Here is a 230,686-nt window from a genome sequence, read left to right as displayed (position 1 = left end):
TTCATAGAGCACTGATTTTTCCAGTTCTCCGGTGCTATCAGAGTAGAATTTCCATTCCCCTTGCTTAAGATTATTTTGAAATTTACCTTCTATAATTAACAAGCCCTTTTCGTTGTATAATTTATATTGACCGTTTTTTAAGTTATGGCTGAAGGTGATTAGCTCAATTAATTGACCAGTTGGATTAAATATTTTGGTTTCGCCAGTTAACTGGGCATTAAAATAACTTCTTTGCTCAAGTACTATGTCTTTTTCATTCTTTTTTAAGCAAATTCCTGAGAAGGGTTTTTTTTTCAGATATGCAGCTTTTCCAGTTTTTCCTTTCATTGTTAGTTCTTCACAATCACAAAAATTTTTCTTTTGCTCTTGACCGATTATAAACAAAGGAAGTACGATTAAAATAGTAGTAATAAGTTTTTTCATATTATTATCTTTTAAAATTAAAAGAAACGCACGAGCTCGAACACAGGCACGGTTGATGCCGTTGGCCTTAGTGGTGCCCAGCAACCTGGACGTGGTAATTTTTTTTCCTTTTTTTGTTCGGGAGATTAAGATAAAAAAAAAAGTCTAATTCTTGTTGGATCCCGCGCTAATGTATAGCCTCAAGTTGGCTGCCGTTTTTCTTTTATTAATCTGTTACCTTTTGTAAATAATATTTTGTTTTATGTATTTCATATTCATCATAATAATATGTCGGCTGCCCTTAATTAGAACTGTTTGTTAGTATAATATTATCACCTGTTTGATCAATCTCATGAAGCTCCGCCCATTCTGCGGTGATCTTGGTGATAAACTCAGAACCGTTATCCATACGATCCGACCTTTCTCGTGGGTTGATCATATGATTAAATATGAGAAATAATATAATTAAAAAATTAATTCTACTTCACCAACAATTTGATGTTCAGGTATTAACCCAAATTCTCTAGAATCTAAAGAATTATTAAAATTGTCCCCAAGAACGAAAATATAGTTATTATTAAAAGTAAATTTATCTAACTCTTCTTTTCCATTAAAATACCCCCCATTAATCCTCTTGACATTACACCCTTCATATTTTAAAATAATATCCCCATATAACTTAAAAGTCATGTCATTTAAAATTACCTGATCACCCTTTGAAGGAATATATAATTTGCCTTCGGAGTCAAGAACAGTTTTTAAAACATTTTCAAAATGAAAAGACTCTGTCTCTTCAACATCAAACTTCATTCTTCTCATTACATCGCTTTTATTCGTCAAATTTTCAAATTGAGTAGTGGTTAAATCAACAAAGCATCCATTAAAGAATCTTTTTTTTGAATTACCATAATGACATTCAATTCCACATCTTTTCAACTCATTGAAAACATTCACTCCTAACATAGTTGGGGTTACTTTATACCTCCTTTTCGCTAAAGGTGATGAACCTCGGTAATTATTATTAATTATAAAACCTTTCTTTTCTATTTGTAAGGAATCACCGCTCACCGCAATACACCTTTTAACAAAATTGGCACCACTTAGATCTCTAAATAAAATAATTTTTTCCCTTTCCAGTGCTGGCCCAAATTCAATTAGCGAATCCAGCAGACAATCGATTTCATATAACTCTCTATATAAAATTTCTAGAACACCATTAGAATTCAATTCTAACCTCATCAATGAATTTTTAAGATAAAACCTTTTATCTACTAAAATTTTATCTCCCTTATTAATAGTACTTGCCATTGAATCACTAGGAACAAAATATACTTGATAAAAAAGAGCTTTAGTGACAAATCGTAAGGTCCAAATTAATAAAACACCAATTATCAAATGAATTACAAGCTTGTCTCGTGATAACCTTATTTTTCCTAATCTCTTAGCTAAATAATAAATCAACAATGCTACAAGGAATAAAACAATTACAAGAAAGAGTGTATTTAGCATTTTTAAAGTGGTGGTAAGAAGAGGTCTCTCAAAATGACCTAATAATTTTAAGAGACCTTTTATATTTAAATCAATATAATAAATGATATTTAATTGAAATTCTGGTTATTTTTGATGTTAACCATGTAAGTCAACTTGTAAAATTTTGAATTCGTGTTTGCTCTTAGGGTAGCATAAAATTTATTTAAGCCAATCTTATTTTTAATATTAAAATCAAGCTTAATTAAGCCACGTTCATTTTCTTTAATTGTATCCATTGTAAATTCGAAATTTGAGCATGTACAATCTGGGTTTACATATTCTATTAACAAAGGATTTTTACCAATATTTTTAATCACATACGTTGCAGTTAAAGTTGTGTCACCGGATATTACATCTCCAAAATCAATTAATTTTTCTTCAAATTCAATCTTCGTTAATTCCTTTAATCTTCTGCCGTTATCCATTTTCGAAGGAGAATTACTTTTCTCATTTTTTTTCATGCTGGAACTGAATCCCTCTCTATCTTTAGCAAAATCAGATTCCTGACAGCTAAACAGAATGATAATTGTTCCTAATAATAAAGCCTTTTTCATTTAAACGTTAATTTGTAAATCGTAATGGTTTCATTTAATTCATCGATAATAGGTCCTGAATAATAATATGGGAAGGAAGTGTACTCTATTTTTAACCCTTTTGGCACTTGAATATCATCTAGAAGTTGCCCATTTTCATATATCTGCAATCCATCATAAGATCCATTATTCTTATTGTAAGTTCGAAATATTATATTCTTAGTAATATCTGATTTTACACCAGTATAGAACCCTCTTTTTGGCCTATCTTCAAAATATAGATATTGAAACCTCTTGATATCTAAACCTTTTAATTCCTGATAATTAACATCCATCTCCTTTCCTGACACACCAAAAGATTCTAATAAATTAAAATCTTTGTCATAAATATATATAGTAGGATCAATTTCATTGGCTACTATTAATTTCCCATGCTCATTAAGATCAAAACTAAATGCCGAATGATGCATTAAATATTTATAATCCATTAACAAATCAGTTCTTCGTCCAAAAATTCTTTCTATAGAATAATCCTCCAAATTCAATTGAGCAAGAATTCTTCCTTCTTTATAATAATTTTTGCTTACTAAACCATTGAATTCGGGATGTTCCGAATAAATGGGTAAATACAAATTACCTTCATCACCCTTTATCTTTAAGTGTTCATAATCCAAAGAGTAAAGACTTGGATCTTTTGGATTAACCTCCTTAACCGTATAGCCTTTTCCAATTTGTACACTTCCTCCCCAATTCATACTAGTCTTTTGAATTTTTTCCCAGTTTTTATCATAAATATGAATATCATTAGTTGAACCGAAAAAATACTTGTTTCCATTCTCTGAAAAATAGAAGCCATCTATTCCCGCTATATCAATTTCATTAGGGCCTCTTCCTTGGCCTAATTTTGTTTCTAAATAATTTCCTTCTAAATCAAACCCGAATACCCATCCGAATCTAAAATCGATGAAATAAACTCTATTATCCCAATAGGCAATGTCACCTAAATAAGATGATTCAACTTTATCTAAAACAATAGTGTCAATCCGAATATTTAAATTATCATATTTAGTTTTGTAATTATCCTGAAAATAATTCTCCTTAATTTGTAAATCATTATTTTTACAGGAATTAAGTGAGATTAAAAACACCGAGAAATAATAAAAATACTTTTTCATATTAATATTTAAAAGGGCTCACAAAAGTGAGCCCATATTTAACAATTAGAATCATAAGTTCGACAATCTCCTTCGGTCTCAAAAGAGGCACAAACTGCCCCACCACCAGTAACTTTACAATTTCCCCAAAAATTACATTTACAGATGATTTTATCAGTCTCGGACGTGATTGATTCGTTAGCAAATGCTATTTCTGAATAGCTGGTCAAAAAAAAAGTCAGAAGAAACAAAATATAGGTTGGTACTTCCAATATTTTATTGAAATTTATCATTAAATTCATAGAACTTCTGGTTAACAATTTCTATCATAAAGTCTACAGTCTCCACTACCCTCGAAGGTAGCGCACACTGGACCTCCTCCGGTAACCTTGCAGTTCCCCCAAAAATTACATTTACAAATAATTTCTCCTTCATGAGAAATCACATCATTTGCCAAAGCAACATTCAGATTAGAACAGAACAATAGAAAAATAACCGAAAGGTTTAAGAAAATGGTCAATATTGAAAGTTTATTAGTCTTAATCATTATTTATTTAATTATGTTATAATTATTGCTAAAAATAGGATTAACGTCTTCAATTATATTGTAATAACAACTAATTCAACCTCCGTATCCACAGTTGGAATCATATTCACTACAAAATCCATTATTTTCGAACCTTGCACAAACATCTTGACTTCCATTAACCTTACATTTCCCATATATATTGCACTTACATACAATACCACCCTCAGGTGAAATTGATTCATTTGCAAATGCAATTTCTAAAGCGGTGGAATCGTCGAACAAATTTGTTGAGCCCCCTATTGATGAATTTGTTGAAAGTGTAATACATAAAATTAGTAAGGCTCCAAATGCAAATTGAGAAAGTTTTAAAAGATTTTTCATTTTTTTTAGTTTTTAATTAATAATTAATTCGAAAGGGTTAACACGTTTTTGGACTTGGTTCCCACAACCAAGTTTGACCTACTGTTTCAAAGCCAAATCGAAGTAAATGATCCTAAATAATAAAGAATAAGTTAACTCATAGGCTAAATAATTTTGCATGAATTTTATCGCTTGTTAAAGCGGAAGAATTAACAAGCAAATAATATCCTATTTTGATAAGCTGCAAAATAATAAAGATATGTGCGAAAAAAATGCATTGTAATAGAATTTTTACTATAGCCTATAATATTTTAATACCAAAATCGGTAATGATAAATAATGAAGAGAATGTTTCATTGTCAAGAGTCTGAACAAAATATTATACATAAACTAAGAAGGATTTAAAATTTCGTATTGATTTAAAGCCTTATTATATACAATCTTAACCCCTTGACTATCATACTCACTTAAATATTCAAAAAATATCCTACGAGAAATACCTACCATTTCGCTAAGTAATTTTGAATCACCCTTTGTTCTGTTTTCTATCAAATACAATAGGTGTTTCTTTCTCCTAATAATTCGATTATCGAAATTCATTTTAATTTTTGTTAATTATTAATATTGGTAATAAAAAGAACAAAATCAGTGTTGATAATAATAAACCACTTATGCTACCCAAAGCAAAGGCGAACCAAAAAACTTCCTCTCTGCCATTCACCAGGAAGGGAATGAGCCCGGCAATGGTTGTTATTACCGTAAGCAGGATCGGAATGATCTTGCTGTTAAATGCTTTCATATACCGCCAGCTATCAGAAATCATCGGATGGGTCTTCCTCAGGTTATTCAGATCATTTACTATATACAGTGCGGCATTTACGCTTAGTCCGGCAAGCAGGATAAAGGAAGCATATCCTCCCTGGTCAAAATTGAGTTCGAAAAGGTAAAAGGTCAAAAACACCCCAATAAAGGAGATCGGGATCATACTCAGAATAACCAGTGGCTGTTTAAGCGATTCCAGGAGTATCGCGCAGATAAAAAAGATGATCAGTAGTATCAGGCCTAAGTAACGGTACTGGCTTTTTTCCCTGATATCCCAATAAAAGTGTTCTTTTTCCAGCATGCGGTATCCTACCGCCAGGTTGGGACGAAATTCGTCCATAATTTGTTTTCTGAATTTTTGCGCCAGTTTATTTGAACCTATAAAAGAATAACGTACCGACACCTGGTACAACTGGTTTTCCCGGGCTATGTCGAACCCACTAAGCCGCCGTTCTAAAGTGGCAATGTCACCGAGTTTATAGGTTGCTTCTCCCAGGCGAACGGGGCTGTTCTTCAGATCCCAGAAATCGAACTCCGTAGCTCCTTCAGCTCTTAGCGTCACGGCCTGGGTTTCACCCTCGCGAATCACTTCCTGAGCACGGGATCTATACACCCTGTTGGAAATGCCCGAATAGAGATCCTGCGCACTTACCCCTGCCATAGCCATGGCCTGCGGCTTAAATTCCAGCAACAGCTCCGGCCGTGGTTCACGCCCATAGCGCCCCCTGGTGATATACCCTGATTTAATGCGTGATCCACCCTGCTGTTCAATGCGACCCTGGAGCGCTTTGGCATATCCCAGCAAGGCGTCCAGGTTATAACCTTCCAGGGTAATCCCGTTGCCATATCCGGCAGAGCCCATGGCATTGGAAAATGCTTTCCCCACCCCGTAAACCGACCAGTCGAGCCCGCCAAGATCTACTGCCTTACTTTGAACCCTGTTCTTCAAAAGGTCTGGGAAGCCCCCATTTTCGAAAGCCTCTTTAAAACTTATTCTAATCTCTCCGCTCTTGGGAGAATCGATCCTGGTTTCAAAGATGGCGATCTCCTCAAACCCGGACAGGTATTGTTCCATTTGGGCCATGACCCCGTTCAACTGTACTATAGATCCTCCCTCGGCCATACTCCCCCGAATAAAGAGCTGGGTACGGCCCGGGTCCCGATAGTAAGAATTGGCCATCACATATTGGGTGAAAAGTCGAAGACTTCCCCCTATCCAGGGCTCCAGGGTGGGACGAAGCTTTTTATGGACCCATTCATGATGCATCACTGCATTATACACCCGTGCCCCTAAGTGATCATCTTCCAGCCGGTCTGGCGCCAAATGCAGAGGGATTCCAAATCCAAGAATGAATAATATGATAACCAGGACCTTCCATAAGGGTCGACTTAACCACGAGATCAGCAGGGAATAGCTCCGGGTAAACCTGACTACATTTCTGGCTCGGGAAGTAACCCGGTTGGGAATTTTATTTTTCAATGGGATCTTTTCCATCAGTGCCGGTACTAGCAGCAAGGTCACCAACAGGGAGGTGCCCAGGTTGATGGCAATAACCATTGCAAAATCATAGAGGTTGGCTCGCTGCTCTTCCTCCAGGAAAAAGACCACGGTTACCGCCCCTATGGTCGTTAAGGTGGCAGCCAACAAGGCCAGAAATACGTTTTTATTTCCTTTATTTCGCAGGTGATCCATCATGATAATGGTATTATCAATGATCACCCCCAGGGAAATGGTGATCCCTGCAAAGGAATACAGCTGCAATTCAACCCCAAGAAGGTAGTAACAGATCACTGCCAGCAGGAGGTTTACCCCGATAGTGATAAACAGAATGATCAAATAACGTAGGTTGCGGTATACGGCGACACATAATAACAGAAGGATCAGGAGAGATAACAGGCTTCGCAGCTTAATGGTTTGCAGCTCGCGTTGCAAAAAACCGGTATGGTTCTCTACCAATTGTACCTGGTAGCCGGAAGCCAGGACTGGTTTTAAGTTTTCCATACGCTTCATGACCTTCCGGGCCACGGTAATGGTATTTTGCCCCGTTTCCGGATAGATCACGAAATTCAGGGAATTCAGGCCATTGATCCGGTGATAGGAGCTTACCTCTTCTTCCATAAAGCGTACTGTGGCCACATCGGTTAACCGGATCACCCGATCACCTGTATGCCCCACCGGAACCCGGCTCCAGTCGGTTATTTCGTGGCTCCTCACACGAAATTCAAGGGAGAGTTCTTGCTCATAAGCCCCCGGGACTTTCACGATCCCGAGGGATCGGCCTTCGAAATAAGCATTCAAGGCCTCGTTCAGATCGCCTACCTGAAGGTGCAGGGATTCCAGGATCTCCGGGCGGTAGGTGATCACCCATTCATAACGGCTCCCTCCATAAATAGCGATCTTACTTACCCCTTCAACAGCTGCAAGTTCCGGGCTGAGTTCTTCTTCAGCATATTTTTGTATGTAATAAGGGCTTTCAGGCGCATTAAGGCTATAGGTGAGTATAGGTTCTTTAGCCTGGGAACCGTGGCTGACCGAAAGCTCGGGGTAACTCACCCCATCAGGGAGTCGCGGATAGGTTTGACGGATAAGGCTGGCCACTTCAAATCGAATTACCTCGGGATCGGACTGCTTTTTAAATTCCAGCTCAATACTCCCTTGCCCTTTTTTGGTCAACGAACTCACTTTTTCCATCCCGGAAACCCCGTTAAATAATCCTTCGAGCCGGGAGGTCACTTCTTGTTCGAGTACCCTGGCCGAAGCATCCGGCCAGCTAAAACTCACCGACAGCTTTGGTGTATTGCGATTCGGTGTAAGTTGCAGGCTGAGGCGGGGCAATAGAATAATCCCGATAACGGCTATGCACAAAAACACCATGATCACACTAAAGGAAGAGAATGATCGCCTGGTTGAAATTTTACTTGTATATGAAGGGTTTGCTTTAATTTTACTTTAGGAATTAGTTCATTAATAGAGCATCGAAATCAGTTTCCAGAGGCTGATCCTTCCGGAAGTCGTACAGGGTGAGCTGTTGCACTTTATAATAATTATTCCAGTACTCCTTCAGACTGTTTACATAGGCCACCCAGGCTGTTTGCCAGGTGGTTCTTGACGTGGTAAGGCGAAGCAGGTCTACCTGACCTGAAAGGAATCGCTTTTCGGTGATCTCGTAAGATTGGCGGGATATCTCCCTGGCCTTCAATGCCGCTGCCACCTGTTCGTATTGCACATTAAAGGCATTCACCGCCAACTGAAGGGCGCGCAGTACCTCATTCTCCTGCTGGGCGATCTCGATATCCTGAACTTCCTTATTCATACGAGCCATTTTAATGCGGCCCCGGCGTTCACCCCAGTCCAAAAGAGGCATACTTAAACTTACCCCCACCATCTGCCGGTCCTGAAGATCCCGATAGGCCTCATCCAGGGTAGGGGCCTGCTGATTGAGTCCGAAATTGGCCATCAGAGACAGGTCAAAGCGGTTCTCCTTTATGGCCTTATCCAGCTCCCCTTCCGCGTTGATGCGTTGTATTTCCGCTCCGAGCATATCGGGGTTTGCAGTGCGCAGCCAGCCTTCTGCACGGTCCATCCCGATCTTCAGGGTGCTCACAAACTCGGGGAGCGAAGGTTCATAATTTTCAATATCCTCAAAATTCAGGTATAACTGTATAGCCGAACGGGCCTCCTGCAAGTCCTGAATAGCCCGGGTAAGACCTGTTTTTGCCTGAAAGGATTCGAGTTCCAGGTTGAGCAGTTCATCCTTTTCTATCGCTCCAAGGTCATATCGTTTCAGGGAAATACTGTAAAGTCGCTCTGCAGTTTCGAGGTTCTTTTTGGCGATGTCCATTTGGGTCTGACTCATGGCCCAGTCAAAATACAGGTCCAGCACCTGGAGGTTGATCTGCTGCTGTCCGGCAATGAACTCCTTTTTGGCCTTTTCAAATTCAAGCAGGGCTGTTCTATTTTCCCATTTCAGATCGTTGTAAGCCATGATAGGCTGTATGAGACCGATATTCACCGGGGAGGTGCTGTAGTTCACCAATTCGGTATCCAGGTTGTAATTCACAAACCGCTCCAGGGCAGAATTTACATAGACCGTTGCTCCGGTGGCCATAATGTTCTGGGTAAGCGAGAGGGAGGCAAAGGTGCTCAGGTTCTGCTGCTGACGAAACACATCTATGTTGTTTTCCGGGTCATACCGCTTGATCACCGATCGGTTATAGGTAAGGGGGTCGAGATCGATCCTAAGCTGGGGTAACAGCCGGCTTTTAAGAGACTGGTACCTCCAGTAATCGTAGGCATACCGTCTTTTGGATCTAAAGGCCTCGAGGGACTGTTCCCGGGAGACTTCCATAAGAGCTTCCAGGGTCAGGGGCTTTTTTTCCTGAGCCTGCAAAACAGTGATTGCACCAGTGATCATAAGGCAGGCCAGGTACTGCTTCCAATAGTGATTCAACTTAAACATGGTTGTTCTTTTTTACCAGTAAATAATAACACAGAGGTACGAAATAGAGGCTTACCAGAGTCCCCACAAGTATCCCGCCAATAAGCGCAAGGGCAAGGGGCGCCTGCAATTCTGCCCCGATACCCTCTGAAAGGAGCATGGGAACCAGGGCCAGGATGGTGGTCAGACTCGTCATTAATATGGGCTTTAGCCTGCGATGTCCGGCCACCAGTAATGCCTTTAACAGAGACACTCCCTGCCTTCTTAACTGTATAATGGTATCGATCTTTAAAATGGAATCGTTGATAATAATCCCGGTCATAACCACGATTCCGGTCATGGACATCAGGTTTAGGCTCATCCCCGACAGGTAGAGTAATCCAAAAGATCCGGCCATGGCAAGGGGTACTTCCAGGAGGATAATAAACGGCAGGGCAAGGGATTCAAACTGGGAGGCCAGTATAAAATACAAAAGGAACAGGGTAAGTATCAGCACCATAAAAAGCTCCTTCACCAATTTCCGGTTCTCGTAAATTTGTCCGTCAAAAGCCACCTCTTGTCCCGGGAACTGCTGTATCGCATTTCTGATATTCATTTCTGTTTCGGTAGCCTCATCATCATCAACAAAAACATCCATGGGGTAATATTCACCTTCCCTTCCGGCTGTAATAGTGCGCAGGGTTTTCTCCCTGTCAAGATCTACCATCACACTTACCGGGTAATATGCACTGTCACCAGCCCTGATATTTGTGCTCCGGATCACCTCTCGAACATTAGTGCGACCGGACCCCACCACCACCGGAACTTGCTCCTGACCCAGGGAAAGCTTCAATATGCTGTTTTCATTAAAGGCACTTTTCAGAGTATTATATAACCGATCACTGTCTAGTCCATATGTATATAGGTGTTCTGTATTTGCCTGTACCACCAGTTTATCTTCCCATCGCACCGGAGGAATAACCGAAGTACCCAGTTGACTGGCCAGGCTGTCATAAAGAGTTGTAAGCCGTGACTCCCTTTGATTTTCTTCCTGCCCCCTAAAAAAGATAGAAGCCGTGATTGGTGGCTTTATACTGCCGAAGATCATATTAAAAAGGTTATCTACCGGCGTCATGGTAATGGTGGCAGTCCTATACATCTCTGCAAGAACGCTGCTTAAATGACGCTTTACCCTTTGCAGGTCTTCCGGAGTGGAGGCTTTAACATAAAGCCGCAGCATGGCTGGATGACTTTCCTGTTCATGGTGAAGCAGAAATTGCTGAATTCCCAGTTCTGTGGAATGGAAAAGGAGTTCTCCGACAACGGGTTGAAGCAATCCTTCTACTCTTGACCTGTTCTCCTCCAGGGGTATGGGCTCATTCCAGTCTATGGTGATCATGGCCTCAGTTTCCGTAAGTTCTGGCATTTGGCTTTTAGGAAGCAATTGGAAAAGGAGCATCGTAACAAGACATAGCAACGCAAACCCTGTAAAGGCAGTCTTCGGGTTGCGTAAAATAGTTTTGAATCCCTTTTTATACCACCTAAAATAAACCGGTATGCTGGGGTTTGAAGACTGTACTCTTCCTTCCTTCTTCCTTCCTGTATGCAATACCCGGTACAGTACCGGGATCAGGGTTATAGACACGAAAAAGGAAGTCATAAGACCGATGGTAACAGCCATGGCCTGGTCGTAAAACAAAGCCCCGGTAAGCCCGTTTAAGAAGATCAGGGGCAGGAATACCGAACAGGTGGTCAGGGCCGAACTCAGCAGCGGTCGTATTACCTCCCGGGTTCCCAGGACACAAGATTTTGAAAGTGCGTGCCCCCGCTCGCGGTACTGAGTAATGTTATCTATAACGATAATGGCATTATCGATCATAAGTCCCACCCCAAGTACCAGCCCGGAAAGTGAGATCACATTCAGGCTCATATCCAACAGGTAGAAGGCAAGCATACATATGATGACCGAAACTGGAATACTGATCCCAATCAGTACAGGGGCCATCCGATTCTTAAGAAACAGGAAAAGCATGACAAAGGCAAGAAGCATACCCCATAACAGGCTTTGCCCGAGATTTGAAACGGCCAGGTCCAGCAGTTGGGTCTGATCGCGGCTAATGCCGAATTCCACAAGTGGATAATCCGATTCCATTTGGGTAACCAACGTGTGGAGAGAGGTTTTCAGATCGCTCATTCGGGCATCGCTTTGTTTGATCACGGCCAGGGCTATGGCTTCCTTCCCATTGGCCAGTACCTGGCCGCGGCGTTCCCGAAGCTGTTCGTGTACTTCTGCCAGGTCCTTTAGCTGGAATACCCGGTTATTATAATGAATATAGACAGCTCTAAGGTCTTCCACACCGCTAAGCGAATTGCCCAGTCGCAAACTGTACTGGTACTGGTTGTCTCGTACGATCAGGTTGCCAATGGCTACCTGCTGCCTCCTGATAGCGTTTTCAATCACCGAAACATCCATCTTTAAAGCCATGAGCTTCTGCATATCTGGTATTACCATGATCTCGGATCCCACTATGCCGCTTATATCGACCATAGCTACCTCCGGCAGCTGTTCTACACGCTTGCGAATGACCTGGTCTGCAAAACGATTAAATGCGATAAGGTCTTTAGAACCGGAAGTGCTCCCGGGAACTGAGTTCTCTTCCTTCTGCGTTAAATGCATGTAAAAAACCGGGATATCGGAGGCATTGGCCTTGATCACCCTTGGGCGTTCCAGATCCCTGGGCAAGGCATTCATGGCCCGGTCTACCTTTTCATTGACTTCGATAAAAGAATAATCGATGGCGGTGTCATAGGCAAACTCCAGATGGATCTGCCCGCTGCCATTGGTAGTTTCACTTTTTATATCCTCCAGTTGGTGCAGCCGAAGTAAGGCATTTCTCAAGGGCTTGATCACCCCGTCTTCCATTTCACGAGCCGAAAGATTGGCAGATTCGACCTGAATGGTAATACGGGGTATTTCAACATCGGGCATCAGGGATACCGGAATTAAATTCAGGGTAACCCCTCCCAAAATAAGCAGGGCTAGGGTGGTCATAATAACAGCCACCGGCCTTTTGATCAGAAATTTAACCATAGCGTAGCCGGGAACTTAAGGGGTTATCGTATTGTTGATCACCACCTTGCTATCATGAGCCAGGTTCAGGTTTCCGGATACAATAATGGTATCGCCCACCTCCAGGGTGGCACTTGACTTGTCCGGGTTTGGAATTACCGAATAGGAAGTGCTGTTGGCATTGGTAGTATTCACATAGGTCCAATATGCCTTTCCGGACTGGAATTTAAAGAGTACCTCCTGGTTCTGCCTGAGCAGTACCGCTTCTTTAGGCACCACGAACTGACCTTCAATACCCTGGCGGATACGAACTTTTACGTTCATGCCATTAATAAGTCCCCCTTGATTTTCCAGCCTGGCGCTAACGGTAACCATACCATTGTCATCCACTTCAGGGTTCACTGCTACTATTTTGCCAGGAAGAGCTGCTTCCCCAATCATCAGATCGATCAAAATCCCATTTCCGGGCTTCACCCGGTATACTTCGGTTTCCAACAAGGAAAAGGTTACCATGAATTCCCGGTCATCAATCAGGTCGAGCAAGACGGTTCCGGCATCGAGTTGCTCGTGGAGCTTGTGGTCAATATTGGCCACAATACCAGAGAAAGGTGCCCTGATCACGGTATGGTCCAGGTTGTACTTAGCTAATTCCGTTCGGGCTAGGGCTTCCTGGTAACCCGAGCGCAAAGCAGCCATTTCGTAGAGGTGTTTTGGGATATCTCCGGTATGGGCCGGATCATACCCCCTTGTAACCAGCATATCGTCAAATTCCAATTTGGCCTTTTTAAGGGCAAGACTGGCCTGGGTGAACTCGGTTCGGTAGGTATAATCGGCCAGCACCGCCATCACTTCTCCCTTCTTTACCCTTGATCCATTAGTGACATTAAGCTTTTCCAGTACTCCGCCAACTTCAAGGCGGAGGGAAGATCTTTGGGCAGCCTCCAGCTTTCCGTTGGAGATGATCTCCTTGAAAAAAGTTTCTGATTGTAGGATGGAAATGCTAACCTCATTAGAGATTGGAGCCGGCAATTCGACCATTTCAAATTCTACTTTTTCCGTTGAAATATTGCATGCACAATTTATAATTGTTAAAATTAAACCTGTAAGAATAAGAGAATATTTCAAATTAAGGGTCTTAGTTTTATTCATTGTTCACCAAAAGGAGGATGTCAAAATTAAAATCCAATTACATGAGTAAATATGCTACAATATTGTAGAAAAATCAACATATAAATTTCTTTTATTTTAAGTTCTCCCCTATTCTTTTGACTACTAACATATTACCCAGACGACTCACACCTAAACTTTTTAAGAATAAAATAAAACAGCTAAACACTATTATAGCATTAATTACAAATGAATTAACTCAAGATATTAATCTAGGTAAAAATTCCAATCTTCTAACGAATCTCTAGTGTCAGTTTAATCTGTTTAATACTGTCTGATAGTAAAATATTATCATTTATTCGATTCTTCGCAACAAGGCTGGCCTTGTTGAAATTTTCTTCACATATTCTCTGAGGAAAGTTGCTCCGGGAATCATGTGAACAATGATGATTATGATATTGTCGAATACATGTAGAAGAAAAGATTATGTAATGAGTTTGGGATGAGGATATTGACTAACGCCTAAGTTATGACTAATAGGTTTAATTTTTTATACTAAATTTTGCTTAATTTCATTAAAACTTCCTGTAATTGTATGAAATTAGACCCCTAGTCTATAGATCAAATGTTAATATTTGTTAAAAGTGGAAAATTCGGGGGAGTTCAATTCACAAACTTCTGGAAGACCTTATTAACAGTACAGAAATTACGTTTTTAGGAGGGTTCCTCTTTCTCCGCAAGGAAAACCGGATTGTAAACGATCCGGTTTTTTTATGCCCACAAACGTCATAAGCTTGCTTATGTAAGCGAAGTGGGTATAACAAAACGGGGAATCTTGCGTAGCAAGATCCAGGTTTTCTTTGCAAGGACTCCCCTTCAGGGTTCTTGAGCGAAGCGAAAAACCCCAGTTATTTTCTAAGTGTAGCTTGCTTCAGCGAAAGGTTGGGCATAAAAAAACCGAGAGCCTGCGAAGCAGGGTACGGTTTTCTTTGCAAGGACTCCCCCTTAGGGATCATGAGCGAAGCGAGTAATCCCGTACGGGTTCTTGAGCGAAGCTCAAACTTCTACAAAACCCCGTAAAACACCAATGTTTAAGGGTTTTTGCATTTTAATTGGATTGAATTGAACCCAAAATTCATACTAAAAAGGTGGAGAATTCGGGGGAACTTTGAATTTTATAAAACTATCCCCGATAACATTATATGACAAGAAAGTTAACTTGGTGGCCCAATCCCTCTTTGAATTACAAGATCTCCATACCTTGGGCCTTCGAATCTTTCTCCGGATAAGATGGAGCTTTTAAAGGAATTCGTAACCCCTTGAATCCTTCAATACACTATAGGCATTTCTTTGATTTCAAAATAAAAGACTGACTACCATCGTTTTAAAAGCAAAGTCAGTTTCATAGCTTTAAGTATTCACCAAACCTGTAAAAAAATGGACCACCTTAATATCTATCCCGCCAATGGTAGTATCCCATACGTTTCGTGGGAAAACTATTTTACCCTCTATCAATACTGGAGGTCAGATCTGAAGTCTTACCGTCAGGAACTTAAATTTTTTGATCACCTCATCTGCAAATACGCCATTTTCCATAATCTAAAGACTTCATATCCAATCTATTCTCCTCACTTTTATTGAGTTGTGCCAGCATATCTACTGCATAAACACAATATTCTGAAGCTAGATTAGGGAAAAAATCTAAAATTTGTGGTGCGCAACCTCCTGTACCATCTATTAACATAAGGGCAGGCAGGTAAACGTTGCCTGCAACTATCACGTTGGTTTTACCAAATTTGGTTTCCAGCATATGCTCAGCATACTGACCTGAGATATCACTGATCTTTTGGTGATAAAGCCTGAGTATCTTTTCTCTTCCTTCACTTGATTTAAAGAACATATTTGATCGTTTTTTGATTGTTGATGATCTACTGATTGATGATGGCTATATTACCGACCTTACGGCCGGTTTCCAAATAATGATGTGCTTCTGCGATCTCAGACAGGGTGTAGGTTTTGTCAATATTAGTATGAAGCTTACCACGATTAAAAAAGTCAGTCAATTCCAGGAATAATCGCTTTAATTCATCAGTCTTTTTTATACCGGTAGCTGCGAACTTCACTTTTTTAGGATGCCAAAGTATATGCCATAGAATATGCGCACTTAGTACAGGAGTCATGAAAAGTCCGTTAGAGCTAATTAACCTTTTGACAACTTTATAGGATAGTGTTCCAACAGAATCGTAGATAATATCATACTTATCCTCAATGGTATTCATAGACACTTTGGTGTAATCTAGTACGTTATCAGCTCCTATAGACTTTACAAAATTTACGTTTTTTGTACTGCAGATCCCGGTAACCTTTGCGCCCATCAATTTTGCCAATTGTACTGCTGCTGAACCCAGACTTCCGGAAGCCCCATTTATCAAAAGATGCTGCCCTTGTCTAACATTAGCGATGTCCTTTAAAAAGTTGTAAGAGGTCAAAAAACCGTCGCAAATGGGAGCCGCCTCCATATGAGTGATATTATTTGGTTTAATGCCGATAACCAGATCCTCTGCAATACAAAGAAATTCTGCGTTACATCCATTGCTAAACAATTTCTCCCCAAAAACCTCATCACCAATTTTAAATGCACTAACCCCCGCCCCTGCGGCTTCGATCACTCCGGAAAACCCTGTTCCCAATGCAGTGTTTTTGGGCTTAAAGAGTCCAAGGAATAACCTGCCATATTTTGGAGCACCTTGTCGCATCATCGTATCTGCCCTGGTCACCGAGGAAGCCTCAATTCGCACCAGAACTTCATTCATATCAGGTTCTGGTTTTAAAACATCTACAATTTGAATGACCTCAGGTGGGCCGTATGACCTGTACACTGCTTTTTTCATAACGAAATTATTTACAACAAAGTTGCCGTTAAAAAGAGGTTTAAAGGTTCAGATTTAGAAATCGAAACCTGAAACACGGCATGCCCGTAAACACAAAGACTGTGATCATCATAGCAGCTGTAATTAAGAATTAAGCACTTTCACTGTAATACTTCATCGTAAACTAACCCATAAATAGCGCATTATTTCCTCCTTTATTGAGAAACCCCGGAAGACAGACGACTTTAACGTATTAGCTGCTGAGCGATAAAAAAGATCAAAGAAGCCTAAAACCAAAAATATGCTAAGGGAATTTTGGCAATTTCCGGAAAGTGTTCCCCCGGCTACATCGGCATCAGGAAAATAAGGGGTACACATATCCATTTCCAATCCCTGAGAAAGGAGATCAACAAAATTTATTAAAAAACACGGAACAACCGGAATTGTTTATAGAAATTGCACAAGGCTTTTAACCGCTTAATTATTCCGAACATTGTAGTGTAAGTATTACATGTTTTGATCAATGTAAACGATTTGATAATGTCTTTAAACAGCGTAAACAAAAAATCCATTGCCGTTCTGCCATTTCATAATATGAGCAGCAATATTGACAACGAATATTTTTGTGATGGTTTAACAGAAGAAATTATCAATGCGTTGGCAAAAATCAAAGGATTATTGGTGACCTCGCGTACGTCGTCCTTTTATTTTAAAGACAAAAAAGTTACCGCTGGTGAGATCAGGGATAAGCTTAATGTAGCCACGTTCATTGAAGGTAGCGTGAGGGTATCAAAAAGCAAAATGCGCATAACGGTTCAGATGATCGATACCGTAGAGGATTTTCATTTCTGGTCGGAAACCTTTGACAGGGATCCGGAGGACATTTTTGAGATTCAGGAAGAAATAAGTCTCTTCATCGCTGAAAAATTACGTGAACATATCGGTCACCTGGAAATCGAGCAAAAGTTGATAACGCCGATAGATGTGCCCACAGACATTTACAGGGAATACCTGAAAGGGAGGTACTACATCATGAAGTTGGATTATAAAAACGCTTTAAAGGGTATCGATATCTTAAAAGAAGTCATAAACAAATCACCCAATTTTTCAAATCCTTATCTAGATATTAACCTGGCATATGTTAATATGGGAACCATGGGGCTTTTGCCTGCGTTTGAAGCATACAAGAAGGCCCGGCCTTATTTGTTAAAGGCACTGGAACTTAACCCAAACTCATCAAGGTCACAATTGAATTTGGCTTGGATAGAATGCTGGCAAAACTGGAATCTTAAGAAAGCTTACGAACATGCCAATAAGGCTTTGGAGATTCAACAAGCAGACGATATTTACCTAACCATTTCTAATTTTTTGACAGTAGAGGGGAAATTAGATGCGGCAAGTAATTTTCTTGACAAGGCGTTACAGCTAGATCCTTATGCCTCTATAAATCATCATTATAAGGGTTTTTTGCACTACTTGAAAGAAGAATATAATACTGCGATACCTTATCTGAAAAAGGCACTAGAGCTAGACCCAATGTTACCTTTCCCTCCAATTTATATAGGGATTTGTTTATTAATGTCTGGCAAACCAAATGAAGCTTTGGCATATTTCGGTTCACTTGAAGGAGTTTCTGTGAAAGACCTCACCAAATTAGGCGGTGAAACCATGTGTTATGCTAAGCTCAATGAAACGGAAAAGTGCAATGATGGATTAAAGGAATTAGAAACCTATTTAACAACTGCAGTTGCAGATAAGGCATTTACATTTTTAATATTAGTTAATGCCTTATTGGGTAATAATGAGAAGGTAATTGATCTAATAACCCAAGCATACAATAATCGTTTGCCATTAATTCTATTATTAAATCCATCACCCATCCTTAAACCTGTAAAAAATCACAAAAGGTTTAAAGACATCATGCTAAAAGCCATTCCCGACAATGTAAACTACCAACGGAAAAGAAAGTATAAACAGGCTTTACTAGATCCCAACGAGATCAAAAAGTACAGCAAGGAACTGGAGCAAATAATGATAGACTACAAACTGTATTTAAACCCTGATCTCTCCTTAAAGGATCTCTCTTCTTACCTGGAACTTCCGGCCAATTATGTCTCGCAATTGTTAAACCTGGGATTTGAAAAAAACTTCTCTGAGTATATCAATACCTTTAGAGTTAATGAATTTAAAGAACGAATCCTTTTAGAAGAGAATAATGGATTAACTATAATGGCAGTAGCCTACGATAGTGGTTTTAACTCTAAAACAGTTTTCAATACCTTTTTTAAAAAAATAGAAGGTACAACACCTAACGCTTACCTTAAAAGTAACAGTTAGTTCTGATTTTACAATTAGAACTTTTCTTCACGACTTTACTTGTAATTTCACTTCACGATATCATCAACAGTTATGGGCTGCATGATGAGTCAAACCTATTATTTAAACTCTATAACGCTAATAAACAGATCATTATATGTGCTATTGAAAAATAAACACATGTTTTTGTGATTTTTTGAATCCTTCTATTACTAATGGAGTGTAATTAATCTTTAAATGCATACAAAAAGAGAATTCATAAGAGCCATCAAAGAGAACGAAGGTATTATTTATAAAGTAACGAGGCTTTACACTGATTCTACCGAAGATCAAAAGGATTTATACCAGGAAATTGTATATCAACTTTGGAAGTCTTTCAGTTCTTTTAAAGAGGATTCAAAAATTAGCACTTGGATGTATCGTGTTGCACTAAATACAGCCATCAGCAACTTAAAAAAAGAAAAAAGAAAAGGAACTCGAGTATCTATGGATCATTTTCTTTTAGATCAAATAGATCAAGTTGACTCAGCTATGGAAGAACGAATTACTCTTTTATATGCACATATACAAAAACTCAACATTGTAGAAAAGGGTATCATTCTACTTCATTTAGAAGGTAAGAACTACGATGAAATTGCTACGATCACAGGTTTTACTGCAACCAATATTGGTACACGCTTGGGTAGAATAAAAAATAAATTAAGATCTCAAATTAATAAATAACAATATTATGGAACTTGAAGAAATGAAATCCCTTTGGGAAGAAATGAGTAAAAAGGTGGACCAACAAAAAGTACTAACAGATCAGTTAGTTATGGATATGACGAAAGAGCGTTTTGACACTAAAATGCGAATTATTTCATTCTCAGAATCAGTCTCTGCACTCATTTGTTTTGCTGCAGTAATCTATATCATCAGCAATTTCTCATCTTTAGAAGTATGGTATTTGCAACTTACCGGGGTCATTGCAATTGTTGCATGTATGCTATTACCTGTTTTGTCTTTACAATCGATAAAAAAAATGAAGACCGTAGACATCTCTAAAAGTACTTATAAAGAAGCTGTAAAAGCCTATGCAAAGGGAAAATCTCAGTTTATGCAAATTCAAAAAATAAGTTTTTATGGAAGCTTTATAGTACTTATTGCTTTGGTTGTTGTATTTGGTAAGATCATGAAAGGCATTGATGTTTTTACAATGACTGAAAAGCTAAATTGGCTGGTTCCTTCTGGTATTGGTGTATTGTACATATTTGCGCGTTGGGTGCAAAAAAAATATAAGAAAGCTACAGATGCAGCAAATACTATCTTAAAGGAACTGGAAGACTAGCCTCATTACAATTTAAACATCACAATTACTTCACGTACCTATTTTGATTCTGAATTTATTCGGACAGGAGAAGTACGTTCAAATTCTAACACATTTAAATATTAAAAAATGAAAAAAATACTTATCTCATTCGCTTTATTACTATACTCAGTATTAAGTTTTTCTCAAGATATATCAGGAGATTGGAGCGGAAAGGCCAAAAGAGGTGAGAAAGAAATCACCTTTATTTTTAACATCAAGCAAGAAAATGGGAAATATTCGGCAATAATGAATGTACCTACATTTAGAGTTTCCGGAATTAAACCTACAGCAACAACGCTTACAAACGGAAAGCTGATAATTGATGGTTCAAACGTTGGTATGTCTTATATAGCACACTTTAATAGTGAATTACAACAATTTGAAGGAAACTATAAAGAAGGTGGTATAGAAATGGCACTGAATTTAAAAAGAGGGAGCGTAGAAATAGAAGACCAACGCAGACCTCAAGAACCGGTAAAACCATATTCCTACTATGAAGAAGAGGTATTGTTTAAAAATAACGAAGCAAATATAACCTTAGCTGGCACCTTAACGTTACCTAATAAAAACGGTATCTTTCCAGTAGCCATTTTAATTAGCGGAAGTGGTCCACAGGACAGAGACGAAACTTTTATGGGACACAAACCCTTTTTAGTCCTGGCAGATCATCTTACCAAACAAGGTATTGGTGTATTGCGTTTCGATGACCGTGGTCAAGGAGCATCTACCGGCGATTTTGGCAGAGCAACCACAGAAGATTTTTCTAAAGACGTACTAAGCGCCATCGCTTACTTGAAAACCAGAAAAGAAATAGATAAAAAGCATATTGGTTTAATTGGACATAGCGAAGGTGGAATCATTGCTCCATTATCAGCGAATCAAACAAAAGATGTGTCTTTTATGGTTTTATTGGCTTCTACTGGAATTTCCGGAGCAGAATTATCGGTAATGCAATCTAAAACATTACGTCAATTTCCGGTGAAAGATGAAAAAGCATATGAGGAAAATTCCAGAAAAGCGATTGAAATTGTTACTTCTGATAAAAGTGAAAAAGAAATTAAAACAGAATTAACAGCACACTATAATAATTTTTTAAAACCAATTTTAAAAGACTTAAATGTACCTGAAAAAAATATCAATGCACTTATAGAAAGTCAAGTAAATACAAGTATTAAACCATGGTCACGCTACTTTTTAAAATACAATCCAGCTGATGAAATTGAAAAATTGCAAATCCCTGTGTTGTCTTTAAATGGTAGTAAAGATACCCAAGTTAACGCTAAAATAAATCAAAATGGAATACGTCAAGCTTTGATCAATGGTGGTAACAAAGATTACAAAATACTTGAATTGGAAAACTTAAACCACTTTTTTCAGGAGTGCGAAACAGGAAAGATGGATGAGTATCGGAAAATTGAACAGACATTTTCCCCAATCGCATTGCAAGAAATATCAAATTGGATTTTAGGGCATATAAATTAATGGGTTCTGATTTGTAATGCAGACCGTTTACGATCAGCCTTTAAAATAAATTTGAGTCAAAATTTGCAAAAATTAATCAAAAGGACACTTCATGAATTTTAATCTGATAGTAATTGTATTTATCGGTGTTATACCATTAAGCCAGCAGCAATTAGAACAAAAAACAGAGACAAAACCTTGAAGGCACACCCTGTAACACCTTGTATATCAACTAACTCACAGCTAAACAAAATTAGGAAATATGAATAACGAAAAAAAAATAGTCTTAGGTTCAGCCTTTGGTGCCACAATCGGAAGTGTAATAGGTGTTTTGACAGACAATTTAGCCCTATTTATTAGTCTTGGAGTTTCGTTGGGAGTTTTAGTTGGAATCATTTTAACTAAAAAAACAGAAAAAAGGAAATAGCGATATGAACTGATTACCTGAAAATTGTCAGGATTATTAGCTAAACTAAAAAACCATTCGGAGTGCAATTATCGAAACTGAAAATGAGGATTTTTGGGTTGATTAATTGCCCCGCATTCACGAAAATAAATTTTGAAAAAAAAGCTTATCTACCTTACTAAAGTTGTAATGGCTATAATTATCGTAGCAATTGCAATAACTATTACAGCTTACCTCTGGCCTACATCCAAATTACAAACACCAATGGTTTTTGAAAGAACCATCATCAAAAATGTAAATATTGTAAATGTTGTATCCGGAGAAGTTATTACGGATCAATTTGTTTTGATAGAACAGTCCCGTATCACAAAAATTGATACGGTTCTAATCACAGCTTTTGATGATGCTTTAATTATCGATGGTACGGGTAAATACCTTATTCCGGGTTTATGGGACATGCATACCCATTCCAATCAACATTCAGAATGGTTGCATCATCCACTGTACATCGCAAATGGCATTACTGTGGTAAGAGATATGTCTGGTCAGTTGAATGAAAAGGATAGCTATTGGGTGGGTAGTCAAGAACGATTACAGTGGAATAAAGACTTAGAGAATAACACCAGGATCACACCGAGATATGTATTGCAAAGCAGTTACCAAATGGATGGTGAAAAAGCCATCCCTGAGGATGCACCGGACTTTTTTAAACTGCAAGATCCATCTCAAGTAGATTCGTTGCTACAATTCTATAAAAAGGAAAACGTAGATTTTATTAAGGTGTATCAGCAGTTGCCAAAAAACACTTACAAAACATTAGCGCTAAGAGCACCTCAGTATGGTTTGCATCTGGCAGGTCATAAGCCCATGTTTCTAAGTTTGGAAGAAGCGATTAACCTGGGACAAAGAAGTTTTGAGCACGGACGAATATTCATGTACGAGTGTTTCCCGGAAGCGGATAGTTTAAAGCATCCAACAAATTGGAAAGCATATTTTTCCAGATCAAAAGCAACGATCGTACAACGGTTTGATAGCGTTAAGGCTAAAGCATTAATGCGTCTAATGCAACAAAAAGAAGCCCACTGGACGCCGACCTTACAGACCTTGAAGTTTGAAGCCAATGCGCATAAAAATGAGTTTACTGATAATGAAAATCTAAAATATGTAACCCACGTCAGAAAGCAACTGTGGTGGAAATATGACACAAACCATAACAAAAAGAAAAATCTCGAAAGTGAAGGAATTAGTGTAAGTGAACAATTTTATGAAGCTTCAAAAAAACAAGTAAGAATGGCAAATAGCATGGGGGTGCCCATTATGGCAGGAACCGATGTTACCGACTCTTATGTGTTTGCCGGATTTAGTTTGCATGATGAATTATACGAATTAACAACAAGCGGACTTTCTAATCTGGAGGCCCTGCAAAGTGCAACCATTGTGCCCGCAATGTTTTCAAATCTGGCTAAGGATTATGGAACAATAGCAATTGGCAAGAAAGCAGACCTGGTTTTACTATATGAAAATCCTTTAAAGGATATTGAAAATACAAAACGTATCAAAGGAGTGTTGTTGAACGGAGTATATTATAATCGGGAAAAACTAAGAGAATTAAAACAGTTCACAGCATCAGCTGCTGGCAGTTTTCATTTCAACATAAAAACATTTTTGAGCTTACTGAATAGCCCATTAATTCGAGTGCAGTTTGCAGATTAAAGGATTTCGTTCTGATTCTTAATGCAGAACTTCCCAGTGCCGAAGTCAACTTATTTTTATCATAAATAAATTAAGAATAGAAATTATAGAAAAAATGAAAACTACAAAAGGTGTCAAACTGGGAATAGGAATTATACTGGGAACTGTAGTAGGCTACTTAACCTCAAATATGCAATTATGGTTTGTTCTGGGCATTGCCATAGGTGCTGCGTTAGAATATGGAACCAAAAAATAACAAAATGAGATCGTTTATTAAAACACTATTTTTTACAATCATTACGCTTTCCATTTTTAGCGCTACTTCTCAAAACACGAACAAAAAGCTTTTCAACAAGATTGATTCTTATTTAGAAGCAAGTGCAAAGAATGGCTTTTCTGGTGTTGTTTTAGTTGCTAAAAAAGGGGAAGTTATTTTGTCCAAAGGATACGGATGGGCAGATCGTAAAAATAAAATTCCCAATTCCCCAAAAACCGTTTTTAATATTGGTTCTGTAACGAAACAATTTACAGCTTCCGCTATTTTAAAATTGGTCGAGCAAGGTAAAATCAAAACATCGGATAAAATAAGTTCATATTTTACTCAGACCCCTTTTGATAAGAGCGATATAACAATTCATCAATTACTTACGCATACCTCAGGAATTTCTAATAGAACAGGCGGTTTTAGATATGATGAAGCTAGTAAACAACAGTTTTTAAAAGAGTTTTTTGAATCAGAATTGCAATCTAAGCCTGGTACTAAGTATCAATATGCGAATGCCAACTACATTATGCTAGCGGTTATAATAGAATTGGTTTCAGAACAAACCTATAGTGCTTTTCTGACAAACTATTTATTGGAACCTGCACAATTGACAAGTACGGGATATAAACACATCAATTTTAGTACAGAACGGTTAGCACATGGGTACTACTATAACAGAGATGCTGAAAAATGGACAGATTGGGGAACAACCCAACAACATCTGCCTCAAAATAACAACCATTGGTATAGTATTGGTAAAGGGGACATTCATTCTACGATTGAAGATTTATTCAAATGGCATAATGCTTTAAAAAACAACATCGTTTTATCAAAGAAAGCCAGAGAAATACAAGAAGCAGCATATGTAGCCGAAAACGATAAAATGACATCACATTATGGGTATGGCTGGGCCATATCTCAAAGCAATCGAGACACCAAAATCGTTGCTCATAATGGGAGTAATGGATTGTACTTTGCAGATTTTGTAAGATTTACAGACGATGATGTCGTGATAATATACATGACAAATGCGTTTTTAGGACGTGAATCAGAAGAGGTTGCGAGAGAAATTGGTAAGATGGTTTTTAATACGAATTACACCCCAACCCCACTTTCAAAAAATATTTATGAATTGATTCATGAATTTATCAACACACATTCATCTACAAATGCAGAAAAATTACCAGATTTTTTAAAGAAAGAACTTAAAAGTGAATTTGACAACCATGCCATACTAAATCGACTAGGCTATAGCAGGATGAAAAAAGAAGACCAACCAGGTTGGGCATTAGCATTGTTTAAACTTAATGTGAAATTATTTCCTGACGATGGTAATTTATGGGATTCATTGGGTGAAGCTCACCTAAAATACAACCAAAAAGAAGAAGCTATAAAAAGTTACACAAAGGCGGTTGAATTAGGAAGTGAAGGGTCAAAAAACACATTGAACAAATTGTTGAAAGAAGACGAATAATACATTTAAGATGGTAAACGTATATGATCAAATTAAAGATTTACAATCCTATTATTCCCCAAAAATAATAGCAGAAGTAAATAATGAATACGTGAAAATCGCCAAAATTGATGGCGATAAAGTCCCTTGGCATACCCATGAAAACGAGGACGAATTATTCCTTATTCTTGAAGGGTTTTTGGTAATGGAAATAGAGCATCAGCCGACTTTCACCATGCAAAAGGGAGATCTATTTGTTGTTCCTAAGGGGGTAAATCATAAAGTATCATCTAAAAAGGAATGTACCATCCTGCTAATCGAAAGTAAAACAACCTTGCATACCGGTAATGTAATAACTGAGATCACAAAATCCATCAACAATCAAAAAAATAACGTATGAGAATAGCATATTTCTCATTGCTCTTAGTAATAGCGTTAGCTATTAATGCTTGCAACAATGTAGAACATAGATCAAAAGTTGATAAGGAAGAAAGTTTAGAAGAAATTTATCTTGGTCAAGATCCACCGGGTTTAGCGCCTAAACCCTTTGCACCAAAGATCATTCAAACTGAACATAGAGAAGCTGCAGTAGCTATTTCACCTGATTTAAAATCGTTTTATTTCCGAAGACGAGGAGGGACTTATAAAAATAATGCATTGGTGGTCGTTCAGTTTAAAGACGAACAGTTGACCGAATCTCTCATAGCACCAAGATCAGGCGAGCCATTCATTACACCAAATGGTAACACCATGCATTTAGGAAGAAACTACAGAACAAAAGATTCCTCAGGCTGGTCTGCTGTAAAGCCACTTGGTGCGACTTTTGATAAATTTCCTATTATGCGTCTTACTACAGCATCAAATGGTACTTATTATTTTGATGAAGCAAGCGAAAATGGACCATTACGCTATTCGCGTTTAGTCGACGGGAATTATGAAGAACCTAAAGCACTAAAATTGGATGTTGGCATATGGAATGCACACCCTTTTATCGCACCGGATGAATCTTATATTATTTGGGACGATCAGAGAGAAAGTGGGTATGGTAATTCAGACTTATATATTTCATTTCGTCAAAAAGATAGCTCCTGGGGTCCTGCAATCAATTTAGGTGATAAGATCAATACAGAATTTGAAGATGCTTTCGGAAGTATATCCCCTGACGGAAAGTACTTTTTCTTTCATAGATCGTATGGTGGCAATAAAGCTGATATCTTTTGGGTGGATGCAAAAGTTATCTTTTCACTTCAAAAAAGTTATTAGAACATTAGATCAACACATTAAATATAGAAATCATCAATCAAAAAACGAATCAACCATGTTTTTCAAAACAAAAGAAGGAAAAGAAAAAATCATAACCCTTTACGATCAAAAGTTAAATGAACTGAATATTGAATATTCAGAAAAAATGGTAGAAACAAAGTTTGGAGTTACCAATGTTATCATTACTGGAAATACTAAAAACCCTCCTTTAGTTTTGATTCACGGAACAGGAGGATGTGCACCACAAATTTTGGATTCTTTCCCTAATCTAGCTTCAAAATATTGTGTTTATGCGGTAGATGTGCTGGCACAACCCAATAAAAGTGCAGAGAATAGATTGGACATGAAGTCTTTAGACTATGGAAAATGGCTTATTGAGGTGATCATAAAACTAAGACTGAAAGACGTAACCTTAGTAGGTTTTTCCTTTGGTGGTTTCATCAGCTTAAAAGCACTAGAGTTTAATGAAACCCCGATCAGACAGGTTTTCTTAATCGCCCCAGTCTATATTGTAAATGGCAATCCTCTTGTAGGTTTGATCAAATTGTTCATCCCATTAAAAAAGTTTATCAAAACAAATAACCAAAAGTACATTAAAAAAGTAATGGGTGTTCTTTTTTCTGAATACGATGATTTTGCGTTAACCTATATGTCAAATACATTTCAGCACTGTAACATGGATTTCTCGCCACTACCTGTAATTACAAAAGATTCAGCTAAAAACATAAAAACCCCGATCAGCATTTTCGCAGCTGAAAAGGACATCCTTTTTCCTGGTAAAAAAATGATAAAACGAGTTAAAGATATTTTTCCTTCATTTGAAGAAGTTGTTTTATTTAAAGGATCTAAACATGTTCCTCGTTTAAAAGATTTTAAAGAAATTGAAGAGCCAATTCTAGATAAAAGCGAAAAGTATTAAGCCTAAACTATTAACAAGGATAAGTCCTGTTCTACTTTTATAATTGAGGGAGTATTACATGAATACCTTAGTATTTATGATTAAAGGGTAATTAAATTTTGGTTCGAATTAAATAATATTCAAACCAAAATTTATTTCGTAAATATTAAACTTTGTTAAAGGTGGAGAATTCGGGGGTGCGGCAATTTCCATCATCTCGTAGCCCTTGCTATTAGTGCTAAAACCGCATTTTAGTTATGGTTCCTCTTTCTCCGCAAAGAAAACCGGAACGGAAACGTTCCGGTTTTTTTATGCCCTGAAGTCGTGGAAAGCTTGCTTTCCTAAGGTGAAAGGGCATAAAAAAGCCAGGGAAGCGAGCGCTACAAACTTCCGGTTTTCTTTGCAAGGACTCCCCTCCAAGGATCACGAGGCCTGCGAAGCAGGACGAGTAATCCCTGAAGTATACGGAATTAATCTGAGCGTTTAAATATTCATAATGTTCCTGCTCTTTTTCAATTTAATTTATTTCTGAAAACGAATTGAGGCCTTGATTCTTTCGTTTTCTGCATTCTTTGAAGTTACATCATTCAGAATGGATAATGTGGATATCAGCTCGATATTATCCGGTGCATGACCGGTTATTGATACGTAATTATTCCTTATGGTTGCCAAGCGTAAAGGCGTGGCAATTTCAAGAAAACGACCTACGGTACTAATATTTCTGGTATACAAGGATTTTAAAATTGGATTTAATTCGGTGAGTGCACATTGAACACCCACTTGAGCCAAAACTTTTGGCGTATTCTCAAAAGTTAAAACATCGGTATCCTTATATGTAATGGTCTCCTGGTTATGTATAAGTTCTTCATACAATAAGTTAAAATGTTCATCAATAACCGATACTTCCCTACTTAAAATTTGAAGTCTCCTTTGCGCAGAAAAATGAGGCCGTGTTTCCGGCTTATAGGATAGAACATGTTCCAGTTCAGACCACAATTCCTGGGCCAAAGTTCTTACCTGGATCTCAAAAACAGGTCTATCAATAGGTGGAATAATACTATCCTTAAGACGAGCCATATAGTGGATAGAAGTATACCCACTTTCCTTCTCTTTAAGCTCTATATGGGAAAGTCCCAATCGTGAAAGTTTCTCCGGTTCAAAATATGCTTCAGGTGGGTTGTCCTCATCCAATTCAAAATATAGTGAGTTCCTTAGTTCCCTGTCAATTAGCGATAATTGTGAAGGAAAGTATACCACTATTCTAAGACCAATGGTATCGTGCATCCTTTTGAAGCTATTTTTAGATAACTTCTCCGGAAATAGTTCAGGCTTTCGAAAAATTTTTTTTACAACTTTATCCGAATCCTTTATACGCGACATGGTTTGTCTGATAGGCGATGGGGTGGCGACCCCTTTACCAATAGTATACTTCTTCCAGAATTCCGAACGCTCCATTTCATCCAGAATGGTCCTAACTTCACCAAGCGTAGGTATCAATACGTCCTTTTCATAAAGACTGTATTCCTTCAAAAATAAATTCAGTTCTTTCGATAATTCCATATTGCATTACCAATTCTAAATAGTTTCCATCCTGCTTGATATATTAGTATTTGCCTTGGCTATTTCTAACGAATCAAAAAAAAACCACGCAGCCCATATAACTACTTTTGATCGCAAAAGAAACACACACCAAACCACAACTCACTAACTACAAGACGCTTATGAATATAGTAAAACTGTTTGGATTCTGGAACTTAATCTATGCCCTTCTCAAACTGCACTAATTGCACCAATAACTCCTCATATCGGTCATATGCATCCTTACCGGGAACCTGATCTTATTTTTTTAAATGTAGGAGTAATTGTCTTGATAATCATCCCATCTCTCGAAACCTATTTTTCTGATATCTTCTTGTTTAATATCTCGTGTAATTTTAATATCATCGACAAAGAAGATCTTATTTTGAAAGTCAAATCTGAAATTTTTCATTGTTACAGGGCTTAAGTTTTATTTAAGGTTAGACCAAAAAAAAACCCTCTGTTGGAGAGGGTTTCATAAAGTGAATAACATTTAACCGGTCACAAGTGAGACCTTATTGAAGCCTTTTTTGACCTCATCTCTTATCTCTCCCAGAGTGAGATCAACCAGCAATTTACCGTCGCGGAATACTTCTTTAAGTTCACCTTGTTGTTCTTCCTCCCAGGAAACCTGATCCTTCAGGGTATACATGCCGTCCTTCAGTTCGATCTTGATCAGGCCGCGGGCAGACTTCTTCGTACCGTCATCTGTAACAGGATCCTTATAGATCTCTCTGGGCGATCCGGCAACTTCACCATAGGTGGCCTTCATTGCGAACCCAAAAGTATCTCTGGTATTGTACTGGTACGTAAAAGACCCGATTCCAAGAACCACATTGGTGGACGCAAATCCGTTCTCTTTTAATCCCTCACAGATCGCTTTGGCACGATCAAGGGTAATACTATCGCCATAAATGGCTCCGATATGCATATCCAATTCTTTAAACCCCTTATCGTTAACAGTACCTCCAAAAACGTCCCAGAGCAATTGAATGACCCCCGAACGCTCTTCAGGGGTGCTTCCCTCAGGATCGCCACAAATGATCTTTACCGGGTCACCACTGTCAGGACGTATCACCACTTTCCCTTCTCTTGCCAGAACTTCATTCTTCAATGCCGGTAGGTAATCGGTTAGTACTTTCCAAAGATCCCAGGTATCTGAAACTATGGAAACAATACCATTAGGATACACTTCTGTGATAAGCCTTTTAAAGGTTTCAAATTCTCCTTCATTGGTACCCATACTCATTACAGAATGCTCGGTTGCCGCCACGGACCCCCCGACCAATTCTTTATCGCTATCGGCTCCGTAATAATATTCCAGGAAATCGATAGTGGGAATGGTGTCAGTACCACTAAAACTGAGAAGATGGCCTGCGCCACTGAGCATAGCTCCTTCGAGGGCACCTATACCGCGCATGGAAAAATCATGACCCTGCCAGTCGACGAATTCAGGTTGGGAACTCGTTTCCTGGGCGTACTGATCCAACACCTTACGATATTCACGTGCAATGGTAGCAGAGTTACATGGTAACCAGACCGTGGTAGAAAGTAAAGTCTCAAAATAATTAGTAAGCCAAAAGAACTCCGGTAAGGTATTATACATGGTAAACATAGGCACACGTACCGGTACTGCTGCTCCTTCAGGAAGGGCCTTAAAGACCATGGGGATATAACCCAGGTCATGCAGGGCTCCTATGTGCTCTGTACCCACTGCGTTCTGGCCCAGGTAATTGTTAATACGGCGGGCATATCGGGTGGTCACCTCCTCTTTGGGACGAGAAAAAAAGTGATCCCGAAAATCTTCTAAAACATATTTTTTAAGGAAATACTGCAAGCCAAAAAAGACCACCTCATCGATATCTTCAATGCGGCTTTTTCTCGGGGTCCAATTGGAATATACCAACGTAGTGTTTTGGGGGTACTGACGTCTGTGGTCTACTTTGTAGCCATCTGTGAGAAGTAAAGGATTCATAATCATTGGTTTTAGAAGTGAATAAATTAAAAGAGTACACTATCCTCAAGAGGGAGTTGAAGCAGGCTGGGGTGCTGAGGATGATCGGTAAATGAATTCGTAGTAAATATCTTGTCAAAGACCTGGAATAAGGCCTCGAAACCGTGGCTGAAGATACCGTGACTAACGGCGAGATAAAGGGGACCAGCATTTTTAGCCTTGAGCTCCTTTGCCAATCCCAGGAAGGTGCCCCCTCCATCGCAAATATCATCGACAATAAGACAAGGCCTCCCTTGCAGATCATCTTTATAGACTGTGAAATTGGATATGGCGCCGGTCTGTACATTCCTGGACTTAGAACACTCCACTACATCATAGTTCTTAAGGAATTGTCCCAGCTTGTAGATCTTTTTCAAGCCCCCACCATCCGGAGACACCAGTAACATATTGGCAGGGAGCATGGCGGCACATTGGGCTATAAAAGCATGGTTGTCTGTAACAACGCAGTTGTTTAATACGGCAGGAGTAACGTCAGAATGCGGATCAAAAACTGTTATCTTATCAAATCCCACTGCATTCAGCATATCGGCCATTACCTTTACCGTTAGGGGTTCGCCCGGTACCATGACACGATCCTGTCGTGCGCCCGGAAAGTAAGGAATAAAGAGTTCCAGGCACTTTACTCCTGCCCTTCTTAAAGCATCTGATGCGAGCAGGATCTCTCCCATCGCCTTAAAATTTATGACTCTATGGGTGATGATCACCTTATTAGATTCATTGACCGATGCGGTAAGTTTAAAATGAATTTCGCCTCCGGGAAAGGTGAAGGTTGAAAAGGAAAGCTGGGGAAGGCCGGGGAAAGGTCGAAAATCAGGATCGAGATCAAGTGTCATTTTGCGTATTTTTAACGCAAATTAAAACAAGTTTTTCAATCCTTGCAAGTGTTTTGCGTATTTTTTACACATATTTAATTTCAAAGTGGAATCCCTTCGCTACCAACTCCTTATACCGATCTTCTCTAAACCGGTACTTCTTCCCAGGTCTTCCTCTTCCATTCGAAGGAAAAACGCCGAGATCTTCCAACAATTCAAAACTCAATATCTTTTTTCTGAAATTCCTCCTATCGAGCTCCCTGTTGGTGATCGTACGGTACAATCCTTCCAGTTCTGAAAAAAAGAATTCCTTTCCAAGCAGGTCGAATCCGATAGGCTCGTAATGGATCTTAGCGCGTAACCTTTCCAATCCTTTATCTACGATGCTTTGATGATCGTAACCTAACTCAGGAAGATCTTTAAGCAAGAACCATTTCACCTCTAATGCATCCGTATCTGCCTGAATATGTAATCGACCCGGATCTACCAAACCTAAATATGCCACGGTAACTACCCGCCCCCTGGGGTCTCTTTCAACATCATCTCCAAAGGTGTAGAGTTGTTCCAAATAGTCCAATTCTACACTGGTTTCTTCTTCCAGCTCCCGCTTGACGGCATCCTGTATCGATTCATTATCCTTTACCAAGCCTCCTGGTAATACCCATGAGTTAGCGAAAGGACCGTATTTTTGTTTTACACAAAGCAAGTATAACGCTTCGTTCTGATACCCGAATACTACTGCATCTACTGCTAATTTGATATGCTGCACTGTCCAATTATTTTGTGTGTAATTTACACATTATCTCTTGCATAATACACAAGCACCTTCTCTTCAATGGATCCGATTCAGGGCAAGCTATCAATCCACGGTAAACAGCAGTAATGAGCTCATAATATCTGAGCAATATATAGAATTTATTCTATAATATAAAATACCTTTTTTTAGGTGATTCTAATCCAATACCGCCTCGAGCTCCTTCAACCGGCCAGCCAACTCCTCATATCGGTTATAGGCATCCTTACCGGGAACCTGATCGGCCCTGTTGATCATGCTGTTCAAATAAGAGATCTGATCGGTGAGCATAGGTTGCATATAAATGCCCTCTGCGGTTTTCAATTGGTTCAAGACCTCCTTTAAGGCCTTCTTTTCGGCTTCTTCCTTAGTCGCTTCTAATTCCTTCTCCAGGGAGTCTTCGAGTTTTCTGGCACGCTCCATTAAAGCTTGTACTTTTTGCTGAAGTTCTGTCTGCTTGCTCAGGTCTTCTATGGTCAATCCTGCTGCTACTGATCTGGGACCCATCAAAAGTTCGATCTCCTGTGTGCCCTTCCAGTCGCCAACAGATAGTGTAGCGGTATAGGTTCCGGGAGGTACGATGGGTCCGTTCTTGTAGCGTCTCCCTTCATCCTTATGCCAGGCTCCGGTACTTCTGAAATTCCACTCAAATCGATTCATCCCTTTCTTCACCGATAAGTTCTTGTTCGTAACGAACCTGATCTCTTCGGTAGCCATATCCCGAACCACCTTTTCTTTTACCTTAAGCGTTGTGGTATCGCTTACAATATGGTACACTACGTTCCCCATGTCATCTTTGATCTCAAGCTCAATAGCCTGTTCGGGCTTCTCCGCCAGGTAATAATCGATCTTGACCGAAGGATTCGGATATTTAGGAGTAGTGCTATTCCAGGCACCTGATGGCATGCGATAGCGATAGGTACTTTTGGGCTTATACAAGTGATTTTCACCTGAGCGCTCCGAAGCATATTGCCTCAGGGGCGAAATATCGTCCAGGATCCAGAAGCCTCTGCCCATGGTACTCATTACCACATCACCGCGATGGATCTTAAGGTCGGTGATCGGGGTTAGCGGTAAGTTTTGCTGAAAAGGCTTCCAATTCTCCCCATCATCGAAAGACACAAAGACCCCATATTCTGTACCTGCAAACAACAAGCCATCTCTTTCGGGATCTTCGCGAACTACCCGGGTTGGGTAATCCTCCGGAATACCATTTTCACCATTGGTAAGTAACTCCCAGGACTTCCCGTAATTGGTTGTTTTATAGATATAGGGTTTGGTATCTCCCAACTGGTTTCTCAACACACTGATATAAGCTTTTGCCGGATCGTTCGGTGAGGGTTCTACCGCATCAACCCTACCTCCTTTTGGGAGCTTTTTAGGCGTTACATTGGTCCATGTTTGTCCGCCATCCTGTGTTACGTGTACCGGTCCGTCATTAGCTCCCACCCAAATAACACCTTGTTTTACCGGTGATTCACGAATGGCATAGATCGTACTGTAAAACTCTTCTCCGGTAATATCCCTGGTGATGGGAGCCCCGGATATCACCTGCTTATCGTCTTCAAATGCGGTGAGATCGGGAGAGATCGTCTCCCAGGTTTTCCCTTCATCGGTGGTTTTATGCACAAACTGACTGCAGTGATACACCACAGAAGGATCATGAGGCGAAACATGAATGGGGGCTACGCGCTGAAACCTGTAGCGAAGGTCCTTAGGATTGTGACCGTACATATTTGATGCACCCACATAATATTGCATTTCTGTACCGGTTGCCTTGTTAAAGACACCAAACCGCCCCTTACAATTTGAATATACGATATTGGGATCTCCCGGTTTTGGCACTGCAGGGCCGGTTTCACAACCTCCTGTATTGATAATGTAACCCGTTCCCGGTGTTTGCAGTCCATATGGGGCCTGACTCGGCACGGCCACAGTACTGTAATTATCCTGTTGTCCTCCATATACCCAGTATGGATACTGGTCGTCTACCTCCACCTGGTAGATCTCTGCCGTAGGTTGGTTGTATTGTGTAGACCAGGACGCACCGCCATCTAGCGTTACGTTGGCACCTCCGTCGTTGGCCTGGATAAAAATATCGGGGTTATCGGGATTGATCCACATATCGTGATTATCTCCGTGAGGCGATGAGACGCGCTTCCAGTTCTTCCCGCCGTCTTCCGATTTATAATACCCGGTAGCCAGGGAATACAGTACATTGGGATCTTTTGGATCTACTCTTAAATTGGTGTAATAAAACGGCCGTGTGCGAATGCCTTTATGACTAGACACCTGTTTGAAAGACCGCCCCTGGTCTACCGACTTATACAAGCCTCCTTCATTGCCTGGAGCTTCTACCAGGGCATAGACCAGCTTAGAGTCGGCCTGGGTTACGGCCAGATCGATCTTCCCGATAAGTTCTTTTGGCAATCCGTCGGAAATTTTATCCCAGCTTTCTCCGCCGTCAACCGACTTATAGATTCCACCCTCTTCAGGGTTACCCCCACTTATGATAGACCACGGTTTACGTTGTGCCTTCCATGCGGTGGCAAATAGGATCTGCGGATTCGAAGGTAAGAATTCGATATCGTAAACGCCTGTCTCCTCAGAAATGGATAAGACCTTCTTCCACGTTTTACCGCCATTAGTGGTCTTGTACACCCCGCGCTGCGGATTTGCCTGAAAGGCTTTCCCAATTGCCGCAACATAAACGACATTGTGGTTAACGGGATGAATTCTCACCGCGCCGATCTGTCCGACCTCGGGCAAGCCGATGAAATCCCAGTTATCTCCCCCATCGATCGATCTGTACATCCCACGGCCTTCGATGACATTACTACGCAATCCGTCACTCCCTGTACCTACATACACAATATTAGGGTCGTTCTGGGCCACGGCAATAGCACCGATAGAAGGTGTTGTAAAAAAGCCGTCGGAAACGTTCTTCCAGGTATTTCCGTAATCCACAGTTTTCCATACCCCTCCTCCGGTTGCTCCCAGGTAAAAGGTGGCTGGTGCCGTACGAACCCCGGCTACAGCAGTAACCCGACCTCCACGGTACGGACCTAAGTTTCGGTATTGTAAGGATTCAAAATCCTGTGCAATGGCTATACAGGTAAAGAACGCGAAAGCAATAAGGGATAGAATGCGTGACATAGTAGAGATCTTCTTTATATTATGAGATGATGAATATAAAGAAAATAGTCTTATTCTTACAGCGTGAAAGGGCTTGAATAGTGTCCCTTCCTCCTGCTTTCTTCCTACCGAAACTACCGAATACCGCCTGTAGCTTTATGCTTACTACATCCTGCTTTCTGCCTACTACTTACTGCTTCCTGCTTCCTGCCTACTGCTTTTTCCCCTTCCCGTACCAGCGTTTTTTTCCGGAAGAGCGTTTTCCTCCTTGTGATGAGGAAGCATTCCCATTTCGCGAACCACCGGAAGATGACGATCGTTTTGGTTTCGCCTCTTCAAATGAAGGCTGGTTCCCACTTCGGGAACGTGAAGCTGACGATGCATTCTTTTTCCTTCTCCCCGTCGACGGTTTACTGCTTCGGGACCGGGAGGACGAAGAACGTCCGGAGGACCTTTCTGTTGAAGGTTCAGGAAACTCCTTGGGATCGATCTCAACACGGGTGGCCGGGATACGCTGGGAGGTGAACTTTTCAATGGCCTTTAATAATTTCACTTCTTCCCCATCTACCAGGGAAATAGCCTCACCTGAAGCTCCTGCCCTACCGGTACGACCTATGCGATGCACATAGTCTTCAGGAACGTTTGGCAGCTCAAAATTCACCACATGAGGTAAAAGCGGAATGTCGAGTCCGCGGGCAGCAATGTCTGTAGCGACCAGCACGCTGATGGCTCCCGATTTAAAATCGGCTAAGGCTTTGGTTCGTGCTGCCTGACTTTTATTTCCGTGTATCGGTGCTGCCATGATCCCCTGATTCACGAGTTTTTTACACAGCTTATTGGCCCCGTGCTTGGTTCTTGTAAATACCAGGGCCTGCTCCCAGTGCTCCTCCTTGATCTTTTTGATCAGAAAGGTGGGTTTCGCGCGTTTCTCAACGAGAAATACGTTCTGTTCGATCACCTCTACGGTAGTATTCTCAGGGGTAGCCTCCACCAATACCGGGTGATGCATAAATCCCTGAGCCAACTGCTTGATATCGGGAGAAAAAGTAGCCGAGAACAAGAGGTTTTGACGCTTTTTGGGTAAGAGGGCGAGTACCTTTTTGATATCTCTTAAAAAGCCCATATCCAGCATACGGTCGGCCTCATCAAGTATGAGTATTTCCACCTGTCTTAGTGACAAGAGCCCTTGCTGCTCAAGATCCAGTAATCGGCCGGGAGTAGCAATAAGGATATCGACTCCCTTCTTTAACTCATGAACCTGACCGTGCTGTTTCACACCCCCAAAGATCACCATGGACCTTAACGGCAGAAAAGCTCCGTATTGTTGAATACTCGCCTCTACCTGTGCTGCCAGTTCACGTGTAGGGGTAAGCACCAGTGCCCTGATAGGGCGATGTTTATTATGGGTAGCCGATTCAGAAAGTCGCTGTAAAACCGGTAAAGTAAACCCCGCGGTTTTTCCGGTTCCGGTTTGGGCAGAAGCCAGTACATCCTTCCCTTCTAAAATGCGGGGGATGGCTTTTTCCTGTATGGGTGTGGGTTGGGTATATCCTTGTTGGCGAATCGCCTTAAGCAGGGCTTCAGACAAGCCCAGGGAAGTAAATGACATAAATAAAAATTGTGTTGGATGCTGTGTAAACCTCACCAACGATTGGGCGTAAAGGTACGCTTTTCCTGAAGACCTGAAACAAACGACTGTTCAAAAGACTCATAATCATTCAATTACCAAAATATTGAGGGTAATACCCTCTGCAGAAATGCTGTGATATGTTATAATTTGTTTAATTAATTACTTATTTCTTTAAACATTATGTAGTTTTAAGTCATAACTTTTTATCAAAAACCTTTGAACATGTTCGGATTATTTAAAAAGAAAACGGAGAAAGAAAAGCTCTATGAACAGTACCAAAAACTTATGAAAGACGCACACCGCCTATCAACCAGCGACAGGAAGCTCAGTGACCAAAAGACCTACGAAGCTGAAGAGATCATGAAGAAACTGGAAAAGTTAGCCTAAATCAAAATGGAAGATCGAAAGAAGCCTGATCAGGTGGTGTTCAATACCGATACTAACCGATACGATGCAGCGCTAAAACCATATGCCACAAATGTGGGTGCTCCGGCGATTAGAACAACAGATACAAGCGAGTGGAAAAACCGTAGCATCAACAAACTGAACCATAAGGTAAATGCCCGTTACCGGGAGATCAGATTAGCGTATGAAGCGCTAATAGAGGAATTTGAATACAACAAGCTCATTTACAATGCTGAATTCGCATTTGAACCCAACCTCGGAGAAGTATATCACCTGTATAAAAAAGACCGGAACAAAACATTTCTTTCGATCATCGCACCGGAAGAGTGTTCATTTAAATTTTTAGGCAGTTTTCGATTAAACACAGATCATATATGGGAAAAAATAGTACAGAGATCATAGCAGAGCAGGAATTTTCAGAACGGGAATTAGACCGGATCATAGAAATGGCCTGGGAAGACAGAACCCCGTTCGAGGCGATTGAATTCCAATTTGGATTACCCGAAAAGGAAGTCATCAAGATCATGAGAGGCCAACTGAAGGAATCGAGTTTTAAGCTATGGAGAAAACGCGTAAATAGTGGGGTAAGTAGTAAACATGTAAAAAAAAGAAGCCAAGAAATCAAGCGCTTTAAATGTACCAGACAAAAAGCGATCACGGGTAATAAGATCAGTAAACGATAACCTAGATGGTGACTTTCCATATAATGAGTTCAATTAGGGCGTTAAAATGTAACTTTCTAAACTCATAGAATAAAGAGCTCCATGGTAGGATAAAAAATTATGGATAAAAAAGAGCGTAAAATATATATAGTTGGTGCCGGGATCAGCGGACTCACCGCTGCGGTAGTACTTGAACGCAACGGATTTCATCCCGTTATCATTGAAGGATCCGATCGCGTTGGTGGAAGGGTTAAAACGGATATAGCAGAAGGATATCAGCTGGATCATGGATTCCAGGTACTGCTTACTGCCTACCCTACTGCAAAAGAATATTTGGACCTTAAAGCGCTGGAATTACAGCATTTTCTGCCGGGAGCAACGATCTTCCATCAGGGCAAACAGAAAACCATAGGAGATCCATTAAGAAACCTTTCTTTATTACTTCCTACCCTTTTCTCAGGAATAGGTTCGGTCACAGACAAGGTAAAGGTGCTTGAACTCAATAACAGGCTTAAAAGTACCTCCATCGAGGAGGTCTTTAAAGCTCCGGAGAAAACCACACTTCAATATCTTAAAGACCTTGGTTTCTCGGGCGAAATGATCGACATGTTCTTCCGTCCGTTTTTCGGAGGGATCTTTTTGGAGTCTGAACTGAACACCTCGAGCAGGATGTTCGAATTCGTGTATAAAATGTTCGGAGAGGGATTTGCAGCCTTACCGAAAGCAGGAATGGAAGCTATCCCAAAACAATTACAGGCGAAGCTGAGGCACACCACCTTTCATTTCAATACCAAGGTGAGATCGGTAGAAGATGATCAGATCTATTTGGAAGACGGCACCATTCTGAAGACAGATCATACCATTATCGCTACAGAGGCCAGCGCGCTTGTTCCGAATTTAAACAACCAGGACAATAACTGGGTATCTTGTGATACGCTTTATTTTGAAACCAGCGGACGCGTTATCGATAAGCCGCTCATTGGACTGATCCCCGATAAGGATGCACTGATCAATAACATCTGCTATCACACCAGTTTGCCATCAAGGTCAAAAGGAGACGGGGATTTGCTATCGGTTACCGTTGTAAAAGATCACAGCCTCGATCAAAAAGAATTGATCGTCCGTATAAAGAAAGAGCTTCAGGATCATTGTAACATCAAAACCGAACGTTTTTTAAAGCACTACCCTATTGCCTATGCCTTGCCCAAGCCGCATGCTATGCAATATGAACTGTTACCTTCTGAAACCAAACTTAAATCACGTGTATTCCTGGCCGGGGATTACCTGCTCAACGGCTCCCTGAATGCAGCCATGATCTCCGGAGAACGTGCAGCTTTAGGACTCATTGAAAATCTATAGCTGTTAGATGACAACCAGGATGCTCATAACCCCATGCAACCGCAAAAAAAATAGCCCTTCATTTAGGTTCATGATTGACATCATTGAATTTCAATCATTCTTATTCCCTTAGAGTAATGACCTCATCAATTTTACGGCCTGCTCAGGGGTAATATCCCTCTGGGGCGATCCGAACATTTCATAGCCCACCATGAATTTCTTTACGGTGGCGCTTCTGAGCAGGGGCGGAAAAAAACTCATATGCATATGCCAATGGGCATTTTCTTCTCCATTGGTCGGGGCCTGATGTATTCCTGAAGAATACGGAAAGGAGGTGTCGAATATCTTGTCGTATACCTTGGTGATCACCGAGATCGCTTCTGCTAATTGAGCCTCCTGGGCGTCATTCAATGCCCCGAGGTGAACAAGATGCTTTTTAGGAACGATCATGGTCTCAAAAGGCCAGATCGCCCAAAACGGCACCAGGGCTGCGAAGTGCTCATTTTCAAAGAGGATACGCTCGCCAAGTTCTAGTTCCTGCTGAATATAGTCCCCCAGTAGTGACCTTTGGTGTTCCCGGTAATATTGTGCTTGCCTGTTGTCTTTTTTCAACACCTCGTTGGGCAGGGAGCTCTGGCTCCAAATCTGTCCGTGTGGGTGCGGATTACTACATCCCATCACCGCGCCTTTATTCTCAAAGATCTGAACGTAATTGATCCCGTCCCGGATTCCCAGGTCATGGTATTCCCGCTTCCATACCTTCACCACCTTAACGATCTCCTCCGGGGTCATATCGGCAAGGCTTTTGGAGTGATCCGGACTAAAACAGACCACCCGGCAGATCCCTTGTTCACTTTCTGCCCTTAGCAAACCACGATGCTCACTAAATGTTGGTGAAGTATCCTGGAGGGCGGCAAAATCATTTTGAAAAACAAAGACATCTGTATACTCCGGATTCTTCTCTCCATTGATACGGGTATTACCTGCACACAGATAGCAATTCGGATCGTGCTGAGGTCTTTTTTCCCTGACCACGGCCTCCTCCTGCCCCTGCCATGGGCGTTTAGCCCTGTGCGGTGACACCAGTACCCATTCTCCGGTGAGTATGTTATAACGCTTATGTGAATAGTCCTGTAGGTTCATGGCTATTTGATCAAGTGTGTTCCTTTGGAAAGTTTAATATGAATCGGCGTGCATTCGAAGCCGAATTGTTGCACATAGGATCTTCTTGCAGCCGCAATAAAATCTTCAGCATGGGCTTCCTGCACGATATTGATGGTACAGCCTCCAAATCCGCCTCCCATCATCCGGGCTCCAATCACGTATGGGGTATTTACTGCCAGGGCTACCAGAGAGTCCAGTTCTTCGCAGCTCACCTCGTACTGTTTTGAAAGTCCGCTATGGGTTTCAAAAAGCAAATTTCCCAGGGCTTCTACATCCCCTTGTTCGATGACTGCGCCCGCCTTGACCGTACGCGCGATCTCCTGGACCACATACAGTACTTTTTGGTATTCGTCTTCCGAGAGTTCTTTATCCCTCAGCCCTTTTAATTCGTTTTCAGTAACCTCGCGAAGACTGGATTTACCCAACAAACCGGCGACTTTCTCGCATAAGGCTCTGCGTTTGTTATAGGTACTGTCCGACAGGTTGTGCTTTACATTCGTATTTAAAAGTACAAGAGTATACCCGGAGAGGTCGATGTGGAATTTTTTAGATTCCAGGCTCCGGCAATCCAGGAGTAAAAAATGGTCTTCCTCTCCGAACATACTGGCGTATTGGTCCATGATCCCGCATTGCACACCTACGTACAGATGCTCGGCCTTTTGGGATATCATGATCATCTGCCCCCGGGTCAACCCCAGGTCAAATAAGGCATTCAGACTATATACAATACCATTTTCGAGGGCAGCAGAAGAAGACAGTCCGGAACCCGAAGGGACATTGCCGCTAAAGACGATATTAAAGGGTTGGAGTTCACCCCCCGCCTTGATCACTTCTGCAACGACGCCGATGACGAAATTACGCCAACCACCATCCTTAAGCGGTGCAAGGTTAACCAGTTCAAACTCGAAAATTTCCCACAGGTCCAGGGCGATGGCGGTACAGATACCGCTTTCAGGGGTACCTGATTCCTTTATGGCAACGGCGATCCCCTTGTCTATAGCAGCAGGAAATACAAAACCATCGTTATAATCTACGTGTTCCCCAATGAGGTTGATCCTTCCCGGGGAGAACACCAATTGCGGGGTTGCATTAAAAGTTGCCGAGAAATGCTTCCCGACCTTATCCAATAGGTTGTTCTTCATAATTCACATCAGATGATTAGGGTGTCAAAAGTGGAAAGATTCATCCAATAAGGCGATCACTCCCTTCTTGAAAGCGGAAACTCCGGATGCTCGGTCCGCGCACCACCCAACAGGGTTTTAAGTGCCTGTAGTTGTTCCGGGAATTGCCCGGCTAAATCCTCCTGTTCTGAAGGGTCCTGTTCCAGGTTGTACAATTCGAATGTTCCGGTTTCAACAAAATGTACCAGCTTCCATTCTTGTTTTGCCAATGCCTGCACCGGCCCTCTGTGCTCGTTGAACTCCCAGTACAGGTAATCGTGTTTTGCCTGTTCGGCACCCCCTGTAAGGGTGGGTAAAAAGGAGATCCCATCGGTTTCCTGTGTGATTTCCGCGCCCGCAACTTCGGCAAGGGTGGCTTTGAGATCCCAAAAGGCACCCTGGTGTTCGGTAACACTACCGGGGTTTATCTTTCCCGGCCAAACCGCTACAAAAGGCATATGGATTCCGCCCTCGTACAAATCTCTTTTCATTCCGCGGAAGGGCCCGTTACTGTTAAAGAACTCATCACGCACATTATCGTATTCATGTCCGTTGTCACTGGTAAAGATGATCAGGGTATTCTCGTAAACTCCTTTGTTTTTAAGAGTTTCTACCAACCGTCCGATATCGGCATCCATCTTGGAGACCATGGCAGCGTAGGTTACGTGTCCGTTTTCATCATGGCGGTAATGCCCGGGTATCATTTTCCTAAGCGGCCAGTTCAAACTGTCATAAGGTTCTTTGTAATGATCGGGAATGGTGAGCTCAAAATGCGGGGTGGTAAAGGCCAGGTACAGGAAGAAAGGATCATCCTGCTGGCGTTCTACAAAATCTATAGCCTTTTGGGTAAACAGCTCCTGTACATACTCCCCTTTCTTTTCCATGGTATTGTTCTGCGGAAGGGTGAAGAGGGAATCGTTTTCCCAGATCTGCTCGGGATAGTAGTTATGTGCGGGCAGGTGCTGATTGAACCCGTAGAAGTAATCAAAGCCCTGTTTAATCGGAACCGTGGCTCCCAGGTTTTCAGCTAACCCCCACTTGCCCACGACCGCAGTGGTATACCCCGCTTTCTGAAGCACCTCTCCGAGGGTTTCTTCATGTGGATCGAAATCTACGGGCTTACCACTCAACGACCATCTGGGGTTCCCCCTTACGGTACCGTGTCCCGTATGCACCCCGGTCATGATACTGGCCCTGCTGGGGCCACAAACCGGGCTACCCGCATACATCTGGTTAAAGATCATCCCCTCTTTGGCCAAGCGGTCAATATTCGGGGTTTTGATCTTTTCTTGTCCGTTATACCCGACATCCCCCCATCCCAGATCATCGGCAATGATAAAAACGATATTGGGTTGCTGCTGAGGCGTAGTTTCACCGGCCTTTTTACAACTCACGGCAAAGACAGCCAGCAATACCAAGGCATACCTAACTACCTGTATTATACTTTTCATCATGCTACTTTTAATTGAACCATACTTCATGCCCGGTGCGCTCTTATGCCTGTGCCGACCTGAACACCAGGCTAAACAAATATCCGAAAACAAAACAGGAAACCACTCCGATAAAGGAATACATCAAAAAGCTGATATCGGTATAGGCACTAACGTACCAGGTTAATCCTGCACTTAGTGCGAGTCCGATCAAGGTACCAGTTCCATTAGCCCTTTTGGTAAGCATTCCGAGAAGGAACATTCCTCCAAGTCCGCCGGTAAACAATCCTAAGAAACGATAGAACTGATCCCACAGCGATTTGATATTCGAATTGGCCATCCACAGGGCAAATACGATCCCGATCACCCCTGTTAATAAGGTCACCACCTTGGCCGTTCTTAACAGGTTCTTATCACTGATCTCAGGCTTAAAGTGCATATGAAAATCGTTGCAATAGGCCGTAGAAACCGAATTCAGGCTACTGCTTATACTGGACATGGCCGCAGAGAAGATCCCTGCGATCAATAGCCCCGAGATCCCGATAGGCAACTCCCTCACGATATACCATGGAAATATGGAGTCATTATTGGAAATAGCCGGCGATAATTTCTCAGGCATTTCGGTATAAAATATAAACAACAGGGTCCCTATTCCGAAGAAGATTATCGTAGCCGGAAGGGTCAATACCGCATTGGTATACAAGGTTTTCCTGGAATCTTTAATGCTTGTACTGGTGAGGTAACGCTGCACAATGGTCTGATCGGTACCCTGGGTAACCATAGCCGAAGCGAGTCCGCCGATCAACACCACCCAAAAAGTGGAATCGTTAAAATTAAAGTCCAGGTTCATCAAATTGAACTTATCTTTTGAAGCCGCATAATGCACCATCTCGGTAAACGAAGACTCGGTGTACATGAGTATTCCGACTATGGCCAGGATGCTTCCGCCCATTAGGACGACCACCTGCATCACATCGGTCCATATCACCGCTTCAATACCTCCAAAAGTGGTGTAGAACATACAAAGTAATCCCATGATCAGGATACTGATCTCTACGGGAATACCAGTTACGATCGAAATGGCCAGGGATGGTAACAACAATACGATCCCGATACGCCCTAACTGGAAAATAATGAACGACAAACTACCAAAGGCACGCGCCCCGTAATTAAAGCGGTCTTCCAGGTACTCGTATGCTGTCCTGATCTTAAGTTTATTAAAGAACGGAATAAACACAAAGGCGATCACCGGGGTAATGAGAATGGCGGCAATGTTCAAAAAGAAGAACGACCAGTCGGTGATAAATGCTTTCGCCGGAATGGCCATAAAGGTAATGGCACTAAGCAGGGTACCGAAAACACTGAGCCCGGAAGCCCACCATGGGATGCGCCCACCCCCCACGAAGAAATCGTCGGTAGACTTTTGCTTTCGCGCAAAATACAATCCTATAAGTACCGAGATCAAGAGGTACAAGGCCAGTACGCTGTAATTCACCACGCCAAAGGCGTGCCCCTGTTCCCCGATAGTAATACGACTAACCTTCGGCGTCCTGATTCCGGGTGATATTTCTCCGGAAACCATGACATAAGCATCATCATGGGTAAAACCAAGGGCCGTTACAGGGATCTTCTGCTCCAGCTCGTCATAGGCAAACCACTGTCCAGTAATGGTATTATAAGCAAGGACCTCTTTGGAAAATCCGGGATGAGTATTCAGTAAGGAGTCTCTCCTGTTGATCAGTGCTGTGCGAAGGGTATCATTTTCTGTTTCGGCCAGGGATAAACCAATATGTTCGAGTTCGTTGAAGATCACTTCATCCGAACCTCCGTAAACCACCACATGCATGGAGCCCATGGTCTGTGCCGAAGCCCCCATTAATACGCGGGACGCTCCATCTATGGCTATATTTCCTTCTTTCTTCCAGGTACCCTCTTTAAGATCATAGGAAAGGAAGGAACTTAAAGGTGTAGATTTTTTTCCCGCAATCTCATCACGGCCTCCAAAAACAAAAAGCTTTCTGCTTCCCGAGGTCTCCTGTACGGCCATGGTGTGCAAGGCTCTTCGCGAGCCGGGAAACCCTTCCAGTTTTTCCCATTGCTTTTCCCCTTCCAGGTGTAAACGATAAAAGGCATTTGTTGAACCCTCCGCATTCTTTCCCCCAACTACATAGACATAGTCATCATCAACCACCGCTGCAGAAAACGCCAATGGCTCGGGTAAAGACGGATAATCGGTAATGCGCACCTCATTGTTATCTGATTCATAGGACAGTAGAAATACCTTATCACTTACCAGTTCACTATTATTTCCCCCGATACACAAGATACCTTCATCCAGGGTTACCGAAGCAGTGTAGGCCAAAGGCATTGGCAATGATGTTTGCGAACGCTCCCATTGCCCATTTGCCAATACATAGATATCGCTGCTCCATACTTTTCGGCCACCTTCCCATGGTAATCCCTCCGGAAAATTGGCACCACCGGCAGCAATGATCACCTCATTGACAGGACCTCCCATCATACCGGCAAATCCCAGAGAAGGCTCCCCAGATTCCGTAGCCGGCAACTCCGGCAAGTGATGTACTTTAACCTTGGTTTCATCCTGCGCAATTGCGGTGAAACCATTTGCTAATAGCAAGAGTAAGATAAACAGCGAATAGATCTTCTTCATGTTTTACTTTTAAACGTTCCTGGTGTTAAATGGGCAACACTTCTTAAAAAGCCGGAATACTTGTAAAATATCGTAGTTTTGTACGTGTGTTGTCGGGCTAATTTAAGGAAAATCTGACAATATGTATTATGTCATACATAAATATGTTTTAGGAAATTTCTGAATCCACGATATAAAAAAAAGACCTTAATTGCTCAAGGTCTTTTTTTATGTGCTTATATCGTTCTCTCAGCCTGTTTGATTATTCCACAGGCAACATCCAGTAGGAAAAGGCGTAATCTTTAAAAGGCAGCACATATGGCTCCAGTGGTAGTGCCCCCCAGCTGTTAATACTTGCCACACCTTGCTGATACCCATCGATATTCAAATACACCTCCGGTCTTGCATCCAGTTCCCCGGCGTGCTTCTGTCCTTTTTCATCGCCCGAATCCAGGTCTTCCTGGGTGTAATTCAGGGCAGAGAAATGGAAAGGTGTATCACTTGCAAAACGCAATCCCGTTCCATCTTCTCCGGTGATCTCCATCCAGCGTACCTCCAGCTTATTTCCGGTTTCCTGCGGACGTATATACGGGAAGTACTGTTCTGCTACGGTCTGCTTGTAGATGCCCACTTTAGCCGCATGCTGACGATCGGCATAAGCCTCGTATGGCCCCTTACCATAGAAGGACAGTCGCTTATAGCTTTCAGGAAGCACCATTCGGTTTCCAAAACGGAACAGGTTCGGGTGCGATCCTTTGATCGCCCGCAGTTGGTTATCTACCTTAACCGCCCCATTGCCATAGATCGTGTAGGTCATCACCACTTTGGCGTCGCCTTCCAGTAGCGTTCGCTCCACCACTACCTTAACGGTAGCGGCATTGACCTTTTCAATATCGATCTTCACTTCTCCTTCTTTCCCGGCATGCTTCCACACCTTGTAACGCTTCTGCGTCTGGGCACCGTAATCATTGTCGTTAGGTGCTCGCCAGAAATTCACCTCCGGGCCGGCGGTGATCAGGTCTTTTTCGTTATAAGCATAACGCGTAAGTGCCCCTGAAGCCTTATCAAATTCCAATGCTACGGCAGGCCCCGTTACTTTGATCACATCGCCTTTGGTGTTATACCTCAGTGCATTTGATCCTGCTGAAGGTGCTACAAACTCGGCCGGTTTCAATTCGAATTGCTCGTAGGCTATGGTATAACCAGCCTCCAGCAAAGGCTCTTCTTCCTTCAATTGCACCGAAAGATTCAGGAAGTATTCCGATCCCGGTTTCAGTTGCGTTTTAAATGGAATGGTCAGCTCGCGTTCCTGCTGTGGCACAGTGGTTATATCGCTCATGGTTCCGTTTTCCACTACCTTTCCATCTTCAAGCACCTCCCAGTTCAGGGTATAGTTTGAAAGATCTCTGAAGAAATACCAGTTCTTTAGGGTTACTTTTCCTTCAGCTAATTCCTTGCTGTAGAACTTCACATTCTGGTGCACGTATTTCACCTCGTAGAAATGCGGATTCGGGGTTCTGTCCGGTTGTACGAGTCCGTTATTCAAAAAGTTATTATCACTGGGCGTACCTTCCGGTCCGAAATCACCCCCATAGGCATAGATCTCTCTTCCGTTCTTCAGCGTCTTAAGGCCCTGGTCTACGAAATCCCAGATGAATCCGCCCTGCAACTTATCGTACTTTTCATAAAGGTCCCAGTACTCTTTAAATCCTCCCATACTATTCCCCATGGCATGGGCGTATTCACACTGCACCAAAGGCTTATCGAAGTCGTCATTTTGAGCGTATTCTTCTACGTATTTCGGACTCGCATACATGGGAACATAGAGGTCGGAATTCCACTCCAGTCCTGCTCTTTCGTATTGCACCGGACGCGTAGGGTCCAATTCTTTAGTCCTTAGATAAGTCTTGTAGAAATTGTATCCGTTCCCGGCTTCGTTACCCAATGACCAGATGATCACCGAAGGGTGGTTCTTATCGCGAATCACCATACGTTCTGTTCGCTCTATATGTGCTTTTAACCAGGCAGGATCGTTCCCCAGGGTTCTGTGCAGGGCATACCCCATACCATGAGACTCGATATTGGCCTCATCGATCACATAGATCCCGTACTCGTCACATAACTCGTAGAAATACGGATCGTTAGGATAGTGGCAGGTACGCACGGCATTCACATTGAACTCCTTGAACAGCTTAACATCTTTAAGCATATCTTCCTTAGAGATCACGTGCCCTGTTTCCGGATCGTGCTCATGACGGTTTACCCCCTTAAAGAGGATGGGCTTACCGTTAAGAAAATACTGGCCGTCCCTGATCTCGGTGGTTCTGAAGCCCACCTTTCTTGAAATGGCTTCCAGCACATTCCCTTTCTTGTCTTTAACTTCGATATTCAGGTTATAAAGAGTCGGTTGCTCTGCAGACCAGGCTCTCACCCCTTCTACAAGGGTAGTAAAAGCAAGGGATGTCGTTGTTTCTTCTGACAATTCATAGGCTGAAGAACCGGCATAGACCTCTTCGCCATCTTTGGAAAGGCGAACAGAAACAGATCCTTTTTGCTTTTTCTCCTGCAGACTTTTTACATCTACGGTAAGCTGCAGGTCTCCATCGGCATAGGCATTGACGAGTCCGGCATTGGCCCAATAATCTGCGAGCTGCACCTTAGGCCTGGCGTAGAGATACACATCGCGTTCGATTCCTGAGATCCTCCAGAAATCCTGACATTCGAGGAAACTTCCGTCACTCCATCGGTACACCTCAAGTGCCAGGGTATTCTGTCCCGGCTTTACGAAGTCGGTAATATCGAATTCTGCCGGCAGCTTAGACCCCTGGCTGTACCCCACCTGCTCTCCATTGATCCAGATATAAAAGGCCGATTTTACGGCGCCAAGGTGAATATACACAGCATCGCCACTCCAGGACTCGGGAAGTTCGAAGGTGCGCTTGTATGATCCTACCGGATTATGGCCATCGGGGATATCCGGCGGATTGTTCAGTCCGTTCTGGAATTCAAAGGGCTGGTTCACATAGATCGGAACCCCGAAGCCTTCCACCTCCCAGTTTCCCGGAACTTTAATCGAATTCCATCCCGAGGTATCGTAATCGTTCTTATAGAAATCAACAGGCCTTTCTTCAGGAGACTCACTGTAATTAAACTGCCACTGTCCGTTCAATAACAGGTAATTTTCTGCTTTGTCCAGCTCATTGGCCTGCGCCAGTTTTGCAGAACGGTACGGAAAAAAGCTGGAACGGGCCGGCAGCTTATTGATCTGTACTACATCCGGGTTTTCCAGTACCGGATCCAGGGTCTGGGCGGTTACGGCCAGGCTGCTGAGACAGCCCACAAAGCTGATCAAACGTATAAATGAATTTCTCAAATTTTGAAAGATTTAGGTATAGTATTCGTTTTGATTGTTTTCTTAATTATTTCAACTGTTTTTTCACCACCTGCTTCCAGCGAACATACCCGGCTTCACTAAGATGGAGTCCGTCGTAGGTATACCCTGCTTTTAAATACCCCTTGCGATCGCGCATGGCTTTATGCAGATCGATGAATTCTACTGCCATGGCTTTTGCGAGTTGTTCCAGGCGAGCGTTGGCTTCAAGGATCTTTTGGGAATTGGCCTTATGACCACTAAACCGATCGCCAACCATAGGGTTTACCGGTAATATGCTCTGCACGTATATTCGGGTATCTGCTGATGCTTGCTGAAGGGCTTCCACAATGGCTTTTACACCCGAAACGACGTATTCCACACGCTTTCCACGTGCCAGGTCGTTGGTACCGACCAGCAGGAAAATCTTATCGGGTTGTAAGGCGGTGACTTCGCCGATGCGGTTCAGGATCCCATCGGTAACATCGCCACTGATCCCGCGGTTGACCACAGGTCTTTTCGGGAACAGAGCCTTCCAATTCCCGCCTTCGGTAATACTGTTCCCTAAAAAGACGATCGCTCCCGGAGCAACATCTTCACCTTGAAACAATTCAAGACGTTGGTAGTAATGGTCGGAATAGTTTTTTTGTACTTCCCGGGCAACTCCACTTACTGTTTCCTTCTGAGCATTGCCCAAAAAAGGGATCAGTAAAGAACAGATCACTGCGAGAAGGTGTATCCGGTTTTTGATAGGTATTGCAATATTCATGCTATTCATTTGAAAAAGTGGATGCTGGTAACCCCGAATCGTTGGTTAAGTTTCCATGGGTAAAGGAGCTATAACCATAACGCACATACCTGGGGTGTTCGATTCCATCAGCCTTTAAGATCAGGGTATTGTTTTTGATCGAGGCCTCCGCCTCCACAAACACCTTATCACTCCCGGCGATATAGATATCCTTTACCGGTTGACCGTCTGTTGTACTTAAGCCATTAGCATGGGTAAAATGTACTTCGAGCCGGTCACCGATAACGTTCACAAAATCGAATAAAGGTCCGGAGAACTCCATCGTAAAGTTATAAGTATTTGCCAGAACCACACGGGCCAGGCGTGATCCTACGATCCATTTTTGCTTTGGATGTACATCGGTGGGGTGCCCGACATCAGAAGAAACTGCCATCCCGCTATGGCTGAGTGCGGCAAGTTTGCGCTGGGAATCACGAAAAGTCCCCCAATGCGGCCGCTCTATACTGCTTAGCTGTACAAAATACCACGGCATTTCAGGATCATTAAAGTGACTGCGCCAATCATCAAGCAGCATCCTGAACAATCTTGAATGCAGCTCAGTATGCTCTGCGTTAGACTCCCCCTGGTACCAGATCACTCCCTTAAAATTATAGCCAGTAAGTGGATAAACTCCGGCATCGAATAAAAAGGTGGGATCGTAAGGATGCCTGTTCTTTAAGTACTTATCACCGTTAAAATTCTCCGATTTGCGCTGTGCAACCCAGGAATCTGTAAGTGGGTTCATCCAGCTGTCGTTCAACATACTTATGGTCTCATGGGCGGTCTCCATACGTTCCCTGCTAATAAACGCCTGGGTGGGAGCCCCTCCTACAGCATTACAGATCACGCCTACGGGTACCTGCAACTCCTTTTGCAGGTTATAGGCATAGGCATAGGCCACGGCCGAAAAATTCTTTAGCACCTCGGGGGCGTTGTTGGTCCACCCCGAATATTCAAAATAATCGGCAGCATTACACAGGGCGAGATCTTCCTTAGAGAAGACTCCCGATTTTAACACCTTGGGATCCATGGAATGCACAAATACCTGGTCGTTAATTGAATCCCGCAACACCGTTTCGGCTGAAGCCATCTGATGCATTTTAAAATCCATATTGGACTGTCCCGAGGCCAGCCAGACCTCGCCCACATATACCTCTTTAAAAACAATAGCTTCTGAATGCTCAGAACTGATGCTCAAGGTATAAGGGCCTCCGGCTTCCATGGCAGGAAATACCACCTCCCAGGTTCCATTTGGCTGTGGTGTGGCAGAACCCTTAGATCCATTGAATGCCACAGTGACCATATCATCAGGACTTGCGGTTCCGGATATCCTGATGGGCTCGTGGCGTTGCAACACCATTTGCTCTCCGTAAAGTTTTGATACTTTTAATTCCCCGTGATCCCCGGTAATGGCCGAGTACACCTTTTGGGCGATCACAGCTGCCCCTTTTCTGGTGGGGTGCAACTGATCCGGAAAGTACTCAGGATAGCGGTATAAGGGGTCATGCAGGTCGATTAGCCCTACCCCTGCTGCTGCTGCTGCTACCGCTTCGATCTTCGCCTGGATCTCTATAAAGTTCTCCCGCATCCCTTCTTCGAACCAGTGGTGGCCTGAAAAGGTCGGGGTCATCCTGCAGATGAACACCTTTGGCTGTGATGGCAAAGCCCTGTATTGCCCGATCATCTCCAGGTAATCACCTACAAACTCCTCTTTATGCTCCGGCCAGTTGTTATTGCCCTGATCGTTGAGACCTAAATGAATTACCACGATATCCGGATCAAAAGCTTTCGACGCTTCAAAAACCTCCTTCTCCCAGTAAGGTTTATGTCCGTTTTTAAGCATGGTTGCCCCGGAGTATCCAAAATTACCTACCTCATAATCTGCTCCAAGCATCTTTTGCAGTTGGGCAGGGTAACTAAACTCTTCCCTGTTCTCAATGCCATAGCCATAGGTTACACTATTCCCCACACAGGCTACCTTCACTTTTTGGGCAAAAGCGCTTGAGATCGTTCCGACCCCTATTAGCACCCAAACCAGCCATGTAAGCATTATGCCAACTGCGACATCTACGATACTCTTGTTTTTATTTGCTACCATCGGTCTGCTTATCGGTTTTCGTTGGCTTCAGCCTCGTATTAAACTGCAGATCTGTTACCTCCTTAACATTTTCACCATCTACACTTACAGGGATACAGGTAAACATCCACTTCCATGAAGTGCCTCCATGGGGTATTTTCAGCAAGACGGTATTCCAACCTTTTTTGAGCGGAACTTTGGTGGGCTCCCTGTAAAAGTAATCTTCATCCACGAAGGGGATCTCACCGGTATCAGCGCCTAAATTGGGTTGTTTCCATACCGGGGGTTCGATCTCCTTGCCATTTACCCATACTTTAGGGTTGGTGGTATGCCATTGCCCTAAATCTGGTGTCGGCCCACCCCGCCTGCCGGACCGGGACCAACCCTGAAAACCGATCCAGAAATCCTGAACCCTGTCTTCGGGAGCATAAACATTGGTGTAGGCATAATAGGTACCTTCCTTTTTTTCTGTAAGGGCAGGAAAACCGAAAAAGTGCTTCAGATGTATCGTAGCCCCAACAATGGAGTCTTTCCAGCGATAGGTTTCACGATCTACCGTATATTCCTCATCTATAATTTCTTCAACAGGAAAGTAACCCTGCACATCACCCCCGTGATCGAACGGTCCGATAACCTTCCATCGGGTACCTGTTTGTTTGATATAAGGAAATTCCTTATCCTTAAAAAAGTGATCCCTGTGTACCAACACCTTTTCTTCGAAAGCTTCAAAGGAGGCGAACTCAGGGGTCGAAGGATTTGGAAGTTGCGCCCAAAATTCAGGCTTATCTTCCTGCCTTCCTTTCCAGATCGCATCGGCATAGAACAACATGGACGGATAAACCGGATTCTGTTTTAGCACATCCCTTTCCGGGCCTATGGCATTATCGGGCCAGGCACATAAGATACCTCCAAGAGCTACTTCATCACCCACCGGCTGACGGCAGGGTTGCTGAAAGTACAGACGGGACATTCCCGCAAAAGGGTCCAGATGATTTACATAATTGCTTCTCGAATCAATAAACCGATGTCCTTCCCTGGGCGGATGTGACGCCCAAAGCTGACTTATGGAGGTGGAATCCCGGGGAATGGTAATCCCCTGTTTCCATACCACCACTTCTCGGCCATCATCTTTTATGAGGTTCATGATATCCAGGATCACATCTTCAGCCACCTGCTCTTTTCCCATTTTCACCTCGTCGGTGCCAATATGAACAAAGGGCATCTCTTCAGGATCGGCCAGGCTCATAAGTTCTGCAAACAGATCCAGTAAAACAGGCTTCACACGGGGGTGAGTCATATTCTCGAATCCAAAGGCCTTTCTGAATGCCTCGGTATGCCCCGGAATATCCAATTCCGGGATCACGGTGATATGGCGCGCTTTGCAGTAAGCCAGGACCTCCTTAAAATCTTCATGTGAGTAGAATTTACCTTTTTTTCTGGAAGTAGCCTCAGGAGATTGGAGCTCCGGGTACCTTTTACTCTCAAGTCTCCACCCCGGATTATCGGTCAAATGCCAGTGAAACACATTGTATTTGTACAAAGCCATGAGCTCCAGCTGCTCTTTAAGCAGGTCGAGGGACTGGAAATTTCGTCCGGTATCATGCATGAATCCGCGAACGGCAAAAGCCGGCCAATCGGTAATGGCGATCTGTGGTAAAACTCCTTTTCCCTGCTTAGACCGAAAGAGCTGTTTCAGGGTTTGTATTCCATAAAATGCCCCTTGCGAAGTGGCTGCGGTGATTCGAACCCTTTCATCAATGGTAAGCTCGTAGCCTTCCTTATTTCCGTTAGCGACCCCTTCTTTTTGGCGCAATTCGATCTTCATGCCACCGTTAGAAGGAGTAAGGTTTTGCTGCTGAAAGAACGCCTCCAGTTGCGCCCCCTCCTTTTGGAAACCTCCTGCATCAAGCATAAAGGAATCAAAGAACAATTCCTCTTCGCTATAGACCGCCTGCTGGGGTGTTGGAATAACAGGATACGCCTTTTCCAGACCGGAATCGGGGGTTGTTACCGAACACCCGGTAACCAGAAAGAACAAGACAAGCAAGAAGAACAAGGAAAACAGACCCCAACGAACACGCAAACCGTCGCTTACAGAACACTTCATGGTAACGATCACTTTTTAGAATAGGTATCCTTCCCGTCTGTTAACCAGTTCAATGAAAAACGGACAAAATCATTTCTGGTATGTCCATCCTTTTCGAAGAACAAACCAATATCGCCATTCTCCAGGATCGTTAATGAAGAATAGGCAGAAGATTCAGGATAGATCGTTTTCCCCATACCCCAGGTCTTGCCTTCATCATAACTTACGCGCACCGTCATATTTACCCGACCATTACTTGAACTGGCATTGGAAAAGAGCAAGCGATTCTTATCATCTCCATCCTCTATAGATGTATAGCGAATAATACTCGCATTACACCCCGGGTCGGTGAGATAGGGCGCTTCTTCGGTTGTCCAGGACTTTCCTCCATCATTTGAAGTATGTACGAATCGCATCCCGGCACCATTGACCCTGGCATTGATCATGAGGGTACCATCTGCAAGCTCAACAAGTTTAGACTCATCGGCAGGCATGATGGGCGCATCGAGCAAATACCACGACTTTCCATGATCGTCGCTACCAAAAACATGCAAACCGTTTTTAAGATTCACCAGTGTATGCAGCAATTTCCCGTCACGCGTTTGAATACCGCGACCGGAAGTGATGAACTTAAAGTCGGTATGCCATTCCGGTTTTGAAATTTGGGAAGTGATATCAACAGGTTCAGACCATGTTTTCCCGTTATCGGAACTCTTTACCACATGTAAATAATACACATCACGCTCTGTTTCCAGATTCATATAATTATAAAACATAAAGATCTCACCCGTTTCGCGATCAACGACCATGGAAGGGTCGGATGCTGATCGACCTTCAGGAAAATCAACCACCATCTCAATATCAGACCATGTACTTCCATTGTCTTCACTTCTTCTAACAATAATGTTGATGTTCCCACTCCACTTCAGATCTCCGCAATTGGGTACCCGTTGATCGATAGCAGCCACAAGATCACCATTCGGTGCAGTGACAATTGCAGGGATACGGTAACAATCAACCCCCTCTTCCATGCCTTTTTCAAACAGGGTAATAAACTCAGGAGCCTCGATCTCTTTTACAGGCTCAACATCTTTTACCTGAGTTCCACAGGAACCTAAGGCCAACAAAGCCAATAAGGCTAAACGCTTTTTAATCATCTTATTCAATGCTTTAAGTTTAGGAGTATTATTTTGTTTTTGCTTCAATTTTCTCGAAGGAACGCCAACACTGATACATGGCCCTTGGCACATGGAAACACCCTTTCCATTTACCCCCTTTAAGGTTCAACAGGACTTCTCCCCGCCGGTTCAGATAACCAAACCACTCTCCGTTTTCGGGATCTGAAAAATGTGACCAGGCGTATTCATGTACTTTCTCATACCATTTTTTAACCTCCGGATTCCCGGTATGTTCCCAGGCCTTGGCCAAGGCCACCAACGTTTCCAAATGCACCCACCAGAGCTTTTGATCCCATTCCAATTGCTGCGGAGGAAAGCCTTTGGCATCCAAAAAGTAAAAGATGCCTCCATATTGCTTATCCCAACTGTAATCAAGAATATTCAATATGGTTTCTGCGGCCTTATCGATGAGGACGCGGTCGTTCTTGCGAACGCCGATATCGATCATGAACCACATGGCTTCGATCCCATGTCCGGGATTCAACAACCTGCCGTTAAAACTGTCGTCATGACTCCCGTCGGGGAGCACATTCTCAAATATTAATCCGCTTTCCTTATCCAGAAAAACTTCCATAACCTGTTTAACGCTATAATCGATGGTACTATCCACCTCTTCCGGCAACAGGATATCTTCCAACTCCAACACCAAATTCGACAAGATCATGGGCAATGAAAACCCTTGTAAAGGGCGTATTCCCGTATTCTTTTCATAGGGCCCTTTGGGATTATCCTTTCTCGAAAGAATATTAAAATATGTCTTTCTCGCAAGCTCCTTAGCCTCTTCGTCATTGGCAGCGATCGCATACTGACTAAAAGCCATGGCCGCAAAACAATCTGAAAAGATGTTATAGGCCTTGACCAGAGGCTCACCTGTCCTCGTGACCGAGAAATAGAAGTTCCCCTGTTCATCCATACCGTATTCCCTCAAAAAATCGATTCCGCTTTTGGCAATATCAAGCCATTTCGGATTCTTCTCGACCTTATTGTACAACATGGAAAACAACCATGCCTGCCGGCCCTGAAGCCAAAGGAATTTGTCCTTGTCGAATACCCTACCCTTATGATCCAAACAGGTAAAGTACCCGCCATACTCCTTATCTAAAGAATTTTTCTCCCAAAAAGGAATAATATCATTCAACAAAGTATTTTTATAGCGCTCGCTGTAGCTCATTTTTACGGTTCTAAGGTTACTTTTATAAAGAAAGATTCTATTTTTGCATTATGTTATACATATTACCAAAACTAATGAATAAATTTTATTAATTTAACCCACGATATAAATAAATTCTGATGAAAAAGGACCTAAACATAACACCTCTTAAGAATCTTAGTCTTGTAGATAAGGTTGAAATGCGTATTACCGATTACATCAAGGAAAACAATCTTGAAGTGGGTGACGCCATCCCGAAAGAATTACAATTCGCCGAGGCTTTAGGAGTAAGCCGTACTGTGGTACGTGAGGCTTTATCACGACTGCGTACCATCGGGATCATAGAGTCCAAAAAACACAAAGGGATGGTGCTTTCGCATCCCGACTTCATTGAGAATTTTGAAAAGGTCATTGAAACCAACCTACTCGGGGATCAAACTTTGAAAGATATCTATGAACTCCGCCTGATCCTGGAAATGGGCATGGTCGATCTGTTATTCGCCAGAAAAACAGAAAAAGATCTTGAAGAGCTGGAAGAGATCGTTGACCTTATGGAAGCCAACAACGACGATTCCACATTCTTTGAACTGGAAAGTGAGGTCGCCTTTCACGGAAAGCTCTACGAGATGTGTGGCAATACTACCCTACTTCGCTTCCAAAATTTACTATTACCGGTATTTCAATATGTACAGGAACACAAGTTACCGGATGCGGAGTCGTACCAGTACTCCAAAAAATTCACCACCCACCGGGAATTGCTCAATTACCTGAAGCAGGACAACATCAAGGCATTCCGCAAAGGGCTTTCCAACCACCTTGAACCCCATTTCGCGAAGGCCCTCGAAAATACTAGATCCTAACCTTTATCACGATCTTCTTAAGCTCAGAGACAGCATCCATCGTAATTTCGGGCAAGTGAAGATCTTCCGGATATAAAATTGCGAACATACCGGACTCAAGAGTAACCACTTCATAAGACGCTTTAAACAAGGCGTAGTCATCCTTTTCATCATAAGCCTTCACAGGAGCCCCTCCATTTAAGGGCGCTACCCCTATTTGCTCTGTACCTTCGATCACATAGTGCAGATCAATATATTGACGATGCGCTTCCAGCAACGCTTCAGATTGCTCAATTTTCCTTGTCTTCCCCTCTTTTACGATCATGTACACATCATCGCCATGAATACCATAGGCCCCGGAAACCAGGCTCTCAAAATTCATTGAATTTAAATGTTCAAGAGCCATATCCAGGTTGCTATGAAGGCCCTTATGTTTACCACTGTTCTCTATTTTATCTATGATCATCTTTACATTTTTTTTATAAAAAAACCAGGTAATATCATTACCCGGTTTTTTTACACTAACTATTTGACTATTTACCTAAATACTCGGACAAGCCGATGTCTTCAAGTTCTTTATGAATGTCCTTATAGACGTCTTCTCCAACGGTCGCATGCGGGAACCTGCTGGGTCCGCAATTTATACCATAGGTTTTCATAAACCCTTTGGCCACTCCGTTAAATCCGCCCTTACTGTTGAGGATCTCAACAAAGCGAATGGCTTTGGTTTGCAGCTGTGCTGCCTCTTCCATGTTCCCTGCTTCGAAGAGGGATTTGATCTTGTAGTAAAGTGAAGGGATGTGATTATAGGTACTTCCTACCCACCCCTTTGCTCCCAGCGGTAAACTGGATAAGAATACTTCGTCAAACCCAAAAAGGATGTTGTATTTACCTCCTTCAAAATTCATGGAGTGCAGGTAATCGATCAGGTTGTTATTGGTAAACTTGATCCCTTCGAAGGTAGGAATTTCCTTTGGAGCGATCTCCAGGAATTCGCGCATATTAAGTTCTGCCCCACTTAATACCGGGATGTGGTAATAGTAGAATGGCAAATTAGGAGCAGCCGCAGCAACTTCCTTACAATAAGCCACTAACTTCTCTATACTGTTCAACCTGAAATAATAGGGTGCCAATACCGAAATGGCGTCGACCTTATCGGCCGCATGCGCTGCCAATTCTTTAGCCACCTTCACACTGGGATCTCCCACATGATCGATGAGGTACAACCTGTCGCTCTTGCACTGTGCCCAAGCGGTGGTAATGGCCTTACGCTCCTCGGTGGTCAGGGAGACAAAATCGCCCGTAGACCCGTTCATAAAAACCCCGGAGACCTTATTGCCAATCAAGTATTCAGCATAATCCACAATGATCCCGGTATTCAGGGAACCATCCTGGTGCATGGGTGCGTAGGTTGCGGCAATTAAATTCTCTAATTTCATTTCTATGCTAATGTTGCTTTACAGCAGGGTTACGGCGTCAATCAAAGAGGGGAACAGAGCTCTCCACTCCCCTCAAATTGACACCAACTCAATTAAAATAAATCAAGAACTTAATTGGTATAACCTGGAGTCTGCTCAAGCAGCGGATTCCTTCCGATCATATCTTCTGTGATCGGGAGAAGCAGCTTGTACTCATCTCCAGGATTCAGGAATACAATATTGTCGATAACGTAGTTGTCTCCGGCTCTGCGAAGATCCCACCAACGCTTACCTTCCCCGATAAACTCTTTATATCTTTCATCAAGGATGGCAACGGTATTTTCTTCTTCAGAACCATTGGTATACGCGTGAACAGCAGGATCATAGTTTTCACCATACGCACGCTCACGGATCTGGTTGATCTCAGCAGAAGGATCTTCTCCCAGGTAGTTCTTTGCCTCAGCGATCATGAGTAACACATCGGCATAGCGGTAAAGTGGTACATCATTTTCGAAGATACGCTCTGAACCGTCTACCCGACCGAGGAACTTTTTGAAGATCGAACCAAAATATGCAGGTTCGTTATATGTTGGATACCCAGCCCCCCCGTTATCATCGATATACAATCTGATAAAGGTGCCATCTTTTCTGGCATCGTCATTATCATCCAGTAATAAAATGGTCTTCTCTGACTGTCCGTAACGGTTAGCACCATTGATCACAAAATCGATCATGGATTCTCCGGCGTCGTTGAATTGCGGATTGATCTCGGTACTTCTTCCGGTAAAGCTGTTATAGAAATTTGAAGCTTCATCCTGCTTGTACTGAATGGCAAAGATAAACTCACTATTTTCTTCATTGGCTACACTCCAAAGCTCAGGGATTGATGGTGCGAGCGCTATCCCAAGGGATCCGATTTGTTCAAGAGCAGCTTTTGCCTCATTAAAATCGGCACTACCTCCACCGAGGACATTCCCGGACCAGAGGTAAGCATCTCCTTTTAACGCCAGGGTAGCAGCCTTAGACCAGTAGATCTTTTGTCCTCTGTAAAATCCGTCATTCGACCCAAAATAGGTCAGGGAGGTTTCCAGATCTGCTTTGATCTGCGCCATAACATCGGCTTGTGGTGCACGTGGCATACTCAGTCCGTCGGCATCCACAGAAGCCAATGGCTCCAAAATGATCGGCACATCTCCCCAGGTTTTGATCAGGGTATAATAATACCAGGCTCTGAGTCCGAATGCCTGCCCTAATAGTTGTGACTTTTCAGCATCATCAACAAAGGAAATGTTTGGCACATTCTTGATAAAATCGTTCACCCTGTGAATATTGGTATAAAGTCCTGCCCATCCTCCGTAAGGAGCTGTAGAAACGGTAATATTCGATTCGATCAGGTTAACGCTGGCAGGAGACTCATAGGTTCTCCCTCCCCAGATGTCACTTCGTATCTCTCCCAGCGACCAAAAGGTCCCGGCACTGGATCTCAGGTTTGCATACAAACCGGTATGAGCGGCTTTTGCTCCTTCTTCAGTATCCCAAAATCCTGCTGCTGTGAGCTGACTCGGACTAGTAAGTTCCAATTCACTTTCACAAGCAGTAAATGTCATTAAAGCAATTATGAAATAAATGTACTTTTTCATCGATTTAATTTTTAAAATGTTACGTTAAGACCCATGGTGAATGTGATCGGCATAGGGAACTGTCCGTACTGTACTCCTCCAACTTCAGGTGTATCTCCACTCACACTCTTGAAATAATGCAGGTTCGTTCCGGTGAGGTAAATGCTCAAGTTCTTGATCGCATCGTCAAAATACCTTGTAGGCACATTATAGCTCAAAGTAACTTCTCTCAACGCCAGGTAATCTCCTTTTTCCCAGAACTGTGCATTACCGAAGTTTTGCAAGCTACTGGAACCTTCATTCCCTCTCCATACGTTCTTCGATCCGTTAACAAATACAAAACGTGGCCAGTCGGTCACTGTATTATCAGGAGTCCACGAATCCAGCACTTCAATAGGTTGTGCCAGGTTACCTTGTGTTTGTCCGTAACCTTTAGCGCGGATATGGTTCCATACCAAATGCCCTGTAGCGAAGTCGGTCTTCACGAAAAGGTTAAAATTCTTATAGCTAAGGCTAGAGGTAAATCCACCCACAAAATCAGGAGTTGTTCTACCGATCACCTTACGGTCAAGGCTGTTGATCACCCCGTCACCATTCTGGTCTACCCATTTTACGTCTCCGGCCCATCGTTGGTTACGGCTGGCAGCAGGAGCATACTCGTCGGTAATAAAATTATCTGCATCTGCCTCTTCCTGGGTTTCGTAGATCTTATCCTGGATAAAAGCTACTACCAGGTCGCCTCCAAAACGCTGACCTTCTTGTAATCCTCCAACCCATTCTTCTTGTCCGGTTTCCGGATTCCAGATCTGAGTTCCTCCTTGTCTGTTTAGCTCGTTGTCGTTTTCAGGCAGACTCACTACATAGTTTCTGTTCGAAGTAAAAGTGGCTCCAAAGTTCCAGTTCCAGTCTTTATTTCTGATGATATCCGCATTCAACTGCAGTTCGATACCCTTATTTCTCAGAGTTCCGTTATTGGTTAGGATCGAACTGAAACCGGTATAGTACGGCAACTGCTGACTGGCGATCTTATCCTTGATATCTCTCGAATACACATCGGTGATCAGGGAGAGTCTGCTATTGAACAATGACAGATCCAAACCGGCATTGAAGGTAGTAGACTTCTCCCAAACCAGGTCAAGGGTAGGTAACGCAGAACTGGCATAACCGGTTTCTCCATTGTAAATTCCTTGCTCCCCGTAAGAACCAAATACGCCATAGTTACTCAAAACACCCTGGTTACCGTTAACCCCATAACTGAACCTTGGCTTTAAGTTGGAGATCACATTGCTTAGGGATGAATTCATAAAGAATTCTTCTTTATGTGCGTTCCATCCCAAAGATACCCCGGGGAAGAATCCGAACTTCTCATTTCCTAATCTTGAAGACCCGTCCCTTCTGAAGGTAAATCCTACCAGGTACTTTCCATCGTAATCGTACAGGAATCTTCCGAAAGTAGACACGATCTTGTATTCTGATTCAGAAGACGATGGAACCCCGTCTGCCTCTGCACCGGCATTCAACGTAGGAATAAGATCGGTTGGTGAGTTTCTCGTCGCTGCAGAAAGGCTAAATCCGTTATCGTGGAAATATTCCGCCCCTAACAATGCATTGATATTGTGCTTCCCAAAACTCTTAAAGTAGTTCAGGGTTCCGGTTAACTGATCTCTTAACGTTCTGCTATGAGACGCACCGGCATTCCTGGTCGTATTCAATGGCCCGGTAGTACTACCTGTTCTGAACGCCTTGTTAAAGCTTTCATTGCTGTTGTTTACGGTAAAGTGACTTGCATTTACAGAAAATAAAAGGTCGTCGAGTATCTTCCAATCCAATCCTACAGAAGCGGTTAAACGCTGCTCCAGATTCTTTCTTAAGAACTTATCCTGGTAGTACAGTGGGTTACCGAATCCGGCATTAGTTCCCACAGCGTACTGATCAGACATCGTACCATCGGGATTGGTATCAAAGGTTCTTGAAGTAGGAGCCTGTCCCTGGAATCTTCTGAATACGGTATTGTCACCTCCAAGCGGACTAAGGCTTAAGTTCGAATGTGAATATAGGATATTAGAGCTCACCTTCACATTATCGGTAACATTGTAAGATCCACTAAATTTCCCAGAGTATCTTTTGAATCCTGATCCCAATACAAGACCATCGTTATCCAACAAACCTAAACCAAGGTAATAGGTTCCGTTCTCATTACCTCCGTCAAAAGACAGGTAATGATCTTTGATCTCACTATCCTGATAGATACGATCTCCAACCCCCTTGTTATCAAAGAATAAAATGGTTTGAGAAGGATCCAGGATATCAGGAATACCAGCCCATCCCGGTTGGTCGAGTAAATACTGATTTTCCGGAGTTAAAAGCTGTGTGGTATAAGGGTCATTAGTCGTGTTATTCCCTGTACCTGCAGAGTTAGCACCGTTTAAGAACGCTCCAAAGGCACCCGGATTACCGGAAACTTCTCTAAACCACTGAATAGCCTGACGGTTATAGTTGATATGATCGGCCGCACCGAGGTACTTCTGATCATTTCGCTCTTCGTTAATACTATACCTGTACTTATAGTTGATCGAAGATTTCCCAACCTTACCGGTTTTGGTGGTTACCAGGATCACCCCGTTCGCTGCTCTGGCACCGTAAATGGCCGTTGCAGCCGCATCCTTTAACACCTCGATAGACTCAACATCATCGGGGTTCAATGCGTAGAATGTAGAAGGTACTCCATCAATAAGGATCAATGGTGAATCGTTGTCACTGAAGTTGGTACCTCCACGAAGTACGATATTAGGCGTAGCACCCGGTTGTCCGGTTGTGTTGGTTACACGTAAACCCGCAACCGTACCCTGTAAGGAAGTTGCAACGTTAGAACGTGTAGAAGTTTCGAGAATTTGCGTATCCAGTTTGGATACCGAAGTGGTAAGTGTTGTTCGCTTCTGGGAACCATAACCCGTTACCACAACCTCATTAAGAACAGATACATCTGACCCTAAGGTTACGTTGATCACGGATTCTGAAGCAACTGTTACCTCCTTACTGGTAAATCCGACAAAAGAAAAAACAAGCACTTCGCCTGTTTCTGCAACAATCGAATATTTCCCATCGAAATCGGTCGAGGTTCCTCGCGGAGTTCCCTTTACGAAGACCGTAGCACCCGGTAAGGGAAGGTTATCCCCTTCTGATACCACCTGTCCTGTAATTACTTTTTCCTGCCCAAAACTGCATATGGGGAGAGCAAAAAGCAAAACTAATATCACATAAGGGATATTAAAGTCTCTTTTTTTCATAGATAGTTATTTAGTTGGTTAAAAAAGTTAACTGCGTATTATGTTATACATAATCCAATTTTAATGCAATTTTCCGAAATATCCACTGTAATTCCTTAAAAGTTTTTAAAATAGCCTCTTATAAATCATAAAAAGACTACAGAAAAAATAAGGCTATTGCCCATAAAAACTAAGTATTCCCAAGGGTTACGAAAACGTTATAGCTGATTAAAATAATTTACAGGTGAGTTATTTTTATTTTGAATAAACCTTTATCCGTTCCTCCAAAGCGAAGAAAAATATGGAAGGTATATGCCGAAAATTATATCCACATAAAAAGGACAGGCCACTGAATCTTCTGCGTTAAAATGAAACGAGACCATCCCGGGCAGTTGCTTCATACCGGTTAAAGGATCAAACAAACCCAACATATGGCAGCTCACTCCTTTGTGAAGCATATGATCCCTAGGGTTAAACCTGTGGTCATAGGGTATAGACAAGAGGGGAAGGACTATGTTATTGGATATGCTATAATCCTAATTTTATACGATTTTACCTATATCATTAGCGTATATCCTACAACTCACTAGCTATGCTTCATTTCGCACAACGTTTTTCACTTCTTTTCTTTCTTATTAGTACATCCCTTTTCAGTCAAACCGATTCTATACAAGTAGATATCACGCAAGGAATTGATCGCCATGATCAGGGACAATACAGGGAAGCCATCGCAATACAATCATGCCATGGCCTGTTTCAATTCTGGATTGCTGGACAAAGCCTATGATTCTGCCTTAAATGCCTTCACTAACAATCCTTCACATTCCAGTAGCCACCTCATCTTAAGTAAGATCATGGATGCGAAGAATTTAAGGATAAAGGCCAAACTACCCCTGTACTATTTCCTCTTACTCGAGCCCCATACGGAACGTGCCGGATTAGAATATGCCACCTTAAGAGGCTACCTTGATCAGGGAGTTTCTAAAACCACTCCTACCAAGATCAATATAAGTATTCCGGTAGCAAGCGACAGCGATTTTTAGTGCTGCTGAAATGATGATATTTATGCTCAAAGCCACCGAAGGCCTTGAAGAGAATAAAGCTAAGACAGACCTGGAGCGTTTTGAAGAGACCAACAAAAATCTCTTTGAGATCCTGGGTAAACTCAAAAAGGATCAGGACGGATTTTGGTGGTACTTTTATGTGCCGGTTTTTGCCGCACTGGCAGAGAACAATGTGGTTCGCCCGTTTAGCTACTACATATCCATTTCGCAGGGTGAGGAGGTACTCCAATGGCTGAAAAAAAATGATGAGCAATTCCAGCAACTGGTAAAACTCATATCTTCAAAAAAGAAACGGCATCTGCAGAAAACGATTAGGTTCATCCACCCGTCTACAGGTATTCCTAATTTGGTTTGCGATAAGCAGTAAGCAGCTAGCAGTGATGCAGTTTGCGGTTTGAATTTTGAGGGAAAACCATAACCCATTATCAACTATTCCCTACTTCCCCATTTCCCTACTTCCCCACTTCCCTACTTCCCTACTTCCCCACTTCCCTACCAGCCTACCTACTTTCCCCCTCTCACCAACAACCAGAGGGTAAAGGCCACCTCTCCCAAAACGCTGGGAATGGCTACCATCGCTAAAAACACATCGGCATAGTTGGCGTAATCGGCCATGGTAAAGTTGGCAAGGGTATCTCCTATATAGGCCAACCCTGCCAGAATGAGAAAAAGAGCGATTACAACCGGCTTCTTGAGGATCTGCCCCAGCAAGACGAGATGCACTCCAAAAAAGAAGAGTCCGATAAGCCAGATGGTATTGAATGTTTCCACCTGGGCAAGTATCTCTTCGGCAGTGCCCGACCCAAGGACAGGTAAAAGGGCAAATACGCCCACTCCCATGATCACTGCATGTATCACCCTGAACCAGGTACTCAGATCGGTGAGCGCATGTTCCTTATACATTTCCTTTAATGCCCAGGCTACGATCACATCGAAAACTGCGGCCAACAAAAAGGCTATGATTCCCCAACGCACAGTGGTAGATGCAGTCGCAACAGTTTCCAAAGGTGAGGAGCGTAAGGACTCTAAGACAAAGAAATTGGCAAATACGGCCAGGAAAAAGATCAGGAGGTAGCTAACTCCTGCGATAATGGCAAGATCTCTTGTTATCATGGTTCTTTTTTAAGCATTAACTATTGTTGCTCAGGGTATAAAAATTTGAGGCCTTCATAGATAGCCACCCGAGGTATCGAACGGTGATCTTCCTCTTGAAAATACTGCCATTTGATATTTGAAGGAAACGCACTTTGCTCCTGCATTGATCGGTATAGCATCTCATGGCGGTCTTTATTCTTCCCCTTCTTAGCTTCCCCCTGGTTGGCGGTGGCGATATAAAGCTTTTTGCGAAAGGCTTCCGGATGGATCGCTGCCACCTTTACCTCCAACACCTCCTCATCCCACCAAATACTGGGATCCATACAGATATAGCCTTCAAAAATGCGCTTCTCATCCATAAAAGCGTTCACCCCCAGTAATCCGCCAAGCGAATGTCCCACAAATATGCGCTGCGGCTTTGTTCGGTACTGTTCGTCGACAATAGGGATAAGCTCTTTTTCGATAAAATCGAGAAAACGCTTCCCCCCACCCATGGTATTCTCACGCTTTGTTTTGATCTTGGTTACCGTAAAATCCCGTTCCCGGTCTACGTTCTCAATCGCGATCACGATCATTTCAGGGCCGGTGCCTTTTGCAGTAGCGTTCAGGGAATCCAACGCCTTCAGGGTGGTCGTGTAATGCACTCCCCCATCCAACAGGATCAATACAGGATACCGTTTATGTGGGTCTTCACGATAAGATCCCGGAAGTTTGAAGAGGCAGGTTCTCTCTTCATTCAATACAGCCGACCGCAGCCGGAAAGTACCTTCCAAGGCCTCTTTCCCTTCCTTCTTATCCACTGGTCCTTGACAACTCACAGCAATCAGCACCAACAGTATAGCTGCTATTTTTAATCCCGGTAACTTCAAGGCCTTCTTACAAAGTATTTCTTTTTTATTCATGGACTTAAAGTAATACTTTCCCTATAAAAATTTCGATTCTCCATAAGAAGACTGTGATTGCCGTATATTTTATTGCTAAGCAATATGCTAGCTTTTGACCTGTTGCAATACCTCCTCTGCCTGTTCTTTCAACAGGTCCTTTTTGATCAGTTCCTCCAATATCGGCATGGCCATATCCTGCTTTTCTAAGCTCACATAGGTCTTGGCCAGGAAGAGTTGTAAATTTTCATTGAAATAATACGGTGTTGTTAGCCTGATCAGATCGATCCCCTTAGCTATTGCTTCTTTGTTCTCACCCGCTGCAAGAATCCTGTAATACCCGTATACCGCCATGAGTTCTATATCAAATGCATCAGTATTGGCATCCAGTCGTCCTTTCGCCTCATCTAAAGTGATCGTGTCATTCAGGATGTCTTCTACCAAATACATGGCATTCTCATCCGGATATGGTGTTCTATCTACAGGCTCCATTCCCAGTGCCTTTACCACCGCCTCTGCTGAAGCCGGTGTGGAGAACGGATTCTGCCCGGTAACGAATTTCCCGGACACCGTTGTATGTGCCAACATAAAATCGGCCTGTTCGAATATAGCACCCCTGGCTTTAAGGTGATCTTCCAGCTTAAATGGAAATTCCTTCACCCATTTTTTACCGAACAGCTCTTCCTCTTCGTTGGTGAAACCTGTCAAACGTACCTCATTTATAATAAACTCTTCCCCGTTCTTCACATTCGCAAAGACTGCAGGCCCGTGACATACCGCAGCGATCACGGTTTGCTCTCGCTTGTAGAGGTTCAGAATGATATCCTGAAGTGAAGGATCATAAGGCAGGTCGAACATGGCGCCCTTACCGCCTACAACATATACGGCGTCGTACTTATCGGGATCAACATCTGCTGTTCGCAGGGTATTATTGGGCAGCTCTGCATACTTCGCATTTTCAAGCATCGCCTTATTATAGGGTTTCCCGGGATTGTACCGGTCCGATTCTACTGCCCCTCCCAAGGGACTGGCAATATCTACCTCAAAATTATTTGAAGTGAACACAAGGTAAGCCTGTGAAAATTCATCAAATTCATAGCCGGGTCGGGTAGCCCCTTCATCTTTCCCGTAACTGCTTAGTACCATGAGTACTTTTTTCTGCTTCGCCTCATCTTGAAAAAAAGCTAAGGCCGGCAGTAATAACAATAGTGTAAACCACACATTTTTCATAGTTCGTGTTTTGATCGATTATGTGAATAACACGATCGAACCAGCTAACTGTAACACCCAAACACAAATCTTTTATTAAATAACTCATTTTAAAAGCAATAACCCATTGAAATTGACCGCTGTCATTTCATATTCTTACCCTCTCAGCTACCTTTAAGCATAACTTTTAAAAACCGTAGCCATGAAAAAGCACTTGATATTTTTAGTATCGTTCTTCATGCTGTTTTCGCTTCAGGCTCAGGATAACGAATACACAGCTGTTGGAGAACTTGCAGACGGGCTCATTGCCGTGCAAAAAGACGGGAAATGGGGATTTATTGACACGAACGGTGACCTGGTGATCGACCTTCGCGACGATCTTGTTGCGCATAAGGAGGCGCCGGTATTTACCGACGGACGCTGCCTCATACATAAAATGGAAGATGGCATTGCATATTACGGCTATATTGACACTGATGGAAATACCGTCATAGCACCGCAATACCTCAACACCACCCCTTTTACAGATGGGTATGCCATTGCGTTGAAGGTGGAAGAAAAGGAAAAGGGTACCAACCAGTACCTGAATAAAAAGATCATCGACCGTAACTTTGACGAGGTTTTGATCAATACCAAAGGAGAAGAATTAAAATATCTTACCCCACATAAAGGCATTCTCCTTGATGCCAAGCGCTACAAGCAACCGGAGATCGTATCGCGTATGCTTGCTCCGGGTATCGTCACCTTTAAAACAGCAAACGGCAACTGGAAGGTAGCAAAACTCTGAGCCCTGTAAGCTCCAGTATACCCTATGGTCACTGCCTCTCTTTGTTCCCTGTGTTCGCTGGCAGGGAATCCTTGCTCACCTCAGCAGCATTTTCAGATGCTTCCCTAAGGGAATATTTGACCTTAAACTGCGGGGGTGCATCCACGGCCGAAGCATCGCTGAGTGCTGCCATTTGCACCGTTATTTGGGTGTTGGGATCTTTTTGATCTAAATACCTCTTGATCTTGCTTATCATTACCTCACCATATCCGGCAAGTAGCGAATCGGCTGGCTGCCCTGCTGTATTTTCGCCCTGCCTGTTAGCACTCGTACTATCTGTAGCTACTGAAGCCCGGGGCAGGCTCTTTTGTTTGCTATTCGCATCCAAACTGTCTACTGCTACCGCTTGCCGGCTCATGGCAGTAGTGTCGGCTTGCGATGAATCTGCCTGATGTAGTGCTTCTGCATCAAAGACATAGTTCATGGCGATACCAAGTCCTTCTTTTTTCCCTTCCAGTTCCAGGATCAGATCCAACTGCCGCTGATGATCTTCTGTAAGCACCGTATCGGGATAACTCAAGAGAACAGCTTCCAGGTCTTCCGGCTCGGCATCTACCAATTTGGCGAGGCTTCGCGCCGGATTATCGGTGGCATCGAATATTTTTTTCTTCAGGGTAGTCCCGACAAGGTCCCAAACATCGACCTCCGGGTTATTGAGGTTGCCCCTTACAGGTACATCCAGTTCAATGTCTCCATTCTTATCTTTCAGAATAAACACTGCCAGCTTTAGCGGCAAAGACCAGAGTCCGCCCTTAGTATTCTCCACAGAGACATTCTTGATCAGCAGTTGGTTCTCACTGGTGATCTGACCGTTGGTCACCTGAGAATTGGTGAAATAGAACATATCGCCGTTCAGGATCGAATGGCCCGTATAATGCTTGGAATAGATATTCAGATCGGATAACAAGAATTCCTTTATAGCGATATCGATATCCAGTTCCATAGGATCCTGCGGATCGAATCCAACGCTAGCCTTGAGGGTACCCCGTTCATTGAGCAACATATCGGAGCGTATGTCTACCCATTCGCTATCGCTGTAAATACTATCGGTATCCATAGTGATCTCACTAAGGAAGTAATCAAAGGGCTGTCCGGTTAGGTTATCGCGGTATTCCAGCACCCCACCCTTGACACTCATGTGTTTTAAGGCGTAATAGATATTCCCTGATGTCTCGTCATTAGCGTTGGTGGGGGTATTATCTGACTCATTTGCTTCCGCTTTGGTTTGAGCATCTGCTTTGGCGTTGGGATCATCTTCAGATCCGGTTTCGGCGATCTCTTCTCCTTCATTCAGCTTAAAGATCCTGAACAGATTATTGGAGACAGAATCCATTTCGAACTTCAGATAGGGTTGTTCGATCTGCAGGTCGCCAATGATGTACGAACTTTTGCTGTATAAGATCTCTTCCAGGTTACAGTGTACTTTCCCACTGCCCAGAAATTTTTGTCCGCCCTTATCGCTCATGGCGAAATCTATCAGGTCTACATCTCCGGTTACTAACAAATCTTCAGGGATCTCCGTATTTCCGCTTAGATGGATGGTGGTATTAATATGGCCATCTAATTTACTGATCTCTGCAAATTGGGCGGCGTAATTATAGAACGGACTTAATTCGAGGGCTTCAATGGTAATGGTGCCTTCATAATTCCCGGTTTGGGGATGATAGGCAAAGTTAGAACGAAGTTCACCGCCCTCCGAAAAGGTCAGTTCAAAATCGGCATCACTATCATTTTCCTGGTTCCATTCGATATAGGGCAGAAATAGTTCAAGATCCTCAAAAGAGGTCGTCTTCTCCACATCCCCATCGTGAAAATGTACTGCAGCATCCTTTAATTCCAGGTTAGACAACTGGTATTTGAATACCTCATCTTCCTCTGTAGTGGTCGTGTCTTCTGAAGCGTGATAAGCGATGAGATCATCAAAATTATAGATCGTGTCCTTCTTGCTAATGTTCAGGTTCAAACCCTTAAGGTAAAATCTGTCGAGGGATATAAGGTTAGTGACGTATTTATAGGGTTCGGTATCGAGGATCAGGGTATCAAAAGAAAAGAACAGGTCCTTTTCATTGGCGGCGTACATCTTAAAGTCAAAGACCTTGACGGTACCGGTGAAGTAATTCAACCGCAACTTATCCATGTCGACCTGGCGCCCTATTAGCTCCTTGCTGTTATTAATGATGTATTTCCGCGCTATACCGGGCAAGAGTATTAAAGCAAGGATGATAAGGGACATTAGCCCCAACAGCACGTAGCGAACGGTCCTTTTTTTGGTCTTCATAGTGTGTTCACGCATTTACTTCACCAAGACCGGAAGCCCACAATAAAACCTGAAACATCATGGTCCTGGTTATTCAATTATACGAAATGCCATCACCATTACAGAAGTGTATTACAGGAAGGGAAAAGCCATTTGGCTCACATTGAGCCAACTATAAAATTAGCTTAATTAATCGAAGCACCAAAGCATTATATCTCTATGCCTCAACCATTTAACTAACCTCTCAGATCTGTTAGCTTACCGATCTCCAAGAATCTGATCACAAACCCAACGGGCACTTTCTACAGCTCCATCCATATATCCCGGAAAGCTTTTGGCGGTCTCCGAGCCGGAGATCAGAAGTTGACCATCTAACCAGGAATTGCGATACAAGGGATTCCCGTTATGTTGATGCGGCAGTACATGCGCATCATAAGGCACATAGGTAAAGGGTTCTTTGGCCCAAACGCATTCGTGGTAATCGGTAAAGGTATCGGCCTTGCTACCGTAATATTTTCTAAGCTGTCGCAGGATCAATTCCCTGCGTTCTTCGCGGGTGAGTGAATAATAATTCCCATTGAGGAAGCCTTTAAGGGCGTGATGTGTATCTTCAAAATCGGAGTGATCGTACATTTCGGTAACCGGCCCGGTATTGCTGAATACCGTCCCACTGGTACCCTGAGCCCTCCAGAAAGGCTCCTTATACGTAAATCCGAATTTGATCGATTCTCCCATCCAAGTGTGGGTAGACGACATAAGCTCCTGAAGTTCTCGGGGAAGTTGCGGACTAACGGTTACATTCTTATGAAAGAGATGGGGTGGCAGGGTTGAAACTACTTTATCTGCCAAAAAAGTCTCGCCATTAGTTGCTACCAACAAGCCATTATTGCTGTTGACGATGCGATCTACCACAGTTCCGGTGAATAGCTTTTCCTGCTCCAGGTGAGAAGCAAGTGCGTCGATCAGCGCTGTCGTACCGCCTTTTATGCGAAAGCTCGGATCGTCATTATCAGGAAGGGCTACCAATTGGGGCGGACTCGTACTCATATACTCATAGATCGCCGTGGCTCCAAGCTCCTGGATAAAACGCTCCAATTTAAGCTCTTTCAACATGGCTATGAGGTGGAGGTGTTTATTACCAAACCATGTGGCTCCCATCTCTACCGTAGGCTCATCTTCCTTTTTTAAAGTCAGGATACGACCACCAATACGATCTCTGGCCTCGAGCAGTACGACATTAAGACCGGAATCTTTTAGTAAGTAATTAAGGGTGAGTCCGCTGAGCCCTGCTCCTATGATAACGATATCTGCGCGGACTTCAGCAGTACCTGTTTTATTTTTCATTTCTTCTTTTTGCATAGCAGGAACAAAAGTAAGGAATGAAAAAGGATAACCATAATATCTCTGCCTGCAGACGATTATAACGCTGAAGATAACCGACCAATGATCACAGCATCATCTGGTCCGGATCGCTGGGAGGTCCGGGGCGCTGTGTCAGACCGAAAGAAGACTGTCTTTATTCAGAAGCATCGCGTTTCTTCTTCATCCCAACGATAAGCATAAGTCCGCCAAAGGCGACCAGAACGGTCCCCAGGCTTCCTGCTACATCGCTAAGAGATGTCCTGAAGATCACTCCCAAAGCGATAAGGATGATCCCAAAAAATACATACCTGCGATAATGCTCTTCCTGTGGCTTCATGGAATACTGTAGCTTAATTGAAAAAACAAATAGTTCTACCCCCTTATTAGGTGTAAGGAGGTAGAATTATGATCGTCATTTCCCTTTATGGGGGCAAAAAGGGTTCAAAACTCCTGTTTGTGGTTTCCTGTGGTATCTGTATCAGCTTTTTGCAAAACGAACCCTGAAACAGATGAAGGAAACCTATCATAAAAAGGTTAAATCACATGGCTTATATGATAAACGATAGCTGTTTTGTTCTTCAAACAGCATCAGTGCATTTTAGCGATCATATAGAGTCCGCCAAGGGCCACTAATAGCATTCCTATAGCTCCGATATGATCGGTAAACGCATAGGTCAGAATGGCTCCAAAAGTCATCATAACAAGTCCAATTACAAAGTGCTGTCTGTTTTCTCTGGTTTGAAGTTTCATAATTTAAAGTTTTAGAAGGTTTATGTTTATAAGGTTATGTTTCGAAATTTTGAAAAGTTATTAGTTGTTAGTTATTAGTTGTTAGTGATTGGTTGTTAGTTATTGGTTGTTAGTTATTGGTTGTTAGTTATTTGTTTTTAACTGTTACTTATTACCCATTACTTATTACTTATTACCCATTACTTATTACCCATTACTTATTACCCATTACCTGTTACCCATTACCTGTTACCCATTACCTGTTACCCATTACTTGTTACCCATTACTTGTTACCCATTACCTGTTACCCATTACCTGTTACCCATTACCTGTTACCCATTACCTGTTACCCATTACCTGTTACCCATTACTTGTTACCCATTACTTGTTACCCATTACCTGTTACCCATTACTTGTTACCCATTGCCTGTTACCCATTACCTGTTACCTGTTACCTGTTAAACTTTTACACCTAATTTTTGCCTTAGAATACTTTTAAGGGGTGGTATCGAACCGGTGTCGAGCAAGTTCATTGCGGGCACGCCACACAATCGCTCCACCATTTCCTGACCGCCCAGGGTATTGGTAGATATCCCGGTAACGAGGTCGGGTTTTACCCCGAAAGCCTCCATGAGGCCGTAAACGGCATAAGGATCGGATGCACTCAAGATGCAGCATTTCACCTGATCTTTAATTCCCTTATAGGCGATATCGCCATTATAGGGTTCAAGGGGTGAAGCTCCGATCTCCACAACCGCAACATCCGCCTCTGATGCGGCCATACAACTAAGCATATGGTCCAGTTTTTTTTCATAGACCTCAGGGTCGCAAATCGTAGAGGGCAGGCCGGCATCTACAAAATCATATACCTGCACTGCTCCCACATCCTTCACAGCCAGAATATCCTTAAAACGGCCGGTACCGGTGATCTTGGCGCCCAGCACCTTATATCCTGCCCTGGTTAATAGTGAGGTTACAATACGGGCCGAGGTGGTTTTCCCGGCACTCATGGAGGTTCCTATAAACAGTATGGTTGGTATGTCGTATGACTTTTGAGCACAAGGGCGTACAAAATCGTCCATGGTAACCTTCTGCCCATCACGTATCACATGCCCATGATAGAGAATCGAGATCATCTCGGGCATGAACATAGAACGGGAAGTGAGTTTCCCCATGAGTCCGCCTCCGGACAGCATATGCATAGCCCCATCGTCTCCAACGGCTTTCCAGCTTCCTGTGGCCTCCAGGGTGGCGTGTCTTACGCCGAGGGCCCCAACCACCAGTTCATCTCCGATAACGCCCCGCATTCTACCGTTAGGCAATTCCAGTTGGGATGAAGAACTTCCTATATCGGTGATCCTGCCAACGATATAATCACCTGTAGCCCAATGCTCTCTGGAAAGCCTTTTCAACGCAAACGATTGCGTTTCCAGGTCAGAAATACGGGTTAACGTGGTAAATATGTATCCACTGTTTTTCATCAGGTGCGTTGCAATGAAGGTTCTAAAATTAATAGTGTAAGCAAGGCTGTACGCTCCAGTAAACCTTGTTTTAAAATATATTCATGAGGTGCATGGGCTCCGTCTCCCGGAGTTCCAAGTCCGTCAAGTGTCGCAGTATACTGGCTGGTAAAATTCCCATCGGAACCTCCTCCGGCCTTCCCGCTCTTGAGGTCCATCCCCAGCTCAGCACCCTTTTCTTTAGCCTTATGCCAGAGAGCCTGGTTACGGGTTGTCGCTTCCATAGGCGGGCGACCTATGCCACCTTCAACCACGAGCTCACTTTCCGGAAATTTGGGGGTAAGCCCCAGGATCTGTTCAGAGATCCATACGCCATCTTCGGTATTATTTACCCGTACATCGATCACAGCCGTACCTTCGGGCGCCACTACATTGGGAGAAACCCCTCCGGTTATGGTTCCCACGTTTACGGTGATCCCTTTTTCAGGATCGTTCATGGCATAGAGCTTTTGTATCTGGTGTGAAAGCTCGACGATCGCATTCACTCCTTTTTCAGGATCTAATCCGGCATGGGCAGCCTTTCCTTTTACCTTCAAGGTAAATCGCCCCACTCCTTTACGTTCGGTTTTCAACCTACCGTCAAGGCCCAGGGGTGGCTCCATGACAAAGGCCCTTTCTGCCAGCCTGGCCAGGCGTTTTATGATGCGTCTGGATTCTATACTTCCTATCTCTTCATCGGTATTGATCAATATCACCGGGGTCACTTCAGGGGTTTCCCCCAGCTTTTTAAGGATCTTTATACTGTAGAGGATCTGAGTGATCCCAGCCTTCATATCGTATGCGCCGGGACCGGAGATCTTTGATTCATCTTCCGTGAAAGGCATACTGAATAAGGTATTGAGTTGCCATACCGTATCACAATGCCCCACCAATAGCTGTACCGGAGCGGCTTTATCCCGCTTACGGGGCCGCGCATATAGAAATCCGCCGGTAGTTTCTCCGGGCTGATAAAAGGTATAGTATCCCAGCTTATGGAATTCAACGGTAATAAGATCTATGATCTTTTTGAGTGCTGAAGGCACCCGTGAAGGCGATTCGGTGTCAACAAGTTGCTTCAGCATATCCATAACGGCCTCTTCTTCCTTTTGAAGGATCTTTAAAACCTGGTCGGATATGCTACCTGCTACCGTCATCTTCTGAAATCTTTGGGAAAGGGAAAATTAAGCGTATCCCTGATCACCGAGAAGCGACCGGGAGCTATATAGGTGAGCAAGCCGTTGTTACGCAGCTGTTCCTGCTCATCGAGGTCTGATTGTTTCATATATTCCGGAGCCACATAGGCAGCCTTTATGGTCCCCGTGATCAAGCTGTTCTTTCCAAAACCGTCGATGATCTTGAACAGGGCACATTCCAGTTGTAAATAGGCATCCTCCAACAACAGAGCATCTACCTTTTTGGCTTTTACGGTAGGCAAGGCATTGATCACCGGCTTTACCTTAGACAGACCACTGCTTCGAGGCGTAGCCGTTAAGGAGGTTACCGTAATCCCTTCAGGAATAGGAAAACTTACGGTAAAACTCTTGTGCTTGATCACATTGTGATAGGTACTGTGGTCGGGAGTACATACAAAACCGAAGAAATTATCGAAGCCCATGGGAGTAGCCATATGCTTTGGAGCCATATCGTACCTATCCCCCTCTTTGGTACCTATCACTACCAATGGCGCCACTACAAAGGTTTGACCCCATACAGGCAGTGAGAGATCCAGCTGGATAAACGTTTCGGTCTTCATAAATTTTCTTAAACATTGGTCAACATCTAAGGTACGTACGAAGACCTGATTAATTTATGATAAATGTTAGTCTTTGTGAGTAATATCCAACGACATGGGTATAAGATGTCGCAATAAGCGACTCAAGCAAAGACCCGGAATAACGCTAAGCCCCTTACAGCAAAGGTCTGTGTCAGAGCTTTGGTTGTTGAAGCCTTGCTTATTGACCTTCGTCATTTCACGAATCACATGTTGGATGTACCTTAGGTGTGTTGCCCTGAACAACCTTCTACAACAGCATTTTCAAACTAAAAGTTAAGCTCATGAAATTTCTCATTATTTACGGTACCAGTGAAGGGCAAACCAGAAAGATAGCCCGGTTTATAGAAGAGGTCATAGAAAACCAGGGGCATCGGGCAAGCATTGCCAATGCCACCGATGAGCCTCCTGCTCCCGATGCGTTCGACAGCATCCTGATCGGTAGTTCTATCCATATGCACAAATACCATCCGGCAGTCGTTTCTTATGTCAACCGCCATCACGTCACCCTGAACCGGATGCCTTCGGTATTCTTTTCGGTATGCATGGCTGTCGCCTCAGACATCAGGGAAGAACACGAGGAGGCACAACAAATTGCCCGTGAATTCCTGGAAGCGGCCAATTGGAAAACACAGGAGGTATGGCATGTGGCGGGAGCTCTTAAATACACGCAATACGACTATTTTAAGCGATTGGTCATGCGAATGATCGCCAAACGACAGGGTGGTGATACAGATACATCTAAGGATCATGAATACACCAACTGGGAAGACCTGAAAAACCGGATCGGGGCATTTCTTAAAAAGACCGAAACAGCTGTAGATTCGACCGGCAGTAACCGATCTGTTTAAGGCCGGCCAAACTGGGATAAATAAAATACTTTTCTTACATTGGATACAATTGTCGATTCCCCACGTAATTTTACGTTCAGGTTGGCATTGACTTGAGATCAAAATAAACCTATGATTTGAACTTACAGCTCAACCAACGTCCTTTAACGATGCAAATAGTAACAGTGATCAAGATCTATGCGTTTTCCGGTATCAGGCTGCTCCTGCTGGGAATTTCGTTCCTGTTCCTGTCAGGGTGCAAGCTCCCGCAAACCAATGAACGCCTGCATCTGGCTGTAGCATCCAATATGCAATACGCCATTGCAGAACTCACCAAAGAATTTGAAAAAACATCAGGGATCGAATGCGAGGTTTCTATCGGGGCTTCAGGGCAACTATACGCACAGATCCTCGAGGGAGCCCCTTACGACGTGTTCATCTCTGCAGACATGACCTATCCTCAAGCGGTACAAAAAGCCGGGATGGCTGCCGGGTCACCTAAGATCTACGCCTACGGAAAGATCGTTATCTGGACCGGAACGGAAGGCGTTAACCCCACTTTCGATGGCTTGAAGAACGGAAAGATAGCCCATGTTGCCGTGGCCAATCCGAGACTTGCTCCTTACGGAATGGCTGCCCTGCAAACCTTAAAATTCCACGACGTTTACCGCGATATTGAAACCAAACTCGTATACGGAGAGAATATTTCCCAGACCCACCAGTTCATTGCCTCCGGTGCTGCCGAGGTGGGGATCACGGCAAAGTCGATCGTTCTTTCGCCCGAGATCAAGGGAAAGGGAATCTATACCAATATTGATGAAAGCACCTACGACCCTATAGCTCAGGGCATGGTGATCATTACCGACACCAACCCCGATTACAGTAAAGAGATCCGGTTTATTAATTTTCTCACTTCAGATCCGGCGAAAATGATCCTTCACAGATACGGATACGGGATCCATGAATAGTTTAAAAGGACATATCACCGGGATGCAAAGTGAGGGTAGTCTTACTATGGTCCATGTCGATCTTGAAGGCAACCTCCCTCTTGAGGTTATGGTCATAGATACCCCGGAAACCGTAAACTACCTCCGGAATGGCCGGGAGATCGAAGTGCTTTTCAAGGAGACCGAATTGATACTTTCCCGGGAAGCGATCCCCAACATTAGCGTACACAATCGTATTCCCTGTAGGGTATACAGGCTGGAAGAAGGTAAAATACTTACCCGTATCTATCTGAATTCGGAAGCCGGTCCCATGACGGCCCTGCTTCCTACCACCGCTTTGAGCACCATGCAACTCACCGAAGGTACCGCCCTCACAGCACTGGTGAAGTTTAACGAGATCATGCTTGCTTCGCGATGAATTGGGATCCCCTCTTACTCACTTTTAAACTCGCCCTGGTAACGACCTTGCTCTTACTCATAGTTGCCATTCCGCTTGCCAATTGGCTGGCTTTTGGCAAGTCGCGGATAAAACCGGTGGTAGAAACCCTAGTAAGCATGCCCCTGGTGTTGCCTCCCACCGTTTTGGGCTTCTATTTCCTGCTGGCTTTCAGCCCAAATAACGCTTTTGGAAACTGGCTCAATGAATGGCTGGGACTGCGCCTGGTCTTTTCCTTTTCCGGCCTTGTTCTGGCCTCTATGATCTACAGTTTGCCGTTCATGGTACATCCTATAAGGTCGGGACTTGCCGCAACACCACCCTCCCTTAGGGAATCGGCCTACCTTATGGGAAGATCAAAACAGAATACCCTTTTCAAGGTATTACTACCCAATATCAGGCCTTCCATGCTCAGCGCCATCGTTCTGGCCTTTGCCCATACCGTAGGTGAGTTCGGGGTAGTTCTGATGATCGGAGGGAATATCCCCGGAAAAACACGTGTGGCCTCCATCGCGATCTATGAAGAAGTAGAGATCATGAACTACGGTGCTGCCAATGTGTATTCAATGATCCTCTTCGTGATCACCTTTGTGATCCTCTTGCTGGTATACCTCATTAACGGTGGCTACCTAAAACGATTCTGGAAATGATCGCCCTCCATGCACATAAAACCCTTAGATCGCCTTCCGGCAATATAAACCTCCAGCTCGAGCTGGAGATCGGGAGAGGCGAATTCATCTCTCTTTACGGGCCATCGGGCTCCGGTAAGACCTCTACCCTTAGAATGCTCGCCGGTCTTTTAAAACCAGATCGCGGCACGATTACCGTTGAAGGCTATAAATGGTTCGATTCGGACACCGGACATATGACCCCACCACAAGATCGAAAGATAGGGTATGTGTTCCAGGATGCGGCCTTGTTCCCTCATCTAACGGTTAAAAAGAATCTCGAATTCGCCTTGCCCAGGCATTCCGACCCTTCAATAATAAAAGAACTCACCGCCCTCACCCATTTAGATCCCCTGATGGATCGACTACCCGACACCCTCTCCGGAGGTCAAAAACAACGCGTAGCCCTGGCCAGGGCGGTGGTGCAACAGCCGGATATATTACTGCTGGACGAACCGCTTTCTGCCCTGGATGCCGAAACACGCTCTACCCTTCAGGATCATTTACTCGCGCTTCATAAAAAATACGACCTCACCACCATCCTGGTAACACATGACATCGGCGAGATCCATAAATTATCAGACCGGGTGGTTAAATTAGAAGACGGCAAGGTGGTTGCCCACGGGAGTCCGATAAGTATATTCTCCCATCATCAGGTGAGCGGAAAATTTCAATTTACCGGAGAAATTCTACGCATCGACAAACAGGAATTGATCTATGTGGTGAGCATTCTGATCAACCGCGATATTGTAAGGGTGATCGCCAGCGAAGACGAAGTGGTGAACCTAAAAAAGGGTGCTCGCGTAGTCGTAGCCACAAAGGCGTTTAATCCGATCATTATTCCGCTGTAGGAGCAGATCAAAGGTCCGGAGCTTTAGCGAAGGCAGGCACCTTGCTACTAAGGCACGAATACTTTACCCCGCATTTTGTAAGATTTGCTAAAATAATAGTAAATTCAGCATCACGTTTTAATCCTAACCTTTTACAAAACTAGATTTATGGCTTCAGGTTTTTTTGCCCTATTGGATGATATTGCTGCCATCATGGACGATGTAGCGGCCATGACCAAGGTAGCAGGAAAAAAAACTGCAGGGATCCTAGGCGACGATCTCGCTGTTAATGCAGAGAAGGCGTCGGGATTCTTATCGTCCAGGGAACTTCCCGTTCTTTGGGAGATCACCAAGGGCTCCTTGCTCAATAAAGCTATTATATTACCCATCGCATTCCTGCTAAGTGCCTACGCCCCAAAGGTCATTACGGTTATTCTTATTATCGGCGGTTTATACCTGGCCTATGAGGGTGCCGAAAAGATCTACGAATATTTTTTTCACCGCGAACACAAGGAAGAAACAAACGAATTCGAAAACCTGGACAAGGCCAATATCCTGGTGAAGGAGAAAGAAAAAATACGTTCTGCGATCATCACCGATTTCATTCTCTCGGTAGAGATCGTGATCATAGCCCTGGGTACGGTGATGCAGGAATCCTTAACGGTACAGGTGGGCGTAGTGACCCTCATAGCCCTGGTAGCCACCGTTGGGGTCTATGGCATCGTGGCCATGATCGTGCGTATGGACGACCTGGGATACCGGTTCATTAATTTTAATGGCGAAGACGATACCTTTACCGATAAGGTGGGAAAGGTGCTGGTGAATGCTTTGCCCTGGGTGATCAAGTCATTAGGTGTGATCGGTACCATAGCCTTGTTACTGGTATCTGGCGGGATCTTTGTTCATAATATTGAAAAGATACACCATCTGGTGCACAGCTTACCTTCATTACTGGGGGAATTTTTAACCGGACTGGTCGCAGGGATCCTTGTTCTTGTGGTAGTTAGCCTGGTCAAAAAGCTCTTTAAAAAAGGTCACTGATAAACGGCAGGCCACAGTATTGTTGAATCGGCGTAAAAATTTAATATCTTGCGGACATTAACTAAAATTCTGTCTTTTTGACTATGCGAATAATTCTACCCGCCCTACTGGCTATCCTCTTTACTACCCAGGCCTTCTCTCAAAGAAGAAGTGAACTCATCGAAACGGTGAATATGCTCAACGGAACTGTCGATTCCCTCGAAACCGAATTGGTAACGACACAACGTGAATTGAGAACTGCCGAAACCAAGGCCAATACCATAGCAGAACAGAATGAGCAACTGAAGCAAACGAATGAGGGGCTTTTGGAAAACCTGAACAAATTTATCATGGCTTCCACAGAAAAGACCAGCAATATTTCCAGAACTCTGGAAACACTGCAAAAACGCGAAGCCCAGCTCAAGCAGATCAATGACAGTTTTAGCGCCCACGATTCGCTTTCGTACCTGGTACTAACCGATCTCAAGCGTACCCTGGGAGAAGATGCGCAGATAGGCGTAGAAGGTGGAGCTGTTATGATCATTCTCAACAATACGACCAGTTTCACTACGGCTTCGAACCAATTAGGCATGAGCGACAATGCCAAAGACTTTATGAACCGACTTGCGGCCACCATAAATAAATACGATACCCTGGCAGTTACTGTTCAAAGCATAAGCAACAAGAGCTGGGCGAACGCTGCCAATAAAGCCGCGGTAGTTGCAGACCATCTCATTAATGTACACAATGTAGGGCCAGATCGTATCGAAGCGATCGGTAAAATGGCTGAGGCCGATGTTACTTACATAAAGTTACACCCAAGATTTGATCACTATTACCTGTGGTTAAGAGAAGAGATCAAAAAAGGACGTTAAGCCTTGAGATCTCTAACGCTAAAACATAAAAAGGCCGGACGCGATGTCCGGCCTTTTCTATTTATTGTTTTTCCTGCTGTTTCTCTAATTTTCTGAAATACCCCCGAAACAGAAAGTGTTCTCTCATGGCCTTCATGTTCTCATCGAACTTATCGGTACCCTGCTCTATATTTTCAAGGATCGCCTTTAATGTGCTCATCGCCTCTTCATCGGAGGTCAGGTAATGCAAAGCACCCTCTTCCCTATTCAGTTTATCGGTGATCTCATTCAGGGAAGCACTTACCTCCCGTATATGATCGCCTGAAGCCTGGAGATCATCAAGGGTACTTCTGAATTTTCCAGCCAGGACAGTATCCTTCAGAATGGCATAAGCCAAGCCCTCTCCCCGATCCAGGCCTGCTGTTACCTTATTGATATCGGTCATACTTGCCGAGACCTTAGCCGATGTTGTCTTGAGGTTGTTAATGGCTGTACGCAGATCGGCAGCCATGGTACTGTCGTTTACGAGCAATCCCAGGGTGCCCTTTCCTGTATTGATGTCATCGGCGATCTGTAACAGGCGTGAAGACAGCATAGAAATATTATCACTGGTATTGCCGAGGGTAGCCATCATCTGGTCGGTACCCTGCTTGGTATCTCCTGCGATAAAATCTCCCGAGGTAACCACCGGAGCATCGCCTGTTCCGGGAACAATATTCATTACCCTGCTTCCCACAAGACCATCAGAGCCTATGGATGCCATGGCGTTGGTCCTGATAAACTTTTGCACCTTGCTTTCAATGACCATGCCTACCACTATGGTGGTATCGTTGATCATTTCGATCTCCCTTACCGTACCCACATGAATTCCGGAAAACCGCACATTATTCCCGGTCTGGAGTCCGCTTACATTGCGAAAACGGGTATTGAGGCGAAAGGTATCCTGAAACAAATTTTGATCGTTCCCAATAAGGTATGCCGCCACTACAAAGATTAACATCCCTGCAACCACAAAAATTCCTAATCGCATATTTCTTGCGCTATTTGATCTCATAAGCGTAATTATTTAAAAAATGCCTGCACCTTAGGGTCCGCAGAACGCGAGAGCTCTGCAAAGGTTCCTTCGGCGTAATTCAATCCATCAACCAACAGGATCATCCGGTTGGAGATCACTCTTGCACAATCTACATCATGGGTGATGATAAGTGAAGAGGTTTGGTATTTCTCCTGGACCGCCTGCATGAGTTTAATGATCTCTTTGGACGTTATAGGGTCGAGTCCGCTGGTAGGTTCGTCATAAAGCATGATCCTCGGTTTCAGGATCAAGGCCCGGGCCAGGGCTACCCTTCGTTGCATCCCTCCTGAGAGTTCGTTAGGTAAAAGATCCAGGGTATGCGCCAGGTTCACACTTTCTAATGCCTCTACGATCAGGGCTTCGGTATCCATATCGGCTCCGAAACGGTCTGTATGCCGGCGCAGTGGAAATTCCAGATTTTCTCTCACGGTCATGGAATCGTAGAGCGCACTACCCTGAAATAAAAATCCGACCTCCGCCCGGAGCTTGTCCAATGCAGTTCGGTCCAGATTAGTCAACTCGTTCCCGAGGATCTTGATACTACCACTATCGGGTTGCATTAATCCCACCACACACTTGATCATCACCGACTTTCCGGATCCCGAACGCCCCATAACCACTAGGTTCTCCCCCTGGTAAAGGTTCATCGAAAAGCCATTGAGCACCTTATTCTCCCCAAAACTTTTCCGGAGGTTCTTTATCTCAAGGACCCCTTCAGAACGCTGCCTTTCTGATGTGTGGTTTGATGCTATGTGCTGTTCTGTTTTCATAATTCGTAAAAGATATCGGCTACGATCACCGCCATAAAGTCAATAATAAAAACCAATAAGGAAGAGACCACGACGGCTGTATTTGCTGCTACGCCTACCCCAACGGTACCTTTCGTGCAGTGATAGCCCTTGTAACAACCTACCAGACCAATGGCAAAGCCAAAGAAGAACGACTTGATGGTCGCAGGCATCAGATCGCCAAAGGCCAGGTTACCGAATACATTATTAAAAAAGAGCTGATAAGACACATCGCCTTTGATATTTTCTACCAAGTAGGAACCATAAAGGGCAAAGGCATCACCGATCAGGACCAACAGAGGCAGCATAAATACGCAGGCAAAGATGCGGGTGACCACCAGAAACTTAAAAGGGTTGGTCCCCGAAACCTCCATGGCATCGATCTGTTCGGTAACCCGCATAGAGCCCAACTCGGCTCCGATCCCTGAGCCTACGCGTCCGGCGCAGATCAAAGCTATTAATACCGGTCCCACCTCTCTTACAATGGTCAGGCCAACCATGGAAGGAAGCCAGGATTCTGCTCCAAATTCAATAAGGGTTGGTCTGGATTGAATGGTGAATACCATTCCGATAATAAATCCGGTAAGAATCACCAGGGTGAGGGAACGGTTACCAACGTTATAACATTGTTTTAAAAATTCGTTCCACTCAAAAGGACGGCGAAATCCTTCCCTAAAAAAACGACCTGCGAAACGCGAAAGTTTCCCTACCTCCTCAAAAAAAGAGCGTACACGATCCTTTATGTCTGGAAAGTTCAACATGTTCATCCTGCTTAGGTCTTAATTAAAGTTACGATAATTCAGGCACTTACAGGATCATTCCCACGGGGGTGAACATATTTTCGTTTATCGTCGTCTTATAAGATATTTTTGAGTCCTTCAACATCCAGCACCTTGATATTACGCCCTTTAGAAGAGATCAATCCTTCATTCTTAAATTCGGTAAGGGCGCGGATAAAGCTCTCCGGGGCGATACCTGCAACACTGGCCAGGTCGGAGCGCGAAATATAGATGCCCTCCTGGGGTGCAGGATCGAGCTGTTGCAAAAATTGCAGAATCGAAGACGCCGCTTTTTTACGAACACTACCGTAGGCCATCTGCAGTAAACGTTCTTTATACGAAATAATATCGGTAGATAGCATATCGATAAACTCCATGGTAAGGTGATGATTCTTGACCAGGATATTGGACATCATCTCCTTATTGATCGCCATTAAACTGGTTGGTTTAATGGCTATAGCCGATTCCTGGTACGGGGTATTCTCCATAAGGACATTATACCCGAAAAAGTCACCTTCACGAATGATCTTATTAATAAGCTCATGCCCGGATTCATCCATGGTGATGGTCTTCACCACCCCTTCTTTTACCAGAAAAACGTAATTAGAATGGTGCCCCTCCTTGTATATAAAGGCTTTTGACGCGAATTCCAGCACCTCCCCATTGTCATAAAACCAGCTTTTGAGGTCATCCAGGTGCTCTATAAAAGGGATATTCGTGTTCGTACCGGTTTCTTCTTCCCTTCTTTTGAGGATGGCCACCCTCGCTATACGGTTCTCGATCGCACTAATGAGCTCCTGCTCTTCAAAGGGCTTTGGTATATAGTCATCGGCCCCGAGGTCCATCCCTTTACGCACATCTGCCCTTTCTGACTTAGCCGACATATAGATGAAAGGGATCTTGCTGGTTTCGCCACGATGGGACAACCGTTCAAGCACCTCGTAACCATCCATACCCGGCATCATAATGTCGCATACGATCACATCGGGGTGAACCTTTTGCGCCAGGGCTACTCCACTTGCCCCTTCGGCAGCAGTGTATACCTTATAACTGTAAAGGTCCAGCAGTTCGGCAATATTTTCTCTTAACTGCTCATCGTCTTCGATCAATAGTACTTTCTTCATTGTTGCAAAATTTCGGGTAACATGATGGTAAATACCGAGCCTTCACCCTCGCGGCTGGTAAAGAAAATATGACCACCCAGGTTTTGCAGGTGTTTTTTAGACATATTAAGTCCGATACCCGTTCCCTGGATGTTCTTGGCATTCGAAGCCCGGAAATACCTCGAAAAAATATACTGTTGTTCCTCCTGTGGTATGCCCATACCATTATCGGTTACCTGGATCTTGATGAGTCCCTGGTCTGCCAGCCTTTCGGCTCTGAGTACGATATTTCCGGTGTCTCCGGAATATTTCACAGCATTGTTAAGCACATTCGACAAGATCAGGTTGATCACCACCCTGTCCTGGTACATGCTAATACTTTCGGTTGGGAACTCCTTGAGCAGGGTTTGCTCTTCGGTAAGGTGTTGTTCGGTTTCTTCAGCCACCTCTTCCATCAGGTCATTGAGCCAAAACTGAGAGAAGCGGTAATTGTCCCTTCCCGATCCCAGGCGTTCAACTGCAAGGAAATCATTGAGAAGGGCGTCAAGGTGCTGTACCTTGCGCTTGATGCTTTCCAGGTGTTTCAACCGCTTATCCTGCTGTTCGCTATTGCTGTATTTCTCTATAAGCATAGCCGAGGTGAGAATGCCGCTTAGCGGTGTCTTGAATTCATGAGACACCATTTGCATAAAACTGGTCTTGATGGCATTGAGTTCCTTTTCTCTCTTAAGGGCTTCTCTCACCTTATTTTCTGCGATCTCGCGCTTTTGACATTCGCGGGTAAGGTGGTCTACGGTCTTATTTAATTGTTCTGTACGATCCATAACCATTTCTTCCAGTGCTTTATTCTGTTTCTTAATAGACTTTTCTGTTTCGTATTTTCTGGTCACATCGATGATCAAAGCGACCACGAACAGTTCACCTTCGATCTTTACCGGGGTCAACCCTACCTCTATCGGTACCTTATCGCCATCCTTGTGTTTACCATAAAGAATTCTTCCACTGGCCATACGCCGTTTAGAGTGATCGTGGATGTAGCCTTTAAAATGATCCTTATGCGGTTCCCGGTACATCTCCGGGATCAATACCTCAAAGCTCTTTCCTTCCAGATCTTCTCTCTCGTATCCGAAGGTCTCCAGTAACTGTTTGTTCAAAGCAATAACCCGACTATCCTTATCAACTACTAGTATACCCTCAGAAATGGTGGTGGTGAAGATCTCGAATAGTTGTTCATATGATGAAGATGCCGACATAATGTAGATGCAGTTATTTGATCTAAAACCTGGAGCAGCAGAATCTGCCTGTTCAGGATGGGAACCAAATGGATGCCATTTTCCCAAAGCCTGAATTCCGATCACTCAGAATTCTCATTCATGATCCATTTGGTTCCTGTTCAGTTACCCTGATACCATATAGGGGTATTAGTGGGTTAACCTTTTCTGCTTTTTTTCTTTCAGGACCTCACCTACATTGGTAAAAAGGTCCTTCTTATACCTGTTAAACTCTTTACGAAGTTCCTTAAATCCGGTAGCTACCTCGTAGTGTTCTGCCTCCAGGGCTCTTTCCTGGCTTTCGGGATGGGCTTGATCGATCAGGGTGGTCAAATGGCCGTGATGCTCGTTAATGCGTTGTCGCATCAATTCGATCTCAGTAGTGATCATTCTCCTGTGTTTGATCAGGACCTTTTCTTCATCCCAGTCCTTTTCGGCCAGGGCCATAAAGTAATTCTTAAGTAATTCTCCGAAAAAGGCCATTTCATCTTCCATAAAATCAATTTCAGAAAGCCAGTCTTCGGCATCGCGGTGAAAAACCTGCGCCCGCTGCAGCTCCATTACCGTTGGTTTATTTTCTGTATTCATCTTGTAAAGTTTTTATATGGTTATGTTCTCCTTCATCTCCTTCATGCCCGGAAATGCGCTAAGGCATTTTTTCACATTCTTCATTTCAGATCATGGCCTCCCCCTGCGATCCGGACAATAACTTTTCTCAGAAAAATGTGCCTTCCTAATTTACCACCTGCCTCCTGTAAAAAAAATGACAGAAATCACCTTAAAATTAAGATAACCAAAAAAAACAACCTCAATTTCAGCCATTTAAGCCTCAAATTGCTGTATGGTCGTCTCATATTTTAATTTCTTTAACATTAAGCCTTTCATTTTATCCTTACGTTTGTACGATGTTCGTCAGAAAATTACATAGTGTCATTGCCATCTTCCTGATGGGATTGCTCATTACCGCAAAACTGGCCGCATACCACACCCTTTCCCATGAAGACGATTGTGTGGAATGTTGCAGCTTTTGCGAGAATGTCATGGTGATGGCCAATACACCGGCATTGACGCCTGACATTGCCGACACAGACGAACTGTTTATAACACCACCTTCGGCAGAAGCATATTCGCTTCATTACAGTACAGAATTTCACCCCGAAGCTCCGGTCTTCTACCTGTTCTCCAGGCCTCCGCCTGCTGTGTGATCTGTTTACCCCTTAAGGTCACAGTACCCTTTATCAGGTTAAACCTGATAAAGGCTGTTTTACAATTCATCACATTATATTTTATATGAAAAAGTACCTTAGTGTATGCTTCGCTTTGCTATTCGCTGCGTTGAATGCACAAGATTGTAACCAGATCCTTTTAGGAGAGGTTATCGATTTTCACGACGGCACTCCACTCTTTGGCGCTACCGTTACCGTTGCAGGAACTGACATTACCGCAGTAACCGACTTCAATGGGAAATTTACCCTTGAAGGCCTTTGCAACGGGACGATCGAAGTCAGGATCGAGCATCCTGATTGTGTGATTCTCACGTCGAAGGTTACCATCGAAGGTAACACCTACCAAAAGTTCACCATGGAACACCATATGGAAGAACTCGGTGAGGTTGTGGTTACTGAATCCCGGATACAAAAGAATACCAAGACCGCCCAGGAGCAACTCATTAAAAGGGAAACCATTGAGCGCTACAGCGGTCAAAGCCTTGGTGATGCCCTGAAGGAGATCAGTGGGGTATCGTCATTGAACACCGGGAGCACTATCGTAAAACCTGTTATCCAGGGCCTTCACAGTAGCAGGGTGATCATTATGAACAGTGGGGTACGTATGCAGGACCAGGAATGGGGTTCTGAGCACGCTCCTAACCTTGATCTCAACAGCGCCACCAGCCTGTCTGTGATCAAAGGGGCTGCCGCCCTGAAATACGGGGGTGATGCGATCGGAGGCATTATTATTGCCGAACCCCAAAAGATCGCCATAAAAGACACCCTTTTTGGGAGCACCTTATTAACAGGGGCCACAAACGGTCGTGGAGGAACGCTAAGCAGTTCCCTGGTCAAAGGCTATAAGAGTGGCTGGAACTGGAAACTTCAGGGTACTTTAAAAAGGCTTGGCGATTTTGAAGCTCCCGACTACACCCTTAGTAATACCGGAGTTTTCGAAAAAGGATTGAGCAGCAGCTTTGGGTACAACAGCCTGAAATACGGCTTTGACGCCTATTACAGTTATTACGAAAATGAGATCGGTATTCTGAGAGCTTCCCACATCGGGAATGTGGCCGACCTGATCAGGGCGCTCAACAGCGACCGTCCCTTGGTGATCAGGGATTTTACCTACGATATTCTTGCTCCAAAGCAAAAGGTGGCTCACCACCTGGCCAGGATCAAGGCATATAAACGGGTAGCAGGCGTAGGTAAATGGAATTTACAATACGACTTTCAACATAATAATCGCCTGGAATTCGATATCAGACGTGGGGAGGACAATAAAAACCGTCCATCGCTCGATCTTACATTGACCACGCATACGCTGAATACGGATTTTGTATACGATGCCCGTCCGGACCTTAGGCTCAATGCCGGATTTCGGGGGATGTATCAGACCAATTTTCCAGATCCGGCCACCGGTGTAAAACGACTTATACCTGATTACGACAGGTTTGATGCCGGCGTATTCATGACCGGAGATTATCGTATTGGTGATCAATGGCTTGCAGAGGCAGGGGTACGGTACGATCTTACACGTATAGACGCTCAGAAATTCTACGATCTTGACACCTGGCAGGAAGAAGGGTACGACCAGAAATACCCGGAATTTGAAGAGGGCATTTTCGGTACGGAGATCCTCGTAAACCCGGTACTCGAATACCATAACTTTTCGGCCACGGGAGGAATTCGGTTTACCGGAGATGCCAATGAATGGCTTTTAAACTATGCCCTGGCATCAAGAGCTCCCAATCCGTCTGAACTCTTTAGCGACGGGTTACACCATTCGGCTGCGGCCATAGAAATTGGAGCTCTGGATATCACTTCGGAAGTCTCGCACAAGGTTACGGCGTCTTTTAGTAAAACAGCAGGGAACCTCAACCTCAATATCGCACCGTATTTCAATTTGATCAACGGATTCATCCTTCTGGAGCCATCAGGATTGGAAGAGACCATAAGAGGAGCCTTTCCGGTATGGAAATACCGCCAAACCGATGCCTATATGATAGGTATCGATATCGATGCAAGCTACCAGTACAGTACCCGTTGGCGCAGTACCCATAAGTTCGCTTATGTTTACGGAGAAGACCTGGACCGCAATGTGGCCCTGATCGATATTCCTGCGGCCAATCTGATGAACAGGATCTCCTTTTCTATGCAGGAGTTTCACGAACTTCAGATAAACGCTACCAGCCAATTGGTTTTTGAACAAACCAATTATCCCGACAACAGGTTCGAGTACCCAACCTTCGAGAATGGCGTACTGGTAAACACGACCGTAGACCTGAGCACGCCTCCACCTGCCTGCCACTTGCTGGGCGTGGATGCTTCAGTGAAATTTGACCTTAGCGAAACTTCAGCCATACAGGTAGCCGTTATAGGCAGCAACCTGTTGAACACGCGATATCGCGATTATTTGAACAGACAAAGATTCTTTGCCGATGACCTCGGCAGAAATATTCAATTACAATTAAAACTCAATTATTAAACACTATTATTTTAATTTCTTACACTATGAAAAACTTAATTAACACCGCAATTGCACTTACCCTTGTTCTCGGAATGACCTCTTGTTCTGACGATGATACTCCGGAACAGATCAACGAAGAAGAATTCATCAATGAAGTATCCCTAATGATCACCGAAACGGGTACGGCAAACACCATGACCTATACCTGGACCGAAGGAGGAACTGCTCCTGAGCCTATCGTGATCGATGCAGAAAAGACGTATGAGGTGGAAGTAAGCTTCCTGGATTCTACCAATCCGAACGATATCGAAGACATTACCGAAGAGGTGATCGCTGAAGCCGATGAGCACCACGTATTTTTTGAAACTTCGGTAAGCGGACTCACCATTGCTGCTTCAGACAACGATTTTGAAGACAGTATGGGGAACAAGCTTGGAGTGATCACCAACTGGACTGCAACCGGCACCACTAACGGAAACGTGGTGGTATACCTTATCCACGAGCCTGTAACCAAAACCGGAACCACCCGTGACGACTTTGGTGGAGAGACCGATGTACAGGTACCTTTTACGGTTACAGTTAACTAAATAGTACCATCATTTTAATGAAAGCCGGCAAATGCCGGCTTTTGTTTTTTTTACCTCTTTCGATTGCTTAGATTTAGGGGAAATAAAAGCACTATTCTTGAAAACACTTACGCTTACCCTGGCCTTATTATATAGTCTGAATGCAGCCTACACCCAGGAAATCCCAACGATCATTCCTGTACCTAAAGAAATTACCTCCTCTGTCCATGACGGACTCTCTCCGGGAGCCATGAAAAAGGTTAAAGCATTTGTTTTACCGATGGACATTTACCTGAAGGAAGAAATGAAAGCCGAATGGAACGCACCAGAAGGATCCAACACCCCTATATTCGTATTGAACATCCGACACAGTGAACAATTTGAACCGGAAGGCTACAGGATGGATATCCGCAACGATAGCATCACCATACAGGCAGCGGGCAGACCGGGCGTATTCTATGCCCTTCAAAGCCTAAAACAGATCACCACTGCTGCCGGTGATTCTCTTGCCCATGCAATAACCGTTACCGATGCGCCCGATTTTAAACGAAGGGGATATATGCTCGATATCAGTCGCGATAAGGTGCCGTCTATGAAAACCCTGTATTCGCTGATCGATCTTCTGGCAAGCCTTAAATTCAACGAGCTGCAACTCTACACCGAACACACCTTTGCCTATAAGGATCATCGCGAAGTCTGGGAAGATGCCGGTGCGATGACCCCGGAACAGATACGGGAGTTAGACCAGTATTGTAAAGCTCGAAATATTGACCTGGTACCCAACCAGAATTCCTTTGGTCATATGGAGCGCTGGCTGGAGCACGATACCTACCTGCACCTGGCCGAATGTCCCGAGAACTGTAACACCATCTGGGGAGCCAGAAAAAGAACTTCTCTTGATCCCACCAACCCGGGATCTCTGGAGCTTATGAAGGACTTGTACGCCGAATTACTGCCCAATTTTAGTAGTGATCGTTTTAATATCGGATGTGATGAGACCGTTGAGCTTGGACTGGGACGATCGGCTGCCGAAGCCAGAGATAAAGGTAAGGGTCGTATTTACCTCGATTACCTCAAAAAACTCCACCAGGCTGCTACTTCCCACGGGAAATCTGTTCAGTTCTGGGGCGATATCATTCTCAACCACCCCGAACTCATCCCCCAACTCCCTAAAGATATCACGGCCCTGGTCTGGGGATATAGCAGTGACCACCCTTACGATACCGAACTTCCAAAATTCAGGGAAGCCGGCATCTCCTATTACGTTTGTCCGGGAACCTCCTCATGGCGATCGCTTATAGGAAGGAATCCTAACAGCTTTGCCAACCTTAAAAATGCTGCCACCAACGGTGCTGAAAATGGTGCTGAAGGGTACCTCCTTACCGATTGGGGAGATCACGGCCACTGGCAACCTGCAGTCATAAGTCTTCCGGCTATTGCCTTAGGAAGTTCCCTGGCATGGCATACGCAGAACGATCCCCAAGACCTGCTGGCAGACTGGATGGACGAGCATCTTTTCAAAGACGACACCCACCGTTTCTCCCGGGCCTTACTGAAACTGGGAGCTGCCTATACCAAAACCAATATACCGCCAGGGAATGCCAATATCTTTCACCTTATGCTCCACAGGCATGCATGGACCCTAAACGGAAACTACCAAACCCGTGAAATGACCCGTAACGGATTGGAAGCAGGAAAAGCAGAGATCCTAGAGGCACTGGAATTACTCGAGTCTGCTGCGCCTGAAAGTCTTGATGGGTTACTCCTGAAACAGGAGATCGAACAGGCAGCATCCCTGGCCCTGCACGCCATAAAACTGGGAGTGTTAAGACTGGAAGCTAAAGATGGTGCTACATCAAATATTCCTGCAGCATCCAGAGAAGCCATGGCTGCCGAACTGGAAGCACTTATCGCAAAACACAAAGCCCTGTGGCTGAAACGCAATCGTCCCGGCGGACTCGAAGATTCGGTGGAGAAACTGGAAGCCGTAATTAACACTTATCGTCAATAACCTATGACCGAAACACCATGGATATACACCACAGACACCAGTGATCGTTATCGCTTTTTACTGGGGGTAAAGGGTAAGAACATGCTGGGCATTATCGGTGCCAATCCCAGTACGGCACAACCGGGAAAACCCGACCGTACCGTAGCCAAAATGCAAAAGGTTGCCTTACAGCACGGTTATGACGGATGGGTATTGTGCAACCTGTGGCCGGAACGGGAAACCCACCCTGATAAGCTCAGAAAGCGTATGCTCAGGGAGGTTCATAAAAAGAACCTGCTCCATATGCAGGATGCCTTTCGCCAGTATCCTGTAAACGGAATATGGGCTGCCTGGGGTAATATCATTGCAAAACGACCTTACCTGTTTCGGTGTCTTTATGATATTACCGCCATGAAATCTTGCCAAGACACTCCCTGGTTACAACTCGGTACCCCGACCATACCGGGACATCCCAGGCATCCGCTCTACCAAAAGGACGACGCTGCCCTTATCGCCTTCGATATCAAGGCGTATGCAACACAACACTGCAGGTAGTTTTCAAGAAAGGAATAATAAGCTACCTTTAAGGGTGAAATCAGTACCTCAACCAAATGAAGATCAACTACCTCTTCCTGATCCTTACCCTTTTGGCAGAAGTCATAGGCACCGTTGGAGGCTTCGGTTCTTCCGTATTTTTTGTCCCCATTGGCGCCTTTTATTTTGACTTTTATTCGGTGCTGGGCATGACGGCCATCTTTCACCTTTCCAGTAACCTCAGCAAGATCTTTCTCTTTAGAAAAGGTTTGGATAAGTTCCTTTTGCTATACATAGGCATACCTTCGGTGATCTTTGTTATTCTTGGCGGATTTCTTTCAAAATTCGTCAACGGGCGTCTTCTTGAGATCATACTGGGTGTATTCCTGGTCGTACTCAGCCTGCTCTTCCTTATCAAAAAAGAGCTAGTAGTGCCCTCAAACAAACCGAACGCTATCGGAGGTGGGATCCTCTCAGGTCTAACCGCCGGACTCCTGGGTACGGGGGGAGCCATAAGAGGGATCACCATGGCGGCATTCAACCTCGAAAAGAGCGTTTTTATAGCGACCTCTGCCCTTATAGATTTTATGGTAGACCTGAGCAGGACCTTTGTGTATTACGGCAACGGATATATCGGAAAACAAGAACTCATGTACCTTCCCTTTTTGTTCGCTATCGGACTCATAGGGACCTGGATCGGGAAGAAGATCCTGCATTACCTCCCCCAGGAGAAGTTCAAACGCTTTTCACTATTCCTTATTCTTTTCATTGGTATCGTAAGCCTGGTAAGGATTCTTTCGGTTAATATTTGATACCTTTAATCCTATGAAAAAGATCGTTCTCTATATCGCAGCTTCGATTGACGGCTATATCGCTACAAAAGATCACAGCGTAGGATGGCTGGAACAATTGGAAAATCCGGAAGGTAGCGATTACGGATACCAGGATTTTGTAAACGGCGTTGATACCCTGCTTATGGGGAGAAAAACCTACGATATTATCAGGGGGTTCGATATCCCCTGGCCCTATGAAGGACAAAAGACCTACGTGATCACCAGGCAAGAACACCTCCGGACAGATACGCCGAATACCGAAGTACTTTCCGGATCATTAGCAACAGTGCTCCCTGCGCTGAAAGCTTCTTCCGGCGAAAAGAACATATGGCTGGTAGGCGGTGGTGCAACCATGGTATCGCTCTTAAGGCATCAGGCTATCGATGAGATCATGCTCTTTACAGCCCCCGTACTATTGGGATCGGGCATACCCTTGTTCCCGGAGTCTGACCTGCAATACAAACTTACCCTCGAAGAACACAAAACCTACGCTTCGGGGATGTGCTATACCCGCTATGCTGTTAACTATTAACCCTATCACACATGATCACTCCTTTAAGGATCACCGAATTTCCGGGCTGTAAAATGGCCGGAATGTCTCAACTTTTTTCCATTGATGAGCTAAACCCTTCTTCGGTATGGCAAAAATTCATGCCCCGTGTTAAAACACTGGCCCCCATAAGATCGGGAAATGATCTCTATGCTGTACAAGAGTATCCGGAGATATCAGGAAAAAATCAAACGGTTACACCAACTACAGTAAAATTCTGGGCCACAGTAACCATAAACCCGGACAAGAACACCGTCGCGCAACCATTTGAGATCCTTGAAGTACCGGCAGGCACCTATGCCGTCTTTTTACATAAAGGGACCGCCGCAGCCATTGCGCAAACCATGAATGATATATTTGGTTCCTGGATGCCGGAATCCGGATATGTCCCTGATGGGAGACCGCATTTTCAGGTGATGACCCCTGAATACAAAGGGCCTCAAAACCCCGAAGCCGAAGAAGAAGTTTGGATCCCCATTCGTTCCGTGCAACAACCGGTAAAGGGATAAAAAAACCTTTGAAAATGGTGTTATCACATTTTTTCTTACATAAATTGTACTCAATTATTTGATTTTCAGTAATTTTGACAACACTCTAAGCAAAAAATCCCTCGCCACCGCCCATAAGATCTGCTTTGCCTTGACCTGCATGCAAAAGCATACAGGGAATGAAGCACCTTTACATCTTCTTCTTTTTGATCTTATTATTTATCCCGGGGGTACCTGTAGCCGGGCAAGAGGTACCTGAACGCATGGGTAGGGAAAGTATTCATTTTGGTCATATCGATCATCTGTACTCCAGCATCCTTGAGGAAGACCGGAAGATATGGGTTCATCTGCCTTCCGATTACTTTTCGTCTACAGATCGTGGAAAACGCTATCCCGTTCTGTACGTACTCGATGCAAAGGCCCACTTTAAGGCTATGGCCGCTATGGCCGATCAATTGGGAGAAGAGATCTTCTGGCCCCGAATGATCGTTATCGGCATAGAAAATACAAACAGGTTAAGAGATCTCACACCCACTAAGATCCATCAACTCGAAGACCTCCCGGAGGTCTATCTCAAGAATACGGGTGGCGCCTCTGAATTCCTGGAATTCATCACCAAAGAGCTCATCCCTTTCGTAGATGCCAATTATCCCACCACCCCCTACAGAAGCCTTATAGGGCATTCCCTTGGCGGACTTTTTACCACCTATGCCATGTATTCAGAAGGCGATAGTTTTCGCAATTATATCGCTATTGATCCCAGCTATTGGTGGGACAACAATTACCTACTGAACCAACTGGAGCCCTTCCAGCACTGTCCTATAGACAGCGACAACAATTTTTACCTGGCCGCAGCCAATACCCTGCCCCCTGAAAAAACACCGGAAGCGATACGCAATGATCGCAACAACAGAACAGCACATTTCAGGGCGATCGCAAAGTTTGCTGAAATATTCGAGCGCAATACCTGCGCAACAGACCATTTTCACTACCGCTATTACCCGGAGCAAAGTCATGCCAACGTTAGTCTCACCGCTTTCTACGATGCGTTTTCAAGCATCTTCGATTTTTACAATATCGATCCCGTGCTCAAACAATTCGATCCGGAGCGATTGCACAACATCAGCACCAAAAGATTCCTGAACGCCTTTAACGAACACTATCGCAGGATCTCTAATAAATTAGGTTACCTGGTGCTTCCCGAAGAAGACCTGATCAGTTCTATGGGGTACAAAAGCATGGAACTGGAAGACTTTGAAAAGGCGGAGGCTCTTTTCCGAATGAACATTACGAATTTCCCTGAAAGTTCCCGGGCACATAATTCCCTGGGCGATTTTTATATGGTCACCGATCGTCCCCGAAGGGCTTTAAAGATCTACGAAAAAGCCCTTGAACTGGAGCCGGATGTAACCACCGTAAAAAAGGTGCAGTCGCTAAAGGATCAACCGTAAAATACCTTTTCAATTCTCACATCCCTTTCAGCTTCAGTCATAAAAGCCTATGGAAACCAAGACCTTTAAACAGACAAATCTCTCCAAAAATCTTATCCCCCTTTCATCTTCCGCAATAAAAAAAGTCTCCGGAAACCGGAGACTTCTTCACATTCAAACACATTCACTAAGATTACGGTTTCACTTACCGCTAGCGATCATCTTAATATGGTTATGAGAAAAGGGATCTATTCTTCACCCCAATTCTCCAGTCGTTTTTGCTGTTCAGAATAAGGCACACTATTGAGCATCCAATCCTCGGGAGCTTCCCCTTTGAGGTGATAGCCGAACCATTTAAGGATGCGTTGCTGGTAATCGATCTGGTTCTTTTTTTGACTCAGGCTATGTCCTTCCCCCTCGTATACCAACAATACAAAGTCCTTACCGGCCCTGCGGGCTGCATTGTAATAAGCAATACCCTGACTCCAGTTCACATTGTTATCAGAATCTCCGGTCATGAACATTACCGGTGTATTGAGTTTATGGATCTGCATTACGGTGGAGTTCGCCACATACTTTTCGGGGGCTACCCAGGGGGCAACAGCCATACGTTCCTGTCCGACCTCGAAGTGATCGTTTTCCGGGCGCCATCCAAAGGCAGGGGTCACAGAAAGGTTCATACTTACCAGATCGGTTAGGCCTGCTCCGGCAACAGAAGCAGCAAATATATCGGTTTGAGTTGGCACGAATCCGGCCTGATACCCACCCCAGGAATGACCAATGAGTCCGACCTTATCCTTGTCTACATCACCTTTCGCTACTACTGCCCCAACGGCGTTCTCAAGTGTTCTGGCTGCCGATACCCCAGGGTTACCGGCTTCGAATTCCATATCCGGTTTAAAAACAAAGTATCCGGCTTGAGACCAAAGCAAGGTATTGTAATAATCGTTCTCCGAAGGCTGCATATAGTTGTGCAGACCGTGGGACAATTTTTCATACACATAGGTGATCATAGGGTATTTTTTTCCCTCCACATAATCGGCTGGATAGTACAGTACTCCTTGCGCGCGATTGCCTAAAGCTGTTTGATAATCTACGAGTTCAGCCTTACTCCAACGGTACTCATCCTGAAACGCATTGATAGCCGTTAAAGGTTTTTCAGTTGCGAACATATCCTGAGTGTAATACGCATCTCCGGGAAGGTCAAAAGACGAGCGCACAAAGATCATATCGGCGGTACGGTCATTTCGGGCAATGCGTCTAACAGAGGCATCTTCGAAAATAAGCATGGTCGTTTTAGAGCCGGCTCGACCCTGAGCATACCCGGACTTCTTAGTCCATTTCCCTTCTACGCTATAGAACAATGGCTTGGAGAGATCGATGGTACCACCATTCTTACTGGTAAAATCAAGTCGGAACACATTCTCCTGTTCCATACCGGCAGTTAACCGGCGGGCAGGTTTCTTACCGGTGAAGAATTGCCAAACATCAAACTCAGAATTGAGTAATAACGAACGACCGTCTTCTGCCCAACCTACGAATCCGTATGCCGGCTTTTGAGGTAGCGGATGATCGTTATGCTCATCGATAAAGCTCACACCTACTCCTTTGGTAAGGTTTACAGACGCACCTCTATCAAGGTCGTAAAGATGAAGGTGATCGTCTTTGAGGTATACAAAATACCTGCTATCAGGACTAAGCTCATAGTACTTGCTCACCTTCTCCACCAGTTTCTTGCGGGTCCCTGTGGTGGCGTCTATCGCATAGACATCGTAGAAATGACGCCCGAACATGACTTCGCGCTCATACGGAGTCTCATCGTAGCCAAGAAAGACACGTTGTTCTTTTTCGATAATGACATCTTCAAGTATATCGTCCTGAAGAAAGGTGATCTCCTTCTTTTCAAAATCCCAGACAGCTCTGCCCATGACGGCAGATGCGTCAATTCCCTTGGCATATTGAGCAGGAACCAACACCTTGTCGTTACTGTGCCAGATCTGAAGATCGGGCGCTTCGTGGTGTTTGTTGTAAAATACGGGGCGGGATGAAAGGGCCTCGTCGCTGCCAAACTGATGTAAGGAATCTGATGCAACTCCCTGAACCACTACAGGGGCCGGAGTTCCGGTAACCACCTTAAAATACAACTTGCTTTGATCTTCGGCCAATACGAGATCTTCTGCAAGTACCCTTTGGTGATCTTTTAGCGATCCCAGCACATGGGGTTGGAATTTCTCAACGGTAAAGTCGGCCTTGTCCACTCGCTTAAAGATGAACAGGTCATGGCTTACCTCCTCCTGATCCTCCAGGGGATGCTCACGTACCACAACGGCATCTGCCGATTCATCGAGCCAGTACATGCGAACATAGTCTCCCGCATGGCTGTCCAATACCTTTATACTTCCGGTAAGCGCATTATATAACTGTATTTCATGATCTCCCTTTAAGTTCTTGATCTGAAAAAGCAGGAGGTTCTTTTCTTGATGCCAATCAAAATCAGCAACATTACCAAAGCTGATCTCCCTCCCGTCGGCCATATTCCTAATGGTAAGCGATTTTCCGCGATCACCATTACGGGTCATGGCTAAAAAGGCTCCATTAGCACTAAAGGCGTATTTACGCAGATTATTGACCGTTACGGTATCCTTGGTCTCAAGGGAGTAGAGCCATGCCCTGGCTTCGATCTCTCCATTAACCTCTCTTATGGTTTGCAGTTGCTCCCCCGGTAAGGTACGACGTAAAACCACCCAGGTATTATCCGGGGAATAATCAATACCGTTCACATCCTGAAAATGCAATTCATCACCGGTGGCCAGGTTTCTGAGCTTTAAAGTGCGGTCACCTTGATTGGTCCCGGTGATCACCGACAACCAGCTACCGTCGTCTGAAAATTTAGCACCGCGTACGCTCTCCCACTTATCGTATTCCTGAGGGGTAAGCGCTTTGAGAAATTCACCTGAATGATCCTGGGCATACATACCGATACCCCAGAAGAAGATCATAAAAGCACGCAGTAAAAGAACCGCCGAATATTGGCGCTGTTTCAAGTAAATGTTCATGTTGTTCAAGATTGGGTTAACCCAAAACCAAGTATTTGATTTTCAGGTGGGTGCAATATATAAAGAGGTGTAAAATCCCAAAAAAAATTATCAAACTTTAAGAAAAAAAAATGAGTTTTATAGGCTATAAGCCGCAGTGGTAAGTAAACTCCTTATTAAAGAAAAATCAAAAAGTGTATTTCAACGGTCAAAGCATGCACTTCACCTGATTAGTCGCTGATTTCCAGAACGTTAAACAAAATATGGCTTTTATAAAAAAACGGGGATTAGTGTTAGTCCGTCGGTTTGCGAAAAGACATAAAAAAACCTGCCCGAAGGCAGGTTTATAGGTTGATGTGAAACTGAGATGGATCAGATCTTCAGTTCTGTGAACAATGTTCGGATCTCTTCCGAAGAAGGTCTTGGTGCATTGCTTTTCACAATATTTCCTTCCGGATCGAGCAGGATGAATCTTGGGATACCCTTGATCATATAATCCTGTACGAATTGAGATTCCCAATCGTTATCGGCAAACAGTTGTACACCACCCAATTCTTTCTCCTTAACCATACGCTGCCACTTATCGTGATCTTTCTGCGCATCGATAGAGATACTTAAAAAGGTAATGTTCTTATCGTGATAATCGGCTTCCAGTTGTTTCAGGAAAGGGATCTCTCTTTTACAAGGACCGCACCAGGTGGCCCAAACATCGATATAGACATAGGAGCCTCTAAGGTCCGATAGTGAGGTGGTACCCCCCTTAAAATTCTCATAATCCTTAAATTCAGGAGAAGGCTTGCCTTCGCCAAGGGTGAGTAATTTTTCGTAGTCTTTCTTTACCTCAGCGATGTATTCCTCATTGGTGGCATGAGTCTTATACAACTCATAATACGCCTTGGGGTCTTCGCTGTAGGACAGGTATACCTTGACATTCTCGTACATGAGTTCGTCTCTGATCTCCTTGTTGTTATTGGTACTTATAGCCTTAAGCAATGCGATAGACTGATCCAGGGAATCTTGCTTTACCAGCTCGTTGGCCTTCTGATTGTACGTTCCTGTAAGCAGACTTTTATAAGCAGCAGAAAAACGATACGATTCGAGATCCTCCAGGTTGATATCAGCCAATTGTGAGGTGATGTTCTCAGAAGCTTTAAAGTCAGGATTCTTTGTATAGTATCCGTGGTAAGCCTCATAATTGTTCACCTGGGTGAGGTATTCGAATTTAATATTCTCGCTTTCCTTAGCTACAAAAGACTTCGGAAGGGATTTGCTTGCCTTAAGCATATCCAAATGGGCCTGCTTCACCATGTTCAGAAATGCGAGGAATTCGCTTTCTTCAAGAGTGTAAATATTTTGCTTGCCTACTTCCAGCTCATCAGAGATCTTATCTTTGGCCTTGTAGTATTCTGCGGTCGTTGCCGCAGTACCTTCGAATTTAAGGGTATTTCCGGCATCAGAAGCATCGTAATTCACTTTCAGGCGATCTCCGTTTTCTACGTAGAACCGCATTTTATGCTTCCCGTCGGTGAGCGTATAGGCTCCTGAATTATTCTTTAACGTATCTACAAAACTGCCATCGGCGGCAAGGGCGATCTTAGAGCGGTATGTTCCGGTTACCTGATTCAGAGCGAGTTCCTTGCCTTCAAGATTGGCAATACTCCCCTCGACGATCGCGTAATCTACCGGGGCTTCCTCCTTACATGCTACAAGGGTAGAAAGCAGTCCCAGAATAATAAAAGTTCTCTTCATTTAAATATGTTAGGTTTAGGGTCTATAAATAGATTAAATATTCCCTCAATATTAGGCAATTATTACCCGAATAAACCTAAAACTTATCTAAAAGTTTGCGGAAATAAGAATTCTTTAAGGGAGAAAGAAGTTCAAATTCTCTTGCCAAAAGGCTTCTATGAATAACTTATACTATATTTACGCAAATTCGCACAAAAAAATCAATGATTATGAAAAGAGCACTTTACATTGGAGTTCTGCTATTAGCAGCTTGCAACAGTGCACAACAAAACGTGGCTACCACGCAACAGCCTGCTCCGGTTGCGGACGTATCACCCGATACCTATGCCAAAACCATTACCGAAACCGAATTAAAGGAACACCTTTACACCTATGCTTCTGACGAATTCAAAGGAAGGGAAACCGCTACAGAAGGCGAAAAAATGGCTACCGACTACCTGGTGAACGCCTATAAGGAGATGGGGGTAGCAGCCGCTCAAAGCAACGGCGATTATTTACAGGCCGTACCCCTGGTGAATCACAGCCTCCCATCGGGAACTGTACAATTGGGAAATAAGAACCTGGAGATCGGAAAAGATATTTTTACCATGTCGTCCCTGAGCAATGTCATTCTGGAAACCGTTTATGCCGGCTACGGAATAGAAACGGATTCCTATTCAGATTATGAAGGATTAGACGTTACAGGGAAAGCGGTGATCTTCAAACTTGGAGAACCCAAGGCAGAAGACGGCACCTACCTGGTGAGCGGGGACAATCAAACCTCCGAATGGAGCAACTGGAGACAGAGTCTTGAAAAAAGGATCAAGATCGCTACCGATAAAGGAGCTGCCACCGTTATTTACCTGGACGATGCCTTTAGTAAGCGTATGAAACAACGTTACGATTACCTGAAGCAATCAGAATACAGCGGACAATTGGGACTAGCCGAAAAGGAAACCAGTGCCAACCTTCTTTTTGCCGGGGAATCGATCCTGAATGGTATGGACCTCAAGGCAGGAGCTACTGCCGGAAACGTTACCATCAAGGCCGATGGGAAAGACAAAGAGGTTATCGCCAACAATGTGGTGGCGATGATCAAAGGGAAAACAAAGCCTGAAGAATATATCGTGATCTCTGCCCACCTTGACCATATCGGGGTAAGTAAGGACGGAGAGGTGAATAATGGTGCCGATGACGACGGAAGCGGAACCGTTGCCGTACTCGAGATCGCAGAGGCCTTTAAAGCGGCTGCCGATGCGGGGAATGGTCCCGATCGCTCTATTGTATTTCTTCACGTAACCGGAGAAGAGAAAGGACTTTTTGGTTCGGAGTACTATACCAATCACCCGATCTTCCCTCTGGAGCAAACCGTAGCCGACCTGAATATCGATATGATCGGAAGGATCGACCCGAAAAGAGAAGGGAACAGAAACTATATCTACCTCATTGGATCGGATAAACTGAGTACCGAACTGCATCTGATCTCTGAAGAGGTAAACGCCAAGTACATGAACATCGAATTGGATTATACCTATAACGATGAGAATGACCCGAACCGTTTCTACTACCGAAGCGACCACTATAACTTCGCAAAGAACAATGTTCCGGTGATCTTCTACTTTAACGGTACCCACGACGACTATCACCGTCCGAGTGACACGCCGGACAAGATCAACTACGATCTGCTTACCAACAGAGCCCAACTGGTATTTCATACGGCCTGGGAGGTAGCAAACCGCCCCCAGCGCATCAAGGTTGATAAAGCCGCAACGGAATAAACAAAAAAGCCCCGCCCATGAGCGGGGCTTTTTTTGTTATGAGGTTATAAGGTTATGAAGTTATGAGGAAATAAGATGAAGGCGGTATACCAGAGGGTCTTCGCGAGGTTGGCATGCCAACCGTGGCGATCTCATTGAAAAAATTCCCAGTTATTAAAATTGCCTGCCATATCAGAAAACCCCATCCGCAAACGCCAAAGCGTTGCCACCCCTGCCTGCCGGCCCTAGGGTCTTTTTTTGTGCTTACAACCCCTTGAAAATACATCCCGGGCTAACGCTGCCTGCGCAGCGTTGAGCCGGAAGTGGGGAACCTGCCAATAAAGCCTTCAGGGCCTGCCGGCCCTAGGGTCTTTTTTTGTGCTTACAACCCCTTGAAAGCAAGCTTTCGGGGTTGCGCACAAAAAAAGCCCTCAGATCTCTCTGAAGGCTTTATTGGGTGGAAGACCGGGTTCGAACCGGCGACCTCTGGAACCACAATCCAGCGCTCTAACCAGCTGAGCTACAACCACCATTTGTTGCGTGTGCTCCGTCTCAGTGACAAAGCGAGTGCAAATGTAGCTTATTTTATGTCTTTTTGCCAAATATTTTTTTAAAAAAATTCACCCTTTCTCAAGGTGCCTTTTCTTAAATAAGATCATCCAATTGCTTTACAGCCACATAACGCTCTACATTGAATCCTTCCGCATGTTCAACCCCGATCAAACGGCCCAGGTCACGGGAACGATAAATAAGGCTATCGTAAAAGTTCTGGCTGCTTATAGGCGTCTTAGGGGCATCGCTCTTCGGATCGTAAAACTGGGTAGCATAAGCATCGATGGAATGCATCTTCGCATCCATGAATCCGCTTACGTCAACCACAAAATCGGGCTTTAAGTCCTTCCACTGAATATAGTGATAAACGAACTTGGGCCTCCAGGGCTCCTGCCAGGTATCATCACCATCGAACATGGTATCGATCTTAACGAGTCCGCTTAAAAAACAAGCATCACTTACCAACTTACTGCCCTTACCATGGTCAATATGCCTGTCGTCTATAGAATTGCAAAGCACGATCTCCGGGCGGTATTTACGTATCATCCTGATCACCTCCAGCTGATGCTCTCTGTCGTTCACAAAGAATCCGTCGGCAAATTCAAGGTTCTCACGTACCGATACTCCAAGCCGTTTGGCAGCTTCTGCCGCCTCCTGATCCCTGGTTTCCGCAGTACCACGGGTACCGAGCTCCCCACGGGTAAGATCAACAATACCGACCTTTTTCCCTAAAGAGATCTCTTTAGCAATAGTGGCACCACAACCCAATTCAACATCATCCGGGTGGGCACCAAAAGCGAGTATATCTAATTTCATAAGTTCCGATTCAATTTTTTACAAAAATAAGGAAGATAAGGCAAAGGGCTATCCCTTATACCCTGCCTCTTGCAGTGCCTGTTCGATATCTCCAAAGAGGTCCTTTTTATCTTCAATACCCAGAGAAAAACGCAGCAGCCTGTCTGAGATCCCTTGCTGTTCCAGCTCTTCCGCAGGCACCAGGGCATGGGAGGTCTTAGCCGGCGAAAGGATCGTACTCTCTACCCCTGCCAGGCTCATCGAAGGTTTTATGAGTTTTAAACCTTCGAGAAATGCAGAAACATCAATAGCTTCATCCAGCTCAAAAGACAACATGCCTCCGAAGCCGTTCATCTGCTCTTTGGCAATTTCATGCCCGGGATGATCCTTGAGTCCCGGATAAAACACCCGGCTTACGGCCTTATGCTTTTTCAGGAACTTCGCCATTTTTAGGGCATTCTTGTTCTGCGCCTTTACCCTTAGGCCCAAGGTCTTGATACTGCGCTCCAAAAGCCATACGGTATAATCGCTGAGGTTGCCTCCAAGGTTCTTCCCTAAAGAAAACACCTTCTCAATATGTTCATCAGAGGCACATACAGCTCCAGCTAGAATATCACTATGTCCGCCAAGATACTTGGTGGCACTGTGAATTACGATATCGATCCCGAATTGCGAAGGGTTTTGATTTACGGGTGAGGCAAAGGTATTGTCGATCATCGAAACGAGGTTGTGCTCCCGGGCCACCGCTGCAACCATCTTAAGGTCGGTAATCCCGAGTAACGGATTCGATGGGGTTTCTACATAGATCACCTTGGTATTGGGTTGGACCGCCTTTTCAAAATCACCCTTTTCGAGTCCGCCGGCAAAACTGTATTCGATCCCAAACTTTTCGAACTCCTCCACTACAAGATTAAAAGTTCCTCCGTAAAGCGTACGCTGAAGCACCACATGATCCCCCTTGGATAGAAAGGCCAAAAGAGCCGTACTTACCGCAGCCATCCCACTTCCAAAAACAAGGGCACCGGCTGTCTGCTCGAGTGCAGCGAGTTTTTTTGCGATCGCCTCCTGGTTTGGCGTATTAAAATACCTGGGGTAACGCTTCTGCTCTACCCCTTCATAGGCATAAGAACTTGACATATACAAGGGAGACACCGCTCCCTTGTACTGTTCATCTTCCAATTCCCCGGCGTGGGTGCATATGGTATTGAATCCTTTGATCATCTAATATATTATTGAGTGATCCAATCAATGATCTTTTGATCGTTCGGGAGGGTTTGCGGGTCGATCACAGCAACCAGTTGTCCCGAAGCATCGATCAGGTATTTCTGGAAATTCCACTGCACCTCCGAATCGGCATAACCGTTCTCTGATTTTTTGGTCAGGAATTGGTATACCGGATGCATATCATCTCCTTTTACAGAGATCTTACTCATCATCGGGAAGCTCACCCCGTAGTTAAGCTGACAGAATTCGGCAATATCCTCATTAGTTCCAGGCTCCTGGTTACCGAAGTTGTTGGCAGGGAAACCTACGATCACAAACTCTTCTCCTCCATAAGTATCATAAAGCGCCTGCAGGTGCTCATACTGCGGGGTTAATCCGCATTTACTCGCCGTATTCACGACCATGACCTTCTTACCTTTGAGGTCGGCAAAACGAAAGGTTTCTCCATTGATGTCTTTCACCTCAAAACGGTGTATACTCTGATCCTGTAACGGGGTAGCAGCCTCCATGGTATTTTGAGCTATTTGGGCAGTTTTTGATGATTCTTCCTTGCAGGCAAGACACAACAGTGCAGTTGCCAGAATGATAGTTTTTTTCATAGGATTTCTTTTTTGCAGCAATTTAATCATTATTCAGGTTTGTCACTTTTATGTAAGAAAAAATTACAGTGAAATTCACAAGCTTTTAACGTTCAGTCATGGATGCTTCCTCCCGGATCTTTACGAAATGTGCCTTCATCTTCTTTCAACCGGAAGGATTTCCTGATCGGGATCATTTTTTATAAAAATTGTACAAAATCGTTGATTATTTTTTCAAAAAAAGTTGTTAACCAAGCCCGGAAAGTCCGCTAACCTATTAGTTTTGTATCGTCTTACTAACTACATACTATGAGAAATTTATTTTTGGCCCTTTTCACCCTAGCCACGACCCTGGTTCAAGCCCAGATCCTGGACCCGGTGAGCTGGAGCACTTCGGTGGAAAAGGTCTCAGAAAACGAATTTGAATTGATCTCCACGGCCACCATCGACTTTGGGTGGCACCTGTACTCTCAAACGGTACCCGAAGACGGCCCCCTTCCTACTGTATTCACCTATGAAGAAGCAGAAGGGATCGAATTTGTCAACGGCACTGAAGAGCCGAAAGGGCATACCGAATTTGACAATACCTGGGGAACCGACATCAAGTATTTCAGCGATAAGGCGGTATTCCGCCAACGCGTTAAAGTAAGTGGTGATGTGGCCATGATCACGGGAGAGGTAGAATACCAGGTATGTGACGACGAACGTTGTTTACCTCCCAACTACGTGACCCTGGATTTCCCCATCAAAGCAGGAGCTACAGCAAATACCCCTGAAAAGGAAGAGGCTGAAACCACCCCGGTGATCACACCGGCGATAAGCCTGGATACCGATACTGCTGAAACTAAGGAAGAAGTGTATACCGAGACTACCGGTACCAAAGCCCCAAAAGAAAATAAGGGACTCTGGAGCATATTTATAATTGCCTTCTTCTCAGGGTTTGCAGCGTTACTTACGCCTTGTGTATTCCCAATGATCCCCCTTACCGTAAGCTTCTTTACCAAACAAAGTAAAAGCAAGGCGGCGGGGATCAGAAATGCGATCTTTTACGGACTGTCCATCATCGGTATTTACGTATTACTGGGTACCCTGGTAACCGCCATCTTCGGAGCCGATTCGCTGAACCGACTCTCTACGAACGTTACGTTTAACATCATATTTTTCCTTTTATTGGTAGTCTTTGCCGTGTCTTTCCTCGGTGCATTTGAGATCACCCTGCCCAATTCATGGGCCAGCAAGGTCGATTCGCAGTCGACCAAAGGTGGTATCGTTGGCATCCTGTTTATGGCTCTTGCGCTGGCTATCGTATCCTTCTCCTGTACCGGACCTATCGTTGGAACCCTGCTGGTAGAAGCTGCCTCTAAAGGTGGTATTGCCCCTATCGTGGGAATGCTCGGATTCTCCCTGGCGCTGGCATTGCCGTTCGCCCTTTTTGCAGCCTTCCCGGGTTGGTTGAACTCCCTGCCTAAATCAGGAGGATGGCTCAATACCGTTAAGGTAGTACTAGGATTCCTGGAGTTGGCCCTGGCCTTTAAATTCTTATCGAATGCCGACCTGGTACTGCAATTACACTGGCTGGAAAGAGAAGTATTCCTGGCCATCTGGATCGCTATCTTTGGTGCCCTGGCCCTTTATCTCTTCGGAAAGATCACCCTGCCGCACGACTCGCCTGCTACCCATATTTCGGTAGGAAGACTGGGACTCGGTTTATTGGTGCTCACCTTTGTAGTATACCTGATCCCCGGACTCTGGGGTGCTCCCCTGAAACTTATCAGCGGATTCCCTCCTCCCATCAATTATTCTGAATCGCCATATGGGGTTGGAAACAGCAAAGGTGGCGTTTCTGCCGCCCATAGTGACCTTCCGGAAGGAGCGCACCTGGGACCTCATGACATCATCAGTTTTCACGATTATGAGGAAGGCCTGGCCTATGCCAAAAAGGTGAACAAACCCGTCCTTATCGACTTCACCGGCCACGCCTGCGTGAACTGTCGCAAGATGGAAGACAATGTGTGGTCTGACCCTAAGGTACTCAACGTTTTAAACAATGACGTGGTATTGGTATCTTTGTACGTTGACGATAAAAGACCACTGCCCGATGGCCCTGAGAACATCTCAGAGAAGAGCGGCAAGAAATTCCGCAATATCGGACAAAAATGGAGTGAGTTCCAGGAATTGAGATATAAGGCAAATGCACAGCCATTTTATGTGCTTATTGATCATAATGAAGAGAATCTAACAGAACCCTCAGCATACAATCCAAATGTTCAAGAATATTTTAACTGGTTACAGAAAGGCATCGGCAACTTCTAAGGAAGCCAAGACGCCTGCCTCACATACATCCCAAAGCAACCTCGAAAATTACTTTGCTCCTTTTCGACAAGGCATCCTCGGAATCGATCAGACCTTTACCACTCCCTTTGGAGAAAAGCAACTGATCTATGCCGACTGGACAGCGAGCGGAAGGATGTACAAAGCGATCGAAGAGAAATTTATCAATGATATCGGTCCGCTGGTGGCCAACACCCATACCGAAACCACATTCTCCGGCTCGTCTATGACCCTGGCCTATCACGAGGCAAGACACATTATAAAAAGACACGTCAACGCTAACGAAGATGATATGCTCATTACCACCGGGACCGGAATGACCGGGGCGGTGAATAAATTTCAGCGTATTCTTGGGCTCAAGGTGTCTGAGAGCCTGATGGAGTACACCGACATACCGGATGAAAAACGTCCGCTGGTATTCGTTACCCATATGGAACACCACTCCAACCAGACCTCCTGGCTGGAAACCATTGCCAAAGTGGTAGTGATCCCCTGTAATGAAACAGGATTGGTGTGTATGGATAGCTTTGAAAAATTACTGGAAGAACATAAAGAGCACCCGGTAAAGATCGCTTCAGTGACCGCAGCATCCAACGTAACGGGTATTCGTACCAACTACCACGAGATCGCTGCGATGATCCATAAATACAACGGACTCTGCTTTGTTGATTTTGCCTGTTCGGCACCCTATGTGGCTATCGACATGCATCCGGAAAAGGAAGATGAATACCTCGATGCCATCTTCTTCTCTCCACATAAGTTTTTGGGAGGTCCCGGAACTTCAGGTGTACTGATCTTCAACAAACAATTATACAAGAACATGATTCCGGATAACCCGGGTGGAGGTACAGTAACTTATACCAATCCGTGGGGAGATCACGATTATGTTCCGGATATCGAATCAAGGGAAGACGGGGGTACCCCTGGTTTCCTGCAGGCCATGAAGATCGCCCTGAGCATTCAGCTTAAAGAGAAGATGGGCGTGAAGAATATCCTCGACAGGGAGCACGAGCTTAACGAGCGTATCTTTGCCCGATTAAAGAAGATCGAAAACCTTCATATTCTGGCGGGACAACATACCGACCGTTTGGGGATCTTCTCTTTCTATATTGAAAACGTACATTTTAACCTCATCGTAAAATTGTTGAACGACCGATACGGGATCCAAACCCGTGGTGGATGCTCCTGTGCCGGTACCTACGGGCACTTCCTGCTCAATGTAGATCAGAATACCTCCAAGGCGATCGAGCAAAAGATCCTGGAAGGGTGCTTCAGAGAGCGTCCGGGATGGATAAGGATGTCGATCCACCCGACCATGACCAATGCCGAAGCCGATTATATCTGTGACGCCATTGAAGCGGTGGCTGCCAACCATGAGAAATGGGGAGCAGACTACCATTACGAAGAAGGTGAGAACGAATACCGCCATAAAGACGATCAACGAACAGAGAAAGCCCTCGTCGCAGCATGGTTTAAAGCCTAAAAAAAGCCTCCAATATGGAGGCTTTTTTTAGGCGGTGATATGATGAGACAGTGATGCGGTGACGCAGTAATGCGTAAGCACAATGTACGCCTCATTCAACCACCCCTTCTCCTCTTTACTCTTTTACCCTTCGAAGCTTTAGCGAAGAAGGGCTTTACCCATTCACTTCGAAGCTATACCGAAGAAGGGCTTTAACCTCTTCATGAGATTGCCGCTTCGGGCTTTGCCCTCCTCGCAAAGACAACTACTAGAAAAACTCTTTACCCCTTTACTCTTTCACCCTTCGAAGCTTCGGCGAAGAAGGGCTTCATCCGTAACTCGTAACCCGTAACAAAAAAAGGCCACCTCCCGGCAGCCTTTCTCTTTTATCTGTATCGCTAAAGCGTTTTAGCTCTTCTTATAATTCCGTTGATACGCCCAGTAGCTCACAGCCCCGAGAATGATCACAAAGATCACCGAATACCATACGAATGTAGGTGTGATCACCTTATCACCACTCGCATACGAATGCAGTCCGGTAAGGTAGAAGTTAACCCCGAAATAGGTCATCATAATACTGGCATAGGCCACGATACTGGCAAAGTTAAACGCCCATCGGCCGCGCAGGCCGGGAACCAATCGCATGTGGATAACGAAGGCATAAACCATGATACTGATCAGGGCCCAGGTCTCCTTAGGATCCCAACCCCAGTAGCGTCCCCAGCTCTCATTCGCCCATTGTCCGCCAAGGAAGTTCCCGATGGTAAGCATCACCAGCCCTACGGTCAGGGCGAGCTCATTGATAATGGTGAGCTCCTGGATGTTAATGGCCATTTTTTTCTTATTGCCCGGAGTGGTAAAGATCATCAGGAAGAGCACCACGATCCCGAGGATCATCCCCATGGTAAACGGCCCGTAACTTCCCACGATCACCGCCACATGGATCATCAACCAATAGCTATCCAGTACCGGCTGAAGATTGGCAATAGCCGGGTCGAGCCAGTTCATATGCGCTCCGAAGAGGATAATTGCCGTAACAAAGGCCGTAGCGGCAATGGTCAGGTCACTCTTTCGTCCGAAAGCCAATCCGAGGGCCATGGTACTCCACGACACATAAAGCACACTCTCATAAGCATCACTCCATGGAGCGTGCCCACTGATGTACCAGCGAATGGCAAGACCTGCCGTTTGCAACAGGAACAGGATCACGATACCTGCCTTCATCCCGGTAATTCCCCAGCGTAGCCATTTGGCATCTTTAAAGATCTGGAAGATGATCAAAGCAAACATAACCACCCCAAAGAGCATATAATACACCAGGAGTTTTTCGAAGATGTTCACCTCGTTATAAAGGATCTCGGCCTTCACCTTATTTTCTGAAGGAAGCACTTCCCCTCCAAAATTCTGCTGGTTCTTATGTAAAGCCTCCAGAATATTATTTGCCTCTGTATAATCTCCCGTTGCCTTCGCCTTTCTCAGGCTCATCATATAGAACGGCAGGGAATTTCTTATGAAGTTGGCATACAGGGAATCCTGAACTACAAAGCCTTCTTTGGCAAATTCCGGAGCCGACACCCATTTGTTGTTCTCATCCTGAGGAAGCGGATAAATACGAAGGATATCTCCTCCCAGGGCCTGGTTCAATAGCCCGAGCTTAAGGTCGAACTCACGGAAGCCTTTCTGAAACTGGTTCGGGGTATTGGTCGCGTAAGCATCCTCAAGATATGATGAGAGGCGGTAGTTGGTGCCATCGAAGAAATCAACAGCCGTCACGTACTTCTGTCCTTCAGGTACCTCAATGATCTTACGGATACTGTCGTTTTTCTTGGTGATGTAGATAAAGTCTACATTATACCAGAGTCCGGGATTCTGAAGCATGGACAGGAGCACCTGGTTGGCATCCATCCCGTTGAACTCATCGCTCTTACTCAATTTTCTCAATAGCTCAGAAGCAAAGGTATTCACCGGCTTCATTCGTCCGCGCTCATCTTGTACCACGAGCTCTCCAAATCGCTTCGCGTGCTCTTTATTCACCAGGGTAGCCTGCAACACAGAGTCGATCTGGTTTTGGGTAGGCATGACCATGGCAGTGGTCTCATGCTCGTGATCGTGATCCGTATCGTGGTCATGGGTGTCCTGGGCAGTCATTTGCTGGAAGGAGAACAGCACCAACAAAGCGGTAAGCGTAGCTTTTTTAGCCTTTACCTTCTCCAGCATTTGCGCGAGATCCTTGAAACGCGTCTTCCCGAAGAACATGATCCCCATGAGTCCGATATACAAAAGGAAATACCCCACATAGGTGATCCAGGTACCCCACCAGTCATGGTTTACCGAAAGTACGGTTCCCTTTTCATCGGGATCGAAACTCGACTGGAAAAAGCGGTATCCGCCGTGGTCCAAAACGTGATTCATATAAATATCGTAATCAAAGCTGCGCTCGTCGTTTACAGTAACCTTACTCATAAACGATGAGTATCCTCTTTCGGTACCGGGGTATTTTTCAGCAATAAAATCGTTAAGCTGAATCGCAAACGGCAATTGATGACGGATAGACCCGTAGCTCAACGCAAAATCGAGTCCGCCAACGGTAACCGACTTAGGGTCGTTGATAAATCCTTTTCCGCCAAGGAGCTTCACCTGTTTGGTTTCTCCTCCGGCTGTAACATTAAGAACAAGGGCATCCTGCTGGTTTTCGGTCTTCTCTTCAGCTTCCACCACCCCATAAGAACCGCGAATGAGCGGCTCAGGAAATACGAACTGCATTCCGGCTGTATTGTAGAGCGATCGCATCATTAGGGGCTGAATACTATCGGCTACCACTTCTCCCTGGAACTGGTCGGCCATACGCATAAAACTACCTGCAAATGGCGACTCAAGGGTACTCACAGAATCGTTAAGGGTAATATTTACAGCGCCTGCCGTAGGCTTGTTCAAGGCGAACAGGATATTGTGAATGCTCGTTACTTCTCCACTCTTTAAAAAGTGGTCATGGCGATTCCCTCCGCCGGCTTCAACGATCTTAAGGTAAAGGTCCCCGACTTCAGAAGGGATAAGCCCCTCTTCTGCCCCCTGAATGAATCCGGCAAAATCGATACGGAAATCCTGACCGTTAAAATCAGACTTCCACGGCAGCGAGCTGCTTATCGCTTCCGGAGTTACCATGATCTCATCCTGGAATCCTCTTCTGCGTGGCTCACCATCGATCTCCCCATCGACAAAAGCGGTCACATATTTTTTCTCGGTAAGCATAAAGTCGGCACTGCTTCCTTCACGTATTGGCATCACCCCTTCATACCCGATATAACGGGTAACGAAAGCCCCGAGAATGATAAGCACAAAAGAAAGGTGCAGCAATAATACCGGCCACTGCTCCCACTTCCACAGGCGATAACGCTTGATGTTTCCGATAAAATTGATCATAAAAAATACCATGATCACTTCGAACCACCAGGTATTGTACACCCAGATCTTGGAAGTTTCGGTGCTGTACCAACTTTCAATAAAGGTTCCGAAGGCCATAGCCGTAGCAAATACAATAAACAGAACGGCCATAAGGCGCGTAGAGAATAGTATTTTCTTTATAGTATCGATCATTAGAGGCAAAAGATTGAAATTTCAGTGTGCAAAAATAGGGTATTTATCAGAGAACAAACCACTAAATGATATCGATATTACCAATAGACCATAGGCATTCAACGATCGCCACGCATGAGTGCTATAACTCTAAGGTCAACAGGACTATCTACCTTGAATTCCGCCGGCAGCCTGTGCAAGAACGCAGTTTTACCCATTGTGTTTGCAACTCCTCGGTTTATAGTATTATTTTCGTAGTATGAGAACGGTCATCATCATCGGATACGGCAATGTGGCGCAGGCCATTGCTCCTGCCATAAATGCCTCTAAGGGGTTTACTGTAAAGCAAATTTTGCACAGAACTCCCGGAGATCCTGAGCAACTTCCTCCTTTTCCAATAGTCAACAGTTTTGACCAGCTGGAAGAGGCCGATATCTATATGCTCTGCGTGAACGACGATGCCATAAGCGAAGTAAGTCAAGCACTCCCGTTTAGTGATCGTCTGGTGGTACACACCTCGGGAAGTATTCCAATGGATACGCTCGCAGACCATAAAAGAAGGGGCGTATTTTATCCGCTGCAATCGTTTACCAAAGGGAAGCGAATAGCATGGAAAGAGGTACCGTTGTGTCTGGAATCCGCAGTGCCTGAAGACCTTGAACTACTCAAAGCCCTGGCGGCAGCGCTTTCACCCAGGGTATATGAAATTAACAGTGAGCAACGCAAGAAGATCCACCTTTCGGCCGTGGTCGTGAACAATTTCACCAATCACCTGTACTACCTGGCCGAAACACTATGCAAAGAACACGACATCCCTTTTGAGATCCTTCATCCGCTATTGCTGGAGACGGCTCAAAAAGTACAACGCATGGACCCGTACACGGCACAAACAGGTCCGGCCAGAAGAAATGATCAAAAAACCTTAAATTCGCAGCTGATTCAGGTGAGGAACACCCCCCTGGAGGAGGTCTACAAAGTACTAACCGCATCAATACTAGCCACCTATGAGCGAGAAAAGCTATAAACAATACCTGGAACACATCACCACCTTCGTTTTTGACGTCGACGGTGTACTTACCGACGGCACCATTCAGATCACCTCTGACGGACAAATGCTGCGAACCATGCATACCAAAGACGGGTACGCCATGAAGGCAGCCATACAGCAAGGGTATAACATATGTGTGATCTCAGGAGGAAGTAATGAAGGAGTTAAGCAGCGACTGAGAGCGCTCGGAATTACCGATATTCATTTAGGCGTAAGCGATAAGGTAGAGCAATTAGACGAATATTTCGATATCTACGGAATAAAGCCGGAGAATACGATCTATATGGGAGACGACATCCCGGACATCCACGTCATGAAAATGGTAGGCCTCCCTTGTTGTCCGAACGATGCTGTAGCCGATATCAAGGACCTTTCCCTCTATGTTTCCCATAAAAAAGGAGGCAGAGGATGTGTTCGCGACATCATCGAGCAGGTCATGCGCGTACAGGGAAAATGGCTGAAGTCTGAAGATGCTCGTTACGATTAATGCAAAGCCTTTAGCAGGCTTCACAGCGATTCGTATTTTCGTAAGAAACAGTACGCAACCATGCTCAAGGAACTATTAAAAGACCACCATATTATCCTGGCCTCCGGTTCTCCCCGACGCCAGCAGTTTTTCAGGGACCTGAATATCGATTTCGAGATCCGCCTGAAGCCGGTAGACGAAATCTATCCCGACCGATTGTACAAATACGAGATCTCCGATTACCTGGCTCAGTTAAAATCCCTGCCCTTTAAAGAAGAGCTCAAAGACAAGGATATCCTCGTTACCAGTGATACCATTGTGTGGCATGAAGAAAAAGCACTCGGAAAACCTTCGGGAAGAGCAGAAGCCATCGCCATGCTTACGTCCCTTTCCGGAAAGACTCACGAGGTGATCACCTCCATCTGTTTTACCACCAAAAAATTGCAGAAAACGGTCAATACCATCACCAAGGTACACTTCAGAGAACTACTGCCTGAGGAGATCGCATACTATGTAGACACCTATGCCCCCTTTGATAAAGCCGGTGCCTATGGCATACAAGAATGGATAGGCCAGGTAGGTATCGATAAGATCGAAGGATCGTACTTTAATGTGGTAGGCCTTCCTGTAAATGAGGTCTATAAGAATCTTAAAATACTTGCAGTTAGAGAATAATTCGTACATTTAAAGACCTATAAACCTTAAATCTGCATGAAATCTGCCAGGCTATACCTTCTAGCATTTGTCTTTTTGCTGGTGTTTATCTTTAGCTTCATGTGGCTATCCAACAAGGGCGTGTTCTCCCCTACGGAAAGTCCGTATGAACTGGCTATTAATTTCTCGGACTACTGGAATTCAGGGGAAGCAGAGATCACCTCTTACGAGCTGGAACAGGCCCGATATGGTGAGATTAGAAAAGGAAACGCCGTACTCATATACGTGACCGAACCTTTTAATACCGAACAGCAGGTAAAGGCCGAAAGCGCTTCTTCAAGAAAAGACCAGGTACTTAAACTCAATATGACCCGCAACTTCTTAACGGGCATCTATCCGTACTCTATTATGAGCAGTACCTTTTTTCCGTTGGAAGAAAAGCAACACGCGATCAAGGTGAGCGCATCGGTACAGGAATGGTGCGGACAGATCTATTCACAGCTCAATAACCGTGGGGTTTACGAAATACTTACCCACTCTTATTTCGAAGGGGAAGCCGACAGGTACCGGGAGTTGGAACCCGTAAAACTGGAGAACGAGATCTGGACCATTATCCGCCTCGACCCGAACAAGCTGCCACAGGGAAGTTTCAACATGCTCCCCGCCCTTGAATACATGGAATTAATGCACCTGGAACCGGTTGCATACAAGGCACAGGCCGTGTTGAGAAAACGAAAAGGCCAATACACCTATGCCCTCACCTATCCTTCGCTTAACAGGGAACTGGCCATTACCTTTGATACCGAATTCCCTTATGTGATCCACTCCTGGAAAGATACCTATCTAAGCGGGGGCGAAAACCCGGTCATGCTGGAAAGCAGCGCCAAAAAAATTAAGCGCATTAAAACAGCATACTGGGAGCGAAACAAGAAAAATGATACCTATCTTTACCACAGTCTTGGTTTATAGATCATATGTCGTACAATGTCATTGAACCCTATCTGGATTCCATCATTTATTCAGTTATCGTCCTTATCGGACTTCTTTTGTTGCGCTTCCTTATTACCAAAGGCGTTAAAAAAGTAGGACAGGCAGCCGATTACAACGCTGCGAGAACCCTCCTCATTATTAAATATGTCAATGCCATTTTCTGGCTACTGCTCCTGGGTATCTACGGATTCATATGGAGTGTGAACCTGGAAGAACTCGGACTGTTATTTTCTTCGGTATTTGCAGTGATCGGCGTAGCCTTATTTGCCAACTGGTCGATCCTGAGCAACATCACGGCCGGAGTGATCCTGTTCTTCTCCTTCCCCTTTAAAATAGGCGACCGCATAAGAATTCAGGATAAGGACTTCCCCGAAGAAGCGGTTATTGAAGACATTAAAGCCTTCTACGTTCACCTGCGCAACAAAGACAACGAACTGCTTACCTACCCCAACAGCCTCTTGCTGCAAAAGGGGGTTGTGCTCTTAGAAAAAGGCGATGACGACGATTTGGGGATATGATATTCTTGTAGTATTTTGAGCGTTAAATAAAATTTAAAAACCCATAAGGGCATAGGAGATTTTTTATATTTGATCGCCAAGCTCAATCCAACCTATATGAAAAAGATCCTTCTAACCCTCCTTACCGGATGGGTTTCCATCTTCACGCTGTCTGCACAAAAACCTGTTCCGAGAGCTTCATCAGACCTGTATCAAGAGTTGCAAAAACTCAACTTTCTGGGAACAGCCCTCTATATCGCTGCACACCCTGACGATGAGAATACACGACTTATAGCCTATCTTGCCAATGAGAAAAAGGCTCGAACGGCCTATTTATCGCTCACCAGGGGTGATGGCGGACAAAACCTGATAGGAAGTGAGTTGCGCGAATTGCTTGGCGTATTGCGCACACAGGAATTGCTGGAGGCGAGAAATGTAGATGGAGGCGAACAGTTCTTTACCCGTGCCAATGATTTTGGATATTCTAAAAATCCGAATGAGACCCTTGAGATCTGGAATAAGGATAGTGTCCTTGCCGACGTGATCAGGGCGATACGAAAGTTCAGGCCGGATATCATTGTGAACCGTTTCGACCACAGAACTCCGGGATCTACCCATGGTCACCATACCACCTCGGCCATGCTGAGTGTAGAAGCCTTCGAACTGGCCAATGACCCCAATACCTTTCCGGAGCAATTAAAAGACCTGAGCCCATGGCAGCCGGAGCGGATGTTCTTTAATACCTCATGGTGGTTTTACGGCAGTGAAGAAAAACTACTGGAAGCAAACAAAGGCAAGCTCATTTCATTCGACATAGGCACCTATTATCCTCTTGCAGGAATGAGCAATAACGAGATGGCATCTATTGCCAGCAGTCAGCACCTGAGTCAGGGCTTTGGGAGACTGAGCAGCAGAGGAACACAGAACGAATACCTCGAATTCTTAAAAGGATCTCCTGCAGAGAACAACCACCTTTTCGCAGGAATAGACACGTCCTGGAAGCGGGTTAAAGGAGGAGCGGCCATTGGTGCTATCCTTAGCAAAATGGAGCAAAACTTTAATTTTAAGGACCCTTCGGTTCACCTGCCGGAATTACTGAGGGCGCTAAAGCTTATCCGCGAACTTGACGATGATTACTGGAGAACCTACAAAACCCAACAGATCACCAGTCTTATCGAAGGGTGTGCAGGATTCCTCGCCGAAGCGGTCACTAAAAGTCCGATGGCAGTACCCGGAGAGTCTCTGAGTGCAGACCTGCAGGCTATCAACAGGTCTGGCGCGAAAATTAAGATCAACAGGGTTACTCTCTTCCCTTCTGAAACGACTACCGAAGTGAACGAGACCCTCGAAAGCAATACCCAATACAACATTCCGGTAACATTTAAGGTACCCGAAAGTGTCAGTCCGAGCACCCCCTACTGGCTCAATAAAAAAAGTACTTTAGGTATGTACAGTGCCCCTGAAGGACTAATTGGATTACCGGAAACTCCTGAAGCTGTAACGGCACATATCGAAGTAGAGATCGAAGGTGTCAAGATGGTGCTCCAAAAGCCACTCACCTACAAGTATGCCGAACCCGACAAGGGCGAACTGTACCAACCCTTTGAGATCGTTCCCGCTGTGACCACCAGCCTGGCCGATAAGGTGTATATCTTCAATGAAAGTAAGGGTAAACACATCCCGGTTACCGTTGAAGCACATGCCCCAGGGATCAACGGAACGCTATCTCTTCAATTACCTGATGGTTGGCAAAGTGTCCCGGAACAGATCGATGTAAGGATCGCCGACAAGGGGATCACAAAAACGTATTATTTTGAGGTGATCCCTCCCGCCGGAGAGAGTACAGGAACACTGATTCCGGTGATCACCTCAGGCAATAGATCCTACGACAAACAGCTGGCCACCATTGATTATCCGCACATTCCAAGGCAACTCGTACTATTGCCATCAGAAGCCAGGGTCGTACGACTTAATATTGCCAAGGCCGGCCAGAACATTGGCTATATCATGGGGGCAGGAGATGCCATCCCGGAAAGTTTAAAGCAAATTGGCTATGTAGTGATCCCGATCAAACCGGAAGATATCACCCCTGCCAATCTTGAAGGCTTTGATGCCATTGTTACCGGGATTCGCGCCTATAATGTATTGGAAGAAGAAATGCGCAATAAACAGCAGTTCCTTCTCGATTATGTAGCTCAAGGAGGCACCATGGTGGTGCAATACAATACAGCGGGACGAAGAGGATTTAACATGCCTAACCTGGCGCCTTATAAACTCAACCTCTCCCGCACCCGTGTAACCAACGAAAATTCACCGGTAAGCCTGTTAGCTCCCGATCACCCCGTATTGAACTTCCCCAACAAGATCGGTGCAGACGATTTTAAAGGATGGGTTCAGGAAAGAGGACTTTATTTTCCGGGAGAATGGGGCGCAGAATTTACACCGGTGCTGTCTATGAACGACCCCGGAGAAGCACCTGCTAACGGAAGTTTGCTCGTTGCCCCATACGGTAAAGGATATTACGCGTATACCGGACTTAGCTTTTTTCGTGAATTGCCCGCAGGAGTTCCCGGAGCCTATAAACTTTTTGCCAATATCCTCTCTTTAGGAAAGGACAGTATGCCAATAAAAACACCTTTGAAAAAATAAATTATGCTGGGAAAAATAGTCTGGAAACGCTCATATAGTATCGTGCTCATCGCGAACGCTATCTACATTTTCATTTTTTACCTGATCATGACCTCAAATATCTAAGATGGAGCTACTAGACTGGATCGTACTTATTGGGACCCTGGCCTTTATTGTAGGCTACGGGTATTGGAAAACCACGGGAAGTAAGAATGTTGAAGATTATATTCTAGGCGGAAAGCAGGCGCAATGGTGGACCATCGGACTCTCGGTTATGGCTACCCAGGCCAGTGCCATCACCTTTCTGTCTACCCCTGGGCAGGCTTTTCACGACGGGATGGGCTTTGTACAGTTCTACTTCGGGCAACCCATAGCTATGGTGTTTATCTGCCTGATCTTTATTCCCATCTACCATCGCCTGAAGGTTTTTACCGCCTACGAATTTCTCGAAAACAGGTTCGACCTGAAAACGCGTACCCTGGCCGCTGTATTATTTCTTATTCAACGCGGACTCGGTGCCGGGATCACGATATACGCTCCGGCCATTATCCTCTCTGCCGTATTAGGATGGAAACTGGAAACCCTGAATATCGTTATCGGTGTTATGGTGATCATATACACCGTTTCCGGGGGTACCAATGCTGTAAGCGTTACCCAAAAGCAGCAAATGTTCGTGATCATGGTCGGGATGTTCTCTGCCTTTTTCCTGGTTATGAGCTACCTCCCCTCCGATATCGACTTTTCTAAAGCCCTGAAAATAGCAGGAGCCAACGATAAACTAAACATCCTCGACTTTTCGTTCGAGACCAAAAGCCGCTATACCTTCTGGAGTGGGATCACCGGCGGATTCTTCCTTGCCCTGGCCTATTTTGGTACCGACCAATCGCAGGTACAGCGCTACCTCACCGGTAGATCGGTTCGGGAGAGCCAGATGGGACTCATTTTTAACGGACTCCTCAAGGTGCCCATGCAGTTCTTTATCTTACTGGTCGGGGTTATGGTTTTCGTTTTTTACCAGTACAACAGCAGTCCGCTCAACTTTAACCCTGCCGCTCAGGCCGCTATTGAGAACTCTGAATACAGCACGGCGTATCACCAGCTGCAGGAAGAACACAAAGACCTGGAAGTAAAAAAGAAGATCGCCCAGGAACATTACTCGGCAGTACTTGATGTAAAAGACTATGAAATGATCGTAGCTGCCAAGAACCGGATCCAGGCCATCAATAAGGCCGAACGCATTAACCGGGACAAAGCCAAGGAAATCATTGCAAAAGCAGATCCCGATATCGAAACCAACGACAAGGATTATGTGTTCATTCACTTTATCCTGAACAACATCCCAACCGGACTTATCGGCTTACTCCTCGCGGTGATCTTTTCAGCGGCCATGTCGTCTACCGCATCAGAGCTCAACGCTCTGGGAACCATCACCACCATGGATCTGTATAAGCGCAATCAAAAGGGAGAGAAAAGCGCTAAACACTACCTCAATGCTTCTAAATGGTTTACCCTGCTCTGGGGGATCATCGCTATCATGTTTGCTAACTTCGCCTCCCTGATCGATAACCTGATCCAGTTGGTGAATATCATCGGATCGATCTTCTACGGGAATGTATTGGGTATGTTCCTCATCGGATTCTTCATTCCGTACATTAGAAGAAACTCGGTATTTACAGCAGGGGTACTCACCCAGATCATCATTATCGGGATCTATTATTTTGCCATCCACATTCACGACGCCGGAAGCGAGAAACTCGGCTACCTTTGGCTGAATTTTATCGGATGCGCTTTGGTGATCTTGTTAGCCCTGATCTTTGAGACCACAAGCAGGTCTGGAAAAATGATCGGCCTAAGGAAATAATGGATGTCTGGGCTCATGTTAATACAAAACAGTCCATCTGGCAAAACAGCGCAAATAGTACTAATAAGAGTGTACACAGTCGCAAGAATATCCTATTTCGCTAACACCACGAGCATGGTTTAATTTTTATATGATGAGATATTTCCTACCCAGTTTAATTCTTAGCCTTGTATTCACCCTTATCGCCACCCTGATGAAGATCCTCCATTGGGCCGGAGCCCCTTTTGTTCTGGACCTGGCTTTTGTGTTTATTTTGGTCTATATAGCATTAGGCCTGAAAGATACTTGGGGTGAAACAAAAATGCGCACAGGGAGTAAAATATGGTGGTCTATTGGTATCGTCTTTTTCGGGTGGATCTTTGGATTTATTTACTATAAGAGGGTGTATCTTCCCCGTATCGGGAAATAGGGTTTATGCATCCCTATATGTGATGCTTAGCGAAAGACGGACCATATGAGCATGAACGAAGCTGAAGAATTCTGCATAGATCTCCACTAAATTAAGGTAACACCACCGCTTAGAGGGTATAGGTCGTAAAAGCCTATCACCTTAAGACTAACTGTCATTAAGCCTAAGGGGGTTCGACTATTTTCGTTATATTCGGACTTGCATCTAGAAAAGGCCAGTATTTGGGTTATTTAGTTGCGTCTTGGTTTCAAAAACAATAAGATCATATGTTCGGAAAAAGAGGAATCCTGCCCATGATATTTTTGGCAGGTGGTATCGTATTCTTGGTATTGCAAATGCTCGAATTAAAAAAGGAGAATAGTTCAGGAAGTGTCTATGGGATAATTTCCAGTTCCCTTTTACTTATTGCTATGGTTTTTGTTTATATCGCAAACAGGAAATCGTCCAAGAACTAATTAACTGTCGTTTTACGTCTATTACGGAATAGACCCGATCAAACTATTAACGTCTAAAGGACATCCGGTTAACGGTATATACAAAAGAGAACGCTGGGATCAACGGACATAACCCCAATTTAAAATACAACTCTTTCCTGTGAGATCGAGTACCATCTTAAAACATTATATGAAAACCATATGCTACATTTTACTTACAGCGTATTCTTTGAACTGTACTTTTGGCCAAAGCACTCCAATTCGAAATAAAGCTGAAATTATTACAGAAATTAATGGGGATCTGGACCTTGACGGAACAGACGAAAAAGTGATCGTTTACGAGACTCATGAAAAAACGCCCCTTGGTAATGTTCGGGAAATTCAAATTCTTAAAAATACATCAGGAGTATGGACCACATGGCGAAGATCTAGAAGTGCTATTTTAAAAAGTGAAGAAGGTCGTATGATGGGGGACCCTTTTCACAGTATTGAAATAGAAAATGGCATCTTAAAGATCTACTTCTCCGGGGGGAGTAACTGGAAATGGTCATATACCGATAGCTACCGGTTTCAAAATAATCAATTTGAATTAGTCGAATTCACCCATGTGTATTTCAAACTTTGTGAATATTTGGAATCAACAGATTTCAACCTCACCTCAGGGAAACTTGTCTCCAAGAAGGAATATGAAAGATGTATCAATGAAGAACCTGAAACCTTTAGGTATGAAAACGAAACCTTCTTTAAACGAGGTATGGTAATCACCCTGGAAGACCGTTATGAAAAAGAAATAAAAATTGTCACCCCTAAATACGGACGGGAGATCTATTTGGCTAGTGGGAATTAGATCCACCCCGTAAACATTTATATATCCTCCTTCTAAAACTATTAAGCAACCTTAAATCCTCCACTATGCTCCTGTTCAAAACCGAAAGACTGGAAATTAGAGAAATGAAGGAAAGTGACCTGGAGCTGTTCATAGAGTTGCTATCCGACCCCAGGGTCATCGACCCCATACCCCAGCCCAGATGGACCGAAGAAGAGATCAGGGCGAAGTTTGAGATCTTTACAGACTACCCTGAAGCCCCACTGACCAGGGAAAAGATCACCTGGGGTGTTTATGAAACAGGCAGCAAAGAACTAATCGGTTTCTGCGCCCTTTTAACCAATGATGAAAACCAACGGGAGATCGGATATCGATTCCGCACAAAATATTGGGGAAAGGGCTATGGTACCGAATTGACCCGCCACATGATAGATCATTATTTCAACGTATTGGGTATAAATACACTTGCAGCCGATGTAAATGTTGAAAATATTCCCTCAGCAAAAATCCTCGATAAATTCTTTACTCCGGTAAGAGAATTTTATAATAAGCGTGATCAATGTACCGATCGCAGATATATCCTTAAGAAGGAAGATTGGCCCAAGCGAATGGACTCATGCTAAAAATCATAGCCCCTATTGAAGGGAACAAAAAAAGCGCAGGACATCCTGCGCTTTTCCTTTTTAAGGTATGTGCTCATTACATTGCCCCCCACTCTTTGAGAGACTTTTTGTTCAAAGCAACATAATCCATATTACCGGCTTTTTCTGCTCCTGCAAGTGAAGCTTTAGCTGCAGCGATAGCGCCTTTGGCATCACCCATTCCTGCATGGATAAGTGACTTCTGACGCAGCATCCAGTAAGGAGCTTCGCCGCGGTTAGCAGTTTCCATTTCGATCGCCTTATCCATCCAGGCCTTGGCCTTGTTCAGATCAAGCCCTTCCTCCAGGTAGTATACAGCAGAACTGAAATACGCATTGGCACCAGGTCCGGCCATAGTCTTTTCAATACTCGCCGTGGCCAGCTCTTTGGTTGGCACCTCAAAAGGCATGGAAACCATAGCATTCTCCCACATGATATCCATGGTTGCTCCGTTGTTGGTCAGATTTCCGAATCCGATGGTAAAGCTCTCCACCTTAAATGGCAATTTTGTAACTTCAGAAGTAACCTTAGCTACCACTTTGCTTTCGTCCCACTCTCTCGGAGCTCCCCAGTTGTTGGTGTCACTGTACAGCATAATATCCCATGACTTTTCTCCGGGAATACTAAATACCGCATAGGTTCCTTCCTTTACTTCCTTACCGCCAACGGTAACATCGGTATCAAAAGTGATGGTGGTATTGGCATTGGCTCCGGTTCTCCATAGCTTATTGTAAGGCACCAGATCTCCAAAAATGGTACGTCCCTTCATAGAAGGCCTGGAATAGTCCACCTCCACTTCGGTAAGACCTACAACCTGCTCCACCTCAGCAGCAGGGCTGGGTTGTGGCGTTTCTACCTGGGCCATTCCGGTAAAGGACGCCGCTATAAAACAAACAGATAAGAGTACTTTTTTCATTGTTGTGATGATTAAAATTGGTTTTTGAACAGTCCGAATTTAGCAATTAAGACCTATTATTCCTGTTAACAAAACAATAAATAGCTAAATACCTAAGGATTAAGCTTAAACTGACAGATCTCCACCAATCTATATTGTTTAACTTTATTTTTTAATTATTAAACAATATTCTTTGTAATTTCGAATAACAAGGAAATACTTATGAAATTATACAAGATCCATACACGACAAAAGCTTCCGATAAGTGTTGAAGAAGCCTGGGATTTCTTATCTGATCCGGCCAACCTGAAAGCGATCACCCCCGAACATATGGGCTTTGAGATCACTTCCGGCGCAGATCGCAAGATGTATCCCGGACAGATCATTCAATACATTGTTAAACCATTTCCGTGGATAGCCACCAAATGGGTAACGGAGATCACTCATGTTGAACCGGGAAAATATTTTGTAGATGAGCAACGTTTTGGGCCGTATGCCCTCTGGCATCACAAGCACTTTATCACTCCGGTGGAAGGTGGCGTTGAAATGGAAGACATTGTAGATTACAAACTTCCTTTCGGGATCCTCGGACAGTTCATGCACTGGCTCGTGGTTAAAAAACAATTGAAAACCATCTTTGATCACCGCAAGGAAAGACTCATAGAGTTATTCGGAACGGTAAAAGGTGATGTACGCATCATCGAAATGAAACCTGCATAAAAAAACACTTATGAAAAAGAATATACTCATCATCGGCGGATCTCATGGAATAGGACGGGAAGTCGTTCGGATGATGCACAAAGACTATCAAATATTTACTGCCTGCAGAACCGAAGGAGAACTCAATAGCCTCCCTGTTCAATACCAGGAATACGATGTGCTCAACGATAGCCCGGATGCACTGCAACTCCCTGAAGAGATACACGGATTTGTTTACTGTCCGGGAAGCATCAATCTCCGCCCTTTCAAAATGCTCTCTGAAAAGGATTTCCGGGAGGACATGGAGGTGAATTTCTTTGCACTTACCTGCATACTACCAAAAGTACTTGCTAAGATGCAAGAGGGCTCCAGCATGGTTTTCTACAGCACTGTAGCCGTGCAAACAGGTATGCCCTTTCATACCAGTGTGGCTGCCGCAAAGGGTGCTATTGAAGGTTTTGCCCGGGCACTAGCTGCGGAGTACACCCCTAAGATCAGGGTGAATGTCATAGCTCCCTCCCTCACCGACACCCCTTTGGCAGAACGATTATTGAATAACGACGGGAAAAAACAGAAGATGAGCGAAAGACACCCCCTCAAGTCGGTCGGAACCGCAGAAGATATGGCAAAAATGACTACCTTTCTGTTAACAGACGATTCCAGATGGATAACCGGACAGGTATTTAAGGTAGATGGAGGGATCTCTGCACTGAACATCAATTAACCATCAAAGCAACTTTGTGCGTAAACCATCTGTAAACATCTTTTGGTTCAGAAGAGACCTCCGACTGGACGACAACAAAGGATTGCAGGAAGCCTTAAAGGGCAACCTGCCTGTGCTTCCCATTTTTATTTTCGACAAAAATATCCTGAACAAGCTCCCGAAAAATGACGCGAGAGTTACCTTTATTCACGACCGGATAACGAAAATGAGAGAAGAACTGCAAACATCATACGGCAGTTCGCTTGGGGTATATCACGACACTCCGGTCAATGTTTTTTCTTCCCTGCTCGAAGATTTCGAGATCGAAGCCGTTTTCACCAACCACGATTATGAGCCCTATGCCGAACGCAGGGACAACCAGGTGTACGACCTTTTCGAACAGGAATACATCGAATTCAATTCGTTCAAAGACCAAGTGATCTTTGAAAAGAGCGAGGTGGTCAAAGATGATGGCGACCCCTATGTGGTGTACACTCCCTACATGAAAAAATGGAAACAAACTCTGGGCGATACGCTGCCTGAGATATTCGAGATCCCGCCCTATGGCGACAATTTCCTGAAAATCTCTGAACTCCCCTTTTGTTCCCTTGAAGAAATAGGATTTACCAGATCGGATATTGAAGTACCGGACTACGATCTGGATCCACAGCTCATCAGGGATTATGAAAATTCAAGAAACTTCCCCGCCAAAGAGGGAACTTCCCGTATTGGTCCGCACCTTCGCTTTGGTACTATTGGCATACGTTCTGTTTATCGCAAAGCCATGGCCGAAAAAAATGAGACCTTTTTAAACGAATTGATCTGGAGAGAGTTCTTTATGCAGATCCTCTGGCATTTCCCTCATACACGTAAGGAGAGCTTTAAAAAGAAATACGACCGCATTGCGTGGCGTAATAACGAGAAGGAGTTTGAGCAGTGGTGCAAGGGCTGTACCGGTTATCCGCTCGTCGATGCCGGAATGCGGGAGCTCAATGCTACCGGATATATGCATAACCGCGTTCGCATGCTTGTTGCGAGCTTTCTTTGCAAGCATCTGCTTATAGACTGGCGCTGGGGCGAGGCGTATTTCGCCGAAAAACTTCTCGACTATGAAATGTCTTCGAATGTAGGCAACTGGCAATGGGCTGCAGGTAGCGGCGTTGATGCCGCGCCTTACTTCAGGATCTTTAATCCGATCACCCAGGTAAGCAAGTTCGATAAAGATCATAAGTACATCAAAAAATGGGTGCCCGAATACGATTCCGACAACTACGTTACTCCTATCGTCGATCACAAAGAAGCCCGCGAACGTTGTTTGGCGACGTATAAGGAGGCGGTAAGTTAAAAAAAAGCCCCCCAAACGGGAGGCTTTCCTTATTTTAAAATTTCCGGAGGGAGATTACTCTCCTTTTCCTTCCATTTTGTCTTTCAATGCTTGCAGTTGCTCGTTAGCATCACCAAGGGTAGCTTTCTTTTCAGTTTGCTTACTTCTCTTGGCAGCAGCTTTAACGTTACGCTGCTCCTCTTCTTTGAAGATGGCAGTGTGAGAAGCTACAACTTTCTTGAAGTCTTTGTTGAACTCAATTACTTTGAATTCAGCAGTTTCTCCTTTTTTAAGCTTCTTACCGTCTTCTTTCTCAAGGTGACGTGATGGAACAAAGGCAGTGATATCATCGTTAAATTTGATGGTAGCACCTTTGTCTACGATCTCGTCAAGTTCTGCAGTGTGAACGGTTCCTTCACCGAACTCAGCCTCATACTTATCCCATGGGTTCTCCTGGGTTTGTTTGTGACCAAGGCTCAGTTTACGTCCGTCTACATCCAATTCAAGAACTTCTACTTCAAGCTCATCACCAACGTTTACAAACTCTGATGGGTGCTTGATCTTCTTAGTCCAAGAAAGGTCTGAGATATAGATAAGTCCGTCGATACCTTCTTCAAGCTCTACGAATACACCGAAGTTGGTGAAGTTACGAACAATACCTTTGTGCTTAGAACCTACAGGGTACTTGGTAGTAATGTCGGTCCATGGGTCTGGAGTAAGTTGCTTGATACCAAGAGACATCTTGCGCTCTTCTCTGTCCAGAGTAAGGATCACAGCTTCTACTTCATCACCAACCTTAACGAAATCTTGTGCAGATCTCAGGTGGGTAGACCAAGACATTTCTGAAACGTGGATAAGTCCTTCAACTCCTTCAGCTACTTCGATAAATGCACCGTAATCTGCGATCACAACTACTTTACCTTTCACCTTGTCTCCTACTGCTACTTCTTCTCCAAGAGCATCCCATGGGTGCTTCTGAAGCTGCTTAAGACCAAGTTGGATTCTTGACTTGTTATCATCGAAGTCAAGGATAACCACGTTAAGTTTCTGATCAAGTTCAACAACCTCGTTCGGGTGATTGATACGTGACCAAGAAAGATCTGTAATGTGGATAAGACCGTCAACACCTCCAAGGTCGATGAATACACCGTAAGAAGTAATGTTCTTAACAGTACCTTCAAGTACCTGACCTTTTTCAAGCTGCCCGATGATCTCTTTTTTCTGCTCTTCGATATCTGCTTCGATAAGTGCTTTGTGAGAAACAACAACGTTTTTGAACTCGTGGTTGATCTTAACCACTTTGAATTCCATTGTTTTTCCTACGTATGCATCGTAATCGCGAATAGGCTTAACATCGATCTGAGAACCTGGAAGGAACGCCTCGATTCCGAATACGTCAACGATCATACCTCCTTTAGTTCTGCACTTCACGTAACCGTTAACGATCTCACCTTTGTCGTGAGCGTTGTTAACACGGTCCCATGCTTTAATGGTTCTCGCTTTTCTGTGTGAAAGTACAAGCTGTCCTGTCTTATCTTCTCTTACGTCGATAAGTACTTCAACCTTGTCTCCTAGTTTAAGATCAGGGTTGTAACGGAATTCGTTAAGAGAGATCACCCCTTCAGACTTAGCGTTGATGTCAATGATCGCTTCTCTGTCGGTAAGGTGAACAACAGTTCCTTCTACTACTTCCTCATCTGCTGTATCTACGAAGTTCTCTTCAACGAGTGCTTCGAACTCCTTAAGTTTGTCGTCTTCAACAGGATCAATTCCTTCTTCGTAATTGTGCCAGTTAAAGTTGTCAAGGAATTCTTGTTTTGATACAGTTTCCTTTTGTACTTCCTGAGCTTCTGCTCCTTTGTTTTCTTTAGTTTCAGCCATTTTTGCTGAGTTAAATTTGTATTCCGTGAAACGAGAAAGAGGCTAAGCACTCACCCACAGAAGATGTTCATATTTAAAACTTTATAACCCTTTTCACCTCTTCAATCTGCCAAAAAGGAGTGCAAAAATACAATTATATGTTTTGATTCACAATAGGATATCAAAAAAAAGAGCGCAAGCTTTCACCTGCACTCTTCTGATCTTCAACTTATTCTTTCCGCTTAACCGGCCGATCCTTTTGCTATCAGGTCTTTTGCATGGCTCAGAATACGCTCGAACTGTTCTGCTTCGCCCATATCGCTATTATCGATCTCCACAGCATCTTCTGCCATGACCAAGGGTGAATCTTTACGGGTAGAATCGGCATGATCACGTGATTCTACATTGTGAAGCACTTCCTCAAAGCTAATGTCCTCGCCGCGCTCCAGCAGTTCCTTATACCTACGGGTAGCTCTGATCCTGGAACTTGCTGTCATGAAAAGTTTGAGTTCGGCATCGGGAAATACAACGGTACCTATATCCCTTCCGTCCATAACCACTCCTTTATCCTTGCCAATAAGGCGTTGTTGCTCTACCAGTTTTTTGCGAACCTCCGGCATGGCGGCTACGGCACTTACCAAACCGGAAACCTCCATGGTCCTGATGGCTTTTTCTACATTCTCGCCATTAAGACAGATCTCTGCCTTTCCGTTCTGACCATTCTTCTCGAAGACCAGTTCGATATCGGGAAGGCTGCTTATGAGTGCTTCCTTATTCACTCCGCCATTGGCCTGATCTACGAATCCGTTTCTCAGGGCATATAGCGTTACCGCCCTGTACATGGCGCCCGAATCTACATAGATGTAATCCAGGGCCTTTGCCAGTTCTCTGGCTACTGTGCTTTTTCCCGTTGAGGAATGTCCGTCAATGGCAATGGTGATCCTGCCCATTTGCTATAGTGTTTTAGCGTTCTTAACCTTTTGGTTGGTGATCGCAATATCGATCACCTCCTTCATTTCTTTTACGTAGTGGAACTTCAGTCCCTTGAGGTATTCTTCCTTGATCTCTTCCACATCCCTGCGATTCTCTTCACAGAGAATGATCTCTTTGATCCTTGCTCGTTTGGCAGCGAGGATCTTTTCTTTAATTCCTCCTACCGGCAATACCTTCCCTCTCAGGGTGATCTCCCCGGTCATGGCGAGGCTCTTCTTCACCTTGCGCTGTGTGAACAGCGACACCAGTGAGGTAAGCATAGTGATCCCTGCGCTGGGGCCATCTTTAGGCGTGGCGCCTTCCGGCACGTGAATGTGAACATTGTACTTTTCGAGTACGGCAGGCTCAATACCCCACAGTTCGGCATTCGACTTGATGTATTCCATAGCGATGGTAGCCGATTCTTTCATCACCTGCCCCAGGTTTCCGGTGATCGTAAGATTCCCTTTTCCTTTGGTCAGGATCGATTCTATAAACAGGATATCCCCTCCAACACTCGTCCATGCCAGTCCGGTTACTACGCCGGCAACATCGTTATTCTCGTATTTATCGCGTTCCAGACGTGGTGGTCCGAGCACTTCTTCGATATCTTCTACGGTAACTTTTACGTTGTATTCTTCTTCCATGGCGATCGACTTGGCCGCATGACGCACCATCTTAGCGATCTTCTTATCGAGGCTACGCACTCCCGATTCGCGGGTATAGCCTTCGACGATCTTCTCCATCTCGCGCTTTCCGATCTTCAGGGCATCCTTTTTCATCCCGTGCTCCTTGAGCTGTTTCGGTAAAAGGTGACGCTTGGCGATCTCTACCTTCTCTTCAATGGTATACCCGGTCACATTGATGATCTCCATACGGTCTCGCAAAGCCGGCTGAATGGTGGCCAGGCTATTGGCCGTAGCAATGAACATCACCTTCGAGAGGTCATACCCCATTTCGAGGAAATTATCGTGGAACTCACTGTTCTGTTCCGGGTCGAGCACCTCGAGCATGGCCGAAGAAGGGTCACCGCTATGGCTCACCGACAGCTTATCGATCTCGTCGAGTATGAATACCGGATTCGAAGTTCCTGCTTTCTTGATACTTTGAATGATACGTCCGGGCATGGCTCCGATATAGGTTTTACGATGCCCGCGAATCTCGGCCTCATCTCTGAGTCCGCCAAGTGACATGCGCACGTACTCTCTGCCCAGGGCCTCTGCCACCGACTTCCCTAAAGAGGTTTTACCCACTCCCGGAGGTCCGTACAAACAAAGAATAGGCGATTTCATATCGTTTCTCAGCTTCAGTACGGCCAGGTACTCGATAATACGCTTCTTCACATCTTCGAGTCCGTAGTGGTCTCTGTCGAGAATGCGCTGGGCTCTTTTGAGATCGAATTGGTCCTTAGAGAATTCTTCCCATGGTAATTCGAGGAACAGCTCCAGGTAATTGCGCTGTATGGAGTATTCGGCTACCTGCGGATTCATACGCTGTAGCTTCATGAGTTCTTTATCGAAATGCTCCCCAACCTTTTTGGTCCACTTCTTTGTTTTGGCCTGATTACGCATCTCCTCGATCTCTGCTTCAGACGAAACACCACCAAGCTCTTCCTGTATGGTCTTCATTTGCTGGTGGAGGAAGTATTCGCGCTGCTGCTGATCCATATCAGATCGTACTTTGCTCTGAATATCGTTCTTCAGGGCCAGCTTCTGAAACTCCATGTTCATGTGCTTCAGGGTCTCCAAAGCACGTTCCCGGAGGTTGCTATTCTCTAAAAGTTCCTGTTTATCTTTTACTTCCAGGTTCATATTGGAAGAGATAAAGTTGATCAGGAACGATTTACTCTCAATATTCTTAATGGCAAAGGTTGCCTCGGTGGGGATGTTCGGACTTTCCTTGATGATCTGCAGGGCCAGCTCCTTGACAGAGTCGATAATGGTATCGAATTCGGTCTGGTCTTCCGGCTTCTCCTCTTTCATATCAGAAATAGTAGCCGTAAAATAAGGCTCTTCGGCAATGATCTCATCGATCTGGAAACGTTTTTTACCCTGAATGATCACTGTAGTATTCCCATCGGGCATTTTAAGCACACGGAGTATGCGGGCCACCGTACCTACACGATGCAGGTCTTTGGCTTCCGGGTCTTCAATGTTCTCATCCTTTTGGGCTACCACCCCGATCACCTTGGTGCCGTTACTGGCATCCTTGATGAGCTTGATCGATTTGTCTCTTCCTGCGGTGATCGGGATCACTACTCCGGGAAACAAAACGGTATTTCTGAGGGGTAAGATCGGTAACGTTTCCGGAAGGGCCTCGTTATTGATCTCTTCCTCATCCTCAGGGGTCATCAAAGGAATGAGTTCGGCATCCTCATCAAAATTCTGTAATGACAAACTGTCAATATTTAAAAACTTATTGTTGCTCATAATCTTTTTGCGGTCATTCTGTCACTAAGACAGGGGATTTCTTCTTTTTCAACATGGCCATCCCGGTGGGTTTCACTTTCAAATACAGCTTATTAACACTATGTTGCACCGGTTCGGCATCTTCATAGGACAATAGCTGTGCCACTTTTAATACCGGAGGGCCTGAGACACCTACGTCTTTCTTCAGGCTAAAAAAACAAGGGTGTAAAATTACGCATCATTCTGCTTATTCTCGTGCGAATCAAATATTTTTATAGAAAGTGTAACAATTGCCTTTCGCAGGCATCTTTAGAATAAACAGATACTTTTTGAGCCAAAGTAATGTACATAATGAGCTGTTAATTGAACGGTGCAGAAAGGGAGACCAAAAAGCACAGATGGCCGTTTACAAGGCGTATTACGCTGCCATGTATAACACCGCTGTTCGCATTGTCAAGGATCCTTATGAGGCCGAAGACGTCATGCAGGAGTCTTTCCTGGCTGCCTTTACCAAGATCGACAGTTTTAAAGGAGAGGTTACTTTCGGGGCCTGGTTGAAACGTATTGTGATCAACAACAGCATTCAACATTACCGAAAGAAGCAAAAAGCAAATGAAATACCTCTCGATGTGGTAGAATACAGGGTTGAAGACCAGGAAGGCTTTGTTCCTGATCATGAGTTGACCAATATAAAGGCTCAAAAAGTATTGCAGACCATGAAGATGTTGAAGGACAATTACAGAGTGGCTTTAACCCTGTTTTTAATAGAAGGTTACGACTACGAAGAAATAAGTGAGATCATGGATATAAGCTACGCGAATTGTCGTACTACGATATCCAGGGCAAAAGAAAAATTAAGACAGAACCTAAACGCAATGGCATATGAATAAGCAGGATCCCATAGAGCAACTATTTACTTCGCTGGAAGGGCAATTCGATACCGAAATGCCGGCTCCGGGTCACGAAGCACGTTTCCTGAAAAAGCTTCAGGACACAGAGCAGTCCAAAGCCAAAGAACGCAAGCGCCCGATCTGGACGATCGTTTCTATTGCGGCATCCATAGCCCTGATCCTTACGGTAGGCTTACAGATCGTCCAGCAAAACAACAGCGCCATTGAGGCCGATCCGGAATTTGCAAAAACCGAAAACTATTTTGCTTCGGTACTCAAGACAGAGATCGAAAAGCTGGAAGCAGAGAACGACCCCATTGCTAAAAAACTGGTAGACGACACCATGCTTCAGCTGGGGAAACTCGAGGCCGATTATGCAAAATTAAAAGAAGCCGTTGATCAACCGGGAGACCAAAAACTTATTCTCCACGCCATGATCACCAATTTCCAAACACGAATCAACCTGTTACAGGACGTACTAAATAAGATCGAAGAAATCAAAAATCTAAAAAACGACAATTATGAAAACCATGTTATTTAAGCTTACCCTGATCGGCTTGTTAATTCCGCAGATCACCTTTGGATTTTCAGAGCCGGGTTTCAGTGGGAAGCACACAAAAGAGAAGACCATAAAAAAGGAGTTTTCGGTAAATGCCGATGCCCTGCTTAAGGTGGACAACAGTTACGGAAACCTCTACATTACTACCTGGAAAGAAAACAGAACGGTTATAGAGGTCCATATTAAAACCAACAGCAACAACGAAGAAAAGGCACAGAAAAAACTCGATCAGATCGACGTGGTCTTTGATGCTTCCTCTTCCCAGGTTAGCGCTAAGACCGTATTCGAGAAGAGCGGTTGGAGCTGGGGATGGGGCAATAACAACAACGTGAGCATGGAGATCAATTACACCATTAAACTCCCTGTAACCAATACTGTCGATCTGAGCAACGATTACGGTAGTATCAACCTGGATCGCATCGATGGCAAGGCGAAGATAAGCTGCGACTACGGTAAGCTTATGCTGGGTGATCTCAACGCCAAAGGCAATGAGCTGAGCTTTGACTACACCAATAATTCTGAAATAAATTTCATGAATTCCGGTAACATAAGTGCCGATTACTCGTCTTACAGGGTAGAAGATGCCAACGAGCTTTATATCAGCGCCGATTACACCAAAAGTTCTGTAGGAGCGGTAAAAAGCCTGAGCTACAACTGTGATTACGGAAACATCCAGGTAGACCAGGCAGGGAGCATAGAGGGTAAAGGTGATTACCTCACCGTAAAACTCGGGAGTATTAGCTCCGGGTTAAGCATAAGTTCAGATTACGGGTCAATACAGGTAGACAGGATCACTGGGGGTGATGTAAACATCAATTCAGATTATACCGGGATCAAGCTCGGGATCGCAGATAGCTATGACTTCGACTTTGAAATGGACCTGAGTTACGCCGGACTTGGTGGCGACAGAGACGGTTTCGATTTTAAGGTGCAGCGGGAGAAGTCACATGAAAACTATTACCAGGGAAGCAGAGGCAGCAGTGGTAAGAATACCTTAAAGATCAATTCTGAATACGGATCGGTCAGATTCAAAGTAAATTAAATCATCATAAAATTTAATCTAATCATCAATCATAAAATTATCAGTAATGAAAAATCTAGTTTTAGCCATCGTAGCACTACTTACCGTAAACCTTAGCCAGGCACAATGGTGGGGCAGTGAAAAAGTAAAAGGTAACGGCGATGTAACGACCAAGACCATCAGTACCGAACCTTACGATAAGATCAGTATAGCGGGGAACTTTGATGTTACCCTGGTCGAAGGTACGGAAGGTATGATCACGGTAGAGGCCGAATCCAACCTCTTTGAACATATGGAGATCGAGGCCAAAAAGGGAAAACTTAAAGTTGGATCTGAAGACGGATACGAACTGAAGCCCAGCAGCGGGAATAAGATCCTGGTAACCATCCCGGTTAAAGACCTTGACGAAATCAACCTTGCCGGTTCCGGTTCGGTGGTTACCGATATCATCCTACAGGGGGAATTCATGGAGTTTAACCTTGCCGGATCGGGGGACATGGTACTTAAGGCAGATGCCACTAATGTACAGGCGAATATCGCCGGTTCGGGGGACATCAAACTCCAGGGAAAAGCAAAATCAGCCGATTTCAATATTGCCGGTTCCGGTGATATTGAAGCCTATGAATTAGCGGCAGGTGATGTTGATGCCAATATCGCAGGATCAGGAGATATCATGACGACCTGCAATGGGATCCTGGATGCCAATATCGTTGGTTCGGGTGATGTGAATTACAAGGGAACCCCTACCAAAGAAAAAACCAGCAGTATGGGGTCTGGTGATGTCAGAAAAAAAGGCTGATCACCCCAATACAGTAAACAATCCAATACAGAAAAGCCCGTGGCCATTAAGCCACGGGCTTTTTTATGAAACTAAAAACCCATCATTACATATAGACGAATGCCTTAGTTTATACTTTCCTCTTCCCGGGGAGTCGTCTCCAGAGAAAAACGTACAAAAGTATCTGTACGGTCATCGTAGCGGTAGTGCAACTCCCAGAAATTATCTTCCCAAATGTGCAACCATAGTTCTGTGGTATCAGGGTCTATGGTCTCAATCGTGATTTGCTTGGCCCTCACAGGTAATTGGATTGGGCTATACGTAAGTCTTTTCGCAGGCTTGAACCAAAGTTTTACAGCTCCCTCACTGTCCCGGGTCGTAAAATACAGTCCGCTGCGATTGGCGCCAAAATCGGCGATCATTTCGCTTTCAAATTCGGCAACCACTTCGTCGGCATTAGAAATATCGGGCCAACGATACTGTGCAGCCATCAGGCGATAATTGGGCGCATTGGTATCGGTCTTGTAATACACAAAGCGGTCTCCCACGCAGAAATCGGTAACGCGGTCGGCTTCCAGGGCCAAGGGCTCCCAATGCGATGGCTGCAGGATATCTCCCTTATGCCTGTATATCTTTAGCAGATCGTCGTCGGTACGCACCACCCCGATCACGGTACTAAGAGCCTCGTTATAAAATACTCTGGGAATCTCAGCGTCGCGAATATCGGCACCGGAGGCAACACGTGAGGAGAAATACTCCCGGTCTTCATCGGCCACGGTACCCACCTTGTGAATATAAGACTTGCTTTTAAGTCTGAATTTGGGATCTTTTGCATCTTCTGATGCCCAGCGATGGTAAAGAATGTGTTCGCCGTCAGGAAGCCATGATATGCACTCAGAGGATATATCAGACACGTAATTATCAATGACCCTTGCCTCGAGATCTACCATTACCAGGTCGCTTAATTGTGTATCACAGGTCGTTAAGGTGATGGCGATCTTTCGCGAATCAATGTCGGGATACAATCCGGATACCGTATAGATATCTTCTTCTGCACAAGCGTAAGAATCGGGTTCGAAGAGCAGTACTTCCTCTGCCTCTGCCGAAGCGCGATAGAATACCTTACCTATGGCTCCTTCAAAAAAATCTTTAACATAGAAATAGCTCCCATCCTTACCCACGGTTAAGAAGCTCACTCCATCTATGTCTGCATGTCTTGCCGGGTTTCGATCTGCTGCAGCATTCCAGATCCTGGATTGGGAGGCAATATTCGGATCATGCCCCTTGATCACTGAAGAATTTACCGGCTGCTGGGCGTATACCCATCCTAAGGACAGCAGGAAAAGCAGTAAAAAACCATGATTTTTCATATGATAATATTTTGATGATTTTCAACTTATGGGGGCATAAATAGGACTTCCGTAATTTTACTTTGAATTTCATCAAGATTTACCCGTTAAACAATGAGAATAATCATAATTTCAAAAAGAAAACCCCGCGGAATTCACCGCGGGGTTTTTATTATATGAGCTGTATAAAGGATCAGGCATTCACCTCTTCCGGACTCTCAACGGTAGCCAGGTAACGCTCTGCGTCAAGGGCTGCCATACATCCGGTTCCGGCTGCTGTAATGGCCTGTCTGTACTCTTTATCCTGTACATCACCACTGGCAAATACACCCGGTTTATTGGTCTTGGTCGATTTACCGTGGGTAATGATGTACCCGGTATCATCCATATCCAATTGTCCTTTAAAGATATCTGTGTTAGGCTTATGTCCGATAGCGATAAAGAGTCCGGTAATAGCGATCTCTTCTTTCTCTCCGGTTTGATTGTTCACCACTCGTAAACCTTCAACTACCTGCTCTCCGAGCACCTCATCAACTTCGGTGAAGTACTTTACTTCGAGGTTAGGAGTGTTTTCCACACGGTGCTGCATGGCCTTAGAGGCACGCATTTCACCTTTTCTAACCAGCATGGTCACTTTGTTACAAATATTGGCGAGGTAGGTTGCCTCCTCAGCAGCGGTATCACCACCACCTACGATAGCCACATCCTGACCTTTGTAGAAAAATCCGTCGCAAACGGCGCAAGCAGAAACTCCTCCTCCACGCAGCTTTTGCTCACTGGGAAGACCAAGGTACTTGGCAGTAGCCCCGGTAGCAATGATCACGGTCTCGGCTTCGATCTTCGTGGTATTATCCACCTCTACCTCGTGAATTCCACCTACCTTATCGCTAAGGTTCACCTTGGTTACCATACCAATACGAACTTCAGTACCAAAACGCTCGGCCTGTTGCTGAAGCTGAACCATCATGGTTGGTCCGTCTACCCCTTCAGGATATCCGGGAAAGTTATCTACTTCGGTCGTTGTGGTAAGCTGACCACCCGGTTCCATTCCCGTATACATAACGGGCTTCATATCGGCTCTGGCCGCATAGATGGCTGCAGTATATCCTGCAGGACCTGAACCTATAATCAAACACTTTATTCTTTCCACTTTATCTGACATAATATAATTTCAATTTTAATTCAAAAGTAAATGTTTTGCTTCAAAGCACTTGCTAAAAAAAATAAAAAATACCAACAGGCTATACACACCAAGACTCCACAAGCACGCCAACACCTAACAATCTGACTAACAGTTATTTATTGCTCTTAATTTTGTATCTTAAGGGTGCAAACCCGCTAACCATTTAAAATATTTCTCGTTATGAAAATAGTTTCTTACGCACTAATAACCGTTCTGGTTCTGGCACTTTTTTCGGGCACTACTCCGGAAGAGCGATCCAACCTCATGAGTCTGGAGGGCACCTGGGAACAGGTTAATCAATATACCTATGACGGGGAAAAAATTGTCGACACCGTGGAGCCCACTGAAGGGTACAGGCAAATTAAAATGTTCTATAACGGCAAGGTCATGTGGTCCCGCTTTGTGCCTCAGGATTCTGTAGAATGGTTTGCATATGGTAGTTATGAGGCTACCGACTCCACCCTCACAGAAACCCTGGAATATGGCTCAGCCTCCATGATGAAGGTTATAGATACAGCCCGAGTATTCAGTTTCAAACTAATCCTCAAAGAGAACTGGTACAGTCAGATCCAAACAGACTCCAACGGAAATCCGCTCTTTTCAGAAAACTACCGGCGTGTAGATTAGCCGCCAGGTACTTCATATATAACAGGCCATGACCCTAACTGGTGTTCATGGCCTGTTTCTACGACTTCTTTTAGTGCGGCAATTTGCTTCTGAGCAGTCCGTACACCCATGTACCTATCAATGCCCCGCCAATAACCACGAGTATAGGCCAGTATCCGGCACCGGTAAGGGTGAACATAGGTCCGGGACAAGCTCCGGCAAGTGCCCATCCTAATCCGAAGAACAATCCTCCGATCAGGTAACGCGGCACGCTCATATCTTTTGGAGGAACAACGATCTGTTCTCCGTCAAAAGTTTTGATCTTTCCTCTGTTGATCAGTTGCATGATAATAACCCCAAGGAACAGGGCCGAACCAATAATGCCGTACATATGGAACGACTTGAACTGAAACATTTCATAAATGCGAAACCAGGAAGCAGCTTCAGATTTAAACATGGTGATCCCGAAGAGTGCACCAACAGCCAGGTAAAATAATCCTCTTTTCATGTGATTCCTTTTTCGTTTTTAAAAAATTAATGGGAACAGGAAGTTGATCATGATCAATCCCCCGGCAAAAAAGCCGATCACGGCAATAAGCGATGGCAACTGCAGGCTACTCATACCGCTAATAGCATGTCCGGAAGTACATCCTCCAGCATAGCGAGCGCCAAAACCAACTAAAAATCCGCCAAGTAATAACAATCCAAGGGTTACCGGATTCTCAAAGGCTTCTGCCGAAAACAGGTTTGCTGGCAGGTACGATGTGCCGGCACCTTCAAATCCCATCTCGTTAAGTTGGATCACCACCTCCGGATGTAAAGCCACTACAGGGTCTTTACTGAGGAAGTTCATGGCGATATATCCGCCGATAACCGCTCCGGCAACCACCAACATATTCCATTTTTGAGCCTTCCAGTCGAATCTGAAGAAGTCACTGGTTTTTCCGGCTCCGGCAATGGTACAAAAGGTTCTTAGATTGGCCGACATTCCGAAGTTCTTTCCGGCCATTAAAAGAATTAACATGATCAAAGCGATCATAGGCCCGGCAACATACCAGGGCCATGGTTCATAGATCCAGTCCATATCAAATATGATTTTATGCAAATAAAAGATAAACCGCCCGAACGGTCTGTAACATAGGTTACCAAAGCCGGGCATGAAAAAGGCGGCCCTGATGGGCCGCCCGCAACTAAAACTAATTATGCTTTATACTTTCTCCCCCTTCATCATTTTCTCCCAATACAGGTAAGGAAGAATATATTTCTTAAGCATCCACAATCTCCAGTGCTCTTTAGAAGAATCTGAGATGAGCATGAGTTTCATCTTTGGATCCGGAGTAAAGTTGTTGTTATAATCAAACTCCGCAAGAGCCATCTTACCGTAACCGGTTACCAGCGGACAAGAGCTGTATCCGTTGTAAGACTTGTTATCGGCTTCTTTACTGGCCATTAATTTCAAAATATTGTCGATCACTACCGGTACCTGCTTTCTAACAGCAGCACCTGTTTTTGCAGTCGGTAAACCGGCTACATCCCCCAAACTGAAAATATTAGGGAACTTTTTGTGTTGCAGTGAATATTGATCTACATCTACCCAGCCTTCTGCATTAACCAGTTCAGAATTTCTTACGAATTCCGGTGCAGCCTGAGGCGGTGCAAGGTGTAAGAGATCGAAAGGCACCTCGATCAGACCATCGTCAAGGATCTTAGCCCCTAATTTGTTCAGGTGCTCCATTGGTGGCTGAGCTTCTTCCCCTATATACTGGTAATAGATCTTCTGGTTCTTACCATCGATCTTAACGGGAGCCATATAGGTATTGAACGACATTTGGTAACGATCGAGCACCTTTAAAAGCGTCTCGCGAATCTCCGGTACGGCAAATACAGTGGTTCCCGGAGTGATGAAAGCCGCATTGGTCTTGGACTGCAATCCGTTCTTTCTGATGTAGTCTCCCGCCAGGTAAGCGATCTTCTGAGGAGCACCACCACATTTAATGGCACCAGTTGGCTGTGTAAAGATGGCGTTCCCCCCTTTGAAGTTCTTAAGCACTTCCCAAGTGTGTTTAGGGTCGGTGTAATTACTACATACCACCCCTTTACCGAGAGCTTCTCGCAGCCCTTCCATACGATCCAGGTCCATAACCAGTCCCGGAGCTACCACCAGGTAATCGTATTCAATGTCTCCTGATTTCTCGGTTTTTACTTTATTATTGGCCGTATCGAATCCGGTTGCTTTGTCCTTGATCCAGGTCACTCCTTTAGGAATAAGGTCGGCTTCCTGGCGTACGGTCTTTTCGTAGTCAAAGGTTCCGGCTCCAACTAAGGTCCACGCCGGCTGGTAATAGTGTTTATCTGAAGGTTCAATCAAAGCTATCTGGAGGTCTTTTTTCGCTTTTTTAAGCTGGGCCGCGGTCATAATCCCCGCAGTACCACCTCCAATAATTAGTACCTGATATTTCATTTTTGTTATGGTTTATTTGTTATAAATTTAATCATTTTTCGCATGCGATACCATGACAATTGTTAGCTTCAACCTTCAGGGTCAACACCTTACGACCTCACCTTCCCAGTAGCGCAACTTACTACAGATCTGGCCTTTGTAAGGATCCCGTTCTCCTCTTCTACCGAAGGGTATCCCAATTGCTTTAGTATCTGTTTAACCTCAAGGGGAGTGTGGGCGTTTTCGTGTTCAACAACTACAGCTCCGTCATCCAACAACACCTCGATACCATGAACATCTTCTTCCTGGTTAAGCCTGGAAGTAATGGTTTTTGCGCATCCTCCGCATTTTAGGTTCTGAATAATAATTCTGGTTCTCATGCAATTTTATTTTTTCTTTTTTTCTTATTTCCAATTCAATATGCCGCCTCGCAGATCACAGACCTTTTTGAAACCCATTCGGGTGAGAATCCTGCTGGCCGTTTTACTCCGGCTACCACTACGGCAATAGAGATAGACAGGCTTTTCCCGGTCCAGGGTATCACAGTATGACTTAAAATCGCTACTTCGAAAAATATCGACATTTACTGCTCCGTCAAGATGCCCCTGTTCAAACTCTCCATGAGTGCGCACATCCAACAGGACAGGCACTCCTTTCCCCAGGTGTTCTCTAAATGTCTCCGGAGGTAACACCTCAATATTTTCGAGATGTACAGGAAAAAAGGTTTCTCTCAACAGATCTAAGAACATAGTGAAGCTTTACATTTAAAAAAAGGAAGCAGCCGAAAACGAATCCGACTACTTCCCAATCCAACCAATAATGATCAAAACATTAAATAAAAGGCCTTACATTACATCAATAAGTCCCGGCCTTATAACAATTATCTGAAGCTAAATTACGATGAAACCTAAGCACAGGCAGTAACATAGGTTACACTTAGCCGATTATTTACAAGGTTGTCGGACAAACGTAGTCGGTTACCTGAACTCCAACTTCCTTGATCTCATTAATCCCCCCTGAAACATTGATCAGGTTATGCACTCCACGGGCCTTAAGAATAGAACAGGCGATCATACTCCTGTAGCCTCCTTCGCAGTGTAAAAAGAAATTCTGATCTTCGGGAAGTTCCTTCCAGTGGTCGTTCAAAAGGTCTAACGGAATATTTTCGGCATCAACCACCCTTTCGGAAAGGTACTCGCTCTCTTTACGTACATCGATCACAGGGATCGGATTTTCGTCGAGGACCTCCTTAAAATAAGGTGCCGGTACGGTATCTACCGTATCGTATTCCTTGCTGGCCTTCTTCCAGGTTTCGAATCCACCCTTGAGGTATCCCATGGCATTATCAAAACCTACACGCGACAAGCGGGTAACGGCTTCTTCCACACGATCTTCATCAACAACGAGAAGGATCTTCTGATGCACATCGGCAACCAGGGCACCAACCCAGGGAGCGAAATCACCATCGAGTCCGATAAAGATCGACCTCGGAATATGTCCTTTGGTAAAATCATCCTCATGGCGCACATCAAGCACCATAGCTCCGGTCTCATTGACCACACGCTCGAATGCCTCAGCATCGAGGGCTTGCATCCCGCGCTCCAGAACCTGATCGATATCCTCATATCCTTCCTTGTTCATTTTAACATTGAGCGGGAAGTATTTTGGAGGAGGCAACAATCCATCGGTCACTTCCTTCACGAATTCTTCTTTGGTCATATCGGCCCTAAGCGCGTAATTCACTTTCTTTTGGTTCCCCAAAGTGTCTACGGTCTCTTTCATCATATTCTTACCACAGGCAGAACCGGCACCGTGGGCAGGGTATACGATCACCTCATCACCTAAAGGCATGATCTTATTTCTCAAGCTGTCAAATAAGGTCTCCGCCAGCTGTTCCTGGGTCATATCGGCAGCTTTTTGCGCAAGGTCAGGACGACCTACATCCCCAAGAAAGAGGGTGTCTCCCGTAAAAAGGGCGTGGTCTTTTCCTTCAGCATCCCTTAACAGGTAAGTGGTACTCTCCATGGTATGCCCCGGCGTATGCATTACTTTAATGGTTATATCACCCAGAGGGAACTCCTGTCCGTCTTCTGCAATAAGAGCGTCGAAGGACGGATTAGCAAGCGGGCCGAATACTACCGGAGCACCACTTTGTTTGGCAAGGGTAAGGTGACCACTCACAAAGTCTGCGTGAAAGTGGGTTTCGAAAATGTATTTGATAGATGCATTGTCGGCTTTGGCCTTATCAAGGTAAGGCTGCACCTCACGAAGGGGATCAATGATCGCCACTTCTCCTTTACTTTCAATATAATAGGCGCCCTGAGCAAGACATCCCGTATATATTTGTTCGATTCTCATAGTGATATTTTTTTATAGTTGTAAAATTAAAATGAACCATCGCCACCCCCAGTAACAAAGGTTACAAACAAAAAAAGGCCCCGAAAAATCGGAGCCTTAAACAACCTAGAACACCCAGCATTATAAGATTAAAGCAGGGTAGTTGGGCATACGTATTCTGATTTTGGAAGATCAGATTCTTTTATACAATCAAATCCGCAACTTACATCTGCCAGATTTTCCCATCCTCTTTGCTTCAGCATGGAAGCTGCAAGCATACTGCGGTAACCACTACCACAATGCAGGTAGAATTTCTTGTCTTTAGGGAATTCAGCAAGATGCTTATTGATCTCATTCAGTGGTACGTTCTCTGCACCGATAAGATGCTCAGAATCGAACTCACTCTTCTTTCTCACATCAAAAACCAGCAGGTCTTCACTGTAGAGATCCTTAAATTCTTCAATATTAACACGCTCGACCGTATCAACCTCTTTTCCTGCTTTTCGCCAGGTTTCGAAGCCACCTTCCAGGTATCCGAGAACCCCATCGTACCCTACTCTTGAAAGACGGGTGATCGACTCTTCTTCTTTCCCCGGTTCGGTAACCAGCAGGATCTGTTGTTTTACATCAGGGATCATCTCTCCTACCCAGGGAGCAAAGTTCCCGTCAAGGGAGATATTGATACTGTTCGGAATAAAGCCTTTTGCAAAATCCTCATCGTGTCGGGTATCGAGCACCAAGGGCATTGCCGCATTGGCTGTAAGTTCGAACTCCTCGGCGTTCATAGGGGTTTCTGCCCTGTCCATCACATCGTCAAAGCTGTCATACCCTTTGATGTTCATCAATACGTTCTGAGGAAAATACCCCGGAGGTGCGGTGAGTCCGGTAAGCAGTTCCTTGATGAACTCCTCTTTGGTCATATCGGCCCTTAGGGCGTAATTCGTTTTCTTCTGATTGCCCAGGGTATCGGTAGTTTCCTGGCTCATCATCTTACCACAGGCCGATCCGGCACCGTGGTTCGGATAAACGATCAGGTCGTCGCTTAGTGGCATGATCTTATTTCTAAGCGAGTCGAACAAATGACCGGCAAGCTTTTCTTCTGTAAGGTCGGAAACCACGTGTTGTGCCAGGTCAGGACGACCTACATCACCAATAAACAAGGTGTCTCCGGTAATGATACCGTGTTCTTTTCCGTTTTCATCGATCAGGAGGTATGTGGTACTCTCCATGGTATGTCCGGGGGTGTGGATCACTTTTACCTTATATTTCCCAACCTCAAAAGTCTGTCCGTCTTCAGCAATAAGCGCGTCGTACGCTGGTTTCGCATTTGGACCAAAAACAATAGCTGCACCGGTCTTCTTCTGCAGGTCCAGGTGACCACTTACAAAATCGGCATGAAAGTGTGTTTCGAAAACATATTTGATCTTGGCACCGTCTTTTTCGGCACGGTCCAGATATGGCTGTACCTCGCGAAGCGGATCAAAGATCGCCGCCTCTCCATCGCTCACTATATAATAAGCTGCGTGAGCGAGGCATCCTGTATAAATTTGTTCGATTTTCATAATTATCTAATGGTTTAAATTTGTGTAGACAAAACTATAACAGGGGTTTAGGGTTTTCAGTATCAATTGTTACAAAGGTCAACCAACTAAAACAAAAAAAGGCTGATCACCGTCAGCCTTTCTCATAGTTATGTAATAAAAATCCCTAAATTAATTCTTTGATAATGATGTAGATCCCCATGATCAGGACGAACCAACCAAAGCCTTTTTTGAGCTTTTCGCCCGGAATGAACTTATTGAGCCAGATCCCGATAAATATACCAACGATGGAAATCGCGGTGAAGGTTAGCAGGAATTCCCATTGGATCTCCAGGTTCTCCACATCGCCAATAAATCCGATAAGTGATTTGATGGCTATAATGAGTAATGACGTTGCTACAGCCTTCTTCATAGGCAATTTCGCGAGCAACACCAGGGCCGGAATAATGAGGAACCCTCCTCCGGCTCCTACGATACCTGTAAGCACACCTACCACGGCACCTTCAAGGATGATCAACGGATAATTATAGGATACCTCCTCCGGTTCACCATTACCTTTATCTTTTCTTCCTCTGATCATCGATACAGAGGCCAAAAGCATAATAATGGCGAAGAATATCATGATCGCTACATCTTTCGTGAGCGTAAAGGTTCCCACAGTAAACAGCTCTTCGGGAATAGCCGGAACAAGGAACTTACGAGTACTGTATACCGCTATAAATGCGGGAACAGCAAAAACGAGTGCTGTACGGAAATCGACCAGATTTTTACGGATATTCTTTACCGCTCCTACCAAGGATGTAGACCCCACAATAAACAGAGAATAAGCAGTAGCTACCACAGGTTCAATAGCGAGAAGATAAACCAGTACGGGAACGGTTAGGATAGAACCTCCTCCACCAATAAGTCCGAGGACCAAACCAATAAGTAATGCTCCGATATACCCCAGGATCTGATAAAAAATTTCCATAAGCGCAATTTCTTTTTTGGCAAAGATAGCTGGCGCTAATACAGGCTACAGTAACATATGTTACAATAAGAGGCTTCCTACAGGTCGATGATCTTAATATAGTTTCTGTGAAGCTTTATCTTACCTTCATTTTCCAGGGCTTTCAATAATCTGGAGATCACCACTCTGGAGGTATGCAGGTCGTATGCTATTTGCTGATGCGTAGTTTCGATACAGTCGTCTTGTATGATCTTCGCCTTATCGCGTAAATACTTCATCAGGCGCTCGTCCATTTTAAGAAAGGCGATCGTATCTATGGTTTCGAGCATTTCATTGAGGCGTAATTGATAGCTGTTCAGTACAAAACTTCTCCAGGTATGAAAATTAGCCATCCACTCTTCCATTTTCTGAACAGGGATCATGATCATTCGCGTGTCTTTTTCTGCGACGGCTCTCACCTCACTTTTATGATGCCCCATACAACAGGTCATGGTCATGGCACAGGTATCACCCCTCTCGAGAAAATACAGCAGGAGTTCATCTCCCTCAGAATCTTCGCGCATGATCTTGATCGCACCGGAAATAAGCAGGGGCATAGATTTTACATAATCACCGATCTCGATGAGTTTGCTTCCTGCAGGAACTTCCTTATAGGTACCTACCTGATTGATCTCGTTAATAAGTCCGTCCTCAAAAAGGTGGCCATAATTGCGTTGCAGTTCGTTTAGCATGGGGTGAAAATTGGATTCGTTTCTAAATTCAAATGTAAGCACTTCTGTCGAAAGTTCCATCCCCACCTTACAAGGTGATATGATCACAACAAACCTCTCCTCTATTTTCGGATCACCAAACGATTGTTAAACAACACCTTACTGCTGTTTTCCACACTAAGGATATAAATACCTTGTTGAATATCGTCTACCGGAATAGTGTAGCGACTATCTTCATAGATATCGGCCCCATTAAAGTGCTTGATCAGTGCACCCTTTAGATCATGGAGATATATCTGAGTTCGATCTTCTGTTTTTGGAGCAACAATCCCTGTAAGGTACACCCTTGAATCGGCAGGGTTGGGATACATGACAATAGCACCTCCTGCAACACCCGGTGATTCAGGTGCCAGCTTAACCTGCGTATCAACAACACTGAATCCTACCGTAAGCGATTGTCCTGCGGTACCTGAACCACCTGAACCACTATAAGGGGTAGCCGTAATGGTATAATTGCCGGCTGTGAGAATTCCCGACTTATAATTACCTCCGGAATCTCCAAAAAGGGCATAGGGTGCAACGCTCTCTTTTCGAGAATTACTAACCGGGCCGCTTAAGGCCAGGATAACACTTCCTACCTGGGTAGGATTGGTATTGGCCCGTATGTTTAGTCCTACATTCCCTATAGCGCTGAGATCTACCTGTATGCCATTTGTAAGCTCGAACAGATCACTATTATCGTCGGCATTGATCAAGGTAAAACTAACTACAGCATCACCTTGCGCAACAGGATCGGTAGCTGAAATTGTAACTTGGTCGGTATCCTGAAGCCCTTGTTCATCGGTCACGGTAAGGGTCGCTGTAAAAGTACCAGCCGTCTGATAGGTATGTGTTGGATTGGCCAATACCGATGTATTTCCATCTCCAAAATCCCAGGCATAGCTTACGATAGGCGTATCACCGGCAATAGAACCACTACCTGAAAAGACTATTGCAAGGGGCACTTCCCCAGAAGCTACATCTGATGTTGCAAATGCTGTTGGCCCTACAACAGACGGATCGGTTACGATCACCGTCACCTGATCGGTATCCTGGAGTCCTTGCTCATCGGTGACCGTAAGTGTCGCCGTATACGTGCCCGCAACCTGATACGTATGCACCGGATCGGCCAGAGAGGAGGAATTCCCATCTCCAAAATCCCAGGCATAGGTTACGATCGGTGTATCCCCGGCAACAGAAGCACTACCTGAAAACGCAACATTCAACGGAACATCACCGGAAGTAACGTCAGAGGTGGCCGCAGCAACGGGGCCCTGGGCCACAGGAGCCTGTTCAATGCTAAAGTTAACGGTAAGCGGAACACCGGGTGTTCCTCCGCCTCCGCCACTACTGTAAGGCGTTGCGGTAAGGGTATAATTACCTTCGGTAAGCGTTGCTGCTCTGTAATTACCACCGGAATCACCAAACAAGGCATAAGGAGCTACCGATTCTTTCCTAAAGGCATTCACAGTACCGCTTAGATCCAATACCACACTTCCAACAACCGGAGGCGAAGTATTTGCCCTGATATTCACCCCGATCCCTTGTACCAGGGTAGCATCGATCACCTGTCCGTCAGTGATCTCTGTAATATCAGTATCGGTATCGGCATTGACCAGGGTAAAGCTCACCACCGCATCGCCCTCCTGTATAGGATCCAGAATGGTGATATTGATCTCATCGGTAGCCTGCAGTCCCTGTTCATCGGTCACGGTTAAAACTGCCACATATTCCCCGGGTGCCTGATAGGTATGAACAGGATCGGCTACAGTGGCGGTATTGCCATCGCCGAAGTCCCAATTATACGATACTATAGGATCTGTACCGGCCTGAGAACTGCTTCCTGTGAAATTTACCGTTAAGGGAGCCTCGCCGGAGGTCACATCAGACTGCGCAACAGCCACCAATGCCGATGGTACCCCCACGATCAAGTTTACCGTTAATGAGGTTGTATTGTTATAAGTAACCACCAAAGGCACACTAATATCCTCACTGCTTCCTACGTGCTGCACGGTAATTCCCCAGGTGCTGTTCGCATTGATAAGCCTGTTGGAATCCGGAACCGATTGTAGCTGGAACTCGGCTGCTTGTGGCCCTTGTATCGCAACAGAATTAACCCACACTCCTATATTTCCGTTCACTGCATTGAGGTCGATGATCTGGGAACCTCCTACCTCGAACACCACCTCAGAAGCTGCCTGCAATTCACTATCATTACTTGGATTACCCTGAGGTGTATTGGAATACAGATATTCCATATTCTTTTGCGATCCGCCACCTTTATTCGGAGATCCGGCGGTAATGTAGAGTGCATTTCCCGATGCAATAGCCTGGGTACCGTGTCGCGCGAAGTTCATTGCCGGACCTGTTCTCCAGGTCTCTGCCACCGGATCAAAGACCTCAGTCACATCATATGCTGTGGTCAAGGCATCAACCTCACCTCCCATGACGTGTATTTCCCCATTCAGGTTCACAGCCGAAAGACCCGCTCTGGGGGTTGGAATATTCTTGTCGGAGGGCAACGTGGACCATGTTTGGGAGGCAAAATCATAGACATCGACCTCAGGGACCGTGGGCGCGAAAGTACCACCATCGCCACCACTTAAACGACCTCCTATAGCGTAGAGTTTACCATTAACCACAACCGCATGAAAATGGTCTCTTGCTCTTGGGGCATCTGCAAGTGCCGTCCATGTTCCTGTAGCAGGGTCGAATTCATCCAGGAAGGGCACATAACCACCACTATGTCCCTGGGTATTCCCACCGAGGAGATAGAATTTATTGTTATACACTACGACGCCTCCACTACCACGCTGCCTGTTCGCCGGGATGGGAGGCCCCTGATACCAGTCTCCGGAAACCGGGTTAAAGATCCATACGTACTCCAGAGAAACCTCAGAAGGGAAATTATTGGTCTTGAATCCGCCAATAACCCATACCAGTCCCTGGTACGCTACCGCCTGAACGTGATTAAAATCAAGGGGGGCCTGAGTGGCCAACGTTGTCCAGGTATCGGAACTGTAATCATAGACATTGATCACCTGCGGACTCTGTCTTCCTCCAAATAGATAGAATTTATCCCCAGCCTGCACAAAACTACATTCGCTTCGCGCCAAATAATTCTCACTTTCTCCTTCCAACGACCATTGCTCGCTTTGGGCAGAAATGTTCCAGGTAAAGATCTCTTCTGCCGGATCGATCCCGGACTGACTCACTGTTACCGTAACATTATAAACTCCGTCTGAGGCAGGACCTCCGGTTGCTGCTCCGGATGCGATTACCCCCGAGATCAAACCATTTGTGGGCTCTATCTGTATTCCTTCAGGAGCTCCGGAAAGGGCATAGGTATAATTTTGCTGAGGATCACCTCCGGAAGCCGAGACACTGATCTCTACACTTTCTCCTTCAGCACTATTCTGATCGGGTATATTCTGAAGGGCTAAGGGTGTAATTCCTGTTCCGTCGATCCCGATGATCTCGATACCGGAAATTTTGGGCTGATCCACCCCTCCATCGGCAGTCAAACTGGAGAAATAAATATTCAAAACACCGTCTGTAACCTCCTTGGTAAACGATTTGGTGACCACGGTCTCTGCCCCAACCTCTGCAAAGATATCATAGTTATCCAAGACAAGGTCACCTTCAAGACTTACATCAAAAATCCGATTCCCCACTCCACCAGCACCACCACCGGTTGCACCCCAAAAGATCTCAGCGAAATACAGTACGACCTGATAGTTCCCATTGATCACGGGTATTTGATATTCAAAAACACCTGTGGGTGAGGTGCGCTCAGTTTGAAAAAGCGGCCCGAGAGATATAGAAGTATTGGAATAACTCTGTCCTCCGTTAAAATAATCATCAGTCAGAAAAGATTTACCATTATACGAGGTGGTAGTACCACCAGCATTGACCCTTAATTCAAAGCCCTGATTGCTATCGGGGGCTGTGGCCTGGATCTGAAGCGTTGCCGTATCACTGGCCCCTCTGGTATCGGTAACCGTTAGACTTACGGTATAATTACCGGCCTCGTTAAAGGTATGTGTCGGATTTGGTTCTGCAGATTGGGTGCCATCTCCGAAATCCCAGGCATAGGTTGCAATGCCGTCATCATCCTGAGAATCGGACCCGGTAAAATTGACGGTCAACGGGGAGAAGCCTGACGTCACCGAACTACCTATGATCGCTTTGGGGATCTGGTTTCCGGAACCCAGGATCTCTATTGCCGATAATTTGGGTTGATCGATACCTCCCGCAGCAGACGACGCATCAAAGAACAGGTCAATACTACCATCTGATATGGTAACAATGAACGATTTGGTCAATATAGTTTCGGCCCCTGCCTCCGCGAAAATATCGAAGTTGTCGAGCACCAGGTCGCCTTCTAACGTTACATCAAAGATCCTGCTGCCAACCCCACCGGTTCCACCACCTGTGGCGCCCCAATAGATCTCAGCAAAGTAAAGGATCACTGTATAATTACCATCTGTCACAGGGATGTTATAGCTAAACTGTGGCGGATTCGCCGTTCTCTCGGTTTGAAATACTGCAGGCACCTGAGCCTGTGTATTGGTATAGAGTTTACCTCCGGTAAAGAACTGATCTGCAGAAAAATCCTTACCCTCATAGAACTCCTGGCCTCCCCCTGCATTGATCTGCACTACGGTGGTAACCAGGTTCTCTACCAACTCTCCGGCCAGGGAAATAGCAATAGGTGAATTAACCCCATCGTGAACGATCTCCAAAGAAGCATCGAGCACCCTGGGCTGAACATCAGGAGCCAGATTCACAGGTATCAGAACGGTTTCACCGGGGCTAATTTCAAGTGGCAGGGACAGACTACTGCTAAATAGTGATGCGTCTGCTCCTGAAAAATTCAGAGCACTCACAACGATCCCGGGATCTGTAGCCCCACCGAGATTAGACAGTTCTACTGTTTTCTCGGCCGAGGAACCGCTCACCAAGACATCGCCAAAATCAACCAGTAACGGATCGGCCTTCAAGGTTCCCGGCTGATCCTGATTGATGATCAGGTTATCCCATGTTGCTGTATATGCAGTACCGGTACCTGCTGTACTGATGATACCTACTGCCAGTCCCTGATTATCTGCAGGGTCCAGGAAAGAAGACGGTAGTGCAACGGTTACTCCGAACGGCACAATGGTGATCCCGCTGTCTAAAGAATAAAATGCAGTTGCTGTTTCCTGAGCAGGATCGATACTTATATATAAGGTTACCCCATTGGCATCAATAATTCCCGGCACATCGATCTTTTCATCAAGGGTCACCACATCGTTAACCTCGAGTACCAGATCTAATCCGGCAACGCCATCACCCGTAGATACACCTTCTGATAAGGCGAATTTTAAGTAATTATTCTGCACCCCGGTTCCTATATATATTCCATAGCTCTGACCACCCGTTGGCTGAGTCCCGTTAAATGGAGTTTCCACCACCGATTGTACGGTGAGTGGTGGAGTATTGGTATCTACGTTTACGCCCAGCTGAAACGCGTTTAACTGCGAATTACTACCTGCCCGTGCGTCTCCGGCATCTACAAAGTCTATCGAAGCCTTTCCCGCAGCACCACCAAAGGAGAGGTTCTCTTCATCATATTGATCGAGATAGTTGGTTGCCCCTGCAGGATCGAGCATTAAGCCCGTAAATCCTAATCCAAAGAATCCGGTTCCCGGATCGTTATTAAAGAGGTCGTAGCTCAACGGAATAGCCGTAGCCAGTCCGTTATCCGGATCAATGGCAAAAGGATCCTGAAGATCGGGAATACCGTCGTTATCATCGTCCGGATCATTAAGATCTGAGATCTTATCGTTGTCATTATCGTTAGGCTGACTTCCGGCAGAGCAAGGATCTGTTCCACTGTCTACCTCATCCTGGTTGGTAAATTGATCGCCATCATAATCGGCAAGGGGGTCGTAATCAGGATCATCCGGAAGTATACAGGTTATAAAATCTGCAGGCTCGAAGATCGTCAGGTTATCTGCTCCATAGGTTACCGCCCAAATGGTTCCAGGAAAAGGATCATTGTCTCCTTGTGCGATCACATCGAGTGGAATACTCCCGAAGCCACTTAAAAAAGCATTGTTTTTAGCTACCAGAGAAGTACCCGAAGCGTCCAGTACGTAGCGATTAATATTTCCACTATAGGAGGCGGTTAACAGATTTCCCTTCAGTGCACCATTAAAGTTAGTAGCCGTATATTCACAGATGCCATTGGTAGAAGACCCAACAATATCAAAAATATTTAGGTTTGGATTGTTCAGCTCGTCGGTAATATAGTCCCCTTCTCTGGGATCGTCGGGAAAATTAGCTAGGGTGAAAGTCGTATTAAAATATCCGCTTACTCCTGTGAGCAGTTCGCTCAGGGAATAGGTACCCTGATTCACCCAGGAACCATCGACGTCTTTATACTTAATAATTCCCGCTTTTACCGGAAATGCCCTTACTGGGGTTGGATGTCCTGCATAATAGGTGCCGTTGGCATCATTGATCGTTCCTATATAGTGCAACTGATCACCGTGGGTCACCCCATTGGTCACATTAAATTCATTGGTCACATAATCTCCGGCTCCGGGATTGTAATCTGTATTACTGTTATCCCCTTTGAGATTACCGGCGCTGTCGTAGATCGGAGGGGGACCACCCCATGTAGAGTTCGGACCGTTATCGCTAGTGTATATTTTCCCATTTTCCGAGATCACCACATCATAGGCATTACGATAACCCGGTGAGAATACCTGAACCGGCCCTCCGGGCTCTGCAAACGCCTGGTTGAGTCCATTATTCCCTCCCCAGGGATCGCCAACGTCTATGGTGGCATTGTACATTGGATGCCCAGAGCCATAAGGAAAAGCCGCATCAGCATTGGTAATATCAGGCCGTTCCGGATCGTTTAACGTAGGGAGATCATAAACATAGGGAGTGCCTCCTGTTCTAGGGTCGGCAAAAGGCCCTCCATTCGCAGCTTCGATTTCTTCGAGCTGTGTGAGATTCACAATGAGCAAAGCAGCCGATAAAAAGGTTTCGGTAGCCCCTGCAAAATTGTTGGAAGGTGCTCCCATATTCGTATTACCCCCACTCTGAATGAGTAAAAACGTTTCTCCATTCCTGGTAAACATATCCAATCCGTTAGTGGAGTGATTCTCTTCACTTCTGGGAAGCCCTCTCACCAGGTCGACCTTTTCCCATTGCTGCCCGTTCCAGGTAAGCCGTGAAAGCACCCCGGAATTGGTATCCAGATTAAAGTCTCCTCTGCTGGGGCCACCACCTATACGATAATCGGAAGATGTAACATATAATATCGGATTTTCAGCCGTTCCGGAAGTCAGGATCCCGGTGATCTGACGTTGCGCAGTATTAAAGATGGTCCCGTCATCATTGTGATTAGGGGTCAGATTTTTGATCACATTGATCACATTCTGATTGACCACTGTGTAGGTCCCATTCCCGGAAGGAGCCTCATCCCTTTCGATGAACATTTCCCAGATGGTTCCGTTCTGTTGGGTAACATACAGTGCCCCATTAGGTCCGAAGTCCAGTGAAGTCGGATTATTTAAAGTTTCGCCCAACAATCCAGTCTGACCAAAACTTACGGTTTGAGCCTGAATGGAAACTGTGAAGATACTTAGTACAACTATTAGAAATAAAGATCGGTAAGATTCCCCTCTGCCTCTTGAACTTGTTAATCTGTTCTTACCTTTGCGTAAAATTCTCATCATAATGCCTTCTTTTCAAAAATTAAACTCACAGTAAAGATCCCGGGGCTAATGGCTCAGGAAAAGGTGGTAACAAGTTGACAATAAATCTTTTGGCATTACAGTTTATATCGATAACTCCATTGATTTTTCGATATAATACCGGATAGAACGGGCAAAAAAACAACACCCGCAAAACACTGTAAAACAATACGTTACGTGGATTTTACTTTTTCTTACACCCTATACAGCTCTCAGGCTACACACAAAAAAAAGACCTCCCGAAAAGGAGGTCTTTTTTAATCATTTTTTCTGAACGATCAGGTAAGTTTATCCAGTAATTCTTGCTGCTTTAATGTATCCTGTTCACCGTTACTCATATTTTTAAGCGTATAGGTAGCATCATTCATTTCCTGGGTACCCGCCAATACCACATAAGGAATGTTTCGCTTATTGGCATAATTCATTTGCTTTTTCATCTTGGCGGCATCCGGATACAACTCTGCATTGATACCCTTATTGCGAAGTTGCTGCAACAGCTCCATTCCGTAAAACGCTTCGGCCTCTCCAAAATTCAGGATCAGCACACGGGTATTCTCGGTCACCGATTCCGGAAAGAGTCCAAGCTCTTCAAGTACCAGGTAGATACGGTCAAGACCAAAAGAGATCCCTACACCACTCACCCCTTTGAGTCCGAAGATCCCGGTAAGGTCATCATAACGACCTCCACCACCTATAGACCCCATGGCCACTCCTTCGGGAGCCCCAACTTCAAAAATAGCACCGGTGTAATAATTAAGCCCTCTGGCAAGGGTTACATCAACCTCGAGGTTGGCTGCAAGAACCCCTAACGCAGAAACATTAGAAAAGATGAAGCGAAGTTCCTCTACCCCTTTCATTCCTTCCTCAGAAGTTTTCAACATCGCCTCCAGCTGATCCAAACGCTCCTCATTACTACCTTCAAAGGCAAAAAGCGGCTGGATGCGTTCAATAGCTTGTTCGCTAAGGCCTTTTTCCAACATCTCCTTTTTAACCCCCTCTTCCCCGATCTTATCGAGTTTATCAAGGGCTACGGTAAAATCGATGAGCTTGTCTGCTGCTCCAATGATCTCTGCCAGTCCGGCGAGCACCTTGCGGTTATTGATCTTAATGGTTACCCCTTTTAGCCCTAGCTCATGGAATACGGCATCATAGAGCTTTACGAACTCCACTTCCTGCCACAGGGAGTTAGACCCCACCACATCGGCATCGCACTGATAAAACTCTCTGAATCGTCCTTTTTGCGGACGGTCGGCGCGCCATACCGGCTGGATCTGATACCTCTTAAAAGGCAGGTCGATCTCATTCTGATGCATGACCACATAACGGGCAAAGGGCACGGTAAGGTCATAGCGAAGTGCTTTTTCAGATATATCTGACGCCATGGCATTGCTATCGCGGTTTTCCAGATGATCGGGTTTGGCTTTCCTCAAAAAATCACCCGAATTCAGGATACGGAAGATCAGACGGTCGCCCTCATCGCCATACTTCCCCAAAAGCGTATCAGAGTTCTCAAAGCTGGGGGTTTCGATAGGCTGAAACCCATAACGCTGGAATTGCGTTTTGATGATCCCGGTAATATAGTTTCTCTTGGTGACCTCTTCCGGAGTAAAATCTCTGGTTCCCTTAGGAATGCCCGGTTTTTTTGCCATGGTGTTGGTGTTGTATTAGTATTATAAGATCGAAAGATGTACTGCTTACGGCAGCATATCGTTAAACCAGTTAAAAAGTTCTCCCTTGGTGATCACGCCTCCCTTTTCGATTAGCTCGAACTTATCCTTGTTCGGGTCATTACCATAAGCTTTAGCGGCGGTCATCACCTCTACGAAATCGCTCATCAGATTCTTTTTGAACCAGGTAAACCCTTCTGTGGTGGTCAGGTCGATATCGGGATTCATCACCTTTATCGCAATAAGCCTGATCTCCTTTTCTTCTACAGCGAATAGGTGCATTTGTTGCTCCCCGATATTTTCAATGTACTTCACCTTGTTTAGTACGCCTTCCCATACCAGGTCGCTAAACACATCGAGCTCTTCCTCGGCCACCTCAGGCTTGTTCTTCTTGATATCTGCCCACTCCTGCGCCGTGATCGACTGGGTCGCTAAAAAATTAATGAACTCCTTATGGAGCTCTTCAAACTGTTCTTTTGTAAGCCTTCTGTATTTCATAGGTGTGCAAAAATAAGAAAGGCCATGCATAATGCATAGCCTTCCTTTATGAAATAAATAATCTCTTAGTTGAAGATGTATCTCAGACCGAATTGCGCCTGCCATCTTGAGATCACATCAGATAGCGGACTAAAGGTATTGGTCAATGATGGGTTGAAGTCGTACGTTGGTACGTTATTATCATCAACACTTACAGATACCGGCTGAATATTGTTCGGCACCTGTACCACACCCCAGTTAGAGTTCAACATGTTCCCGAAGTTCAGGATATCGATACTGAACTGGATGGTATTGGTCTTGTTTCCTGCAACTTTGAAGTTGTAGTCCTGAAGGATCTTCACATCCCAACGGCTTCTCCATGGAGCCAGGGCAGCGTAACGATCGGCGATCTGACCGCGGTTCTCGCTCAGGTAATCATCCTGTGCGATGTAGTTCTCAAATGCCTGACGCCCTTCTTCTGTAGCAAAGTTCATGCTTTGAAGCTCGGCAGCAGTAGGAATGTAGAGCAGATCGTTAAAGTTCGATCCGTCATTATTGATATCTCCGGCATAGGTGTAGTTAAATCTACCACCCTGAGCATACTCAGCAAATGCAGAGATGGTGGTCGCCCAACGTCCCTGACCATACTGGAATTGCTTAGATATCACCCCTACAAAACGGTGCGTATCACCGTACTTAGAGAATCCGAGCACATCGGTGTTCGCATTACCGGCAACAGGGTTACCAACAAAAGCATCCCCGGTGATCTCAGCCTCGATAGAGTTCACATCCTTAGCGTTCAGGTAGCTATAGGCAAGGCTGGCGAACATTCCGTTATCAAACGTCTTCTGAGCTTTGAAAGCAGCATTCCAGATACGCCCTTTATCAGAGTTGGTGAAAACGAAGGCAGAGGTAGGTCCTCCGAAGATCTGTGACTTATCGGTATTCTCATAAACCGGACGACCATCTACCCCCTGAAGTGTTCCTGAAGGGGTGTTAAGTCCCCAGTTCTGTACGTGAGCCGCGTTAAGGTCTTTAGTATACGAAAGGTCTGCAGTAAGTACCAATCCGTTCTCAAAACGGTAATCGGCACCAAGGCTGTTTCTCCACACCTGTGGCCACTGGAAGTCAGGATCTACTACCTGGTAGAAGAAGAAATCAACTCCCTGAACCTGGTTTCCTAACCATACGAACGGGAATCTTCCGGTAAATACTCCAGATCCTCCACGTACTTTAAAGGTGTTGTCTCCTTTAACATCCCAGTTAAATCCTAAACGAGGCGAAATAAGGAAATCGTTGTTTGGCAATTGCGTAGAGTCAAAATTCACCTCTTCTCCTGTTTCAGGATCGAAGTAAACGATATCCGGCTGATAAGTTCCGGTACCGGCACCACCTTTACGGTCGATGTTCTCACGGATCTTGTCTGCAGTATCAAAGTACAACGGCTTATCGAAACGGATACCTGCAGTAACCTTAAAGTCGGTTGAAAGGTTCCACTCATCCTGAAGATAGAACGCAAACTGACCTACATTGGTCTCTGCAAGTGCCCATGAATCATTGGCGTTATTCGCCTGATTGGTAGCGATAGCCTGGTCGAATTGCGCCTGGATATCTCCATTTGCCACCTGAGTAAGGAAAGATTCAACAGAATCGGCAGTTGGGAAGAAGGTTCCTGCAGCTCCGTAAGCTCCAAGGTTGAAGGAGTTGTCAAATTCGAATTTCTCGAAAGAAACCCCGGCAGTAAGCGTATGCTCTCCAAGGAAAAGGTTAAAGTTATCGGTAACCTGGAATACCTTCTGGTCGAGGGTATTGTTTACAGAGAAAGGCTCGTGTCCTGCGATGATGTAGTTACTTCCATCTTCCTGGATAGTAATACTCGGTGCAGGCGTAGAAAGCGGATTTCTGAAATCGTCAAAGTGGGTATATCCCATTTGAAGTTTGTTCACTGCTACGTCAGAAAGCGTAGAGTTAAGCTCCACCTGTACAGACTGGATGTTGTTGTTGATCTCGTATCCGGCGTTCTCGAACTGCAGGGTGTTGGTGTTAGGACCACGGAACCCAAGAGCAGTAGGGTGAGCAGGCTTCTCTTTAGAAGCGTTCAGGAAGTTATAGATAACAGCAAGTCTGTTCTTATCGTTGATGTTCCAGTCGATCTTGAAGATACCCTTAGTAGACTCAGCCCCATAGGTAAATCCTTCATAAGCTCCCGGATTGTAGAAAATATCGTTTCCGTTGGCATCCTGTCCGATCACGATGGTAGAAAGTGCGTCCTGAACGGCAATAAGATCGGCTTCAGTAACACGTGATTCGTTGATCGCTCCACTACCTGTGTTCGGTACGAAACCGGCAGTACCGATATCGGTTCTTACGTCGCGCTCAAAGTTGGCGAAGAAGAATACTTTATTCTTAACGATAGGTCCTCCAAGGCTGAAACCGTATTGGTTTTGCTCCAGTTTAGGCTTAACCACCTTGTCACCTTTGATCTTACCACCAGTAAGGTCTTCATTTCTGAAGAATCCGTAAGCAGTTCCGTAGATCTCATTGGTACCACTCTTGGTAACAGCGTTTACAGAAGCTCCTGTAAATCCGGAAAGGGTTACATCATAAGGAGCAACAGAAACCTGGATCTGCTCGATCGCGTCGATAGAGATCGGCTGAGAATCTGTTTGTCCACCCGGAGTTGCAGCATCAAGTCCGAAAGGGTTGTTGAAGATCGCTCCATCAAGAGAGAAGTTGTTGTACTGGTCGTTACGACCACCAAAAGAGTTTCCACTCGCAGTAGGCTCCAAACGGGTGAAGTCTTGTGCAGAACGTGAAATGGTAGGTAAACGGGTAAGCTCTTTTCTTCCCACACTGGTTTCTGCACCGGTACGGTCAGATCCGAACGTTCCTGAACGGTCTGCGCTTACCACTACCTCATCGAGTTGCTGGCTGTCTTCAGACATCACCACGTCGATGTTGGTCGTTTTACCCAGTTCAAGATACACATCGGTGATCTCCTGAGACTGGAATCCGATGTAAGAGAAGGTCAGGGTATAAGGCCCACCTACACGAAGGTTGAGCAGGTTTACCCTTCCGTCAAAATTGGTGGCACCCCCGTAACGAGTTCCGGTTGGGGTGTGAACCGCCACAACACTGGCTCCCGGAAGGGGCTCGTTTTGTGAATCGGTCACCAATCCTTTAATGTTTGCCGTGGTTACCTGTGAGAAACCGGCGGCACTTACTCCCAGCATAACCAGGAAAAGTAGTAGTCGTTTCATTGTAAATGAATTAGTTGAGTATGTATGATTTGACGGCGCGAAAGTATAAAAAAAAGGCTACCCCAAAAGGGTAGCCTTACTTTTTTTTTAAGAAAACGTTAACGTAGGCTTAGGCGTTAAGCTCAGCCAAAACTTCGAATGGGAAGTCTACGATAACTTCTCTGTGAAGACGGATCACAGCATTGTATTTTCCGGCAACTTTAACGTTACCTCCAAAGATGCTGATGAACTTCTTATCGATTTCCATATCTGCTTCTTTCTTGATCGCTTCAGCAAGATCGGCGTTGGTCACAGAACCAAAAAGTTTGTTTCCGCCACCGGCTTTAGCAGTGATCTTCACGTCAAGTTCTTTAAGCTGATCTGCAAGCTTCTGAGCGTCTTCAACGATCTTCTTCTCTTTGAATGCTCTTTGCTTCAGGTTCTCTGCAAGCACTTTCTTTGCAGATGGCGTAGCCAGTTCAGCAAAACCCTGAGGAATAAGATAGTTTCTTCCGTAACCATTCTTAACAGTTACCACATCGTCTTTGAACCCTAGGTTCTCTATGTCTTTCTTTAATATTAGCTCCATGGTTTGCTGTTTTTTATTTTAATAAATCTCCTACATAAGGCATTAACGCCAGGTGACGTGAACGCTTGATCGCGGTTGAAACTTTTCTTTGGTACTTCAGGGAAGTTCCTGTAAGTCTTCTAGGAAGGATCTTACCTTGCTCGTTTACGAACTTCATCAGGTAATCAGGATCTTTATAATCGATATATTTGATCCCGGCCTTTTTGAATCGGCAGTACTTCTTAGTCTTCGTGGTTTCTATGTTAAGCGGGGTCAGATATCTGATCTCTCCGTCTTTTTTTCCTTTAGCTTGTTGCTCTATAGATGACATAATGTTAAGCTTTTTCTTTTAGTTTTTTTCTTCTTTTTTCTGCCCACTCGATCGCGTGTTTGTCAAGTTTAACGGTCAGGTAACGCATGATACGCTCGTCACGTCTAAACTCAAGCTCGAAAGGCTCGATAGCCTCTCCGGCCACCTTGAATTCAAAAAGATGGTAAAAACCACTTTTCTTGTTTTGGATAGGGTAAGCAAGCTTTTTCAGCCCCCAATCTTCTTTAGCTACAAATTCTGCCCCCTTAGAGATTAAGAAATCCTCAAACTTCTTAACTGTTTCCTTTACCTGAGTCTCAGATAAAACGGGATTTAGAATGAAAACAGTTTCGTAATGATTCATTGTTTTACGTATTAAAATTTATTTTTTAAGGCTGCAAAAGTAAGACTAATTATTTTAATTACAAACACTTCCCCCTTCCTTATTCCCTTTTTTGAACGCAGATCCTTGATAGTTAAACAAAAAGAGGGATTTATTCACTTTTTTTTGCCTTGCTATCTATTTTTCATTACTATTGTAGTGTTCATAAACCCAACCACTTACCTGAGAAAAGATGAGAATGAATTGTATTATTGTCGACGACTCAAGTATCCAAAGAATGTCTGTGGCCCGGTTGATCAGAAACCACCCTATGCTGAACCTTGTTGCTGAGTACAGCAATGCCATTGAGGCCAAGAACGGCCTTAAAAATCACAAGGTAGAGCTGATATTCCTGGATATCGAGATGCCCGTAGTAAGCGGGTTTGATCTTCTCGAGTCATTAAGTGACCCACCGCAGGTAGTTTTAATTACCGGCAGTAAAGACCATGCCTTAAGAGCTTTTGACTATGATGTAACCGACTATCTTCACAAGCCGATCACCCAGGAACGGTTTGATGCCGCTGTAAAACGCGCCCAGGAGAAACACAAACTCAAAGTTGCCTCCAAAGAAGATGACGAACACATTTTTGTTAAGAGCAATCTCAAGAAGCGCAAGGTATTCCTGAACGAGATCAATTGGGTAGAAGCCCTTGGTGACTACATTAAACTGGTTACCGATGAGGCCAATATCGTGATCCTATCTACTATGAAATCTTTTGAAAAGGAACTTCCCGCAGAACGATTCTTACGTATACACAAATCGTATATCGTGAATTTGGACAAGGTGGAAAAATTCAACTCCAAGAGCGTAGAAGTTAACGGAAAGAAGATTCCATTAAGTCGAAATAAAAAACAAGAACTGGCAGATGCCTTAAGTAGTTAAAAACGTATGCGTCTATAATTACACTTTAATAATTATCTACGTTAAACGTAAGTTTGACACTACGGAAATTGGCAACGGCTTCATAGCTGTTGCCAATTTTTTTTAGGCGTTCTTTGACCTTACCCAAATGAAGCCCTTGTGGGATCTTCACAATAAGATGCTTGTGGTACTGATTGCGAATGCGGGCTACAGGTGGGAATTCAGGCCCCAAAACCTGTACTCCGGTTTCAATAAAATTATTACGCAATACCCTGGAAAACCAGTCGGCAGCTTCATTAACCTTATTATAGTCACGACCGCGGAAGGTCACCTTGACCAAACGGTAAAATGGCGGATATTTAAAAAGTTTTCTTTCATTGAGCTGCTCTCCGGCCATATCCTCATAGCGATTCATGGAAGCCTGCTGCATGATCTGGTGGAGGGGATCGTAGGTTTGAATGATCACTTTGCCACGGTCCTTACTTCTTCCTGCCCTTCCCGAAACCTGTTGCAACACCTGGTAGGTACGTTCATGTGCGCGAAAATCAGGAAAGTTCAATAACGTATCGGCAAGCATCACTCCTACCAATCCGACACCCGCAAAGTCGAGTCCTTTAGTAACCATCTGGGTGCCTACCAATATATCGATCTCTTTTTGCTCGAATTTGTTAATGATCTTTTCATACCCGTGCTTTCCCCGTGTCGTATCAGAATCCATTCGCCCGATATGCTTATCGGGAAAGAGCGCTCTTAGCTCCCCTTCGATCTGCTCCGTTCCAAATCCTTTGGTATCGGTCTCATGACTTCCACAGGCCAGACAGCGTTCCTGCATGGCCATATGATACCCACAATAATGGCATCGCAATTGGTTCTTGTGCCGGTGAAATGTAAGACTCACATCACAGTTCGGACATTGAGGGGAATGACCGCAGGTCTGACACTCGAGCACCGGTGCAAATCCGCGACGATTCTGAAAAAGGATCACCTGCTTGCGTTCTTCCAGGGCTTCTTCGATCTCCTCGATCAGGCGATCAGAGAAATGCCCCTGCATTCTTTTCTTTTTATACTTATCACGCAGGTCGACCAATTCGATATCGGGCATTAACACATCGCCATGACGACGCGTAAGCGACACCAACCCATACTTATCTGTTTTGGCATTGTACCAGGTCTCTAAAGCAGGAGTAGCCGACCCCAGCAATACCTTAGCCTTGTGCTGCATTCCCAGCACAATGGCCGCATCCCGGGCGTGATAGCGTGGCGCGGGATCGAATTGTTTGAATGAAGGTTCGTGTTCTTCATCAACGATCACCAGCCCCAATTTCGAAAAAGGCAACAACATGGCCGACCGCGCCCCAAGCACCACCTGCGACTTTTCGCCGGCCTCCAGCACCTGGTTCCACACCTCTACCCGCTCGTGTATGTTGTAACGGGAGTGATATACTCCTACGCGATGACCAAAATAATTACGTAACCGGTCTATAAGCTGGGTGGTCAGGGCGATCTCAGGTAATAAATAAAGTACCTGCTCCCCCCTATTCAAAGCCTCTTCAATAAGTTTGACATACACCTCGGTTTTCCCGGAAGCGGTAACCCCGTGAAGCAGTACTACCTCCTTGTGGGTAAAATACTCCTGTATTTCGTTCAGCGCTTGTTCCTGATACTTATTAAGGGTTTTGGAATCCTGTGTTTCCCCTTCATAAACGATACGGTCTTGCTGCAGGTGATAATCTTCCAGGACCTCCTTATCGATCAATGCACGTATAGCGCCATCGGCAGCACCGGAACGCTCTTTCAGGGATTTTAACGTAATATGTTCTTCTCCCGAAGTCTGTAACTGAAAAAGGGTAAGCACCACGGTTTTCTGCTTGGGAGCCCGATTCAGTGCATTGAGCAGTTCGGCCAGCGCTTCATCTGTGGTGTAGCGATCGTGCAGCCTGACATAACGCACCAGCTTTGGCTTGTATTGTTCGTGAACTTCCTCCTGTACACGCACCACCCCTTTATCCATAAGGCGCTTTAAAACAGGGAGCACATTCTTCCGGTCGATAATAGCAGAAACCTCCTGGACTTTGAGTACGGCCTGGTGTTGCAGTGCTTCGAACACCAGCCACTCATCATCTTTGAGCGCTTCTTCATCGCCACTAAACGCGTCGTTGCGCATCACCAGGGTCTCACTCTCCAACAGCAAGGCAGGAGGGATAGCGGCGCGAAACACCTCGCCAAGGGTACACATATAATAGGACGAGATCCACTCCCAATGCGACAGCTGCTGCGCTGTGACCACAGGAATGGCATCGAGGATCTGATCTATGGGTTTGGCCTCATAACGGGAAGGCCGTTCATGGTGAAGGGTGTAAACAAGACCGGTATAGATCTTATTCTTTCCGAAAGGAACTGCGACCCGGCACCCCGGAACCAACCGGGATGCCTGCTCGTCAGTAAGCTCATAAGTGAAGGTATGAGCTATAGGGATAGGCAGAATGACGTCAGTGAACCAGGACATGATCAATCGGGGTTCTTAATAGATAATGACGCTATGCTGCTCGACTTACTCTGCACGGAACCACTCCTGGGTTCTGAAAAGAAAAGCGATATATCCTCTTACATTAAGCTTATCGGCATTGTCTTCATCTACCCAAAGCTTGCAACGGTACTCTTTACCTTTATTAGGATCGAGAATGGTTCCGCCTTCGTATACATCACCATCTTTCTCTAATCCTTCAACGATTACCATCCCGAGGATAGGCGCATCTTTTTTAGCCCCCTCACACTCGGTACATTTAGCATCTTGTTTGTTCTTGTTAAGGATCTCTACGACCTTACCATAAACCTTACCTCCATCTTCATAGATCTCTACGATAGATTTTGGCTCACCGGTCTCATCGTCAATGGTCTTCCATTTTCCATAAACGGTCTGAGAAAAAGCATTCGTTGCAAACATCATTAGTCCCAGGAACAAGAATCCGGTAAAAATTTTTCTTTTCATGATCGATCTTTTTTAAAAGTTACGTTTTAAGCTCCGCAGGGCCGCATTAAGCTCAAAGCCCAGCAAAAGCAGGTTTGAATTTAGCCAAATATAGAGCATAAAAATAATTAAGCCCCCAATAGACCCGTACAATTCATTATATCGCCCAAAGTTTTCAATGTAGATCCCGAAGAGATAGGTAGTTACCACCAATAAGATCGTGGTCATAAGAGCACCGGGCGAAAAAAATCTGGTGTGCTTACTGTCGGCTGTACCAAAGTAATAGAGTGTTGCCGTGATCAGGTAGGATATCACCACAAAGAACAACCCCTTAGCAAGCTGGATCCCGATCACGCCTCCATCCCCTCCTTCTGCTTCCACAATTCGGAGGTATTGCAGGTATACAAAACCAACCACAGCAAACAAGGTGATCAAAACCAGCATGATAGCCACCAATACCGAAACCACATACTGCTTGATCATTTTACGGTTGATCGTGGTATGATAAGAAGACTCAAAACCATCGAAGATCGCATTCACGCCGTTCGCCATTAAAAAGATCGACAGAAAGAATACGGAGGAAAGGAGTCCGCCTCGCTGATTATTCACGATATCCCCGATGACATTATCTAAAAATCCCACCGATTTAGGAGGCAGTAAACTTTCGATAAGATCGAGAAAATCACGTTGAAAATTGTCTATAGGCACATAAGGCAAAAGGTTCAGAACAAAAAGCAGGAAAGGAAACAATGCCATAAAGAAACTAAAGGATATGGCACTGGCTCTGTAGGTCAGAGCTCCTTTAACAATACCCTGAACGTACATCTCAGAAAGGTCGTAAAGGGTAAGGCCTTCGAAGCCCGGAAGACGTACGGCCTTTAGCAGTCCGACGACCCAGCCCACCACCGGCAAACGCGCTAATTTATCCTGAAGGCTTTCTGTCATATCAGACCGCTTTTAAACTGAGGTCCATATTGTATACCGAGTGGGTCAGGGCGCCTGAAGAAATATAGTCGACCCCGCATTCTGCATACTTGCGCAGGGTTTGCTCATTAATACCTCCCGAAGATTCGGTTTGACAGCGATCGCCAATAAGGGCCACGGCCTTCCTGGTATCTTCATAGTTGAAATTATCCAGCAAGATACGATGCACCCCTTCAGACCGAAGGATCTCTTCTACTTCCCCAAGGTCCCTCGCCTCTACAATGATCTTGAGGTCTTTACCCTTTGCATTAAGGTAATCCCTGGTCTTGGCAATAGCAGCCGTTATGCCTCCCGCAAAATCGATATGGTTGTCTTTAAGCATGATCATATCGTAAAGGGCAAAGCGGTGATTCTCCCCACCCCCTATCGTTACCGCCCACTTCTCCAGGGCGCGAATACCGGGTGTCGTTTTACGCGTATCGAGAATTTTCGTTCCGGTGCCTTCCAAAAGACCTACATACTTTCGGGTCTTGGTCGCTATGGCACTCATTCGCTGCATGGCATTAAGTACGAGGCGCTCGGCCTTTAAAATAGACTGCGACCTTCCTTTTACAAACAACACCACATCTCCCTGCTTCACGGGAGCCCCATCTTCGATCTTTACCTCGACCTCCATTTCGGGATCTACAGCGTGGAATACCCTTTTGGCAAAGGCCACTCCGGCGATATAGCCGCGGTCTTTAACCAATAATTTCGCCTCCCCCATGGCATCGGCAGGAATACAGGCAAGAGAGCTGTGATCGCCATCGCCCACATCTTCCCTAAGGGCATTGGCAATGATCAGTGCTATTTCTTTCTCAAACTGTTCTTTTGAGATCATATGGTGTCTTTTTTTGCTAATTTATTAAAAATTGGAACGACACTTTGTACGCCCTCCTACATCTTTTTCCCATAAACCTGTTGACATTATTCCTTTCATAGTTAATACCTTTGTCATTATGAACATCAAGCTCATCGCCATAGGAAAGACCGATCATCAGGCAATCAAAGATTTACAGGAGCTATACAGTAAAAGACTGGGGCACTATGTCAATTTTAGCCAGGTGATGATCCCGGACATAAAGAATACCAAAAAACTTTCTGAAGAACAACAAAAGGTCAAAGAAGGTGAACTTATCTTAAAGGAGGTGCAACCCACCGACAAAATGGTTCTCCTCGATGAAAAGGGCAAAGAATTCACTTCAGAGCAATTCTCTGCCTACCTGCAGAAGGAGATGAATTCAGGCCTCAAACAACTGGTCTTCGTCATCGGAGGACCCTATGGTTTTTCTGACGAGGTTTATAAAAAGGCATTGGCCCGTATCGCTCTGAGCAAAATGACCTTCTCCCACCAAATGATCCGTGCGTTCTTTACCGAGCAACTTTACAGAGCGTTCACCATTTTGCGAAACGAACCGTATCACCACCGATAAAAAACACCTGCGCTATGAAACTGGTATTCGCCACTCACAATCAAAATAAATTAAAGGAAGTTCAAGCCTTACTCCCAAAATACATAGAGATCCTGAGCCTTGACGATATAGGCTGCACAGAAGACATCCCTGAAGAGGAAGACACCATTGCGGGCAATGCCATGGCCAAGGCAAACTACGTAAAACAACACTACGGCTACGACTGCTTTGCAGACGATACCGGTCTGGAGGTAAGTGCCCTCGGCGGTGCTCCAGGCGTATATTCGGCTCGTTATGCAGGCCCTCAGAAGAACGATCAGGACAATGTGAACAAGCTACTCGACGAACTCAAAGACCACCATGATCGCAGTGCGCGTTTTAAAACCGTTATCGCCCTGAACCTGGATCGGGAAAAGATCTTGTTCCTGGGAATTGCCGAGGGTGCGATCACTACAAAACCGCAGGGAGACAACGGCTTTGGCTATGATCCCGTTTTCCAGCCCGAAGGCTACCAGGAAACTTTTGCAGAGCTGCCTCTCTCCGAAAAGAACAAAATAAGCCACAGGGCCAAGGCCATGAAAGCACTTATCGAGTATTTCAAGTAAGGACATTCTCCACGGCAAGAACACAAGGGAAAAAGGCTGCAGCCCCCGAATGCCCTAACACACTCATTCCCAGACGGATTTAAATGGAATTTAATTCTGATTTTCAGGCTATTATCCATTTTTAAAGACTACCTTTGCGGGCAATTTTAAATTACCGTATGAATAAATTTGAACAATTAGGACTGAACGAAGCGCTTTTAAACGCTGTAGCCGATATGGGTTTTGAGACCCCCTCTGAAGTACAGGAGAAGGCTATCCCGGTCCTTTTAGCGCAGGATACCGACATGGTAGCCCTGGCCCAGACCGGAACCGGAAAAACAGCAGCTTTCGGATTTCCTATGATCCAAAAGATCGATGTTCACAGTAAGAGAACGCAGGGACTTATTCTTTCTCCCACAAGGGAACTATGCCTGCAGATCACACAAGAACTAAAACAGTATTCCAAATACGAACACCAATTACGCGTTGCCGCTATTTATGGTGGTGCGAGTATTACGGCTCAAGCCTCTGAAATTAAAAGAGGCGCGCAGATCATCGTAGCCACTCCCGGCCGAATGAAAGACATGATCAGTCGCGGTATGGTGGATATCACCAATATCGATTACTGTGTGTTAGACGAGGCAGATGAGATGCTGAATATGGGATTCTATGAGGATATCACCGATATTCTCTCGAATACGCCTAAGGAAAAGTCAACCTGGTTATTTTCGGCTACCATGCCTAAAGAGGTATCCAGGATCGCAAAGAAATTCATGGCAGATCCAGTTGAGATCACCGTAGGAACCAAAAACTCAGGATCTCAAAACGTACAACACGAATACTACCTGGTATCAGGACGTGACCGCTACTCGGCACTTAAAAGGCTGGCCGACGCCAATCCGGACATCTTTTCTGTAGTATTCTGTCGCACAAAGAGAGATACCCAAAAGATCGCAGAAAAACTTATTGAAGACGGGTACAACGCCGGAGCACTTCACGGTGACTTAAGTCAGAATCAGCGCGATATGGTGATGAAGGCATTTCGTACCAACCAGATCCAGATGCTCGTAGCTACCGATGTGGCAGCCCGGGGGATCGATGTTGACGATGTAACTCACGTGATCAACTACCAGTTACCGGATGAGATCGAAACCTATACCCACAGAAGTGGTAGAACAGGACGTGCCGGTAAATCGGGAATCTCTATGGTGATCATCACCAAGAGCGAACTGAGAAAGATCAAGGGGATCGAAAGGATCATCCAGCAGGAGTTTGACGCCAAGAAGATCCCGAATGCCGAGGAGATCTGCGAAATACAACTTTATCACCTGGCGAGCAAGATCAAAGACACCGAAGTAAATGCAGAGGTTGAAGGATACCTTCCTGCCGTTATGGATGTATTAGAAGGACTTGATCGCGAAGACCTGATCAAGAGAATGGTTTCTGTAGAATTCAGCCGTTTTGCAAATTACTACAACAAAACCCAGGACCTTAATCAGCCTTCAGCAAGCAGCGAAGCATCATCAGGTGAAGGAAGCACCAGATACTTTATCAATGTTGGTTCCAAAGATGGTTATGACTGGAAAACCCTTAAGGACTTCCTTCGTGAACAGACCGGATTAGATCGGGACGATATCTACAGGGTAGATGTTAAAGAAAGTTTTTCTTTCTTCAATTCTGATGCAGCTCATACAGAAGCGATCCTACAACTGTTCTCTGAATTCAAAATGGACGGTCGCTTTATCAACGTTGAGATCTCCAGCAATGCCGGAGGTGGCGGCCGTGGAGGTAGTCGTGGTGGTAACCGCGGCGGCGGATTTAAAGGTGGAAGAAAACGCAGCTTTGGAGATAGTGATAAACGCTCTAAAGGAGCTTTCTCAGGAAAGCGCCGATCTTTCGATGGAAAAAAATCCAAAGGACATTCAACATCGGCAAAAAAAAGCCATAGAAAAGGCCCAAAGCCCAAGTGGTAATAGTTTCACTGCTATTAAATACTTAAAGTACTCTTAAAGCTCCCCCAATTTTAGGGGAGTTTCTTACATTTAGGCACCTTAAGAAAGCCTGCACAATAGAAATTCCGAATTGTCATTGGGTGTTTCCGTTGGGCATGGCTTTCTTTTTTTTATTTTAGTAGCGCATATGCACTATCTCTTGAGAACCCAAATAAAACCTGACACAGGTGCCCGTGTAAACCAGTACTCCATGAAAAGAATTCTTCTCATATTATCCTTATTTACCTTTGGCGTTACCCTAGCCCAAAATCCCGAGACCCTGAAAGGTACGGTGGTTAATGCCGAGAACGGAGTACCCCTGACCAATGTGCACGTAGTTAATCTCAACCAGGTGGTTGGTACCATCACCAATGAGGGAGGTACCTTTGAGATCTCTGCACAGGCTAATGATACGCTGTATTTTTCGTTCATCGGATTCAAGACCATTCAGGTAAGGGTCACCAACGACATGCTGAAGTTTCAGAATACCGAAGTACAACTTACCGAACTGGCTTATGCCCTTGAACAGGTTGTCGTAAGTCCGTTCCAACTTACAGGATACCTCGAGATCGACTCCAAGAATATCCCGGTAAACACTTCGCGCCGCTATAGTATCTCAGGTCTTGAACTTGGCTATGAAGCCGGAGATAATAACCCCGGAGCCTTTGCCCGGGCCATGGGATCCATCTTTAATCCTGCAGACCTGCTGTACAATCTCTTTGGCAACAAACCCAAACAGATGCGTAAGCTGCGCAAGATGAAAGAAGACGACGAGATCCGTAACTTACTGGCCTCTAAATTCGACAGGCAAACCCTTGCCGCCCTGCTGCAGGTAGAAACCAGCGAGATCGAAGACATTCTAAGAAATTGCAGTTATTCGGATAATTTTATTCAAACCGCGAACGACCTTCAGATCCTGGATGCCATAAGCCAGTGTTATGAAGAGTACAAAGTGCTCAACAGAAACAATTAAAAGCTTTAAGCTTATACATTAAATACGATCTTCGATATGAATTTCAAATACCTAACCCTCGCCTTATTAACCGCATTACAATTGAGCTGTAAGTCTGAACAGAAAGAACAACCCGAAATGATCGCACAGGAAACACCCTTTATGTGGGAAGCTTCGAACGTGTACTTCATGCTCACCGATCGCTTTAACAATGGCGATACGACAAACGACACCAATTTTGACCGTAACCTGAAAACCGGTCCGGCCCGCGGATTCGAAGGGGGCGATCTTAAAGGGATCATCCAGAAACTGGAAGAGGGATACTTTGAAGACCTGGGGATCAATGTACTCTGGTTCACCCCGGTGGTAGAGCAAATTCACGGTATCGTAGATGAAGGTACCGGGCCCACTTACGCCTACCACGGCTATTGGGCTAAAGACTGGACCACCCTTGATCCCAACTTCGGTACAGAAGAAGACCTGGAACAACTCATTGCCCTGGCGCACAGTAAAGGCATCAGAGTACTGCTGGACGTCGTGGTTAACCACACCGGTCCGGTAACCGATAAGGACCCTGTATATGGCAACGATTGGGTACGCACCGGACCTGCCTGTAAATACCAGGATTATGAAAGTACCACCAGCTGTACCCTGGTTGAAAACCTCCCGGATGTGCTCACCGATAAGGACGAAGCAGTTACCCTCCCGAAGGTATTACTTGAAAAATGGGAACAGGAAGGTCGCCTCGATCAGGAGGTTGCCGAACTGGACACCTTCTTTAACGAAACGGGACTGCCAAGAGCTCCGAGATTCTACATCATGAAATGGCTTACCGATATGGTCAAAGCCTATGGCGTAGATGGTTTTAGAGTAGATACAGCCAAACACACCGAAGCCAGCATCTGGCAGGAACTCTACGACCTGGCAGCACCGGCCTTTGAAACCTGGAAACAAAACAACCCTGAACAGGTACTGGACAACACCCCATTCTTTATGGTAGGTGAAGTGTACAACTACAATATTTCTGCAGGGCGCTGGTTCGACTATGGCGATAAGAAAGTTGATTTCTTTGCCAACGGATTCAAAAGCCTTATCAATTTTGAATTTAAAAGTGACGCCCGCAAAGCGTACGAAGCCCTGTTTTCAAAATACGACACCCTGCTTACCACTGCGCTAAAAGGCAAAAGTGTGCTTAACTATGTGTCTTCTCACGACGACGGCGGCCCTTTTGATCCGGAACGAAAGAAGCCCTATGAAACAGCGAACAAGCTGTTACTTACTCCCGGAGCCTCACAGGTATACTACGGCGATGAAACCTCCAGAATACTAAAAGTCCGGGATGCTCAAGGCGATGCCAACCTTCGCTCTTTCATGAACTGGGAAGAGCTTGCCAATAACGCAGAAATACAAAAGATCAACGACCATTGGAAGAAGCTGGGAACCTTTCGAAGAGACCACCCGGCTGTTGGGGTGGGAAGACATGAAATGTTGTCAAAGGCACCTTACGTATTCGCAAGAAGCTTGAATACAACAGACTTTTCAGAAAGCGTAGTCATAGGATTAGACCTCCAACCCGGAGAAAAGACCTTAACCGTAGGAGCTCATTTTGAAGAGGGAAGTACCGTGACCGATCACTATTCCGGAAATACCACCACGGTAAAGAACGGAGCCGTTACGCTTAACACTCCCTTCGACACCGTATTACTCTATTGATCAGGAATTTGAATGAAGGGCAATTCGATTCCCTTCACTATCCATAAACACCCCCATGTAACCGTAGTTTTCGGAGATCATGGTTTTTGGAACCATCACCTTACCACCGGCCTTTTCTACCTTAGAAAGGGCCTTTTCTATATCCGGGCTACTCAAATAAATAAGCACCCCTTTTTCGCTGGGAACATAACTCTCATATTTCATCAGGGAACCAAGAGGCTCCCCCTGACCACCGGCAGGCATGAACCACCCCATTTGCAGACCATTAACGTCTTGTATCTCTACCGGGATCTCCAGAACTTCACGGTAAAAGCCACAGGCCCTCTCCATATCGTTAACGGGAATTTCAAACCAGGCGATCATACCATCTGTTTTTCAAGGTGTAATTTTAATTTTCTGAGTCCGTATTCAAAATCCTGCCCCAAGTGCTTTTCCATATTCATAAACAACATAAAGATTCGCATGGGAAACTTGTTCTCACCTGAAAATCCCCAGGTGATCTCACTACTTTCAGCACCCATCTTTTCCACCTTGATATAGGCATCAGATTCTGACCGAAAGGGTTTGAAGAACCTGAGATGTGTCTCCATGAGCTCACCATCAATGATGCGGGTGATCTCCTGCTCTCCCTCCCCTACTTCTTTATTCCCTTTCCAGGTACTTACAGCACCAACTTCCCCATCGGTTCCGTGAAACTCCTTGACCATATTGGGATCCTTATCGGCCCAGGGAGACCATAATTCCTGATTTCCGAGACATTTTAAAAAGGGAAATATTTCTTCTGAAGATCTGTCCACCACAATGCTGCGGCAGATGTGATAGGATCGCGGTGCGAGAAAATTCAAAACAAGCACAGCTGATAGCAAGATCAGCAGCACGTAGAGCGCAATCTGCATAATTTGTTGGTTTGGTGGGACCTAAATGTATAAAAAAATTAGCAGCAGATCATATAGATCCCGGAAAACGGGATAAAATTTCGTCAACGCTTCGAACCGACTTCCGGGTCCAGTCCAATCGCTTATCAAATTGCTCCTCCTCGCTTAATGCCCAGGGGATGTCTGAAGCCCTCAGGCGAGTGGTGATATGTTGTAAGATGATGGCTGCAGAAACGGAAATATTCAGGCTTTCTGTGAATCCGTACATGGGGATACGCAACCGCTCATCGGCCTGAGACAATACGGTTTCACTAAGTCCGTCTCTTTCGGTCCCGAAAAAGAAGGCAGAGGGAGTCTCGATATCCAGGTCGAAGAGATCACAGGTAGGTTCATGGGGCGTGGTGGCTACAATGCGATACCCTTCTTCCCTGAGTTTGGCAATGCATGCATCTGTAGTTTCGTATCGATGCACATCGACCCATTTCTGAGCCCCCATTGCGATGTTCTTATCCAGACGCTTGCCGTATCTTTCTTCGATCACATGAGCGTCTTGTATGCCAAAAATATCGCAACTGCGAATAACAGCACTGGTATTGTGAACTTGAAAAATATCTTCAATCGCTACCGTAAAATAGCGGGTACGGTATTTCAGGATCTCCTCAAAGCGCTGTTTGCGCTCCGGCGTAATAAAGCCTTCAAGATATTGCAGTAATTCGCGGGACATAAAGGTAGCTTTGAGGGCTAAACTTAGTAAATTTATGGGAATCGGGAATAGAGAGATGAGAGTCGGGAATCAGGGAACAGGGAAATGGGGAAACAGGGAGTTGGTCCAGGTACCGAGAACTGTAAACTGTAAACTGTAGACTGTAAACGGATAGTCGGGAATCGAGAATAATGAATTGGGCCTTCCCTTTAACCCTTTACCTTTTCACCCTTCGTAGCTTTAGCGAAGAAGGGCTTCACCCCTTTACCTCTTCCCCTAATTGCCTATTTTAGCATAACCCTTAAACATTGGCAACATGAAAAAACTTGTGGTACTTACCGGAGCCGGAATGAGCGCAGAGAGCGGATTAAAAACCTTCAGGGATGCCGACGGTCTATGGGAGGGGCATGATGTCATGAAGGTAGCTTCCCCTCAGGGATGGCAAAGAGACAGGGACCTCGTTCTTGAGTTCTACAACCAGCGCAGGCGGCAGCTACTGGAAGCCTCTCCCAATAAAGCCCATGAGGCCATTGCTGCAGCCGAAACCCATTTTGAGATCACGGTGATCACCCAGAATATTGATGACCTTCATGAAAGGGCGGGCAGCACCAATGTACTCCACTTGCATGGAGAACTGTTCAAAGTAAGAAGCACCGGCGATCCGGATCTCGTATATCCTTGGAAAAAAGACCTTCATCCGGGTGATCTTTGCGAAAAGAAACACCAGTTAAGGCCCCATATAGTTTGGTTTGGCGAAGATGTCCCCATGATGACCACCGCCATAGAAGAAGTGCTTACCGCCGATCACCTCCTTATTGTAGGCACCAGTATGACGGTATATCCGGCGGCAAGTTTAATGCAATACGCTCGGCCAAAGACTTCTGTTTTCTATGTAGATCCCAGGCCCGCCCTTAGCGCAGCAGCAAACCGGGATCTGCATATTATCAGTGAAAATGCGACTACCGGGGTGCCTATTGTACTTGAGCGTCTAACTCGTACTTCGCCCTGAGCATTCCAGCCCAGGTATTGAGTGCTTCGATCTGTGCCTCGTCAAGCTTAGCATCCTTATGCATCCAGGTATAGGAATCCAGAGGCATCTCGTGTTCTTCTACCTCTTCGATAAGCTCCTCCATCTTGTGAGCCTTTTTCTTGGCCGAATACTGCGTCCATGCAGAAAAGTTAAGGTGCTCCTTACCTTCCTCCACGTGGTCGGCGATCCAATAAGAAATGGGCGCTACCTCGGCATACCACGGGTAGTTCGTATTATTGGAGTGACAGTCATAACAAGCCTGCTTAAGCACTACAGCAACCTCCATTGGAGGTTTTTCATTCAGGATAAGGTCTGTGGTTGCCACGTTATCGGATGTATTCTTTTCAGGACGAACAAATTGCATCCCTGCCAAAACGATCAAAAGTATAACCAGTACGGTTTTAATTAATTTCATCGGAAGTACTATTTTTAGTACATCAAATGTATATAAAAAATTAAGGTGCAGCTTAAGGAAATTCAAGATCTGTTAAAAAAAACATCGGCCAGGCGTGAGGAGCGGGAGTTTGCCGCAAAGATCATACAGAACAGCCCGGAAGGGTGCGCTACACTAATGAAGGCCATTCTTCAGGGCGATCGCGAAATGCAGATCAAAGGGTGTTGGGTCCTGGAGATCGTATTGTTAAACGATCCCACACTCCTGGAGTCACACGCTAAGCGTTTTATGAACCTCATAGGCAACCTTACCCATGGTTCTGCCATCAGGCCGGTAGCGAAAATTCTGGCTTTCTGGTGCGAAGCCGCATATAGCGGTAAGAACACAGATTATCCGCCATTAGACACCAATGAGCCTGAGCGTATGGCCAAATCCTGTTTTTCATGGATGCTGGAAGATCATCCGGTGGCTGTTAAAGTGTACAGTATGGAAGCGCTTTTTCACCTGGGAAAGGAGATGAGCTGGATACATCCTGAACTCAAAGCCTACCTGTTAAAGCACTACGCCAACCAATCTCCGGGGTTTCAGGCGCGGGCAAAACGCCTCCTGAAAAAATTATGATCTAAGTCTAAAAAGCCTCCACATAACGTCAATTGTAAACCTATAGCCAAAAAACTGGCTCCTGACCTCGATATTTAAGGAAACAGGGTTAAATTTGTGGCTCAAAATCAATCCGAATGCAACTAACTTCATTAAATGCCATCTCTCCTATTGATGGCAGGTACAGAAATAAAGTAGAAAACCTTTCAGGTTATTTTTCTGAAGAAGCCCTTATTCGTTACAGGGTACTGGTAGAGATCGAATATTTTATCGCGTTATGCGAGCTTCCACTTCCTCAACTGGAAGATTTTGATCACTCAAAATTCGAAGCCCTCAGAGCGCTGTACCAGGATTTCAAAAGCGAAGATGCTCAGGCCATTAAAGACATCGAAAAGGTGACCAACCACGACGTTAAGGCTGTTGAATACTTTATCAAAGAGCGTTTTGACGCCTTAGGATTGGCACAATTCAAGGAGTTCATTCACTTTGGACTTACCTCTCAGGATATCAATAACACCTCTATTCCACTCTCTATCAAAGAGGCTGTACACGCGGTTTACCTGCCCAACCTGATCGAGGTGGTACAGAAACTTAAGGACCTTTCGAACCAATGGAAGGATGTAGCCATGCTTGCCAGAACACACGGTCAACCGGCATCACCTACGCGTTTAGGTAAGGAGATCGAGGTATTCATTAAGCGTATCGAAGAGCAACTAAAAGTTCTCGAAGTGATCCCTCACGCTGCCAAGTTCGGCGGGGCAACCGGAAATTACAATGCGCACCAGGTGGCCTATCCAAAAGTAGACTGGAGAACATTCGGGGCCGATTTTGTGGAAGACCGTCTCGGCCTTACCCATTCTTTCCCGACCACCCAGATCGAACACTACGATCATATGGCATCGCTTTTTGATGCGATGAAGCGTATTAACACCATCCTGATCGACCTCGATCGCGATTTCTGGACCTACATCTCTATGGATTATTTCAAGCAAAAGATCAAAAAAGGAGAAGTAGGGTCTTCAGCCATGCCCCATAAGGTCAATCCTATTGACTTTGAAAATTCGGAAGGAAACCTGGGTATTGCCAATGCCATTTTTGAACACCTGGCCTCTAAGCTTCCGGTTTCGAGAATGCAACGTGACCTTACAGACAGTACCGTACTGAGAAATGTGGGTGTACCTTTCGGGCACACGGTTATCGGACTGAAAGCTACGCTTAAAGGACTGGGTAAACTCCTGCTCAACACCGACAAGTTCGATCAGGACCTTGAGAATAACTGGGCTGTGGTTGCTGAAGCGATCCAAACCATTCTTCGCAGGGAAGCCTATCCTAATCCGTATGAGGCATTAAAAGGATTAACACGTACCAACGAAAAGATCAATCAGCAAAGTATTGCGAATTTTATTGACACCTTAGAGGTAAGTGATGCTGTAAAAGAAGAGTTGAAGGGCATAACCCCATCCAACTACACCGGAATATAAGCACACTGCGAACCCCATAAAAAAAGGCGCCGGTATTGTTACCGGCGCCTTTTTGTTTGATTGATGAATGGTAATATATATCTATTGTTGATCGAAAAAGCCTTTTAGTGGTTCCAGACCAGCCCCGTCGAGATTCCCCTTCTGGATCACCTCAACCAACTGCATGATATTCTCCGGACGCATATTTTCTCCAAGCACACGTACCAGGGCGAATCCCATCTTGTCGTCGTTACCATAAAGAATAACCTCATCGATCTCATCGCCGTCAGCGAGGATCTTAACTACTCCCCTGGCCGCTCCGCTGTTTATGCGCATGAGCTCCTCGTATTTATCGTTCTTCAAAATAGCCTGCACCATCTCCTTTTCTCCTTCGAATTCAGCTCCATTCTCCTCATTGAGGCGAAAGGCAAGTACATTGAACTTTCTAAGCGACTCGTAAGCCGACTTTTGTTCGGGAGTAAGGTCGATCTCAGAAACTTTGAGAATGCTTGCAGGGATATCCACACTTATAAAGTTCGGATCTTCTGCGTTCTCCACATAGTACTGTTGCAGTGATGGTGAGGTACTGCAGGATTGGAAGGCCAGAACGGCTATAAACAATCCGATGATGGTCTTAATAGTTTTCATAGTGTTTTATAATAGGGATCCGGCACCCTTCCGGGTACCGGATCCTGGTTTGTTTTACTTATTGTTTTTCTTCTGCTCTGCCTTACCAAGCTGGTCTCCTCCTGGAAGATCCATTTTATTGGTAAGCTTAGAGATCTGGGTAAGGTCGATATCACCGGTTAGTGATAAGAGTACGGTCTCCAGTTTTCTGCCATTTACTTCTACCTCGGCCTCATCGATCCCGGTAACAAACATGAGCAATTCTTCTACATGGTCTGCATCTTTACCTTCTTTAACATAGAATTTCACGTTGGTATCTCCGTCTCTCACTCTCATAAGCTCTTCCATTGAAGAAGACTTCAGGTGGGTAGACACCCAAGTACTGATATCATCAGAGATATTGGCTTTATCGGTGGTAAGCACCTTAAAGCTTTTAATGCTCTTTACCAGTTCGAAGAATTCCTGGGCTTCCGGATCCTGAGCATTTACGCTCATTTTGGCCAGCAGCTGGAACATCTTGGGCTGCATCGTTACAAAAGACACTTCACTACTGTTCTCATACTTATCAAAGATAGACTGCGAGAATCCTGTGAATGGCAATACTGCCAGGGCTAAAACTAAAATTAACTTTTTCATGATCGTTCTTAATGTTTACTCGTTATTCAAAAATTTATTGGTCGTTGTCTCAAATTCTTTCAGGTATTGGATCCCATCGGTTCCTTTATTGAAGTTCTTTGAGAAAATGGCCAGGGCCATTTGTGCCGACTGCAGTTCTTCTGCAGTATACTCCTCTTCAAGAGAAGGTGTTGCCGGCTGTTTTAGAAATACACCTACTAAGAGTACGGCTACCGCAGCAATGGATGCCCACTGTAAATACGATTTGTTTCTTCCAGGTTTTAATGGGACCTCTTTGGTGAACCGTTCTTGTTTGGCGATCTCGAAATACTGGAACATTGGCCTGTATTCTTCCAGGTGAGCAGGAACCTCATCTTGAGTAAAATACTCCTGTAGCCTGTTTTCTTCGGCAATGGTAGTCTCGGCCTCGAGATACTTTTCCAGTAATTTTTCTATGTTTTTAACCGATTCCATAGTTGTGCTTTTTTATTAGTTCTTCTCTTACTGCCTTTCTTGCTCTTGACAGCGCCACTCTGATCGCTGTTTGTTTCATTCCGAGCATTTCGGCAATTTCTTCGTATTCGTATTGTTCAATATCTCTTAACTGTAGTACCATTCGCTGCTGTTCGGGCAGGGTATTTAAAATTTTGGTCATCCAGTTAAGGCTGTCGTTCACTTCAACCTGTCTTTGAAGCGATGTGTTCTCATCCTTGTAATTGCTGTGTACCAGTTTCAGATTATTGGCCTGCTTCGACTTTAGCCGGTCCAGGCAAAAATTCTTCGTCATGGTCATCGCAAAGGCCTCTACATTTTTATAAGAACCTATCTTTTCCTTATTGTTCCACAGTTTAAGGAGGATTTCCTGGGTGGCGTCTTCAGCTTCTTCCGTCGAAACCAGCAGTCGCTTTGACATCCTGAAAAGCTTATCCTTAAAAGGCATCACAATATTTAAAAATTCAGACTGTTTCATTATTGATGGTTAGTTCTAAAACCTCTTAATTATCGGCTTTATACAAGGAAGACGAAGCACATGATATTTTGTTACAAGAAATTTCATTTTAATTAAAATGTAAGTAATATTGTTAGTTGTGCACTAAACACTAAGAATTGATATAAAAAAATGAAAAATTGCTTAAAGAAACTCTCATTCATTGCATTGGCCTTGTTTATCGCAAGCTGTAGCAAGGATGACGACACCAACACCACTACAGAACAACCTGCCGACCCTACGGTAGCGTTAGACAACGAGATCAACGACTTTGTATGGAAGGCCATGAACCACTGGTACTTCTGGCAGGGAGACGTTAGCAGCCTTGATGACAGCAGGGATGATGACCTGAATGACTACTACAGTTACCTTAACGGATTTAGCGATCCGCAAAACCTGTTCAACAGTCTTACCTTTAGTGCCGATGACTTTTCATGGTACATTCCCGATCTCGAGGAACAGCTCAATGCGTTCAGAGGAATTTCTGAATCTTACGGGATCAATCTCGGTTATGTACTCAACGACCCAATGGGGAATTATTTTATCTATGTAACCTATACGGTGCCCGGTTCGCCGGCCGACGCAGCAGGGATCAAAAGAGGCGATCTTATCTACAAGGTCGACGGTACCGTACTTAACGGAGATAACTTCCAGATCCTTAATCGCCTGTTCACCGAGACTAGCATCAATTTGGGAATTGCACAGATCGACAATGGAGAATTTACACCACAAACCGAAGACATTGCCCTTACTGCGGTAGAGATCTCAGAGAACCCGGTGCACTACTGGGATGTGATCGAAGAGGGCGGTTCAAAGATCGGTTATGTGGTTTACAACGGCTTTAGAAGTACCTTCCACAGCGAATTGAATGCTGTTTTCGGAGAGCTTCAGTCTGCCGGTATCAACGAACTTATTCTCGACCTCAGATATAATGGAGGAGGAAGTGTACTTACCTCGGCCCTGCTGGCCAGTATGATCGATGGGGATCGCGGAGCTTTCCAGGACTTGTTCGCCGAACTGCGCTACAACGCCAAACGTAACCAGGATGAAGATCGTCCTGTACTCTTTCCGTTCTTTGACGAAGTATACCTCTATGATAAGGTTACCGGAAATTACCTTTCGGGACAGGAAGAAGTGATGAACAGGCTTACCGGCCTACCCCGATTGATCGTTCTCACTACAGGAAGAACAGCTTCTGCCAGTGAAATGATCATCAACGGACTGCGGCCATTTATGGAGGTGGTGATCATCGGTGATCAGACCACAGGAAAGAACGAAGGTTCCAACACCCTGGTCGATGCCCCCGGCACTAATGCAGACAATGCATGGCTGGACGATGAGAATCGCAATCCGAATCACAATGTAGCCCTGCAGCCCATCACCTTCCAGATCTTTAACGCCAACGGACAAAGTGATTATTCCGACGGATTCTTCCCGGATGTGGAAGCCCTGGAATTTAGAAATGTGGAAAGCATTCTTCCCTTTGGAGATCCTAACGACTACCAGTTAAGAGTAGCATTAGACTACATCCAGGGAATTTCTGCACGTCCCGCGGCAACACCTACCTATGCACCGGAGATGGTAGGACGCCCGAAAGCGCAACCTTTTGAAACCGAAATGTTCATCCTTCCGGGAGAACTCACCCCTCTCAAAGGAGAATAAACCTATAAATTACCCTGAGAGAACGCCCCTTATGCAAGGGGCGTTTTTTGTATATTGTAAGGGCCAAAAATTGAAGCTATGAAGACCATTTTCAGAATCCTTCCTATATTTTTTCTGATATCGATATTTTCCTGCTCCGACCAGGACGACGATATCTTTGTACCCGATCCCAACCTGGAGGTACAGGATTTTATTTGGAAGGGCCTCAACCTCTACTATTATTGGCAGGATGATGTTGCCGATCTTCAGGACGACCGTTTTACCAGCCAGGATGCCTACCAGGAGTTCCTGGGCGGATACCCGAATCCGGAAGACCTCTTCGACCACCTGCTTTCTCCTGAAGACCGCTTTAGTTTTATCACCGATGATTACATCGAGCTCCAGGATGCCCGGGAAGGGAATTTCGATTCGAACGGGATGGCTTTTGGCCTCATTGGCTATAACGACAGCAATAAGGTAAACGGCTATGTGCGTTACGTGCTCCCGGGATCGGATGCCGAGCAAAAAGGCATTACCAGGGGAGACCTCTTTACAGGTGTGAACGGCACCCCACTAAACAGAGACAATTATTTCGACCTGCTCTTCGGGCCGGATTCCAGACAATACATCCTCGATATGGGCGCTTATAACACTGCAAACGAGATCGTAGCTAATGGCGAGACCGTTACCCTGGTCAAAACGCCCACCACCGAGAATCCGGTGTTTATCACAAAGACCATTTCCCTGGCAAATGGCGTTACAGCAGGATACCTGATGTACAACCGTTTTACAGCCAGCTTTGACCGTGAGCTCAACGCGGCTTTTGGCGATCTGAAAAGCCAGGGGGCTACCGAACTCATCCTCGATCTCCGATATAATCCCGGAGGCAGTGTAAACACCTCTGCTAACCTGGCCAGTATGATCACGGGGCAATTCGATAACCAGCTCTTCACCAAATTGCGATATAACAGCAAGATCGAAGCCACCCTGAGTGATGCAGCTACCAACTATAACTTCAGAAACACCCTTTCAGGCCAAGCTATCAACAGCCTTATGCTTACCAGGCTATATGTGATCACTACCGCAAGAACGGCTTCAGCCAGTGAGCTTATTATTAACGGACTTGACCCGTATATCGAAGTCATACAGGTAGGCGATGTGACCACCGGGAAAAATGAAGCTTCGATCACTCTCTACGATTCTCCATCCTTCCGCTTTAACGATGAAGGACTCAATCCCAATCACACCTGGGCCATGCAGCCCCTGGTCTCTAAAAATGAGAACTCCATAGGATTTTCTGATTACACCTCAGGATTTACCCCGGAAGCTCCCCTTAAAGAAGACTTCAGGAACCTGGGCGTACTGGGTAGCACAACAGAACCCCTCCTGGCCAAAGCCCTGCAACAGATCGATCCTTCGATACAGGCTAAATCACCTTACCCAACCCCTCTGGGAGCGGAAGAGCTCTTTGGAAGTGAATGGCACCCCTTACTTAAGAATGATATGTACCTGGATCCGGGACACTAAAAAAAAGCCCGTTCGATCGAACGGGCTTTTTTATTTTATTAAAGACTCACCTTGACGGAAGCCATCACATTGCGGCCCCTGGTGGGATACCCTATGATCTCCCTGTAGGATTCATTAAACAGGTTATTCACCCTGAGACTCCCGCTAAACGATGGGGAAAAACGGTGGGACACCCCGGCATTGACCACGGTAAATGCTTCCAACACCTCATTCCCGAACGTGGCAAAGTTGATATCTTCACGTTCCCCTGTATATTGCACCGAAACATCGGCGGTTGTTGCCTTGCTAATCGCGTAATTTACGGCAGCATTAGCCTTGTGTTTAGGGATACGCAAACGCACCTGGTCGCGCACCTGGGTAAAGGTATAATTACCGTTAAGCGACAGGGAGGTCAACATATTGGCTTTGAATTCGAATTCGACCCCTTCTACCCTAAAGGCCTCTTCTACATTGTAATACTCGCCTTCAAAGGTTTCAAAATCGATGGTTCTGTATCCAATAAAATTCTCCTCCTGGCGATTAAAGTACAACGCGCTCATGCGAAGTGCCCGGGTTTTGTACTCTACCCCTCCTTCTACGGTAATGTTCTCTTCGGGTTCCAGGTCAGGGTTCGCCCCGAACGGTCCGTACAATTGGGTTAATGTGGGCGCTATGAACGAGCTGCTGTAGGATCCCATGAACTTAAGGTAGTCATTATCGAACCTCAGGGTATAACTCGGATTGAAATTATACGTAAGATTACTACCATACGTACTGTGGTTGTTCCATCGCGCCCCGGTATTGAATTGCAGTCCGCTACCGGAGATGTAAACCACATTCACATAGGGATCACTAATAGTAAAACTTTCGCTGCTTCCCGATCCCAGGTCAGCCTCACTGCGAATATGGTTGAATCCGACAATGGTATAGAACTTCTCATTCAAAATGTACTTATTGTAGAGATCGAACACCATATTATCGGCCTCATATGCACTGGGGAAATTGCTCTGAAGATCGCGGGTGATGTTGTAATAGGAAGCATTAAGGTGCACACTTCCGCTATTGTACTTGTATTCAGTTGATAAAAAGAGTCGCTTTTGCACGTTTTCCGAATAAAAAGGGGCATCTTCCAGCGGAAATCCGTTGTCATAATCCGCCCTGAAATCGTCATAGGTAGCCCCCATACGCAGGTTCAGCGCTTCAGAAAAGCGATACCCCAGTTGCACCCGGGTGTTCAACCGATTAAAAGGGTCGCGCTCCTCACCCTCAACAGCCGAAAGTCCGTCGGTATACACATGACCAAGTCCAACAGCATAAGTGGCTTTTCCGAGGGTTCCGTCAAGCTGTACGCTATTTTGAAAATCGCGAAGGTCGTAACCAAGATCCTCCGATCCCTGGTTGGTCCCCACAGATGAACGCAGGGTCGCAGCTATGTTTTTTTTTGCACTCTCCTTGGTGGCAATGCGTATAACAGCCGTTGCTGCCGAATTCCCATAAAGGGTACTGGCCGCACCTTTAATGATCTCTACAGAGGCTACCTGTGAGGCATCGATAAGACGCAGATCGTAATCGCCTGCGATCTGTGATGGATCGTTCATTTGGATCCCATCGATCATAATAAGCACCTGACGGTTATTACCACCACGTACATAATAGTTCAGATTTTGCCCGGCATTACTGCGGCTACCATTAATCTCGATACCGCTGTACCGGTTGATGATGGTGGCGAGGGAGTTGCCTTGCTGCCGCTCCAGTTCTTCGCCGGTAATACTGATCACGGTCTTACCCGAATTTTCCCGTTTAAGTTCAAAGCGGCTGTCACTAACAACCACTTCGTCGAGATCTACGATCTTTTTCGCCTGCTCCTCAGGCGTGTTCTCCTGCCCCCATGCTGCAGATACAGCAAGCAGACAAAGACCAATGAGCTTGGTTTGCTTTTTCATTAGGTTTGATTAAAAAGGGAAAAAAGTATGAGTTTACCCATACGCAAACTTTTATCCCGAAAGTTTGACATTCAATTAGCAGATAAAGGCAGGTCTCCTGGCTTGCTTTTTAAGAGTTGGCCTTCCCGTTTTAGAACAGTGGCCGTGTAGTAACTCAAACACCCGGATCGGGCAAAGCATACAGTTGCGGGAACAGCTCCGGACTCATCGGTTGACGACTTTACCGGATTCCCTTTTAATTTTCCACCGCGAGAGCGGCTTCAAAACCAAAATCTGGAAACAAAAATAAACAAACTCTTGAGGAAGGCAACCCAAATAATAAATAATCTTAATTTTGTGGGGCATGTATCAACTCCCTATGAAACAGCTCAAAGGTGTTCTCTTTTCACGGCTCATATTATGGGCCTTTCTTCCGCTAATGCTTGCGGGTTGCAGGCAGGAAGCTCCTGGTACAAGAGCTGAAAACACCTTAGATTACGCTACCGGGTTCACTATAGCGAAGCACTCCGAAACCTTTACTGAGGTGATCGTACACACTCCCTGGCCGGAGGCATCAACTCTGCTCAAATACGCCTTTATTGACAGAACGGCAACCATTCCCGACTCCCTGAATACCGACACCTATAAAGCTGTAATACGCACTCCTGTGCGATCGCTCATTGCTACCTCCACCACCCATATTCCCGCCCTTGAGGCATTGGGCGTTCTCGACCGGTTAAAAGGATTTCCGGATACCCGGTATATTTCTTCGGCAAAGGCACGATCACGCATCGATAACCATGCGATCAAAGATATTGGCCAGAACGAAACCATGAACACCGAAATGGTGTTGGAAATGCACCCGGAGCTTATCCTCGGGTTCAGCATCAACGAAGAGAATCGCAGCTATGCGGTTCTGGAGCGTAGCGGTATCCCTGTTCTCTACAATGGCGATTGGGTAGAACAGCACCCCCTGGGTAAGGCCGAATGGGTAAAGCTCTACGGGGTTATGTTTGGAAAAGAAGCCGTAGCCGACAGTATATTTAATGCTATCGCCACCCAATACGAGAATACCAGGGCGCTGGCTCAAAAAGCCAAACGCACCCCAACGGTTTATAGCGGGGCTATGTTCAGGGACATCTGGTACCTTCCTGCGGGAGAAAGCTGGGCGGCACAATTCTTAAAAGATGCCAACAGCGATTACCTGTGGAAAGATACTTCAGGAACCGGAAGCCTTAGCCTCAGCTTTGAGAGTGTGCTGGAAAAAGCAGGCGAGGCCGATGTATGGCTGGGAGCGGCGCAATTCACCTCCTACCCACAACTGATTAAGGCCAACGAACACTATGCCCGCTTTAAAGCCTTTAAAGACCGACGGGTCTACACCTACAGCAAGACCACAGGCGATGCCGGTGGCGTACTGTTCTATGAACTGGCGCCACAGCGACCGGATCTTGTATTAAAAGATATGATCCATATCTTGCACCCGGAGCTGTTGCCCGATTACGAACCTGTTTTCTATAAACCACTGGACACCCTTGAAGACTAACCGCATATATTTTTGGCATTTCACCATTTTAGGGATAGCCTTTCTGCTGTTCCTGCTACTCAATATCAGTCTTGGATCGGCGAGGATCCCGTTCAGTCATATTCTTCCCGCCCTTACCGGTGGAGACGGTATTCCGGAAACCCACGAATACATCATTACCAATTACCGCCTGCCCAAGGCGATCACTGCTATTTTATCGGGGGCGTCCCTGGCCCTGTGCGGACTCATCATGCAGACCTTTTTTCGCAATCCGCTGGCTGGACCTTTTGTTCTGGGGATCAGCTCCGGCGCCAGCCTGGGCGTGGCTCTCCTACTCCTGGGCGGTAGCGCTATAGCGGGAGCCGCCATAACCACATCAGGCCTGAGTATCGCCCTGGCCGCCAGTGCCGGAAGCTTTGTGGTGTTGCTTTCTATCATGGTGGTAGCCTCCAGGGTGCGGGATACCATGGCCTTGCTCATCATCGGACTCATGTTCGGGAGTATTACCTCTGCCGTAGTAAGCGTGATGTCTTATTTTTCAAGGATGGAAAGTTTACAGCAATACATTTTCTGGTCGTTCGGAAGTCTCGGCGATCTGGGATGGGATCAAGTAAGGGTCTTTATGATCATTAGTATTGTGGGTATCCTCCTGAGTATTGCGTCGATCAAATCGCTCAACACCCTGCTTCTGGGGGAGAACTACGCCCGAAGCCTGGGAATGAACGTTAAACAGGTGCGCTACCTCCTTATCCTTATCACCAGCATCCTGGCCGGAGCAGTAACCGCCTTTGCCGGCCCGATCGCCTTTATCGGCCTTGCCGTTCCTCACCTCACCAGGCAGATCTTTCGCACCCCCAACCACCGCGTATTACTACCTGCCGTCATCTTGTTCGGTGCGGTATTGATGCTGCTTTGTGATACCCTTGCGCAACTCCCGGGATACGAATTCTCGCTGCCGCTCAATGCCATCACCTCCCTGGTCGGAGCGCCGGTAGTGATCTGGCTCCTTGTAAGAAAAAAACGCATGCTGTTTTAAGGGGGCTATTTTAATATATTTGTTTTTTGAAGGGGAATGGAGAGTTGTGAGTTGTGAGTTGTTAGTTGTTAGTTGTGAGTTGTTAGTTGTTAGTTGTTAGTTGTTAGTTGTTAGTTGTTAGTGAGGAATAAAAAATTAGCACAAAGACTGAAAACTGTGAACTGAGAACTGAGAACTGAGAAGAGAATTATAAATTATAGATGATAGATTATAAATGGTGAATTGTGAGTTGTGAGTTGTGAGTTGTGAAATAGAGTTTAGCAGAAGTTTTTTTGCAAACAGATCATTCTGAGGACCTTTATCACTGACCACTAATCACCGACCACCAAAAACCGAGAACTAAGCACCGAAAACTCAGAAATAAAAAAATGAATTCAGAAGTAGCTCCCATATTGAAGATCGAGGCCTTGCAGTCTGGGTATCACACGCCCAAGGGTACCGTAAAGGTATCAGGGGTGATCGATCTGGAGCTGTATCCGGGGGAGCTCGTGGCGGTGGTTGGCCCAAATGGGGTCGGGAAATCTACCTTATTGCGTACGATCGCCGGGGTACAACCTGCCTTAAGCGGAAGCATCCTGCTAAACGGCAAGTTCCTTGAGAGCTACCCGCCAAAAGACCTGGCCGAAAATCTGAGCATCGTACTTACCGAACGTATTCCCGCCGGAAACCTCACAGCCTCAGAACTCATTGCTTTAGGGCGACAGCCGTATACCAACTGGATCGGATCCCTAAGTAGTGAAGACAAGGAAATGATCGACCAAGTATTGGAGAAGCTCGACCTCAAAGGCTTGCGCGACCGGTCTTGTTACGAAATGAGCGACGGGCAGTTACAAAGGGTCATGATCGGCAGAGCCCTGGCTCAGGACACTCCTCTTATAGTGCTTGACGAACCCACAAGTCACCTGGACATCTACCATAAGGCGTATATTTTCAAACTCCTGAGAACCATTGCCCACGACACCTCAAAAACGGTGCTTTTCTCCTCTCATGAGATCGACCTGGCCATACAGCTATGCGATAAGGTATTGGTCCTGCAAGAAGACCACAGTGATTTCGGAGAACCGTGCAACCTCATTGAAAAGGGCAGTTTTATGTCGCTCTTCCCTTCAGACCTTATTCGTTTTGACAAAGCCACAGGAACTTACAAGATCGAAAAATGATCCCATAACCTAAGGCTGTGGATCTATAGTCTTATGTTGCGTTCCCGACTTTTTTTCGTACAGCCTTTCATAGAGAAATGTACTTACATCATCGGTGAGTTCATAGGCCTTATTGGCCCACTCATGGCCTCCGCCTTCTGCGGTGATCAGGGTCGAAGGTACGCCGTGTTCCTGCAGGGCTTCTGCTATAGTCCCCGACCCCTGAAGCACGATATACCCGGGGGTGCCTTGCTCACAATAATGATGAGGCGCGGTAGCATAAGGCACCAGCTTGTCGTCGGTACCGTGAACGAGCAGGGCAGGCACACCATTGGCACGTTTGATCTCAACACCTTCGATCAGGGCTCCGGCAAAGGAAATGACCGCAGCAAACTTACGGCCTTGCCCCTCCAGTGCAGAAAATGCCTCGTGATCTCTGGCATAAGCAGCGTGCAATACCGCTTCTGCCCCTGCCGAACTACCAACCAGCACGATCTTTTCAGGATCAAAATTGAATTCAGAAGAAAAATTCACAAGGAAATCAAATGCCTGGTAAATATTACCGGCCACATGTTTGAAGGTTTCCACTTTTGTGGTTGCCGGACAATCACAGCTAAAACCCTCCGGCTGACCTTTTCTAACGAGGTCGTAAGAAATGGATGCCACCACATACCCCCGTTGCGCCATAGCCAGTGCAAAGCCCGATTCCAGGTCTCCATCCCTTTTCCCGGAAGAAAATCCGCCCCCATGCACAAGCAACAGCAATGGCGACTTTTGACCGCCCCGCATTTGGGGCGCAAAATAAATATCGGCCTTGAGGGTATCGGCATAGGTCATGGTCATTCGGTTCACACTCGTGAACACAGGATCTTTAAAAGGTTGTTGCCCCAGGGCACCGAAGACACATCCGAAAAAAAGTAAAGAAACAACGATCGCTCTCATCTCATGAAGGGTTTAGACCTTGAAGATACAAAATCTGCCTTACGTCCCCTTTCGAAGCCCGGCCACGATCCTGTGAAAATTAACAAATAATGGTATCTTTACCCCGACGCCTTTCAAGGCAATCACAACAGCAGCAAATCTTCAAATTATTCCCATCATGAACGACATGCTTATTCTCATACTCACTGGTGTCATTGCCCTTGGAGGGGGTATTTTTCTCGGAAACTACATTCAACGCCTGAAATTCAACAGCCTGAAAAGCGCCGCCGACGCCAGGGAAGAAGAATTCCGCAATCAGCTCGTGGCCCTCAAAGAGCAGGAAAAGGCCAGTCGTGACCAGGCCGAAAAGTTTCGCGAAGACCGGGAACAACTCACTATAAAACTCACCCGTGCACAGGCGGAGACCGACAATCTCTATCGCAAGCTTGATGAACAAAAGGAGGAGGTGAATAAACTTCAGGATAAGTTCAGCAAAGAATTCCAGGTATTGGCCAACAAGATCCTGGAAGAGAAATCGCAAAAGTTCACCCACCAAAATAAGGAGAACCTAAAAACCCTTTTAGATCCGCTTCAGGAAAAGATCAAGGATTTTGAAAAGAAGGTAGAAGACAGCAATGAAAAAAGCATTCAGCGTCACTCCTCCCTTAAAGAGCAGCTCAACAACCTGAAAGACCTGAACGAGCGTATCACTAAAGAGGCCTCTAACCTCACCCGTGCCCTTAAGGGGGATACCAAGATGCAGGGGAACTGGGGAGAATTGGTTCTCGAGCGCGTTCTTGAGAAATCAGGACTGGAAAAAGACAGCGAGTACTTTGTTCAGAACAGCTTTACTACGGAAGACGGGAAAAGGGTGATGCCCGATGTGATCATCAGCCTGCCGGACAACAAAAAGATGATCATTGACTCCAAGGTATCGCTTATCGCCTACGAGCGTTATGTGAATGCCGAAGAAGAAGATCGTCCGGTATTACTCCGGGAACACATCAATTCGATCAACAGGCACGTAGACCAGTTATCGGCTAAGAGCTATCACCAGATCTACCAGATGGAAAGCCCGGATTTCGTATTGTTGTTCATCCCGCTGGAGCCGGCCTTTGCTTTGGCCAGTGCCCACGACCCACAACTGTACAACAGTGCATTTGAAAAGAATATCGTGATCGTTACCCCTTCTACCCTTCTGGCTACCCTGAGAACGATAGACAGCATGTGGCAGAACGACAAGCAACACAAGAACGCCATTGATATTGCCACTCAGGCAGGGCGCCTGTACGATCAATTCAAAGGTTTGCTTGACGACCTTGAAAAGGTAGGCAAGCAACTGCAAACAGTACAAAACACCTACAGCACTTCGATGACCAAACTTACCGGTCGCGGCAACCTGCTCACCCGTGTTGAAAAATTAAAGAAACTGGGCGCCAAGGCGAGCAAACAGATCGAAGAAAAGTGGCTGAAACGGGCCGATGACGAACTACCGGAGAAGTTAGAAGCAGAAGAATAACTTCTTAACGAGCGACGAGGTTTACCTGGCTTCCCGTAAAGCATTGGCAGCTAAAAGCTTAAGAAGACCATTCCCCGTATTCAAAGACGCCGTTTTCCAAACTTGCCCTGCAACACCCTGTTGGCAGAGATCACCTTAATGAAATAATTACCCGGTTTAAGGGTAGAGATATCCAGGTCGCTCCCTGCAGCGTATGGCGATTCTATCAGGGTATTCCCGTTAAGGTCCTGGATCACGACCTTGGTAAACCCCATATCATCATCCAGCTGTAATCTCAACAGCCTGTTCGAGGGCAGGATCCGAAGGTGTTTAGCCTCCAGTTTTTCGGGCTTTATGGTCTTCCAGGCCACAGCCGCAGTCTCTTCCTTACCCACCGTTTCGGGGGCTATCTGGGCAAAGGCTACGTTTGCTACCAGTAGCATAAAAACTGAACAAAGTAATTTTACACCCATACCTTTTTCTTTTAAAGGTAACCATTAAAAAGGAAAATTTCGGCGACCACAAAAAAAAAAAAGGAAGCGCCATAGCGCTTCCTTTTCTACTGATATATGGTAAGTTACCTGTTATTTACTCAGGTACATACTTCTTCTGTGATAAAGCTCGTAGAACTCATCGTCTTTAAGGCTATCGATAAAGAGGATGCTCTCTCCTGTACTCTTCATTTCAGGCCCGAGGTTCTTATTCACCTTAGGGAACTTATTGAACGAGAATACCGGTTGCTTGATCGCATACCCTTCGAGTTGCGGATTAAAGGTAAAGTCCTTCACCTTATTTTCTCCTAACATCACCTTGGTCGCGTAGTTCACATAAGGCTCTTTATAAGCCTTGGCGATAAACGGTACGGTTCTAGATGCTCTTGGGTTGGCCTCGATAATGTACACCTTATCATCTTTGATCGCGAACTGGATATTGATCAGTCCTACCGTGTTTAACGCCAGGGCGATCTTCTTGGTGTGATCTTTGATCTGTTGCAGTACCAGGTCACCAAGGTTAAATGGTGGCAGGGTTGCATTAGAGTCACCGGAGTGAATACCACAAGGCTCGATATGCTCCATGATACCGATAATATACACATCTTCTCCGTCACAGATCGCATCGGCTTCTGCTTCGATGGCACCATCGAGGTAATGGTCAAGGAGGAGTTTGTTATTCGGGATCTTTCTAAGCAGGTCTACTACGTGCTCTTCAAGTTCTTCTTTATTGATCACGATCTTCATTCCCTGACCACCGAGTACGTATGACGGACGTACAAGGATCGGGAAATCGAGCTCATCGGCAAGTTGAAGGGCCTCATCGGCAGTTTCTGCCACTCCGAATTCCGGATAAGGAATATCGTTTTCTTTCAGCAGGGTAGAGAATCTTCCACGATCCTCGGCAAGGTCGAGGGAATCAAAGCTGGTTCCGATGATCTTAATACCGTACTTATCGAGTTTCTCGGCAAGTTTAAGAGCAGTTTGCCCCCCGAGCTGAACGATCACACCTTCCGGATTTTCGTGACGGATGATGTCGTAGATGTGCTCCCAGTATACCGGCTCGAAGTACAGCTTATCTGCTGTATCGAAGTCGGTTGATACCGTCTCAGGGTTACAGTTGATCATGATGGTCTCATAACCACACTCTGCAGCTGCCAGCACACCGTGCACACAGCTGTAGTCGAATTCGATACCCTGACCGATACGGTTAGGTCCGGAACCGAGCACCACGATCTTCTTACGATCGGTCACCACGCTCTCGTTGGCCGAATACTGCTTACCATCTGCGGTCTCTACCACATCTTCGAAAGTTGAATAGTAGTAAGGAGTTACCGCCTTAAATTCGGCAGCACAGGTATCTACGAGCTTGTAGACACGGTTGATCCCCATCACATCGCGTTTCTTGTACACTTCACTCTCCCAGCATCCGAGCATATGGGCGATCTGACGGTCACCATAACCTTTTTGCTTGGCTTCCAAAAGAAGTTCTTTAGGGAGGGTTTCAATAGTATATGTAGAGATCTCTTTTTCGAGATAGTACAATTCTTCATATTGCTTGAGGAACCACATATCGATCTTGGTGATCTCGTGGATCCTGCTAAGCGGAATACCCATTTGTATCGCGTCGTAGATCACGAAAACACGATCCCAGCTAGCGTGGGTAAGCTTGCTTATGATCTGGTCATAATCCTTGTATCCTTTCCCGTCTGCACCGAGTCCGTTACGCTTGATCTCGAGCGACTGGGTAGCTTTATGCAGGGCTTCCTGAAATGAGCGTCCGATACCCATCACCTCTCCCACACTTTTCATAGCGAGTCCGAGTTCGCGATCGGCACCTTCGAACTTATCGAAGTTCCATCTCGGGATCTTTACGATCACATAATCCAGGGTAGGCTCAAAGAGGGCCGAAGTCGACTTGGTGATCTGGTTATCCAGCTCATCAAGGGTATACCCCATAGCCAGTTTGGTAGCCACTTTTGCGATCGGATATCCGGTAGCCTTAGAGGCCAATGCCGAAGAACGGGATACCCTTGGGTTGATCTCGATGGCAATGATGTCTTCATTCTCATCAGGACTTACCGCGAACTGCACGTTACATCCCCCTGCGAAGTCACCGATACTGCGCATCATTTTGATGGCCATATCTCTCATTTTCTGGAAGGTCCTGTCTGAAAGGGTCATAGCAGGAGCTACCGTAATAGAGTCACCGGTATGGATTCCCATTGGGTCCATATTCTCAATGGTACAGATAATAACCACGTTATCGTTCTTATCTCTAAGAAGCTCTAACTCGTATTCTTTCCAACCCATCATCGCCTTATCGATCATTACCTCGTGAATAGGTGAGATCTCAAGACCACGACTTAGTTGCTCATCAAAATCTTCTTTCTTGTATACTATCGATGCTCCGGCACCTCCAAGGGTGTAAGAGGCACGGATCACCAATGGGAAACCGAATTCCTGGGCGATCTCCTTACCTTTCAGGAACGAAGTAGCTGTAGCCTGAGGCGCCATTGGCACTCCGATCTCACCCATAAGGTTTCTGAATTGCTCACGATCTTCGGTAATATTGATCGCATCGATATCTACCCCGATGAGTTCAACGCCGTATTTTTCCCAGATACCTTTATTGTCGGCTTCGATAGCCAGGTTCAATGCCGTTTGTCCTCCCATGGTAGGTAACACCGCATCAATGTTAGGGTGTTTCTCAAGGATCTCAATGATCGATTTGGTGTTGAGGGGCTTCAGGTAAACATGATCGGCCATAGAAGGGTCGGTCATGATGGTTGCCGGGTTGCTATTGATCAGTACGGTTTCCATACCGTCTTCTCTTAGCGATCTCAGGGATTGAGATCCGGAATAATCAAACTCACAGGCCTGTCCGATCACGATGGGACCTGACCCGATGATAAGGATGCATTTTAAGTCTTTTCTTTTCGGCATTGTGTTTTTTAATAAGGAGATTTATGATACAAGTGGGTCAAAAAAAAGGTGTTACTGGTAAAAGTAACACCTTTTTATTTATATATCGAAAAACATTATTTCTTATGTCTTGGTTCAGAAGAAACAGATAATTTCTTTCTTCCTTTAGCTCTTCTGCTAGCAAGCACCTTTCTACCATTGGCAGAAGCCATTCTTTCTCTGAAACCGTGCTTATTCTTCCTTTTTCTCTTTGAGGGCTGAAACGTTCTTTTCATTTTAAAATATCTTTATCAACTTGTAAATCTATAACTAACGGCGCTGGAATTTGCATCACAAAATCGCGGGGCAAATATACAAAGACTTTTCACTTTGACAAATAAGCGATAAAAAATATTTTTCATTGTTTTTATTACCTTTGCCCAGCAATTCAAAACACCCTGTATGTTCAACAAAAATATAAAAATAATTCTTGCTGTCCTTATATCAGCTTTTGCAGTGTATCAATTTGTAGAAGGAGAGATCGGAAACGGTATCTTTCTGATCCTTTTGGCCCTGATCTTCGTATTCCTTTACTTCCGTAATGAGATGATCCTTTTGGCCTTCCTGAGCATGCGTAAGCAGGATTTCGCCGGCACCAAGAAATGGCTGGATAAGATCAAGAATCCGGAAAGCGCCCTGATCACCAAGCAGCAGGGGTACTACAACTACCTACGCGGGATCATGGCTTCTCAGACCAATCTTACTGAGGCCGAAAAGTATTTTAAGAAGGCGCTTAAGCTGGGCCTAACGATGGATTACGACCTGGCCATGGCCAAACTTAGCCTTGCCGGTATCGCCATGCAAAAAAGGAGAAAGCGCGAAGCTACCATGTTACTGAGCGAAGCCAAAAAGCTGGATAAGCAAGGTATGCTGAAAGATCAGATCAAAATGATGCAGCAGCAGATGAAGCGCATCTAGTCAATCGAGAGCCAAGAGCCAAGAGTCAAGAGGAAAGACGAGAGACGAGAGACGAGAGACGAGAGACGAGATAATATAAAGTTAGAGAGAGAGCCGGGGATTTCCCGGCTTTTTTATTTGAGGAACACGGTGATACGGTGATGCCCTCCTTCGCTGAAGCTTCGGAGGATGATGAGGCTATGAAACATCATTAGCCTCGCTCAAATAGCTTTCTTTAGTTTGTTCATACCATTTACCAAAAATTTCGGAGCATCAAATCGCATTCCCACAACGAACCGATAGAACACCCTGGTTCCTGTATTTTTCACAGTGGTATTCTCCTGTCGGTACGTGGTACCTGAGATACTTGTGAACAATGCCGAATAGAACTTACGACCATTAAATCCGATACCTGCCTTACAATCGCCTCTCCATAATAGATTGTCCTGATTTGAGACAACATTCCCGGATGCAGTACGGGTGGTTAATTTGGTATTCAAGTAGCCAATGCCCCCAAAAACACCTAAGGAGGCATAAAATTGCTCCTGAAACACCAGGGTATGCACATACCCCGGTCCCATATTCAATTCTACATTTCTGGAGCGTTGTGTATTGATCGCTGCAGACTTATCGTTCACCACATAATGATCTATATTAAAAACAGGCATAAAGCTCCCGACACTTTTCAACTGACGTTCAGTTTGCATCGTTAGGCTTCGCAGGGAAAATCTTGAGTTGTGTATATAACCTGCCGAAAGTGATACCCCTTCATAATTCAGGTCAGGAAATTGTACATACGGATCGCCGTCGGTCCATCCGGGATCAAAATCCAGGGTATTTTTCAGGTAAAAGCCTTTCACCCGGGAGTAATTGGCTTCGGCAAACCAATGCTTAAGTACCAGCAACGAACCGATCTGGAAAGAACTGGTCTCCCCTTTTTGATCCTCATCTCCATTTCCCGGTAAGAAATCAGGTGCAAACTGAATCCCTAATGAAAGGAACTCATAGCTCACATTAAGTCGCACATTATTTGGAGTATTGGGATAAAGCAGCGTTTTATTTGCCGACGTTTTTACTTCGAACGCCTTAAAGGAATTATTCAATGACAGATCGACAGTAATTTTACTGCTCATTTTTTCTTGCCACTCGCCCTCATCCGGTATCCCGGTGGTATCTGCGTCTTGGGCTTCTGCCCGAAAGAGCATCAACTCAAAAGCAACGAAAAACAATATCCGAATCCTGAAGCTCATTAATTACAATGTGATAATACCTTATTTCCCTACTTCGAGGCACACCTGTTTACCTAGCTCTCAACCACAAACAGATTGCCGCGTCGGAACACAGCTCCTTCTCGCAAAGACCATAACCCTATATTTCCCTACTTCCCTATTTCCCTACTTCCCTACTTCCCTATTTCCCTACTCCCCTACTTCCCTACTTCCCTAGTTCTCTACTTCCCTACTTCCCTACTTCCCTACTTCCCTACATACCCATCTAAAGCAACGGCGCCCAAAGCCTGCAGAACGATTCTTTGAGTTTTTGCTTCATGGGGCGTACTTTCCATACTTCAGGTTCGATGCGGGTGCTGTCTTTCAGGTCTTCATGAAATTGGGCCGCCAGGTCTCCGGCGATACCTTCGTGATACATCAGGGCATTGATCTCAAAATTGATATCAAAACTGCGGTAATCGATATTCGAGGTACCCACGGTAGAAAAGCATCCGTCGATCACCATGGTCTTGGCATGGAGAATACCTTTTTGATAGAGATAGACCTCGATGCCGGCTTCGAGCATGCGCTCGATATAAGAATAGCTGGCGAATTTCGCCACCCTGGAATCGCTGATCCCGGGAATGAGCAACTTCACCTTCACCCCACTTCGCGAAGCCGCCAGAAGTGCGGTGAGGATCTCATCGTTCGGAATAAAATAAGGAGTGGTGAGGTACAGGTATTCCGAAGCCGAATTGATGGCCACGAACATAGCCTCCTTGATATAGGCCCATTGGGTATCCGGTCCCGACATGGCCATTTGCATCGGGATCTCGGTCCTTTCGTTCACCTCAGGGAACCATTCGTCTTTGATCCTGATATCTTCTTCACTTACAAAATCCCAGTTAAGCATGAACTGCAATTGGATCACCCCTACAGATTCCCCTTCAATACGCAAATGCGTATCGCGCCAATACCGCTGTCCTTCGGTATTCACATACTCATCGCCCACATTGATACCACCAACATAGCCTATCCTACCGTCGATCACTGCGATCTTACGATGGTTGCGGTAATTCAGTTTACTGGCGAATCGCGGGAAGTACACCGGAAGAAACGGATAGAACTCCACCCCGGCCTTGCGAAGTTTATCTTTGGCCTTATTGCTAATGCTACTGGCCACATAATCATAATTGATACGCACTTCTACCCCTTCCTCTGCCTTATCGCAAAGGAGCTTTATAAGTTCCGACCCGATCTTATCATCGCGAAAAATATAATACTCGAGGTGAATACTGCTGTTACTCTTTTTAATATCGTCGAACAAGCGGGAAAACTTTTCTTCACCATTGATCAGGACCTCGACCTTATTGTGAAGGGTAAGGGGCGATTGTTTGGTCGCCTGCATGAGGCGTATGAGCTTCGACTTGAGCTTTAGCGGTTTTTTCTCCAGGCTATTGACCTCATTTTGATACACATCGAGGGATTGGCGCCACTTTTTAATATTGACCTGGTTGAGCACGTTCTTACGCCGGAACATTCGGGTACGCCGGTATTCCTGTCCAAAAAGCACATAAAAGAGCAGTCCTACAAAGGGTATTAGAAGGAGGGCCAACACATACGAAAGCGTTCTGTTCGGGTTCGTATTGCGCATCACGATCGCAACAGCGGCACCCAGGGCCAGCAGGTAGTTAAGACCTATAAGAAGCTTTCCGAGATGGTCACCTATAAAATTCCACATTTATTTTTGCTGAGGGTAGTAACCCTCTTCCGGGATTTCAATAAAATATTCTTTACGCGATGCATTGTTCAAATGTCCTTCGCGCAACCAAGGGTTATGGATCTTAAGGATCTTGTAGTTGATATCGAACTTTTTGGCGAAATCGGCAAAATCGTTCACCACGGTATCCACGGCCATTTTTTTGGTAGGGATATGGGTATAGAGGTCGTCGTCTTCAAAATGGAATCCGTACTTCTCAGGATCGGTAAGGATCTCTTTAAGTGCCAGGATACGAAACACGTACCGGCCGGTCTCCTGCCCCAGAAGCACGTCGTAATAATTATCTACCTTTTGGCGATCCAGTTGTTTTTGCATCCCGTACTGTCCGGCATTGTAAGCTGCCGCCGCCAGGGTCCATGAACCAAATCGCTCTTTGGACTTTTTCAGGTACTGGCACGCCGCTCTTGTAGCCTTTTCAAGATGATAACGCTCGTCGACGTTGTCATTCACTTCTAATCCGTATTCGCGGGCCGTACCTTTAAGGATCTGCCAAAATCCGCGGGCTCCGGCGGGAGACACCGCATTGGTAAGGGCACTTTCGATCACTGCCAGGTATTTAAAATCATCCGGCACACCTTCTTCCTTCAGAATAGGCTCGATCACCGGAAAGTATTTATTCGCACGCTTGATAAGCAAAAGGGCATTAGATTGCCAATAGGTATTCACCAATAATTCGCGATCCAGGCGTTCCATCACATCGGGATCTTCCAGGGGCACAGCTTCCCCTGCAAAATTGATATTTTTAGGAATATCCACAGCCTTGACCGTATAGGGGTCGGTTGTCATTACAGTTTCTCGGGACGGTTTTGCTGCAGGAGATTCGCTTACAGCCTCATCGGCTTGTACAGCATTAATAAAAACGGCAGCCACCACAGCCACTCCACCAGCAAGTATATAATTTCTCACGTTCATCATCAGATCTTTAGTTTGGCTAAATATACAAAAAGAGGTCTTAGTCGGAAGTGATCAATGCAGGTAAATGCTCATTAAACCACCGGAACCTGTTCACGATCATTACATGGGTACCTCCTTTTACCCAGATGCAGTCATGAATGCGGTACGCAGGAAACACGGCATCCCTGTCGCCCTGAATGTGGACGGTCCCCGGCAAGGGTTCTTCCTGCTCCCAGTTTACCATGCGATCTATGGCCCAGTCCAGGTAATGCTTATCGCGTACCGAAAGATAGCGTTTATAGAGGTCTACCCGTTTTACCACAGGTTCACCAAAGGCGTATTTGGCCCAGGTCTCTATCTTATCGACCATGGCCGTAGGAAGCAGCTTATGCAGCCCGGTAACCCGTGCCACCCTCATACGATACGGCATCTCTGAGCGCGATTTAACACTGGATACCACAATAAGCTTACGCACGGCGATGTGTTTGGCCATTTCCTGCACTAAAACACCTCCAAAAGAGACCCCTAACAACACCGGGGCCTCATGATGCACCTCTTCACACATTCGCAGGGCGTAATGTGAAAGGGATTCGTGGTGTTCTGGCATTTTCCACTCCAGCCAAATGGTCTCAAAACGATCTTCCGGGAGGTGGATGTTTTCAAAGATCTCCGGTGCAGCAGCCATCCCAGGCATCATATATACCGGAATTCGGGAAGAAATAGCTGCAGTTTCAGTCATTGTTTATTAAGGGATTAGCTAATTTTTCGTAACTTTACCGTTACAATTTGTTAAGGAAATAAAAATATCATTCAGAAGCAAATTTCATCCGCTTCCAATGGTTCCAACCTCTTTGAACTCCATTTAAAAGATCGCATTAACAAAAGAGAACATATCCGCACATTAATATAAGAGCGTTAAATCAAATAACCCATGGATGAAGTAACCATTAACGACAACGAATTTTTGCGTCAATTCGAAGCTCCAATTGCCGGGAAACTCGCAAAGATCGAATACGCTTCCCAAGAACGAAAAATTTTCCTGACAAAGCTTTTCATTCCTGAGGAAGTAGAAGACCCCTCGTTCAAAGACCGATTTATTACCGCAGTTTTAAAACAGATCGAGAAAAAGAACCTCAGTGTGGTTCCCACGAGTCCGCACATAGCCCGGTTTCTTAGAAAGCATAAAGAATTTAAAGGCCTGCTTCCCGTTGGGATCAGGATCTAATAAAAAAACCTCGCTTCGGCGAGGTTCTTTTTTAAGTATGTAATACGGTATTTTCAACAAATTCGAATCGCACCATTCCATCTTCATCGATCTGCGTTAATCGCACACGGTGCAATGTATTTACCAGGGCCGGATCCCAGGGCGCCTTCACTTTTACATAATTCTCGGTGAAGCCGTGAATATACCCTTCTTTATTTTCCCCTTCAAAGAGCACGGTACGCTCTGTTCCCAGCTGACTCTCATAAAAGGCACGCCTTTTCTTAGCCGAGAGCCCACGAAGCATCTTACTTCGTTTGGCCCGTACGCGCTTAGGCACGACACCTTCCATATCGGCAGCGAGGGTATTATCCCTTTCCGAGTAGGTGAACACGTGCAGGTAAGAAATATCCAGCTCGTTCAGGTAGTGATAGGTTTCCAGGAAATGCTCATCGGTTTCCCCGGGGAAGCCAACGATGACATCTACTCCGATACACGCCTGAGGCATCACCTCTTTGATCTGGCGTACACGGTCTGTATAGAGCTCCCTTCGGTAACGCCTGCGCATGAGTCCGAGGATCTCATTGCTTCCGCTTTGCAGTGGGATATGAAAGTGAGGCACAAAGGCTTTACTTTGAGCTACAAAATCTATGGTCTCATCTTTCAACAGGTTGGGCTCGATGGAAGAAATACGCAAACGCTCGATACCCTCTACCTCATCAAGTGCTTTTACCAGCTCGTAAAAGGTATGTTCGTGTTTCTTATTTCCGAACTCCCCTTTTCCGTAGTCACCTATATTCACTCCGGTAAGCACGATCTCCTTGATATCCTGAGCGGCTATCTCAGCAGCATTCTTTAGCACATTCTCCAGGGTATCACTTCTCGAAATACCCCTTGCCAGTGGTATGGTACAATAGGTACACTTATAATCGCAACCATCCTGAACCTTTAAGAAGGCACGGGTCCTGTCGCCAATAGAGTAACTCCCTACATAAAAGTCGGCTTCTTCGATCTCGCAGCTGTGCACCTCCCCAAAATCGTTCTTACTCAGATCATTCAGGTAATCGGTGATCTTGAATTTCTCGGTAGCTCCCAGGACCAGATCGACCCCTTCCACGGCCGCGAGCTCTTCCGGCTTGAGCTGAGCATAGCATCCCACGGCAGCAATAAAGGCATCTTCATTGCGCTTCCTGGCCTGCTTTACGATCGACTTGAAACGCTTATCGGCATTTTCGGTAACCGAGCAGGTATTGATCACATAAATATCGGCGTCCTCATCAAACTCCACCCGGTCAAATCCTTCAGCCTGGAAGGAGCGGGCAATGGTAGAGGTTTCCGAAAAATTAAGCTTACACCCCAGGGTATAGAACGCTACTTTCTTATTTTCTTCCATAAACAGTTTCCCTGTTATATTCTGATCTATCTTTTTACATACACCCTTTCAACCGAGTTCTCCACAATACCGGGAGCACAAAACCGCAGGTTACAGGCCTTTGAAAAAAGCGTACAAATATACAATCAAATTCTTTCTTGTTAAAACCTAAAACAGCTCCTTTTAACCACTAAACAGGTTATTATTCAACGTTTTACCTACCCTGCACATACACAGGAGGTTCGGACAACGAAAAAGCACAGCTAAAAATGATCAGCGCAGGGCGGCAGGCGCGGTTTTACCCTCGATCAACAAACCACTTGCCATAAGGTATTGCGACATCCAGAAAAGCAAAACGATAAGCATACCGCTAAGACTTGACGTCCCAAAAGAACGGTCGAAAACAAGAATGGTCTCTGCCACTAACATCATGGCAGCACCGGAAAAGGCATTGGTAAAACTCACCCGGTCTACCCGCTCATAGCGCAGATAGGCCAGTTTTAACAGGATCAATGCGGTAACCAAAAAGAGATATGCTGGAACGTGCTCCGGCAGGTCATAAAGGAAGTAGATCACCACCAGGGAATACAGGGTAACGAACACCAGGTAAGGTAAAAGCCGGTCGATATCGATACTTATGGTGTACACAAAGGCACAGCTGTAACACAATTTGGCGGTCATGAGCAGTAGGAATCCCGTTACAATAACATTGAGGTCGTTATTCACCATAATGAGCATGGCTCCGAGACTAAAGCTCACCATCCCCATAATAGCGCATGTCCTTTCTACGGGGTGCAGCCCTTTGCTTTGCGGCACAAAGTAGCGCAACAACAAGGCCAGAAGTACGAGTTTAGACAACAGGCTATACACCACAGTACCTTCTGAATTGCTCAGAACGATATCGATAAAGACCACAACCATAAAGGCCACGGCAAAGCCTGTAGACGATGTTAGAAAGGACCGCATGGTGCCTGAAAAATAATAAAAGTATTATTTAAAGATACAAAGTCACCACAGACAAGGATAACTCCCCGCCATTTTTTCGACAAGCCGTCAAAAAATGGCCCGATAAGCTTGAGAAAAATGATGTTGATATGGATTCAGACCCGCGGGTCGTCTCAGGATTTTCTCCAGGTAGCCGTCTGCTCGAACACCTCGCTAAGCATTGTCTTCTCTTCCTCAGAAAGTGACAGTCCTCTGCGTTGCATCATCGCTTCGGCAGCTTCAAATGCTTTCTCCGGTTTAAAGGTGGTAAATCCGGCGGCACCACCCCACGAAAAGCTCGGTATGAAGTTTCTCGGAAAGCCACTACCAAAGATGTTCGCACTCACCCCGATAACGGTACCGGTATTAAACATGGTATTGATCCCGCACTTACTGTGATCTCCCATCATGAGTCCGCAAAACTGCAATCCGGTATGTGCAAAACGTCGGCTTTCATAATCCCACAAACGCACAGGGGCATAGTTATTCTTGAGGTTCGAATTATTGGAATCGGCACCGATATTACACCACTCCCCGAGGACTGAATTTCCGAGGAAACCGTCGTGCCCTTTATTGGAGTATCCGAAGAGCACCACATTATTAAGTTCTCCCCCGATCTTACAATAGGGCCCTGTAGAGGTAGGGCCATAGATCTTAGCTCCCATTTTCACCGTACTGTTTTCTCCAAGAGCAAAGGGACCGCGAATCATGCTTCCCTCCATGACCTCGGCGTCCTTCCCGATGTAGATAGGGCCTGTCGAAGCGTTAAGGATCGCGCACTCGACCTTTGTCCCTTCTTCAATAAAGATATTTTCAGGCGCAATAACCGTATTGGTATCAGACAGGGGTGCGCTCTTACGATCGCGGGTAAGCCATTCGTAATCGTCTTTGATCGCCTCGCCGTTCTTAGAAAAGATATCCCAGGTATGCTCAATTCGCAGTGCAGATCCCGAATACTCAAGAACCTTGTACGACTCCAGGTCTACTTCTTCCTGATCTCCGGTAGTATAAAAAGCGATCACCTCATCATCGGCGAACACAGCCTCTCCCGGCCCCAATGCTTTGATCAGGGCAACGAGCTCTTCATCCGGAAGGAACGAAGCATTAATGAGCACATTGGCATCCATCTCAACCATAGGAAAAAGGTCGGTGAGATAATCTTCAGTGACCGTAGTGGTCGTACTTCCCAAATAAGCCTCCCATTTTTCACGAATGGTTCGTACACCAACGCGAATATCGGCCACCGGCCTGGTAAAGGTAAAAGGAAGCAAACTGTTTCTTACTGGTCCGTCAAAGAGTATGTAATTCATCTGGATCGCCGTTTAACTGTTTAAATTTAAGCTATTTAACAAAAGAATCCCGCCTAACAAAGACGTAGATTCTAATAAGAACGATAAATCGCGTTGAAATGATGGAAATAAAAAAACCCCTGAGATCAGGATCTCAGAGGTCTTATATGTATGGTACACGCCAGAATTACTTCTTCTTGAACTTGGCGTATTTGTTTTTGAACTTATCGATACGTCCGGCAGTATCAACCAATTTAGATTTACCGGTGTAGTAAGGATGCGATGATCTTGAGATCTCCAGTTTAACCAATGGGTACTCAACACCATCTACCTCAATCGTCTCTTTGGTCTCTGCAGTAGACTTAGTAAGAAATACGTCTTCGTTAGACATATCTTTGAATGCTACTAATCTATAATTTTCCGGATGTATACCTTTTTTCATCGTCGTGTACTTTAAACTTCAGAATTTTTTCGAGGTGCAAATTTAGAGAATTATTTTAGATAACCAACTATAGATGACTAAAAATTTAAAAGTAATTCCTAAATTCGTTAGTGTAACAATTTTGACGCTACACATACTAACCCAACAAAAATAATCATATTTCAATGGAACAAAAACCAAAAACAGGCAAATTCGCTCTTAACTACGGAATCATCTTAGGAGCCATTAGTATCACCTTCGGTCTCATGCTGTACTTTATGGACATGCACTACCAGGGCGGAATCGCTATCGGTGTTGTTAGTGTCGCAATAACACTTGCGGTGATCATTGCTGTCATGCTCGGCTTTAAAAAAGCGAACGGCGGTTATATGTCGTTTGCCGAAGGATTGAAACTAGGTGTCGGTACTGCGCTTATTGGCGGAATTATCGGGATCCTTTTCAATTTAATACTCAGCAATGTGATCGACCCTGAGATGTCTGCCAAGGCCATGCAGGTTGCTGAAGCCCAATTCGTAGAACAGGGATTGAACAAAGAGCAGATCGATGCCAACCTCGAAATGGCTAAGAAATTCCAGGCTCCCTGGATACAGGCAGCCTTCGGACTGATCGGAAGTATCTTCCTTGGATTCGTGCTGTCTCTGATCCCTGCCCTGGTCATGAAAAAAACACAAAGTGATTACTAATTCCTATCTTTGAGCCTTACACCTACCCTCAAATTATGGACATATCAGTAGTTATACCACTACTTAACGAAAAGGAATCACTCAACGAACTCTATGATTGGATCGCCGGCGTCATGCGGTCCAATCATTTTTCTTATGAGGTCATCTTTATAGACGATGGGAGCACCGACGGCTCCTGGAATACCATCGAAGCCCTTTCGAACACCCATCCTGAAGTAAAAGGCATTCGCTTTTTGCGCAACTACGGGAAATCGCAAGCCTTACACGCCGGTTTTGCCCATGCCGCCGGGGAGGTGGTGATCACTATGGACGCCGACCTCCAGGACAATCCGGACGAGATCCCCGAACTCTATGAGATGATCGTCAACGATCGGTACGACCTGGTATCTGGATGGAAGAAAAAGCGATACGATTCGGTGATCGCCAAGAACATGCCTTCTAAACTCTTTAACTGGGCGGCGCGAAAGACCTCCGGGGTTAAACTCAACGATTTTAATTGCGGACTCAAAGCCTATCGCAACGAGGTGATCAAGAACATCGATGTGCACGGCGAGATGCACCGCTACATTCCGGTACTGGCTAAAAATGCCGGTTTCGGAAATATCACCGAAAAGGTGGTACAACACCAGGCACGAAAGTACGGAAGTACAAAATTCGGGATGGAACGCTTTATCAATGGCTTCCTGGACCTGATCACCATCTGGTTCATATCTAAATTCGGACGCCAGCCCATGCATTTGTTCGGGGCACTCGGGGTAGTCATGTTTATTATAGGCTTTGCCTTTGCCACCTACCTGGGTGTAGACAAATTATTCATTAACCCCTACGGAAGACTCATTACCGAACGACCGCAATTCTTTATTGCTCTTACCGCCATGATCATTGGTACGCAGCTGTTTATCGCAGGATTCCTTGGAGAGTTGATCCTCAGGTATCGCAAAGAAGAACAGCGCTACAAGGTTGCCCAGCGCATCAACATGGAATAGGCCAAAAAAAATGGCGCAGAGCGACCATTCTTACTACCTTTGCATAAATTTTGTATACATGGAGATCACCATCGAAGATATCAGGAAAAAAGCTTCGGCGTGGACAGGCGCCTTTTTTGATGAAGCTACCCGAAATGAAGTACAGGGTCTTTTAGATCACAATATTGAAGAGCTCAAGGAGTCTTTTTACAAAGACCTCGAATTCGGAACCGGAGGTATGCGCGGTACCATGGGCGTTGGAACCAACCGTATCAACAAATATACCCTCGGGAAGAACACCCAGGGACTGAGCAACTACCTTAAAACGACTTACCCGGGAGAAGAACTCAGGGTAGCCATAGCATACGACTGCCGTCACAACAGTGACACACTTGCCAGGGTGGTTGCCGAAGTATTTGCCGCTAACGGGATCAAGGTATTCCTGTTCTCGGAGCTTCGTGCTACTCCCGAGCTTTCTTTTGCTGTTAAACACCTCAACTGCCACTGTGGGGTGGTACTCACCGCATCTCACAATCCGCCGGAATACAACGGTTATAAGGTATACTGGACCGATGGCGGACAGATCGTTCCACCTCAAGACAAAGAGATCATTGAAGAGATCGAATCGATCGACTTCACCGATATCAAGCTAGACGCTCAGGAAGGCCTTATCGAATTGATCGACAAGGATGTTGACGAAGCCTTTTTTAACGCCTCTGTTAAGAATGGTACCATCAATGCCGATGGCCGTGAAGACCTGAAGATCGTATTTACCTCCCTCCATGGGACTTCGATCACCGCGATCCCTGAGGTCCTCAAAAGAGCAGGATACACCCAGGTGCATATCGTAGAGGAGCAAGCGAAACCCGACGGGGATTTCCCAACGGTGAAGTCGCCTAACCCTGAAGAGCCGGAAGCCCTTGCCATGGCCATGGAGAAGGCAGAGTCTCTGGACGCCGACATGGTGATCGGAACAGACCCTGACAGTGACCGCCTTGGAATTGCTGTACGTGATAACGACGGGAACATGACCTTGCTGAACGGAAACCAGACCATGATCCTGATGACCCGCTTTTTGCTAGAGCTCTGGAAGAAAGAAGGTCGTATTAACGGTAAAGAATTCATCGCATCGACCATCGTATCGACCCCAATGATGGCCAAACTTGCAGAAGCCTACGGTGTGGAATACAAGGAAGGCCTTACCGGATTTAAATGGATCGCTAAAATGATCAAGGATTTTCCGGAACTCGATTTTATCGGGGGTGGAGAAGAGAGCTTTGGTTATATGGTTGGTGAATTCGTTCGCGACAAGGATGCCGTTACTGCTTCCCTCCTCGCCTGTGAGATCGCAGCTCAGGCCAAGGCCGACGGTAGTTCCTTCTACAACGAACTCCTCAAGTGCTACGCCGATTTCGGACTCTATAAAGAGCGCCTGGTGTCGATCACCAAAAAAGGGATCAGCGGTGCCCAGGAGATCAAACAGATCATGATCGACCTCCGCGAGAATCCGGTGAAAGAGCTGGCAGGAGAAAAAGTCGTACGCATCGAAGACTACGCCTCTTCTATCGCCTACAACCTGTTAAGCAACAAAGAAGAAAAAATGGATATCCCGGCTTCGAACGTATTGATATACTACACTGAGAACGGGACCAAAATGGCTGCGAGGCCAAGTGGTACCGAGCCGAAGATCAAATTCTATTTTAGTGCCAATACCACGGTAGACAGTACCGACGAATGTCCTGCCAAGGAGCAGGGTCTCGACGAGAAACTGGACGCCATATTAAAGCAATTGGACCTGAACTAAACATTAAAGCCCGCCTTTCCGGCGGGCATTTTCCATTAAGAAGGATAACCTTAGATGAACTATTTCAAGAAGATACTGCGCTTTGCCGCCCCATACCGTAACTATGGGTTTCTAAACATTTTCTTTAACATACTTTACGCATTATTCAGCGCACTGAGCTTTGTTGCCCTGATCCCTATGCTGGACGTACTGTTCAAAGAGAGCGACCACACCTACGAAAAACCGGTTTACACGGGCATCGGCGGGGCTAAAGACTACCTGCAAAACTACCTGAATTACCAGGTGACCAAGGTAGCCGGAGACGATCAAATGATCGCCCTGGTCCTGGTGATCGGCCTGGTGATCGCCCTGTTCCTCTTGAAGAATTTCTTTAACTATGCGGCCATGTACTTCATTACCTTCTTGCGTAACGGAGTATTGAGAGACATCAGAAATGCGATGTATAAAAAGATCACGGAACTACCGGTATCCTTTTATACCGAAAAGCGCAAAGGCGATGTGATCGCGCGTATCACCTCAGATGTGCTTGAGATCCAGCATTCCTTCCTGTCGATCCTGGAGCTCATCGTAAGGGAGCCGCTTACCATTCTCTTCACGATCATCGTGATGTTCGGGATAAGCACCAAGCTCACCCTTTTCGTATTTATCTTTATCCCTATCTCAGGGATGCTGATCTCGAGGATCGGGAAATCGCTGAAGCGAAAGTCAGACAAGGTACAGCAGGAACAAGGGCATTTTCTATCGATCATCGAGGAAACCCTTGGCGGATTGCGAGTGATCAAAGCCTTTAATGCTGAAAAGCGTTTTAACGAAAAGTTCGACGACTCTACAGACCGTTTTTTCAGGTTTTCCAACAGCCTGCTTAACCGTCAGAACCTGGCCTCCCCCACCAGTGAATTCCTCGGGATCCTGGTGATCGGGATCCTCCTGTGGTTTGGTGGTAAAATGGTATTGGTAGACAAGAGCCTGGACGCTTCTTCGTTCATTGCCTATATGGGGCTTGCGTACAACATCCTTACGCCGGCAAAATCGATCAGCAAGGCTTCTTATGGGGTTAAAAAGGGTAACGCAGCAGCAGAACGGGTACTGGAGATCCTCGAAACCGAAAATAAGATCGCAGATGCACCTAATGCCATCGTAAAAGAAACGTTCGATGAAAAGATCAGCCTGGAGCAGATCAATTTTGGATACGAAGACGAACTCGTGCTCAAAGACTTCAGCCTTGATATTCCAAAGGGAAGCACTGTAGCCCTGGTGGGGCAATCCGGTAGTGGTAAAAGTACGATCGCAAACCTAGTAACCCGTTTTTACGATGTGAACAACGGTGCCATTAAGATAGACAATACAGACATCAGGGACCTCACCCTGAACAGCCTTCGCGGACTCATGGGGATCGTTACCCAGGACAGCATCCTGTTCAACGACACGGTGGCTAACAACATCAAGCTCGGGAAACCCGATGCCACGATGGAAGAGGTGATCGAGGCAGCCAAAATTGCCAACGCCTACGACTTTATCATGGACCTCCCTAACCAGTTCGACACCAATATCGGGGATGCCGGTGGTAAGCTAAGTGGCGGACAAAAACAGCGGTTATCTATTGCCAGAGCCGTTCTTAAGAATCCGCCGATCATGATCCTCGACGAGGCAACCTCGGCCCTGGACACCGAAAGCGAAAAGCTGGTACAGACCGCCCTGGAGAATATGATGAAGAACAGAACCTCCATAGTGATCGCCCACAGGCTTTCGACCATACAGAATGCAGACAAGATCGTGGTCATGCAAAAAGGAGAGATCGTAGAGCAGGGAAGTCACGAAGAACTGCTGGCCGCAAAGAATATGTATCGAAAACTGGTCGAAATGCAATCCTTCGACTAATGCGTTCTTCGTACTAATGCCATTGTTCGACGAATACAATTGTCGCATTAATAAAATTGTCCGACGAATGGAATCGTTCGACTAAAAAGAATCCCGGGGAAACCGGGATTTTTTTTTATACCTTTTTAAACCTTTTGACAAAATGCAAGTCTTAGGTGTAAAGCAGGCCCCATTTGAGCAATGAGATCTCCATACCAGCCCTGAAGGACCCGGAAACCAGAGAACGGGAATTTACCCGCCTGGTCACCGCGTACCAGGAGCGATTGTACTGGCACATCCGGCGAATCGTACTCAACCACGACGACACCGACGATGTGCTGCAAAACACCTTTATCAAAGTATACCGCAACCTGGAAAATTTTAGGGGCGAAAGCGCCATTTACTCATGGATGTATCGCATTGCCTCCAATGAAGCCCTTAATTTTTTAAAGAAGAGGGCCCGCGAAAAGAAGATCTCAGACGAGGAGTACAAAACACAATTGGCAAATAGTCTCGTGGCTGACGTGTATTTTGAGGGCGACCAGATACAACTAAAATTACAACAAGCCCTGGCCACATTGCCCGAAAAACAGCAACTGGTGTTTAATATGAAGTACTTTGAAGATATGAAATACGACGACATCTCTGAAGTACTCAACACCTCGGTAGGCGCCCTGAAAGCCTCCTACCACCATGCAATGAAAAAGATCGAGGCTCATTTAAAAAATACCCCATGAAGAAGGATCCGTCACATAAAGACAGTGGCTTCAGGCTTCCCGACGATTACTTCAACGATCTGGAGGATCGTATCAGGGAGCGCCGTGAGCTTGCAGATGCCGAAGATCATCTTCCGGACCGGGAAGGTTTTGTCCTTCCCGAAGGGTATTTCGAAGATCTCGGCGCACGTATTTCAGACCGCATCAACAAAGAAGAAAAAGAAGAAAAAGAAGACAGCCCAAAGATTATTCCGTTCCATCAAAAGTTATGGCGATATGCAGGAATTGCAGCTGCGGTGACGCTATTGATCGCAGGAACATGGGTGCTGTCTACCGAAAACAACACCATTACCTTTGACGATCTGCAAATGGCCGACGTCGAATGGTTGCTGGATCAGGGTGCCCTCGATATACCTCAACAATTTCTCATTGAAGAGGCTAACGACACCCTGCTCATGGAACTCACCATGGCCGAAAATATGCTGGACGAGCAACTCCTGGAAAACTACCTCTCAGAAGAGGCAGACCTTTATGAATTAATGGATTAAACCGATATCTCAAGACCCATGAAAAACATTATCCTCATCGCAGTTACCCTCCTCACCTTTACCGGCCTTCAGGCCCAGGAAGGCCGCAGGGAACGCATAAAATCACTAAAGATCGCCTACCTAACCGAAAACCTTGAGCTCACCCCGGAGGAGGCTCAGAAGTTCTGGCCTGTTTACAACACCCATGAAGAAGCCATCTACAAGCTTAGGGTAGTTGAGATGGGCGCTTTAAAGAGAAACCTGGGGAGCGATGGTCTGCGTTCCATCACCGATGCAGAAGCCAAAAACATTATTGATGCGTACCAGGATCTTGAAAAGCGCATCTTCACCTTAGAGCAAGGGTTTATCAATGACCTTCGCACTATTTTGAGTCCGCGAAAGGTCGTTTACCTCCAGGTTCTGGAAGAAAAATTCAGAAGGGAACTCCTCCGAAAGTATCAACAGAAAAGGTCCGGCAACCGCCGCAAATAAGGGTTGCCATCCTTGCCGGGAAGGCACTACTCCTTAAAAGTTAATTTGGCCAAGCGATTCCTTCCGGCTGCAAAGGCCGTGCTATCGCTATTAAATCGCAAGGTATAAAAAGGTTCATCAGAGATCTTGGTAAAGGAATCGCCCCCGTCGTTGGAGAACCAGATTCCCTGAAAGCCTACAGCCACAAGCTCCTGCCCTTTTCGTCCGGGGATATACTGAACGCAGGAGAGGTAACCGGGATCCATCCTTGAGCCCACTACCTGCCAGGTCTTTCCACCATCGATGGTACGGATCTTATTGGCGGTATTTTCTTCAGGATTGGTGTAATCGCCTCCAATAGCAAACCCGAGTTGTTCATCGTAAAAAGCAACAGAATACATACCCTGGGTAGGCTCGCCCTGCACCACCGGAGTATCGAAAACCTGCCATGTACGGCCTTTATCGGGTGAATACAAGATGCGGGAACGCACCCCTCCGGTGGCGATCCACGCGTGGTCGCCCACAATGGAAATATTGGTATTACTGGCCGCAAAAGCCGCCTCGCCCTCTGCCGCTTCGGGAAGCATCGAACACGGCAACTTTTGCCAGGTTCGGCCACCATCGCGTGTTACGATGATCGAGATACAGCCATCGGTAGGGTCGCCCATAGCGATTCCCTCCATATCATTCCAGAAGGCCATAGCATCGTAAAACACCTTTTCGTGTTCTTCCATATACGCCAGTTCCATTGCTCCGGAGTCACCGGTCTTGAAAAGCAAGGCCGGATCGCCTACGCCCAACATAAAGAAATCGTTCGAAGTAGCCGCCACCGCACGAAATTCGGTATTCACACTGTCAATTCGCAGTCGGGAAGCACGTGCCTGAGTATCGCCGGCATTGTAAATGCCATAGGTATTATCGGACCCCGCAAAGGCCAGGTTCTTCCCCATCAAGGTGATCGCCCTGATGCTCACGCTGTCTGCGAACAGCGATGCTACCTCAACAGCTTTGTATTGTTTAGGAACGAATTCCGGCTCCACAGCACAGGATGCCAGGAGAATCAAAATGAAGAAATAACGGATCATAGGTTGAATTTGCGCTTAAAATTAAGCGTAATCGTTCACAAAGCAATAACTTTGCATACAATTTATCAGAAGGCAATGAGACTACACAGAAACCTCGTATACGCGGTCATAGACGGGTTACACAGCATTTTTAATGAAAAGGAATACGCCGACAAGGTCGTAGAAAAGCTACTCAAGCGCGATAAACGCTGGGGTGCCCGAGACCGTGCTTTTATAGCAGAAACCACCTATGAGATCGTACGATGGAAACGTCTTTACACGGTTATTGCCGGGGTTAATCCGCCTTACAGCCGTGAAGACCTGTGGCGTGTATTTGCCGTATGGGCCGTACTTCGCGGTATTCGCCTGCCCGACTGGAAGCAGCTCGAAGGCACGCCTACCAGAAGGATCAAGGGGAAATTCGACGAATTGAGCAAAGAGCGTAAATACCGCGAATCTATTCCCGACTGGCTTGATGAACTGGGTAAAAAAGAGCTTGGAGAAGCCCTTTGGGACAAGGAGATCACCGCTCTCAATAAGCAGGCCGATGTGATCCTGAGAGTGAATACGCTTAAAACGACAAAAAAAGAACTCAAAAAAGCGCTTGCAGAAGACGGAATTTACACCGACGACCTCAAGGGTTACCCCGATGCCCTCGTCCTCGAAGAACGCGCCAATGTGTTTCAGACGCAGGCCTTTAAAGACGGATGGTTCGAAGTTCAGGATGCCTCATCACAATTGGTAGCCCCCATGCTCAAACCCGAACCGGGCATGCGCGTGGTAGATACCTGTGCCGGTGCCGGTGGCAAAACCCTTCACCTGGCGAGCCTGATGGACAATAAAGGGCAGATCATTGCCATGGACATTTACGGCAATAAGCTCAAAGAACTCAAAAGACGCTGCCGGCGTAACGGGGTTCACAATATCGAGACCCGTGAGATCGACTCGACCAAGGTCATCAAAAAGCTCCACGACAAAGCCGACCGCGTACTTATCGACGCGCCCTGTAGCGGACTCGGGGTACTGAGACGTAATCCCGACGCCAAATGGAAACTGCAACCCGAATTTCTCGACAGCATCAGGGAAACACAACAGCAGATCCTGAGAGACTACTCGAAGATGGTCAAGGAAGGCGGACAAATGGTCTATGCGACTTGTTCGATCTTACCCTCTGAGAACAGGCAGCAGGTAGACAAATTCCTGAACAGTGAAAGCGGAAAAGGCTTTAAACTCAAAAAGGACCGCAGCATCATGGCATCCGAATCGGGGTTTGACGGATTTTACCTGGCGCTCTTAGAACGTACCCCTCAGGGATAATATCGTCCTTTCATATATTCAAGTTGTTGGTTTTTAATAAATTATTGTATTTTACTCAGTAAATAACCGCGTTGAAAGCGATTAACCTTTCATGCCTCCAACAGTAATTATATGAAAACCCGAACAATCTGGATCGCAGTGATCGTTGGCGCTATCTTGGCTATCTTAACCGTAGTCTACGAGTACACCACCTGAACACTGGGATAATTCCCCGCTCACAGCATCACTACCCGCAAGTAACCCTGGCGGGTTTTTTGTTGGCATTTGACGAACAATAAAATCCCGGAAATGGAGCAACCCCACAGAAGCTCTCCGGGGTTTTGGCGCGTTTTGCCACAACCTGCCAGGATCAAAAAAAAACAACACTAAACCTCCACTACCCCAAGGAATAAACAGGGGCACTTCTCAAAAAGTGATCCTACGGAACAAGACGTCCTTTTTTCTGTAAGGTATTCCTCCGGATTGGCCGCTTTTTTGAGTTAAAAAATTGTATTTTTGCGCTTTCAAAATCAATCATTAGTCCGCTCCCGTTAACGGACCCTAATTTTGCAATCTATGATCGTTTTCTTCGGAAACCCAAAAGAGAAGGTTTTTGCTGTAGAAACCTCCAAAGCACTCTCAAAGGAAGACACCTCAAAACTCACCTGGCTTTTTGGCGACGCTCCTGCTATTGACACCGATACGGTAGACCGGTATTTTATCGGTCCGCGAGCAGCCATGGTTACTCCATGGAGTACCAATGCCGTGGAGATCACCCAGAATATGGGGATCACAGGGCTTATTCGTATCGAGGAATTTATTGCCACTGAAGCCGATGACACCGACTTCGACCCGATGTTAAGCCAGAAGTTCGCCAAACTCGACCAGGATATCTTCGACATCCACCTGGATCCGCAGCCCATCGAAGCGATCGACGATATTGCAGCCTATAACGAAAAAGAAGGTCTGGCCCTGAGCCAGGAGGAGATCGATTACCTCAACGCCCTGGCAGAGCGCCTGGGGCGTAAGCTTACCGATGCCGAGGTATACGGTTTTGCACAGATCAATTCGGAGCACTGTCGCCACAAGATCTTTAACGGAACCTTCGTGATCGACGGAGAAGAGAAGCCGGTATCGCTTTTCAAGATGATCAAAAAAACCTCTGAAGCCCACCCGAACGATATCGTTTCGGCCTACAAGGACAACGTCGCCTTTTTAAAAGGGCCAAGGGTACAGCAATTCGCCCCTAAGAGTCCGGAAAAACCCGATTACTACCAGGTGACCGATTTTGATTCGGTGATCTCCCTGAAAGCAGAAACCCACAACTTCCCTACTACCGTAGAGCCTTTTAACGGGGCCGCTACCGGTTCGGGAGGAGAGATCCGCGACCGTCTTGCCGGCGGACAAGGATCATTGCCTATGGCAGGGACTGCTGTATATATGACCTCATACTCCCGATTGGAAGCCAACCGCCCATGGGAGCAGAAAATGGCAGCACGCGACTGGCTGTACCAAACTCCAATGGACATCCTGATCAAGGCCTCTAACGGAGCTTCTGATTTCGGGAACAAGTTCGGACAGCCCCTTATCGCCGGTTCGGTACTCACCTTCGAACACGAGGAAGAAGCGCGCAAACTCGGTTTTGACAAGGTGATCATGCTAGCCGGAGGTATCGGGTATGGCAAGGCCGCCCAAGCCAAAAAAGACACCCCGCAACCCAAAGATAAGATCGTGGTACTAGGTGGTGACAACTACCGTATCGGGATGGGAGGAGCTGCCGTATCGTCTGCCGATACCGGAGAATTCTCCAGTGGGATCGAGCTCAATGCGATCCAGCGATCGAATCCCGAAATGCAAAAGCGTGTCGCCAATGCCGTACGCGGGATGGTAGAGAGCGATACGAACGAGATCGTTTCTATTCACGACCACGGAGCCGGAGGTCACCTTAACTGTCTTTCAGAATTGGTTGAAGAGACCGGTGGCCTTATCGACACCGATAAACTTCCTGTGGGAGACCCTACCCTTTCGCTCAAAGAACTTATCGGAAACGAAAGTCAGGAGCGTATGGGACTGGTTATTTCTGAGGCCCACACCGAAAAACTGAGAAAGATCGCCGAAAGAGAGCGATCGCCCATGTATGAGGTAGGTGAAGTAACCGGAGACGACCGTTTTACCTTTAAGTCGTCAAGTACCGGAGCCACTCCAATGGACCTGGAGATGAACGATATGTTCGGAAGTTCTCCCAAGACCATAATGAACGATAAAAAGGTAGCCAGAAACTATCAGGCTCCTCAATATACCACAGAAGCCATTCCGCAATTGCTGGAGCAGGTACTTCAATTAGAAGCAGTTGCCTGTAAAGACTGGCTTACCAACAAGGTAGACCGTTGTGTAAGCGGACGCGTAGCACGTCAGCAATGTGTTGGACCGCTTCAATTGCCATTGAGCAATTGTGGGGTTATGGCCCTCGACTACCAGGGGAAAGAAGGTATTGCCACTTCTATCGGGCACGCCCCGGTACTGGCCCTTATCGACCCGGTAGCCGGTAGCCGCGTAGCGATCGCAGAATCGCTTACCAATATCGTTTGGGCGCCGCTTAAGGACGGACTCAGATCGGTATCCCTCTCTGCCAACTGGATGTGGCCATGTAAGAACGAAGGGGAAGACGCCAGACTTTATGACGCTGTAGAAGGGTGTTCGCAATTCGCTATCGACCTCGGTATTAATATTCCGACAGGAAAAGACTCCCTGTCGATGAAACAAAAATATCCCAATGAGGAAGTGATCGCCCCGGGAACCGTGATCATTTCGGCAGCAGGAAACTGTAACGATATTACTAAGGTGGTAACCCCTGTCCTCCAAAAAGACGGAGGAAGCATTTACTACCTCAACCTCTCTCAGCAATCCCTCGAGATCGGAGGAACCTCTTTTGCCCAGGTGCTCAATAGCGTGGGTGATAAAGGTGCTTCTGTTAGCGATGCCGCTTACCTGGCCAAGGCCTTTGATGCCATCCAGGACCTGATCAAAGACAGACAGATCCTTGCGGGACACGATGTAGCCGGTGGCGGACTCATTACCACACTTTTGGAAATGTGTTTTGCAGACAATGACCTGGGAGCACAGATCAACCTCGATGCATTGGAAGAAACCGATTCGGCCAAAGCCCTCTTCAACGAGAATGTAGCCGTGGTCTTCCAGGCGAAAGACGATGCGACCGCAGAGCAACTTCTTAAGGAACGCGGAATTGCATTCCACAAGATCGGAGCTGTAACAGAAGGAGACCGTATGCAGATCAAGAATGGCGCTGACGCCTTCTCATTCAGCGTTTCACAGTTAAGAGATATCTGGTACAAGACCTCCTACCTTATCGATCAAAAACAAAGTGGTAAGGACAAAGCAGAAGAGCGCTATATCAACTATAAGAATCAGCCGCTTCAATACACCTTCCCGGCACAATTCGACGGGAAGCGTCCCGAGGCCCCTGCAGGAAAACGCATCAAAGCAGCTATTATACGTGAAAAGGGAAGTAACTCAGAGCGCGAAATGGCCAACGCCATGTACCTCGCAGGTTTTGATGTGAAAGACGTACACATGACCGACCTGATAAGCGGTAGAGAGACCCTTGAAGATATTCAGTTCATTGCCGCAGTGGGAGGATTCTCCAACTCAGATGTACTGGGAAGTGCTAAAGGATGGGCCGGGGCCTTCCTTTACAATGAAAAGGCCAGAACCTCACTGAGAAACTTCTTCGACAGAGAAGATACCCTATCGCTGGGCGTTTGCAACGGATGTCAGCTCTTCATCGAATTAGGCCTTATCAACCCGAATCACGAAGAGAAGCCAAAGATGCTTCACAACGATTCGCACAAGTTCGAATGTAACTTTACGTCGGTAAAGATCCAGGAGAATCCATCGGTGATGCTTTCTTCGCTGGCGGGAACCACCCTCGGTATCTGGGCGGCACACGGTGAGGGAAAATTCAGTTTCCCTTATGCCGAAGACCGTTACCAGATCGTTGGTAAATACGGTTATGAAGGCTATCCGGCAAATCCGAACGGATCAGACTTCAACACAGCAATGCTTACCGACGACAGCGGAAGACACCTGGTGATGATGCCTCACCTGGAGCGTTCGACCTTCCCATGGAACTGGGCGCATTACCCTGAAGATCGCAACGATGAGGTAACGCCCTGGGTTGAAGCCTTTGTGAACGCAAGGAAGTGGCTGGAAACCAAATAAACACCAATTTTATAACTTAAAAATTAAGGAGTTGCCAAATGGCAGCTCCTTTTTTTATGAATTTGATTAAGTAATACAGAAATTTTCCTATTTTGCAAAACTGAAAAAAACACTAAGAATGACCAACATTACCCGTTTATTTGAGATTCCGCAATACCAGCTGGAGAATTTCGAACAAGAAGCAGCGTTTTGCACCAAATATGGTGATGAGTGGGTGAAAACTTCCACCAGAGAATTCATCAGATTAGCCGATCAATTTAGCCGAGGGCTCATAGAGCTGGGCATCCAACCGGGAGAGAAGATCGCTCTGATCTCCACCAACAACCGAACGGAATGGCATATTTCTGATATCGGGGTATTACAAACCGGGGCGGTGAACGTTCCTATCTACCCGACCATTTCTGCTGAAGACTACGCATACATTCTCAATCATTCGGATGCTAAATATTGTTTTGTCTCCGACGAAGAATTGCTTGAAAAAGTAAACAGCATTAAAGACCTCACCCCCAACCTGAAAGAGATCTACACCTTTGACCAGGTAGAAGGTGCTAAAAATTACAAAGAGGTACTCGAGCTGGGTAAGAATGAAGCGAACCAAAAGGAACTCGAAACACGTAAAGACAACGTCAAAACTGAAGATCTCGCCACCCTGATCTATACCTCAGGAACAACGGGAAGACCAAAGGGCGTTATGCTTTCTCATAAGAATATCGTGTCGAATGTACTCACCAGTAAAGAGCGTGTACCCCTGGATACGGGAGACAAGGCATTGAGCTTCCTCCCTATCTGCCACATCTTTGAGCGCATGGTGACCTACCTCTACCAATACTGCGGTATCAATATTTATTTTGCAGAATCTATAGAAGCGATCAGCGACAACCTTAAAGAGGTAAGGCCTGAGGTGATGACCTTGGTGCCGCGACTCCTCGAAAAGGTATACGACAAGATCTACGCCAAAGGTGCCGATCTTACAGGAATTAAGAAACGTCTCTTCTTCTGGGCTATTGAACTCGGAAAGAAATTCGAACCTTACAACGCCAATGGTGCCTGGTACGGATTCCAGCTCGGGATCGCCAGAAAGCTTATTTTCAGCAAATGGCAGGAAGGACTTGGAGGCAACATCAAGATCCTCGTTTCGGGTAGTGCAGCCCTGCAACCGCGACTCGCCCGTGTATTCGGAGCTGCCGGAATGCCGGTAATGGAAGGTTACGGACTCACAGAAACCTCTCCTGTGATCGCGGTAAACGACCAGAACAACAGAGGATGGAAGATCGGTACTGTGGGAAGGGTCGTTCCCGGAGTTGAGGTGAAGATCGCAGAAGACGGTGAGATCTTATGTAAAGGACCAAATGTAATGATGGGGTATTACAAGGATGAAGAGCGCACTGCTGAAGTGATGACCGGCGACTATTTCCACACCGGAGATATTGGAGAGATCGACAGCGAAGGATTCCTCAGAATTACCGATCGTAAGAAAGAAATGTTCAAAACCTCAGGGGGTAAGTATGTCGCTCCACAGATCATCGAGAACGAGATGAAGCAATCGCGCTTTATCGAGCAGATCATGGTCGTAGGTGAAGGCGAAAAAATGCCTGCCGCCCTGGTGCAACCAAGTTTTGACTTTGTTATGGAATGGGCGCGTCGTCACAACATCGAACTCAAGAACAACGAAGAACTGGTGAATCACCCGGAGGTTAAAGCCCGTATCAAGGAAGAGATCGACCATTATAATGAGCGCTTTGGGAAGTGGGAGAAGGTGAAATTATTCGAGCTTACTCCGGACCTCTGGAGTATCGACGCAGGTCACCTTACCCCGACCATGAAACTCAAGCGTAAGATCATCAAGCAGAAGTACATTAAATTGTATAATGATATTTACGGTCACGAAGAATAAATAGTGATCTGTGTTATAATGATTTAAGCTCCCCACTCCGGGGAGCTTTTTTTTATGCCATAGAATACACAATCCTCTCATATGAGAATTCTTATAAATTTACTATGCATGCATAATAAAATATTTGTATATTTGGTCAGATCGACAACGACCCAATGAAAGATAAAACAATAGACTACGTTCTGAGATCGACCTGGCAACTGGTTACCCGTATGTATAATGAAGAGGCTCATAAGTTCGAGTCGACCATGGCTATGGGCTTCACCTTACTCAGCATAGACCCGGAAAACGGTTCCCCCTCAACTACTTTAGGTCCGCGCATGGGTATGGAAGCCACGAGCTTATCGCGCCTTCTCAAGAATCTTGAAGGTCGCGGACTTATATACAGAACGCCGAATCCGGATGACGGTCGCGGTGTGATCATTCGTCTGACTCCGGAAGGAAAGGAAAAGCGCGATATTTCCAGGGAGGTAGTTCTGAGATTCAATGATACCATTCGCAATCATGTAAGCGAGAGCGATCTAAAGGGCTTTTACAATGTTGCTGAAACCATACAGGGCCTCATTTCAGAGCGTAAAATTTATCAAGACCAAAACAAAGACTAAAAATAATTCATTATCAACCACATGAAACGACGAATTAGAAAAGTAGCAGTGATCGGTTCCGGAATTATGGGAAGCGGTATTGCCTGCCATTTTGCCAATATCGGTGCCGAGGTATTACTACTTGACATCGCACCCGGCGAACTTAATGATGCTGAAAAGAAAAAAGGCCTGAGCCTTGACCACCCGGCGGTTAAGAACCGTATCGTTAACGACAATCTCAAAGCGGCTTTAAAATCGAAGCCCTCCCCTATTTACAACCAGAAATTCGCGAGCCGTATTACCACGGGTAATATGGACGAGGACCTGAAGAAGATTGCCGATGTAGACTGGATCATCGAGGTGGTGGTTGAACGTCTGGACATCAAACAACAGGTTTTCGAAAAGATCGAAAAATACCGTAAGCCGGGTACCCTGATCACTTCCAATACTTCAGGAATACCGATAGGCTTTATGAATAAAGGTCGTAGTGAAGACTTCCGTCAGCACTTCGCCATTACCCATTTTTTTAATCCGCCGCGTTACCTCAAACTCTTTGAGGTGGTTCCCGGACCTGATTGCAAACAGGAGGTAACCGACTTCCTTATGGAGTACGGTGATAAGTTTCTTGGGAAGACCTCTGTTATGGCCAAAGATACCCCGGCTTTTATCGGAAACCGTATCGGGATCTTCGGGATCCAGAGTCTTTTCCACCAGGTAAAAGAACTTGGCCTTACCGTAGAAGAAGTAGATAAACTTACCGGTCCGGTGATCGGCCGTCCTAAATCGGCCACCTTCCGTACCGTAGATGTGGTTGGCCTCGACACCCTCGTGCACGTAGCCAACGGGATCTATGACAACTGTAAGGAAGACGAAGCACACGACCTGTTCAAACTTCCGGACTTTATAAAGACCATGATGGAGAACAAATGGCTCGGTAGCAAGACCGGCCAGGGATTCTATAAAAAGGTAAAAGGTGACAATGGTAAGAGCGAGATCCTTTCCCTCGACCTGAACACCATGGAATACCGCGCCAAGAAAAGAGCTTCCTTCGGTACCCTGGAACTCACCAAGACCATTGACAATGTGATCGACCGTTTTCCGGTACTGGTAGGCGGAAAAGACAAGGCCGGTGAATTCTACCGCAAGAACTTTGGCGCCATGTTCGCATACGTGCAGAACAGGATCCCGGAGATCTCAGACGAGCTCTACCGCATAGACGACGCCATGAAGGCCGGATTCGGATGGGAGAATGGTCCGTTCGAGATCTGGGATGCCATTGGTGTTGAAAAAGGGGTTAAGCTCATGAAAGACCAGGGAATGGAACCTGCTGCTTGGGTTAACGAAATGTTGGAAGCAGGAATCACCTCGTTCTACAGTGTAAAAGACGGAGCCACTCATTATTACGACATACCACAAAAGAAACATATCAAGAAACCAGGACAAGACGCCTTCATCATTCTCGACAACATCAGAAAGTCGAACGAGGTATGGAAGAACAGCGGCGTGGTTATCGAAGATCTCGGCGATGGAATTCTCAACGTTGAATTCCGCAGCAAGATGAACACCATTGGTGGAGACGTGCTGGCAGGGATCAACAAAGGGATCGACCTGGCCGAAAAAGACTTCCAGGGACTGGTTGTCGGTAACCAGGGAGCTAACTTCTCTGTGGGTGCCAATATCGGAATGATCTTTATGATGGCTGTAGAGCAGGAATACGATGAGCTGAACATGGCCATTAGAATGTTCCAGGATACGATGATGCGTATGCGTTATTCGGCCATCCCTACCATTTCTGCCCCTCACGGCATGACCCTGGGTGGAGGTTGCGAGCTTTCGCTTCATGCCGATAAGGTCGTAGCTGCTGCAGAGACCTATATGGGACTCGTGGAATTCGGTGTTGGGGTGATCCCCGGCGGTGGAGGGTCTAAGGAAATGGCCCTGAGAGCTGCAGACACTTTTAGAAAAGACGACGTAGAACTCAACGTACTCAGAGAATACTTCCTGAACATCGGGATGGCCAAGGTATCGACCTCGGCTTACGAAGCCTTTGACCTGGGTATCATGCAGCCCGGCAAAGATGTGGTGGTAGTCAATAAAGACCGTCAGCTTGCCGAAGCTAAAAAGCACGCCCTGCTTATGGCGGAGGCCGGATACACCCAGCCGCCTAAGCGCAAGGACATCAAGGTACTCGGAAAGCAGGCATTGGGAATGTTCCTGGTAGGAACCGATTCGATGGAAGCCGGTAAATACATCTCCGAGCACGATAAGAAGATCGCCAACAAACTGGCTTATGTAATGGCCGGAGGTGACCTTTCAGAGCCTAACTACGTAAGCGAGCAATACCTGCTCGATCTGGAAAGAGAAGCCTTCCTTTCGCTCTGTACCGAGCGCAAGACGCTTGAACGTATTCAGCATATGTTGAAAACGGGAAAACCTTTACGTAATTAGATCGTGAGTCGAGAATCGTGAATCGAGAATCGAGAGTTGAACAACATCACAACCGAATTCAAAATCAAAGACAATGAAAACAAGAACCGCATATATTGTTAAAGCTTACAGAACAGCTGTTGGGAAGGCCCCAAGAGGATTGTTCAGGTTCAAGCGTCCGGATGAGCTGGCCGCAGAGACCATTGAATACCTGATGCAACAGGTACCTGCCCTCGATAAGAACCGCATCGATGATGTGATCGTGGGGAACGCCATGCCGGAGGCCGAGCAAGGGCTCAATATGGGGCGTCTGATCTCCCTTATGGGATTGAAGACCGAAGAGGTACCCGGAGTAACCGTGAACCGTTACTGTGCTTCCGGACTCGAAACCATTGCCATGGCCACCGCCAAGATCCAGTCGGGAATGGCCGATTGTATTATTGCCGGTGGTGCAGAGAGCATGAGTTACATTCCGATGGGAGGATACAAGCCTGTACCCGACTATAAGGTAGCCAAGGAAGGAAATGAAGATTACTACTGGGGCATGGGACTCACTGCAGAGGCCGTTGCCAACCAGTTCAAGGTATCGAGAGACGACCAGGACGAGTTCGCCTTCAATTCACATATGAAGGCCCTTAAGGCCCTCGAAGAAGGGAAATTCAACGACCAGATCGTTCCGATCGATATCGAAGAGACCTTTGTAAATGCCAACAGTAAGAAAGAAACCCGCAATTATACCGTAAAACAAGACGAGGGGCCACGTGCCGACACCAATATGGCCGCCCTTAACCGTTTACGTCCGGTATTTGCCCAGGGAGGTAGCGTTACAGCCGGAAACTCTTCACAGATGAGTGATGGAGCCGCCTTTGCCCTGGTCATGAGCGAAGAAATGGTCAAGGAGCTCAACCTGGAGCCTATCGCACGACTGGTATCTTATGCCGCTGTAGGTGTGGAGCCTCGTATCATGGGAATCGGACCGGTAAAAGCCATTCCAAAAGCTTTGGCACAGGCCGGACTCAAGCAAGACCAGCTCGACCTCGTGGAGCTTAACGAAGCCTTTGCTTCGCAGTCGCTTGCCGTAATTCGCGAACTCGGACTTAACCCCGACATCGTGAACGTGAACGGAGGAGCCATTGCATTGGGCCACCCACTGGGATGTACCGGAGCCAAACTCTCTGTACAACTCTTTGACGAAATGCGCCGAAGAGACAGCAAGTACGGTATGGTGACCATGTGTGTGGGAACCGGGCAAGGCGCTGCGGGAGTTTACGAATTCCTGAGTTAGGGAATTATAGATTATAGATGATAGATTATAAATGGTGAATGATGAATGATGAATGATGAATGATGAATGATGAATGATGAATGATGAATGATGAATCGGACATCGAGAACGTAGAAATACAAGGTCACCAGACCACATCGATCACAAGCGAATCTATCTCACACTTGCACTCTGGCAAGCTATTAGAAAAAGAAAAGAAACTATCGATTAAACCAAACATTAAGATATGGAAACGCTAAAAAAAGAACTCACCCGTGGCGGCCAGTTCCTCGTAAAGGAAACCAAGGCTGAGAACGTGTTCACCCCGGAGGACTTTACCGAGGAGCAGAACATGATGAAGGAGTCGGTAAAAGAATTCGTAGACCGTGAGGTATGGCCTCACAAGGAACGTTTTGAAAAGAAAGACTACGCCTTTACCGAAGAGGTAATGCGTAAAGCAGCAGAGCTCGGGTTACTGGGTATTGCTGTTCCTGAAGAATACGACGGACTCGGAATGAGTTTCGTGACCACGATGCTGGTATGTGACTATATTTCGGGTGCAACCGGAAGTTTAGCCACCGCCTTTGGTGCCCATACCGGGATCGGAACCATGCCGATCGTGATGTACGGTACCGATGAGCAAAAGAAAAAATACGTTCCTAAGCTCGCTACCGGGGAGTGGTTTGGCGCTTACTGTCTTACAGAACCGGGAGCAGGATCTGACGCGAACAGCGGGAAAACAAAAGCCGTGCTATCCGAAGATGGATCGCACTACCTGATAAGCGGACAAAAAATGTGGATCTCCAATGCGGGATTCGCCAACTTGTTTATTGTTTTTGCCCGTATTGAAGACGACAAGAACATTACAGGTTTCATCGTAGAGAACGATCCGGAGAACGGGATCACTCTTGGTGATGAAGAAAAGAAGCTGGGTATACACTCCTCTTCTACCCGCCAGGTATTCTTTAACGAGACCAAGGTTCCGGTAGAGAACATGCTTTCTGAAAGAGGCAACGGATTCAAGATCGCGATGAACGCCCTTAACGTAGGACGTATCAAGCTGGCTGCGGCTTGTCTTGATGCCGAAAGAAGGGTGATCACTGAGGCGGTAAAATACGCCAACGAGCGTGTACAGTTCAAAACGCCGATCGCCAAGTTCGGAGCCATCAAGGCTAAGATCGCTGATATGGTGACCAACGCCTATGTCGATGAAAGTGCCAGCTACCGTGCTGCAAAGGATATCGAAGATCGCATTGCGATGCGTAAGGAAGAAGGAAATTCACATTCTGAAGCAGAGCTTAAAGGAGTGGAAGAATACGCTATTGAGTGTTCGATCCTGAAGGTAGCCGTATCAGAAGACTGCCAGATGATCACCGACGAGGGGATCCAGATCTTCGGAGGAATGGGATTCTCTGCAGATACGCCTATGGAAGCCGCCTGGAGAGACGCCCGTATCTCAAGGATCTACGAGGGTACCAATGAGATCAACAGGATGCTTGCGGTAGGTATGCTGATCAAAAAAGCGATGAAGGGGCACGTAGATCTTCTTGGGCCGGCTATGGCCGTACAGGAAGAGCTTATGAGCATTCCATCATTCGATACGCCAGACTATTCTGAACTGTTCGCAGAGGAAAAAGAAATGCTTGCCAAGCTTAAGAAGGTCTTCCTGATGGTAGCCGGAGCCGGAGTACAGAAGTACGGTCCGCAATTGGAAGAGCACCAGCAATTGTTAATGGCAGCAGCCGATATCCTTATCGAAGTGTATATGGCAGAATCGGCGATTCTGAGAACCGAAAAGAACGCCAAGCGTTTTGGAGAGGAAAGTCAGAAAGAGCAGATCGCCATGGCCAAGCTATACCTGTACAATGCTGTTGAAAAGATCAACACCAGTGCTAAGGAAGGTATTGCCGAGATCAGCGAAGGCGACGAGCAGCGTATGATGCTTATGGGACTTAAGCGTTTCACCAAGTATACGAATCTGCCAAACGTGATCGCACTTAGAAATATCATTGCCGAAAAAGTAACGGCCGAAAATAAATTTTGTTTTTAATTCCCTTTTTTACTCTTGATATAGGGTTTTAGAATTTAGTTGTTTGTTGAGAAGCCGTCCGGGAAACCGGACGGTTTTTTTATTCCCCACCTTCCTACTTCCCCACTTCCCCACTTCCCCACTTCCCCACTTCCCCACTTCCCCACTTCCCCGTTTACCTGGCTACCTCCTTAATGTGTAGAATTTTTTCTATATTTATAGGAAGTCAAAAGCATCATGAAAACGGTAACACTTTTCCCTGTAGAGCGGGAAGGCGACAGATTTATAGGTATCCCGGCGAGGAATGATCTCGAGTACAGGCAACTTATTGCCGGGTATTGCGGATTGCAATGGTCGCATGACCACCGGTGTTACCTTATGCCCTACTCCCGTTTTCATCTCAATGCCATCTTCCAGCATTTCAGGGCTGCAGAATGGTATGTTAATTACAGTGAGCTTCGATTTTCCAGTACCACTAGGGAATCACCATCTACCCCTTCTCCGGAAACGGTACACGAAACCGTAGTAATAGAACTGGAAGACTATATGCATTGGATGAAGCAATTGCGCTACAGCAAGAACACCATTAACACCTATACGGGATTGCTACGGGTATTCTTTGCCTATTTTCACGAAAAGGATCCGAAGGAGATCACCAATGACGATGTTGAGGACTTTAACAAGGGATACATCCTCGAGAAGGGGTATAGCCGGGTATTTCAGAGTCAGATCATCAGTGCATTGAAGTTATTTTACATGCGCTTTCACAGTCGGGAGCTGGACATTCACCATTTGGAGCGACCGCGCAAGGCGCAACGGCTCCCGGAGGTATTGTCTAAGGCAGAAGTGGCCAGTTTGCTGATGGCCGTAAAAAATAGCAAGCACCGCTTTATGTTAAGTTTGATCTACTCCTGTGGTTTGCGTATTGGTGAAGCTTTGAACATACGCCTGAACGATATGGACCTGGACCGCAGGTTTGTTCACATCAGGCATGCCAAAGGTGCAAAGGACCGCTTTATTCCTTTAGGTGACCGTATACTGGACAAAATGCGGCAATACATGGCAACCTATAAGCCTAAAGACTATTTGATCGAAGGAAGAGATGGTGGAGCATACTCACAATCCAGCGCCAGGCAGGTACTCATCAAGGCGGTAAGTAATACACAGATCACCAAGCACGTCACCCTCCACACCTTAAGGCACAGCTACGCCACTCATCTTTTAGAGAACGGCACCGACGTAAGATACATCCAGGAACTACTGGGCCACAACGATCCGAAGACCACAATGATCTACACCCACGTTAGCACCAATAGTTTACAAAAGATAAGAAATCCCTTTGACGACTTAGCTATATAAACTATATTCGATAAACAACATAAACCAACAATTACCCACGAATATGGCGGCATATAAACCATGTTTGTGTTTATATAAACAAGTTGCCCACAATTATGAAAAAAATCGCATTAGTAATACTTATATCGTTCTCGACTTTTGGATATTCTCAGGACTTAGTCAATGAACTTAATGGCTTCAAATTAAATCAATTTCGAGAGGTCCCAACAACCGAATTAAATCAACCACTACAACAAAAAACATTCGACGATGGTTTTGAATTTGAGCTTTTTCTTGTTAAGCCCGATTCTACTGTATATATGATATTTGAATATGCTAACTGGGATAAGAATATTATATGGTCAATACAATTATATGGTGATGATCCTACTATAGATCCTGCATTCAAAAATTTAAAAATGGGAATGCCCAAAGAGGAACTGATTAAGAAATTGGGTGAGCCAACTAATGCCAAAAATATCGGAGAATATGGGGAAATGCTAGAATATGAAGGCACAAATTACTCCTTCGAAATTAACAACGAAAATAGACTTGCTAGTATAAAGATTAGTGAAGTGTACAATGATTATTTCCCTTCTCCAAAAGCAGAAAAAATTCCTTCATTTAATTCTGTACTCAATTCTTTACAAAGTTCAGATAATGAAATAATATCTCAAATCCTATCACCTGGATTAGAGGTTTATAAAAATGATGAAGTGATTTTCTTTAAACATTCATGGAGAAATGAAATTGAAAACGATCATTCAGGAATTTACTCATTGATAAAAGAATCGATAGTGGGACTTGATAAGGTTAACCTGAATGATGAAAATGAATATGAAGAGAATATGAGGTTAACGCTAAATCAGAACATTAAGCACGTTTTGAAATTTAAGAAACATCCGAAAATAAAAGAAATAGTCATGAAATGGGAGTTCGGTAAATTTCTTATTTGGGAAATTGATTTAATATAACTGTGGGCAACATTGGCTATAGCTCATGGCTAGTTTCGTACTCCAAAATATAATAAATTCATGAACTCAACCAGGCTCTCCATCGCTGTCGGAATCAGCATTAACACAGCCCGCCACGAGCCATAGCCTGACCGTT

General features: G+C 45.3%; 191 protein-coding genes, 1 tRNA gene and 1 riboswitch (1 of these 193 cut by a window edge). Of the genes, 90 read left to right on the top strand and 102 right to left on the bottom strand.

What is annotated here, in order from left to right:
- From IS446_RS10875 to IS446_RS10825, 11 genes are all read right to left on the bottom strand, one after another.
- On the bottom strand, positions 1–423 hold the 5' portion of the coding sequence (locus IS446_RS10875; protein WP_203060616.1) for a toxin-antitoxin system YwqK family antitoxin. The gene continues 27 nt to the left of window position 1, outside the view; 423 of the gene's 450 nt are visible here — the first part of the coding sequence; the start codon lies at positions 421–423; its stop codon lies beyond the left edge, outside the window.
- A gap of 444 nt (positions 424–867) precedes the next feature.
- Positions 868–1,911 (bottom strand): signal peptidase I, encoded by a 1,044-nt coding sequence (gene lepB, locus IS446_RS10870; protein ID WP_203060766.1) that lies wholly within the window; start codon positions 1,909–1,911, stop codon positions 868–870.
- 89 nt (positions 1,912–2,000) lie between these two features.
- Complete coding sequence (locus IS446_RS10865) at positions 2,001–2,486, bottom strand: DUF1573 domain-containing protein (protein WP_203060614.1); 486 nt, start codon at positions 2,484–2,486, stop codon at positions 2,001–2,003.
- Positions 2,483–3,640: a hypothetical protein gene (locus IS446_RS10860; RefSeq protein ID WP_203060612.1), complete on the bottom strand. Its 1,158-nt coding sequence runs from the start codon at positions 3,638–3,640 to the stop codon at positions 2,483–2,485. Before IS446_RS10860 ends, IS446_RS10865 begins: the two co-directional genes overlap by 4 nt.
- Positions 3,641–4,241: 601 nt before the next feature.
- Complete coding sequence (locus IS446_RS10855; protein WP_203060610.1) at positions 4,242–4,529, bottom strand: hypothetical protein; 288 nt, start codon at positions 4,527–4,529, stop codon at positions 4,242–4,244.
- 580 nt (positions 4,530–5,109) lie between these two features.
- On the bottom strand, positions 5,110–8,205 hold the full coding sequence (locus IS446_RS10850) for an efflux RND transporter permease subunit (RefSeq protein ID WP_262896245.1): 3,096 nt from the start codon (positions 8,203–8,205) through the stop codon (positions 5,110–5,112).
- 82 nt (positions 8,206–8,287) lie between these two features.
- Positions 8,288–9,790, bottom strand: a complete 1,503-nt coding sequence (locus IS446_RS10845; RefSeq protein ID WP_203060606.1) for a TolC family protein — start codon at positions 9,788–9,790, stop codon at positions 8,288–8,290.
- Entirely contained in the window at positions 9,783–12,839 is a 3,057-nt protein-coding gene (locus tag IS446_RS10840; RefSeq protein WP_203060604.1) for an efflux RND transporter permease subunit, read from the bottom strand. Before IS446_RS10840 ends, IS446_RS10845 begins: the two co-directional genes overlap by 8 nt.
- Before the next feature lie 15 nt (positions 12,840–12,854).
- Positions 12,855–13,856 carry an efflux RND transporter periplasmic adaptor subunit gene (locus IS446_RS10835; RefSeq protein ID WP_203060603.1) on the bottom strand — a complete coding sequence of 334 codons (1,002 nt, stop codon included), beginning with the start codon at positions 13,854–13,856 and terminating at the stop codon, positions 12,855–12,857.
- A gap of 1,639 nt (positions 13,857–15,495) precedes the next feature.
- Positions 15,496–15,825, bottom strand: coding sequence for a hypothetical protein (locus tag IS446_RS10830; RefSeq protein WP_203060601.1), 330 nt, complete (start codon positions 15,823–15,825; stop codon positions 15,496–15,498).
- Positions 15,826–15,853: 28 nt separating this feature from the next.
- The gene (locus IS446_RS10825) at positions 15,854–16,816 is read right to left on the bottom strand and encodes an NAD(P)-dependent alcohol dehydrogenase (RefSeq protein ID WP_203060599.1); all 963 of its coding nucleotides are present in this window, start codon (positions 16,814–16,816) and stop codon (positions 15,854–15,856) included.
- Positions 16,817–17,335: 519 nt separating this feature from the next.
- On the opposite strand from IS446_RS10825, the gene IS446_RS10820 reads away from it, so the two are divergent.
- The 11 genes from IS446_RS10820 to IS446_RS10770 all read left to right on the top strand — a co-directional run bounded on the left by IS446_RS10820 (position 17,336) and on the right by IS446_RS10770 (position 27,918).
- Positions 17,336–19,132, top strand: coding sequence for a helix-turn-helix domain-containing protein (locus tag IS446_RS10820; protein ID WP_203060597.1), 1,797 nt, complete (start codon positions 17,336–17,338; stop codon positions 19,130–19,132).
- A gap of 216 nt (positions 19,133–19,348) precedes the next feature.
- Positions 19,349–19,834 (top strand): RNA polymerase sigma factor, encoded by a 486-nt coding sequence (locus IS446_RS10815; protein ID WP_203060595.1) that lies wholly within the window; start codon positions 19,349–19,351, stop codon positions 19,832–19,834.
- A gap of 7 nt (positions 19,835–19,841) precedes the next feature.
- A complete protein-coding gene (locus IS446_RS10810; RefSeq protein WP_203060593.1) occupies positions 19,842–20,438 on the top strand; it encodes a hypothetical protein in 597 nt (198 codons plus the stop codon).
- A 108-nt stretch (positions 20,439–20,546) separates the two neighbouring features.
- A complete protein-coding gene (locus tag IS446_RS10805) occupies positions 20,547–21,941 on the top strand; it encodes an alpha/beta hydrolase family protein (RefSeq protein ID WP_203060591.1) in 1,395 nt (464 codons plus the stop codon).
- A 241-nt stretch (positions 21,942–22,182) separates the two neighbouring features.
- Positions 22,183–22,347, top strand: a complete 165-nt coding sequence (locus tag IS446_RS10800) for a hypothetical protein (RefSeq protein ID WP_203060589.1) — start codon at positions 22,183–22,185, stop codon at positions 22,345–22,347.
- Between the two features lie 132 nt (positions 22,348–22,479).
- On the top strand, positions 22,480–24,039 hold the full coding sequence (locus IS446_RS10795) for an amidohydrolase family protein (RefSeq protein WP_203060587.1): 1,560 nt from the start codon (positions 22,480–22,482) through the stop codon (positions 24,037–24,039).
- A 94-nt stretch (positions 24,040–24,133) separates the two neighbouring features.
- Positions 24,134–24,274 carry a hypothetical protein gene (locus tag IS446_RS10790; protein ID WP_203060585.1) on the top strand — a complete coding sequence of 47 codons (141 nt, stop codon included), beginning with the start codon at positions 24,134–24,136 and terminating at the stop codon, positions 24,272–24,274.
- Between the two features lie 4 nt (positions 24,275–24,278).
- Entirely contained in the window at positions 24,279–25,757 is a 1,479-nt protein-coding gene (locus tag IS446_RS10785) for a serine hydrolase domain-containing protein (protein WP_203060583.1), read from the top strand.
- Positions 25,758–25,767: 10 nt separating this feature from the next.
- Positions 25,768–26,136 (top strand): cupin domain-containing protein, encoded by a 369-nt coding sequence (locus IS446_RS10780; protein ID WP_203060580.1) that lies wholly within the window; start codon positions 25,768–25,770, stop codon positions 26,134–26,136.
- Positions 26,133–26,999 carry a TolB-like translocation protein gene (locus tag IS446_RS10775; protein WP_203060578.1) on the top strand — a complete coding sequence of 289 codons (867 nt, stop codon included), beginning with the start codon at positions 26,133–26,135 and terminating at the stop codon, positions 26,997–26,999. Before IS446_RS10780 ends, IS446_RS10775 begins: the two co-directional genes overlap by 4 nt.
- 55 nt (positions 27,000–27,054) lie before the next feature.
- Positions 27,055–27,918, top strand: a complete 864-nt coding sequence (locus IS446_RS10770; protein WP_203060576.1) for an alpha/beta hydrolase — start codon at positions 27,055–27,057, stop codon at positions 27,916–27,918.
- A 501-nt stretch (positions 27,919–28,419) separates the two neighbouring features.
- On the opposite strand, the gene IS446_RS10765 is transcribed toward IS446_RS10770, so the two are convergent.
- The 6 genes from IS446_RS10765 to IS446_RS10740 form a co-directional block, all read right to left on the bottom strand.
- A complete protein-coding gene (locus IS446_RS10765; RefSeq protein ID WP_203060574.1) occupies positions 28,420–29,457 on the bottom strand; it encodes a GTP pyrophosphokinase in 1,038 nt (345 codons plus the stop codon).
- 511 nt (positions 29,458–29,968) lie between these two features.
- Positions 29,969–31,450, bottom strand: coding sequence for a nicotinate phosphoribosyltransferase (locus IS446_RS10760; protein ID WP_203060572.1), 1,482 nt, complete (start codon positions 31,448–31,450; stop codon positions 29,969–29,971).
- A 26-nt stretch (positions 31,451–31,476) separates the two neighbouring features.
- A complete protein-coding gene (gene prs, locus IS446_RS10755) occupies positions 31,477–32,322 on the bottom strand; it encodes a ribose-phosphate diphosphokinase (protein WP_203060570.1) in 846 nt (281 codons plus the stop codon).
- Positions 32,323–32,386: 64 nt separating this feature from the next.
- Entirely contained in the window at positions 32,387–33,070 is a 684-nt protein-coding gene (locus IS446_RS10750; RefSeq protein WP_203060568.1) for an NUDIX hydrolase, read from the bottom strand.
- Between the two features lie 183 nt (positions 33,071–33,253).
- On the bottom strand, positions 33,254–36,250 hold the full coding sequence (locus tag IS446_RS10745) for a hypothetical protein (RefSeq protein WP_203060566.1): 2,997 nt from the start codon (positions 36,248–36,250) through the stop codon (positions 33,254–33,256).
- A gap of 190 nt (positions 36,251–36,440) precedes the next feature.
- Entirely contained in the window at positions 36,441–37,838 is a 1,398-nt protein-coding gene (locus IS446_RS10740; RefSeq protein ID WP_203060564.1) for a DEAD/DEAH box helicase, read from the bottom strand.
- A gap of 243 nt (positions 37,839–38,081) precedes the next feature.
- On the opposite strand from IS446_RS10740, the gene IS446_RS10735 reads away from it, so the two are divergent.
- The 4 genes from IS446_RS10735 (at position 38,082) to IS446_RS10720 (ending at position 40,285) form a co-directional block, all read left to right on the top strand.
- Complete coding sequence (locus IS446_RS10735; protein WP_203060562.1) at positions 38,082–38,246, top strand: Lacal_2735 family protein; 165 nt, start codon at positions 38,082–38,084, stop codon at positions 38,244–38,246.
- A 6-nt stretch (positions 38,247–38,252) separates the two neighbouring features.
- Entirely contained in the window at positions 38,253–38,666 is a 414-nt protein-coding gene (locus tag IS446_RS10730) for a DUF2452 domain-containing protein (RefSeq protein ID WP_203060560.1), read from the top strand.
- Positions 38,639–38,947 carry a TIGR03643 family protein gene (locus tag IS446_RS10725; RefSeq protein WP_203060558.1) on the top strand — a complete coding sequence of 103 codons (309 nt, stop codon included), beginning with the start codon at positions 38,639–38,641 and terminating at the stop codon, positions 38,945–38,947. The genes IS446_RS10730 and IS446_RS10725 overlap by 28 nt, the downstream gene beginning before the upstream one ends.
- A 99-nt stretch (positions 38,948–39,046) precedes the next feature.
- Positions 39,047–40,285, top strand: coding sequence for an NAD(P)/FAD-dependent oxidoreductase (locus tag IS446_RS10720; protein WP_203060556.1), 1,239 nt, complete (start codon positions 39,047–39,049; stop codon positions 40,283–40,285).
- A gap of 108 nt (positions 40,286–40,393) precedes the next feature.
- Here the strand turns inward: IS446_RS10720 and IS446_RS10715 are convergent, their stop codons facing one another.
- The 10 genes from IS446_RS10715 to IS446_RS10670 all read right to left on the bottom strand — a co-directional run bounded on the left by IS446_RS10715 (position 40,394) and on the right by IS446_RS10670 (position 57,337).
- Positions 40,394–41,413: a UDP-glucose--hexose-1-phosphate uridylyltransferase gene (locus IS446_RS10715; RefSeq protein WP_394370964.1), complete on the bottom strand. Its 1,020-nt coding sequence runs from the start codon at positions 41,411–41,413 to the stop codon at positions 40,394–40,396.
- A complete protein-coding gene (gene galK, locus IS446_RS10710) occupies positions 41,410–42,570 on the bottom strand; it encodes a galactokinase (protein WP_203060552.1) in 1,161 nt (386 codons plus the stop codon). Before galK ends, IS446_RS10715 begins: the two co-directional genes overlap by 4 nt.
- A gap of 56 nt (positions 42,571–42,626) precedes the next feature.
- A complete protein-coding gene (locus IS446_RS10705) occupies positions 42,627–44,042 on the bottom strand; it encodes an arylsulfatase (protein ID WP_203060550.1) in 1,416 nt (471 codons plus the stop codon).
- Between the two features lie 40 nt (positions 44,043–44,082).
- Positions 44,083–46,689, bottom strand: coding sequence for a sodium:solute symporter family transporter (locus IS446_RS10700; RefSeq protein ID WP_203060548.1), 2,607 nt, complete (start codon positions 46,687–46,689; stop codon positions 44,083–44,085).
- Between the two features lie 241 nt (positions 46,690–46,930).
- Positions 46,931–50,041, bottom strand: coding sequence for a glycoside hydrolase family 2 TIM barrel-domain containing protein (locus IS446_RS10695; RefSeq protein WP_203060546.1), 3,111 nt, complete (start codon positions 50,039–50,041; stop codon positions 46,931–46,933).
- 46 nt (positions 50,042–50,087) lie between these two features.
- A complete protein-coding gene (locus tag IS446_RS10690; RefSeq protein WP_203060545.1) occupies positions 50,088–50,807 on the bottom strand; it encodes a GDSL-type esterase/lipase family protein in 720 nt (239 codons plus the stop codon).
- A gap of 1 nt (position 50,808) precedes the next feature.
- Positions 50,809–52,923, bottom strand: coding sequence for a GDSL-type esterase/lipase family protein (locus IS446_RS10685; protein WP_203060543.1), 2,115 nt, complete (start codon positions 52,921–52,923; stop codon positions 50,809–50,811).
- Positions 52,910–55,009 carry a family 20 glycosylhydrolase gene (locus tag IS446_RS10680; RefSeq protein WP_203060541.1) on the bottom strand — a complete coding sequence of 700 codons (2,100 nt, stop codon included), beginning with the start codon at positions 55,007–55,009 and terminating at the stop codon, positions 52,910–52,912. Before IS446_RS10680 ends, IS446_RS10685 begins: the two co-directional genes overlap by 14 nt.
- Positions 55,010–55,017: 8 nt before the next feature.
- A complete protein-coding gene (locus IS446_RS10675) occupies positions 55,018–56,145 on the bottom strand; it encodes a sialidase family protein (protein ID WP_235996482.1) in 1,128 nt (375 codons plus the stop codon).
- Positions 56,146–56,173: 28 nt separating this feature from the next.
- Positions 56,174–57,337, bottom strand: coding sequence for an AGE family epimerase/isomerase (locus tag IS446_RS10670; protein ID WP_203060540.1), 1,164 nt, complete (start codon positions 57,335–57,337; stop codon positions 56,174–56,176).
- A gap of 119 nt (positions 57,338–57,456) precedes the next feature.
- Between IS446_RS10670 and IS446_RS10665 the strand changes: the two genes are divergently transcribed.
- Positions 57,457–58,176 (top strand): FadR/GntR family transcriptional regulator, encoded by a 720-nt coding sequence (locus IS446_RS10665; RefSeq protein ID WP_203060538.1) that lies wholly within the window; start codon positions 57,457–57,459, stop codon positions 58,174–58,176.
- On the opposite strand, the gene IS446_RS10660 is transcribed toward IS446_RS10665, so the two are convergent.
- From IS446_RS10660 to IS446_RS10645, 4 genes are all read right to left on the bottom strand, one after another.
- Positions 58,166–58,621, bottom strand: a complete 456-nt coding sequence (locus IS446_RS10660; RefSeq protein ID WP_203060536.1) for a YhcH/YjgK/YiaL family protein — start codon at positions 58,619–58,621, stop codon at positions 58,166–58,168. The two genes, IS446_RS10665 and IS446_RS10660, sit on opposite strands and share 11 nt — an antisense overlap.
- Before the next feature lie 67 nt (positions 58,622–58,688).
- The gene (locus IS446_RS10655) at positions 58,689–59,594 is read right to left on the bottom strand and encodes a dihydrodipicolinate synthase family protein (protein WP_203060535.1); all 906 of its coding nucleotides are present in this window, start codon (positions 59,592–59,594) and stop codon (positions 58,689–58,691) included.
- 110 nt (positions 59,595–59,704) lie between these two features.
- Positions 59,705–61,213 carry a RagB/SusD family nutrient uptake outer membrane protein gene (locus IS446_RS10650; RefSeq protein WP_203060533.1) on the bottom strand — a complete coding sequence of 503 codons (1,509 nt, stop codon included), beginning with the start codon at positions 61,211–61,213 and terminating at the stop codon, positions 59,705–59,707.
- An 11-nt stretch (positions 61,214–61,224) separates the two neighbouring features.
- Complete coding sequence (locus IS446_RS10645) at positions 61,225–64,479, bottom strand: SusC/RagA family TonB-linked outer membrane protein (RefSeq protein WP_203060532.1); 3,255 nt, start codon at positions 64,477–64,479, stop codon at positions 61,225–61,227.
- Between the two features lie 680 nt (positions 64,480–65,159).
- Here IS446_RS10645 and IS446_RS10640 point away from each other — a divergent pair.
- Together IS446_RS10640 and IS446_RS10635 are read left to right on the top strand one after the other, a co-directional pair.
- On the top strand, positions 65,160–65,501 hold the full coding sequence (locus IS446_RS10640; RefSeq protein WP_203060530.1) for a hypothetical protein: 342 nt from the start codon (positions 65,160–65,162) through the stop codon (positions 65,499–65,501).
- Between the two features lie 10 nt (positions 65,502–65,511).
- Positions 65,512–65,889 (top strand): hypothetical protein, encoded by a 378-nt coding sequence (locus IS446_RS10635; protein ID WP_203060528.1) that lies wholly within the window; start codon positions 65,512–65,514, stop codon positions 65,887–65,889.
- A gap of 137 nt (positions 65,890–66,026) precedes the next feature.
- Here the strand turns inward: IS446_RS10635 and IS446_RS10630 are convergent, their stop codons facing one another.
- The 3 genes from IS446_RS10630 to IS446_RS10620 all read right to left on the bottom strand — a co-directional run bounded on the left by IS446_RS10630 (position 66,027) and on the right by IS446_RS10620 (position 68,728).
- On the bottom strand, positions 66,027–66,635 hold the full coding sequence (locus IS446_RS10630) for a DUF4386 domain-containing protein (RefSeq protein ID WP_203060527.1): 609 nt from the start codon (positions 66,633–66,635) through the stop codon (positions 66,027–66,029).
- Between the two features lie 20 nt (positions 66,636–66,655).
- Positions 66,656–67,519, bottom strand: a complete 864-nt coding sequence (locus IS446_RS10625) for an alpha/beta hydrolase (RefSeq protein ID WP_203060525.1) — start codon at positions 67,517–67,519, stop codon at positions 66,656–66,658.
- An 87-nt stretch (positions 67,520–67,606) separates the two neighbouring features.
- Entirely contained in the window at positions 67,607–68,728 is a 1,122-nt protein-coding gene (locus IS446_RS10620; protein WP_203060524.1) for a type 1 glutamine amidotransferase domain-containing protein, read from the bottom strand.
- A gap of 181 nt (positions 68,729–68,909) precedes the next feature.
- Here IS446_RS10620 and IS446_RS10615 point away from each other — a divergent pair, with 181 nt between their 5' ends.
- A complete protein-coding gene (locus tag IS446_RS10615) occupies positions 68,910–69,494 on the top strand; it encodes a WG repeat-containing protein (RefSeq protein WP_203060522.1) in 585 nt (194 codons plus the stop codon).
- A gap of 28 nt (positions 69,495–69,522) precedes the next feature.
- Here IS446_RS10615 and IS446_RS10610 read toward each other — a convergent pair whose 3' ends face one another.
- From IS446_RS10610 to IS446_RS10580, 7 genes are all read right to left on the bottom strand, one after another.
- On the bottom strand, positions 69,523–71,811 hold the full coding sequence (locus tag IS446_RS10610) for a DUF748 domain-containing protein (RefSeq protein ID WP_203060521.1): 2,289 nt from the start codon (positions 71,809–71,811) through the stop codon (positions 69,523–69,525).
- 237 nt (positions 71,812–72,048) lie between these two features.
- Positions 72,049–73,134 carry a flavin monoamine oxidase family protein gene (locus IS446_RS10605; protein WP_203060519.1) on the bottom strand — a complete coding sequence of 362 codons (1,086 nt, stop codon included), beginning with the start codon at positions 73,132–73,134 and terminating at the stop codon, positions 72,049–72,051.
- Positions 73,135–73,306: 172 nt separating this feature from the next.
- Complete coding sequence (locus IS446_RS10600; protein ID WP_203060518.1) at positions 73,307–73,489, bottom strand: hypothetical protein; 183 nt, start codon at positions 73,487–73,489, stop codon at positions 73,307–73,309.
- A gap of 251 nt (positions 73,490–73,740) precedes the next feature.
- The gene (locus IS446_RS10595) at positions 73,741–73,902 is read right to left on the bottom strand and encodes a hypothetical protein (protein WP_203060516.1); all 162 of its coding nucleotides are present in this window, start codon (positions 73,900–73,902) and stop codon (positions 73,741–73,743) included.
- A 438-nt stretch (positions 73,903–74,340) separates the two neighbouring features.
- Entirely contained in the window at positions 74,341–75,363 is a 1,023-nt protein-coding gene (locus IS446_RS10590; protein WP_203060514.1) for a hypothetical protein, read from the bottom strand.
- Entirely contained in the window at positions 75,363–76,535 is a 1,173-nt protein-coding gene (locus IS446_RS10585; RefSeq protein WP_203060513.1) for a M20 family metallopeptidase, read from the bottom strand. Before IS446_RS10585 ends, IS446_RS10590 begins: the two co-directional genes overlap by 1 nt.
- The gene (locus tag IS446_RS10580) at positions 76,532–77,134 is read right to left on the bottom strand and encodes a flavin reductase (RefSeq protein ID WP_203060511.1); all 603 of its coding nucleotides are present in this window, start codon (positions 77,132–77,134) and stop codon (positions 76,532–76,534) included. Before IS446_RS10580 ends, IS446_RS10585 begins: the two co-directional genes overlap by 4 nt.
- Positions 77,135–77,436: 302 nt before the next feature.
- Here IS446_RS10580 and IS446_RS10575 point away from each other — a divergent pair, with 302 nt between their 5' ends.
- From IS446_RS10575 to IS446_RS10545, 7 genes are all read left to right on the top strand, one after another.
- Positions 77,437–78,003, top strand: coding sequence for a flavodoxin domain-containing protein (locus tag IS446_RS10575; protein WP_203060509.1), 567 nt, complete (start codon positions 77,437–77,439; stop codon positions 78,001–78,003).
- Positions 78,004–78,152: 149 nt separating this feature from the next.
- Complete coding sequence (gene modA, locus IS446_RS10570; RefSeq protein WP_203060508.1) at positions 78,153–78,950, top strand: molybdate ABC transporter substrate-binding protein; 798 nt, start codon at positions 78,153–78,155, stop codon at positions 78,948–78,950.
- Positions 78,943–79,347: a TOBE domain-containing protein gene (locus IS446_RS10565; protein ID WP_203060506.1), complete on the top strand. Its 405-nt coding sequence runs from the start codon at positions 78,943–78,945 to the stop codon at positions 79,345–79,347. Before modA ends, IS446_RS10565 begins: the two co-directional genes overlap by 8 nt.
- Positions 79,344–80,015 (top strand): molybdate ABC transporter permease subunit, encoded by a 672-nt coding sequence (gene modB, locus IS446_RS10560; RefSeq protein ID WP_203060504.1) that lies wholly within the window; start codon positions 79,344–79,346, stop codon positions 80,013–80,015. Before IS446_RS10565 ends, modB begins: the two co-directional genes overlap by 4 nt.
- Positions 80,012–80,884: an ABC transporter ATP-binding protein gene (locus tag IS446_RS10555; RefSeq protein ID WP_203060503.1), complete on the top strand. Its 873-nt coding sequence runs from the start codon at positions 80,012–80,014 to the stop codon at positions 80,882–80,884. The genes modB and IS446_RS10555 overlap by 4 nt, the downstream gene beginning before the upstream one ends.
- 147 nt (positions 80,885–81,031) lie before the next feature.
- A complete protein-coding gene (locus IS446_RS10550) occupies positions 81,032–81,904 on the top strand; it encodes a DUF808 domain-containing protein (protein WP_203060501.1) in 873 nt (290 codons plus the stop codon).
- Positions 81,905–81,987: 83 nt separating this feature from the next.
- Complete coding sequence (locus tag IS446_RS10545) at positions 81,988–82,758, top strand: hypothetical protein (protein ID WP_203060500.1); 771 nt, start codon at positions 81,988–81,990, stop codon at positions 82,756–82,758.
- A gap of 61 nt (positions 82,759–82,819) precedes the next feature.
- Here IS446_RS10545 and IS446_RS10540 read toward each other — a convergent pair whose 3' ends face one another.
- The 6 genes from IS446_RS10540 to IS446_RS10515 all read right to left on the bottom strand — a co-directional run bounded on the left by IS446_RS10540 (position 82,820) and on the right by IS446_RS10515 (position 88,341).
- A complete protein-coding gene (locus IS446_RS10540; RefSeq protein WP_203060498.1) occupies positions 82,820–83,791 on the bottom strand; it encodes an MlaD family protein in 972 nt (323 codons plus the stop codon).
- 8 nt (positions 83,792–83,799) lie between these two features.
- Positions 83,800–84,582 (bottom strand): ABC transporter ATP-binding protein, encoded by a 783-nt coding sequence (locus tag IS446_RS10535; protein WP_203060496.1) that lies wholly within the window; start codon positions 84,580–84,582, stop codon positions 83,800–83,802.
- A complete protein-coding gene (locus IS446_RS10530) occupies positions 84,579–85,361 on the bottom strand; it encodes an MlaE family ABC transporter permease (protein WP_203060494.1) in 783 nt (260 codons plus the stop codon). Before IS446_RS10530 ends, IS446_RS10535 begins: the two co-directional genes overlap by 4 nt.
- Positions 85,362–85,456: 95 nt before the next feature.
- Positions 85,457–86,503, bottom strand: coding sequence for a response regulator (locus tag IS446_RS10525; protein ID WP_203060492.1), 1,047 nt, complete (start codon positions 86,501–86,503; stop codon positions 85,457–85,459).
- Positions 86,500–87,735: a PAS domain-containing sensor histidine kinase gene (locus tag IS446_RS10520; protein ID WP_203060490.1), complete on the bottom strand. Its 1,236-nt coding sequence runs from the start codon at positions 87,733–87,735 to the stop codon at positions 86,500–86,502. The genes IS446_RS10525 and IS446_RS10520 overlap by 4 nt, the downstream gene beginning before the upstream one ends.
- Before the next feature lie 168 nt (positions 87,736–87,903).
- Entirely contained in the window at positions 87,904–88,341 is a 438-nt protein-coding gene (locus tag IS446_RS10515) for a hypothetical protein (protein WP_203060488.1), read from the bottom strand.
- Positions 88,342–88,658: 317 nt separating this feature from the next.
- Between IS446_RS10515 and IS446_RS10510 the strand changes: the two genes are divergently transcribed.
- The 9 genes from IS446_RS10510 (at position 88,659) to IS446_RS10470 (ending at position 97,843) form a co-directional block, all read left to right on the top strand.
- Complete coding sequence (locus IS446_RS10510) at positions 88,659–88,958, top strand: hypothetical protein (protein WP_203060487.1); 300 nt, start codon at positions 88,659–88,661, stop codon at positions 88,956–88,958.
- Positions 88,959–89,043: 85 nt separating this feature from the next.
- Positions 89,044–91,449 carry a TonB-dependent receptor domain-containing protein gene (locus tag IS446_RS10505; RefSeq protein ID WP_203060485.1) on the top strand — a complete coding sequence of 802 codons (2,406 nt, stop codon included), beginning with the start codon at positions 89,044–89,046 and terminating at the stop codon, positions 91,447–91,449.
- A 26-nt stretch (positions 91,450–91,475) separates the two neighbouring features.
- Positions 91,476–92,018, top strand: coding sequence for a type 1 periplasmic binding fold superfamily protein (locus IS446_RS10500; RefSeq protein WP_203060483.1), 543 nt, complete (start codon positions 91,476–91,478; stop codon positions 92,016–92,018).
- 97 nt (positions 92,019–92,115) lie between these two features.
- Positions 92,116–94,008, top strand: a complete 1,893-nt coding sequence (locus IS446_RS10495; RefSeq protein ID WP_203060482.1) for a beta-N-acetylhexosaminidase — start codon at positions 92,116–92,118, stop codon at positions 94,006–94,008.
- Between the two features lie 3 nt (positions 94,009–94,011).
- The gene (locus tag IS446_RS10490) at positions 94,012–94,542 is read left to right on the top strand and encodes a DUF1643 domain-containing protein (protein WP_203060479.1); all 531 of its coding nucleotides are present in this window, start codon (positions 94,012–94,014) and stop codon (positions 94,540–94,542) included.
- A 56-nt stretch (positions 94,543–94,598) separates the two neighbouring features.
- A complete protein-coding gene (locus IS446_RS10485) occupies positions 94,599–95,333 on the top strand; it encodes a sulfite exporter TauE/SafE family protein (protein WP_203060478.1) in 735 nt (244 codons plus the stop codon).
- A 13-nt stretch (positions 95,334–95,346) separates the two neighbouring features.
- Positions 95,347–95,886 (top strand): dihydrofolate reductase family protein, encoded by a 540-nt coding sequence (locus IS446_RS10480; protein WP_203060476.1) that lies wholly within the window; start codon positions 95,347–95,349, stop codon positions 95,884–95,886.
- Positions 95,887–95,897: 11 nt separating this feature from the next.
- The gene (locus tag IS446_RS10475) at positions 95,898–96,413 is read left to right on the top strand and encodes a GyrI-like domain-containing protein (RefSeq protein ID WP_203060475.1); all 516 of its coding nucleotides are present in this window, start codon (positions 95,898–95,900) and stop codon (positions 96,411–96,413) included.
- A 158-nt stretch (positions 96,414–96,571) separates the two neighbouring features.
- Positions 96,572–97,843: an alpha/beta hydrolase-fold protein gene (locus tag IS446_RS10470; RefSeq protein ID WP_203060473.1), complete on the top strand. Its 1,272-nt coding sequence runs from the start codon at positions 96,572–96,574 to the stop codon at positions 97,841–97,843.
- Between the two features lie 227 nt (positions 97,844–98,070).
- Here the strand turns inward: IS446_RS10470 and IS446_RS10465 are convergent, their stop codons facing one another.
- Both IS446_RS10465 and IS446_RS10460 read right to left on the bottom strand, forming a co-directional pair.
- On the bottom strand, positions 98,071–100,878 hold the full coding sequence (locus IS446_RS10465; RefSeq protein ID WP_203060471.1) for a prolyl oligopeptidase family serine peptidase: 2,808 nt from the start codon (positions 100,876–100,878) through the stop codon (positions 98,071–98,073).
- A 351-nt stretch (positions 100,879–101,229) separates the two neighbouring features.
- Positions 101,230–102,606, bottom strand: a complete 1,377-nt coding sequence (locus IS446_RS10460; protein WP_203060470.1) for a TlpA family protein disulfide reductase — start codon at positions 102,604–102,606, stop codon at positions 101,230–101,232.
- Positions 102,607–102,815: 209 nt separating this feature from the next.
- Here IS446_RS10460 and IS446_RS10455 point away from each other — a divergent pair, with 209 nt between their 5' ends.
- Positions 102,816–104,363, top strand: coding sequence for a M28 family peptidase (locus tag IS446_RS10455; RefSeq protein ID WP_203060468.1), 1,548 nt, complete (start codon positions 102,816–102,818; stop codon positions 104,361–104,363).
- 434 nt (positions 104,364–104,797) lie between these two features.
- On the opposite strand, the gene IS446_RS10450 is transcribed toward IS446_RS10455, so the two are convergent.
- The 4 genes from IS446_RS10450 to IS446_RS10435 all read right to left on the bottom strand — a co-directional run bounded on the left by IS446_RS10450 (position 104,798) and on the right by IS446_RS10435 (position 107,512).
- Positions 104,798–104,873 (bottom strand) — tRNA-His (locus IS446_RS10450).
- A 114-nt stretch (positions 104,874–104,987) separates the two neighbouring features.
- Positions 104,988–105,710, bottom strand: coding sequence for a bacillithiol biosynthesis deacetylase BshB1 (gene bshB1 / locus IS446_RS10445; protein WP_203060466.1), 723 nt, complete (start codon positions 105,708–105,710; stop codon positions 104,988–104,990).
- Between the two features lie 48 nt (positions 105,711–105,758).
- Entirely contained in the window at positions 105,759–106,910 is a 1,152-nt protein-coding gene (locus IS446_RS10440) for a trans-sulfuration enzyme family protein (protein WP_203060464.1), read from the bottom strand.
- 8 nt (positions 106,911–106,918) lie between these two features.
- Positions 106,919–107,512 carry a glutathione peroxidase gene (locus IS446_RS10435; RefSeq protein ID WP_203060463.1) on the bottom strand — a complete coding sequence of 198 codons (594 nt, stop codon included), beginning with the start codon at positions 107,510–107,512 and terminating at the stop codon, positions 106,919–106,921.
- Positions 107,513–107,800: 288 nt separating this feature from the next.
- Here IS446_RS10435 and IS446_RS10430 point away from each other — a divergent pair, with 288 nt between their 5' ends.
- Together IS446_RS10430 and IS446_RS10425 are read left to right on the top strand one after the other, a co-directional pair.
- Positions 107,801–109,804 (top strand): protein-disulfide reductase DsbD family protein, encoded by a 2,004-nt coding sequence (locus IS446_RS10430; RefSeq protein ID WP_203060461.1) that lies wholly within the window; start codon positions 107,801–107,803, stop codon positions 109,802–109,804.
- Positions 109,755–111,305: an aminotransferase class V-fold PLP-dependent enzyme gene (locus IS446_RS10425; protein WP_203060459.1), complete on the top strand. Its 1,551-nt coding sequence runs from the start codon at positions 109,755–109,757 to the stop codon at positions 111,303–111,305. The genes IS446_RS10430 and IS446_RS10425 overlap by 50 nt, the downstream gene beginning before the upstream one ends.
- A 387-nt stretch (positions 111,306–111,692) precedes the next feature.
- On the opposite strand, the gene ccsA is transcribed toward IS446_RS10425, so the two are convergent.
- Positions 111,693–114,878 (bottom strand): cytochrome c biogenesis protein CcsA, encoded by a 3,186-nt coding sequence (gene ccsA / locus IS446_RS10420; RefSeq protein WP_203060458.1) that lies wholly within the window; start codon positions 114,876–114,878, stop codon positions 111,693–111,695.
- A 238-nt stretch (positions 114,879–115,116) separates the two neighbouring features.
- Between ccsA and IS446_RS10415 the strand changes: the two genes are divergently transcribed.
- The 11 genes from IS446_RS10415 to IS446_RS10365 all read left to right on the top strand — a co-directional run bounded on the left by IS446_RS10415 (position 115,117) and on the right by IS446_RS10365 (position 125,293).
- Positions 115,117–115,881, top strand: coding sequence for a Rossmann-like and DUF2520 domain-containing protein (locus IS446_RS10415; protein ID WP_203060456.1), 765 nt, complete (start codon positions 115,117–115,119; stop codon positions 115,879–115,881).
- Positions 115,862–116,392 (top strand): KdsC family phosphatase, encoded by a 531-nt coding sequence (locus IS446_RS10410; protein ID WP_203060454.1) that lies wholly within the window; start codon positions 115,862–115,864, stop codon positions 116,390–116,392. The genes IS446_RS10415 and IS446_RS10410 overlap by 20 nt, the downstream gene beginning before the upstream one ends.
- A gap of 60 nt (positions 116,393–116,452) precedes the next feature.
- On the top strand, positions 116,453–117,046 hold the full coding sequence (locus IS446_RS10405) for a Maf family nucleotide pyrophosphatase (protein ID WP_203060452.1): 594 nt from the start codon (positions 116,453–116,455) through the stop codon (positions 117,044–117,046).
- Between the two features lie 36 nt (positions 117,047–117,082).
- Positions 117,083–117,994 carry a septum formation inhibitor Maf gene (locus IS446_RS10400; RefSeq protein WP_203060451.1) on the top strand — a complete coding sequence of 304 codons (912 nt, stop codon included), beginning with the start codon at positions 117,083–117,085 and terminating at the stop codon, positions 117,992–117,994.
- A gap of 5 nt (positions 117,995–117,999) precedes the next feature.
- Positions 118,000–118,533 carry a mechanosensitive ion channel domain-containing protein gene (locus tag IS446_RS10395; RefSeq protein WP_203060449.1) on the top strand — a complete coding sequence of 178 codons (534 nt, stop codon included), beginning with the start codon at positions 118,000–118,002 and terminating at the stop codon, positions 118,531–118,533.
- A 96-nt stretch (positions 118,534–118,629) separates the two neighbouring features.
- Complete coding sequence (locus IS446_RS10390; RefSeq protein WP_203060448.1) at positions 118,630–121,161, top strand: PIG-L family deacetylase; 2,532 nt, start codon at positions 118,630–118,632, stop codon at positions 121,159–121,161.
- A 106-nt stretch (positions 121,162–121,267) separates the two neighbouring features.
- Entirely contained in the window at positions 121,268–123,001 is a 1,734-nt protein-coding gene (locus IS446_RS10385; protein ID WP_203060446.1) for a sodium:solute symporter, read from the top strand.
- Between the two features lie 133 nt (positions 123,002–123,134).
- A complete protein-coding gene (locus IS446_RS10380; RefSeq protein ID WP_203060445.1) occupies positions 123,135–123,410 on the top strand; it encodes a hypothetical protein in 276 nt (91 codons plus the stop codon).
- A gap of 266 nt (positions 123,411–123,676) precedes the next feature.
- A complete protein-coding gene (locus IS446_RS10375) occupies positions 123,677–123,865 on the top strand; it encodes a hypothetical protein (protein WP_203060443.1) in 189 nt (62 codons plus the stop codon).
- A 169-nt stretch (positions 123,866–124,034) separates the two neighbouring features.
- Positions 124,035–124,691, top strand: a complete 657-nt coding sequence (locus tag IS446_RS10370; protein WP_203060441.1) for a hypothetical protein — start codon at positions 124,035–124,037, stop codon at positions 124,689–124,691.
- A 65-nt stretch (positions 124,692–124,756) separates the two neighbouring features.
- Positions 124,757–125,293: a GNAT family N-acetyltransferase gene (locus IS446_RS10365; protein WP_203060439.1), complete on the top strand. Its 537-nt coding sequence runs from the start codon at positions 124,757–124,759 to the stop codon at positions 125,291–125,293.
- Between the two features lie 76 nt (positions 125,294–125,369).
- Here IS446_RS10365 and IS446_RS10360 read toward each other — a convergent pair whose 3' ends face one another.
- Positions 125,370–126,227 (bottom strand): DUF2911 domain-containing protein, encoded by an 858-nt coding sequence (locus IS446_RS10360; RefSeq protein WP_203060437.1) that lies wholly within the window; start codon positions 126,225–126,227, stop codon positions 125,370–125,372.
- Positions 126,228–126,428: 201 nt separating this feature from the next.
- Between IS446_RS10360 and IS446_RS10355 the strand changes: the two genes are divergently transcribed.
- The 3 genes from IS446_RS10355 to IS446_RS10345 are packed head-to-tail and all read left to right on the top strand — an operon-like array spanning position 126,429 to position 128,953.
- Positions 126,429–126,926, top strand: a complete 498-nt coding sequence (locus IS446_RS10355; RefSeq protein WP_203060436.1) for an SRPBCC family protein — start codon at positions 126,429–126,431, stop codon at positions 126,924–126,926.
- Between the two features lie 10 nt (positions 126,927–126,936).
- On the top strand, positions 126,937–127,629 hold the full coding sequence (locus tag IS446_RS10350) for an SDR family NAD(P)-dependent oxidoreductase (protein WP_203060434.1): 693 nt from the start codon (positions 126,937–126,939) through the stop codon (positions 127,627–127,629).
- Between the two features lie 16 nt (positions 127,630–127,645).
- Entirely contained in the window at positions 127,646–128,953 is a 1,308-nt protein-coding gene (locus tag IS446_RS10345) for a cryptochrome/photolyase family protein (protein WP_203060432.1), read from the top strand.
- A 54-nt stretch (positions 128,954–129,007) separates the two neighbouring features.
- Here the strand turns inward: IS446_RS10345 and rpsA are convergent, their stop codons facing one another.
- The 3 genes from rpsA to lon all read right to left on the bottom strand — a co-directional run bounded on the left by rpsA (position 129,008) and on the right by lon (position 134,193).
- The gene (gene rpsA / locus IS446_RS10340; protein ID WP_203060430.1) at positions 129,008–130,813 is read right to left on the bottom strand and encodes a 30S ribosomal protein S1; all 1,806 of its coding nucleotides are present in this window, start codon (positions 130,811–130,813) and stop codon (positions 129,008–129,010) included.
- 221 nt (positions 130,814–131,034) lie between these two features.
- Positions 131,035–131,742 carry a (d)CMP kinase gene (gene cmk / locus IS446_RS10335; RefSeq protein WP_203060429.1) on the bottom strand — a complete coding sequence of 236 codons (708 nt, stop codon included), beginning with the start codon at positions 131,740–131,742 and terminating at the stop codon, positions 131,035–131,037.
- A gap of 3 nt (positions 131,743–131,745) precedes the next feature.
- Positions 131,746–134,193 carry an endopeptidase La gene (gene lon, locus IS446_RS10330; protein ID WP_203060427.1) on the bottom strand — a complete coding sequence of 816 codons (2,448 nt, stop codon included), beginning with the start codon at positions 134,191–134,193 and terminating at the stop codon, positions 131,746–131,748.
- A 308-nt stretch (positions 134,194–134,501) separates the two neighbouring features.
- Here lon and IS446_RS10325 point away from each other — a divergent pair, with 308 nt between their 5' ends.
- Genes IS446_RS10325 through IS446_RS10310 form a run of 4 tightly spaced genes read left to right on the top strand, consistent with a single transcriptional unit; the run spans position 134,502 to position 137,441 of the window.
- Positions 134,502–135,062: an RNA polymerase sigma factor gene (locus IS446_RS10325; protein ID WP_203060425.1), complete on the top strand. Its 561-nt coding sequence runs from the start codon at positions 134,502–134,504 to the stop codon at positions 135,060–135,062.
- The gene (locus IS446_RS10320; RefSeq protein ID WP_203060423.1) at positions 135,055–135,603 is read left to right on the top strand and encodes a hypothetical protein; all 549 of its coding nucleotides are present in this window, start codon (positions 135,055–135,057) and stop codon (positions 135,601–135,603) included. Before IS446_RS10325 ends, IS446_RS10320 begins: the two co-directional genes overlap by 8 nt.
- Positions 135,584–136,663 (top strand): hypothetical protein, encoded by a 1,080-nt coding sequence (locus tag IS446_RS10315; protein WP_203060421.1) that lies wholly within the window; start codon positions 135,584–135,586, stop codon positions 136,661–136,663. Before IS446_RS10320 ends, IS446_RS10315 begins: the two co-directional genes overlap by 20 nt.
- A 46-nt stretch (positions 136,664–136,709) precedes the next feature.
- Complete coding sequence (locus IS446_RS10310; protein ID WP_203060419.1) at positions 136,710–137,441, top strand: head GIN domain-containing protein; 732 nt, start codon at positions 136,710–136,712, stop codon at positions 137,439–137,441.
- 104 nt (positions 137,442–137,545) lie between these two features.
- Here IS446_RS10310 and IS446_RS10305 read toward each other — a convergent pair whose 3' ends face one another.
- Positions 137,546–138,790: a beta-propeller domain-containing protein gene (locus IS446_RS10305; RefSeq protein ID WP_203060417.1), complete on the bottom strand. Its 1,245-nt coding sequence runs from the start codon at positions 138,788–138,790 to the stop codon at positions 137,546–137,548.
- Positions 138,791–138,962: 172 nt separating this feature from the next.
- Positions 138,963–139,931, bottom strand: a complete 969-nt coding sequence (gene trxB, locus IS446_RS10300; RefSeq protein WP_203060416.1) for a thioredoxin-disulfide reductase — start codon at positions 139,929–139,931, stop codon at positions 138,963–138,965.
- Between the two features lie 201 nt (positions 139,932–140,132).
- Between trxB and IS446_RS10295 the strand changes: the two genes are divergently transcribed.
- Positions 140,133–140,579, top strand: a complete 447-nt coding sequence (locus tag IS446_RS10295; RefSeq protein WP_203060414.1) for a hypothetical protein — start codon at positions 140,133–140,135, stop codon at positions 140,577–140,579.
- 70 nt (positions 140,580–140,649) lie between these two features.
- Here IS446_RS10295 and IS446_RS10290 read toward each other — a convergent pair whose 3' ends face one another.
- The 16 genes from IS446_RS10290 to rpsF form a co-directional block, all read right to left on the bottom strand.
- Positions 140,650–141,066, bottom strand: a complete 417-nt coding sequence (locus IS446_RS10290; RefSeq protein ID WP_203060412.1) for a YeeE/YedE family protein — start codon at positions 141,064–141,066, stop codon at positions 140,650–140,652.
- An 18-nt stretch (positions 141,067–141,084) separates the two neighbouring features.
- On the bottom strand, positions 141,085–141,642 hold the full coding sequence (locus IS446_RS10285; protein WP_203060411.1) for a YeeE/YedE family protein: 558 nt from the start codon (positions 141,640–141,642) through the stop codon (positions 141,085–141,087).
- Positions 141,643–141,765: 123 nt separating this feature from the next.
- Positions 141,766–143,019, bottom strand: coding sequence for an NAD(P)/FAD-dependent oxidoreductase (locus IS446_RS10280; RefSeq protein WP_203060409.1), 1,254 nt, complete (start codon positions 143,017–143,019; stop codon positions 141,766–141,768).
- Between the two features lie 89 nt (positions 143,020–143,108).
- Positions 143,109–143,378 carry a heavy-metal-associated domain-containing protein gene (locus tag IS446_RS10275; protein ID WP_203060408.1) on the bottom strand — a complete coding sequence of 90 codons (270 nt, stop codon included), beginning with the start codon at positions 143,376–143,378 and terminating at the stop codon, positions 143,109–143,111.
- Between the two features lie 24 nt (positions 143,379–143,402).
- Positions 143,403–143,747 carry a rhodanese-like domain-containing protein gene (locus tag IS446_RS10270; protein ID WP_203060406.1) on the bottom strand — a complete coding sequence of 115 codons (345 nt, stop codon included), beginning with the start codon at positions 143,745–143,747 and terminating at the stop codon, positions 143,403–143,405.
- Positions 143,748–143,946: 199 nt separating this feature from the next.
- Positions 143,947–145,356 (bottom strand): MBL fold metallo-hydrolase, encoded by a 1,410-nt coding sequence (locus tag IS446_RS10265; protein WP_203060404.1) that lies wholly within the window; start codon positions 145,354–145,356, stop codon positions 143,947–143,949.
- A gap of 128 nt (positions 145,357–145,484) precedes the next feature.
- Positions 145,485–146,897: an MBL fold metallo-hydrolase gene (locus IS446_RS10260; RefSeq protein WP_203060403.1), complete on the bottom strand. Its 1,413-nt coding sequence runs from the start codon at positions 146,895–146,897 to the stop codon at positions 145,485–145,487.
- A 145-nt stretch (positions 146,898–147,042) separates the two neighbouring features.
- Complete coding sequence (locus tag IS446_RS10255; protein ID WP_203060401.1) at positions 147,043–147,846, bottom strand: sulfite exporter TauE/SafE family protein; 804 nt, start codon at positions 147,844–147,846, stop codon at positions 147,043–147,045.
- Positions 147,847–147,923: 77 nt separating this feature from the next.
- Positions 147,924–148,556 (bottom strand): Crp/Fnr family transcriptional regulator, encoded by a 633-nt coding sequence (locus tag IS446_RS10250; protein ID WP_203060400.1) that lies wholly within the window; start codon positions 148,554–148,556, stop codon positions 147,924–147,926.
- Positions 148,557–148,657: 101 nt separating this feature from the next.
- Positions 148,658–156,160 (bottom strand): PKD domain-containing protein, encoded by a 7,503-nt coding sequence (locus tag IS446_RS10245; RefSeq protein ID WP_203060398.1) that lies wholly within the window; start codon positions 156,158–156,160, stop codon positions 148,658–148,660.
- A gap of 446 nt (positions 156,161–156,606) precedes the next feature.
- Positions 156,607–157,977, bottom strand: a complete 1,371-nt coding sequence (gene hisS / locus IS446_RS10240) for a histidine--tRNA ligase (RefSeq protein ID WP_203060396.1) — start codon at positions 157,975–157,977, stop codon at positions 156,607–156,609.
- Between the two features lie 45 nt (positions 157,978–158,022).
- Positions 158,023–158,493 carry a DUF6495 family protein gene (locus tag IS446_RS10235; protein WP_203060394.1) on the bottom strand — a complete coding sequence of 157 codons (471 nt, stop codon included), beginning with the start codon at positions 158,491–158,493 and terminating at the stop codon, positions 158,023–158,025.
- Positions 158,494–158,558: 65 nt separating this feature from the next.
- Positions 158,559–161,732, bottom strand: a complete 3,174-nt coding sequence (locus tag IS446_RS10230) for a TonB-dependent receptor plug domain-containing protein (protein WP_203060393.1) — start codon at positions 161,730–161,732, stop codon at positions 158,559–158,561.
- Between the two features lie 109 nt (positions 161,733–161,841).
- Positions 161,842–162,300 (bottom strand): 50S ribosomal protein L9, encoded by a 459-nt coding sequence (gene rplI, locus IS446_RS10225; RefSeq protein WP_203060392.1) that lies wholly within the window; start codon positions 162,298–162,300, stop codon positions 161,842–161,844.
- Positions 162,301–162,313: 13 nt separating this feature from the next.
- A complete protein-coding gene (gene rpsR, locus IS446_RS10220) occupies positions 162,314–162,613 on the bottom strand; it encodes a 30S ribosomal protein S18 (protein WP_203060762.1) in 300 nt (99 codons plus the stop codon).
- Between the two features lies 1 nt (position 162,614).
- Positions 162,615–162,953, bottom strand: a complete 339-nt coding sequence (rpsF, locus tag IS446_RS10215) for a 30S ribosomal protein S6 (protein ID WP_203060390.1) — start codon at positions 162,951–162,953, stop codon at positions 162,615–162,617.
- A gap of 211 nt (positions 162,954–163,164) precedes the next feature.
- Here rpsF and IS446_RS10210 point away from each other — a divergent pair, with 211 nt between their 5' ends.
- A complete protein-coding gene (locus IS446_RS10210; protein ID WP_203060388.1) occupies positions 163,165–163,854 on the top strand; it encodes a LytR/AlgR family response regulator transcription factor in 690 nt (229 codons plus the stop codon).
- Positions 163,855–163,879: 25 nt separating this feature from the next.
- On the opposite strand, the gene priA is transcribed toward IS446_RS10210, so the two are convergent.
- From priA to nadC, 4 genes are read right to left on the bottom strand one after another with little or no spacing between them, the layout of a single operon-like run.
- Positions 163,880–166,339, bottom strand: a complete 2,460-nt coding sequence (gene priA, locus IS446_RS10205; RefSeq protein ID WP_203060386.1) for a replication restart helicase PriA — start codon at positions 166,337–166,339, stop codon at positions 163,880–163,882.
- Positions 166,340–166,384: 45 nt separating this feature from the next.
- Entirely contained in the window at positions 166,385–166,822 is a 438-nt protein-coding gene (locus tag IS446_RS10200) for a DUF2147 domain-containing protein (RefSeq protein ID WP_203060385.1), read from the bottom strand.
- A 12-nt stretch (positions 166,823–166,834) separates the two neighbouring features.
- Positions 166,835–167,746 carry a YihY/virulence factor BrkB family protein gene (locus IS446_RS10195; protein WP_203060383.1) on the bottom strand — a complete coding sequence of 304 codons (912 nt, stop codon included), beginning with the start codon at positions 167,744–167,746 and terminating at the stop codon, positions 166,835–166,837.
- A gap of 1 nt (position 167,747) precedes the next feature.
- On the bottom strand, positions 167,748–168,605 hold the full coding sequence (gene nadC / locus IS446_RS10190; RefSeq protein ID WP_203060382.1) for a carboxylating nicotinate-nucleotide diphosphorylase: 858 nt from the start codon (positions 168,603–168,605) through the stop codon (positions 167,748–167,750).
- A 118-nt stretch (positions 168,606–168,723) separates the two neighbouring features.
- Here nadC and rlmH point away from each other — a divergent pair, with 118 nt between their 5' ends.
- The 5 genes from rlmH to IS446_RS10165 all read left to right on the top strand — a co-directional run bounded on the left by rlmH (position 168,724) and on the right by IS446_RS10165 (position 174,416).
- Positions 168,724–169,197 carry a 23S rRNA (pseudouridine(1915)-N(3))-methyltransferase RlmH gene (rlmH, locus tag IS446_RS10185; protein WP_203060380.1) on the top strand — a complete coding sequence of 158 codons (474 nt, stop codon included), beginning with the start codon at positions 168,724–168,726 and terminating at the stop codon, positions 169,195–169,197.
- Positions 169,198–169,211: 14 nt separating this feature from the next.
- Positions 169,212–169,781, top strand: coding sequence for a non-canonical purine NTP diphosphatase (locus IS446_RS10180; protein WP_203060379.1), 570 nt, complete (start codon positions 169,212–169,214; stop codon positions 169,779–169,781).
- A 158-nt stretch (positions 169,782–169,939) separates the two neighbouring features.
- A complete protein-coding gene (locus tag IS446_RS10175; protein ID WP_203060377.1) occupies positions 169,940–171,733 on the top strand; it encodes a DEAD/DEAH box helicase in 1,794 nt (597 codons plus the stop codon).
- A gap of 229 nt (positions 171,734–171,962) precedes the next feature.
- A complete protein-coding gene (locus IS446_RS10170; protein ID WP_203060375.1) occupies positions 171,963–172,724 on the top strand; it encodes a carboxypeptidase-like regulatory domain-containing protein in 762 nt (253 codons plus the stop codon).
- 36 nt (positions 172,725–172,760) lie between these two features.
- Positions 172,761–174,416, top strand: coding sequence for an alpha-amylase family glycosyl hydrolase (locus IS446_RS10165; RefSeq protein WP_203060374.1), 1,656 nt, complete (start codon positions 172,761–172,763; stop codon positions 174,414–174,416).
- Here IS446_RS10165 and IS446_RS10160 read toward each other — a convergent pair whose 3' ends face one another.
- From IS446_RS10160 to IS446_RS10150, 3 genes are read right to left on the bottom strand one after another with little or no spacing between them, the layout of a single operon-like run.
- The gene (locus tag IS446_RS10160; RefSeq protein WP_203060372.1) at positions 174,417–174,779 is read right to left on the bottom strand and encodes a VOC family protein; all 363 of its coding nucleotides are present in this window, start codon (positions 174,777–174,779) and stop codon (positions 174,417–174,419) included.
- Positions 174,776–175,312, bottom strand: coding sequence for an SRPBCC family protein (locus IS446_RS10155; protein ID WP_203060370.1), 537 nt, complete (start codon positions 175,310–175,312; stop codon positions 174,776–174,778). Before IS446_RS10155 ends, IS446_RS10160 begins: the two co-directional genes overlap by 4 nt.
- A 49-nt stretch (positions 175,313–175,361) precedes the next feature.
- Positions 175,362–176,015 (bottom strand): TrmH family RNA methyltransferase, encoded by a 654-nt coding sequence (locus IS446_RS10150; protein WP_203060368.1) that lies wholly within the window; start codon positions 176,013–176,015, stop codon positions 175,362–175,364.
- A 295-nt stretch (positions 176,016–176,310) separates the two neighbouring features.
- Between IS446_RS10150 and IS446_RS10145 the strand changes: the two genes are divergently transcribed.
- On the top strand, positions 176,311–177,003 hold the full coding sequence (locus tag IS446_RS10145) for an SIR2 family NAD-dependent protein deacylase (RefSeq protein ID WP_203060367.1): 693 nt from the start codon (positions 176,311–176,313) through the stop codon (positions 177,001–177,003).
- Here the strand turns inward: IS446_RS10145 and IS446_RS10140 are convergent.
- Positions 176,966–177,439, bottom strand: coding sequence for a heme-binding domain-containing protein (locus IS446_RS10140; RefSeq protein WP_203060365.1), 474 nt, complete (start codon positions 177,437–177,439; stop codon positions 176,966–176,968). The two genes, IS446_RS10145 and IS446_RS10140, sit on opposite strands and share 38 nt — an antisense overlap.
- A gap of 45 nt (positions 177,440–177,484) precedes the next feature.
- On the opposite strand from IS446_RS10140, the gene IS446_RS10135 reads away from it, so the two are divergent.
- Together IS446_RS10135 and purB are read left to right on the top strand one after the other, a co-directional pair.
- Positions 177,485–178,039, top strand: a complete 555-nt coding sequence (locus IS446_RS10135; RefSeq protein WP_203060363.1) for a hypothetical protein — start codon at positions 177,485–177,487, stop codon at positions 178,037–178,039.
- A 116-nt stretch (positions 178,040–178,155) separates the two neighbouring features.
- Positions 178,156–179,499: an adenylosuccinate lyase gene (purB, locus tag IS446_RS10130; RefSeq protein ID WP_203060361.1), complete on the top strand. Its 1,344-nt coding sequence runs from the start codon at positions 178,156–178,158 to the stop codon at positions 179,497–179,499.
- Positions 179,500–179,580: 81 nt separating this feature from the next.
- Here the strand turns inward: purB and IS446_RS10125 are convergent, their stop codons facing one another.
- From IS446_RS10125 to IS446_RS10110, 4 genes are read right to left on the bottom strand one after another with little or no spacing between them, the layout of a single operon-like run.
- A complete protein-coding gene (locus IS446_RS10125; protein ID WP_203060360.1) occupies positions 179,581–180,126 on the bottom strand; it encodes a DUF4252 domain-containing protein in 546 nt (181 codons plus the stop codon).
- A gap of 54 nt (positions 180,127–180,180) precedes the next feature.
- The gene (locus IS446_RS10120) at positions 180,181–180,741 is read right to left on the bottom strand and encodes a DUF4252 domain-containing protein (RefSeq protein ID WP_203060358.1); all 561 of its coding nucleotides are present in this window, start codon (positions 180,739–180,741) and stop codon (positions 180,181–180,183) included.
- A gap of 15 nt (positions 180,742–180,756) precedes the next feature.
- A complete protein-coding gene (locus IS446_RS10115) occupies positions 180,757–181,194 on the bottom strand; it encodes a hypothetical protein (RefSeq protein WP_203060356.1) in 438 nt (145 codons plus the stop codon).
- Positions 181,181–181,690 (bottom strand): RNA polymerase sigma factor, encoded by a 510-nt coding sequence (locus IS446_RS10110; protein WP_203060354.1) that lies wholly within the window; start codon positions 181,688–181,690, stop codon positions 181,181–181,183. Before IS446_RS10110 ends, IS446_RS10115 begins: the two co-directional genes overlap by 14 nt.
- Positions 181,691–181,840: 150 nt before the next feature.
- Between IS446_RS10110 and IS446_RS10105 the strand changes: the two genes are divergently transcribed.
- Positions 181,841–183,370 (top strand): S41 family peptidase, encoded by a 1,530-nt coding sequence (locus IS446_RS10105; protein WP_203060352.1) that lies wholly within the window; start codon positions 181,841–181,843, stop codon positions 183,368–183,370.
- Between the two features lie 78 nt (positions 183,371–183,448).
- Positions 183,449–184,876, top strand: a complete 1,428-nt coding sequence (locus IS446_RS10100) for a S41 family peptidase (protein WP_203060350.1) — start codon at positions 183,449–183,451, stop codon at positions 184,874–184,876.
- A 38-nt stretch (positions 184,877–184,914) separates the two neighbouring features.
- Here IS446_RS10100 and IS446_RS10095 read toward each other — a convergent pair whose 3' ends face one another.
- Complete coding sequence (locus IS446_RS10095; RefSeq protein ID WP_203060348.1) at positions 184,915–186,798, bottom strand: TonB-dependent receptor plug domain-containing protein; 1,884 nt, start codon at positions 186,796–186,798, stop codon at positions 184,915–184,917.
- A gap of 70 nt (positions 186,799–186,868) precedes the next feature.
- Positions 186,869–187,084: riboswitch (cobalamin riboswitch) on the bottom strand.
- A gap of 57 nt (positions 187,085–187,141) precedes the next feature.
- On the opposite strand from IS446_RS10095, the gene IS446_RS10090 reads away from it, so the two are divergent.
- From IS446_RS10090 to IS446_RS10080, 3 genes are all read left to right on the top strand, one after another.
- Entirely contained in the window at positions 187,142–188,323 is a 1,182-nt protein-coding gene (locus tag IS446_RS10090) for an ABC transporter substrate-binding protein (protein WP_235996471.1), read from the top strand.
- Positions 188,313–189,338: a FecCD family ABC transporter permease gene (locus IS446_RS10085; protein ID WP_203060347.1), complete on the top strand. Its 1,026-nt coding sequence runs from the start codon at positions 188,313–188,315 to the stop codon at positions 189,336–189,338. Before IS446_RS10090 ends, IS446_RS10085 begins: the two co-directional genes overlap by 11 nt.
- A 368-nt stretch (positions 189,339–189,706) precedes the next feature.
- Positions 189,707–190,498 (top strand): ABC transporter ATP-binding protein, encoded by a 792-nt coding sequence (locus tag IS446_RS10080; RefSeq protein ID WP_203060345.1) that lies wholly within the window; start codon positions 189,707–189,709, stop codon positions 190,496–190,498.
- A 9-nt stretch (positions 190,499–190,507) separates the two neighbouring features.
- Here IS446_RS10080 and IS446_RS10075 read toward each other — a convergent pair whose 3' ends face one another.
- Positions 190,508–191,419, bottom strand: coding sequence for an alpha/beta hydrolase (locus IS446_RS10075; protein ID WP_203060344.1), 912 nt, complete (start codon positions 191,417–191,419; stop codon positions 190,508–190,510).
- 157 nt (positions 191,420–191,576) lie between these two features.
- On the opposite strand from IS446_RS10075, the gene rmuC reads away from it, so the two are divergent.
- On the top strand, positions 191,577–192,917 hold the full coding sequence (rmuC, locus tag IS446_RS10070; RefSeq protein ID WP_203060342.1) for a DNA recombination protein RmuC: 1,341 nt from the start codon (positions 191,577–191,579) through the stop codon (positions 192,915–192,917).
- A gap of 80 nt (positions 192,918–192,997) precedes the next feature.
- On the opposite strand, the gene IS446_RS10065 is transcribed toward rmuC, so the two are convergent.
- The 3 genes from IS446_RS10065 to rpmH form a co-directional block, all read right to left on the bottom strand.
- The gene (locus IS446_RS10065) at positions 192,998–193,369 is read right to left on the bottom strand and encodes a T9SS type A sorting domain-containing protein (protein WP_203060340.1); all 372 of its coding nucleotides are present in this window, start codon (positions 193,367–193,369) and stop codon (positions 192,998–193,000) included.
- 111 nt (positions 193,370–193,480) lie between these two features.
- A complete protein-coding gene (gene carB, locus IS446_RS10060; RefSeq protein ID WP_203060338.1) occupies positions 193,481–196,333 on the bottom strand; it encodes a carbamoyl-phosphate synthase large subunit in 2,853 nt (950 codons plus the stop codon).
- Between the two features lie 95 nt (positions 196,334–196,428).
- Positions 196,429–196,587, bottom strand: a complete 159-nt coding sequence (gene rpmH / locus IS446_RS10055; RefSeq protein ID WP_203060337.1) for a 50S ribosomal protein L34 — start codon at positions 196,585–196,587, stop codon at positions 196,429–196,431.
- A gap of 166 nt (positions 196,588–196,753) precedes the next feature.
- On the opposite strand from rpmH, the gene IS446_RS10050 reads away from it, so the two are divergent.
- Positions 196,754–197,269 (top strand): DUF2892 domain-containing protein, encoded by a 516-nt coding sequence (locus IS446_RS10050; RefSeq protein WP_203060335.1) that lies wholly within the window; start codon positions 196,754–196,756, stop codon positions 197,267–197,269.
- 200 nt (positions 197,270–197,469) lie between these two features.
- Here the strand turns inward: IS446_RS10050 and IS446_RS10045 are convergent, their stop codons facing one another.
- The 4 genes from IS446_RS10045 to IS446_RS10030 form a co-directional block, all read right to left on the bottom strand.
- Positions 197,470–198,498 (bottom strand): DUF4421 family protein, encoded by a 1,029-nt coding sequence (locus IS446_RS10045; RefSeq protein WP_203060333.1) that lies wholly within the window; start codon positions 198,496–198,498, stop codon positions 197,470–197,472.
- Between the two features lie 244 nt (positions 198,499–198,742).
- On the bottom strand, positions 198,743–200,197 hold the full coding sequence (cls, locus tag IS446_RS10040) for a cardiolipin synthase (RefSeq protein ID WP_203060331.1): 1,455 nt from the start codon (positions 200,195–200,197) through the stop codon (positions 198,743–198,745).
- Positions 200,198–201,151: a lytic transglycosylase domain-containing protein gene (locus IS446_RS10035; RefSeq protein WP_203060329.1), complete on the bottom strand. Its 954-nt coding sequence runs from the start codon at positions 201,149–201,151 to the stop codon at positions 200,198–200,200.
- A gap of 37 nt (positions 201,152–201,188) precedes the next feature.
- A complete protein-coding gene (locus tag IS446_RS10030) occupies positions 201,189–201,869 on the bottom strand; it encodes an alpha/beta hydrolase (protein WP_235996470.1) in 681 nt (226 codons plus the stop codon).
- A 192-nt stretch (positions 201,870–202,061) separates the two neighbouring features.
- Here IS446_RS10030 and IS446_RS10025 point away from each other — a divergent pair, with 192 nt between their 5' ends.
- Positions 202,062–202,355 carry a GNAT family N-acetyltransferase gene (locus IS446_RS10025; protein WP_203060328.1) on the top strand — a complete coding sequence of 98 codons (294 nt, stop codon included), beginning with the start codon at positions 202,062–202,064 and terminating at the stop codon, positions 202,353–202,355.
- A 31-nt stretch (positions 202,356–202,386) separates the two neighbouring features.
- Here IS446_RS10025 and mtaB read toward each other — a convergent pair whose 3' ends face one another.
- The 4 genes from mtaB to IS446_RS10005 form a co-directional block, all read right to left on the bottom strand.
- Positions 202,387–203,724: a tRNA (N(6)-L-threonylcarbamoyladenosine(37)-C(2))-methylthiotransferase MtaB gene (gene mtaB, locus IS446_RS10020; protein WP_203060326.1), complete on the bottom strand. Its 1,338-nt coding sequence runs from the start codon at positions 203,722–203,724 to the stop codon at positions 202,387–202,389.
- A 252-nt stretch (positions 203,725–203,976) separates the two neighbouring features.
- Positions 203,977–204,669, bottom strand: a complete 693-nt coding sequence (locus IS446_RS10015) for a lysoplasmalogenase family protein (RefSeq protein ID WP_203060325.1) — start codon at positions 204,667–204,669, stop codon at positions 203,977–203,979.
- A gap of 152 nt (positions 204,670–204,821) precedes the next feature.
- A complete protein-coding gene (locus IS446_RS10010; protein ID WP_203060323.1) occupies positions 204,822–205,997 on the bottom strand; it encodes a GlmU family protein in 1,176 nt (391 codons plus the stop codon).
- A 166-nt stretch (positions 205,998–206,163) separates the two neighbouring features.
- Positions 206,164–206,418, bottom strand: a complete 255-nt coding sequence (locus IS446_RS10005; RefSeq protein ID WP_203060322.1) for a type B 50S ribosomal protein L31 — start codon at positions 206,416–206,418, stop codon at positions 206,164–206,166.
- Positions 206,419–206,582: 164 nt separating this feature from the next.
- On the opposite strand from IS446_RS10005, the gene IS446_RS10000 reads away from it, so the two are divergent.
- The 7 genes from IS446_RS10000 (at position 206,583) to IS446_RS09970 (ending at position 213,462) form a co-directional block, all read left to right on the top strand.
- Positions 206,583–207,101, top strand: coding sequence for a DUF4199 domain-containing protein (locus tag IS446_RS10000; RefSeq protein WP_203060320.1), 519 nt, complete (start codon positions 206,583–206,585; stop codon positions 207,099–207,101).
- Positions 207,102–207,136: 35 nt separating this feature from the next.
- The gene (locus IS446_RS09995; protein WP_203060319.1) at positions 207,137–208,087 is read left to right on the top strand and encodes a glycosyltransferase family 2 protein; all 951 of its coding nucleotides are present in this window, start codon (positions 207,137–207,139) and stop codon (positions 208,085–208,087) included.
- 58 nt (positions 208,088–208,145) lie between these two features.
- Positions 208,146–209,870: a phospho-sugar mutase gene (locus IS446_RS09990; RefSeq protein WP_203060318.1), complete on the top strand. Its 1,725-nt coding sequence runs from the start codon at positions 208,146–208,148 to the stop codon at positions 209,868–209,870.
- A gap of 54 nt (positions 209,871–209,924) precedes the next feature.
- Positions 209,925–211,748 carry an ABC transporter ATP-binding protein gene (locus IS446_RS09985; RefSeq protein ID WP_203060316.1) on the top strand — a complete coding sequence of 608 codons (1,824 nt, stop codon included), beginning with the start codon at positions 209,925–209,927 and terminating at the stop codon, positions 211,746–211,748.
- A gap of 173 nt (positions 211,749–211,921) precedes the next feature.
- The gene (locus IS446_RS09980; protein WP_203060315.1) at positions 211,922–212,464 is read left to right on the top strand and encodes an RNA polymerase sigma factor; all 543 of its coding nucleotides are present in this window, start codon (positions 211,922–211,924) and stop codon (positions 212,462–212,464) included.
- Complete coding sequence (locus tag IS446_RS09975; RefSeq protein WP_203060313.1) at positions 212,461–212,991, top strand: hypothetical protein; 531 nt, start codon at positions 212,461–212,463, stop codon at positions 212,989–212,991. Before IS446_RS09980 ends, IS446_RS09975 begins: the two co-directional genes overlap by 4 nt.
- 18 nt (positions 212,992–213,009) lie before the next feature.
- Complete coding sequence (locus IS446_RS09970) at positions 213,010–213,462, top strand: hypothetical protein (protein ID WP_203060312.1); 453 nt, start codon at positions 213,010–213,012, stop codon at positions 213,460–213,462.
- A 26-nt stretch (positions 213,463–213,488) separates the two neighbouring features.
- On the opposite strand, the gene IS446_RS09965 is transcribed toward IS446_RS09970, so the two are convergent.
- Complete coding sequence (locus tag IS446_RS09965) at positions 213,489–214,526, bottom strand: WD40/YVTN/BNR-like repeat-containing protein (protein WP_203060310.1); 1,038 nt, start codon at positions 214,524–214,526, stop codon at positions 213,489–213,491.
- Between the two features lie 75 nt (positions 214,527–214,601).
- Here IS446_RS09965 and IS446_RS09960 point away from each other — a divergent pair, with 75 nt between their 5' ends.
- The 9 genes from IS446_RS09960 to IS446_RS09920 all read left to right on the top strand — a co-directional run bounded on the left by IS446_RS09960 (position 214,602) and on the right by IS446_RS09920 (position 230,550).
- On the top strand, positions 214,602–215,822 hold the full coding sequence (locus tag IS446_RS09960) for an RsmB/NOP family class I SAM-dependent RNA methyltransferase (protein ID WP_203060308.1): 1,221 nt from the start codon (positions 214,602–214,604) through the stop codon (positions 215,820–215,822).
- Between the two features lie 555 nt (positions 215,823–216,377).
- Positions 216,378–220,040, top strand: a complete 3,663-nt coding sequence (gene purL, locus IS446_RS09955) for a phosphoribosylformylglycinamidine synthase (RefSeq protein ID WP_203060306.1) — start codon at positions 216,378–216,380, stop codon at positions 220,038–220,040.
- A 118-nt stretch (positions 220,041–220,158) separates the two neighbouring features.
- Positions 220,159–221,934: an AMP-dependent synthetase/ligase gene (locus tag IS446_RS09950; RefSeq protein ID WP_203060304.1), complete on the top strand. Its 1,776-nt coding sequence runs from the start codon at positions 220,159–220,161 to the stop codon at positions 221,932–221,934.
- A gap of 155 nt (positions 221,935–222,089) precedes the next feature.
- On the top strand, positions 222,090–222,539 hold the full coding sequence (locus tag IS446_RS09945; protein WP_203060302.1) for a MarR family winged helix-turn-helix transcriptional regulator: 450 nt from the start codon (positions 222,090–222,092) through the stop codon (positions 222,537–222,539).
- Between the two features lie 21 nt (positions 222,540–222,560).
- Entirely contained in the window at positions 222,561–224,966 is a 2,406-nt protein-coding gene (locus IS446_RS09940; protein WP_203060300.1) for a 3-hydroxyacyl-CoA dehydrogenase/enoyl-CoA hydratase family protein, read from the top strand.
- A gap of 73 nt (positions 224,967–225,039) precedes the next feature.
- A complete protein-coding gene (locus IS446_RS09935; protein ID WP_203060298.1) occupies positions 225,040–226,230 on the top strand; it encodes an acetyl-CoA C-acyltransferase in 1,191 nt (396 codons plus the stop codon).
- Positions 226,231–226,456: 226 nt separating this feature from the next.
- The gene (locus tag IS446_RS09930; protein WP_203060296.1) at positions 226,457–228,259 is read left to right on the top strand and encodes an acyl-CoA dehydrogenase family protein; all 1,803 of its coding nucleotides are present in this window, start codon (positions 226,457–226,459) and stop codon (positions 228,257–228,259) included.
- A gap of 216 nt (positions 228,260–228,475) precedes the next feature.
- A complete protein-coding gene (locus IS446_RS09925) occupies positions 228,476–229,597 on the top strand; it encodes a tyrosine-type recombinase/integrase (protein ID WP_235996469.1) in 1,122 nt (373 codons plus the stop codon).
- Positions 229,598–229,692: 95 nt separating this feature from the next.
- On the top strand, positions 229,693–230,550 hold the full coding sequence (locus IS446_RS09920) for a hypothetical protein (protein WP_203058431.1): 858 nt from the start codon (positions 229,693–229,695) through the stop codon (positions 230,548–230,550).
- Positions 230,551–230,686 lie beyond the last annotated feature (136 nt).

Origin of the sequence: Robertkochia sediminum (genome assembly GCF_016786255.1) — a bacterium.
Classification (GTDB): domain Bacteria; phylum Bacteroidota; class Bacteroidia; order Flavobacteriales; family Flavobacteriaceae; genus Robertkochia; species Robertkochia sediminum.
Note: the sequence above shows the minus strand (reverse complement) of the source record. Positions and strands in the feature narration are given on the sequence as shown.

Coding starts and splice junctions, on each gene's coding strand:
- IS446_RS10320 (WP_203060423.1), top strand. CDS start 135,055: ATGAATAAGCAGGATCCCATAGAGCAACTATTTACTTCGCTGGAAGGG.
- IS446_RS10810 (WP_203060593.1), top strand. CDS start 19,842: ATGGAACTTGAAGAAATGAAATCCCTTTGGGAAGAAATGAGTAAAAAG.
- cmk (WP_203060429.1), bottom strand. CDS start 131,742: ATGGGCAGGATCACCATTGCCATTGACGGACATTCCTCAACGGGAAAA.
- IS446_RS10605 (WP_203060519.1), bottom strand. CDS start 73,134: ATGAAAAATAAAACAGGTACTGCTGAAGTCCGCGCAGATATCGTTATC.
- IS446_RS09995 (WP_203060319.1), top strand. CDS start 207,137: ATGGACATATCAGTAGTTATACCACTACTTAACGAAAAGGAATCACTC.
- IS446_RS10165 (WP_203060374.1), top strand. CDS start 172,761: ATGAATTTCAAATACCTAACCCTCGCCTTATTAACCGCATTACAATTG.
- rplI (WP_203060392.1), bottom strand. CDS start 162,300: ATGGAGCTAATATTAAAGAAAGACATAGAGAACCTAGGGTTCAAAGAC.
- modB (WP_203060504.1), top strand. CDS start 79,344: ATGAATTGGGATCCCCTCTTACTCACTTTTAAACTCGCCCTGGTAACG.
- IS446_RS10590 (WP_203060514.1), bottom strand. CDS start 75,363: ATGAAAAACAGTGGATACATATTTACCACGTTAACCCGTATTTCTGAC.
- IS446_RS10110 (WP_203060354.1), bottom strand. CDS start 181,690: ATGAAACAGTCTGAATTTTTAAATATTGTGATGCCTTTTAAGGATAAG.
- IS446_RS10075 (WP_203060344.1), bottom strand. CDS start 191,419: ATGAGAGCGATCGTTGTTTCTTTACTTTTTTTCGGATGTGTCTTCGGT.
- IS446_RS10095 (WP_203060348.1), bottom strand. CDS start 186,798: ATGAAAAAGCAAACCAAGCTCATTGGTCTTTGTCTGCTTGCTGTATCT.
- rpsF (WP_203060390.1), bottom strand. CDS start 162,953: ATGAATCATTACGAAACTGTTTTCATTCTAAATCCCGTTTTATCTGAG.
- IS446_RS10485 (WP_203060478.1), top strand. CDS start 94,599: ATGAAGATCAACTACCTCTTCCTGATCCTTACCCTTTTGGCAGAAGTC.
- IS446_RS10195 (WP_203060383.1), bottom strand. CDS start 167,746: ATGACAGAAAGCCTTCAGGATAAATTAGCGCGTTTGCCGGTGGTGGGC.
- IS446_RS10540 (WP_203060498.1), bottom strand. CDS start 83,791: ATGAGATCAAATAGCGCAAGAAATATGCGATTAGGAATTTTTGTGGTT.
- IS446_RS10830 (WP_203060601.1), bottom strand. CDS start 15,825: ATGTTCTTTAAATCAAGTGAAGGAAGAGAAAAGATACTCAGGCTTTAT.
- IS446_RS10440 (WP_203060464.1), bottom strand. CDS start 106,910: ATGATCAAAGGATTCAATACCATATGCACCCACGCCGGGGAATTGGAA.
- IS446_RS10800 (WP_203060589.1), top strand. CDS start 22,183: ATGAATAACGAAAAAAAAATAGTCTTAGGTTCAGCCTTTGGTGCCACA.
- IS446_RS10845 (WP_203060606.1), bottom strand. CDS start 9,790: ATGTTTAAGTTGAATCACTATTGGAAGCAGTACCTGGCCTGCCTTATG.
- IS446_RS10850 (WP_262896245.1), bottom strand. CDS start 8,205: ATGGTGTTTTTGTGCATAGCCGTTATCGGGATTATTCTATTGCCCCGC.
- IS446_RS10090 (WP_235996471.1), top strand. CDS start 187,142: ATGTATCAACTCCCTATGAAACAGCTCAAAGGTGTTCTCTTTTCACGG.
- IS446_RS10550 (WP_203060501.1), top strand. CDS start 81,032: ATGGCTTCAGGTTTTTTTGCCCTATTGGATGATATTGCTGCCATCATG.
- IS446_RS10290 (WP_203060412.1), bottom strand. CDS start 141,066: ATGAAAAGAGGATTATTTTACCTGGCTGTTGGTGCACTCTTCGGGATC.
- IS446_RS10505 (WP_203060485.1), top strand. CDS start 89,044: ATGAAAAAGTACCTTAGTGTATGCTTCGCTTTGCTATTCGCTGCGTTG.
- IS446_RS10820 (WP_203060597.1), top strand. CDS start 17,336: ATGTCTTTAAACAGCGTAAACAAAAAATCCATTGCCGTTCTGCCATTT.
- IS446_RS10520 (WP_203060490.1), bottom strand. CDS start 87,735: ATGTCGGCATCTTCATCATATGAACAACTATTCGAGATCTTCACCACC.
- IS446_RS10455 (WP_203060468.1), top strand. CDS start 102,816: ATGAAAAGAGCACTTTACATTGGAGTTCTGCTATTAGCAGCTTGCAAC.
- rpsA (WP_203060430.1), bottom strand. CDS start 130,813: ATGGCTGAAACTAAAGAAAACAAAGGAGCAGAAGCTCAGGAAGTACAA.
- IS446_RS10625 (WP_203060525.1), bottom strand. CDS start 67,519: ATGAATAAAAAAGAAATACTTTGTAAGAAGGCCTTGAAGTTACCGGGA.
- IS446_RS09990 (WP_203060318.1), top strand. CDS start 208,146: ATGGAGATCACCATCGAAGATATCAGGAAAAAAGCTTCGGCGTGGACA.
- IS446_RS10775 (WP_203060578.1), top strand. CDS start 26,133: ATGAGAATAGCATATTTCTCATTGCTCTTAGTAATAGCGTTAGCTATT.
- cls (WP_203060331.1), bottom strand. CDS start 200,197: ATGTGGAATTTTATAGGTGACCATCTCGGAAAGCTTCTTATAGGTCTT.
- IS446_RS10675 (WP_235996482.1), bottom strand. CDS start 56,145: ATGATTAAAAAGCGTTTAGCCTTATTGGCTTTGTTGGCCTTAGGTTCC.
- modA (WP_203060508.1), top strand. CDS start 78,153: ATGCAAATAGTAACAGTGATCAAGATCTATGCGTTTTCCGGTATCAGG.
- IS446_RS10825 (WP_203060599.1), bottom strand. CDS start 16,816: ATGAAAAAAGCAGTGTACAGGTCATACGGCCCACCTGAGGTCATTCAA.
- IS446_RS10405 (WP_203060452.1), top strand. CDS start 116,453: ATGCTCAAGGAACTATTAAAAGACCACCATATTATCCTGGCCTCCGGT.
- rpmH (WP_203060337.1), bottom strand. CDS start 196,587: ATGAAAAGAACGTTTCAGCCCTCAAAGAGAAAAAGGAAGAATAAGCAC.
- IS446_RS10855 (WP_203060610.1), bottom strand. CDS start 4,529: ATGAAAAATCTTTTAAAACTTTCTCAATTTGCATTTGGAGCCTTACTA.
- IS446_RS10100 (WP_203060350.1), top strand. CDS start 183,449: ATGAAGACCATTTTCAGAATCCTTCCTATATTTTTTCTGATATCGATA.
- IS446_RS10380 (WP_203060445.1), top strand. CDS start 123,135: ATGAGATATTTCCTACCCAGTTTAATTCTTAGCCTTGTATTCACCCTT.
- ccsA (WP_203060458.1), bottom strand. CDS start 114,878: ATGATCGATACTATAAAGAAAATACTATTCTCTACGCGCCTTATGGCC.
- IS446_RS10690 (WP_203060545.1), bottom strand. CDS start 50,807: ATGAATATTGCAATACCTATCAAAAACCGGATACACCTTCTCGCAGTG.
- IS446_RS10500 (WP_203060483.1), top strand. CDS start 91,476: ATGAAAAACTTAATTAACACCGCAATTGCACTTACCCTTGTTCTCGGA.
- IS446_RS09945 (WP_203060302.1), top strand. CDS start 222,090: ATGAAAGATAAAACAATAGACTACGTTCTGAGATCGACCTGGCAACTG.
- IS446_RS10175 (WP_203060377.1), top strand. CDS start 169,940: ATGAATAAATTTGAACAATTAGGACTGAACGAAGCGCTTTTAAACGCT.
- IS446_RS10490 (WP_203060479.1), top strand. CDS start 94,012: ATGACCGAAACACCATGGATATACACCACAGACACCAGTGATCGTTAT.
- IS446_RS10385 (WP_203060446.1), top strand. CDS start 121,268: ATGGAGCTACTAGACTGGATCGTACTTATTGGGACCCTGGCCTTTATT.
- IS446_RS10595 (WP_203060516.1), bottom strand. CDS start 73,902: ATGAAACTTCAAACCAGAGAAAACAGACAGCACTTTGTAATTGGACTT.
- IS446_RS10140 (WP_203060365.1), bottom strand. CDS start 177,439: ATGAAATTAATTAAAACCGTACTGGTTATACTTTTGATCGTTTTGGCA.
- IS446_RS10730 (WP_203060560.1), top strand. CDS start 38,253: ATGGAAGATCGAAAGAAGCCTGATCAGGTGGTGTTCAATACCGATACT.
- IS446_RS10255 (WP_203060401.1), bottom strand. CDS start 147,846: ATGGAAATTTTTTATCAGATCCTGGGGTATATCGGAGCATTACTTATT.
- IS446_RS09925 (WP_235996469.1), top strand. CDS start 228,476: ATGAAAACGGTAACACTTTTCCCTGTAGAGCGGGAAGGCGACAGATTT.
- IS446_RS10760 (WP_203060572.1), bottom strand. CDS start 31,450: ATGAATCCTTTACTTCTCACAGATGGCTACAAAGTAGACCACAGACGT.
- IS446_RS10390 (WP_203060448.1), top strand. CDS start 118,630: ATGAAAAAGATCCTTCTAACCCTCCTTACCGGATGGGTTTCCATCTTC.
- IS446_RS10670 (WP_203060540.1), bottom strand. CDS start 57,337: ATGAGCTACAGCGAGCGCTATAAAAATACTTTGTTGAATGATATTATT.
- IS446_RS09960 (WP_203060308.1), top strand. CDS start 214,602: ATGAGACTACACAGAAACCTCGTATACGCGGTCATAGACGGGTTACAC.
- IS446_RS10575 (WP_203060509.1), top strand. CDS start 77,437: ATGAAATTTCTCATTATTTACGGTACCAGTGAAGGGCAAACCAGAAAG.
- IS446_RS10555 (WP_203060503.1), top strand. CDS start 80,012: ATGATCGCCCTCCATGCACATAAAACCCTTAGATCGCCTTCCGGCAAT.
- IS446_RS10235 (WP_203060394.1), bottom strand. CDS start 158,493: ATGAAATACAGAAGGCTTACAAAAGAACAGTTTGAAGAGCTCCATAAG.
- IS446_RS10065 (WP_203060340.1), bottom strand. CDS start 193,369: ATGGGTGTAAAATTACTTTGTTCAGTTTTTATGCTACTGGTAGCAAAC.
- IS446_RS10410 (WP_203060454.1), top strand. CDS start 115,862: ATGAGCGAGAAAAGCTATAAACAATACCTGGAACACATCACCACCTTC.
- IS446_RS10265 (WP_203060404.1), bottom strand. CDS start 145,356: ATGAGAATCGAACAAATATATACGGGATGTCTTGCTCAGGGCGCCTAT.
- IS446_RS10305 (WP_203060417.1), bottom strand. CDS start 138,790: ATGAAAAATCATGGTTTTTTACTGCTTTTCCTGCTGTCCTTAGGATGG.
- carB (WP_203060338.1), bottom strand. CDS start 196,333: ATGCCGAAAAGAAAAGACTTAAAATGCATCCTTATCATCGGGTCAGGT.
- IS446_RS10435 (WP_203060463.1), bottom strand. CDS start 107,512: ATGAAAAAAACTATCATTCTGGCAACTGCACTGTTGTGTCTTGCCTGC.
- IS446_RS10610 (WP_203060521.1), bottom strand. CDS start 71,811: ATGAAGACCAAAAAAAGGACCGTTCGCTACGTGCTGTTGGGGCTAATG.
- IS446_RS10770 (WP_203060576.1), top strand. CDS start 27,055: ATGTTTTTCAAAACAAAAGAAGGAAAAGAAAAAATCATAACCCTTTAC.
- IS446_RS10460 (WP_203060470.1), bottom strand. CDS start 102,606: ATGAAGAGAACTTTTATTATTCTGGGACTGCTTTCTACCCTTGTAGCA.
- IS446_RS10650 (WP_203060533.1), bottom strand. CDS start 61,213: ATGAAAAAGTACATTTATTTCATAATTGCTTTAATGACATTTACTGCT.
- IS446_RS10155 (WP_203060370.1), bottom strand. CDS start 175,312: ATGCAGATTGCGCTCTACGTGCTGCTGATCTTGCTATCAGCTGTGCTT.
- IS446_RS10150 (WP_203060368.1), bottom strand. CDS start 176,015: ATGTCCCGCGAATTACTGCAATATCTTGAAGGCTTTATTACGCCGGAG.
- hisS (WP_203060396.1), bottom strand. CDS start 157,977: ATGGCAAAAAAACCGGGCATTCCTAAGGGAACCAGAGATTTTACTCCG.
- IS446_RS10015 (WP_203060325.1), bottom strand. CDS start 204,669: ATGCGGTCCTTTCTAACATCGTCTACAGGCTTTGCCGTGGCCTTTATG.
- IS446_RS10275 (WP_203060408.1), bottom strand. CDS start 143,378: ATGAGAACCAGAATTATTATTCAGAACCTAAAATGCGGAGGATGCGCA.
- IS446_RS10725 (WP_203060558.1), top strand. CDS start 38,639: ATGGGAAAAAATAGTACAGAGATCATAGCAGAGCAGGAATTTTCAGAA.
- IS446_RS10645 (WP_203060532.1), bottom strand. CDS start 64,479: ATGAAAAAAAGAGACTTTAATATCCCTTATGTGATATTAGTTTTGCTT.
- prs (WP_203060570.1), bottom strand. CDS start 32,322: ATGACACTTGATCTCGATCCTGATTTTCGACCTTTCCCCGGCCTTCCC.
- IS446_RS10000 (WP_203060320.1), top strand. CDS start 206,583: ATGGAACAAAAACCAAAAACAGGCAAATTCGCTCTTAACTACGGAATC.
- trxB (WP_203060416.1), bottom strand. CDS start 139,931: ATGTCAGATAAAGTGGAAAGAATAAAGTGTTTGATTATAGGTTCAGGT.
- IS446_RS10125 (WP_203060360.1), bottom strand. CDS start 180,126: ATGAAAACTATTAAGACCATCATCGGATTGTTTATAGCCGTTCTGGCC.
- IS446_RS10480 (WP_203060476.1), top strand. CDS start 95,347: ATGAAAAAGATCGTTCTCTATATCGCAGCTTCGATTGACGGCTATATC.
- IS446_RS10525 (WP_203060492.1), bottom strand. CDS start 86,503: ATGAAGAAAGTACTATTGATCGAAGACGATGAGCAGTTAAGAGAAAAT.
- IS446_RS09970 (WP_203060312.1), top strand. CDS start 213,010: ATGAAAAACATTATCCTCATCGCAGTTACCCTCCTCACCTTTACCGGC.
- IS446_RS10170 (WP_203060375.1), top strand. CDS start 171,963: ATGAAAAGAATTCTTCTCATATTATCCTTATTTACCTTTGGCGTTACC.
- IS446_RS10840 (WP_203060604.1), bottom strand. CDS start 12,839: ATGGTTAAATTTCTGATCAAAAGGCCGGTGGCTGTTATTATGACCACC.
- IS446_RS10375 (WP_203060443.1), top strand. CDS start 123,677: ATGTTCGGAAAAAGAGGAATCCTGCCCATGATATTTTTGGCAGGTGGT.
- IS446_RS10615 (WP_203060522.1), top strand. CDS start 68,910: ATGAAAAAGCACTTGATATTTTTAGTATCGTTCTTCATGCTGTTTTCG.
- IS446_RS10600 (WP_203060518.1), bottom strand. CDS start 73,489: ATGAAGCCACAGGAAGAGCATTATCGCAGGTATGTATTTTTTGGGATC.
- IS446_RS10630 (WP_203060527.1), bottom strand. CDS start 66,635: ATGATAACAAGAGATCTTGCCATTATCGCAGGAGTTAGCTACCTCCTG.
- IS446_RS10285 (WP_203060411.1), bottom strand. CDS start 141,642: ATGGACTGGATCTATGAACCATGGCCCTGGTATGTTGCCGGGCCTATG.
- IS446_RS10010 (WP_203060323.1), bottom strand. CDS start 205,997: ATGAATTACATACTCTTTGACGGACCAGTAAGAAACAGTTTGCTTCCT.
- IS446_RS10270 (WP_203060406.1), bottom strand. CDS start 143,747: ATGTTCTTAGATCTGTTGAGAGAAACCTTTTTTCCTGTACATCTCGAA.
- IS446_RS10315 (WP_203060421.1), top strand. CDS start 135,584: ATGAAAACCATGTTATTTAAGCTTACCCTGATCGGCTTGTTAATTCCG.
- IS446_RS10465 (WP_203060471.1), bottom strand. CDS start 100,878: ATGAACATTTACTTGAAACAGCGCCAATATTCGGCGGTTCTTTTACTG.
- IS446_RS10705 (WP_203060550.1), bottom strand. CDS start 44,042: ATGATGAAAAGTATAATACAGGTAGTTAGGTATGCCTTGGTATTGCTG.
- IS446_RS10045 (WP_203060333.1), bottom strand. CDS start 198,498: ATGAGCTTCAGGATTCGGATATTGTTTTTCGTTGCTTTTGAGTTGATG.
- IS446_RS10720 (WP_203060556.1), top strand. CDS start 39,047: ATGGATAAAAAAGAGCGTAAAATATATATAGTTGGTGCCGGGATCAGC.
- IS446_RS10470 (WP_203060473.1), top strand. CDS start 96,572: ATGAAGCACCTTTACATCTTCTTCTTTTTGATCTTATTATTTATCCCG.
- IS446_RS10745 (WP_203060566.1), bottom strand. CDS start 36,250: ATGTCACGCATTCTATCCCTTATTGCTTTCGCGTTCTTTACCTGTATA.
- IS446_RS10430 (WP_203060461.1), top strand. CDS start 107,801: ATGAGAAATTTATTTTTGGCCCTTTTCACCCTAGCCACGACCCTGGTT.
- IS446_RS10635 (WP_203060528.1), top strand. CDS start 65,512: ATGATGATATTTATGCTCAAAGCCACCGAAGGCCTTGAAGAGAATAAA.
- IS446_RS10700 (WP_203060548.1), bottom strand. CDS start 46,689: ATGAAGAAGATCTATTCGCTGTTTATCTTACTCTTGCTATTAGCAAAT.
- IS446_RS10365 (WP_203060439.1), top strand. CDS start 124,757: ATGCTCCTGTTCAAAACCGAAAGACTGGAAATTAGAGAAATGAAGGAA.
- IS446_RS10160 (WP_203060372.1), bottom strand. CDS start 174,779: ATGATCGCCTGGTTTGAAATTCCCGTTAACGATATGGAGAGGGCCTGT.
- IS446_RS10295 (WP_203060414.1), top strand. CDS start 140,133: ATGAAAATAGTTTCTTACGCACTAATAACCGTTCTGGTTCTGGCACTT.
- IS446_RS10350 (WP_203060434.1), top strand. CDS start 126,937: ATGAAAAAGAATATACTCATCATCGGCGGATCTCATGGAATAGGACGG.
- IS446_RS10105 (WP_203060352.1), top strand. CDS start 181,841: ATGAAAAATTGCTTAAAGAAACTCTCATTCATTGCATTGGCCTTGTTT.
- IS446_RS10250 (WP_203060400.1), bottom strand. CDS start 148,556: ATGCTAAACGAACTGCAACGCAATTATGGCCACCTTTTTGAGGACGGA.
- IS446_RS10120 (WP_203060358.1), bottom strand. CDS start 180,741: ATGAAAAAGTTAATTTTAGTTTTAGCCCTGGCAGTATTGCCATTCACA.
- mtaB (WP_203060326.1), bottom strand. CDS start 203,724: ATGGAAGAAAATAAGAAAGTAGCGTTCTATACCCTGGGGTGTAAGCTT.
- bshB1 (WP_203060466.1), bottom strand. CDS start 105,710: ATGAAATTAGATATACTCGCTTTTGGTGCCCACCCGGATGATGTTGAA.
- IS446_RS10565 (WP_203060506.1), top strand. CDS start 78,943: ATGAATAGTTTAAAAGGACATATCACCGGGATGCAAAGTGAGGGTAGT.
- IS446_RS10370 (WP_203060441.1), top strand. CDS start 124,035: ATGAAAACCATATGCTACATTTTACTTACAGCGTATTCTTTGAACTGT.
- IS446_RS10660 (WP_203060536.1), bottom strand. CDS start 58,621: ATGATCATAGATAAAATAGAGAACAGTGGTAAACATAAGGGCCTTCAT.
- IS446_RS10395 (WP_203060449.1), top strand. CDS start 118,000: ATGTCGTACAATGTCATTGAACCCTATCTGGATTCCATCATTTATTCA.
- IS446_RS10425 (WP_203060459.1), top strand. CDS start 109,755: ATGTTCAAGAATATTTTAACTGGTTACAGAAAGGCATCGGCAACTTCT.
- IS446_RS10400 (WP_203060451.1), top strand. CDS start 117,083: ATGAAATCTGCCAGGCTATACCTTCTAGCATTTGTCTTTTTGCTGGTG.
- IS446_RS09930 (WP_203060296.1), top strand. CDS start 226,457: ATGGAAACGCTAAAAAAAGAACTCACCCGTGGCGGCCAGTTCCTCGTA.
- IS446_RS10200 (WP_203060385.1), bottom strand. CDS start 166,822: ATGAAAAGAAAAATTTTTACCGGATTCTTGTTCCTGGGACTAATGATG.
- IS446_RS10030 (WP_235996470.1), bottom strand. CDS start 201,869: ATGACTGAAACTGCAGCTATTTCTTCCCGAATTCCGGTATATATGATG.
- IS446_RS10790 (WP_203060585.1), top strand. CDS start 24,134: ATGAAAACTACAAAAGGTGTCAAACTGGGAATAGGAATTATACTGGGA.
- IS446_RS10210 (WP_203060388.1), top strand. CDS start 163,165: ATGAGAATGAATTGTATTATTGTCGACGACTCAAGTATCCAAAGAATG.
- IS446_RS10815 (WP_203060595.1), top strand. CDS start 19,349: ATGCATACAAAAAGAGAATTCATAAGAGCCATCAAAGAGAACGAAGGT.
- IS446_RS10515 (WP_203060488.1), bottom strand. CDS start 88,341: ATGAATACAGAAAATAAACCAACGGTAATGGAGCTGCAGCGGGCGCAG.
- IS446_RS09985 (WP_203060316.1), top strand. CDS start 209,925: ATGAACTATTTCAAGAAGATACTGCGCTTTGCCGCCCCATACCGTAAC.
- IS446_RS10640 (WP_203060530.1), top strand. CDS start 65,160: ATGATCAGGGACAATACAGGGAAGCCATCGCAATACAATCATGCCATG.
- IS446_RS09935 (WP_203060298.1), top strand. CDS start 225,040: ATGAAAACAAGAACCGCATATATTGTTAAAGCTTACAGAACAGCTGTT.
- IS446_RS10310 (WP_203060419.1), top strand. CDS start 136,710: ATGAAAAATCTAGTTTTAGCCATCGTAGCACTACTTACCGTAAACCTT.
- purB (WP_203060361.1), top strand. CDS start 178,156: ATGCAACTAACTTCATTAAATGCCATCTCTCCTATTGATGGCAGGTAC.
- IS446_RS09950 (WP_203060304.1), top strand. CDS start 220,159: ATGACCAACATTACCCGTTTATTTGAGATTCCGCAATACCAGCTGGAG.
- IS446_RS10005 (WP_203060322.1), bottom strand. CDS start 206,418: ATGAAAAAAGGTATACATCCGGAAAATTATAGATTAGTAGCATTCAAA.
- purL (WP_203060306.1), top strand. CDS start 216,378: ATGATCGTTTTCTTCGGAAACCCAAAAGAGAAGGTTTTTGCTGTAGAA.
- IS446_RS10585 (WP_203060513.1), bottom strand. CDS start 76,535: ATGACGGTAGCAGGTAGCATATCCGACCAGGTTTTAAAGATCCTTCAA.
- IS446_RS10835 (WP_203060603.1), bottom strand. CDS start 13,856: ATGGTCGAATTGCCGGCTCCAATCTCTAATGAGGTTAGCATTTCCATC.
- IS446_RS10355 (WP_203060436.1), top strand. CDS start 126,429: ATGAAATTATACAAGATCCATACACGACAAAAGCTTCCGATAAGTGTT.
- IS446_RS10230 (WP_203060393.1), bottom strand. CDS start 161,732: ATGAAACGACTACTACTTTTCCTGGTTATGCTGGGAGTAAGTGCCGCC.
- IS446_RS10680 (WP_203060541.1), bottom strand. CDS start 55,009: ATGAAGTGTTCTGTAAGCGACGGTTTGCGTGTTCGTTGGGGTCTGTTT.
- IS446_RS10580 (WP_203060511.1), bottom strand. CDS start 77,134: ATGAAGACCGAAACGTTTATCCAGCTGGATCTCTCACTGCCTGTATGG.
- IS446_RS10620 (WP_203060524.1), bottom strand. CDS start 68,728: ATGAAAAATGTGTGGTTTACACTATTGTTATTACTGCCGGCCTTAGCT.
- IS446_RS10545 (WP_203060500.1), top strand. CDS start 81,988: ATGCGAATAATTCTACCCGCCCTACTGGCTATCCTCTTTACTACCCAG.
- IS446_RS10805 (WP_203060591.1), top strand. CDS start 20,547: ATGAAAAAAATACTTATCTCATTCGCTTTATTACTATACTCAGTATTA.
- IS446_RS09940 (WP_203060300.1), top strand. CDS start 222,561: ATGAAACGACGAATTAGAAAAGTAGCAGTGATCGGTTCCGGAATTATG.
- rlmH (WP_203060380.1), top strand. CDS start 168,724: ATGAACATCAAGCTCATCGCCATAGGAAAGACCGATCATCAGGCAATC.
- IS446_RS10865 (WP_203060614.1), bottom strand. CDS start 2,486: ATGAAAAAGGCTTTATTATTAGGAACAATTATCATTCTGTTTAGCTGT.
- IS446_RS10860 (WP_203060612.1), bottom strand. CDS start 3,640: ATGAAAAAGTATTTTTATTATTTCTCGGTGTTTTTAATCTCACTTAAT.
- rmuC (WP_203060342.1), top strand. CDS start 191,577: ATGAACGACATGCTTATTCTCATACTCACTGGTGTCATTGCCCTTGGA.
- priA (WP_203060386.1), bottom strand. CDS start 166,339: ATGTCCTGGTTCACTGACGTCATTCTGCCTATCCCTATAGCTCATACC.
- IS446_RS10280 (WP_203060409.1), bottom strand. CDS start 143,019: ATGAAATATCAGGTACTAATTATTGGAGGTGGTACTGCGGGGATTATG.
- IS446_RS09920 (WP_203058431.1), top strand. CDS start 229,693: ATGAAAAAAATCGCATTAGTAATACTTATATCGTTCTCGACTTTTGGA.
- IS446_RS10655 (WP_203060535.1), bottom strand. CDS start 59,594: ATGAAATTAGAGAATTTAATTGCCGCAACCTACGCACCCATGCACCAG.
- lon (WP_203060427.1), bottom strand. CDS start 134,193: ATGAGCAACAATAAGTTTTTAAATATTGACAGTTTGTCATTACAGAAT.
- IS446_RS10115 (WP_203060356.1), bottom strand. CDS start 181,194: ATGGAATCGGTTAAAAACATAGAAAAATTACTGGAAAAGTATCTCGAG.
- IS446_RS10685 (WP_203060543.1), bottom strand. CDS start 52,923: ATGGTAGCAAATAAAAACAAGAGTATCGTAGATGTCGCAGTTGGCATA.
- IS446_RS10665 (WP_203060538.1), top strand. CDS start 57,457: ATGAAAAAGGACCTAAACATAACACCTCTTAAGAATCTTAGTCTTGTA.
- IS446_RS10360 (WP_203060437.1), bottom strand. CDS start 126,227: ATGAAAAAAGTACTCTTATCTGTTTGTTTTATAGCGGCGTCCTTTACC.
- IS446_RS10080 (WP_203060345.1), top strand. CDS start 189,707: ATGAATTCAGAAGTAGCTCCCATATTGAAGATCGAGGCCTTGCAGTCT.
- IS446_RS10415 (WP_203060456.1), top strand. CDS start 115,117: ATGAGAACGGTCATCATCATCGGATACGGCAATGTGGCGCAGGCCATT.
- IS446_RS10035 (WP_203060329.1), bottom strand. CDS start 201,151: ATGATGAACGTGAGAAATTATATACTTGCTGGTGGAGTGGCTGTGGTG.
- IS446_RS10510 (WP_203060487.1), top strand. CDS start 88,659: ATGTTCGTCAGAAAATTACATAGTGTCATTGCCATCTTCCTGATGGGA.
- IS446_RS10260 (WP_203060403.1), bottom strand. CDS start 146,897: ATGAAAATCGAACAAATTTATACAGGATGCCTCGCTCACGCAGCTTAT.
- IS446_RS10765 (WP_203060574.1), bottom strand. CDS start 29,457: ATGGAATTATCGAAAGAACTGAATTTATTTTTGAAGGAATACAGTCTT.
- IS446_RS10740 (WP_203060564.1), bottom strand. CDS start 37,838: ATGTCATTTACTTCCCTGGGCTTGTCTGAAGCCCTGCTTAAGGCGATT.
- IS446_RS10050 (WP_203060335.1), top strand. CDS start 196,754: ATGTTCAACAAAAATATAAAAATAATTCTTGCTGTCCTTATATCAGCT.
- nadC (WP_203060382.1), bottom strand. CDS start 168,605: ATGATCTCAAAAGAACAGTTTGAGAAAGAAATAGCACTGATCATTGCC.
- IS446_RS10735 (WP_203060562.1), top strand. CDS start 38,082: ATGTTCGGATTATTTAAAAAGAAAACGGAGAAAGAAAAGCTCTATGAA.
- IS446_RS10530 (WP_203060494.1), bottom strand. CDS start 85,361: ATGTTGAACTTTCCAGACATAAAGGATCGTGTACGCTCTTTTTTTGAG.
- lepB (WP_203060766.1), bottom strand. CDS start 1,911: ATGCTAAATACACTCTTTCTTGTAATTGTTTTATTCCTTGTAGCATTG.
- IS446_RS10785 (WP_203060583.1), top strand. CDS start 24,279: ATGAGATCGTTTATTAAAACACTATTTTTTACAATCATTACGCTTTCC.
- IS446_RS10535 (WP_203060496.1), bottom strand. CDS start 84,582: ATGAAAACAGAACAGCACATAGCATCAAACCACACATCAGAAAGGCAG.
- IS446_RS10780 (WP_203060580.1), top strand. CDS start 25,768: ATGGTAAACGTATATGATCAAATTAAAGATTTACAATCCTATTATTCC.
- IS446_RS09965 (WP_203060310.1), bottom strand. CDS start 214,526: ATGATCCGTTATTTCTTCATTTTGATTCTCCTGGCATCCTGTGCTGTG.
- galK (WP_203060552.1), bottom strand. CDS start 42,570: ATGAAGAACAACCTATTGGATAAGGTCGGGAAGCATTTCTCGGCAACT.
- IS446_RS10180 (WP_203060379.1), top strand. CDS start 169,212: ATGAAACTGGTATTCGCCACTCACAATCAAAATAAATTAAAGGAAGTT.
- IS446_RS10145 (WP_203060367.1), top strand. CDS start 176,311: ATGAAAAAACTTGTGGTACTTACCGGAGCCGGAATGAGCGCAGAGAGC.
- IS446_RS09975 (WP_203060313.1), top strand. CDS start 212,461: ATGAAGAAGGATCCGTCACATAAAGACAGTGGCTTCAGGCTTCCCGAC.
- IS446_RS10025 (WP_203060328.1), top strand. CDS start 202,062: ATGGATGAAGTAACCATTAACGACAACGAATTTTTGCGTCAATTCGAA.
- IS446_RS10475 (WP_203060475.1), top strand. CDS start 95,898: ATGATCACTCCTTTAAGGATCACCGAATTTCCGGGCTGTAAAATGGCC.